The 230686-nt window shown below is 64.1% G+C and carries 201 protein-coding genes and 2 other RNA genes (1 of these 203 cut by a window edge); 69 read left to right on the top strand and 134 right to left on the bottom strand.

What is annotated here, in order from left to right; translation table 11 throughout:
* Positions 1–323, bottom strand: the start of a protein-coding gene (locus FJ423_RS05455) for a TetR/AcrR family transcriptional regulator (RefSeq protein WP_140839886.1). It extends 331 nt beyond the left edge of the window; only the first 323 of its 654 coding nucleotides appear in the window; it begins with the start codon at positions 321–323; its stop codon lies beyond the left edge, outside the window.
* Positions 324–452: 129 nt separating this feature from the next.
* Entirely contained in the window at positions 453–908 is a 456-nt protein-coding gene (locus FJ423_RS05450; protein ID WP_140839884.1) for a MarR family winged helix-turn-helix transcriptional regulator, read from the bottom strand.
* Positions 909–1004: 96 nt separating this feature from the next.
* On the opposite strand from FJ423_RS05450, the gene FJ423_RS05445 reads away from it, so the two are divergent.
* Positions 1005–1310, top strand: a complete 306-nt coding sequence (locus FJ423_RS05445; protein ID WP_140839882.1) for a Rieske (2Fe-2S) protein — start codon at positions 1005–1007, stop codon at positions 1308–1310.
* 1 nt (position 1311) lies between these two features.
* Positions 1312–2031, top strand: coding sequence for a glutathione S-transferase family protein (locus FJ423_RS05440; RefSeq protein WP_181174726.1), 720 nt, complete (start codon positions 1312–1314; stop codon positions 2029–2031).
* On the opposite strand, the gene FJ423_RS05435 is transcribed toward FJ423_RS05440, so the two are convergent.
* Together FJ423_RS05435 and FJ423_RS05430 are read right to left on the bottom strand one after the other, a co-directional pair.
* Positions 1985–3214 carry an NAD(P)/FAD-dependent oxidoreductase gene (locus FJ423_RS05435; protein WP_140839878.1) on the bottom strand — a complete coding sequence of 410 codons (1230 nt, stop codon included), beginning with the start codon at positions 3212–3214 and terminating at the stop codon, positions 1985–1987. The two genes, FJ423_RS05440 and FJ423_RS05435, sit on opposite strands and share 47 nt — an antisense overlap.
* An 83-nt stretch (positions 3215–3297) precedes the next feature.
* Entirely contained in the window at positions 3298–3708 is a 411-nt protein-coding gene (locus FJ423_RS05430) for a helix-turn-helix domain-containing protein (RefSeq protein WP_095764800.1), read from the bottom strand.
* A gap of 268 nt (positions 3709–3976) precedes the next feature.
* Here FJ423_RS05430 and FJ423_RS05425 point away from each other — a divergent pair, with 268 nt between their 5' ends.
* The gene (locus tag FJ423_RS05425; protein WP_140839876.1) at positions 3977–4870 is read left to right on the top strand and encodes an SDR family oxidoreductase; all 894 of its coding nucleotides are present in this window, start codon (positions 3977–3979) and stop codon (positions 4868–4870) included.
* Between the two features lie 145 nt (positions 4871–5015).
* Here the strand turns inward: FJ423_RS05425 and FJ423_RS05420 are convergent, their stop codons facing one another.
* The 3 genes from FJ423_RS05420 to FJ423_RS05410 all read right to left on the bottom strand — a co-directional run bounded on the left by FJ423_RS05420 (position 5016) and on the right by FJ423_RS05410 (position 9820).
* Positions 5016–6932, bottom strand: coding sequence for a potassium transporter Kup (locus FJ423_RS05420; RefSeq protein WP_140839874.1), 1917 nt, complete (start codon positions 6930–6932; stop codon positions 5016–5018).
* A gap of 147 nt (positions 6933–7079) precedes the next feature.
* A complete protein-coding gene (locus FJ423_RS05415) occupies positions 7080–8993 on the bottom strand; it encodes a potassium transporter Kup (RefSeq protein WP_140839872.1) in 1914 nt (637 codons plus the stop codon).
* 86 nt (positions 8994–9079) lie between these two features.
* A complete protein-coding gene (locus FJ423_RS05410; RefSeq protein ID WP_095764797.1) occupies positions 9080–9820 on the bottom strand; it encodes a pyridoxine 5'-phosphate synthase in 741 nt (246 codons plus the stop codon).
* Positions 9821–9928: 108 nt separating this feature from the next.
* On the opposite strand from FJ423_RS05410, the gene FJ423_RS05405 reads away from it, so the two are divergent.
* The gene (locus FJ423_RS05405) at positions 9929–10327 is read left to right on the top strand and encodes an STAS/SEC14 domain-containing protein (RefSeq protein WP_140839870.1); all 399 of its coding nucleotides are present in this window, start codon (positions 9929–9931) and stop codon (positions 10325–10327) included.
* 230 nt (positions 10328–10557) lie between these two features.
* On the opposite strand, the gene FJ423_RS05400 is transcribed toward FJ423_RS05405, so the two are convergent.
* The 9 genes from FJ423_RS05400 to FJ423_RS05360 all read right to left on the bottom strand — a co-directional run bounded on the left by FJ423_RS05400 (position 10558) and on the right by FJ423_RS05360 (position 21499).
* Positions 10558–11685 (bottom strand): ATP-dependent RecD-like DNA helicase, encoded by a 1128-nt coding sequence (locus tag FJ423_RS05400; RefSeq protein WP_140839868.1) that lies wholly within the window; start codon positions 11683–11685, stop codon positions 10558–10560.
* A 131-nt stretch (positions 11686–11816) separates the two neighbouring features.
* Complete coding sequence (locus FJ423_RS05395) at positions 11817–12167, bottom strand: nitrile hydratase accessory protein (protein ID WP_140839866.1); 351 nt, start codon at positions 12165–12167, stop codon at positions 11817–11819.
* Positions 12154–12813, bottom strand: coding sequence for a nitrile hydratase subunit beta (gene nthB / locus FJ423_RS05390; protein WP_140839864.1), 660 nt, complete (start codon positions 12811–12813; stop codon positions 12154–12156). Before nthB ends, FJ423_RS05395 begins: the two co-directional genes overlap by 14 nt.
* Positions 12810–13427: a nitrile hydratase subunit alpha gene (gene nthA / locus FJ423_RS05385; protein ID WP_140839862.1), complete on the bottom strand. Its 618-nt coding sequence runs from the start codon at positions 13425–13427 to the stop codon at positions 12810–12812. Before nthA ends, nthB begins: the two co-directional genes overlap by 4 nt.
* A gap of 64 nt (positions 13428–13491) precedes the next feature.
* Positions 13492–16644, bottom strand: coding sequence for an efflux RND transporter permease subunit (locus tag FJ423_RS05380; protein ID WP_140839860.1), 3153 nt, complete (start codon positions 16642–16644; stop codon positions 13492–13494).
* Positions 16641–17945: an efflux RND transporter periplasmic adaptor subunit gene (locus FJ423_RS05375; RefSeq protein WP_140839858.1), complete on the bottom strand. Its 1305-nt coding sequence runs from the start codon at positions 17943–17945 to the stop codon at positions 16641–16643. Before FJ423_RS05375 ends, FJ423_RS05380 begins: the two co-directional genes overlap by 4 nt.
* Before the next feature lie 354 nt (positions 17946–18299).
* Positions 18300–18896 (bottom strand): LysE family translocator, encoded by a 597-nt coding sequence (locus FJ423_RS05370; RefSeq protein ID WP_095764789.1) that lies wholly within the window; start codon positions 18894–18896, stop codon positions 18300–18302.
* 103 nt (positions 18897–18999) lie between these two features.
* Entirely contained in the window at positions 19000–19575 is a 576-nt protein-coding gene (gene ilvN, locus FJ423_RS05365; RefSeq protein WP_027169049.1) for an acetolactate synthase small subunit, read from the bottom strand.
* Between the two features lie 142 nt (positions 19576–19717).
* Positions 19718–21499, bottom strand: coding sequence for an acetolactate synthase 3 large subunit (locus tag FJ423_RS05360; RefSeq protein WP_140839856.1), 1782 nt, complete (start codon positions 21497–21499; stop codon positions 19718–19720).
* Positions 21500–22082: 583 nt separating this feature from the next.
* Between FJ423_RS05360 and FJ423_RS05355 the strand changes: the two genes are divergently transcribed.
* Positions 22083–23891 (top strand): NAD(P)/FAD-dependent oxidoreductase, encoded by a 1809-nt coding sequence (locus tag FJ423_RS05355; RefSeq protein WP_140839854.1) that lies wholly within the window; start codon positions 22083–22085, stop codon positions 23889–23891.
* Between the two features lie 52 nt (positions 23892–23943).
* Here the strand turns inward: FJ423_RS05355 and FJ423_RS05350 are convergent, their stop codons facing one another.
* The 3 genes from FJ423_RS05350 to FJ423_RS05340 form a co-directional block, all read right to left on the bottom strand.
* On the bottom strand, positions 23944–25104 hold the full coding sequence (locus tag FJ423_RS05350) for a PcfJ domain-containing protein (protein WP_140839852.1): 1161 nt from the start codon (positions 25102–25104) through the stop codon (positions 23944–23946).
* A 718-nt stretch (positions 25105–25822) separates the two neighbouring features.
* Positions 25823–26413 (bottom strand): HD domain-containing protein, encoded by a 591-nt coding sequence (locus FJ423_RS05345; protein WP_140839850.1) that lies wholly within the window; start codon positions 26411–26413, stop codon positions 25823–25825.
* The gene (locus FJ423_RS05340; protein ID WP_140839848.1) at positions 26410–27561 is read right to left on the bottom strand and encodes a gamma-butyrobetaine dioxygenase; all 1152 of its coding nucleotides are present in this window, start codon (positions 27559–27561) and stop codon (positions 26410–26412) included. The genes FJ423_RS05345 and FJ423_RS05340 overlap by 4 nt, the downstream gene beginning before the upstream one ends.
* A 110-nt stretch (positions 27562–27671) precedes the next feature.
* On the opposite strand from FJ423_RS05340, the gene FJ423_RS05335 reads away from it, so the two are divergent.
* The gene (locus FJ423_RS05335) at positions 27672–28556 is read left to right on the top strand and encodes a LysR family transcriptional regulator (protein WP_140839846.1); all 885 of its coding nucleotides are present in this window, start codon (positions 27672–27674) and stop codon (positions 28554–28556) included.
* Here FJ423_RS05335 and FJ423_RS05330 read toward each other — a convergent pair.
* Genes FJ423_RS05330 through FJ423_RS05320 form a run of 3 tightly spaced genes read right to left on the bottom strand, consistent with a single transcriptional unit; the run spans position 28548 to position 30006 of the window.
* Positions 28548–29087: a GNAT family N-acetyltransferase gene (locus FJ423_RS05330; protein ID WP_140839844.1), complete on the bottom strand. Its 540-nt coding sequence runs from the start codon at positions 29085–29087 to the stop codon at positions 28548–28550. The genes FJ423_RS05335 and FJ423_RS05330 overlap by 9 nt on opposite strands.
* 38 nt (positions 29088–29125) lie before the next feature.
* Positions 29126–29434, bottom strand: a complete 309-nt coding sequence (locus tag FJ423_RS05325; protein WP_140839842.1) for a hypothetical protein — start codon at positions 29432–29434, stop codon at positions 29126–29128.
* 5 nt (positions 29435–29439) lie between these two features.
* Complete coding sequence (locus tag FJ423_RS05320; RefSeq protein ID WP_140839840.1) at positions 29440–30006, bottom strand: XRE family transcriptional regulator; 567 nt, start codon at positions 30004–30006, stop codon at positions 29440–29442.
* Positions 30007–30158: 152 nt separating this feature from the next.
* Between FJ423_RS05320 and FJ423_RS05315 the strand changes: the two genes are divergently transcribed.
* Complete coding sequence (locus tag FJ423_RS05315; RefSeq protein WP_140839838.1) at positions 30159–31991, top strand: ATP-binding protein; 1833 nt, start codon at positions 30159–30161, stop codon at positions 31989–31991.
* A 170-nt stretch (positions 31992–32161) separates the two neighbouring features.
* Here the strand turns inward: FJ423_RS05315 and FJ423_RS05310 are convergent, their stop codons facing one another.
* The gene (locus FJ423_RS05310; protein WP_140839836.1) at positions 32162–32953 is read right to left on the bottom strand and encodes a GGDEF domain-containing protein; all 792 of its coding nucleotides are present in this window, start codon (positions 32951–32953) and stop codon (positions 32162–32164) included.
* A gap of 125 nt (positions 32954–33078) precedes the next feature.
* On the bottom strand, positions 33079–34023 hold the full coding sequence (gene miaA / locus FJ423_RS05305; protein ID WP_140840098.1) for a tRNA (adenosine(37)-N6)-dimethylallyltransferase MiaA: 945 nt from the start codon (positions 34021–34023) through the stop codon (positions 33079–33081).
* On the opposite strand from miaA, the gene serB reads away from it, so the two are divergent.
* A complete protein-coding gene (serB, locus tag FJ423_RS05300; RefSeq protein ID WP_140839834.1) occupies positions 34013–34900 on the top strand; it encodes a phosphoserine phosphatase SerB in 888 nt (295 codons plus the stop codon). The genes miaA and serB overlap by 11 nt on opposite strands.
* On the top strand, positions 34897–35469 hold the full coding sequence (locus FJ423_RS05295) for a GNAT family N-acetyltransferase (protein WP_140839832.1): 573 nt from the start codon (positions 34897–34899) through the stop codon (positions 35467–35469). Before serB ends, FJ423_RS05295 begins: the two co-directional genes overlap by 4 nt.
* Positions 35470–35515: 46 nt before the next feature.
* Here FJ423_RS05295 and FJ423_RS05290 read toward each other — a convergent pair whose 3' ends face one another.
* The 6 genes from FJ423_RS05290 to FJ423_RS05265 all read right to left on the bottom strand — a co-directional run bounded on the left by FJ423_RS05290 (position 35516) and on the right by FJ423_RS05265 (position 41216).
* Positions 35516–37033 carry a DegQ family serine endoprotease gene (locus FJ423_RS05290; protein ID WP_140545373.1) on the bottom strand — a complete coding sequence of 506 codons (1518 nt, stop codon included), beginning with the start codon at positions 37031–37033 and terminating at the stop codon, positions 35516–35518.
* Between the two features lie 147 nt (positions 37034–37180).
* Positions 37181–37366: a DUF2065 family protein gene (locus FJ423_RS05285; protein WP_140839830.1), complete on the bottom strand. Its 186-nt coding sequence runs from the start codon at positions 37364–37366 to the stop codon at positions 37181–37183.
* A 5-nt stretch (positions 37367–37371) separates the two neighbouring features.
* Positions 37372–38322: a protease modulator HflC gene (locus FJ423_RS05280; RefSeq protein ID WP_140839828.1), complete on the bottom strand. Its 951-nt coding sequence runs from the start codon at positions 38320–38322 to the stop codon at positions 37372–37374.
* On the bottom strand, positions 38322–39437 hold the full coding sequence (gene hflK / locus FJ423_RS05275; RefSeq protein WP_140839826.1) for an FtsH protease activity modulator HflK: 1116 nt from the start codon (positions 39435–39437) through the stop codon (positions 38322–38324). The genes FJ423_RS05280 and hflK overlap by 1 nt, the downstream gene beginning before the upstream one ends.
* Positions 39438–39684: 247 nt before the next feature.
* Complete coding sequence (locus FJ423_RS05270) at positions 39685–40203, bottom strand: dihydrofolate reductase (protein ID WP_140839824.1); 519 nt, start codon at positions 40201–40203, stop codon at positions 39685–39687.
* Positions 40203–41216, bottom strand: a complete 1014-nt coding sequence (locus FJ423_RS05265; protein WP_140839822.1) for a DUF4424 domain-containing protein — start codon at positions 41214–41216, stop codon at positions 40203–40205. The genes FJ423_RS05270 and FJ423_RS05265 overlap by 1 nt, the downstream gene beginning before the upstream one ends.
* Positions 41217–41359: 143 nt before the next feature.
* Here FJ423_RS05265 and cobF point away from each other — a divergent pair, with 143 nt between their 5' ends.
* Positions 41360–42124, top strand: coding sequence for a precorrin-6A synthase (deacetylating) (gene cobF / locus FJ423_RS05260; RefSeq protein WP_095764772.1), 765 nt, complete (start codon positions 41360–41362; stop codon positions 42122–42124).
* A gap of 138 nt (positions 42125–42262) precedes the next feature.
* On the opposite strand, the gene FJ423_RS05255 is transcribed toward cobF, so the two are convergent.
* The 6 genes from FJ423_RS05255 to FJ423_RS05225 form a co-directional block, all read right to left on the bottom strand.
* Positions 42263–42604: a winged helix-turn-helix domain-containing protein gene (locus tag FJ423_RS05255; RefSeq protein WP_140839820.1), complete on the bottom strand. Its 342-nt coding sequence runs from the start codon at positions 42602–42604 to the stop codon at positions 42263–42265.
* An 88-nt stretch (positions 42605–42692) separates the two neighbouring features.
* Positions 42693–43805 (bottom strand): molybdenum ABC transporter ATP-binding protein, encoded by a 1113-nt coding sequence (gene modC / locus FJ423_RS05250; protein ID WP_140839818.1) that lies wholly within the window; start codon positions 43803–43805, stop codon positions 42693–42695.
* Positions 43802–44506, bottom strand: coding sequence for a molybdate ABC transporter permease subunit (gene modB, locus FJ423_RS05245; protein WP_140839816.1), 705 nt, complete (start codon positions 44504–44506; stop codon positions 43802–43804). The genes modC and modB overlap by 4 nt, the downstream gene beginning before the upstream one ends.
* 22 nt (positions 44507–44528) lie before the next feature.
* Positions 44529–45323, bottom strand: coding sequence for a molybdate ABC transporter substrate-binding protein (gene modA, locus FJ423_RS05240; protein WP_140839814.1), 795 nt, complete (start codon positions 45321–45323; stop codon positions 44529–44531).
* A gap of 387 nt (positions 45324–45710) precedes the next feature.
* A complete protein-coding gene (locus FJ423_RS05230; RefSeq protein WP_140839812.1) occupies positions 45711–46505 on the bottom strand; it encodes a thymidylate synthase in 795 nt (264 codons plus the stop codon).
* 143 nt (positions 46506–46648) lie between these two features.
* Positions 46649–46960, bottom strand: a complete 312-nt coding sequence (locus FJ423_RS05225; RefSeq protein ID WP_042644091.1) for a DUF2853 family protein — start codon at positions 46958–46960, stop codon at positions 46649–46651.
* Positions 46961–47126: 166 nt separating this feature from the next.
* Between FJ423_RS05225 and ssrA the strand changes: the two genes are divergently transcribed.
* Positions 47127–47487: a transfer-messenger RNA gene (gene ssrA / locus FJ423_RS05220) on the top strand.
* 100 nt (positions 47488–47587) lie between these two features.
* On the top strand, positions 47588–48145 hold the full coding sequence (locus FJ423_RS05215; protein ID WP_140839810.1) for an AAA family ATPase: 558 nt from the start codon (positions 47588–47590) through the stop codon (positions 48143–48145).
* A 47-nt stretch (positions 48146–48192) separates the two neighbouring features.
* On the opposite strand, the gene FJ423_RS05210 is transcribed toward FJ423_RS05215, so the two are convergent.
* A complete protein-coding gene (locus FJ423_RS05210) occupies positions 48193–49398 on the bottom strand; it encodes a multidrug effflux MFS transporter (protein ID WP_140839808.1) in 1206 nt (401 codons plus the stop codon).
* A 183-nt stretch (positions 49399–49581) separates the two neighbouring features.
* Here FJ423_RS05210 and FJ423_RS05205 point away from each other — a divergent pair, with 183 nt between their 5' ends.
* The 4 genes from FJ423_RS05205 to FJ423_RS05190 all read left to right on the top strand — a co-directional run bounded on the left by FJ423_RS05205 (position 49582) and on the right by FJ423_RS05190 (position 51355).
* A complete protein-coding gene (locus tag FJ423_RS05205) occupies positions 49582–50265 on the top strand; it encodes a TetR/AcrR family transcriptional regulator (protein WP_140839806.1) in 684 nt (227 codons plus the stop codon).
* Between the two features lie 116 nt (positions 50266–50381).
* The gene (locus tag FJ423_RS05200; protein WP_140839804.1) at positions 50382–50912 is read left to right on the top strand and encodes an SspB family protein; all 531 of its coding nucleotides are present in this window, start codon (positions 50382–50384) and stop codon (positions 50910–50912) included.
* A 9-nt stretch (positions 50913–50921) separates the two neighbouring features.
* On the top strand, positions 50922–51119 hold the full coding sequence (locus tag FJ423_RS05195) for a DUF4169 family protein (protein ID WP_140839802.1): 198 nt from the start codon (positions 50922–50924) through the stop codon (positions 51117–51119).
* A gap of 8 nt (positions 51120–51127) precedes the next feature.
* Positions 51128–51355, top strand: a complete 228-nt coding sequence (locus FJ423_RS05190) for a ribbon-helix-helix domain-containing protein (RefSeq protein WP_140727872.1) — start codon at positions 51128–51130, stop codon at positions 51353–51355.
* Here the strand turns inward: FJ423_RS05190 and FJ423_RS05185 are convergent.
* Positions 51352–53157 (bottom strand): chloride channel protein, encoded by a 1806-nt coding sequence (locus tag FJ423_RS05185; RefSeq protein ID WP_140839800.1) that lies wholly within the window; start codon positions 53155–53157, stop codon positions 51352–51354. The genes FJ423_RS05190 and FJ423_RS05185 overlap by 4 nt on opposite strands.
* A 171-nt stretch (positions 53158–53328) precedes the next feature.
* Between FJ423_RS05185 and FJ423_RS05180 the strand changes: the two genes are divergently transcribed.
* Complete coding sequence (locus FJ423_RS05180) at positions 53329–53757, top strand: helix-turn-helix domain-containing protein (RefSeq protein WP_140839798.1); 429 nt, start codon at positions 53329–53331, stop codon at positions 53755–53757.
* A gap of 36 nt (positions 53758–53793) precedes the next feature.
* Here FJ423_RS05180 and FJ423_RS05175 read toward each other — a convergent pair whose 3' ends face one another.
* Positions 53794–57717: an AsmA-like C-terminal region-containing protein gene (locus tag FJ423_RS05175; RefSeq protein ID WP_140839796.1), complete on the bottom strand. Its 3924-nt coding sequence runs from the start codon at positions 57715–57717 to the stop codon at positions 53794–53796.
* A 196-nt stretch (positions 57718–57913) separates the two neighbouring features.
* Between FJ423_RS05175 and FJ423_RS05170 the strand changes: the two genes are divergently transcribed.
* Entirely contained in the window at positions 57914–58882 is a 969-nt protein-coding gene (locus tag FJ423_RS05170) for a Dyp-type peroxidase (RefSeq protein ID WP_140839794.1), read from the top strand.
* A gap of 28 nt (positions 58883–58910) precedes the next feature.
* On the opposite strand, the gene FJ423_RS05165 is transcribed toward FJ423_RS05170, so the two are convergent.
* A complete protein-coding gene (locus FJ423_RS05165) occupies positions 58911–59408 on the bottom strand; it encodes a hypothetical protein (protein ID WP_140839793.1) in 498 nt (165 codons plus the stop codon).
* 2 nt (positions 59409–59410) lie between these two features.
* Entirely contained in the window at positions 59411–60829 is a 1419-nt protein-coding gene (locus FJ423_RS05160; RefSeq protein ID WP_140839791.1) for an FAD-linked oxidase C-terminal domain-containing protein, read from the bottom strand.
* A gap of 151 nt (positions 60830–60980) precedes the next feature.
* Between FJ423_RS05160 and FJ423_RS05155 the strand changes: the two genes are divergently transcribed.
* A complete protein-coding gene (locus FJ423_RS05155) occupies positions 60981–61466 on the top strand; it encodes a thioesterase family protein (RefSeq protein ID WP_140839789.1) in 486 nt (161 codons plus the stop codon).
* Positions 61467–61611: 145 nt separating this feature from the next.
* Entirely contained in the window at positions 61612–61809 is a 198-nt protein-coding gene (locus FJ423_RS05150) for a hypothetical protein (protein WP_140839787.1), read from the top strand.
* A 60-nt stretch (positions 61810–61869) separates the two neighbouring features.
* Here the strand turns inward: FJ423_RS05150 and FJ423_RS05145 are convergent, their stop codons facing one another.
* Complete coding sequence (locus FJ423_RS05145; RefSeq protein ID WP_140839785.1) at positions 61870–62346, bottom strand: Lrp/AsnC family transcriptional regulator; 477 nt, start codon at positions 62344–62346, stop codon at positions 61870–61872.
* Positions 62347–62521: 175 nt separating this feature from the next.
* On the opposite strand from FJ423_RS05145, the gene FJ423_RS05140 reads away from it, so the two are divergent.
* Positions 62522–63358, top strand: a complete 837-nt coding sequence (locus FJ423_RS05140) for a DMT family transporter (protein WP_246680090.1) — start codon at positions 62522–62524, stop codon at positions 63356–63358.
* A gap of 60 nt (positions 63359–63418) precedes the next feature.
* Here FJ423_RS05140 and FJ423_RS05135 read toward each other — a convergent pair whose 3' ends face one another.
* Positions 63419–64321, bottom strand: coding sequence for a dienelactone hydrolase family protein (locus FJ423_RS05135; protein ID WP_140839781.1), 903 nt, complete (start codon positions 64319–64321; stop codon positions 63419–63421).
* A gap of 240 nt (positions 64322–64561) precedes the next feature.
* Here FJ423_RS05135 and FJ423_RS05130 point away from each other — a divergent pair, with 240 nt between their 5' ends.
* A complete protein-coding gene (locus FJ423_RS05130) occupies positions 64562–64999 on the top strand; it encodes a hypothetical protein (protein WP_140839779.1) in 438 nt (145 codons plus the stop codon).
* A 1116-nt stretch (positions 65000–66115) separates the two neighbouring features.
* Here the strand turns inward: FJ423_RS05130 and FJ423_RS05120 are convergent.
* Positions 66116–68428: a glucose/quinate/shikimate family membrane-bound PQQ-dependent dehydrogenase gene (locus tag FJ423_RS05120; RefSeq protein ID WP_140839775.1), complete on the bottom strand. Its 2313-nt coding sequence runs from the start codon at positions 68426–68428 to the stop codon at positions 66116–66118.
* A gap of 182 nt (positions 68429–68610) precedes the next feature.
* On the opposite strand from FJ423_RS05120, the gene FJ423_RS05115 reads away from it, so the two are divergent.
* A complete protein-coding gene (locus tag FJ423_RS05115; RefSeq protein ID WP_140839773.1) occupies positions 68611–71250 on the top strand; it encodes a UvrD-helicase domain-containing protein in 2640 nt (879 codons plus the stop codon).
* Positions 71251–71259: 9 nt separating this feature from the next.
* On the opposite strand, the gene FJ423_RS05110 is transcribed toward FJ423_RS05115, so the two are convergent.
* From FJ423_RS05110 to FJ423_RS05090, 5 genes are all read right to left on the bottom strand, one after another.
* The gene (locus FJ423_RS05110) at positions 71260–72318 is read right to left on the bottom strand and encodes an ABC transporter permease (RefSeq protein WP_140839771.1); all 1059 of its coding nucleotides are present in this window, start codon (positions 72316–72318) and stop codon (positions 71260–71262) included.
* The gene (locus FJ423_RS05105) at positions 72315–73106 is read right to left on the bottom strand and encodes an ATP-binding cassette domain-containing protein (RefSeq protein WP_140839769.1); all 792 of its coding nucleotides are present in this window, start codon (positions 73104–73106) and stop codon (positions 72315–72317) included. Before FJ423_RS05105 ends, FJ423_RS05110 begins: the two co-directional genes overlap by 4 nt.
* A gap of 76 nt (positions 73107–73182) precedes the next feature.
* Positions 73183–74190, bottom strand: a complete 1008-nt coding sequence (locus FJ423_RS05100; RefSeq protein WP_140626838.1) for a substrate-binding domain-containing protein — start codon at positions 74188–74190, stop codon at positions 73183–73185.
* Between the two features lie 102 nt (positions 74191–74292).
* Complete coding sequence (locus FJ423_RS05095) at positions 74293–75201, bottom strand: sugar phosphate isomerase/epimerase (RefSeq protein WP_140839767.1); 909 nt, start codon at positions 75199–75201, stop codon at positions 74293–74295.
* Positions 75198–76229, bottom strand: a complete 1032-nt coding sequence (locus tag FJ423_RS05090; protein ID WP_140839765.1) for a Gfo/Idh/MocA family oxidoreductase — start codon at positions 76227–76229, stop codon at positions 75198–75200. The genes FJ423_RS05095 and FJ423_RS05090 overlap by 4 nt, the downstream gene beginning before the upstream one ends.
* 195 nt (positions 76230–76424) lie before the next feature.
* Between FJ423_RS05090 and FJ423_RS05085 the strand changes: the two genes are divergently transcribed.
* The 3 genes from FJ423_RS05085 (at position 76425) to FJ423_RS05070 (ending at position 80788) form a co-directional block, all read left to right on the top strand.
* Positions 76425–77450: a LacI family DNA-binding transcriptional regulator gene (locus tag FJ423_RS05085; RefSeq protein WP_140839763.1), complete on the top strand. Its 1026-nt coding sequence runs from the start codon at positions 76425–76427 to the stop codon at positions 77448–77450.
* Between the two features lie 275 nt (positions 77451–77725).
* Positions 77726–79198 carry an esterase-like activity of phytase family protein gene (locus tag FJ423_RS05075; RefSeq protein ID WP_140839760.1) on the top strand — a complete coding sequence of 491 codons (1473 nt, stop codon included), beginning with the start codon at positions 77726–77728 and terminating at the stop codon, positions 79196–79198.
* 117 nt (positions 79199–79315) lie between these two features.
* Positions 79316–80788, top strand: coding sequence for an MATE family efflux transporter (locus FJ423_RS05070; protein ID WP_140839758.1), 1473 nt, complete (start codon positions 79316–79318; stop codon positions 80786–80788).
* 32 nt (positions 80789–80820) lie between these two features.
* On the opposite strand, the gene FJ423_RS05065 is transcribed toward FJ423_RS05070, so the two are convergent.
* Positions 80821–82029, bottom strand: coding sequence for an MFS transporter (locus tag FJ423_RS05065; RefSeq protein ID WP_140839756.1), 1209 nt, complete (start codon positions 82027–82029; stop codon positions 80821–80823).
* A gap of 137 nt (positions 82030–82166) precedes the next feature.
* Here FJ423_RS05065 and FJ423_RS05060 point away from each other — a divergent pair, with 137 nt between their 5' ends.
* Positions 82167–82742 (top strand): TMEM175 family protein, encoded by a 576-nt coding sequence (locus FJ423_RS05060; protein WP_140839754.1) that lies wholly within the window; start codon positions 82167–82169, stop codon positions 82740–82742.
* 3 nt (positions 82743–82745) lie between these two features.
* On the opposite strand, the gene FJ423_RS05055 is transcribed toward FJ423_RS05060, so the two are convergent.
* A complete protein-coding gene (locus FJ423_RS05055; protein WP_140626825.1) occupies positions 82746–83027 on the bottom strand; it encodes a hypothetical protein in 282 nt (93 codons plus the stop codon).
* Positions 83028–83198: 171 nt separating this feature from the next.
* Here FJ423_RS05055 and FJ423_RS05050 point away from each other — a divergent pair, with 171 nt between their 5' ends.
* Complete coding sequence (locus tag FJ423_RS05050) at positions 83199–84065, top strand: SDR family NAD(P)-dependent oxidoreductase (protein WP_140839752.1); 867 nt, start codon at positions 83199–83201, stop codon at positions 84063–84065.
* A gap of 8 nt (positions 84066–84073) precedes the next feature.
* On the opposite strand, the gene FJ423_RS05045 is transcribed toward FJ423_RS05050, so the two are convergent.
* The 3 genes from FJ423_RS05045 to FJ423_RS05035 all read right to left on the bottom strand — a co-directional run bounded on the left by FJ423_RS05045 (position 84074) and on the right by FJ423_RS05035 (position 86027).
* Positions 84074–84568, bottom strand: a complete 495-nt coding sequence (locus FJ423_RS05045; protein ID WP_181174725.1) for a low affinity iron permease family protein — start codon at positions 84566–84568, stop codon at positions 84074–84076.
* 297 nt (positions 84569–84865) lie between these two features.
* Positions 84866–85534, bottom strand: a complete 669-nt coding sequence (locus tag FJ423_RS05040) for a DapH/DapD/GlmU-related protein (protein ID WP_140839750.1) — start codon at positions 85532–85534, stop codon at positions 84866–84868.
* A 64-nt stretch (positions 85535–85598) separates the two neighbouring features.
* Positions 85599–86027, bottom strand: a complete 429-nt coding sequence (locus FJ423_RS05035) for a CreA family protein (protein WP_224549666.1) — start codon at positions 86025–86027, stop codon at positions 85599–85601.
* A 229-nt stretch (positions 86028–86256) separates the two neighbouring features.
* Here FJ423_RS05035 and FJ423_RS05030 point away from each other — a divergent pair, with 229 nt between their 5' ends.
* From FJ423_RS05030 to FJ423_RS05020, 3 genes are all read left to right on the top strand, one after another.
* Entirely contained in the window at positions 86257–86841 is a 585-nt protein-coding gene (locus tag FJ423_RS05030) for an SCO family protein (RefSeq protein ID WP_140839746.1), read from the top strand.
* Positions 86841–87713, top strand: coding sequence for a 50S ribosomal protein L11 methyltransferase (locus tag FJ423_RS05025; RefSeq protein WP_140839744.1), 873 nt, complete (start codon positions 86841–86843; stop codon positions 87711–87713). The genes FJ423_RS05030 and FJ423_RS05025 overlap by 1 nt, the downstream gene beginning before the upstream one ends.
* Before the next feature lie 99 nt (positions 87714–87812).
* Positions 87813–89657, top strand: coding sequence for an aminopeptidase P family protein (locus tag FJ423_RS05020; RefSeq protein ID WP_140839742.1), 1845 nt, complete (start codon positions 87813–87815; stop codon positions 89655–89657).
* A gap of 91 nt (positions 89658–89748) precedes the next feature.
* On the opposite strand, the gene FJ423_RS05015 is transcribed toward FJ423_RS05020, so the two are convergent.
* The 11 genes from FJ423_RS05015 to FJ423_RS04965 form a co-directional block, all read right to left on the bottom strand.
* Positions 89749–90045, bottom strand: coding sequence for an AzlD family protein (locus FJ423_RS05015; protein ID WP_140839740.1), 297 nt, complete (start codon positions 90043–90045; stop codon positions 89749–89751).
* Positions 90042–90770 (bottom strand): AzlC family ABC transporter permease, encoded by a 729-nt coding sequence (locus tag FJ423_RS05010; RefSeq protein ID WP_095769034.1) that lies wholly within the window; start codon positions 90768–90770, stop codon positions 90042–90044. The genes FJ423_RS05015 and FJ423_RS05010 overlap by 4 nt, the downstream gene beginning before the upstream one ends.
* Positions 90771–90990: 220 nt before the next feature.
* Positions 90991–92385, bottom strand: coding sequence for a glutamine synthetase family protein (locus tag FJ423_RS05005; RefSeq protein WP_140839738.1), 1395 nt, complete (start codon positions 92383–92385; stop codon positions 90991–90993).
* A gap of 22 nt (positions 92386–92407) precedes the next feature.
* Positions 92408–93505 (bottom strand): branched-chain amino acid ABC transporter permease, encoded by a 1098-nt coding sequence (locus FJ423_RS05000; protein ID WP_246680089.1) that lies wholly within the window; start codon positions 93503–93505, stop codon positions 92408–92410.
* 15 nt (positions 93506–93520) lie between these two features.
* Positions 93521–94420, bottom strand: coding sequence for a branched-chain amino acid ABC transporter permease (locus FJ423_RS04995; RefSeq protein ID WP_095769012.1), 900 nt, complete (start codon positions 94418–94420; stop codon positions 93521–93523).
* A gap of 6 nt (positions 94421–94426) precedes the next feature.
* A complete protein-coding gene (locus FJ423_RS04990) occupies positions 94427–95131 on the bottom strand; it encodes an ABC transporter ATP-binding protein (protein WP_140839736.1) in 705 nt (234 codons plus the stop codon).
* A 16-nt stretch (positions 95132–95147) separates the two neighbouring features.
* On the bottom strand, positions 95148–96302 hold the full coding sequence (locus FJ423_RS04985) for an ABC transporter substrate-binding protein (protein ID WP_095769010.1): 1155 nt from the start codon (positions 96300–96302) through the stop codon (positions 95148–95150).
* A gap of 42 nt (positions 96303–96344) precedes the next feature.
* Positions 96345–97070 (bottom strand): ABC transporter ATP-binding protein, encoded by a 726-nt coding sequence (locus FJ423_RS04980; protein WP_140839732.1) that lies wholly within the window; start codon positions 97068–97070, stop codon positions 96345–96347.
* Positions 97071–97210: 140 nt separating this feature from the next.
* Complete coding sequence (locus FJ423_RS04975) at positions 97211–97795, bottom strand: XRE family transcriptional regulator (protein WP_140839730.1); 585 nt, start codon at positions 97793–97795, stop codon at positions 97211–97213.
* A 71-nt stretch (positions 97796–97866) separates the two neighbouring features.
* Positions 97867–98706, bottom strand: coding sequence for an N-formylglutamate amidohydrolase (locus FJ423_RS04970; RefSeq protein WP_140839728.1), 840 nt, complete (start codon positions 98704–98706; stop codon positions 97867–97869).
* On the bottom strand, positions 98684–100093 hold the full coding sequence (locus FJ423_RS04965) for an aldehyde dehydrogenase family protein (RefSeq protein WP_140839726.1): 1410 nt from the start codon (positions 100091–100093) through the stop codon (positions 98684–98686). Before FJ423_RS04965 ends, FJ423_RS04970 begins: the two co-directional genes overlap by 23 nt.
* 178 nt (positions 100094–100271) lie before the next feature.
* Between FJ423_RS04965 and FJ423_RS04960 the strand changes: the two genes are divergently transcribed.
* A complete protein-coding gene (locus FJ423_RS04960) occupies positions 100272–101030 on the top strand; it encodes an SDR family oxidoreductase (protein WP_095769006.1) in 759 nt (252 codons plus the stop codon).
* A 24-nt stretch (positions 101031–101054) separates the two neighbouring features.
* Here the strand turns inward: FJ423_RS04960 and FJ423_RS04955 are convergent, their stop codons facing one another.
* The 21 genes from FJ423_RS04955 to mraZ all read right to left on the bottom strand — a co-directional run bounded on the left by FJ423_RS04955 (position 101055) and on the right by mraZ (position 127047).
* On the bottom strand, positions 101055–101747 hold the full coding sequence (locus FJ423_RS04955; protein ID WP_140839724.1) for a TIGR02453 family protein: 693 nt from the start codon (positions 101745–101747) through the stop codon (positions 101055–101057).
* Entirely contained in the window at positions 101747–103954 is a 2208-nt protein-coding gene (gene ligA / locus FJ423_RS04950; RefSeq protein ID WP_140839721.1) for an NAD-dependent DNA ligase LigA, read from the bottom strand. Before ligA ends, FJ423_RS04955 begins: the two co-directional genes overlap by 1 nt.
* Before the next feature lie 137 nt (positions 103955–104091).
* Positions 104092–105765, bottom strand: a complete 1674-nt coding sequence (gene recN, locus FJ423_RS04945; protein WP_140726825.1) for a DNA repair protein RecN — start codon at positions 105763–105765, stop codon at positions 104092–104094.
* Between the two features lie 8 nt (positions 105766–105773).
* On the bottom strand, positions 105774–106643 hold the full coding sequence (locus tag FJ423_RS04940; protein WP_140839719.1) for an outer membrane protein assembly factor BamD: 870 nt from the start codon (positions 106641–106643) through the stop codon (positions 105774–105776).
* Between the two features lie 201 nt (positions 106644–106844).
* Entirely contained in the window at positions 106845–107792 is a 948-nt protein-coding gene (gene lpxC / locus FJ423_RS04935) for a UDP-3-O-acyl-N-acetylglucosamine deacetylase (RefSeq protein WP_140839717.1), read from the bottom strand.
* Positions 107793–108148: 356 nt separating this feature from the next.
* Positions 108149–109810: a cell division protein FtsZ gene (ftsZ, locus tag FJ423_RS04930; protein WP_095769000.1), complete on the bottom strand. Its 1662-nt coding sequence runs from the start codon at positions 109808–109810 to the stop codon at positions 108149–108151.
* A 67-nt stretch (positions 109811–109877) separates the two neighbouring features.
* Entirely contained in the window at positions 109878–111185 is a 1308-nt protein-coding gene (ftsA, locus tag FJ423_RS04925) for a cell division protein FtsA (RefSeq protein ID WP_095768999.1), read from the bottom strand.
* Positions 111182–112126 (bottom strand): cell division protein FtsQ/DivIB, encoded by a 945-nt coding sequence (locus FJ423_RS04920; protein WP_140839715.1) that lies wholly within the window; start codon positions 112124–112126, stop codon positions 111182–111184. Before FJ423_RS04920 ends, ftsA begins: the two co-directional genes overlap by 4 nt.
* Positions 112114–113040 (bottom strand): D-alanine--D-alanine ligase, encoded by a 927-nt coding sequence (locus tag FJ423_RS04915; protein ID WP_140839713.1) that lies wholly within the window; start codon positions 113038–113040, stop codon positions 112114–112116. Before FJ423_RS04915 ends, FJ423_RS04920 begins: the two co-directional genes overlap by 13 nt.
* A gap of 311 nt (positions 113041–113351) precedes the next feature.
* Positions 113352–114317: a UDP-N-acetylmuramate dehydrogenase gene (gene murB, locus FJ423_RS04910; protein ID WP_140839711.1), complete on the bottom strand. Its 966-nt coding sequence runs from the start codon at positions 114315–114317 to the stop codon at positions 113352–113354.
* Entirely contained in the window at positions 114314–115720 is a 1407-nt protein-coding gene (murC, locus tag FJ423_RS04905) for a UDP-N-acetylmuramate--L-alanine ligase (protein ID WP_140839709.1), read from the bottom strand. The genes murB and murC overlap by 4 nt, the downstream gene beginning before the upstream one ends.
* Positions 115717–116841 carry an undecaprenyldiphospho-muramoylpentapeptide beta-N-acetylglucosaminyltransferase gene (murG, locus tag FJ423_RS04900; protein ID WP_140839707.1) on the bottom strand — a complete coding sequence of 375 codons (1125 nt, stop codon included), beginning with the start codon at positions 116839–116841 and terminating at the stop codon, positions 115717–115719. The genes murC and murG overlap by 4 nt, the downstream gene beginning before the upstream one ends.
* Positions 116842–116847: 6 nt before the next feature.
* A complete protein-coding gene (gene ftsW / locus FJ423_RS04895; protein ID WP_140839705.1) occupies positions 116848–117999 on the bottom strand; it encodes a putative lipid II flippase FtsW in 1152 nt (383 codons plus the stop codon).
* Complete coding sequence (gene murD, locus FJ423_RS04890; RefSeq protein WP_140839703.1) at positions 117999–119399, bottom strand: UDP-N-acetylmuramoyl-L-alanine--D-glutamate ligase; 1401 nt, start codon at positions 119397–119399, stop codon at positions 117999–118001. The genes ftsW and murD overlap by 1 nt, the downstream gene beginning before the upstream one ends.
* Positions 119400–119409: 10 nt before the next feature.
* Positions 119410–120492: a phospho-N-acetylmuramoyl-pentapeptide-transferase gene (gene mraY, locus FJ423_RS04885; RefSeq protein ID WP_095768991.1), complete on the bottom strand. Its 1083-nt coding sequence runs from the start codon at positions 120490–120492 to the stop codon at positions 119410–119412.
* Positions 120493–120518: 26 nt separating this feature from the next.
* Complete coding sequence (locus tag FJ423_RS04880; protein ID WP_140839701.1) at positions 120519–121952, bottom strand: UDP-N-acetylmuramoylalanyl-D-glutamyl-2,6-diaminopimelate--D-alanyl-D-alanine ligase; 1434 nt, start codon at positions 121950–121952, stop codon at positions 120519–120521.
* Positions 121949–123403, bottom strand: coding sequence for a UDP-N-acetylmuramoyl-L-alanyl-D-glutamate--2,6-diaminopimelate ligase (locus FJ423_RS04875; protein ID WP_140839699.1), 1455 nt, complete (start codon positions 123401–123403; stop codon positions 121949–121951). The genes FJ423_RS04880 and FJ423_RS04875 overlap by 4 nt, the downstream gene beginning before the upstream one ends.
* A gap of 54 nt (positions 123404–123457) precedes the next feature.
* Positions 123458–125179, bottom strand: coding sequence for a penicillin-binding protein 2 (locus tag FJ423_RS04870; RefSeq protein ID WP_140839697.1), 1722 nt, complete (start codon positions 125177–125179; stop codon positions 123458–123460).
* Positions 125176–125571 carry a hypothetical protein gene (locus tag FJ423_RS04865; protein WP_095768987.1) on the bottom strand — a complete coding sequence of 132 codons (396 nt, stop codon included), beginning with the start codon at positions 125569–125571 and terminating at the stop codon, positions 125176–125178. The genes FJ423_RS04870 and FJ423_RS04865 overlap by 4 nt, the downstream gene beginning before the upstream one ends.
* Before the next feature lie 4 nt (positions 125572–125575).
* Positions 125576–126592 carry a 16S rRNA (cytosine(1402)-N(4))-methyltransferase RsmH gene (rsmH, locus tag FJ423_RS04860; RefSeq protein WP_140839695.1) on the bottom strand — a complete coding sequence of 339 codons (1017 nt, stop codon included), beginning with the start codon at positions 126590–126592 and terminating at the stop codon, positions 125576–125578.
* On the bottom strand, positions 126589–127047 hold the full coding sequence (mraZ, locus tag FJ423_RS04855) for a division/cell wall cluster transcriptional repressor MraZ (protein ID WP_140839693.1): 459 nt from the start codon (positions 127045–127047) through the stop codon (positions 126589–126591). Before mraZ ends, rsmH begins: the two co-directional genes overlap by 4 nt.
* A 388-nt stretch (positions 127048–127435) precedes the next feature.
* Between mraZ and FJ423_RS04850 the strand changes: the two genes are divergently transcribed.
* Positions 127436–128551 carry a cystathionine gamma-lyase gene (locus FJ423_RS04850; protein ID WP_140839691.1) on the top strand — a complete coding sequence of 372 codons (1116 nt, stop codon included), beginning with the start codon at positions 127436–127438 and terminating at the stop codon, positions 128549–128551.
* 5 nt (positions 128552–128556) lie between these two features.
* Here FJ423_RS04850 and FJ423_RS04845 read toward each other — a convergent pair whose 3' ends face one another.
* The 7 genes from FJ423_RS04845 to FJ423_RS04815 all read right to left on the bottom strand — a co-directional run bounded on the left by FJ423_RS04845 (position 128557) and on the right by FJ423_RS04815 (position 132533).
* Positions 128557–128847, bottom strand: coding sequence for a type II toxin-antitoxin system RelE/ParE family toxin (locus FJ423_RS04845; protein WP_140839689.1), 291 nt, complete (start codon positions 128845–128847; stop codon positions 128557–128559).
* Positions 128844–129128: a type II toxin-antitoxin system ParD family antitoxin gene (locus tag FJ423_RS04840; RefSeq protein WP_140839687.1), complete on the bottom strand. Its 285-nt coding sequence runs from the start codon at positions 129126–129128 to the stop codon at positions 128844–128846. Before FJ423_RS04840 ends, FJ423_RS04845 begins: the two co-directional genes overlap by 4 nt.
* Positions 129129–129283: 155 nt before the next feature.
* Positions 129284–129680: RNase P RNA component class A (gene rnpB / locus FJ423_RS04835), an RNA gene on the bottom strand.
* A gap of 136 nt (positions 129681–129816) precedes the next feature.
* On the bottom strand, positions 129817–130518 hold the full coding sequence (locus FJ423_RS04830) for a transglycosylase SLT domain-containing protein (RefSeq protein WP_140839685.1): 702 nt from the start codon (positions 130516–130518) through the stop codon (positions 129817–129819).
* 184 nt (positions 130519–130702) lie between these two features.
* Positions 130703–131470, bottom strand: a complete 768-nt coding sequence (locus FJ423_RS04825; RefSeq protein WP_140839683.1) for an N-acetylmuramoyl-L-alanine amidase — start codon at positions 131468–131470, stop codon at positions 130703–130705.
* Positions 131467–132186 (bottom strand): DnaJ family molecular chaperone, encoded by a 720-nt coding sequence (locus FJ423_RS04820; RefSeq protein WP_140839681.1) that lies wholly within the window; start codon positions 132184–132186, stop codon positions 131467–131469. The genes FJ423_RS04825 and FJ423_RS04820 overlap by 4 nt, the downstream gene beginning before the upstream one ends.
* A 134-nt stretch (positions 132187–132320) precedes the next feature.
* On the bottom strand, positions 132321–132533 hold the full coding sequence (locus tag FJ423_RS04815) for a hypothetical protein (RefSeq protein WP_095768981.1): 213 nt from the start codon (positions 132531–132533) through the stop codon (positions 132321–132323).
* Between the two features lie 175 nt (positions 132534–132708).
* Between FJ423_RS04815 and FJ423_RS04810 the strand changes: the two genes are divergently transcribed.
* Genes FJ423_RS04810 through FJ423_RS04800 form a run of 3 tightly spaced genes read left to right on the top strand, consistent with a single transcriptional unit; the run spans position 132709 to position 138335 of the window.
* Positions 132709–136341, top strand: a complete 3633-nt coding sequence (locus tag FJ423_RS04810) for a hydantoinase B/oxoprolinase family protein (RefSeq protein ID WP_140839679.1) — start codon at positions 132709–132711, stop codon at positions 136339–136341.
* 33 nt (positions 136342–136374) lie between these two features.
* Positions 136375–137673 (top strand): DUF3419 family protein, encoded by a 1299-nt coding sequence (locus FJ423_RS04805; protein WP_140839677.1) that lies wholly within the window; start codon positions 136375–136377, stop codon positions 137671–137673.
* Positions 137670–138335 (top strand): class I SAM-dependent methyltransferase, encoded by a 666-nt coding sequence (locus tag FJ423_RS04800; RefSeq protein ID WP_140839675.1) that lies wholly within the window; start codon positions 137670–137672, stop codon positions 138333–138335. Before FJ423_RS04805 ends, FJ423_RS04800 begins: the two co-directional genes overlap by 4 nt.
* A gap of 10 nt (positions 138336–138345) precedes the next feature.
* Here the strand turns inward: FJ423_RS04800 and FJ423_RS04795 are convergent, their stop codons facing one another.
* Complete coding sequence (locus tag FJ423_RS04795; protein WP_140839673.1) at positions 138346–139728, bottom strand: serine hydrolase; 1383 nt, start codon at positions 139726–139728, stop codon at positions 138346–138348.
* A 233-nt stretch (positions 139729–139961) separates the two neighbouring features.
* Here FJ423_RS04795 and FJ423_RS04790 point away from each other — a divergent pair, with 233 nt between their 5' ends.
* Entirely contained in the window at positions 139962–140753 is a 792-nt protein-coding gene (locus FJ423_RS04790) for a GH25 family lysozyme (RefSeq protein WP_140839671.1), read from the top strand.
* Between the two features lie 183 nt (positions 140754–140936).
* Positions 140937–142115 (top strand): lytic murein transglycosylase, encoded by a 1179-nt coding sequence (locus tag FJ423_RS04785; RefSeq protein ID WP_140839669.1) that lies wholly within the window; start codon positions 140937–140939, stop codon positions 142113–142115.
* A 101-nt stretch (positions 142116–142216) separates the two neighbouring features.
* Here the strand turns inward: FJ423_RS04785 and FJ423_RS04780 are convergent, their stop codons facing one another.
* Positions 142217–143437, bottom strand: a complete 1221-nt coding sequence (locus FJ423_RS04780) for an alanine racemase (RefSeq protein WP_140839667.1) — start codon at positions 143435–143437, stop codon at positions 142217–142219.
* A 216-nt stretch (positions 143438–143653) separates the two neighbouring features.
* Here FJ423_RS04780 and FJ423_RS04775 point away from each other — a divergent pair, with 216 nt between their 5' ends.
* Positions 143654–144574: a DMT family transporter gene (locus FJ423_RS04775; protein WP_140839665.1), complete on the top strand. Its 921-nt coding sequence runs from the start codon at positions 143654–143656 to the stop codon at positions 144572–144574.
* A gap of 371 nt (positions 144575–144945) precedes the next feature.
* On the opposite strand, the gene metF is transcribed toward FJ423_RS04775, so the two are convergent.
* Together metF and FJ423_RS04765 are read right to left on the bottom strand one after the other, a co-directional pair.
* Positions 144946–145863: a methylenetetrahydrofolate reductase [NAD(P)H] gene (gene metF / locus FJ423_RS04770; protein WP_140839663.1), complete on the bottom strand. Its 918-nt coding sequence runs from the start codon at positions 145861–145863 to the stop codon at positions 144946–144948.
* Entirely contained in the window at positions 145863–146885 is a 1023-nt protein-coding gene (locus tag FJ423_RS04765; protein WP_140839661.1) for a metalloregulator ArsR/SmtB family transcription factor, read from the bottom strand. Before FJ423_RS04765 ends, metF begins: the two co-directional genes overlap by 1 nt.
* A 139-nt stretch (positions 146886–147024) precedes the next feature.
* Between FJ423_RS04765 and tsaA the strand changes: the two genes are divergently transcribed.
* The 3 genes from tsaA to FJ423_RS04750 all read left to right on the top strand — a co-directional run bounded on the left by tsaA (position 147025) and on the right by FJ423_RS04750 (position 148994).
* Positions 147025–147531 carry a tRNA (N6-threonylcarbamoyladenosine(37)-N6)-methyltransferase TrmO gene (gene tsaA, locus FJ423_RS04760; protein ID WP_140839659.1) on the top strand — a complete coding sequence of 169 codons (507 nt, stop codon included), beginning with the start codon at positions 147025–147027 and terminating at the stop codon, positions 147529–147531.
* The gene (locus FJ423_RS04755; protein ID WP_140839657.1) at positions 147528–147842 is read left to right on the top strand and encodes a DUF2293 domain-containing protein; all 315 of its coding nucleotides are present in this window, start codon (positions 147528–147530) and stop codon (positions 147840–147842) included. The genes tsaA and FJ423_RS04755 overlap by 4 nt, the downstream gene beginning before the upstream one ends.
* Before the next feature lie 309 nt (positions 147843–148151).
* Positions 148152–148994, top strand: a complete 843-nt coding sequence (locus tag FJ423_RS04750; RefSeq protein WP_140839655.1) for an SDR family oxidoreductase — start codon at positions 148152–148154, stop codon at positions 148992–148994.
* 40 nt (positions 148995–149034) lie between these two features.
* Here the strand turns inward: FJ423_RS04750 and FJ423_RS04745 are convergent, their stop codons facing one another.
* Complete coding sequence (locus FJ423_RS04745; protein WP_140839653.1) at positions 149035–149664, bottom strand: MOSC domain-containing protein; 630 nt, start codon at positions 149662–149664, stop codon at positions 149035–149037.
* Between the two features lie 184 nt (positions 149665–149848).
* Here FJ423_RS04745 and FJ423_RS04740 point away from each other — a divergent pair, with 184 nt between their 5' ends.
* Positions 149849–150415: an isoprenylcysteine carboxylmethyltransferase family protein gene (locus FJ423_RS04740; RefSeq protein WP_140839651.1), complete on the top strand. Its 567-nt coding sequence runs from the start codon at positions 149849–149851 to the stop codon at positions 150413–150415.
* Here the strand turns inward: FJ423_RS04740 and FJ423_RS04735 are convergent.
* Together FJ423_RS04735 and tam are read right to left on the bottom strand one after the other, a co-directional pair.
* Positions 150412–151533 carry a beta-ketoacyl-ACP synthase III gene (locus tag FJ423_RS04735; protein ID WP_140839649.1) on the bottom strand — a complete coding sequence of 374 codons (1122 nt, stop codon included), beginning with the start codon at positions 151531–151533 and terminating at the stop codon, positions 150412–150414. The genes FJ423_RS04740 and FJ423_RS04735 overlap by 4 nt on opposite strands.
* Positions 151534–151652: 119 nt before the next feature.
* Positions 151653–152435: a trans-aconitate 2-methyltransferase gene (gene tam / locus FJ423_RS04730; RefSeq protein ID WP_140839647.1), complete on the bottom strand. Its 783-nt coding sequence runs from the start codon at positions 152433–152435 to the stop codon at positions 151653–151655.
* A 31-nt stretch (positions 152436–152466) separates the two neighbouring features.
* Here tam and FJ423_RS04725 point away from each other — a divergent pair, with 31 nt between their 5' ends.
* Complete coding sequence (locus tag FJ423_RS04725) at positions 152467–153261, top strand: DpnI domain-containing protein (protein WP_348642876.1); 795 nt, start codon at positions 152467–152469, stop codon at positions 153259–153261.
* 355 nt (positions 153262–153616) lie between these two features.
* On the opposite strand, the gene ettA is transcribed toward FJ423_RS04725, so the two are convergent.
* Positions 153617–155266: an energy-dependent translational throttle protein EttA gene (gene ettA, locus FJ423_RS04715; RefSeq protein ID WP_140839641.1), complete on the bottom strand. Its 1650-nt coding sequence runs from the start codon at positions 155264–155266 to the stop codon at positions 153617–153619.
* A 266-nt stretch (positions 155267–155532) separates the two neighbouring features.
* On the opposite strand from ettA, the gene FJ423_RS04710 reads away from it, so the two are divergent.
* Complete coding sequence (locus tag FJ423_RS04710; RefSeq protein WP_140839639.1) at positions 155533–156810, top strand: GGDEF domain-containing protein; 1278 nt, start codon at positions 155533–155535, stop codon at positions 156808–156810.
* Positions 156811–156838: 28 nt separating this feature from the next.
* Here FJ423_RS04710 and FJ423_RS04705 read toward each other — a convergent pair whose 3' ends face one another.
* A complete protein-coding gene (locus FJ423_RS04705; protein ID WP_095768964.1) occupies positions 156839–157849 on the bottom strand; it encodes a ribonuclease in 1011 nt (336 codons plus the stop codon).
* Positions 157850–158070: 221 nt separating this feature from the next.
* On the bottom strand, positions 158071–158538 hold the full coding sequence (locus tag FJ423_RS04700) for a hypothetical protein (RefSeq protein WP_140839637.1): 468 nt from the start codon (positions 158536–158538) through the stop codon (positions 158071–158073).
* 400 nt (positions 158539–158938) lie between these two features.
* Between FJ423_RS04700 and FJ423_RS04695 the strand changes: the two genes are divergently transcribed.
* From FJ423_RS04695 to FJ423_RS04680, 4 genes are all read left to right on the top strand, one after another.
* Entirely contained in the window at positions 158939–159154 is a 216-nt protein-coding gene (locus FJ423_RS04695) for a hypothetical protein (protein ID WP_140839635.1), read from the top strand.
* A 207-nt stretch (positions 159155–159361) separates the two neighbouring features.
* Positions 159362–160294, top strand: a complete 933-nt coding sequence (locus FJ423_RS04690) for an alpha/beta hydrolase (protein WP_140839633.1) — start codon at positions 159362–159364, stop codon at positions 160292–160294.
* Positions 160295–160377: 83 nt separating this feature from the next.
* Entirely contained in the window at positions 160378–161550 is a 1173-nt protein-coding gene (locus FJ423_RS04685; protein ID WP_140839631.1) for a CaiB/BaiF CoA-transferase family protein, read from the top strand.
* Positions 161547–163196: a thiamine pyrophosphate-binding protein gene (locus tag FJ423_RS04680; RefSeq protein WP_140839629.1), complete on the top strand. Its 1650-nt coding sequence runs from the start codon at positions 161547–161549 to the stop codon at positions 163194–163196. The genes FJ423_RS04685 and FJ423_RS04680 overlap by 4 nt, the downstream gene beginning before the upstream one ends.
* Before the next feature lie 65 nt (positions 163197–163261).
* Here the strand turns inward: FJ423_RS04680 and FJ423_RS04675 are convergent, their stop codons facing one another.
* From FJ423_RS04675 to FJ423_RS04650, 5 genes are all read right to left on the bottom strand, one after another.
* Positions 163262–163699 carry a CHRD domain-containing protein gene (locus FJ423_RS04675; protein WP_140839627.1) on the bottom strand — a complete coding sequence of 146 codons (438 nt, stop codon included), beginning with the start codon at positions 163697–163699 and terminating at the stop codon, positions 163262–163264.
* A 169-nt stretch (positions 163700–163868) separates the two neighbouring features.
* Complete coding sequence (locus tag FJ423_RS04670) at positions 163869–164840, bottom strand: ABC transporter substrate-binding protein (RefSeq protein WP_095768959.1); 972 nt, start codon at positions 164838–164840, stop codon at positions 163869–163871.
* Between the two features lie 39 nt (positions 164841–164879).
* A complete protein-coding gene (locus tag FJ423_RS04665) occupies positions 164880–166034 on the bottom strand; it encodes an ABC transporter permease (protein WP_140839625.1) in 1155 nt (384 codons plus the stop codon).
* A complete protein-coding gene (locus tag FJ423_RS04660) occupies positions 166031–166909 on the bottom strand; it encodes an ABC transporter permease (RefSeq protein WP_140839623.1) in 879 nt (292 codons plus the stop codon). Before FJ423_RS04660 ends, FJ423_RS04665 begins: the two co-directional genes overlap by 4 nt.
* A 463-nt stretch (positions 166910–167372) precedes the next feature.
* A complete protein-coding gene (locus FJ423_RS04650; protein WP_095768956.1) occupies positions 167373–168164 on the bottom strand; it encodes an ABC transporter ATP-binding protein in 792 nt (263 codons plus the stop codon).
* Between the two features lie 113 nt (positions 168165–168277).
* Here FJ423_RS04650 and FJ423_RS04645 point away from each other — a divergent pair, with 113 nt between their 5' ends.
* Positions 168278–168688, top strand: coding sequence for a cupin domain-containing protein (locus FJ423_RS04645; protein WP_181174724.1), 411 nt, complete (start codon positions 168278–168280; stop codon positions 168686–168688).
* Between the two features lie 17 nt (positions 168689–168705).
* Here FJ423_RS04645 and FJ423_RS04640 read toward each other — a convergent pair whose 3' ends face one another.
* From FJ423_RS04640 to FJ423_RS04630, 3 genes are all read right to left on the bottom strand, one after another.
* Entirely contained in the window at positions 168706–169080 is a 375-nt protein-coding gene (locus tag FJ423_RS04640; RefSeq protein ID WP_140839619.1) for a hypothetical protein, read from the bottom strand.
* A gap of 2 nt (positions 169081–169082) precedes the next feature.
* Positions 169083–170534 carry a dihydropyrimidinase gene (gene hydA / locus FJ423_RS04635; protein WP_140839617.1) on the bottom strand — a complete coding sequence of 484 codons (1452 nt, stop codon included), beginning with the start codon at positions 170532–170534 and terminating at the stop codon, positions 169083–169085.
* Positions 170535–170598: 64 nt separating this feature from the next.
* Positions 170599–171849: a Zn-dependent hydrolase gene (locus tag FJ423_RS04630; RefSeq protein ID WP_140839615.1), complete on the bottom strand. Its 1251-nt coding sequence runs from the start codon at positions 171847–171849 to the stop codon at positions 170599–170601.
* A gap of 121 nt (positions 171850–171970) precedes the next feature.
* Here FJ423_RS04630 and FJ423_RS04625 point away from each other — a divergent pair, with 121 nt between their 5' ends.
* Positions 171971–172609, top strand: a complete 639-nt coding sequence (locus tag FJ423_RS04625) for a TetR/AcrR family transcriptional regulator (RefSeq protein ID WP_095768951.1) — start codon at positions 171971–171973, stop codon at positions 172607–172609.
* 90 nt (positions 172610–172699) lie between these two features.
* Here the strand turns inward: FJ423_RS04625 and FJ423_RS04620 are convergent, their stop codons facing one another.
* On the bottom strand, positions 172700–174028 hold the full coding sequence (locus tag FJ423_RS04620; protein ID WP_140839614.1) for an aspartate aminotransferase family protein: 1329 nt from the start codon (positions 174026–174028) through the stop codon (positions 172700–172702).
* Between the two features lie 239 nt (positions 174029–174267).
* On the opposite strand from FJ423_RS04620, the gene FJ423_RS04615 reads away from it, so the two are divergent.
* Entirely contained in the window at positions 174268–174897 is a 630-nt protein-coding gene (locus tag FJ423_RS04615; RefSeq protein WP_095769027.1) for a TetR family transcriptional regulator C-terminal domain-containing protein, read from the top strand.
* 294 nt (positions 174898–175191) lie between these two features.
* On the opposite strand, the gene FJ423_RS04610 is transcribed toward FJ423_RS04615, so the two are convergent.
* Complete coding sequence (locus FJ423_RS04610) at positions 175192–176064, bottom strand: helix-turn-helix transcriptional regulator (protein ID WP_140839612.1); 873 nt, start codon at positions 176062–176064, stop codon at positions 175192–175194.
* 103 nt (positions 176065–176167) lie between these two features.
* Between FJ423_RS04610 and FJ423_RS04605 the strand changes: the two genes are divergently transcribed.
* Together FJ423_RS04605 and FJ423_RS04600 are read left to right on the top strand one after the other, a co-directional pair.
* A complete protein-coding gene (locus FJ423_RS04605; RefSeq protein ID WP_140839611.1) occupies positions 176168–177013 on the top strand; it encodes an SDR family oxidoreductase in 846 nt (281 codons plus the stop codon).
* Entirely contained in the window at positions 177010–177732 is a 723-nt protein-coding gene (locus FJ423_RS04600) for an SDR family oxidoreductase (protein WP_140839610.1), read from the top strand. Before FJ423_RS04605 ends, FJ423_RS04600 begins: the two co-directional genes overlap by 4 nt.
* Before the next feature lie 41 nt (positions 177733–177773).
* On the opposite strand, the gene FJ423_RS04595 is transcribed toward FJ423_RS04600, so the two are convergent.
* The 5 genes from FJ423_RS04595 to FJ423_RS04575 all read right to left on the bottom strand — a co-directional run bounded on the left by FJ423_RS04595 (position 177774) and on the right by FJ423_RS04575 (position 182984).
* A complete protein-coding gene (locus FJ423_RS04595) occupies positions 177774–178232 on the bottom strand; it encodes a carboxymuconolactone decarboxylase family protein (protein ID WP_140839609.1) in 459 nt (152 codons plus the stop codon).
* A gap of 37 nt (positions 178233–178269) precedes the next feature.
* Positions 178270–178788: an Rrf2 family transcriptional regulator gene (locus FJ423_RS04590; protein WP_140839607.1), complete on the bottom strand. Its 519-nt coding sequence runs from the start codon at positions 178786–178788 to the stop codon at positions 178270–178272.
* A gap of 666 nt (positions 178789–179454) precedes the next feature.
* The gene (gene preA, locus FJ423_RS04585; protein WP_140839605.1) at positions 179455–180768 is read right to left on the bottom strand and encodes an NAD-dependent dihydropyrimidine dehydrogenase subunit PreA; all 1314 of its coding nucleotides are present in this window, start codon (positions 180766–180768) and stop codon (positions 179455–179457) included.
* Positions 180769–180770: 2 nt separating this feature from the next.
* Positions 180771–182135 (bottom strand): NAD(P)-dependent oxidoreductase, encoded by a 1365-nt coding sequence (locus FJ423_RS04580; protein ID WP_140839603.1) that lies wholly within the window; start codon positions 182133–182135, stop codon positions 180771–180773.
* A gap of 114 nt (positions 182136–182249) precedes the next feature.
* On the bottom strand, positions 182250–182984 hold the full coding sequence (locus FJ423_RS04575; RefSeq protein ID WP_140839601.1) for a gamma-glutamylcyclotransferase: 735 nt from the start codon (positions 182982–182984) through the stop codon (positions 182250–182252).
* A 424-nt stretch (positions 182985–183408) separates the two neighbouring features.
* On the opposite strand from FJ423_RS04575, the gene FJ423_RS04570 reads away from it, so the two are divergent.
* A complete protein-coding gene (locus FJ423_RS04570) occupies positions 183409–184185 on the top strand; it encodes a VOC family protein (RefSeq protein WP_140839599.1) in 777 nt (258 codons plus the stop codon).
* A gap of 25 nt (positions 184186–184210) precedes the next feature.
* Here the strand turns inward: FJ423_RS04570 and FJ423_RS04565 are convergent, their stop codons facing one another.
* Positions 184211–184699, bottom strand: coding sequence for a hypothetical protein (locus tag FJ423_RS04565; RefSeq protein WP_140839597.1), 489 nt, complete (start codon positions 184697–184699; stop codon positions 184211–184213).
* A gap of 196 nt (positions 184700–184895) precedes the next feature.
* On the opposite strand from FJ423_RS04565, the gene FJ423_RS04560 reads away from it, so the two are divergent.
* Positions 184896–185288, top strand: coding sequence for a DoxX family protein (locus tag FJ423_RS04560; RefSeq protein WP_140839595.1), 393 nt, complete (start codon positions 184896–184898; stop codon positions 185286–185288).
* Positions 185289–185474: 186 nt separating this feature from the next.
* Here FJ423_RS04560 and FJ423_RS04555 read toward each other — a convergent pair whose 3' ends face one another.
* Positions 185475–187901 carry an FAD-dependent oxidoreductase gene (locus FJ423_RS04555; RefSeq protein WP_140839593.1) on the bottom strand — a complete coding sequence of 809 codons (2427 nt, stop codon included), beginning with the start codon at positions 187899–187901 and terminating at the stop codon, positions 185475–185477.
* 64 nt (positions 187902–187965) lie between these two features.
* Positions 187966–189504, bottom strand: a complete 1539-nt coding sequence (locus FJ423_RS04550) for a trimethylamine methyltransferase family protein (protein ID WP_140839591.1) — start codon at positions 189502–189504, stop codon at positions 187966–187968.
* Between the two features lie 211 nt (positions 189505–189715).
* Between FJ423_RS04550 and FJ423_RS04545 the strand changes: the two genes are divergently transcribed.
* Positions 189716–190306 carry a hypothetical protein gene (locus FJ423_RS04545; protein ID WP_095768936.1) on the top strand — a complete coding sequence of 197 codons (591 nt, stop codon included), beginning with the start codon at positions 189716–189718 and terminating at the stop codon, positions 190304–190306.
* A 363-nt stretch (positions 190307–190669) separates the two neighbouring features.
* Here the strand turns inward: FJ423_RS04545 and FJ423_RS04540 are convergent, their stop codons facing one another.
* The 6 genes from FJ423_RS04540 to FJ423_RS04515 all read right to left on the bottom strand — a co-directional run bounded on the left by FJ423_RS04540 (position 190670) and on the right by FJ423_RS04515 (position 205326).
* Positions 190670–193003 carry an ABC transporter ATP-binding protein gene (locus tag FJ423_RS04540; RefSeq protein ID WP_140839589.1) on the bottom strand — a complete coding sequence of 778 codons (2334 nt, stop codon included), beginning with the start codon at positions 193001–193003 and terminating at the stop codon, positions 190670–190672.
* Between the two features lie 50 nt (positions 193004–193053).
* On the bottom strand, positions 193054–194211 hold the full coding sequence (locus FJ423_RS04535) for an ABC transporter permease (protein WP_140839587.1): 1158 nt from the start codon (positions 194209–194211) through the stop codon (positions 193054–193056).
* Positions 194212–194223: 12 nt separating this feature from the next.
* Positions 194224–195258 (bottom strand): ABC transporter permease, encoded by a 1035-nt coding sequence (locus FJ423_RS04530; RefSeq protein ID WP_095768933.1) that lies wholly within the window; start codon positions 195256–195258, stop codon positions 194224–194226.
* A gap of 148 nt (positions 195259–195406) precedes the next feature.
* Positions 195407–197065 (bottom strand): ABC transporter substrate-binding protein, encoded by a 1659-nt coding sequence (locus FJ423_RS04525; RefSeq protein WP_140839585.1) that lies wholly within the window; start codon positions 197063–197065, stop codon positions 195407–195409.
* 276 nt (positions 197066–197341) lie between these two features.
* Complete coding sequence (locus FJ423_RS04520; RefSeq protein WP_140839583.1) at positions 197342–203395, bottom strand: translocation/assembly module TamB domain-containing protein; 6054 nt, start codon at positions 203393–203395, stop codon at positions 197342–197344.
* Between the two features lie 2 nt (positions 203396–203397).
* Positions 203398–205326, bottom strand: a complete 1929-nt coding sequence (locus FJ423_RS04515) for an autotransporter assembly complex family protein (RefSeq protein WP_140839581.1) — start codon at positions 205324–205326, stop codon at positions 203398–203400.
* Positions 205327–205603: 277 nt separating this feature from the next.
* Between FJ423_RS04515 and FJ423_RS04510 the strand changes: the two genes are divergently transcribed.
* From FJ423_RS04510 to FJ423_RS04465, 10 genes are all read left to right on the top strand, one after another.
* Positions 205604–211084 (top strand): alpha-2-macroglobulin family protein, encoded by a 5481-nt coding sequence (locus FJ423_RS04510; RefSeq protein WP_140839579.1) that lies wholly within the window; start codon positions 205604–205606, stop codon positions 211082–211084.
* A 124-nt stretch (positions 211085–211208) separates the two neighbouring features.
* The gene (gene pbpC, locus FJ423_RS04505; protein ID WP_140839577.1) at positions 211209–213299 is read left to right on the top strand and encodes a penicillin-binding protein 1C; all 2091 of its coding nucleotides are present in this window, start codon (positions 211209–211211) and stop codon (positions 213297–213299) included.
* 226 nt (positions 213300–213525) lie between these two features.
* Positions 213526–214239, top strand: coding sequence for a M15 family metallopeptidase (locus FJ423_RS04500; RefSeq protein WP_246680087.1), 714 nt, complete (start codon positions 213526–213528; stop codon positions 214237–214239).
* Positions 214240–214439: 200 nt separating this feature from the next.
* Complete coding sequence (locus FJ423_RS04495; protein ID WP_140839575.1) at positions 214440–215468, top strand: sulfate ABC transporter substrate-binding protein; 1029 nt, start codon at positions 214440–214442, stop codon at positions 215466–215468.
* 90 nt (positions 215469–215558) lie between these two features.
* Entirely contained in the window at positions 215559–216410 is an 852-nt protein-coding gene (cysT, locus tag FJ423_RS04490; RefSeq protein ID WP_140839573.1) for a sulfate ABC transporter permease subunit CysT, read from the top strand.
* Positions 216403–217287 (top strand): sulfate ABC transporter permease subunit CysW, encoded by an 885-nt coding sequence (cysW, locus tag FJ423_RS04485; protein ID WP_140839571.1) that lies wholly within the window; start codon positions 216403–216405, stop codon positions 217285–217287. Before cysT ends, cysW begins: the two co-directional genes overlap by 8 nt.
* A 71-nt stretch (positions 217288–217358) precedes the next feature.
* Positions 217359–218399 carry a sulfate/molybdate ABC transporter ATP-binding protein gene (locus tag FJ423_RS04480; protein WP_140839568.1) on the top strand — a complete coding sequence of 347 codons (1041 nt, stop codon included), beginning with the start codon at positions 217359–217361 and terminating at the stop codon, positions 218397–218399.
* A gap of 201 nt (positions 218400–218600) precedes the next feature.
* On the top strand, positions 218601–219587 hold the full coding sequence (locus FJ423_RS04475) for a sulfate ABC transporter substrate-binding protein (protein WP_140839566.1): 987 nt from the start codon (positions 218601–218603) through the stop codon (positions 219585–219587).
* A 248-nt stretch (positions 219588–219835) separates the two neighbouring features.
* Positions 219836–220285, top strand: a complete 450-nt coding sequence (locus FJ423_RS04470; RefSeq protein WP_040984137.1) for an Rrf2 family transcriptional regulator — start codon at positions 219836–219838, stop codon at positions 220283–220285.
* A gap of 89 nt (positions 220286–220374) precedes the next feature.
* Entirely contained in the window at positions 220375–221520 is a 1146-nt protein-coding gene (locus FJ423_RS04465; RefSeq protein ID WP_140839564.1) for a hypothetical protein, read from the top strand.
* Positions 221521–221532: 12 nt separating this feature from the next.
* On the opposite strand, the gene FJ423_RS04460 is transcribed toward FJ423_RS04465, so the two are convergent.
* The 7 genes from FJ423_RS04460 to FJ423_RS04430 all read right to left on the bottom strand — a co-directional run bounded on the left by FJ423_RS04460 (position 221533) and on the right by FJ423_RS04430 (position 229509).
* Positions 221533–222036, bottom strand: coding sequence for a gluconokinase (locus FJ423_RS04460; protein ID WP_246680086.1), 504 nt, complete (start codon positions 222034–222036; stop codon positions 221533–221535).
* 44 nt (positions 222037–222080) lie between these two features.
* A complete protein-coding gene (locus FJ423_RS04455) occupies positions 222081–223079 on the bottom strand; it encodes an ABC transporter permease (protein WP_140839561.1) in 999 nt (332 codons plus the stop codon).
* Positions 223076–224056, bottom strand: coding sequence for an ABC transporter permease (locus tag FJ423_RS04450; RefSeq protein ID WP_140839559.1), 981 nt, complete (start codon positions 224054–224056; stop codon positions 223076–223078). Before FJ423_RS04450 ends, FJ423_RS04455 begins: the two co-directional genes overlap by 4 nt.
* Positions 224053–225597: a sugar ABC transporter ATP-binding protein gene (locus tag FJ423_RS04445; RefSeq protein WP_140839557.1), complete on the bottom strand. Its 1545-nt coding sequence runs from the start codon at positions 225595–225597 to the stop codon at positions 224053–224055. The genes FJ423_RS04450 and FJ423_RS04445 overlap by 4 nt, the downstream gene beginning before the upstream one ends.
* 68 nt (positions 225598–225665) lie before the next feature.
* A complete protein-coding gene (locus tag FJ423_RS04440; protein ID WP_140839555.1) occupies positions 225666–226790 on the bottom strand; it encodes a sugar ABC transporter substrate-binding protein in 1125 nt (374 codons plus the stop codon).
* 295 nt (positions 226791–227085) lie between these two features.
* A complete protein-coding gene (locus tag FJ423_RS04435; RefSeq protein WP_140839553.1) occupies positions 227086–228114 on the bottom strand; it encodes a LacI family DNA-binding transcriptional regulator in 1029 nt (342 codons plus the stop codon).
* Between the two features lie 165 nt (positions 228115–228279).
* A complete protein-coding gene (locus FJ423_RS04430) occupies positions 228280–229509 on the bottom strand; it encodes an MFS transporter (RefSeq protein WP_176477121.1) in 1230 nt (409 codons plus the stop codon).
* A gap of 155 nt (positions 229510–229664) precedes the next feature.
* On the opposite strand from FJ423_RS04430, the gene FJ423_RS04425 reads away from it, so the two are divergent.
* The gene (locus FJ423_RS04425; RefSeq protein ID WP_140544432.1) at positions 229665–229952 is read left to right on the top strand and encodes a DUF3175 domain-containing protein; all 288 of its coding nucleotides are present in this window, start codon (positions 229665–229667) and stop codon (positions 229950–229952) included.
* Positions 229953–230309: 357 nt separating this feature from the next.
* Positions 230310–230686 (top strand): transposase (locus tag FJ423_RS04420; protein WP_246680094.1); only part of this gene is annotated, 377 nt, incomplete at its 3' end.

Here is a 230686-nt window from a genome sequence, read left to right as displayed (position 1 = left end):
GTGTCGCTGGAAATCACCTTGAGCCAGTCTGATGCGAAGCGTTCGAGGCTCGCGGTGAGCGAAGCAAGATCGAGCCCTTCGCGATCGACCGGCGCCACGCGCACTTTGGACGCCTGCCACTGCACTGTAGCCGTCAGCAGCCCGTCACGGTCTCCGAACCACTTGTATAGCGTCTCCTTGGAGCAGCTTGCCCGCCGCGCCACCGCAGTCATGGTCAGGTTGTCGCCCTCCTCGACCAGCAGACGAAGCGCCGCATCCAGAACGGCCTGCTGGCGCTCGGTGAGCGTCTCGCTGTTGTCGATGTCGGCGCCTGCCTGCAGCACGTTCTGTCCTGTTTTCCGGTCGCTCGGATGCGTACCGTACGTTACGGTTCGGCTTATTGCGCATTCCGGTTTCGGATGCAAGGGGCCGCGGCGAAAAACGATCCGGCAGAACAGCGAAGGGCTCGCCCGCTAATCGCTTATCGGCGGATCACGCAGCCGTCCGAGAAGGCTAGCCAATGTCTTCAGATCCTGGGCTGAAAGCCTGTCGCCCATTTGGTCCGCGATCGAAGCGCCATAGACAGCCCAGATGCGGCGGCGCATGTCCCGACCGCTTGGCGTGATGCGCACGGTCTGGCCCCGGCCGTCATCGGAGACCGGCAGCTTTTCGACCAGGCGATTCGCTTCCAGCCGGGCCAGGAGCCTTGAAACGCCGTACTGTGCCAACAGAACGCGATCGATCAGCTCGAACGGCCGCAGCCCTCCCTCGCCCGCTTCCGCCAGCTCGTGCAGCACGTCATACCAGCCTAGCGGCGGCAGCCCGCTGGCCTTCAGCGCGTCCTCGGTCTTTTCGACCAGTTGGCGCGAGACGCGCATGAGGCGCGCCCAGGCGGTGACGGCTTCGGGCGATGGCGATTTCTTCGTCATCGGCGAAGCCTAGCGGATAGATGCATTTGCATCAAGCTTGACGATCAATGCAAATGCATCCATATAGATGCAATTGCATCGACAAGGAGTTCTCCTATGAAACAGGAAATTTGCAAGATCGCCGATATCCCGCAAACCGGCAGCCTGATCGCGCCGTTCTTCGGCCGCGAGATACATGTCTGGCGCAGCGGCGAGCGCATCCGCGCCGCGGCCAATGTCTGCCTGCATTTCGGCGGGCCGCTGGAATGCAAGGGCGGCTCACTTGTCTGCCAATGGCATGGCGCGAAGTTCGACATGGATAACGGCGAGCGTGTCGAAGGCCCGGCGCCGAAGGGCTCCCGCCTGATGTTCCTGTCGACCCGCGTCGAAGACGGCGCGCTGAACTATGTCTGGGGGGAATGAGATGACCGCCAGGCTCACCCTCGTCAGCCATCACCTCTGCCCCTACGTCCAGCGCGCCGCGATCTCGCTTGCCGAGAAAGGCGTGCCGTTCGAACGGGTCGATGTCGACCTTGCCAACAAGCCCGACTGGTTCAAGGCGGTCTCGCCGCTCGGCAAGGTGCCGCTGCTGCGCGTCCGGCATGGCGACGCGCAGGAAGTCATTTTCGAATCCGCCGTCATCCTCGAATTTCTCGAGGAGACGGAGGTCAATCCCTTGCACCCTGCCGATCCGCTGCTGCGGGCCAGGCATCGCGCCTGGATCGAATTCGGCTCGGCGATCCTCAATGCCATCGGCCGCTTCTATTCCGCTGCCGATGAAGCCGCTTTCCTCCGCGAAAGCAGAGGCTTGTCAGGGATGTTCGCGCGTGTGGAAGCAGAACTCGCGGCAAGGCAAAGCGGTCCGTGGTTCGCCGGAGATCGTTTCTCGCTGGTCGACGCCGTCTACGGACCGGTCTTCCGCTATTTCGACACGTTCGACCGCATCGGCGACTTCGGCATTCTCTGCGGCAAGCCGCTCGTCCAGGCATGGCGCGAGGCGTTGAGCGAACGGAAATCGGTGAAGGAAGCCGTCAGCCCGGACTATCCGTGGCGGCTGCACGCCTTCCTGCGGGCAAAGGGGTCTTACCTGTCCGAGATCATCCGGCTGCAGGCCATTGCAACTCCGCAAGCCCGATCCGCCTGAACGGATCAATCACGGTTCCGGCGACCATGGCCGCAAGGAATTGCGGCCCCGGCGGAACTCTCGCCAGCGCCGCCACCATACGGTCGCGGACAAAGGGCAAGGCCGCGGAGTCCGACTGGTAGAATGGCGTCAGCGACAGCGACAGCGCCTGGAACACGCGTACATGCCAGCGCCTCGCTTTCGCGTAGGTGTCGAGCGCGTCGTCGACACCTTTCGCGTGCGCCAGCGCGTGGCTGAGCGCCGCCGCGTCGAGCAGCGCCATGTTCGCGCCTTGCCCGAGCTGCGGGCTGGTCGAATGCGCGGCATCGCCGATGACGGCAAGCCGCCGGCCGGCGGGCAGTGCCATCGTGTGGTGGCCATAGCGGGCGAGCGAGAGCTGCTCGAAACTGTCGATCTGGCTGGTGAAAGCCTCGCACTCCGGCCAGACCGAAACCACGCGCAACTTCCATGCTTCGAGCCCCTCGGCCTTTACCTGTTCGGCATCGGCCGGCTTGAGGCTCCAGAAGAAAGCCGCCATGTCTTGCGCGCCAGGCTCGGGCCGGCCGATGGGCAGCACGCCGACCATTATGCTTGCCTTGTCGTAGCGCTGCAGCAGCGCGCTTCTGTCAAAGCCGTCCCGCCAGCCGAGCGACGCCCAGAATGCGCCATAGGCGAGCGGCCGTGGCATGGCGTTATCGCCGAGATATGACCGCAGTTTCGAGCGCGCGCCGCTGGCATCGACAATGAGGTCGAACGGCCCGAGCCGCCTGCCGTTGCTGCAGACCAGCGTCGCGCGCTCGCCGACTTCCAGCGTTTCGACCTCGACATCGGTTTCGATGGCGATCGCTTTGCGCAAGGCGGCGCGGTAGAGCACCCCGAACAGCGCCGCCCGATGCACGGCGAGGCCGAAGCGGCGGCCGCGCCGCGCGTCATAGCGGACTTCGAGCACCGTGCGCCCGCTGCCGGCGTCAGTGCCGTGCAGCCGCTCGATGCGGCTGCCAAGTGAAAGGATCTCATCGAGCAGGCTGAGATCGGCGAGCACTGTCAGCCCGGTCGGCTGCAGGATGAGGCCTGAGCCGACAGGTCTCGGCGCGTCGAAACGCTCGAAAATGGTGACCTTGTGTCCGGCCCGCTTGAGGTAAAGCGCTGCCGCCAGCCCGGCCGGACCAGCGCCGGCAATCGCGATCTCGTAAGACTTGCCCATCGTCCCCCAACCCGACCCTGCGGGGACAATCCCGCTTGGAACGCGCCGGATCAATCGGGCGCTTTGACGCTTGTGTCGAGAGATCAGCCCTGGGCGGTGTCGAAGGCGGCGCGCGCATCGCGCACCGCGTCATGATTGAGTTCGGCCCATTGAACGAGCTGTTGCAGAGGCAGGAACATCGAACGTCCAAGATCGGTCAGGCTGTATTCGACGCTCGGCGGCTTGGTCGGGAACACCTCGCGGTGCACGTAGCCGTCCCGCTGCAGATCATGGAGCGTCTGCGTCAGCATGCGCTGCGAGATGTCGGGAACCAGCCGGCGCAGCTCGCCAAAGCGATAGGGCTTCTCGGCCAGTGCCATCACCAGCAGCGAGCTCCATTTGCCGCTGATGCCCTGGATCACGTCGCGGACCGGACAATCGGCGAAATTGGCGCCGTTCGTCATGGCCTTGTAGACCTCGAGCTTGGCTTTCAGATTGAAGATCTTGCTGTCCATCGCGACACCCGCTGATCGAAACTAAAGCATCTCCCGAAAGTGGGAACCGGTTTCGGGATAAAGACATGCGTAAACCAAAAACATAAAGCGCATGGAGCGAATCTGAAAGATCGCGACGCGCTTTAGGCCGGCCGGGGTGGTTCCCTGGCAGTGCCTACCTCCCGAAAAACTGCCTTCTTTACAGCCTGCGGTCAATTCCTATTTTAGCGCTGGTCTCTTTTTGAGACCATCAATCAGACCCGCCATTGGCATTTTCAAGGGATACCCGATGACCGAAACCCTTCTCGTAACCGGTGCTTCCGGCCATCTTGGCCGCGCCGTCATCAATCATCTGCTTGGCGAACGGAAAGTCGCGCCAGCCAATATCATCGCCACCACACGCAACCCGGAAAATCTCGCCGATCTGGCTGCGCGGGGCGTCGCTGTGAGAGCCGCCGACTTCGACGATAAGGCTTCGCTGGAAGCAGCGTTCACGGGCGCCGACCGGGTGCTTGTCATCTCGACGGGCGAGCTCGACCTGAAAAGCGACCGGCGCCTGAAACAACATCAGACAGCGGTGGCGGCGGCCAAGGCGGCCAAGGTCTCGCACCTGCTCTACACCTCGATGCCCAATCCGGAGCCCGGCTCGCCGGTGCTGTTTGCTGGCGACCATTACGGCACCGAAGAGGCGATCAAGGCGAGCGGCATCCCCTACACCATCTTCCGCAACGGCTGGTATCAGGAGAACCTGTTCAGGTCGCTGCCGCATGCCATTTCGTCGGGCAAGTGGTACAGTTCGGCCGCCGACGGGCGCATCGCTCACGGCGCGCGCGACGATATGGCGGCCGCCATCGCCGCCGGCCTCGCATCCGACTCCAAGGAAAGCCACATCTACACGCTGACCGGCCCGCAGGCCTATACCACGAATGAAATTGCGGCGCTGGTAAGCGAAGTGACCGGCAAGCCGCTGGAGGTCATCCAACTGCCGGACGAGGCGCTGACCGAAGGGGTGAAAGCGGCGGGCGTTCCCGAGGACTTCGCCCGCATCATCGTCTCCTTCGATGCCAACACCCGCGCCGGCCGCATAGGCGAGGTGACCGATGCGGTCGAGAAGCTCTCAGGCCGCAAGCCGCGCACGCTGAAACAGTTCCTCGAAGCGAACAAGGCCGCATTGCTCGGCTGAAGTCTGGCGCTCCTGGGAGGTCGTCCCCCCGGCGCGCTTCACTTCGATTTCTTGGGGATCCGAGCCGGATCAGGCTCTCAGCGGTCGCGACAAGCGCGCCTTTCCGAGATGCGGTGTCCAGCCGCGACCGGCACGGCGCAGCCTCTCAGATCGCGACCTGCGTGCCAATCTCCACCACGCGTCCGGTGGGAATCTGGAAATACTCGGTCGCGTCCGACGCCGTCTTCGCCAGGCCGATGAACAGCCGGTCCTGCCAGATCGGCATGCCGGAATTCGGCGAGGCTTTCAGCGAACGGCGCGACAGGAAGAACGACGTCGTCATGATGTCGAACTTCCAGCCCTGCTTGCGGCAGATGGCCAAGGCGCGCGGAATGTTCGGCTGCTCCATGTAGCCGAAGGTCAGCGTCACGCGCATGAAAAGCTCGTTGACCGTCTCCAGCTTCACGCGTTCGCTGTCCGGCACGACGGGCTGCGGCGCCGTCACCACCGACAGGATGACGTTCTTTTCGTGCAGCACCTTGTAGTGCTTCAGGCTGTGCATCAGCGCCGTGGGGGCGCTCAGCGGATCGCTGGTCAGGAACACGGCGGTGCCCGAGACCAACTGCGGCTTCTTCTTCAACAGGTTTCCCGCCAGGAAATCGAGCGGGATCTCGTTGCGGCGCGTCTTGTCGAAGAGGTAGCGGCTGCCGCGCACCCAGGTCCACATGCCGAGGATGATGGCGAAGGCGACCGCGAGAGAGGCCCAGCCCCCCTCGAACACCTTGACGATGTTGGAGGCGAAGAAGCCTATGTCGATCAGGGCGAACACCGCCGTCAGGCCGATCGCCGGCCAGATATTCCACTTCCAGATGCGTGTCATGACGATGAACAGCAGCGTCGTCGTCACCAGCATGTTGCCTGTGACGGAAATGCCATAGGCCGAGGCGAGCCTGCTGGATTCGCCGAAGCCAACCACCAACAGCATCACCACCAGCGCCAGGAGCATGTTGACGCGCGGCATATAAACCTGGCCGGACTGCTTCTCCGACGTATGCAGGATTTCGAGTCGCGGCAGCATGTTGAGCTGCACCGCCTGTCTGGTCAGCGAATAGGCGCCGGAGATGACGGCCTGGCTGGCAATCACGGTCGCTGCGGTCGCAAGGACCACCATGGGGATCAGCGCCCAGCCCTCATTCATCTCGAAAAACGGGTGGCCGACCGTGCCCCCCTTGGCAAGCACATAGGCCCCCTGCCCGGCATAGTTCAAAAGCAGGCAGGGAAACACGATCGCAAGCCAGGCCAGCACGATCGGCTTGCGGCCGAAATGGCCGAGGTCGGCATAGAGCGCCTCGGCGCCGGTGACGGCCAGGAAGACGGCGCCGACCGTGACGAAGGACACGTCGGGCGAATTGATGAAGAAGGCCACGATGTAGTGCGGGCTTATGGCCCACAGGATTTCCGGGTCCGAGATGATGTGCTTCAGCCCGGAAACGCCGATGGCAAGGAACCATATGGCGGTGACCGGCCCGAACACCAGGCCCACACCGCCCGTGCCGAAACGCTGCACCGCAAACACGGCTGCGAGAATGAGCAATGTCAGCGGCACCACATAGGGCTGGAAGGCGGGGGTGACGACGTTCATGCCCTCGACCGCTGACAGCACCGAGATGGCGGGCGTGATGACGGCATCGCCGAAGAACAGCGACGCGCCGACGATGCCGATGCCGAGCACGATCGCCGAGCGTGTCGGAAAAGTACCGCGCGCCAGCGCCATCAGCGACAGCACGCCGCCCTCGCCGCGGTTGTCGGCGCGCAGCACGAACATGATGTATTTCACCGTCACCGTGATGGTGAGCGACCAGATAATCAGCGACAGCACGCCGAGAATGTCGGCGCGGTTGGCCACGTCGCCGCCCGACGAGGCGTGCAGCGCCTCGCGGAAGGCGTAGATCGGGCTCGTGCCGATATCGCCATAGACGACGCCGAGCGCCCCCAGCATCAACACCTTGGCGCTGTGCTGTTCGATCTCTGGATGGCTCGATTGGTCGACGGGTTCTGCCTCAGCACCATTGGCAAGGGCCATGGACCACACTCCGATAAAACGCGCGGTGCTCTACGCTTGCTGCAGTGCAATATCAAGTGCCCTAGCGTGAGGGCTCCCATGCCGCCGACGCACGGCTTCACTGTGCACGGGGCGCGCCTGCATCGTCATCCGACAGAAACGGCCTCGTCAGATAGCGACCTGCGTGCCGATCTCGACCACGCGTCCGGTGGGAATCTGGAAATACTCCGTCGCATCCGCAGCCGTCCGCGCGAGGCCAATGAACAGGCGATCCTGCCAGACCGGCATGCCGGAATTGGGTGAGGCCTTAAGCGAACGTCGCGACAGGAAGAAGGACGTCGTCATGATGTCAAACTTCCAGCCCTGCTTGCGGCAGATGGCCAGCGCACGCGGAATGTTCGGCTGCTCCATGTAGCCGAAGGTCAGCGTCACGCGCATGAAAAGCTCGTTGACCGTCTCCAGCTTGACGCGCTCGCTGTCGGGCACGACCGGCTGCGGCGCCGTCACCACCGACAGGATGACATTCTTTTCGTGCAGCACCTTGTAGTGCTTCAGGCTGTGCATCAAAGCCGTGGGGGCGCTCAGCGGATCGCTGGTCAGGAACACGGCGGTGCCGGAGACGAGCTGCGGCTTCTTCTTCAACAGGTTCGCCGCCAGGAAATCGAGCGGGATCTCGTTGCGGCGCGTCTTGTCGAACAGGTAGCGGGTTCCGCGGATCCAGGTCCACATGATCAGGCCCATGATGCAGGCGACGGTGATCGACACCCAGCCCCCTTCGACGATCTTGACGACGTTGGCCGAGAAGAAGCCGAGATCGATGACGCCGAACAGCAATGCCAGCGCCAGTGCGGCCGCAACCTGCCATTTCCAGAGCCAGCGCATGACGACGAACAAAAGGATCGTCGTCATCAGCATCTCGCCGGTCACCGAAATGCCATAGGCCGAGGCGAGCGCGCTCGAGCTGCCGAAACCGACGACCAGAAGCATGACGCCGAGCGCGACCAGGAGGTTGACCCTCGGCATATAGATCTGGCCGCTCTGCATCTCGGAAGTATGCTGCACCTCGATACGGGGCAGAAGGTTGAGCTGCACCGCCTGCCGTGTCAGCGAGAAGGCGCCGGAAATGACGGCCTGGCTGGCGATGACGGTGGCCGCGGTCGCCAGGCCCACCATCGGCATCAGCGCCCATTCGGGCAGCATCTGGAAGAACGGGTTGGTGGGCTTGCCGCCATGCGAAAGCACGAAGGCGCCCTGCCCGAAATAATTCAGGAGCAGGCAAGGGAAGACGATTGCGAACCAGGCCATCACGATCGGCTTGCGGCCGAAATGGCCGAGGTCGACATAGAGCGCCTCGGCGCCCGTCACTGCCAGGAACACGGCGCCCACGGTGACGAAGGCGCCTGTCGGCGTGGTGGCCAGATAGTAGATCGCGTAATATGGATTGATAGCCAGGAAGACGGACGGGTCGTCGACGATATGATAGACGCCAGCCGCTCCGATCGCCACGAACCATGTCGCCGTCACCGGTCCGAACACCGCCGCCACCTTGCCGGTGCCAAAGCGTTGCACGGCGAAAAGCACGGCCAGGATGACCAGCGTGATCGGGACCACATAGGCATCGAGCGCCGGGGTGACGACTTTCAGGCCCTCAACCGCCGAAAGCACCGAAATCGCCGGCGTGATGATCGAATCGCCGAAGAACAATGCCGCGCCGCAAAGGCCGATAACCAGGATGAAACGCGAGCCCGGGGGGTAGGCGCTGCGCGCCAGCGACATCAGCGACAGCGTGCCGCCTTCGCCCTTGTTGTCGGCTCTGAGCACGAAGGCGACATATTTTATCGTGACGATGATGGTGAGCGCCCAGACGATCAGCGACAGCACGCCGAGCACGTCATGGCGGGCGACCGAGCTCGACGAGGCATGCAGCGCCTCGCGGAAGGCGTAGATCGGGCTCGTGCCGATATCGCCGTAGACGACGCCCAGCGCGCCAAGCATGAGAACCTTGGTGCTGTGCTGCCGCTCGGTTTCGGCATGGCCCGAGCGTTCGAGGGATTCCGTCTCGCTGGCGTTGGCTAGCACCATGAACCCCATTTCATCAGATTCGCCACGCTTCGAGGTCGCCGCAACGCGCGGGACGCACCGAAACTGCCGGAGTTACGCAAGGCGCCCTACCATCCGCAGGCCTTCAAGAACCGCCCGACCGTGCCGGCCATGCCATACTCCAGCGCATCCGCTGTCAACCCATGTCCGATCGATACTTCGGCTAATGCCGGAATGCGTTTGGCCAGCGGCGGCAGGTTCTTCACGGTCAGATCGTGGCCGGCATTGACACCGAGCCCGGCCGCGAACGCCGCATCAGCGGTTTTTCCCAACCTTTCCAGTTCTTTCGCCGCCTTTGCGGAATCAGAATGGTAACCTCCATATGGCCCGGTATAGAGCTCGATGCGGTCGGCGCCGGTGTCGCGAGCCGCACTGACCGCGTCCGGATCCGCGTCGGAAAACAAAGACACGCGAAACCCGCCCTTCTTCAACCGCTTGACGATCGGAGTGAGGAACGCCGCCTGGGCGACGAAGTTCCAGCCATGGTCAGAAGTCGCCTGCGCCGGGTCGTCCGGCACCAGCGTCACTTGCTCGGGCTGGTTCTTTTCGACAAGCGCCAGGAAATCCTCGGTCGGATAGCCCTCGATGTTGAACTCCGCGCCCGGAAACTCGTCGTCGATCAGCGCCCTGATCTCCGGCAGGTCGGAATGCCTGGTGTGCCGCTCGTCAGGGCGCGGATGCACCGTCAGCCCGTGCGCGCCGGCGGCAAGCGCTATGCGGCCAAGTCCGGTCACGCTCGGCCATGGCAGGTCGCGACGATTGCGCAGCATGGCGACGGCGTTGAGATTGACCGAAAGCTTGGCGGGCATGAGCTGGGTCCAGTGGATCGGCGCGCATCTATAGCGCCTTTGACGGGAACAGATAGAGGGTTTCGCGTGTTCCAGGGGATAGATGGAGGCTAAGATAAGGATTTGCCAGTGAATTTCCTCGAAGCCGTGCCGGCGATCCGCCGCATCGAGACCAATCGCGATGCGCTTTTCGCCATCGACGTCGTCGGCGATGTCTCGCCGGCCGATGCGGAAAACCTGTTCGGCCTGCTGGAGGCCGCCTACGCGCTGCATCCCAGGATCGACGTGCTGGTCAGGTTGACCGACGAGGAAAGCGTCGACTGGGCCAATATCAAGCAAGACACGCTCAAGCAGGGCGTGGCCGACGCGATGCAACATGTCGTGCGCTGCGCGGCCATCGGCCAGCCGAGTTGGGCCCCCCTCGTCGCCGGCCTTTTCCCCAAGACGCTGCCTTTCGAATTCAGGCGCTTTGGCGTCGACGACGAGGAAGCCGCCTGGCAATGGCTTGGCGCAAGACCAACGGACTAGGGTTGTTGAGATTCAGGTCAGGCCGAGCCGGAGTCGAAGACGGGCGCGAAGCGACCAAACTGGATGGTTTCCGGGAACCGGCCTACGCCGGCCGTAGCCTTCATAGAGCGGAGACGCTTATGAGAGCTTCGGCCGGCGAAGGCCGGAGCGGAGCGTGCTTGACGTATGTGAGCACCGGAAGCGCAGGAAGCCGCCATTTGCAGGCCGGCCTCACCTGAATCCCAACAACCCTAGCGCACGACCGTCAGCCGCTCGGCGGCGCGGGTGATGGCGGTGTAGAGCCAGCGCTGCCTGGTTTCCTTGAACGCCCAGCTCTCGTCGAACAGCACCACGTCGTTCCACTGCGAGCCCTGCGCCTTGTGCACGGTCAGCGCATAGCCGTAATCGAAGTCGTCGAAGCGCTTCTTCTGCTGCCAGGGGATTTCGGCATCCGGATCCTCGAATGCCGCCTTGAGCAGCTTGATCTTGGCGACGCCGCGGTCGGGGTCGTCCTCTTCCGGCGAGACCAAAAGGTTGATGCCGGGCTTCACCGTCTCGCGCGACGACGTCATCACCTTCCACAGCGAACCGTTGAGCAGCCCCTTGGCCGGGTCGTTGCGCAGGCAGACCAGCTTGTCGCCGGCTTGCGGGAAGTCGGCGTTGAACCCCTTCAGCTCGCGCAGCCTTTGATTGTAGCGCCGGCGCGTGCGGTTGGTGCCGACCAGCACCTGATCGGCCTTGAGAACCAGCTCCTGGTTGACTGCTTCCCTGCCGATCACCTGCGCCGTGCCGTAGTCGCCATGCATGAATTCGCGGCCCTCGCGCACGTCGAGCGCCAGCCGGATGATCGGATTGTCGCGCGCCTGGCGATGGATCTCGGTCAACAGAACGTCCGGCTCATGCTCGGTGAAGAAGCCGCCGCCCGAGATCGGCGGCAGCTGCGCCGGGTCGCCGAGCACCAGGATCGGCGTGCCGAAACTTTGCAGGTCGCGACCGAGCTGCTCGTCGACCATCGAGCATTCGTCGATGACGACAAGCTTGGCGCGCGAAATCGGGCTTTGCCGGTTGAGCGAGAAGGTCGGCGACATCGAGGTCTTGCCGGTCACCTCGTCCTCAACCGATTCCTCGCCCTTCGGCCTATAGATCAGCGAATGGATGGTGCGGGCGTTGGTCGCCCCCTTCGAGCGCAGCACCTGCGCCGCCTTGCCGGTGAAGGCGGCGAACTGCACCTGGCCGTCGACATGCTCGGCGAAATAGCGCGCCAGCGTCGTCTTGCCGGTGCCGGCATAGCCGAACAGCCGGAAGATCTGCGGCCGGCCCTCCTTGAGCCAACGCCCGACCGCTTTCAAAGCCTCATCCTGCTGGGGAGAAAATTCCATCAGTGCGACAGACCGGATTCGCTGACGAAAGACAAGATTGGCCGCTGTATCGACCGTGGTCGGCTGCGGGCGCTAGCCTCGACAACTCAGGCTACCAGTCGCCAATCGGAACGTAAAGAGAACAAAACGATCTATCGGCCTGCGCCCGGATCATTCTCCAGCAGGATCGGCTTGCCGTGTGGCGTCGCATGCGCGGCGCGTTCCCAGGCGGCGGCCAGTTCATCCACCTCGCCCTTGCGGGCGACACCCTTCCTGGACAAAAGCTTCTCCAGCGCCGCCAGCCAATGCTCGTAGTAATCGTGCCCGTCGCTTGCGGCGCCCGGCTTCTTCACCTCGGCGGATAAGGCCTCCGCCCATTCGCTCCACGAAAACAGGCCGTTGCCGTGCAGCGCAACGGTCAGGGCGAAGGCTTCCGCCTGCCACGGCTCGGCAAAGACCGGCTCGTCGAAACCAGCCGGCAACGCACCTTCATGCCGGCTCAAGATAACTCTCCCAGGCATCGATCGAGACGCTGAGCGTCGGATCGGCGCCCTCGCCCCAGATCTCGGCCCCGTCGAACACCACGGTGTAGACCCATTGCGGGTTCTCGCCCTTGCCGCGCGCATTGCTGTCGGGGAAGACGAAGCTGTCGCGCACCGCCTCAATCCTGCCGTTCTTGCCGCGCGCATAACGCGGCAGGCGCGTATGGCCGGTCGGGTTGAAATTCTTTGTGCGCACCCGGTCGCCCGCTCGGAAACGCGCCGGGGTAGCGAGCGGCCGGTTGCAAGGCCCGCCCTTGCCGAGCACCGCCGGCACATCCGCCGCCTTCAGCACTCTCTTCGGCGTCGCGGCGGGATCGACTGCCTTGCCGGCGGCAAGGTCGCGCTCGGTGACGAAGCCGTGGCGTTTCAGGAGCGTTTCCAGCGCCTTGATCCAGATCTGGTAGTAGCTCGATGAGTAATAGTCGGCGGGATGCAGCGATTCCCGCGCATGCCGGCTCTCGTCGATATTCCAGGCGCCCATGCTGCCGGCGGTGAGCGTCACGCCCAGCGCCCGCCGCTCCCACGCCGCGTGGAAATAGGGCTCGTCCTTCTCGGGCGCGACCGGCCCGAAACCCATTTGACCGCCGAGATCCTGCGGTCCGTTCATGCGGGTTCCCCTTCCGGCTCTTTGGCAAGCGCGGTGCCGATCATCGCATCGCGGCTGACCAGTCCGGCGAGCTGCTCTTCGCTCCAACCCTCGGTCCCCTTGGGACGCATCGGCACCACCAGGTAGCGAAGCTCTGCCGTCGAATCCCAGACGCGGATTTTCTTCTCCGCCGGCAGTGTCAATCCGAACTCCTCCAGCACGCCGCGCGGATCGATGACCGCCCGAGAGCGGTAAGGCGGCGCCTTGTACCAGACCGGCGGCAGGCCGAGCACCGACCACGGATAGCAGGAGCAGAGCGTGCAAACGACGAGGTTGTGCGTCTCCTCGGTGTTGAACACGGCCTGCATGTGCTCGCCCTGCCGGCCGGTGTAGCCCAGCGACGCGATTGCCGCGGTCGCGTCGCGCTTGAGCCATTCGGCATAGTCAGGATCGTTCCAGGCCTTCGCCACCACCCGCGCGCCGTTGCGCGGGCCGATCTTCGTTTCATAGGTGTCGACCATGACGTCGATGGCCGCAGGGTCGATCAGGCCCTTTTGGGTCAGGATCGTCTCCAGCGCGCGCACGCGCGCCGCGAACGGATCGAGCTCGTTGTCGTGGTCATGATCATGGGACATGGTCACAGACTAGGATCGGCTGCGGCCGGCCGCAAGCGCCACGGCTTGGGCCAGTCGGAGCGATCTACTCGGCTGCCGTCTTCTGCGGCTCGGGTTCGCCGTCGAACAGCGAGGCTTGCTCGCCGCTTTCCACCACATGCAGCGCCGGCCGGCTCTTTTTCGACGACAAGCCGAGCAGCCAGCCCGAGAAATTCTCGAAATAGACGTAGATCACCGGCGTGACGAACAGAGTCAGCGCCTGCGAGGCGAGCAGGCCGCCGACCACGGCAACGCCGAGCGGCTGGCGCAATTCGGCGCTGGCGCCGGTGCCGAGCGCGATCGGGAACGTGCCCATCAACGCCGCAAGCGTCGTCATCATGATCGGCCGGAAGCGCATCAGGCAGGCTTTGTGGATGGAGTCCCTCGCCGACATGCCCTGCCGCCTGAGCTCCAGCGCGACGTCGACCATCATGATGCCGTTCTTCTTGACGATGCCGATCAGCATCAGAATGCCGATCACCGCGATCACCGACAGATCCATGCCGGCGAAGCGCAGCGCCACCACGGCGCCCAGCACCGCCGACGGCAGGCCGGTGAGGATGGTGAGCGGGTGGATGAAGCTCTCATAGAGCATGCCAAGCACGATATAGATCGTCAGGATCGCGCCGCCGATCAGCAGCCCCTGATTGGCAAGCGAATCCTGGAAGGTCTTGGCCGTGCCGGCAAAGCTCGTCGAGATCTCCTTCGGCATGCCGATCTGTTCTTTGAGCTGGTCGATGCGGGTCACCGTGTCGCCGAGCGATACGCCTTGCGGCAGGTTATAGGAGATCGTCACCGCCGGAAGCTGACCGAGCTGATTGATCGTCAGCGCGCCGGCCGTGCGGTCGACATGGGCGAAGGCGCCGAGAGGCACCAGGCTGCCGCTCGCCGTCCGCATCTGGATGGCGAGCATCCGCTCGGGCGACCATTCGATCTTGGGATCAAGCTCGGTGATGACCTCATAGCTGTCGGCCGAACCGAAGATCGTCGAAACCTGGTCGGTGCCGAAGCCGCCATAGAGGGCGGAACGCAGCGTGTCGGTGTCGATGCCGAGTTGGGCGGCCTTGTCGCGGTCGATTACCAGCGAGGCCTGCAATGCGTTGTTCTGCAGGTCGCTGGTGACGTCGGTGAATTTCGTATGGTCCGCGGCCATCGCGTCGTTCAGCTTCTGCGCCCAGATGTCGGTCTGGCCGGTGTCGAGCCCCTGCACCACGAGCTGATAGGCGCTGGCCGACGACCGCGAGCCGAGCCGCAGGTTCTGCACGGGCTGCATATAGGTCTCGATGCCCGCCACGCCGGCCAGCTGACGTCTGAGATCCGAAAGCACCTTCTCGATGTTGGGCCGCTGATCCTTGCCCTTGAGCTGGACGAAGAGCTGGCCCTGGTTGAGCGCGTTGTTGCCGCTGCCCGCCGACCAGGCCACATGGTCGACATAGGGCGACTTCGAAAACACGCTGGCCACCTGCCCTTGCAGCTTCGCCATGGCGTCGAACGAGATGTCCTGGCGCGCGATCGTGGTCACTGATATCTGGCCGATATCCTCCTGCGGAAAGAAGCCCTTCGGCGAGACCTGGATCACCCACACCGACGCAGCGGCGGTCGCGATGAAGACGAGGAACACCAGGAAAGTGTTTCGCAGGCAGAAGCTCAGGATCCGGTCATAGCCGCGCGTGATGAGGTCCGGCTTATGACCGGGGGCGTGCTTTTCGCGATCGGCCTTGGTCACCGACAACAGGCGCGAGCAGAGCATCGGCGTCAGCGTTAGCGACACGAACATCGAGGCCAGGATGGCGACGGTCACCACGACGGCGAATTCGTTGAAGATGCGGCCGATGACGCCGCCCATCAGAAGCACGGGAATGAACACCGCCACAAGCGAGATCGAGATCGAGATGATGGTGAAGCCGATTTCGCGCGCTCCCTTCAACGAGGCGTCGAAGGCGGACAGCCCGTCCTCTTCCATATGGCGGAAGATGTTTTCCAGCATGACGATGGCGTCGTCGACGACAAGGCCGACGGCCAAAGTCAGTCCCATCAGTGAGATATTGTCGATCGAGAAGCCGAACAGGAACATCGCGCCAAGCGTGGCGATCAGCGAGATCGGCACCGCCACCGCCGGGATGATCGTCGCCGTCACCCGGCGCAGGAATACGAAGATCACCAGCACCACAAGCACAATGGTCAAGAGCAGCGTGAACTGGACGTCGTCGACGGCCTGGCGGATCGATGTCGAGCGGTCATTGAGCAGCTTGATCTGGGCGGCGCCCGGCATCTGGTCCTGGAAGGACGGCAGCATCGCCTTGACCTTGTCGACGACGTCGACGGTGTTGGCGTCGGGCTGGCGCTGCACGGCCATGATGATCGCGCGCGTGCCGTCATACCAGCTCGCCGTCGTCGTGGTCTGCACGGAATCGACGACGCGCGTCACGTCGCCCAGCCGCACCGGACGGCCGTTCTTGGTGGCGATGATGAGGTTGGAGAAGCCTGCGGCGTCGGTAAGCTGCGTGTTGGCGGTAATCGTCAGCTGCTGCTTGTTGTTCTGCAGCACGCCGAGCGGGGTGTTGCTGTTGGCCGAGGTGATGGCGGCCTGCAGCTGATCGATGGAGATGCCGCGCGCGGCCAGCGCGGTCGGATCGATCTGGATGCGCACGGCGTATTTCTGCTGGCCGAAGATCGAGACCTGGGCCACGCCGTCGATGGTCGACAGCGACGGTGACATGACGTTTTCCGCGAAGGCGTCGAGGTCGGTCAGCGGGACCGTGTCGCTGACCAGCGACATCAGGAGGATCGGCGCGTCGGCCGGATTGACCTTGCGATAGCTTGGCGGCGAGGTCATTTCCGGCGGCAGCGATCTTTGCGTTCGCGCGATCGCCGCCTGCACGTCCGCGGCGGCGGCATCGATGTCGCGGTTGAGCACGAACTGGATGGCGATCGAGGTCTGGCCGAGCGAATTGGTGGTCGAGATCGAATCGATGCCAGCGATCGTCGCGAACTGCTTGATCAGCGGCGTCGCCACCGATGTCGCCATCGTCTCCGGCGAGGCGCCGGGCAGGCTGGCCGAAACGTTGACCACCGGAAATTCGGCGCTGGGCAGCGCCGCCACCGGCAGGAACTTGTAGGCAAAAATACCGCCCAGAATAAGGGCGAACGACATCAGAAGCGTAGCGACAGGCTTGCGGATGCAGAATTCGGAGATCATTGGCTCGCCCCGCCGGCCTTGTCGGCTTCCGCGACTTTGGGCGATGCCTGATCCCCGGATCCGGCCGCCGCTTTGCCTTCATGCACCGCCGCGCCGTGTTTCAACCGTGTCTGGCCTTCGACGACGACCTTCTCGCCGCTCTTGAGCCCGTCGCTGATGGCGCTGTTTTGGCCTTCCGTCAGCGCCACCTGCACCGGCCGCATCTCGACGGTGTTGTCCGGCTTGACGACATAGACGAACGGCCCCTTCTGGCTGGGCTGCACCGCGACCGTCGGAACCGAGGTCATCTGCGGCATCATGCCGGCCTCGAGCACCACGTTCACATATTGCCCAGGCCACAGCGAAAGATCCGGATTCGGTATGCTCGCCCGCGTGGCGATGGTGCCGGAGGCCGTATCGACGCTGGAATCGACGAAATCGAGTGTGCCCTTGCCGATCGGCGTGGGATCGCCGGTCTTGGTCAGCGTCACGTCGCCTTGCTGTGGGTCGGAGAGCGCCTTGTGCAACAGGGCAAGGTTGCTCTCGGGCAGCGTGAAGTTCACCTGCAGCGGATCCATCTGCGTGATGGTGACCAGCGGCGTCGAGCTGCTCGAGTTGCCGTTGCTGGTGGTGACGAGATCGCCGACCGACACGTTGACCGCGCCGAGCCGGCCCGAGATCGGCGCCGTAATCGTTGCATAGCTCAATTGCACGGTGTCGGCATCAATGGTCGCCTTGTCGGCGTCGATGGTGGCGGCCGCGGCCTTCTGGGCCGCCAGCGCCTGATCGTAGGTCTGCTGCGTGCCGGCCTGCTTGGCGACGAGGTCCTTCGCACGCTGCAGATCGGCCTGGGCGCTCACCAGCATCGCCTGGTCCTTGGCGAGCTGCGCCTGATCCTTGGCGAGCTGCGCCTTCAGTGCGCGGTCATCGAGCGAAATGAGCAGATCACCGGCCTTGACCATCTGCCCGTCCTTGACCGCGATCGACACGATCTGGCTGGAAACACGGGCATTGATATTGACCACCTCCGGTGACGAGACGAAGCCGATGGCATAGCGGCGTATCGGAAAATCGGCGGTCGTCGCGGTGGCGGAGACGATCGAGGCCGAACGCGGGCCACTGCTTTTCGCATTGTCGCTTTTCGCATTGTCCGGGGCCCCAGCCGCTTTATCGCCGCTCGCCGTCTTGTCCGTGGCGGCCACGCTGGCCTGCTTGCCCGAAATCAGCTGCTCCACCTCGGCCAACGTCGTGGGCGAAAGATAGAGCCCGGCGCCCGCCAGACAGGCGACCGCAACAACTGCAAAGGCGATTTTTCCGCGCATCGACAAATAAGCCTTCTACCCGACACGCCGATCCCGGTGGTCCATTCTAGCTCGCTTCACGACCTCGTGCCGCGATTTTCGTGGAGTAGATAGGACAAGGCTTTGGCCGAAAAGGGCCAAAACGGGGCATTACGAAGATTTAATGTGCACTGCACAATAGCTAGGCAGCCGGCAAACGAACCCAACGAACGCCTCTGCGACTAGTCCGAAAACTGTCAGATGTGTTGAGATCCAGGTCAGGCCGGGTCGAAAAGGATGGTTTTCGAGAACCGGAGCGGAGCGTACTTTTCCTACGTGAGCACCGGAAGCGCAAGCCAGCGTTTGAAGGCCGGCCTCACCTGAATATCGGCATATCTAACGGAGCATCGGCCATAGCGTCGCCGCCAATAGCACGCCCATGGCGATGTTGAACCATTTCAGCCGCACCGGATCCGACAGGAAGCCGCGCAGCGCCGTGCCGAAGCCGGCCCATACCGAAACGCTGGGCAGGTTGACGATGGTGAAGGCGATCGAGATGAGCGCCACCGAGACGAACGGGTGATCGGCATTGGTGTAGACGGCCATCGCGGTGATCGCCATCACCCATGCCTTGGGGTTGACCCACTGGAATGCGGCGGCGTCGATGAAGCGCATCGGCCGCCCCTGCGCCCCCTTTCCGTCGCTTATCGAGCGCGACATGGCGATCTTCCAGGCGAGGTAGAGCAGGTAGGCGGCGCCGGCGATCTTCAGCGCCGTATGCAGCGCCGGCACCGCCGTCAGCACCGCGCCGAGCCCGAAGCCGACGGCCAGCAACAGGACCAGGAAGCCGATGCTGATGCCCAGCATATGCGGAACCGTCCTGGCGATGCCGAAATTGACGCCGGAAGCCAGCAGCATGAGGTTGTTCGGCCCCGGCGTGATCGAAGTCACGAAGGCATAGACCAACAGGGCAAGGAATGTGTCGAGCGACATGTTATCCTCCCGGATATGTCAGCCTTACTGTCCTTTTAGCAATGCGCAAAAGCCAGAAATAGGCGACCGCCGGGCCAAGCTTGAAACAGGACGATCGTCCTGTTCACATCCCCTGCGGACCGCGATTCATCGCGGCGACGCCGGTGCGGCAGATCTCGACCAGGCCGAGCGGCTTCATGATGGCGATGAACTGGTCGAGCTTGGACCCCTTGCCGGTGATCTCGAAGATGAAATGCTCGGTGTTGGCGTCGATGACCGAGGCGCGGAAAGCATCCGCGAGCCTCAGCGCCTCGACCCGGGCGTCGCCGGTGCCGGCGACCTTGACCAGCGCCAGCTCCCGCTCCAGCGGCCGCTCCTGCCCAAGCTCATGCGAGCGCACGGTCAGGTCCACCACCCGGTGCACCGGCACGATGCGCTCGAGCTGATGCTTGATCTGCTCCATCACATGCGGCGTGCCGCGCGTCACGATGGTGATGCGCGACAGATGTTTCTCATGCTCGGTCTCGGAAACGGTAAGGCTTTCGATGTTGTAGCCACGACCGGAAAACAGGCCGATGACGCGGGCAAGCACGCCCGGCTCGTTGTCGACCAGCACTGAAAGCGTGTGCGTTTCCGGCTTTTCGGTTTCCTTGGCGATGAAATAGGCGGAGCCGGTCGGTTGAAGGTGCTGTGCGTTCATAAGGTGAATCTCGATTTCAAACTTTTGAGCTAATTCTCTGTGTGCGCACGGCTTTCTCGCGACAGCCCCGCCTTGATGGCTGGTGTTATGGATGGAGCATGATGTTGCCCGAAAACCGCTTCTCACTTTTCGGCATCATGCTCTAAACCAGTTCCCTGCCCTTGGCGTCGATGGCGTTGGCCACCGCCTCGTCGGTCGCCTCGTCGGGCAGCAGCATCTCGTTATGCGCCTTGCCCGACGGGATCATCGGGAAGCAGTTGGCCAAGGTCGCCACGCGGCAGTCGAACAGCACCGGCTTCTTCACCGTGATCATCTCGCGGATCGCGTCGTCGAGCTCGTCCGGCTTGTCGCAGCGAATGCCGTGGCCGCCATAGGCTTCCGCCAGCTTGACGAAGTCGGGCATCGCTTCGGTGTAGGAATGCGACAGCCGGTTGCCGTGCAGCAGCTGCTGCCATTGGCGCACCATGCCCATATACTGGTTGTTGAGGATGAAGATCTTGATCGGCGCTTCATACTGCACCGCCGAGCTCATCTCCTGCATGGTCATCTGCACCGAAGCGTCGCCGGCAATGTCGATGACCAGCGCATCGGGATGCGCGATCTGCACGCCGAGCGCCGCCGGCAGGCCGTAGCCCATCGTGCCCAGGCCGCCCGACGTCATCCAGCGATTCGGCTTGTCGAAATGATAGTGCTGCGCCGCCCACATCTGGTGCTGGCCGACCTCGGTGGTGATGTAGGTGTCCTTATCTTTGGTCAGTTCGTAGAGCCGCTGGATCGCGTATTGCGGCATGATGACGTCGTTGTTCATCTTGTAGGCGAGCGAATCCCGCGCCCGCCATTTCGCGATCTGCTCCCACCACGGATAAAGCGCCTTCTTGTCGACCTTGGCGGTCGCTCGCCATAGCCGCACCAGATCCTCCAGCACGCGGCCGACATCGCCGAGGATCCCGACATCGGCATGGACGTTCTTGTTGATCGAGGATGGATCGATGTCGATGTGGATCTTCTTCGAGTTCGGCGAGAACGCACTCAGCCGGCCGGTGATGCGGTCGTCGAAGCGCGCGCCGATGCAGACCATCACGTCGCAATCATGCATGGCCATATTGGCTTCGTAGGTGCCGTGCATGCCGAGCATCCCGACCCAGTTCTTGCCGGAGGCCGGATAGGCGCCCAGCCCCATCAGCGTCGAGGTGATCGGGAAACCGGTGAGGTCGACCAGCTCGCGCAGCAGATGGCTGGCTTCGGGGCCAGAATTGATGACGCCGCCGCCCGAATAGATGATCGGTCTCTTCGCGCCCGCCATCAGCTCGACCGCGGCCTTCACCTTCTCCAGATCGCCCTGGACCTTCGGCTGGTAGCTGGTGCGCGGCGCCGTCTGCGGCGGCACGTAGATGCCCTTGGCGAACTGCACGTCCTTCGGGATATCGACCACGACCGGGCCGGGACGCCCCGTCGTCGCGACATGGAAGGCCTCATGGATAGTGGCGGCGAGCTGGTTGACGTCCTTCACCAGCCAGTTGTGCTTGGTGCAGGGCCGCGTGATGCCCACCGTGTCGCATTCCTGGAAGGCGTCGGAGCCGATCAGCGAGGTCGGCACCTGGCCGGTGAGGCAGACCAGCGGGATCGAATCCATCAGCGCGTCCTGCAGCGGCGTCACCGCATTGGTGGCGCCCGGACCGGACGTCACCAAAAGCACGCCGGCCTTGCCGGTCGAGCGGGCATAGCCTTCGGCCGCGTGGCCGGCGCCCTGCTCGTGCCGCACCAGAATGTGCTCGACCTCGTCCTGCTGGAAAATCTCGTCATAAATTGGAAGCACGGCGCCGCCCGGATAGCCGAAGACATGCTTGACGCCGTTGTCCTTCAGCGCCTGCACCACCATTTCGGCGCCCGTCATTTCGCGCCGCTCGTTCTGTCCGTTGCTCATCGGTCTGGTCCCGTAATGTTCGCCGCCTGGCGATTTGCTGGTCGTTTAGTCGTGTTCAAGGCAATAAAAAAGGCCCCCGAGGGAGCCTGTGTGATGCGCATGGGAGGTTTTCGCCCGGCGGTTACACCGCCTTGCCCACGCGCCAGCCTACGAGAATGAGAGCCGTTTTCATGGGCGCGGACAATAAGGGCCAAAACGCGGGCTCGTCAATGGGGTCCAGCGCGAATTCACTCGTCTGTGAGAGACGGCGCCTGCGCGCTACCACCGCACAGCTACCATAGTACAGTTGAGCGTCGCTCTCCGACGCACCACTATATGCTGGCAAAAGACGTGCGAGGAGGACGCATGGCTGGCGAGCACATACGCGAGATCGAGCAGGTCTGTCCGGCGTGCGATCGTCTCGCGACGATGTCACAGTTCAATCCTGGCTGCGCTGCATCGATACCCATCGACTCGACCCGGCACGGCCGATCGAAGCCCATATCGTCCTAACAGATTGATTTCATTGCAATCGCTCATGAGCATCGCGGTTGGCAGGCTGCTTACTGCTCATGTCGGACTCTAGCAAAGTGGAGGAGAACAAATGCTCGAGAGAACACCCACCACCAAGGCGCAAGCGCTGCTCGACAAGTTCGGCAAGGCGCTGGAAGCCGGCGACATCGACAGCGCCGTCAACTGCTTCCAGGCCGATTGCTACTGGCGCGACCTCGTCACCTTCACTTGGAACCTGAAGACGATGGAGGGCCAGGACCAGATCCGCGACATGCTGCAGGCGACGCTGGCCAGCACCAAGCCGACCGGATGGGCGGTGGCCAAGGGCGAGGAAGCGAGCGAGGACAGCGGCGTCACCACTGCCTGGATCACCTTCGAGACGAGCGTGGCGCGCGGCTTTGGCCTCGTGCGGTTCAAGGGCGACCTGATCTGGACCCTGCTCACCACCATGGCGGAGCTGAAAGGCCATGAGGAGAAGGCCGGCTTCACGCGTCCTCTCGGCGCCAAGCACGGCCACGGCAAGGGCCGCAAGACGTGGCGTGAGGAGCGCGACGACGAGATCGCCGAGCTCGGCCACACCCAGCAACCCTATGTCGTGATCATCGGCGGCGGCCAGGGCGGTATCGCGCTCGGCGCCCGGCTGAAACAGCTCGGCGTGCCCACCATCATCGTCGAGAAGAACGAGCGTCCGGGCGACTCCTGGCGCAAGCGCTACAAGTCGCTCTGCCTGCACGACCCGGTCTGGTACGATCACCTGCCCTATATCGACTTCCCGAAGAACTGGCCGGTCTTCGCGCCCAAGGACAAGATCGGCGACTGGCTGGAAATGTACACCAAGGTGATGGAGCTGAACTATTGGTCTTCCACCACCGCCAAATCCGCCAAATACGACGAGAAGGCCAAGGAATGGACGATCGTCGTCGAGCGCGGCGGCAAGGAGATCGTGCTCAAGCCGAAGCAACTGGTGCTGGCGACCGGCATGTCGGGCAAGGCGAACTGGCCGAAATACAAAGGCCAGGACATCTTCAACGGCGAGCAACAGCACTCCTCGACCCATCCCGGACCGGACAAATACCGCGGCAAGAAGGTGGTGGTCATCGGCTCCAACAACTCGGCCCACGACATCTGCGCGGCGCTGTGGGAAGGCGGCGCCGACGTGACCATGGTGCAGCGCTCGTCGACCCACATCGTCAAGTCGGACACGCTGATGGATATCGGGCTTGGCGCGCTCTACTCCGAGCAGGCGGTGGAGAGCGGCATGACGACGGGCAAGGCCGACATGATCTTCGCTTCGTTGCCCTACCGCATCCTGCACGAGTTCCAGATCCCACTTTACCGGCAGATGAAGGAACGCGACGCGAAATTCTACGACGACCTGGAAAGGGCCGGCTTCATGCTCGACTGGGGCGACGACGGCTCGGGCCTGTTCATGAAATATCTGCGCCGCGGCTCCGGCTACTATATCGATGTCGGCGCCTGCGACCTCGTCATCGACGGCTCGATCAAACTGAAGAGCGGACCGGGCGCCGCTGTGCAGGAACTCACCGAAACCGGCGTCAAATTCGTCGATGGCACCGAATTGCCGGCCGACCTCGTCATCTATGCCACCGGCTACGGCTCGATGAACGGCTGGGCCGCCGACCTCATCTCGCAAGAGGTGGCGGACAAGGTCGGCAAGGTCTGGGGCCTCGGCTCCGCCACCACCAAGGATCCGGGTCCCTGGGAGGGCGAGCAGCGCAACATGTGGAAGCCGACGCAGCAGGAAGCGCTCTGGTTCCACGGCGGCAACCTGCACCAGTCGCGCCACTATTCGCAGTATCTGTCGCTGCAGCTCAAAGCCAGGCAGGTCGGCCTGCCGACGCCCGTCTATGGGCTGCAGGAGGTGTACCACAAGGCATAGTTGCTGTTGTGCAAAAGACCCGCGCGGCGTCTCCGTCACGCGGGTCTTCAGTTTAGGCCCTGAGCATCACACCTCTTGCCTTGGCCCAGCGCTCGATGATCTTGCGCTCCTCCGGCAAGGCCAGGCGGTTGCCGAAACCGCGCACCTGGACCGCGCGGTTCTGCGGATCGACCTCAATCGTCAGGAGTCGCTCGATCTTGCCTAGGGCCGTACGCCGCAGCACCCAGATCGAGGCGTTTCCAGCGATGCATTTGGCCGCGTATGTCGACACGCAGTGATGCATCGCGCGGCTCTCGGCGACCAGATCCTCAGCCGTCTTCAACTGCCGAACGAAGAAGCGCTCGCCGCGCACCTTCGCCTCCTTGGCCGAGGGTTGCCATTCCCAGTCCTCGAGGCGCGACCCGTCCCAGGCACCGCGCTCGGCCTGCGTTCCAGCGCCTCGTTGGGGACGTCCAGCGGCGCGCCGGCGCATGGCCTCGATGCGCTCGATCGCGGCGATGTCGCGATGCCAGTCCAACATCTGGCGGCGCAGCGATGGGAGCGTGCGCCCCTTCAGGCTGTAGGCCGTATCACGCTGATGCATGGCGCCGATGTAATCGCACAGATCGTCGATCTCCTCCTTCGAAGCGGGATGTCCGCAGAAGAAGCGCACCACCTCGCGCCAGAAGGCCAGTTCGCGGCGCGGCGTGCGCGCGATCTTCGTTCGCGCAAGCCGGGCCGCCAACCCCTTGTCATCCGTGTAGGACCGGGCGATCGCCAGCCAGAATGCCTCGGCGAAGCCGACGTCGCCGGACGCGTTGAGGAAGCAATGCACCTCCTTGCGCGACAGCCATGCGTTGGCGCCGGCCTTGTAGAGCGAATCGCCACGCGCGACCGTCACATACCAGCTCTTGCGGAGCGCAATCTCGTCGGCGTCCAGGCCCGTGCTGTCCAGCCAGACACTCTCTAGCGCGGCGGAAACCGGATAACGCGCATAGAGATAGCGTGCCGCAGCCAGCCGCAGGCGCGCACGGTCGCGCGTCTTCAGCTTCGGACACCACAGCGCGCCGTCGCGGATCGCCACGCCGGCAAAGCCCGAGCGTGCATCGTCCAGTGCCCGCTCGAAATCCGGAACGGGACGCGTGGCGGCGAAAACCTGCCGCAGCCTTGCATCATAAGCTTCGATACGTTCGCGCTCGGCGTCTTGCCTGCGCTGGAGCATGGACCTTGCCATGACCGTTCTTCCCTGTTGGAACCCTGTCAGCCGCGCGCATTTCCAGCGTCGGCACGGATCGTGACGATCTGGATTGCGGGATCATTGACAGGTCTCCTCTCGGGAATGACGGGTTATAGATGGCGGGCTCTCTAGGCTCGACACAAACATGACGCAAGCGCCATTCTCTTAATGTTTACAACAGCCTGCTTAAGTGTTGCAAAGGCGCATCTGAGTTCTTCGGACGGCCGTCAGCGTTCGCGGAAAGCGCTCGCTCGCCGTCGTTGTGCTCCGCGCGTATCAACCGCGCAGAGAATATAACTGCCCGCCGCAGGTCGCGGACGGCGCTCGCATCATCAGGAAGTTTGATATCCGCGGTAGCGGCTCAACTGGTCCGTCCGCCGCGAAGGCGCGAAATGCCTGAACAATATCTCATCGTCGCCTCCATCAAAAAGCGTTGTCGGTACCGGCACGGCCCGTTGAAAACGAACTGGCCACATGCAGGGCGCGGCTAATACCTCCGTTTGCCCACGACAGCAAGGAGCCCGCTAAGCTCGGCATCGTCGGGTTCCAATGAGGCCTGGCCATTCCGCCCCTTGGGCCTGGAAGCAATTGGATCCGGCGCGCGAGCACTTGCGGCCGGCAGGAGGCCGCGGCAGCCGTCCGGCAGGTATGCAACCAGCGCGCTTTCGCCATCGAAGCAAAAACACATGGCTGCCTCCTTCCCGGTTATGTTCGGCTAGGCCGCGTTTTCAGCCGCGAACTTCTTCACCACCCGCTCGAGCAACGGCACGTAGTCGCGAAAGGCCCGCGTCTTCATGTCGGCGATTTTGCCGCCTTCGTCCCAGATGCGCACGCGCACCGCTTCGTCGTGGAAGGGATTGCTGCGGAACTCAGCCACCTCCTCCGCGTTCATCGGCCCGCCCTGCAGCGACAGCGTATGCACCGAAGCTGGCGACAGCTTGCCGAAATAGGTCGGATCGGTGGCGCAGAGATAGCGCTTGGCCGAGACATGCAGCCTGACGCATTCGACGATGACCGGCGGGAAGAAGGGCGCCAGCACCTCACCGCCCGCCTCGTCATGGTGCTTGTCCTCGACGTCGTCGGGCGAATAGGTGCCGAACTCGCTGGTGTAGTGGCCGATGTCGTGCAGCAGCGCCGCCGCTACAAGCTCCTCCGGCGCGCCGTCCTGCTCGGCCAGCCACGCGCCCTGCAGCATATGCTCCGACATGGTGACCGGCTCGCCGAGATAGGATTCGGCGCCGCGGCGCTCGAAAATATCGGCGATGAATTCGACGATGTTGCCTGCGTTCAATTCGTTGGGCTTCATTCTGCCGCCTCCTTGCAACCATGCTCGATCGCCGCAAGCGTCGACAGCAGGCCGTCCTTGTCGGCGTAGCAGCCCTGCAGCCAGCGCTTGCCGCTGCCGGAAAACGCCTTGCGCGCATGCATGACGCGGGTGTTGTCGACGATGAAGGATTGTCCCGCCTCGAGCTTGAACGTCACCTCGAAAGCAGGATCCTCGATCAGCTCGGCAAACCGGCGGTAGGCCGCATAGTATTTCTCCATCGCGGCGAAGGGCACGTCGACCGCCGGCGCCAGCGAGCGGTTGTTGAAGCGGATGCAGATGAGCTCCCCATCGGGCCCGAGCTCGATCATCGGCCGCTTGGACTGGAGCCGCACGCCCGACGAGCCGGCATATTCGAAACGCGCCGGATAGGAAGAGAGCAGCCGGAAGCCGTCCGGGTTTTCCGACTGAAGTGCGGCAGCCACCGCGAACCCGTCGATGACGCTGGACTCGCCGCCTTCGACCGTGTTCTCGATGCAGGCGAGGATCTGCAGCGTCGGCACCGGATCGCGATAGGGATTGTCGGTATGCGCCTGCAGGCCGAGATTGGTGTAGGCCAGATTGTTCGGATTGACCTCGGCCCGCACCTCGAACCAGCGCCCGTAATTGGTCTCCCTGATATAGCCGAACAGGTCCGCCACCTTGCACAGCGCGCCGGATTCGGCAGGCAGGCCATCCATCACGGCAAAGCCGAAGCTGCGGACCGCGGCCAGCCAATGCCGCAGCACATCGCTGTCGCGGCTGGCCTCCGCATAGGTCGCGCGCGGCACGGAATTCTGCATCGTGGCTTTCGTCCAGCGCTCTATGTCGCCTCCCGTCCAGCCGGGTTCGCGCGCCTGCTGGCGATCATAGGCATGACTGCGCAGCCAGCCGGCGGGAAAGCCGACGGTCTTGCCTTCAGGAGCGAATGTGACTTCGAGCAACTCGCCCTTGATCGTAGCCGCGCCGATCCGCGTCTCGGCCGGAATGTCGAGGATGGTGATCAGCCGCTGGCCGTTGCCGGCGCTGCGCGTCTTGTCGTCCAGCGCGTTGTCGCGCAGCCATATGGCATGGAAGCGGCTGCGCGCTCCGTCCTTCCAGCCAAGCTCGATGGTTCGTCCCTCGTCGCCCAGCGTCACTGTCATCAACATGCCCAATAGCTCCCATCCTATATCCGCGGCTGCGGGTGCGGATTGCATGGTGGCTTCATCAAAGGCATAATTCAAATTATCGTTTTTCGGGTGATGGCGCTAAATTTCTGATGGCTGGAAGAACTTTCGATGCGATACCTCCGCTCGACTGGCTGCGCAGTTTCGAGGCGGCCGCCCGCCTGTCGAACTTCACCGCCGCGGCCGCCGAGCTCGGACTCACGCAAGCCGCCGTCAGCCAGCACATCCGTTTTCTGGAGGAGCGGCTCAAAACGCGATTGTTCGCGCGTCTGGCGCGCGGCGTGGCTCTGTCGCCGGAAGGTGCGGCCTATCTCCCGCACATCCAGTCGGCATTCGCGACGATCGGCAACAGCACGAACGAGCTGTTCGAGCCGCGTGCGGTGCAGATCGTCAGCATCCGCGTCCCCATCTCTTTCGCGATGCTGGTGCTGGTCCCGGCTCTTCCGGACCTGGCAAAGGTGCTGCCGCAGATCCGGCTCGATCTGGTGACCATCCATCGGCCGGCCGACTACGACCAGCCGGGCTCGGCGCTCGACATACGTTTCGGCAACGGATCCTTTCCCGGGCGCGAGGCCGACCGGCTGACCGTCGAGCGGCTTGTCCCGGTCGCGGCTCCGCCGCTCGCCCAAGGTGGCGAGTGGACGTCGTTGCCGCTTCTCCTGGTGGCGGGCGCGCGCGAGATGTGGGCGGAATGGTTCGCCGCCGCGGGGCTTGCCGGCCATCCCCGGCGCTCGCACCGCTTCGACAGTTTCGTCGCCGCCATGGAAGCCGCGAAGGCCGGCGCCGGGGCGCTGCTTGGCTCGCGGCCGCTGATCGACGCGGCCCTCAAGGACAAGGTTCTCGTCAGGCTTTCGGATTTCGAGCTTTCGAGCCCGTCGGGCCATTTCCTGACGAGACCCTCATCGTCGCGGCTCTCCGGCGCCGAGCAGGATTTCCGCCGCTGGCTTCTGTCGCGCATCGCCAGGATTTCAGGATAGCGTGTCGGCCGCTGCTCCGATCCGTTTCCAGTAGATGAGGGTGCCGGTGAGCCCGCCGTGTGGCTTGAGCGCGAAATCGGGGATCTCACCGGCCAAGGTGAAACCAAGTTTCTCATAAAGCCCGGCCGCGCCCTCTTCGCTGGCCGTGTCCAGCACCAGCAGCGTACGGCCTTTCTCGACGGCCAGTTTCTCCGCTGCCCGCATCAGGGCGGTCGCGATGCCTTTGCCGCGATAGTCGCGGCCGGTCATCAGCTTGGCGATCTCGGCGCGGTGCGGTTGGTTGGGCGGGAAGTCGAGCAACAGCGTGACGGTGCCGGCAAGCACCTCGCCCTGCCATAGGCCCAGCACCGCCCTTTCGCCGCGCGCCGCCGCGGCAAGCGACTTGCGCCAGAATTCCCGCGCGGCCTCCGCCGACAATGGATGCATGAAGCTCACCGATCCGCCGGCGGCGACCGTCTCGATCAGCAGATCGGTGAGCATAGCGATGGTCGCTGCATCGTCGCGCAACGCCCGGATTTCAAGGGAGTTCATGCTGGCGCTCTCCAGGTGATGATATGTCGTTGACGAGGTCATTCGAAATGGCTGATGCGTTTGCGTCGTCGCGCCCGCCTGATTTCGGCGATGCGGTCGGCGTCGTCCTCGCTGAGATGACGGCCGCGCTCCAAAATCTCGAGCGTATATTCCTCGTAGGTCAGACCGAGCCGTTCGGCTCTCTCCAGCCGCATCAGCATGACGGCGTGGCTTGGCGCCTTCCAAGCCTTATCGTGGGCGGCGCGCCAGGCGAGGAAAATGTAGGCATCGCCCTTGCCCCAGGGCGGGCCGTCATAGTCGTCGAGCGGCGGCCCGCCATTGTGCGAGCGTTTTGGCCGGCGAGACATCGGAGTCAGTCCCTGACCAGCGCCACGAGATACTCCGCCGCATCCGGTCCGGGAGCATGAAATACGCAATCCGAGGGCGCGCCCAGCGCCAGGCAGTCGCCAGGCTCGAGCCGGTGCACCACATCGCCCTCGGTGAAATCCAGCCTTCCGTCGATCAGCCATATCTGCTGTTTGATGAAGGCATAGGACGCCGCCGGCAGACTGACCCTGGCACCTGCCGGAAGGCTGACCCTGACCAGTTCCAGCGGCATCTGCGATGCCGGCGATAGATGCCGCCTGATGTACCCGGTTGCCGGATCTTGCCAGATCGGCTGCTCGTCCCGGCGCGAAATACCGCCGCCTTGCATTTCGGCCCGCGCGATTAGCGTCGACAGCGTCATGCCGAAGGCCGCCGCGATGCGCACCAGAAGCGCCGCGGTCGGACTGGTCGTACCGCGTTCGATGGCGCTCAGCATCGCCTTCGAAACGTCCGAGCGCTCGGCCAATTCGGCAAGCGACCAGCCCCTCAGCGTTCTTTCGGAGCGTATCCGCCTGCCGATCGTGGCGGTAATACCATTCGATATATCATCCATTCGTCCAATATATCGGATTTTCTCGGCCTGGAAAGAGGCTAGTCGATCGAATTGTCGCGCTAGGCTTAACGCCGCCTACACCATCCGACCTCACCTGACTTTAACCCCGATTGGGTAGGGTCGAGGCTCCATGGAATGGGATCAGGTCAGCCATGTTTGTCGAACGCGAAGCCTCCGTTGGCGAACCGACTTCGCAGGAGCGCCGCAACATCCAGCAGAACGACAAGCGGATTCTGGGCAATGTCGTGCAATGCGACGGCGCGCGTGCAACCATCAGTGCCCATGCCGAAGACACCGAAGGCGCGATCAGCGGCCTTTGGACCGTCGGTAAGATGATCTCCATCAATCTCGGTTCGACACGAACGGTCGGCCTTGTCTATGCCATCGGCAAATCGGATCGCGCCTGGAACCACGAAGGGCAGAATCCGATCGAAGTCAGCGTCGAACTGGTCGGCGAGGTTCGCGACGGCGTCGAGCCCGGCGCCAAGCCGGTGTTCGACCGTGGCATCACCACCTACCCGCATATCGGCGCCATTGCTCACCGCATCCGAACCCGCGACCTGCAGGCGGTCTACGATCTGGCCGGGCGCCATTCAGTGACGATCGGTACCCTGTCGCAGGATGAATCGATCGATGCCAACATCGCCATCGACGACACGCTGGCGCGTCATTTCGCCATCGTCGGCACCACCGGTGTCGGCAAGTCGACAGCTGTCTCGCTGCTGTTGCGCAAGACGATCGAAGCGCGTCCGGATCTGCGCGTGCTCATCCTCGACCCGCATAACGAGTTCGCCGCCTCGCTGCCGGAATATTGCGTGAAGGTCGATTCCAAGACGCTCGACCTGCCGTTCTGGATGTTCAGGCTGGAGGAGTTCGCCGAAGTGCTGTTTCGCGGCCGCGAGACGGTGCCCGAGGAAGTGGATGTCCTGCGCGACCTGATCCCCGCCGCCAAGAACCTTTATCGCAACCCGAATTCCGGCACCTATGTCAGGCGCGGCAGCGACGCGCTGACGGCGGACACGCCAGTGCCCTACCGTGTCGCTGATCTCATCAAGCAGATCGACGAGCGCATGGGCATGCTCGAAAGCAAGAACGACCGCCCGACCTTGAAGTCGCTGAAAACGCGCATCGAATCGGCGGCAGCCGATCCGCGCTACCGCTTCATGTTCAATTCGCGGCTGATCGAGGACACCATCCACGAAACGATCGGCAACATTTTCCGCGTCCCCAACCATGGACGCCCGGTCACCTGCTTCGAGATGGCGGGCATGCCTTCGGAAGTCGTCAATTCGGTCTGCTCGGTGCTGGCACGCCTGGCCTTCGACCTGGCGCTGTGGAGCGAGGGCCGGCTGAAGCTGCTGCTGCTTTGCGAGGAAGCCCATCGCTACATGCCGGCCGATCCGCGTCTCGGCTTCGCGCCGACAAGGCACGCGCTGTCGCGCATCGCCAAGGAAGGCCGCAAATATGGCTGCTATCTCGGCGTCGTCACCCAGCGTCCGGGCGAGCTCGACCCGACCATCCTGTCGCAGTGCTCGACCTTCTTCGCCATGCGGCTTGCCAACGAGCAGGATCAGGCCATCATCCGCTCGGCGATCGCCGATTCCTCGGCCTCGACCTTGGCGTTCCTCTCCTCGATGGGGCAGCGCGAAGCCATCGCCTTCGGCGAAGGCGTGGCGACCACCATGCGGCTGAAGTTCGAGAAGCTGCCGCAGGAGTTCATCCCGGGCACCGCCAAGGGCGAGAAGATCGAGTCTTCCGTGGATGGCAACGACGTCGATCTCGCCATGATCGTCGAGCGGCTGCGCAACGTGCCGAAACCGCAGCAGGCCATGGCCTTCGCTGAGGCTGTGGATTCCTCCCGCCAGGCCGGCGACCCGGACTACAAGAAGCCGGCCACCGCCGCGCGCGTGCAGCCGGACGACGACTTCGACACTCGCTACGGCCTGAAGCCCTCGACCTTCGGCATGCGCCAGCTCAACGATTGAGCCTGCGATCAGCTTCGCAAGCACAGCCAAATTCCGAACAGGAATTCATCAGGCCGGATCGAATGACGTGGCTTTCGAGAAGCCGGAGCGGAGCGGACATGTAGTCCGTGAGCACCGGAAGTCGAGAAAGGCGCGTCAGTTGACCGGCCTCATGAATTCATGTCGGAATTTTAGGCGCAGACGCGGTTGCGGCCCTGCTTCTTCGCCTCATAGAGCTGGCGGTCGGCGCGGCGGTAGAAGTCCTCCGCGCTCTCCTTGTGGTCCCAGACGGCAAGGCCGACGCTGGTGGTGACCTTCAGCCGCACATTGCCCGACATGATCGACATGTTGGCGACCGCCTTGCGGATGCGCTCGGCGAACCTGGCCAGCAATTCGACATCCATGTTGGGGGTGACGACGGCAAACTCCTCGCCGCCCAGCCGCGCCACCACGTCGTGATATCGCGTCATGCCCCGCAGGCAGGTGGCGACGGCCCTCAGCACCTCGTCGCCGACGTCATGGCCATGCGTATCGTTGACCTGCTTGAAATGGTCGAGATCGAGGATCATCAGCCCGACCGGCCTGTCGATGCGGCGAAACTCGTGGAGATATTCGCGCAGCGCATCATCGAAATAGCGGCGGTTCTGCATTCCGGTGAGACTGTCGGTGAGCGCCGCCTGCTCGAGCGTCTGCGAGCGGGCACTGAGCGAAACCGTCATGGCCCTGAGCTTGCCTTCTTCCCGCACCTGGCCGCGGATCAGCGGGTAGATGAAGAAGGTGCCGAAGAACAGCGCGGTTGCCAGCAGCGCCCCGGTGACGAACAGAAGTTTGTTGAGATAGACGATTCTGTCGACGCGCGATGCGGCATCGAGGTCGGCGGCGATGTCCTGCAACTGGCCATAGGCATGGAAGGTCACCAGGCCCGCGGCCAGGATCACAAAAATAAAGACGAAAAATGCGGATTCCGCCTTATGGAAACGCATCAACTCCCCGCGGCACTGTAGCCCCAAAGGTTATGGCATGGCCGACCTTACGGACCGTTAATCCGAACAACCTTGGCGAGAATTGGAGCCGGCGATTTTAAGGCGCTGATTGAAAAAGCTTTTAGTCAGTCCTGAACAGCCGGTTCGTCGCCCGGCCGCAGCCTGCGCCACTCCGCGCCCAGCTGATGCCTGAACCATGTCGACTGGCGCTTGGCATATTGCCGGGTCGCGATCTTGGCGCGCTCAATGGCTTCGGGAAAATCCGATTGTCCGGCCATCGCCGCCTGCAGCTCCCGCACGCCGATCGCTTTCATAGCCGGCAGGTCCGGGTCGAGGCCGAGCGCGGTGAGTCGACGCACTTCGTCGAGAGCGCCCTTGTCGAGCATCTGGTCGAAACGCGCCTCGATGCGCCGGACCAGTTGCTCGCGGTCCGGCTCGATGACCAGGAAGCGCGCGCTGTCGCGATCGATTAGCGGCCGGCCGCGCACCGCCTGCCATTCGAGGATCGAGCGCCCGGAGGCGTCGAGCACTTCGAGCGCCCGCACGATACGCTGGCCGTCGGTCGGCCTGAGTTGCATGGCCATAGCCGAATCCTCGTGCATCAGCAGGCGATGCAGCCTTTCGGCCCCTTGCTCCTTGAGCTCGTAGCGCCAGCGCTCGCGGACGGACGCCGGAATGTCCGGCATATCCGAGATGCCTTCGGCCAGCGCACGGAAATAGAGCCCGGTGCCGCCGGCGAAAACGACCGGACGGCCAGACAGCACGCCGTCGTCGATCAGCCTTGTCACGTCGCGCAGCCAGGCGCCGGTGGAATAGGCGGTGGCGGGATGGACATGGCCGTAAAGGAAATGCGGAACGCGTGCCATTTCGGCGGCGCTTGGCCGCGCCGTCAGGACATCGAGCACCGAATAGCCCTGCATGGAATCGGTGTTGACGATGACCCCGCCATTGCGTTCGGCGAGATCGAGCGCCAGCGCCGACTTGCCGCTGGCTGTCGGCCCGGCTATCAGGATCGCGTTCTTGATGCGGCCTTCGCCCGCCTGCCTGCCGGAATCTTCGATGCCGCTGATCGCCACTTTAGTGTCCCGTCCAGAAGCCCGCGCCGTGCCGGCCTCGCTTGCGAATATGGCCTTGCGGGCCGCCGGCGCAAGCGCCGTTCATTGGCTGGCTGAGGACGTCGCCTGCGATCTCGTTTTGCCGCAGACGCCGGATATCGGCGAAATGACCGCCAATCTGCGCGCGGCGCTGGCTTCCGAGCCGGTCGACGTCATCGTCCAACCGGCCGAAGGCAGGCGCAAGAAGATCCTGCTCGCCGATATGGATTCGACCATGATCGACCAGGAATGCATCGACGAGCTTGCCGACGAGATCGGCGTCAAGGACCATGTGGCGGCGATCACCGCGCGCTCGATGAATGGCGAGATCGCCTTCGAGCCCGCCTTGCGCGAGCGCGTCGCCTTGCTGAAAGGTCTCGACACAGCCGTGGTCGACCGCATCATCGCCAACCGGCTGACGCTCGCCGCCGGCGGCCGCGCGCTGGTGCAAACGATGCGCGCCCATGGCGCCTGGACGGCGCTGGTCTCCGGCGGCTTCGACGTCTTCACCAGCCGCATCGCCGATATGCTGGGCTTTCAGGAAAACCGCGCCAACCGCCTGATCGAGAAAGACGGCACGTTCACCGGCATGGTGGCCGAGCCGATCCTCGGCCGCGCCGCCAAGGCCGAAGCGCTGCTCGATATCGCGAAGAGGCTCGGACTGACCACCGAGGACGCAATTGCGGTTGGGGACGGCGCCAACGACCTCGATATGATCCGTTTTGCCGGCACTGGCATCGCGCTTCACGCCAAGCCGGTTGTGGCCGAGCAGGCCCGCATCCGCATCGATCACGGCGATCTGACCGCGCTGCTCTATCTCCAGGGCTATCGCCGGGATGAGTTTTCAGAATGAAGCCGATCCGCACCGAGCGCCTGATCCTGCGCAACTGGGAAGAGCGCGACCGCGCGCTTTTCCACCGCATCAACTCCGACGAGCGCGTGATGGAATTCTTCCCGTTCCGCCGCGACCGTGCGACCGCCGACGCCATGATGGACGAATTCCGCGGCTGGATCGAGGAGGATGGCTACGGCTTCGCCGCCGCCGAGATAGCGGCCACCGGCGAATGCATCGGCTTCGTCGGTCTCCTGGATACGGATGATGTGCCATCGCTACCGGACGGCACGATCGAGATCGGCTGGCGGCTGGCGCCGGAATTCTGGGGCAAGGGCTATGTCACCGAAGCGGCTGAAGCCTGGCTCGCCTATGGCTTCGAAACGCTCGGCGTCGACGAAATCGTATCGTTCGCGGTCGCCGACAATCATCGTTCGGTCGCAGTCATGAAGCGACTCGGCATGCAAGCCGATGCGGGCGCCGATTTCGATCATCCGAGCGTTCCCGACAGCCATCCGCATCTCAAGCGGCATGTCCTCTACAGGCTGTCGCGCCGCGACTGGCAGGCACGAAAAAGGGCGGCTCGCTAGCCGCCCTATTCATTGAAACATCAATCGGTTATCGGACGTTCCGGACTCAATCCATCCGGATCGTCACGAAGCGCAGTTCGCCGGTCTTGGACGCCAGCATCAAGAGCGCGTTCTTGCGGCCCTGCTCCTTCAGCGCGCCGATCCGGTCCATCACGTCCTTCGGCGTGCCGACCGATTCCTGCGCGATCTCGGTGATCACCTCGCCGGGCTGGATGCCGCGCTCGGCCGCCGCCGAATTCTTGGCGACGTCGGTGATGACCACGCCGGACACATCGGCCGCGATGCCGAACTTCTGCCGTGTCTGGTCGTTGAGCTCGCCGACCGTCATGCCGAGCACCGAGGCCGTCGACACCGGAGGCGTCGCCTTGTCGCCCTTGTCCTGGTCGGTGTTGCCGTTCTCGCCGCTGGCCAGCTTCTCGCCGTCCTCCAGCCGTCCGAGCGTCACCTTGACGGTCTGCTCGACGCCCTTGCGCACGATGACGACGTCGACCGCCTTGCCGACCGGGCTTTCGGCGACGACACGCGGCAGGTCGCGCATTTCATGGATATCCTTGCCGTCGAACTTGATGATGACGTCGCCGGCCTGCACCGAACCGTTGTCGACCGGCCCGCCCTTGATGACGCCGGCCACCAGCGCGCCCTTTGCGGTCGCCATGCCAAGGCTTTCGGCGATGTCCGCCGTCACCGGCTGGATGCGCACGCCAAGCCAGCCGCGCCGCGTCTCGCCATACTGGCGAAGTTGGTCGACGACGCCGGCGGCAAGCTGCGAGGGGATGGAAAAACCGATGCCGATCGAGCCACCCGACGGCGAGATGATCGCCGTGTTGATGCCGATGACCTCGCCCTCGGCATTGAACAGCGGGCCGCCGGAATTGCCGCGGTTGATGGCGGCGTCGGTCTGGATGAAGTCGTCATAGGGGCCGGAATTGATGTCGCGGTTGCGCGCCGAGACGATGCCGACCGTCACCGTGCCGCCCAGGCCGAACGGATTGCCGATCGCCATCACCCAGTCGCCGACGCGCATCTTAGTGGAATCGCCGAATTTCACCGCCGTCAGCTTGTGACCCTTGGGGTCGACCTTCAGCACCGCGACATCGGTCTTGGTGTCGGTGCCGACGAGCGTCGCCTTCAGCGTGATGCCGTCGGAGAAATTGACTTCGATATCGTCGGCATCGGCGATGACGTGGTTGTTGGTCACCACGATACCCTGTTCGGCGTCGACGACGAAGCCGGAGCCGAGGGACTGCACTTTCTGCCCGGCGCCGCCCTTGTCGCCGCCACGGTTCTTGAAGAAATCGTCGAAGAAGTCCTGGAACGGGGAGCCCTCGGGCAGCTGCGGCATCGGCACCGCGCCCGGCCCTTCCGTGCCTTTCACCGTCTGCGAGGTCGAGATGTTGACCACCGCGCCAAGCAGGCGCTCGGCGAGATCGGCGACCGAGGGCGGCCCGTCGGAGGCGATCGTCGGTGTGACGAAGGACGGGACGGCAACAATGCCGACCGCGAATGCGGTGGCGCCGGCGAAGACCATGCGCCGCGCCGCGCGCAACAGGGTGTCGGATATCATCGTGGCCTCCCGGTGTGTCTGAAAAGGACAGGCGTTTTCCGCAAATACGCCCTGTCCGGTTCATGTTGGCAAGAAATACGGCACGTTTGCGGCTATGCCCGTCTTCTCAGGATAAATCGTCCGTCGCCGCGGCACCAATGAATTTCATCAGCCGCGAGCCAGCCACACAATGGCGACGCCAACCGCGATTGCCGCCAATCCTCCGAACCGCAGCGCGTTCTCGGGCATCGACTGCATTTCGCTCGCCAGTTTCCGGGCAAGGCCCGGAAACCCGCCATAGACCAGGCCCTCTATCACCAGGACCAGCCCGATCGCCGCGACAAAGTCCTGCACCGCCGCTACTGGGCGGTGCTGGGTTGCGCGGCCGGTGCGGCAGACGTCGCGGGCGCGGCCGGCTGTCCGGGCTGAGGCTTGCTGCCCGGATCGCGGAAGTAGCGGAAGAACTCGGATTCGGGCGAGAGCACCATAGTCGTTCCGGTGCTGTCCAGCGCCGTGCCGTAGGCATTCATCGAGCGATAGAAATCGAAGAAGGCCGGATCGCGCTTATAGGCGTCCGCAAAGGTCGCGCTGCGCTGCGCCTCGCCCTCACCGCGCAGGATTTCCGATTCCTTCTGCGCCTCGGCGACGATCTCGACGACCTCGCGGTCGGCCCGCGCCCTGATGCGCTGTGCGGCCTCGTTGCCGCGCGCCCTCAGACGCTCGGCTTCCGCCAGGCGCTCGGCCTTCATGCGGTCATAGGTCTGCTGCGAGACCTCCGCCGTCAGGTCGGTCCGGCGGATGCGCACATCCTCGATGTCGAGGCCGAGCGAGGTCGCATCGGGGCGAAGCTGATCGCGCACCTCGCGCATCATGACGCCGCGTTCCTCCGAAAGCGCGGCCTCGAAGTCGCGCAGGCCGTAGACACGGCGCAGCGCCGCATCGAGACGTGTCCGCAGCCGTGCCTCGGCCAGTTCAACCTGACCGGACACCGCCGCGCGGAACGTGCGCGGATCCGAGATGCGATAGGCGATGAAGGCGTCGACCTCGTAGAACTTGCCGCCCGAGACCTGGACGCGGATGTTGTCGAGGTCGAAGCGCATCACCCGCTTCTCGACCATCTGCACGCTGTCGGCATCGAAGAAGGCGAACGGCGCCTTGAAGTAGATGCCGGGCTCGTTCTTGACGTCGATGATCTCGCCGAACCTGAGCACGATCGCCTGCTGGCCGGCATTGACGACGAACACCGCGGAGTAGAGCAGGAACAGAAGGACAGCCGCGATGACGGCGATGATGGGAAGACGGTTGGCCATCACTGGTTGCCTCCCGTCGTGACGCCGCTCAGCGGGGCCGGCGCCGGCTGCGCTTTCGGCTGCAAAGCCGGCAGCGGCAGGTAAGGCAGCACGCCCTGACCGTTCCCCTGCTCGACGACGACCTTGTTGGAGTCCTTCAGGATCTTCTCCATGGTTTCGAGGTAGAGGCGCTTGCGCGTGACGTCGGGCGCCTTGGCATATTCGTTGTAGACGGAGATGAAGCGCTGCGCCTCGCCTTCCGCCTCCTGCACCACGCGGTTCTTGTAGGCGGCGGCGTCCTCGCGGACCTGAGCCGCCTGGCCGCGCGCCTGGCCGAGCTTCTGGTTGGAATACTGGTTGGCCTGCTCGACGAACTTGTCCTCGTCCTGCTCGGCGCGCTGCACCTCGTCGAACGCGTCGGCCACCTCGCGCGGGGGCGCTGCGTCCTCGATCGAGACTGCGTTGACCTGGAGACCGGTCTTGTAGCCGTCGAGCGTGCCCTGGATGATCTCGCGCACCCCGGTTGCGATCCCCTGACGGTCGTCGCGGAAGATGTCCTGCGCCGGCCGCCGGCCGACGACTTCGCGCATGGCGCTCTCGGCGACCTGGGTCAGCATGCCGTCAGGATCTGAAACATCGAACAGATAGGCTTTGGGATCGGAGACCTGGTAGGCTACCGAGAACTGCACGTTGACGATGTTCTGGTCGCCGGAGAGCATCAGCCCGGAGCCGCTGCTCGACCCGCCGCCGATGCTGACGAGCTGCTCGGAGATCTTGGCGGTCTCGACCGTTTCGATCGGCCACCAGTGGAAATGCAGGCCCGGCTGCGAAAGCTCGGACTTCGGCTGGCCGAAGCGCAGTTCGACCGCAACCTCGTCGGGCTGCACGGTGTAGATCGCCTTGAAGGCCCACAGCACGATGAGCGCCACCGCGATCAGCCCGAGCACGGCCGGGCTCGCGCCGCCGCCGCCCGGAAGCGCGCGTCGCAGCCTGTCCTGGCCGCGGCGGATGATGTCCTCGAGATCGGGGGGCGAACCCTGCGGGCCGCTTGGCCCTTTCGGTCCCTGCCCCCAGGGCCCCTGATTGCCGCCGCCGCCCCATGGGCCGCCGCCACCGCTCTTGTCGTTCCAGGGCATGAATGTCCTTTCGCTTCGGTTCCCTCAGGCCTTGCGGCGCAATCCTAGCGCATGACCACGAAAACCCATATCGGTTTTCGAAAAGGAATCATGCCCCAAAATCAAAGTATTACGGCGGCCTGTTGCGCGTCCGGTTGGACGCGCGCCGCTGCAACACCGTTCTTCTATAGGGACGCCTTGACCCGCTTTCAACGCGATGTGCCATCGTCCCCGTGCGATTTGGACGGGTAGCGACCCTTTGTCGTCGTCAACGATCGTCGCGCCGGCGCTCGTAAACGGTGTAACGCGTGGCGTGGCTGTCTTTCTGGCCGGCAGGAAAATCCTCGGCGCTGACGACCTGCCAGATGCTTGGATCGATCGGCGGGAAATGCGCATCGCCATCGACGCTGGCCAGCACATGGGTCACATGCAGCCGGTCGGCAAGCGGTAAGGCCTGGGCATAGATCTCGCCGCCACCGACCACGCAGATCTCCTCCGCTCCCGCCATGCAGCGGCCGCGCACCTTGGCGAGCGCGATCGCGTCATCCAGCGAGTGGGCCACCTCGATGCCCTCGGCGCGCCAGGCCTTGTCGCGCGTCACCACGATATTGAGCCGGCCGGGCAGCGGCCGGCCGATGCCTTCATAGGTCTTGCGGCCCATGATGATCGGCTTGCCCATCGTGTCGGCCTTGAAGCGCTTGAGATCGGTGGAAAGCCGCCACGGCAGGCCGCCTTCGCGGCCGATCACGCCGTTTTCGGCGATGGCGACATAGATCGCGATATCCATCAGCCGCCGTTCCCGCCATTGTCCGACGGCTCAAGCAGAAGGATGTCGATATCGTGCTCGGGATAAAAATCCTTCGCGGTGACCTCGAACGTCGTCGGCCCGACCTTTTTGACATTGTCGCCGCAAAAGGAGACGAGGTTTTTTGGGCTGCCCTTGTCGATAGTGAGCTTGAAATTGCCAATCGTCCCGGCCGCCCAGTTGCCGCCGGTGGTCAGGATATAGGCGATGCGGCTCTCGTAATATTTCGGATAACCGTCCGGATTTGCCTTGGCCGCCTTGCGCACCGCGTTCTCGAACGTCTGATCGATGCAATAGCGGGTCTTGTAGGCCGCATACTGGCCCTGGAACTGCCCATCATAGAAAAAGCTGACCGAGGAGGTGCCCCCGACGCTGGGCTTGTAGCGGTGCGAGACATGAACCTCCTTGTTGGCCGGGAAGGTCGAGCGCCACCAGTAGGTCGAGCGCAGCTGCCAGAACGGCGCAAAGGTGGTTTGCATGCCCGAGCCGTCATCGGCGGTATCTTCGATGATGATGCCGCGATCTTCCCAGTCCTTGGCGATATCCTTGGGCAGCTTCGCCAGCGCCGCCTTGGCGGCGCCGCCGAATGGATAGAGCGGCACGTTCTGCGCCTTGAGGTCAGCGGTGATGTCGATGCCGAGCGCCAGCGCCTTTTGCTCCAGCTGCGGCTTCGCATCGACGCCGTCGATCGTCACCTCGAAGCCGAGGAAATTATCGCTCTGAGCCTCCGGGATTGCCGGCATCTCGTTCGGATCGCCCTCGATGTCGGGCATCGGGAACGCGACTATGGAGCTGACATCCTTGTCGGTGTTGTTGCGGAAGACATAGTCGACCGTCACCTTCTCCGGCGAGATGAAAAGGTCCTCGCTCTGCATGGCGACGGCGTCGCTGCGCGACAGGATCAGCCCGCCTGTGCCGAGCTCGGCGACGGAATCATTGGCGAAGGCCGGAGCGGCCGTTATTACAAGCGCTGCGGTCGTTACGGTGCGTAACATGGACCCCCTCCTCTGTGCCGCGATACCCGGATCAGCCGGATGCGCTCTTCCATCTACCCGTTTCAAGATAGCGTTTCAAAGCCCTTCGCCACCGGATACGGGTACTTCTGGACACCGCGTCGCCGATCGGGCAGGAGATCGCCATGCGCAAGCTTCTCGTCATCGGCATCGGCGCCGGCAATCCCGACCACATGACGGTCCAGGCCATCGACGGCCTGAACCGCGCCGACGCGCTGTTCATTCCCGACAAGGGAGCGAAGAAGAACGATCTTGCCGATCTGCGCCGGCAGATCTGCGACCGCTTCGTCACCAATCCGAAATCGCGCCGGGTCGAGTTCGATGTGCCGGTTCGGGCCGAACCGACATCGTCCTATCGTGTGACAGTCGACGACTGGCACGAAGCGATCGCCGAGATCTATGAGGCTCTGATCCGCGACGAGCTTGCCGAAGATGGCTGCGGCGCGTTCCTGATCTGGGGCGATCCGTCGCTCTATGACAGCGCGCTGCGCATCCTCGAGCGCGTGCGCCTGAGAGGCAATGTCGGTTTCGAGCTCGAGGTCATCCCCGGCATCACCGCGATCCAGGCGCTGGCCGCCGCCCACGCGACCGCGCTCAACCGCATCGGCGATTCGATCCTGGTGACGACCGGTCGCCGGTTAACCGAAGAAGGACTGCCAGCCAATGCCGGCTCCACCGTCGTCATGCTCGACGGCAAATGCGCCTTCAACACGCTTGCCGACAAGGACGTCCTTATCCAGTGGGGCGCCTATCTCGGCACGCCCGACGAGATCGTCATCTCCGGACGCCTGGGCGACGTCGGTGCCGAAATCGAAAGGGTTCGTGAAGACGCCAGACGAAAGAAGGGCTGGATCATGGACATTTATCTGCTGAGAAAATCAGGGGAGTAAGGGAGTAGGGGAGTAAGGCAATAGGGAGCGCACATCGCATGCGCAGGCGGCCAGGACATCACATCCTACTCTCCTACTCTCCTACTCTCCTACTCTCCTACTCTCCTACTCTCCTACTCTCCTACTCTCCTACTCCCCTCATCCAGCATCGATCTCCGCCTGCAGAGCCTGCATATGGACGGCGGCGGCCGATGAAGCGGCGCGCTCTATGGCGCGAAACCGGCTGACGACCGCCAAACCCGCCGATGTCAATTGCGCGCCGCCGCCCTTGCGGCCGCCGGTCTGCGCCGCGACCAGCGGCTTGCCGAACACGCGGTTCATGTCCTCGACCAGATCCCAGGCATGCTTGTAGGACATCTCCATGCCGCGCGCCGCAGCCGAGATCGAGCCGAAGGCGGCGATCTGCTCCAGCAATTCGATCTTGCCCGGGCCGATCCGGCCATCGGGGTCGAGATTTATCCGCAGGCTGAGCGACGGCATTTCATCTCCTCGGATTCCACCGCACGACAATAGTCCCTATGGGAAGGACGCGCTATTCCAAATATACATAGCGACATGATCGAGATCCTCAAACGCCGACTTCGGCAGGCAGGCCGGCGCCGGTGTTTGCGCGATCGAAGCTCACCGTCTTGATGACCGCGAAGACCTGGCTTCCCAGCTTGAGGCCAAGCGCCTGCCGCGATTGCTCGGTGATCCGCGCGATCACAACCGCGCCATGGCAATCGATGCCGATTTCGACCTCGGGCCCCTCGCCCGGCTTCATGCTGACGATCGTTCCCGACAGTATATTGAGCGCGCTGAGGCCGGCGGGTTTCTCGGTGGCGACCATCACGTCGCGGGCCCGGATGCGAATGCGCACCGGAGCGCCCGCCGCCCGCGCCAGTTTCGGCACGCGGATTTCGCCGGCCTGCGAGGCAAGCACCGTCATGCCGAAGACCTCGTCGTGACGCAGCACCTTGGTGTCGAGCACCGCACCGCCCTCGCCGCGCTCCTCCGCCGGCAACAGGTCGAGCCGCCGCATGATCGCCTCGGTCGGCCCCGCGGCCGCAACCTTGCCCTGCGAAAGCACCACCACGTCGCTCGCCAGCCGCGCCACCTCGGCGACGGAATGGCTGACATAGACGATCGGGATCTTCGTCTCGTCCCGCAGCCGTTCGATGTAAGGCAGGATCTCGGCCTTGCGCGCTTCGTCGAGCGAGGCGAGCGGTTCGTCCATCAGAAGCAGTTTCGGGCTGGCAAGCAGCGCGCGGCCGATTGCGACGCGCTGCCTTTCGCCGCCCGACAGTTTCGCCGGCCGCCGGTCGAGCAGGTGACCGATGCCGAGCAGGTCGACCACCGCATCCATCTTGGCGTAGCGCTCGGAAGGCGGCGTGAACCAGCGGCCGTAGCGCAGATTGCCGGCGACGCTCATATGCGGGAACAGTTGCGCATCCTGGAACACCATGCCGATGCGCCGCTTGTGCATGGGCACGAAGATGCGCGCGGCGGTGTCGCCCAGCACATTGCCATCGACCGAGATAAGTCCCTTGTCCGGACGGATCAGGCCGGCGATCAGGTTGATCAGCGTCGACTTGCCCGAGCCGGAGGGCCCGAACAGCGCCGTCAGCCGGCCGGCGCTCTCGAAACGGGCTTCCACGGCGAAATCGCCGAGGCGATGGCGGATGTCGACCGAGAGCGTCATTCGATGTCCATCCGCCGGCCGACGCGCCGCGCCAGCACTTCCGAGGCGATGAGCGCGACCATCGAGATGACGATCGAGATCAGCGTCAGCCTGAGCGCGCCTTCATCGCCACCCGGCACCTGCGTGAAGGTGTAGATCGCCGAGGGCAGCGTCTGCGTTTCGTTGGGGATGTTGGAGACGAAGGTGATGGTGGCGCCGAATTCGCCCATCGCCTTGGCGAAGGAAAGGATCGCGCCTGCGATCAGTCCGGGCAGGATCAGCGGCAGCGTGATGGTGGCGAACACCCAGAGCGGATTGGCGCCAAGCGTGCCGGCGGCGGCCTCCATCTTGCGGTCGACCGCCTCGATCGACAGTCGGATGGCGCGCACCATCAACGGGAAGCCCATGACCCCGCAGGCCAGTGCCGCACCCGTCCAGCGGAACGAGAAGACAATGCCGAAATGCTCGGCAAGGAAAGCGCCGGCCGGCCCGCGCCGGCCGAAGGTGAACAAGAGCAGATAGCCGGTCACCACCGGCGGCAGGATCAGAGGCAGATGTACCAGCCCGTTGAGCAGCGTCTTGCCCCAGAAACGCCCCCGCGCGAGCAGGAGCGCGATCAGGACGCCTGGCGGCAAGCTGGCGATCATCGCCACCGTTGCCACCTTGATCGACAGCCGGACCGCATTCCATTCGTCGGGAGTGAGGTCCAGCAGCCAGTTCATGATTGTGTTTGTGCGGTCTTTCTCAGTTGCTCGGTGCGAGGACCGTGAAGCCCTGCTCCTTGAACAGGTCGGTGGCCTTGGCCGACTCGACGCATTTCAGGAAGGCCGCTGCATCCTTGTCCTTCGAATCGGCGGTCTGGGCAATCGGGTAGATGATCGGCGGATGCGAATCTTCCGGGAAGGTGCCGACGACCTTGACGCCCTTTTCGGCATGCGCGTCGGTGGCGTAGACGATGCCCAGAGCCGCCTCGCCCGTCGACACCAGCTTGAGAGCTGCACGCACATTCTCGGCCTGCGCGATCTTGCCCTCGACGGACGACCAGACGCCCAGCGATTCCAACGCCGCCTTGCCGTATTTGCCGGCCGGCACGGCCTTGAGATCGCCCATGGCAAGCCTGCCGTCGCCGATCAGCTTGGCGAGGTCGAAGCCCTTCTCGATCTTGGTCTCGACCGCGGAATCCTTCGGCGCCACCAGCACGATCTGGTTGCCGAGCAGCTTCACTTCGGTATCAGGCTTGGTCAGCTTCTTGTCGGAGAGATATTTCATCCAGTCGAGGTCGGCCGAGACGAAGATATCGGCCGGCGCGCCGCCTTCGATCTGCTTGGCCAGAGCCGAGCTCGCCGCGTAGGAAATGGTCGCTGCTTCGCCGACTTCCGGCTCGCATGCCTTGTTGACCGCGTCGAGCGCTTCCTTGAGGCTGGCCGCGGCAAACACGACGACCTTGTCGTCGGCATGGGCCGCCGGCACCGCCGTCATCAGCATTGCCGCCAGACCGCCAATGGCGATCGTCTTCAACCCGAAACCCTTGCCCGTCATGAAGTCTCTCCCTGGTTTCAAATCCGTACCGCCAAAAGCCTTGGACCGATATATCCGTATGAACATAACAAGGGAAGGCTTTTCACCTGTCGCGGCATTGTGCGCCGGCGCGATCTCAGCCTACGGTGAATGCAAAATGGAAGGGGCGAAGCTCAAGGAAAGACGCATGAAGATCAGCGCCTGCAACACCTCAAGGGGTAAGGTGACCGAGATCGTCAAGGGAAGCCACCGCTTCGCATGTCAGATCGACATCGGCGGCGACGCGTCAGTCACCGCGTCAATCACCAAGCGGTCGCCGACCTCGCGCTCGAGAAGGGCAAGCAGGGGGCTATGCGATGATCAAGGCCTCGGACGTCATGGTTGGCATCGACCAGGCCGAAAACTGGCTCATACCGCGATGGGCGCCTTGATATTTGCATCCGCGAAATAATTCTCGAGGCGGAAATCCTCGAAGCGGAAGGCGAAGAGGTCCTTCACTTCCGGATTGATCCACATCGTCGGCAAGGCCTTGGGCGTGCGCCGCAGCTGCTCGCGCGCCTGCTCGAAATGGTTCGAATAAAGATGCGCATCGCCCAGCGTGTGAACGAAGTCGCCGGGCTTCAGCCCGGTGACCTGCGCCACCATGAGGGTGAGCAAGGCATAGGAGGCGATGTTGAACGGCACGCCGAGGAAAATATCGCCCGAGCGCTGGTAAAGCTGGCACGAGAGCCGGCCTTCCGAAACATAGAACTGGAACAGGCAGTGGCAGGGCGGCAGCGCCATCGCCTCGACTTCGGCCGGGTTCCAGGCCGAGACGATCAGCCGGCGCGAGTTGGGATTCCGGCGTATCTCCTTCAAAAGGCCCGCAATCTGGTCGATCTCGCCGCCACGCCCGTCCGGCCATGAGCGCCATTGCTTGCCATAGACCGGCCCGAGATCGCCGTTCTCGTCGGCCCATTCGTCCCAGATGGTGACCCCATGATCGTTGAGATATTTGATGTTGGTGTCGCCGGCCAGAAACCACAAAAGCTCGTGGATGATCGACTTCAGATGCAGCTTCTTGGTGGTCGTGACCGGAAAGCCGCGCGAAAGGTCGAAGCGCATCTGGTAGCCGAACACCGAGCGCGTGCCTGTCCCGGTACGGTCGCCACGGTCGGCACCGGTCTCCAGCACATGCTTCAACAGGTCGAGATATGGGCGCATCGGCTCTGCCTCGATTCGGATGACAGGCAATCATACCCGACCGACAGCCGGTCGAACACCGCAAAGCGGGCGGCAAATGCGGATCGCGCCAAAAGCCCACGGAGCCGGCACTGTTTCGTGCCGGCCACCGGAATGGCTATGCCCTACAGCGAGCCGAGTTTGCCGAGATCCTTGGCAACCAGATAATAGAAGGTCACGCGGCTCTTGGTGTTGTCGGCCTGCATCGCCTTGCAGGTCTTCTCGATCGAGGCGTTGGCCTTTGCGGCATCGGCAATGCCGAGCTTCTTGCCGATCCAGTTCTCCCGCACGCGGTCGAGTTCCTTCGGGTCGGTGCAGGACACCAGCGAGGAATCGCGGTTCCTGAGAGCAATGCCCAGATGCTTGACGATCTTATCGACCGCGTCGGCGCTGGCGCCGGCATCATATTTCTTCACATCCGCAAGATAGTCGGCCATCAAACTTCCCCTCGTCGGCGCCACGGATCCGATCGATGAGGGTTGTGGCGCGCCGCGCAACCTGTGCGCTAGGTCAGAGACTCCTCACCGCCAGCGAGATTTGATTGAGTAGGCGCGCAAGTCAACCCTGGCTGCCGTTTGGCACAACCGGTTAAGCGCCGGTTTTGGCCTTTATTTTTCCTTCGCCGCTCCCTATATACGGTTCGTCGGCTTGACCGACTATGGCGATAAACAGGCGATGAAATAAGCCGTTCGGACCCGGGGGCGGTACCCGGCGCCTCCACCAAAAACCGCTCTGGCTGACGGAGCGGCTTTTGCTGGGGGCGAAATAGGATCGACGAAGGTGTAAAGATCGTACTTTTGCCCGGCATTGTACCACCGTTATCGGGCTAAACTTATAGTTGCCAACGACAACTATGCGGAAGCTCGTCTCGCTGCTTAATGCGGCGCGAACGCTTCAAATCAAGCCCTAGGGGTTCGCACTTCTAGGCGGGGTTCGGAGGTACCTGGCAACAGAAACCTCCACCTTCCCCCTCCTTGCTTCTCCCCAATCAACCGAACGGCCAAGGCTGGTCCGGCGCCTGATGCGCGGGCACAGCCTTGCCGCCCATCATCCATGGACAGGCGATGCAAGACGATACCGATCGATTTTTCGTGCTGACCGGCGGCCCCGGCTCCGGCAAGACCACGCTGATCGAGGCGCTGCGGGCCCAAGGCTTCGCGACCGCGCCCGAAGCCGGGCGCGGCATCATCCGCGACCAGATGGCCATCGGCGGCCCTGCCCTTCCCTGGCGGGAGCGCTCGCTCTTTGCCGAGCTGATGCTGTCTTGGGAGCTGCGCTCCTGGCAAGCCGCTCGTGCCGAGTCCGGCCAGGTGTTCTTCGACCGCGGCGCGCCCGACACGATCGGCTATCTCAGGCTCTGCGGCCTGCCGGTGCCGGACCACATCACGAGCGCGGCTGAAAAATTCCGCTACGCGCGCCGCATCTTCGTCGCCCCGCCATGGCCGGAGATTTTCATTCAGGACGAGGAGCGCCGGCAAACGCTCGACGAAGCCGAGCGCACATTCCGGTCGGTGACGGGCGTCTATGCGGAGCTCGGCTACGACCTGGTGCCGTTGCCTCTCGCTCCGGTCGATGAACGGGTGCGCTTCGTCCTCGATCAAACAGCTTCGCCAGGAACATGAAAAAGGCCGGGATCGACCCGGCCTTTTCTATCTTCTCAACGGCTGTCCTACTCCGCCGGCGCTTCGACCGCTTCGCGCGCGCGGCCGAGCGTCAGCTTGGCCAGAGTGAAGGAGATCACGGCGCACAGCGCGATGCCGGCCACCATCGGCAACGGTGTGCCGTCGAAAAAGATGCCGGCGACGCCCATCGCCAGCGCGCCGATGGCGAAGTGCAACGTGCCCATCAGCGCCGAGGCCGTGCCGGCGATCTCGCCATGCTCTTCCATCGCCAGCACCGAGGTGGTGGGGATGACGAGGCCAAGGAAACCGTAACCGATAAAAAGCAGCGCGGCCATCACGTCGAGCCGGTCGACGCCGGACGCCATGATCGCGAACAGCGCCACCATTACCGTGGCATAGCCGGTGACCGCCACCCAGACGACTCGCTTCAACCCGAAGCGGTCGGCCAGCAACCCGGTCAGCTGCGACATGCCGATGAACGCGACCGCGTTGATCGAGAAGAACACGCTGTAGAGCGACGGCGACAGGCCGTAATGGTCGATCAGGATGAAGGACGAGCTCGACAGATAGACGAAGAAGCTCGCAATGCCGAAGCCGGCGATCGCCACGAGGCCGAGGAAGTTGCGGTCGCCCATCAGGTAGCGGTAGCCGGCAAGCGCCGTGCCGAAGGATGAGCCGGCGCGCTCTTCGACGGGCCGCGTCTCCTTGAGCGAGGTGGCAAGCAGGATGGTGGCCAAAGCGGCCGCGCCCGTCACCGTCCAGAACACGGCGCGCCAGCCGAAGCTCTCGATGATCTGGCTGCCGGTCAGCGGCGCCAGGATCGGCGACACCGAGAAGACCAGCATCAAGAGCGACATCAGCTTGGCGGCCTCGTTGCCGGTGTGCAGGTCGCGCACGATGGCGCGCGGCACCGCCATGCCGGCGCTGGCGCCAAGCCCTTGCAGAAAGCGGAAGGCGATCAGCCACTCGATGGTCGGCGCCATCGCCGAGCCGATGCCGCCGACCATGAACAGCGCGAGGCCGGCGTAAAGCGGCGCCTTGCGGCCGACCATGTCGGAGATCGGGCCGACGACGATCTGCCCAAAACCCATCGACAGGAAGAAGATCAGAAGGCTCATCTGCACGGCGGCGGTGCCGGCATGCAGGTCCTGGCCGATCGAAGGCAGCGCGGGAAGATACATATCGATCGCAAATGGACCAATCGCGGACAACAAGCCGAGCACGACCGCAATGCGGAGGAATTTGGGACTCATGATAAGGCTCTTTCGGATCTGGTTGCCGCAAAATGCCGGCGTCTGAACCCAGGACGTTCCATCCCCCGGAAATCCTACGTCCAAGGGCGAATTTCTCGCCCCTTCCGTGCGGGCTTCCTTTATTGTGTCCACAAATTTAGACAGGCTTGTCCAATTCGTCAATCACCGCTATATAGATTTTTCATGAAGCACGGCGTTTCTCCTGACACTTTCCCGCCACGCAGCCACGAGGCCAAGCGCGTGTCGGTGGTCGACGCCGCCGCTTCCGTTTTCTGCCGCGAAGGCTATGCCGGCGCCAATATCGACCTGATCGCGGCCGAGGCCGGCGTTTCACGGCAGACCGTCTACAACCACCATGGCGACAAGGAAAAGCTGTTCGTCGCGGTCGTACGCGACCTGACGGAGCGCTGCAATGCCGGCATCTTCGCCACCATCGCCAGCTTTCCCGATCAGCCCACGGACCTGGAAGCCGACCTGATCGCCTTCGCCGTGCGCATGAATCGCAACTGCATCTGCAACCGCGACGGCCGTTTCCTGCGCAAGCTGATCCAGGCCGAAGGCGAGCGTTATCCGGAACTGTTTGCCGAATGGCGCGAGCAAGGCCCGGGCCGTACCTGGTCGGCGCTTGCCGCGCGCTTTGCCCGGCTTGCCTTCGCCGGCCACCTGTCGATCGGCGACCCCGACGTCGCGGCGCGTCAGTTCTTCGCCCTCGTCAACGCCGAGCTTCAGATCGCTTTCATGCTGGGCGGCGTGCCCACCGAGGAAGAGGTGCTGCGCTCGGCCACGAACGGCGTGCGGACCTTTCTCGGCGCCTTCGCCAGAAGGAAATCGCCAGCCGCCAAGCAGGCTGCGCTCGCTCACGCCTGAGCCATCAAATCGCCGGCACCCCTCTTGGCCTCACGGCTTTGCGCCTATATGCGGTTTACGCCGCGCTCAAGCTTGATTACAGCTATGCGGACGATTCAACGGAACCCGACCATCAGATGGCCGACGACCACATCCGCTACGACATTCTGGCCCAGGAGGCTCTGCGCGGTGTCATGCGCAAGGTCCTGGCCGAGGTCGCGCGCACCGGCCTTCCGGGAAATCATCATTTCTTCATCACCTTCCTGACCGGCGCGCCGGGCGTGCGCATTTCGTCCAGGCTGCGCGAGCGCTATCCGGAGCAGATGACCATCGTCATCCAGTTCCAGTACTGGGACCTCAAGGTGACGGATGCCGGCTTCGAGGTCGGGCTTTCCTTCTCCGACGTGCCGGAAAAGCTCGAAATCCCCTTCTCCGCCGTGCGCGGCTTCTACGATCCGTCGGTCAATTTCGAGCTCGAATTCGACGTCAAGACGGAAAGCGCCGAAGACGAGGCCGCGGCTCCGGCCCCCGAACCGGTCGCCGTCGTTCCCGAGAAGAAGGCGGAAACCAAGAAGAAGGCCGCCGAGGCCGAAAAGAAGCAGGCGGTCGCCGAGACCGGCGCCAAGGGCGCCGACGTCGTTTCGCTCGACGCCTTCCGCAAGAAGTAGCCCGGCGCCATGGGCGAGGTCATCAATCTCCGCCAGGCCCGCAAGCAGAAAGCGCGCACCGAGAAGGAACGCCGAGCCGGCGAGAACCGGGCGCTGAACGGCCGCTCGAAGACAGAGCGCGAGCGTGACAGGCTGACATCGCAGAAGGCCGAGAAATTCGTAGCCGGCCATCGCCGGGAAAAACCCGACGACCCTGGCGAGCGCTGAGTCCTGCAATGGCCGCGGTCGAGAAACGTTCGGTAACGATCCGCGGTCACCGCACCAGCTTTTCCCTGGAACAGCCCTTCTATGACGACCTCATCGCCATCGCCGCCGAGCGCTCGCTGTCGCTCGCGGCCTTGGTCGCGGAGATCGACGAGACTCGGACCCGCGACGCGAACCTGTCATCCGCGCTGAGGCTCTACGTGCTGGCCTGGGCAAAACGCGGCGGCGCCGCGTCCTAGACCGCGCTATCGCTGATGCTTTGTTGCGTCTTGCGCTTTGCGCCGAAGCTCAGCAATGCCGTGCGGTCGCGCTCCTCCGCCTGCTTTTTCGACCTTACCCGCATCATGTCTTTCCAGCCGATATAGCCGACGAGCCGTTCATCCTCGCGTGAGACGACCGGCAGATGCGAGACATTGGCGAGCAAAAGCTTGTCGGAAAGCGCTTCGAGATATTCGTCCGGATAGGCCAGCGTAATCTTGTTGCCGGCCAGCAATTCGCCCAGCGTCGCCTTGCGGTGCTTGCCGTTACGGCGCCAGCGCAGGATCGCCGGCGGATCGATGACGCCGAGCACATGCCCCGCTTCATCGATGACCGGGAAGCTCGGATGCCGAGTATCCGGCGCCGTCAGGAAGGTTGCCGCGCCATGTAGCGTCATCGTTCCCGGCACGCTCTCGACCTTGGTGGTCATCACTTCCTTGACCCTGGTCAGGGCGAAAGGATCGACGCGGTATTCTCGCACGAGGTGATGCCCGCGCCGCGCCACTTTCTCGGTCAGGATCGAGCGCTTCATCAACAGCACGGTGACCGCATGCGCGGTGGCGCAAGCGGCAATCAGCGGCACCAGCACATGCGTGTTGCCGGTAAGCTCGGTGGCAAAGAAGGTCGCGGTCAGCGGCGCGCGCATGGTGCCGCCCATCGTCGCCGCCATCGCCAGCAGCGGCCAGAAGCCGGGGCTTGCCTCGGGCAGGATACCCGAAAGCACCGCGCCCATCGCGCCGCCCATGATGAGCAGTGGCGCCAGCACGCCTCCCGAGGTCCCAGACCCCAGCGCAACCGACCAGATGACGGCCTTCACCACCAGCAGCAGCAGCGCGGCGGTGGCGACGGTGCGGCCGTCGAGCATGTTGGCGATGTTGTCGTAGCCGACGCCAAGCGCGTGCGGTTCGATAAGTCCGCCGATGCCGACCACCAAGCCGCCGATCATCGGCCACCACATGCAGTGTATCGGCAGCTTCAGGAAGGCGTCCTCGCAGGCATAGACCAGTTGCGTCAGCAGTCCCGAAAGAAGTCCGGCGGCAATGCCGATCAGCACCCAGCCGCACAGCCCGGCGATCGATGAATCCATGCTGCCAGAGAACGGAAAGATCGGGCTCGGCAGGTGAAGCAGGCTGCGTTCGACTTCCGCAACGATTGCCGCCACCGCAACCGGGATGAAGCTGCGCGGCGTCCATTCGAACAGGAGCAGTTCGACGGCAAGCATGATGGCGGCGATGGGCGTGCCGAACACCGTCGTCATGCCGGCCGCGGCACCCGCCACCAGCAGCGTCTTGCGCTCATTGTCGCTGACCGGCAGCATCTGCGCGATCAGCGAGCCGATGGCGCCGCCGGTCATGATGATCGGGCCTTCGGCGCCGAACGGTCCGCCCGAGCCGATCGAGATCGCCGACGATAGCGGCTTCAGCACCGCGACCTTGGCGTCGAGCCGCGAGCGTCCGAGCAGGATTGCCTCGATGGCTTCGGGAATGCCGTGGCCGCGGATCTTCTCGCTGCCGAAGCGCGCCATCAAGCCGATGATCAGCGCGCCGATCACCGGCACGATCACCGCGGCGAGCCCAAGCGGGGTGTCCTCGAGCCTTAGCTCGGCCAGCGAGAACTGGCCGAAATAGGCGATGTTGGTGGCAAGCCGGATGAGCTGCAGGAGCACGATGCCGGCAAAAAGCCCGGCGGTCGCCACCACCACGGCGATGGCTGCAATAAACAGCACGCGCGGATCAGTCGTGAAGTCGCGAAGATGGCCGTTGCCGGCACGAGCGGATTTCATTTTGGGAGCCTGAACTTTCTGACGGCACGTAGACCGCCCGGTTTCAGGTGGCCTCATATCGTAACGCGATATAAATCTGCAAGGCTGTTTTCAATCGCTGCGCCGCGTCATTTTGGACGGGGATCGCGACGGCCAGTTGAGCTTTTGCACGAAAAGACCATAAGTCGGGAAATGACGCCGCCGAAACAACGCCCCGCCATCAGCCAGGCCGACTACCAGCGGCTGTCGCAGTTCCGTTATCTGATCCGCCGCTTTCTCGAATTCAGCCAGGTCCACGCCAACGAGGCGGGCCTCACGCCGCGCCAGCACCAGGCGCTGCTAGCGATCAAAGGATTTCCAGGCGGCGGACCGGTGGCGGTGGGCGACCTTGCCGAGCGGCTGCGCATTCGCCACCACAGCGCGGTGGAACTGGTGAACCGCCTCGCCGAGGCCGGCCTGGTCATACGCGATCAGGACAAGAGCGATCACCGCCGCGTGCTGCTGCAGCTCACCCCTTTGGCTGACGATCGCCTGGCCGACTTGTCGGCCGCGCATCTCGACGAGCTTTCGCGCATCGAGCCGATGCTGCGGCGCCTGCTCTCGCGCCAGGAAGAATCCTAGGCGCGGTGGCTGATTTCGCTACGTGTGACGTGAAGCTCAGCCGCCGTCGAGCGATTTCAACAGATTGTCGATAGTGAACGGGTTGGACTTCGGCTTTGCCGGCGCCGGCGCCGAACCGTCATTGACACCGGGCAGCGACCGATCGGTCTTCGGCTCGGCCGCCTTGCGCTCCGCCTCCAGCTTCTCCTGCTCCGCCTTCTTGCGATCGGCTTCGGCCTGCGCCTTGGCCGCCTCATCCACGGCCCGCTGCTCGGTCTCGGCCTTCGCCTGTGCGTCGGCCTTCGCCTTGGCGTCGGCTTCGGCCTGAGCCCTGGCGTCGGCTTCCGCCTTGGCCCTGGCCTCTTCATCCGCCTTGGCTTTTGCCTCGGCCTCCGCTTGTGCCTGCGCTTCAGCCTCGGCTTTTGCCTTGGCTTCCGCCTCGGCCTTCTGCCGCGCCTCTTCCTCTTGCCGGCGCAACTCCTCGGCCGCCCTGTCGCGCTCCGTTTGCAGCGCCGCGTAATAGCGTACCTCGCGCCGCAGGCGCTGCTTCTCCAACAGCGCCGCCTGCATCGCCTCGACCCGCTGCTGTTCCTTCTCCAGAGCGCGCTGCGTCAGGAACTGTGCTAGAGGGCCGCTGTCGAATTGGGGCGCGGTCGCCCCAAGCGGGCCGGCCAGGCTGAAATTGACGGCCGGCTCGGAACCGACCAGTGCCTCCTCGCCGGGACGATAGGTCAGCGTCCCCTTTGCCGTGACGGTGCTTGTGTTGAGATCGGCGGTCACGTCGGCGGACAAGGTCGCGCCGGGATTATCGAGGCTGACCGGCGGCACGCGCAGTGTCCCATTGGCGATGGTGAAGGCCACATCGGCGTCACCAGCGGCGAAGCTGCCTTCGCCTGCGATCTGCGGCGCGAACTCCGCGGTCTTGGCCGTGTCGATATCGCGTCCGATCGCATCGGCCTTGGCGATGATGGCGCCGAAGCCGTCCGGATTGATGCCGTCCACCTTCAATCCCTTCAGCGCCGCGGTGCCGGACCCGGACAGGGCCGCAATCATGGCATCGACGGATTTGCCGCTGGTCGACAACGCTGTCGAAAGATCGCCGCTGCCGCCGATGCCGGCGCCTGGCAGGACTGCGGCAAGATCGCTGCCGGCCAGCCTCATCTGGGCGGAGAACAGGCCGGTGCCCTCCGTGTTCTTCAGGTCGAACAGGCCGGTCAGAGCGCCGCCATAAAGCTTCGCCTTGAGGTCGGAGACGTGGATGCCTTCGCGATCGAGCTTCAGCGAGAATGAAGCGTCATGCGCCGTCGCGAAGGGCCCGATGGCGAGCGCCGATGTGTTGAGATCGAGGTCTGCGTTGAACGGCAAGGCCGACTTCTGGCTGAACGGCGTCGTCGGCCATCCGCCCTTGGCGGGCGCGAAGGACTGGTCGCCGAACAGCGAGACCGCCAGCGGATCGAGGTCGAGTTCGTCGAGCGCCAGCGCTCCCGCAAGATGCGGCAGCCCGTCCTTGGCGTCAATGTTGACGTCGCCGGACACCGCCGCCTTGTTAATCGAACCGGTGAGGCCGCTCAGCACCAGCAGCCCATTGCCGAAATCGGCATCGGCCGCCAGCGACGTCGATGTTCCCGTTCCCATGCCGGGCAGGCCTACCCCCGTCGTCATCAGCCACGGCTCGATATCGGCGGCACTAAGATTGACCTTGCCTTTGGCGGTGGCGCCTTGCGCCGTCTCGGCGACGGTTCCGTCGAAGCTTGCCCTGAAGTCGTCGGCCGTCAGGTTGAAGCTGGTCGCGAGACCGCCGGCGACCGAGCCCTTCGCCGAGACCTCGGTGTTGGCATGGCCGAGCATCCCGAGCGGCAGCGCCGGCAGGCCGTAAAGCGCAAGCAACGTGGCGGCATTGTCGTTGCGGGCGTTGAAGGTGATCGATACCGGCGCCTCGGAGAGCTTGTCCGCGGTTCCCTTGCCGGAAAGCGAAGCCGAAAAGGCCGAACCGCCGGCCTTGCCCTGGGCCGAGAGCGCCAGGCCCGTGGTGCCGTCGCCATTGTCGGCGGCGCTGGTCAAGAGATCGATGCGCGCGTCCTGGAACAGTTCGGGATAGGCCGCCGCACGGCTGGCCAGGCCTTTGAGCATGGGATTGTCGGGATAATGCTGGGCCGCGACATCGATCAGCGGCTTGAGGTCCACCGCCACCACGGAAGCGTTGAGCTTGCCCGTCGGGCTCTGCGGAAAATCCTTGATCCGGCCCGTGGCGCTGATCGAGGCGCCGGCCAGGCCGCCGATCGAGAGCCGGTCGATCTCGAGCAGGCCCTCGCGCAGCCGCAGCGCCGTATCGACACTGTCGGCGCTGAACCCGCCGGCGCTGACCGGACCCGCCTTGATCTGGAAATCGAGATCGCGATCCGAAAAGCGGTTGGCGCCCTTGTCGCTGATGAAGATCGAGGCGAACGCCGCGAGCCCGTCCAGATCCATCTCGCCGCCCGTCAGCCGCATCAGCACCGATGGCCTGGCGCCGTCCGGCTGGCTGGAATCGATGCTGCCCGAAAATTTCGCCTTGCCGAGGATGAGTTCGAGATCGCTGAACGACTGCCGGTTCTCGCTGAGATCGACCTTGGCCTTGAAGCCTGCCGCCGGGAGCCGGCGGATCGCCTCGTCGACATCCTTCGACAGCCAGGCGGCAAAGCCGGAAGGCTGTCCGACGGCCAGCAGCAACGAGCCGGTGAAGCCGAAATGATCTTCGACGCTCAACATGCCGTCGGCTTCGAGCGTTGTGCGGCCCGGCAGCGTCGCGGCAAGCGACTTGACCGACCACCCCCCTTCGGCCGGCTCTGCCGACAGCCGCACGTCGCGCACCGTCGTGTCGCCCGCCACCACCGCCGGCAGCCTGACCTCGACCTTGCCCGGTATGGTCGGCTTCGGCATGTGCTGCAGCGTCCGCTCGAACGCCGCAATGCGCTGGTCGAGCGTGAAGCCGGCGCCGGCGGCCCCGCCGACGGCCTCGTCGAACTGCACCTGCGCCCCGCTGGCCTCGACCAAGAAATGCGGCTTCAGGCCGAGATCGACCGATGCCTTGCCGTCGGCGGTATAGGGATTGTCGAGCGGCCCGGTCTCGAAGCGGAACTCGTCGACATCGAGCTTCTGGTGGTCGAGCGCGAACTTGCCGTTCAGCCGGAAGCCCGGGTCGGGTTTGCCGGTGCTGACCTTGACCGGCTCGCCCTCGTTGCCGCGCAGCTCGGCCGAATTCCTGTCGTCGCCCGAAATCTTGAACTGGCCAGAATAGACCGCGGCGCCCTTGACGATGCCGGCATTGCCGTCGGCTTCGATGATCAGCGGATAGGCATCGGGATTCGCTTTCAGCCGGAGCCGCATCTGGCCGTCCGGCTCCACCTTGCCGGTGGAAGCCGAGACGTCGGCCCGCAGGCCGTCGAAGCGCAGCGTTCCGTCCATCCGCCACGGGCCGGTGAGCGCCTTGGCCGAAATCGTCGAGTTGATCTCCGAGATCAGGTGGCTGCGCCCGCCGGCGGCATGGCGCAGTTCGATTTGCCCTTCGCTCACCGACAGCTTCTCGATCGCGATCTGGCCCGGATCGAAAGGAGCCGAGGGCCGGAGCGTCCAGTCGACGGTGCCGTCACCGGCGATATTGATGACGGCTTTCGGGTGCACCAGCCGCATGTCGAAGATCAGCACCTCGCCGCGCAGGAACGGCGCCAGCTCCGCATCCATGGAGAAGGTCTCGACCGTCATCGCCGGCTGGCCTTCCGGCCCGCCCGCGACCTCGACATTCGAGAAGGTCACCGACGGAAACGGCAACAGCCGCGCTGTCGCGTCGCCCTTCACAGTCACCTTGCGGCCGAGGACGGCGCTCGCCTCCCGCTCGAAATCGCCCCGGTAACCCGTCCAGTCGATGAAATACGGCACCACCAGCGCCGCGCACAGCACCAGCACGAACAGGCCACCGAAGATCACGAACAGGCGGGCGAGCATCTGTTTCCCGGGTTGAAAGTCAGCCGCACTCTACCCGCATCCGCGTGTCGATAAAGAGGCAATTCAACGCGCGGCAACGGCCAACGTCTCCAGTTGCGCGAAGGCTCGCGCTCGCGATATCTCTTTTGCAAATCCCCTGCCCTTCCGGTCACGTTCGTGACCACCCAAAATCCGAACCCAATACGGAGCGTTCCCGATGTCAGGCAAGAACTGGGACAGAGTGCCGATCGACGCGCAGAGCGTTGACGCCCCGCTCTCGACGGCTGCGATTTTCCTTGTTGTGACCGTCGGCAGCGACGAGGCCGCGCTTTCGAATGTCGCTTCGGTGCTGGGCGAGCTCGACGATCTCGTCAAGAATGTCGGCTTCCGCGACTTGTCGGGCCGCCTGTCCTGCATCGCCGGCATCGGCGCCGCGCTCTGGAATCGTCTGTCGCCCGGCCGCCGGCCGCGCGAGCTGAAACCCTTCGCGCCGATCGAGGGCTCGGCGCATTTGGCGCCCTCGACGCCGGGCGATCTGCTCTTCCACATCCGCGCCGAGCGGCCCGACATGTGCTTCGAGCTCGAGCGCATCCTGTTGGACCGCCTGGCCGGCAGCGTGACCGTCGCCGACGAGGTGTCCGGCTTCCGCTATTTCGACGCGCGCGACCTCCTGGGCTTTGTCGACGGCACCGCAAATCCGACCGGCCTCGACCTGCCCGCCTCTGCTTTGATCGGCGACGAGGACGGCGACTTTGCCGGCGGCAGCTATGTCGTCGTGCAGAAATACCTGCACAACATGGCAGCCTGGAAAGAGACGCCGACGCATGTCCAGGAAGAGATCATCGGCCGCACCAAGATCGACAACATCGAGATCGATGACGACGACAAGCCGCGTAAATCGCACAAGTCGCTGGCCACCATCGAGGACGACGCCGGCAATGAATACGACATCCTGCGCGACAACATGCCGTTCGGCCGCCCGGGTCAGAATGAGTTCGGCACCTATTTCATCGGCTACACCCGCTATCTCTGGGTGATCGAGAAGATGCTGCAGCGCATGTATATCGGCGAGCCCCCCGGCGCCTATGACCGGCTGCTCGATTTCTCGACCCCGCATACAGGTACGACCTTCTTCGCGCCGACACGGCCGATGCTGCAGAAGCTGGCCGAAGGGGCACAGGAATAAGCGACCGCAAGGCGCCGCGGCGGGTCGATCAGTCGTTCATCGCTTCGATCATAGCCTTCAACACCGCTCCCTTTCGCAGGCCTACCCGGAAATCTCGCGCGATGAATTCCAGGGTCGAATCGTGGAACGTGAGAATGAAATGCCGGCGACCGGAAAACAGCTCCGGCACATGGCGCGGGTGAACCCGGTTCGCTTTTTCCAGAGAAGCAATCCAAGACGAATTGAGGACCTCGAACGCGGAATATGGCTGCAGGCCGAGCGCGTAGAGCCGATGCCCGCTGAGCGCCTCGTCGTTTGGCGGGCCGAATTGGAATGCGACATAAGGGTCCATCGTTAGGATTGCGACGGCCTCCCCCTCCGCAACTGCTGAAACCGAACGCGGACTGGTGACGTCGAAGGACGGGTCGGGACCATTGGCGATGTAGGCGACCAGCAGCCGCTGTTCATCTGCGAAAACATGCGGCAACGGAGCGCCCGCCGATACTGACGGCAGGTCGATCGGCAGCAAAGCTTCTGCCGCGGCCATGACTAGTGTCCTGCGCCCGGCAGGATCTTGCCCGGGTTCATGATGTTCAGCGGATCGAGCGCCTGCTTGATCGTGCGCATGACATCGACGCCATGGCCGAGCTCGTGGCGGAGGAAGCCGACCTTGCCCTGGCCGATGCCGTGCTCGCCGGTGCAGGTGCCTTCCATGGCGATCGCGCGCATGTTGAGCCGGGCGACGAATTTCTCGGCGAGCGCGATCTCGGCCGGGTTGTCGACATCCATCAGCACCAGCACATGGAAATTGCCGTCGCCGGCGTGGCCGACGATCGGCGCGATAAGTCCCATCTCGGCAATGTCGGCCTCGGTCTCGGTGACGCATTCGGCAAGCCGCGAGATCGGCACGCAGACGTCGGTCGACAGCCCCTTGGCGCCGGGGCGCAGCGTCAGTGACGACCAATAGGCGTCGTGCCGCGCCTTCCAGAGCTTTGTCCGCTCTTCCGCGACGCTGGTCCATAGGAACGGCCCGCCACCCTGCTCCTCGGCGATCATGCCGAACATCTCGGCCTGCTCGGCGACGCCCGCGTCGCTGCCGTGGAACTCGACGAACAGGCACGGGCTCTCCGGATAGTCGAGCTTGGAATAGTTCTTCATCGCCCGCATCTGCAGCGCGTTGACCAGTTCGATGCGCGCCACCGGGATGCCCATCTGGATGGTCGCGATCACCGTGTTGCAGGCGGCCTCGAGGCTCGGAAACGGGCAGACGCCGCCGGAGATCGCCTGCGGAATGCCCTGCAGCCTCAGCGTCAGCGACGTGATGACGCCGAGCGTGCCTTCCGAACCGACCAGAAGCCGCGTCAGGTCGTAACCGGCCGAGCTTTTCTTCGCCCGCTTGCCGGTCGTCACCGTCTCGCCGTCGGCCATGACGGCGGTCAGCGACAGCACGTTTTCACGCATCGTGCCGTAGCGCACCGCGTTCGTGCCGGACGCCCTGGTCGCCGCCATGCCGCCCAGCGACGCATTGGCGCCAGGATCGATCGGGAAGAACAGACCGGTGTCGCGCAGGTGCCGGTTGAGGTCCTCGCGCGTCACGCCGGGCTCGACCGTGCAGTCAAGGTCCTGCGGGTTGACGGCGAGGATCCGGTTCATGCGCGACGTGTCGATGGAAATGCCGCCGCCCGGCGCATTGGTGTGGCCCTCGAGCGACGAGCCGACGCCGAAGGCGATCACCGGCACGCGGTGGGCGGCGCAGGTGCGCACGATCTCCTGCACGTCCGCGCTCCTCTCGACGAACGCGACGCCGTCCGGCGCCTGGGTCGGAATATAGGTGGTGGTGTGCGCGTGCTGGCCGCGTATCGCCTCGCCGGTCTGGAAGCGCTCGCCGAAGCGCTGCTTGAGGATGCCGAGTACCGCGGCGATGCCTTCCTCATTGCGTTCGACGGGGTTGAGGTCGCTCAAAGCCATGATTTCCTCCGCGAATGGACCAGCGGCCGCGCTTGTAGTGCAGCTATGAATGATGCCTAAAGCAATCCTAGGAAAAGTGCCAAGCGATTAGCTCGGCGACTTCACCGTAGCCGTCCGTCCGCCCTGTGCAGCGACCATCGAGGAAACCAAAATGACGATCCCCGCACCGATCATTTCCAGCCCAATGGCGATCGAGAAGGAATGGATCGACTATAACGGCCATCTCAACATGGCCTACTACAACGTGCTGTTCGACCGCTGCTCGGACCAGGCGTTCGAGCTGATGGGCATGGGGCCGAACTACGCCAAGGAGCGACGCCTCACCATCTACACGGCCGAAGTTCACGTCTGCTACGTGCAGGAGTTGCACCTCGACCACAAGGTCAACGTCTCGTTCCAGCTGATCGATCATGACGAGAAGCGGCTGCGTGCCTATCAGGAAATCCGCCACGTCGACGGCTGGCTGGCGGCGACGTCCGAATCGCTATCGCTGCATGTCGACATGGAAGGACCGAAGGTCGCTCCCTTCCCCGCCGACGTGATGGCCCAGGTCGAGGCCATGCGCACCGCCCATGCCGGACTGCCGATGCCGGAGCGCGCCGGCCGCTCGATCGGCATCAAGCGCAAGGGCGCTTGAAAACTCGGACGCCCGCGTTAACCTTACCAAGGCTTTAACGTGAACAAGTCGGTTGAGTCCGTTGAACGACTCACTGGCGCGTTCGAAAACCGCCGTACCGGGTTTGCGCGGGGGCGGCTGGCGGAATGCGGTGCGAGGACAGTGCATGAAAACCGACATCAAGGTCGAAGTGGAACGGTTGGCGGCCGATCCACGCATCACCGACTATGATTTCTGGCGATCGCTGAAGAACGTCAACAATGAGATCTTCCACATCGCCAACAACAACGAACCCATCCCGTTCGACATGATCCGCTGGCGCATGATTCTGAAGCAGGCGCGCATGAAGCGCGGCCACGCTTGATCCATCGTCGCTGCCTCATCCTCCCTGACCAGCCATAGCTGCCGAGTCACAACCGCCGAATCATGGCTGCTTGAACCCGCACAGCGGCGAGCGCGGCTCGACCGGTGACGACTGGATGATGGCGGTGTTGGTCATCGCATAGGGAATGATCCGGTCGATCATCCGCTCGAGCTCGCTCACCGAGCCGACATGGGCGAGCGCGATGAAGCAGTCCTCGCCGGTTACCCGGTCGCATTGCGCGATTTCCGGCAGCTCGCGGATGATGTCCGCCACCACGGAAAGCTGTCCCGGCACCGGCCGGATTCTGAGCCATGCCGACAGCCTCATGCCGAGGGCAGCCGGATTGATCCTGACCGTATAGGCTTCGATCACGCCGTTATCCTGCAGCTTGCGGATGCGCTCCGCCACGCTCGGCGCCGACAGCCCGACCGCGCGCGCCAGTTCCGCCGTGCTGATACGCGCATCCTTTTCCAGGAACCGCAGGAGCTTCAGATCGATCGCGTCCAGATCGACATTTTCACTTCGAAGGTTTTTCAAGCCAAACCTCTTCCATCAGAAAGCAAACCGTCAATCAAGCCATTCATCACACATGTAATCCGCGAGTTTCGCCTGCGATAATGCTCGCTTGAAAACGCGAACGCAAATTCCAGCTGCAAACCGGGCCGCCGCCGATGCGCACCCCGCCCTCGCCGGCCCCACCATGCTTGCTGGAATGGCCAACGCGTTGCCGCCGCATGTCTGGTTCTGCGTCAGCGCGGTGTTCCATTATCTCGGGCCGGCCTTCGCCGTGCTGCTTTTCGCTCAGGTCGGCGTGCTCGGCATGGCCTGGCTACGCATCGCCACCGCCGCTCTCATCTTCGCCCCATTGACCAGGCCCTGGCGCGTTTTCGCCGGCGCCGATCGCGCTCAACGACTTCTGCTGCTCGCATTCGGCATCTGCCTGGCGGTGATGAACTGCTCGTTCTATCTGGCGCTCGACCGGTTGCCGATCTCGCTGGTGGCGGCGATCGAATTCGTCGGCACGATCGCGGTCGCGCTGGTCGGCCTGCGCAGCCGGCGCAACTTTGCCGCGCTCGCTGTTGCCGTTGTCGGCACCTTGCTTCTCATCGACGTGAAATGGTCCAGCGATCCGGTCGGCTTGTCCTGGGCCTTTTTGAACGGCGCCCTCTTCGTCGGCTACATCGTGATCGGTCACCGCGTCGCCCAGGCAGGCATCGGCATCGCCGGCCTCGGCGCCGCCATGGCGGTCGCTTTCCTCATCGTGTTGCCCATCGGCTTTCGCGAGGCGCTGCCCGCCTTCGCGTCGCCGCAGCTGCTCGGCGCCGCGATCGGCGTCGGCATCTGCTCTTCGGTCATCCCCTACATCTGCGACCAACTCGCCATGGCGAGGTTGCCGCGCGCGAGCTTCGCATTGATGCTCTCGCTCCTGCCGCTCACCGCAACGCTGATCGGCGTCATCGTGCTGCGCCAGGTACCGAGCGTCACCGACTGCATCGGCGTTGCGCTGGTCATCGCCGGGGTCGCCTTCCACAAGCCGGTGCAGGAATGATCTGCCGACGGCTGTGGTGGGGCCGTTTGCAGGCCGGGCTCACCTGAATATCAATACGCCTTAGGCCAGTTTCTCCTTCAGGAAAGCAATTGTCCGGCCCCAGGCGAGATCGGCGGCTTTCTTGTCATAGCGCGCGGCCGAGGTGTCGTTGTTGAAGGCGTGGTTGGCACCCTCATAGACATAGACCTTGTATTCGACATGGGCGGCGTCGAGCGCCTTCTTGTAGGTGTCGATGCCGGCGTTGGTGCGTTCGTCCAACCCGGCATAGTGGAGCAGCAGCGGCGCCTTGATCTTTTGAGCGTCCTCGGCCTTGGGCTGCATGCCGTAATAGGCGACGCCGGCGCTGAGGTCGGGCGCATGGACGGCGAGTTGGTTCACCGCGCCGCCGCCCCAGCAGAAGCCGACCGCGCCGACCTTGCCGTTGCCGTCCTTGAGGCCCTTGAGATAGGCGATCGTCGCCACGCCGTCGGCGGCGACTCTGGCCACGTCGAGCTTGGTGAACATGTCGCGCGCCTTGTCCTCGTCGGAGGGCGTTCCGCCAAGCGGCGACAGGAAGTCCGGCGCCAACGCGATGAACCCCTCCAGCGCCACGCGCCGGGTGACATCGCGGATATGCGGGTTCAGCCCCCTGTTCTCGTGGATGACGATGACGCAGCCGAGCTTGCCTGACTGGTTCGCGGGCTTGACCAGATAGCCCTTCATCTCGCCGCTTGAGCCGGGATAGGTGATGTCCCCTCCCTTAACGCGGCTGTCGTCTTCGGCGACGATCGCCGCTTGAGCGGAATTGGCCGCCAGCATCGGCGCGATCGCCGCCGCCGCGGCACCCGAGCCCGCCAGCTTGGTCAACTGCTCCATCAAGCGGCGGCGGTCGAGCGTCAGATGCGTGTATTCGTCATAGGCATCGATCATCGCCTGCGTGATGACAGGCTGCGTGACGACGGGCTTGGCAACGGGGCTGGTCATGATTTTCCTCGACGGTTGGCGGTGGACCGCAAGATAGGGTCGAGTATCGCATGGTCCAGTCACGCCCCGGTGACGACCCATATGGGCGGAACCCTGGTGGAGCCAACCCGCCGTCGCGCCGACAAGCCAGCGCGATTCATCACATTTTGGTCATTTCCGAAAGGCTTGATGGTGCTGTCACATTAGGACGTGAAGTTGCCTGAGCGCCCTACCGAAACGAATGACGAAAAGGGGAATGCCATGAACATCCAGGATATCATCAACACCGTTTCCTCGAAGGCCGGCCTCGACGAGCCGACCACCGAGAAGGTTGTCGGCACCATTTTTTCCGTGCTCGAGCATGAGGCTGAAGGCACCAGCATTTCGTCTTTCTTCGACCAGATCCCCGGCGCCGGTGAGTTGGCCCAGAAATATGACGTGATGGCCGCCGGCGCGACGGCCAATTCGGGCGGCGGACTTCTGTCGTCGCTGCAGGGCGCGCTGGGCGGCGTGCTCGGCGAAAAGGCCGGCGCGCTGATCAACGGCATCGCCGCGCTCAAGGCGTCCGGCCTCGACATGGCGCAGATCCGTCAGGCCGGCGAGACCTTGATCAAGCAGGCCGAGGTTGCCGCCGGCCCTGATCTGACCAACCAGGTGCTGGATCAGGTGCCCAGCTTGCGGGGTCATCTCGGGCTTTGAAGCATTCCGAACCGGTTTTGAACGGCTCGGCCTTTCGACGGCAAAGCTGATCCGCTTTCTGGCGACCGAAGGCCTCCCACCGGCGAAATCGATTAGTCCACCTTATGGGGAACAAGATAGTTCGTAGTTTTTGTGCCTCGGGTGACTGTTAGGGCGGAATATCCAGGCGGCGGCGAATCGGTAACCGTGGCGTCAACCTCCCTGCATCGGCCAATAACTTCGCCGACAGGGGACTTAGCCAAACGATCCGCCAAGGCCGCTCTGCATTCATCGGCGGAGTAGATTTGAGGCGCGATTTCGAGCGGCCGACAAGCCCACCCCGGACTGCACGAAAGCAAAATCATTATCGCTGACGCCTCCGGTCCCATTTCGTATTTTCCTTAACGCTCATCCGACGTGACAAAGGACAGTGCGATCAGGTCATCAACGTCGATGCCGCCGCGACCGTTGTCCAAAATGTCGGCGAGAGCTCCCGACCTACGCCGACTGGCAGTGCCTTTGGAAAGGGCCAGCTTAGCCGAGTAGCCAAGGCGCAATTTGGTCTTGCAGTCATCGTACCTGAAGATGCTTACCGCCTTGAACCATGAACCGGTTTTGATGGATCGGCGAGTGGCAGCTAGGGCACTCGTAACGGATGCTCACGTCCCGCAACTCATTGGAAATCGACACCGTCCACCTCCTGCCCGCCCCTACGGATGCCCGCCATCCTGGGGGTGACGGGCATCCATAAACTGGCGATGAAGGGACTCATGTCCGCCAGTCGGGGACACAATGAGATAGTGGGCTATATGTTTCGTCCTTGGGACCAATGCTTGTGATGTGCGACTTCAGTCGGAACCGATAGCCCGACTGGGGACTTGCGCCAGGAACGAACCAACCGACCCTCCGTTGACCCACTGCCGGAAGCTCCCGCTACAGCGGTTGAGCACAAAGCAGAGGCTCCAGCGCTGGCGGGTTACGCGCTGGAGCCGTCTTAAAAGGTTGGAGCGAGAAAATGAAAGACTATCGGAACAGTGTCCTGGAGGCTCGTTGGCTTCTCGCCGTACCCGCGTCGCTTCTCCTGACCGTCCTGCTGGCCGGCTTCTTGCTTTCGTAGCAGGCCGGCCTCGCCTTGTCCTATTTCGGCAGCGTGTAGGCCATCACGTAATCGCCTGGCTTGGTGCCGACCGAGCCGTGGCCGCCGGCGACGATGACGACGAACTGGCGGCCGTCGGCCACCGTATAGGTCATCGGCGTCGACTGGCCGCCCGCCGGCAGCCTCGCCCGCCACAGCTGCCTGCCGGTGGTGAGGTCGTAGGCGCGCAGATAGTCATCCACCGCGGCGCCTAGGAAAGCGACGCCGCCCGCCGTGATCATCGGCCCGCCGATGCCGGGAACGCCGACCTTGAGCGGCAAAGGCAGCGGCGTCATGTCGTAGACAGTGCCGTTGCGGTGCTTGTAGGCGATGTTTCCCGTCTTGAGGTCGACGCCGGCGACATAGCCCCAGGGCGGCGCCTGGCAGGGAATGCCGAGCGGCGACAGGAACGGTCCCATCACCACCGCGTAAGGCGCGCCTTCATTGCGGTTCAGCCCCTGCTCGCTGCCCTTGGTATCGCCCGGCGGCGGCACATCCGCGCGCGGGATGAGCTTCGAGGTGAAGGCGAGGTAGGTCGGCATGCCGAACATCACCTGCCGCACCGGATCGACCGCGACGCCGCCCCAGTTGAAGACGCCGAAATTGCCGGGATAGATCAGCGAGCCCTGCAGCGAGGGCGGCGTGTAGCGTCCCTCATAGCGCAGCTTCTTCAATTCGATCCGGCACGCCAGCTGGTCGAACATGGTGATGCCCCACATATCCGCACCGGTCAGCGGCTTGGGATTGAAGGACAGGTCCGAGGCCGGCTGCGTCGGCGAGGCATGATCGCCCTCGATCGCGCCGCGGGGCGCCGGCACGTCTTTCACCGGAATGATCGGCTCGCCGGTGCGCCGGTCGAGCACGTAGAGATCGCCCTGCTTGGTCGGCCCGACCAGCGCCGGCACGACGCCGTTCGCGGTGGTGATGTCTATCAAAGACGGCTGCGCCGGCACGTCCATGTCCCACAGATCGTGATGCACGGTCTGCCGCACCCAGCGCAATTGCCCGGTGTTGAGATCGAGTGCGGTGATCGAGGAGGAGAATTTCTCGACATTGGCGCTGCGGCCCATGCCGAGCTGGTCCGGCGTCTGGTTGCCGAGCGGAACGTAGAGCAGTCCCAGCTTCTCGTCGGCGCTCGCCGTCGACCACATGTTGGGCGAGTTGTGGGTGTAGGTTTGCCCGGCGGGCAGCGGCGTCGTCACGTCCGGATTGCCGGAATCCCAATTCCATAGGAGCGCGCCGGTGCCGGCGTCGAAGGCGCGGATGACGCCGGACGGTTCCTCGGTCGAATAATTGTCATTGACAGCGCCGCCGACGATGATCTTGCCGGCGACGATCAGTGGCGCCGACGTCGAATAGTAATAGCCCGACTTCGGATAGGGCATGTTGGCCATCAGGTTCAGCGTGCCGGCCTCGGCGAAGGACGGACACACCTGCCCGTTCGCGGCATCGAGCGCGATCAGCCGGGCGTCGGAGGTCGGCAGATAGATGCGCGCGGCGCAAGGCTGGCCGGCGGCGATCTTGGCATCGGCATAATAGGACACGCCGCGGCAGGTCTGGTGCTGGCGGTTGGGGTCGAGCTTGATCTTCGGATCGTAGCGCCACTTCTCCTTGCCGCTCGCGGCATCGATGGCGATGGCGAAATTATGCGGCGTGCAAATGAACAGCACATCGCCGATCTTCAGCGGCGTCACCTGATAGGTCGTCTCGCCGATATCATCGGGGCCTTTCACGTCGCCGGTGCGATAGGTCCAGGCCGGCTGCAGCTTGGCGACGTTGTCCGGCGTGATCTGGTCGAGCGGCGAATAGCGCTGGCCGAAGGGCGTGCGGCCGTAGAACTGCCACTCGCCGGCCGGGATGTCGCCGCCGAGATTGGCGGCCGTCGCCGCCTTTTCGGTGCCCAGCGTGCCGCCGATATCCATGGGATCGGCGGTCATCGAATAACCGGCGACCGCGAGCGAGGCGAGCACGGCCAGGATCAGCGGCGCGCGTCCGTCCGGCCCCCGCAGCCCCCGCCTTGCCCACGGCGTCAAAAGCCACAAGGCGATGAGCACGATGACGCCGCCGCGCGGGCCGAGCTGCCACCAGTCGAAGCCGATTTCCCACACTGCCCAGCATAAAGTGGCAAGCACGAACAGCGCGTAGAGCCAGAGCGAAGTCGACCGGCGCCTGAAAAGCAGCCAGGCGGTGATCAGGAAGATCAGGCCGGCGATCAGGTAGTACCAACTGCCGCCCAGCGCGATGAGCCAGATGCCGCCGCCGCCGAGAATGAGACCGATGAGGAAGAGGACGAGGGAGGTGATGGTGACAGCCAAGACGGTGCTCCTTCGACTGTTGCGCCTTCGCGGCCGCTCTGAGGCGACGGCGAGCCGTCCCTGCCCTGCCGGCAGCTTTCCCTCACCCGCTCCGGCTGTCAAGTTGGGGCCAGACACGCGAAACTAGAACAAAACGTAGACAGTTCTGGTCTTTCGCTGCCGAATCACTACATTCGGGGGCGATGTCGGGCTTTTCCGAAGAGATGCCTTTTTTCGATGAACCGAATGCGCGGCCCGCTGCGGCCCCATCCGGCATAGCCGCGCGCGCCATGGCCGCCCGCAGCGGGCAGAACAGCGCGCCCGATTATCTGAAGGGCCTGAACCCGGAGCAGCGGCTCGCCGTCGAGACGACCGAAGGCCCGGTTCTGGTGCTTGCCGGCGCGGGCACAGGCAAGACGCGGGTGCTCACCACGCGCATTGCCCACATCCTTGCCACCGGCAGGGCCTTCCCCTCGCAGATCCTGGCCGTCACCTTCACCAACAAGGCCGCGCGCGAGATGAAGCAGCGCATCGGCATCCTGATCGGCGAAGGCAATGTCGAGGGCATGCCTTGGCTCGGCACCTTCCACTCGATCGGCGTGAAGCTGCTTCGGCGCCACGCCGAGCTTGCCGGGCTGAAATCGGACTTCACCATTCTCGACACCGACGACGTGGTGCGGCTGATCAAGCAGTTGATCCAGGCCGAAGGGTTGGACGACAAGCGCTGGCCGGCCAAGACCTTCGCCCAGATGCTCGACAACTGGAAGAACAAGGGCCTTGGCCCCGACGAAATCGCGGAAGGCGATGCGCGCAGCTTCGGCAACGGCAAGGGCCGCCAGCTCTACAAGGCCTACCAGGAACGGCTGCAGACGCTGAATTCCTGCGACTTCGGCGACCTGCTCTATCACCCGATCCGCATCTTCCGCGCCTATCCGGACGTGCTGAAGGACTACCACCGCAAGTTCAAATACATCCTCGTCGACGAATACCAGGACACCAACACCGCGCAGTATATGTGGCTAAGGCTGTTGGCGCAGAGGCCGCATTCTGGGCGCAGCCCATCGGCCGAAGGCCGCAAGCCCGACCGGGCGTCGGCCGGCCAGGCCGCCCCCGCGGAGGCCAGCGAGCGAAGCGAGCGCGCGGCCGTGAGCGAGAACAAAGTCAACATCTGCTGCGTCGGCGACGACGACCAGTCGATCTATGGCTGGCGCGGCGCCGAGGTCGACAACATCCTGCGCTTCGACAAGGATTTCCCCGGGGCCACCATCATCCGGCTGGAACGCAACTATCGCTCCACCGCGCATATATTGGGCGCCGCCTCCCACCTCATCGCCCACAATGAGGGCCGCTTCGGCAAGACGCTGTTCACCGACCGCGATGACCCCGAGGACGACAAGGTGCATGTCCACGCCGCCTGGGACTCGGAGGAAGAGGCCCGCGCCATTGGCGACGCCATCGAGGCCTATCAGCGCCAGAAGCATAATCTCAACGACATGGCGATCCTGGTGCGCGCCTCCTTCCAGATGCGCGCCTTCGAAGACCGTTTCATCACGCTCGGCCTGAACTACCGCGTCATCGGCGGCCCGCGCTTCTACGAGCGCTTGGAAATCCGCGATGCATTGGCCTTTTTCCGCGTCGTCGCCAATGGCGGCGACGACCTCGCCTTCGAGCGCATCGTCAACGTGCCGAAGCGCGGGTTGGGCGAAGCCACCATCCGCCAGATCCACGACACGGCGCGCGCGATGCGCATCCCGATGCTGGAAGCCGCCGCGACGCTTGCCGAAAGCGACGAGCTGAAGCCGAAGCCGCGCGCCGCATTGCGTGAGGTCGCGGCCAATTTCGAGCGCTGGCAGAAGGCGCTGGAAAGCACCCCGCACACCGAACTCGCCGAGACCATCCTGGAGGAAAGCGGCTACACCGACATGTGGAAGAACGACCGTTCGGCGGATTCGCCCGGGCGGCTGGAAAACCTCAAGGAGCTGATCCGCTCCATGGAGGAGTATGAATCGCTGCGTTCCTTCCTCGAGCATGTCGCGCTGGTGATGGAGGCCGAGCAGGGCGAATCGCAAGATGCGGTCTCGATCATGACGCTGCATTCGGCCAAGGGCCTCGAATTCGAGACCGTCTTCCTGCCTGGTTGGGAGGAAGGCCTGTTCCCGCATCAGCGCGCGCTGGATGAAGGCGGACGCTCCGGCCTCGAGGAAGAGCGCCGGCTCGCCTATGTCGGCCTGACGCGGGCGAAAAAGAACCTGCACATCTGGTTCGTCTCCAACCGCCAGATTCACGGCCTGTGGCAATCGACGATCCCCTCGCGCTTCGTCGACGAATTGCCGGAAACCCATGTCGATATCGCCGACAGCGGCAACAGCTACGGCGGCTACGGCAACCCCTATGGCGGCGGCTCGTTTGCTTCCGGCCGCGGCGGCGGACGACAGAACCCCTACGGCGCCTCGCGCTTCGACAATATCGGCGCCAAGGACCAAGGCAGCTTCTCCAACACCTATGCCACGCCCGGCTGGCAGCGCGCGCAGGCGAACCGCACCGAGGCGACCGACCGCAACTGGGGCACGCGCTCCGGCCACCAGGTCGAGCGTATCGGCTATGGCGAGACCGATTCAGGCTACGGCGCCGGCCGCACCAGCGTGAAGGGCCGCACCATCGAGGGCGAGCTGGTCGCCAAATCCGTCGCCGACACGCCGTCCGCCTTCAATGTCGGCGACCGCGTCTTCCACCAGAAATTCGGCAACGGCAACATCGCGGCCATCGACGGCAACAAGCTCACCATCGATTTCGACAAGGCCGGCCAGAAGCGCGTGCTGGACGGGTTTGTCGCGCCGGTGTGACCGGCCTCCTCACCTGTACCTTGCCTGGTTCCACTTATGGCCGAGCAGCGACAGGATGATGATCAGCCCGTTGAAGAACTGCACGTAGAAGCCGCTCAGGCCCGCCGCCACCACGCCGGTCTGGATGAACGACACCGTGACCGCGCCGATGGCGCCGCCGACCACCGTGCCGATGCCGCCCCAGGTCGGCGTGCCGCCGACGAACACCGAAGCCAGCACGGGCAGCAGATAGCCGTCGCCTGCCGTCGGCCACCAGGTGAAATTGATCATCACCGAGAAGGTGCCGGCGATCGCCGCGCCGATGCCGACGAAGACAAACACCTTCACCCGGACCCATTTGACGTCGATACCCATCTGTCTTGCGCTGTCGGGATTGTCGCCGACCACTTTCACCTGCGCGCCGAAACGATGCCGGTTGTAGAGCAGCGCCGAGAACACCACGAAGGCGATAGCCCAGAATATCTGCACCGGGATGCCCCAGACCTGGCTGGAGAAGATCTTGTAGGCCGAGCTGTCGGCAAGGCCGGTCAGCGCCGTCGACTTGCCTTCGTTGATGATCTGGATCAGCCCGCGCAGCAGGAAGTTCATGCCGAGCGTGGCGATCAGCGACGACAGCCCGCCATAGACGACCAGCGAGCCGACCAGGAAGCCGAGCAGCGTGCCGGTGACGAGCGCCGCCGCGATGCCGATAAACGGATCGTAGCCGGCCTGCACGACCAGCGCGAAGACCCAGGAGGCAAAGCCCATTGTCGCCGGAAATGACAGGTCGATCTCGCCGCAGGTGACGACGAAGACCAGCGGCACGACCACGAATAGCGCGACGGGAAGCGTCGTCAGCACGGAGCTGTAGAGATACCAGGTTGTGAAGACGGTGGGGTTGGCGATGATGAACACCGCCATCATGACTATGAACACGGCGAGCGTGCCGAGCGAGGCGCGGTTGTCGAGGACAAAGCCGCGCAGCCAGTGATTGGACGGATGGCTCCATTCCTTGGCCTGTCCCTTGGCTGCCTTGCCGCTTGCCGTTCCCAGAGGCGTTTGCAGATCGGGTTCCATGGCCTTGCTCATTGCGCTCCCTGCTCCGCGCCCTCGTGCAGTCCCGGCAATCCGCCGGGGTGTGCTACGTCTTCCATGAAGTTGATGAGGTCTTCTGCCGACTTGACCTCGTTGCGGTCGGCCGCGAGCGCCACCTTGCCGCGGTCGAGCACGACGAAGCGGTCGGCGATGTCGAAGACATGGTGGATGTTGTGCCCGATGAACAGGATCGAGCGGCCGCTCGCCCGCACCTGGCGCACGAAATGGAAGACCTTGGCGGTCTCGGTCAGCGACAGGGCCGTGGTCGGCTCGTCGAGGATGATCAGTTCCGCCTGCTTGTAGATGGCGCGTGCGATCGCCACGCCCTGGCGTTCGCCGCCGGAAAGCTGGCCGACGATCGAGTGCGGCGTGAACACTTTCGAGGTGAAGCCGATCTCGCGCATCAGCCGGCTCGCCTCCTCGATCTCCTTGTCGACCTTCAGCCAGCCCATGAAGCTGGTCAACTCGCGACCCATGAAGATGTTGCGCACGATGGTCTGCTGCACGGCCAGCGCGCGGTCCTGGAACACCGTCTCGATGCCGGCGTCGCGCGAGCGCGCCGCGCTCCACCCGGTGACCGGCTTGTCGCGCACCAGGATCTCGCCGCTGGTCGGCTTGACCACGCCTGACAGGATCTTGATCAGCGTCGATTTGCCGGCGCCGTTGTCGCCGATAAGGCCGACCACCTCGCCGCGGTCGACGCTGAGGTTGACCCCGCCCAGCGCATAGACCTGGCCATAGGATTTCTTGATGTCGCGCAGTTCGATGATGCGTTCGCCCATGCGATCCTCGCTGGAATTGTCTGTCTGCCGGTCATCTCGCCGGCCGGGCAATAATCCCGGCCGGCGGCTTGGGAGGTCAACGCAATGCCTGCTTGGCGAGCTCTGAGACGATCTCGTAGTTCTGCGGCGTGACGAAGCCGGCGCCGGTGTCGACATTCATCGGCGCCAGCCCCAGCACCACCTGCTGGCAGAGGCTGAGAATCGGCAGATAGCCCTGCAGGAACGGCTGCTGGTCGGCCGTCAGTTGCACCCAGCCGCCCTTGAAGCCTTCGACGATCTGCGGACTGGTGTCGAAGCCGAAGTTGAAGATGTCGCCGGGCTTGCGGCCTGCCGCCTGCATATAGGTCGCGACATTGCCGAGCATCTGGCCGCCGGGATAGCCGACCGCCTTGACGTCGGGGTGGTTGAGCAGCGCCGCGGTGATCACCGGAATGGCGAGGTTGGGATCCGACGCCCATTCGCCGCTCGGCGGCGACGAGAGCTGGATCACCTCGACGCCCGCCTCCTTCAGCGCCGCCACCGTGCCGCGCTCGCGTGCGCCGCGGCTTTCATTCTCGAACGGGCCGATCATGATCGCCTTGTCGCCGGCCTTGAGCTTGCCGAGCTTGAACGCCTCGACACCGAGCGCGCGGCCCTGCTGCTCCTGCTGCGCGCCGACATAGCCGCCGCCGAACGCCGCCACCACCTTCGGCACCGGCACGTTCTGGTACATCATCTTGATGCCGTCCTTATGCGCCTGTTCGGCCAAAGGCATGATCGCGGCATCGCCCGGATGGCCCATCATTGCGATGCCCTGCGGCTTGACCGCGACCGCCTCGCGCAATTGCTGCACCATCTTCTCGACGTCCCACTGCGAGAAGATGTAGTCGACCTTCGGCCCGAGATCGGCCGCCGCCTGCTTGGCGCCATTATAGACGATGGTGCCGAAGGCGTCGCCCTCGGCGCCACCGACGAAGAAGCGGATGTGTACGTCCTTGCACCATTGCGCGTCGAGCGCGTGCGCCGGCAAGGCAGAGATCGAGGCGCAGAGCGCCGTGGCAGCCGCCACGACGGTCGAGCGCAGAACAGTCCTTCTGGTCGTCATGCACGTTCCTCCCTTTTAGATCCCTCCCGATGGAGGGTTTCGAATTGATCTGCGTCCTCGGTCGGCTCCTCCCGCCGGCCAATCCTCACATCGAATCTGGCCTCAAGCCGGATTGGGCAGGTAGCTGTTCCCTCCCCGGCATTGCTTCAGATAGTCGAGCGCGCGCGCCTGTCCGGTGATCTCGAGGTCGCCGCGATAGACCGGATCGTGCCAGCCCTCGATGTCGATGGCGCCCTTGTAGCCGGCCAGCCGCAACTCGCTGATCACCCGCGTCCAGTCGCTGTCGCCGAAACCCGGCGTGCGCATCTGTACGAAGGGCAGTCGGCCGAACACGCCATGCTCGCGGATGACATCCCAGCGCACCGTCGCGTCCTTGCCGTGGACATGGAAGATGCGCGGCGCCCATTTGCGGATCTGCGGAATCGGATCGATCAGGTACACAAGCTGATGGCAGGGCTCCCATTCCAGCCCGAGATTGTCGTTTGGCAATTCGTTGAACATCAGCTCCCAGGCGTCCGGATTATGCGCGATATTCCAATCGCCGCTCGCCCAGTTGCCGTCCATGGCGCAATTCTCGAAAGCGATGCGCACGCCCTTGTCGGCGGCACGCTTGGCCAGCGGCCCCCACACCTCGCGGAAGCGCGGCAGGCTGTCGGTCAGCTTCTTGCCACGGATGCGGCCGGTGAAGCCGCTCACCGTCGAAGCGCCGAACAGATGCGCATTATCGATCACCGTCTCCCAGGCCGCCAGCACACCGCGATCGACCTCTCCATTCTCGAGCGGATTGCCGAACACCCCGATCGAGGACACGGTCACATCGGCATCGCCGATCGCCTCGCGGATCTCGCCCGCCAGGCGCTTCAGGTCCTTGCCGCCCAGCGTCTGCCAGAAGAAGGGCTGGATGCTCTCGAAGCCGAGCGGCAGGATCTGTCTGACGTATGCGGCCGGATCTTCGAGATTGGCCCGCACCATGGTGCCGATCCTGATATCGAGAAGCGGGTTTGCCGTCATTGTGCTTCCTTGGCGATTGTCACGCGCCGCCCGCTCTCGGCGCTCTCGATGGCGCCGAAGACCATGGCCAGGCTTTTGATGTTGTCGGCGCCGCGCGTCTCCGGCTCGGCGCCGGTCTCGATCGCGTGCATGAAATCCCGGATGATGCCGAGATGGCCGTCGACGCGGTCGGCGGGATCGAGCGGCGGCACTTCGATGGGCTGGGTCTTGTCGATGATCCCGTCGCGGCCGGACGCAATCACCTCCGCCTTCAGCCCGTCGTGGCCATCCCACAAGAGGCTGCCGCGCTCGGCGACGATACGCCAGCTTCCCTCCCAACTCGTGCGGAAACCGTCGGCGCACCAGGAGCCGGCATAGGTGAAGATCTTGCCGCCGCCGAGGTCGAAGACGGCGCTGGCCGACGACCCCTGCCGATACCAGGAATTCACGGGTTCCCATTCCTGGCAATAGACGCTGGCCGGCTCGCCGGCGACCATGTAACGCGCGGCATCGAACGTGTGGATCGCCATGTCGAGCAAGAGCACATGGGCCATCTCCTCGCGAAAACCGCCGAAATGCGGCGCGACGAAGAAGTCGGCGTGGATGCTGGTCGGTTTACCGATGACGCCGGAGTCCAGGAAGCGCCTGATGCGCCTGACATTGGCGACATAGCGGCGGTTCTGGACGACGGCGTGGATGCGCCTCGCCTTGCGCGCTGCCTCGACGATGGCGCGCGCATTCTCGGGGCTGTCGGCCAGTGGCTTCTCGGTGAGCAGATGGCAGTCGTGCGCGAAGGCCGAAAGCGCGACTGCGCGGCGTGCGGCGGGAACCACGACGTCGAACACGGCATCGGGCTTGGTCTGGTCGAGGACGGCGTCGAGGTTGGTGCCGATGACGGCATCGGACAGCGCGTATTCGCGCGCCCTCGCCTGGGCCCGCTCGGCATCGAGGTCGACGAGGCCGACAATGGCGAGCCCGTCGATCTGCTTCACGGCATCGAGCCAGTGCTTGCTCATCGCTCCGCACCCGGCCAGGACGACCCTCATCATCCAGCGCTCCTCCTCCGCCGGTCCCTCCAGACCGGACGTCACGGCGTCCACGGCGTCACCGTAAACGTTTTTCCGTAAACGTTTACGAGAACACACCCGATGGCGTAGAATGTCAACCGGCTGCCTGCAAAAATCGTCCCGAAGCCTTGGCCTGAGCGGCAGCCGGTGCTAGCCAAGGCGGGGGAGAATCCGTCCTTGGCGTCAAGCATCCACGATCTCGCGCGTCACCTGAACATCTCGATCGGCACCGTGTCGCGCGCGCTGAACGGCCGTGCCGACGTCAATGCCGACACACGCCAGCGTGTGCTCGAAGCAGCCAGGAAGCTGAACTATTCGCCCAATCAGTCAGGCCGCAGTCTCAGGCAAGGCGCCACCCGTTCGATCGCCTTCATGCTGCAGCCGCATCCCGGCGACCAGCAATATGGCGAGCCGTTCTTCATCCCGTTCCTGACGGGCCTGCAGGCGCGGCTCGCCGAGCATGACCTGGATCTGATGGTCGTCATGGGTGAGCCGGGCCAATATCAGCAGGAGCGGTTGCGCCGCGTGGTCGAGACGCGCCGGGCCGACGCGGTCGTGTTGGCCAATACGCGAAGGGAAGACGATCGGATCGATTATCTCAGCAAGGCCGGCTTTCCCTTCGCCACGCTCGGCCGAAGTCAGTCCGGCGGCGACACGTATCCTTCACTCGATATCGATTTCGAGAGGGCGGGTGATGAAGCCGTCGACCGGCTGGTCGCGCGCGGCCACCGCCGCATTGCCGCTATCCGCCCTTCGCTTGATCTCAACTTCGGCTACCTGTTCCTCGACGGCTACCGCAAGGCACTGAAGCGGCACGGTATCGAGGTCGACCCCGACCTGATCGCCGACGGCTTCATCAACGAGACCGGCGGCTACCAGGTGACGCCGCAAGTAATGCGCTCTAAAAACCCGCCGACGGCGATCATCTTCAACAATGACGCGATGGCGCTCGGCGGCTGCAAGGCGCTGGCCGAGATGGGTATCAAGCCGGGCCATGACATGGCCGTGATCGTCATCGTCGACACGCCGCTCTGCCGCTACTTCTCGCCGACGCTTACCGCCTTCCGTCCGTCGCTGGAGCCCATGGGCCGGCGGCTGGCCGAGCTGCTGCTCGCTTCGCTTCCCGCATTCGCCGGCCCTGAGGGCACACGCATCATCCGCGAAGTCTGGCCGCTGGAGCTGATCGCAAGAGAGAGCGATTGAGCAGAGGCTTTCCCTTCTCCCCTTGTGGGAGAAGGTGGCCGAGCGAAGCTCGGTCGGATGAGGGGTGTTCCAGGGAAAGCCGGCGTCTCACTCCGCTGGAGCACCCCTCATCCGTCTCGGCGCTACGCGCCGATCCACCTTCTCCCACAAGGGGAGAAAGAAACTGTCACGCAACCATCACGTTCACGTCCTAGACCGCTCGACGGGAACCGGCTCGCCGCATCGCCGATGCGCGTTCCTTCCAGGCCGCTCTGCTCGTCAAGAAGGGGATATCGATGAAACATTTCAACCGGACCGTCGCGCTCGGCGCGGCACTCGCCTTGTTCACTTCCCTGACCCCGGCGCTCGCCGACGACGTCGCTTACGTCAACAAGGGGCTCGTCGGCATCGGCCGCATCCCGGCCAACCAGAAGGACAAGTTCGGCGAGACCTTCGGTTCAGGTTCCGGCATGGCGATCGATACCAAATCCTGGACGCGTGAAGGGGCCACCTACAGGGGTTCGCTCTGGCTGCTGCCGGACCGCGGCTACAATGTCGTCGGAACCACCGATTATCGCCCGCGCCTCAACACCATCTCGGTCGAGTTGGCCCCGACCGCTCCTGGCGCGGCGCCCGCCGCCGGACAGGAACAGTCGGGCGTTAAGGCGACGCTCGCCGACACGATGCTTCTGACCGACGACAAGGGCGCCGACGCCACCGGCCTCGATCCGTTGAACGGCGTGCGCGCCGCCGCCGGCGACATGCCGATGCTGCCTGAGGCCAATGGCAAGCTGGCGCTGGACGACGAAGCGATCGTGCGCCTGCCCGACGGCACGATGTTCATCTCCGACGAATACGGTCCCAACATCTACCGCTTCTCGGCCGAAGGCCGCCTGATGTCGGCGACCCAGCCGCCCGCGGCGCTGGTGCCGATGCGCCACGGCAAGCCGAACTTCGCTTCCGACAATCCCGGCCCGGGCGCCGCCGAACCTGATCCGAAGGATCCCGAGACCGGCCGCCAGAACAACCAGGGCCTCGAAGGCATGTCGATGACGCCGGACGGCAGGTTCCTGATTGCCGTGCTGCAGTCGGCGGCCCGCCAGGACGGCGGCGATTCCGGCTCGACCCGCCAGAACACCCGCGCGCTGGTTTACGACGCTTCCGATCTCGCCCACCTCAAGCTGGCGCATGAATATGTCGTGCCGTTGCCGGTTTTCAAGGATGCCAAGGGCAAGACCAAGGTGGCCGCTCAGAGCGAGATCGTCGCACTCTCCGACAAGAGCTTTCTGATGCTGGCGCGCGACTCAGGCAACGGCCAGGGCGTCAAGGGCGACGAGTCGCTCTATCGCAAGATCGAGATCGTCGACCTCTCGGCCGCCACCGATATCGCCAACGGCCCATTCGACGCCGCCGACAAGCCGGTCGCGCCGAAGGGCATGCTCGACCCGTCGGTGACGCCGGCCAAGCTGACGCCGTTCATCGACATCAACGACAAGGGCGAGCTCGGCCGTTTCGGCCTGCACAATGGCGCGCCGAACGACAAGGACAACCTCTCGGAGAAGTGGGAGGCTATGTCGCTGGCGCCGGTGCTCGACCCGAAGCTGCCCGACGACTATTTCCTGTTCGTCGCCAACGACAACGACTTCCTCACCCAGGACGGCTTCCAGGTCGGCGCTGCGTACAAGGCCGAGGACGGCGCAGATGTCGACACCACCTTCCTGGTCTATCAGGTCACCCTGCCCGGCCTTTCTGGAAACACCACTCAGTAATGGGATGCGGTCGGCTGCCGCGGCAGCCGACCCTTTCTGAAGGGATGCATGAGCATCAGGCCTGCGATAGCATCGCGGGCCTGATTCAGTTTCGGCCCCACCGCCATGGATAACAACATGGATGACAAACAGCCCGCCCGCCGGCGGACCGGCGACCTGACCAGCGGCCCCATTCCGCGCACGCTGCTTTTGTTCGCCCTGCCGGTGCTGGGCTCCAACGTGTTGCAGTCGCTCAACGGCTCGATCAACGCGGTCTGGGTCGGTCGCTTCCTCGGCGAGGCGGCGCTGACGGCGACCTCCAACGCCAATCTGGTGCTGTTCCTCATCCTCGGCACCGTCTTCGGCATCGGCATGGCGGCGACCATTCTGGTGGCGCAGTCCGTCGGCGCCCGCGACCTGCCCGAGGCAAAGCGCATCGTCGGCACCAGCGCCACCTTCTTCTTCCTCGTCTCGGTCGTGTTCGCCGTCTGCGGCTGGATCTGGGTCGACGCCATCCTGACCGGGCTCGGCACGCCGGCCGATGCCTTGCCTTTGGCGCGCGCTTATTTGCGCATCATCTTCGTCGCCGTGCCGATGATGAACCTTTTGTCCTTCGTCATGACCGTGCTGCGCGGCGCCGGCGATTCGCGCACGTCGTTCGCCTTCATGGCGCTGGCGGTCGTGCTCGACGTCGTGCTCAATCCGCTGCTGATCCGCGGCATCGGCCCCTTCCCCGAGCTCGGCATTGCCGGTTCGGCAACGTCGACGCTCATAGGCCAGACGGTGAGCGTGATTGCCATCCTGATCGTGCTTTATGTGCGCAAACACCCGCTGCGGCTGGCGGGCAGCGATCTCTCGCTGCTGCGGCCCGACCCGAAATTGCTGCGCATCGTCGTCTTCAAGGGCATTCCGATGGGGCTGCAGATGATCGTCATCTCGGCCGCCGCGCTCACCGTGATGGGCATCGTCAATTCCTACGGCTCCCAGGTCGCCGCCGCTTACGGCATCGCCGCGCAGCTCTGGACCTATATCCAGATGCCGGCTCTGGCGATCGGCGCCGCCGTGTCCTCGATGGCGGCGCAGAATGTCGGCGCCGGGCGCTGGGACCGCATCGGCAGGGTCGCGGCGTCGGGCGTCGGCTTTAACCTGGTGCTGACCGGCGCGCTGGTGGCGCTGCTTTTCGTGTTCGACCGCGCGGTGCTCAGTCTCTTCCTCAGCACCGACAGCGCCGCGATCGACATCGCCGCCCACATCAACAAGGTGGCGTCCTGGTCGTTCATCCTGTTCGGCATCACGATCGTGCTGTTCGCCACGGTGCGCGCCACCGGCGCTGTCATGCCGCCGCTGATCATCCTGATCATCTCGGTGTTGATCATTCGCACCGGCTTTGCCTATTCCATGCGCAGCGTCATCGGCCAGGAGGCGCTGTGGTGGAGCTTTCCGGCAGGTTCGATCGCCTCGCTGGCGCTGGCCGCCGCCTATTATCGCTTCGGCCGCTGGCGCACGATGCACATGATCGAAGACCGGCCGGCGGCCGGCGAGCCGCCCGACACGGGCCTCGGCGTGCCGCGCCAGCGCGCGCAGCTCCTGCCGGAGACGCCGAACGGCTAAAATCCGCGACGACAGGAAAACGTGAAAATCCGCTACCGCGCGTATTTGGCGCCGAAGCCAAGTGCCACCAGCGAGAAGACGACGATCATGCCGGCAAAGGCCAGGCTTGCGATGGTTGCGTTCGCCAGGCTCGACAGGATGCCGATGCCGATCACCGGCAGCGCGTTGCCGCAGAAGCAACAGATGAAGAAGGCCGACACCACCTCGGCGCGGCGGTCGGCCGGCGCGATCTGATTCAGCACTTGCAGGCCGCCGCGATAGCCGAGCGCCGCCGCCACGCCGCAGAGCGCCGTCGCAACGATCATCAGGAGCATCGAGGCATAGACCTGCGCCGCCACGATCAGCGCCACGGTCGGGATCATCAGCACCAGCGCGGCAAGCATGGTGGAGCGGCTGGAGAGCCATGTGGTGGCGACGATGGTGATGGCCGCCACAATCGACAGCTCGAAGAAAAGCCCGCCAGCCTCGGCATGATTGGTCACATGCAGCTGCTGCGCCAGGATGCTCGGCGCCAGCGCCGCGTAGAAGCCGACCAGCGCCATGGCGCCGAAGCCAGTCACCGCCGGCGCCACGAATTGCGCGCGGATATTGTCCGGCACCGAAAGCCGCGGCCTCAGCGAGACGTCGGAGAACCGTCGGGGCCTGGAGACGGTTTCCTGCGTGCGCCAGATCAGTAGGGTGACCAAGGCAAGCAGCACGAGATAGACGGCGAATGTCAGCCTGAGCGGCCAGGGCGCATATTGGGCTAGCAGCCCCGACATGAGCGCGCCGGCCCCGAGACCGACAAAGTTGGTGCTGGTGGCGATGACGGCGGCGCGTGACTTGTCCTTGCCTTCGATCAGCTCGGCCAGCCAGGCGGTGCCCGCCCCCGCGCCGACACCGATGCCGAGCCCGCTGAGGATACGGGCGATGTCGAGCCAGGCGAGGTTTTCGGCGAAGAGGAAAAACAACGCACTGACCACGGCAACGCCCATCGCCGCTAGCGCGGCGGGGCGGCGGCCGACGACATCCGACAGGCGGCCGAAAAACAGCAACGCCGCCAGATTGCCGACCACATAGACGGCGTAAACCAGCGTCAGCGTGACCTGCGAGAAGCCGAAGGCCTGCTTGTAGATCACATAAAGCGGCGTCAGCGCGGTGCTGCCGGCAAAAAGCGCTGCGATCATGGCGGCGACGACGGCCATTGCGGCGCCGCCGCCAAGCTCATTGTCACGCGTCATGGTTTGAGCGTAGCTGGTCATGGCAACCTCCGGGGGTTGCAAGCCCAACGCCTATATAATGGCGCTGTTCCAGCCACCGAATGTCCTCCTGACAATCCTGACAGGATGGTCTTGTGCGAAATCCTCGCGTAGCTTTTGTCGGCCGACGAGGAGGAACCATGGGCAAGGGACGGGTCGAGGCATTCACCGATGGTGTCGTCGCCATCATCATCACCATCATGGTGCTGGAGCTGAAAGTGCCGCATGGCGAAGATTTCTCAGCGCTTCTGCCGCTGTGGCCGGTCTTTTTCTGCTATGTGCTGTCCTTCATCAATGTCGGCATCTACTGGAACAACCTGCACAACATGTTCCACACCGTGCAGCGGGTCGATGGACGCGTGCTGTGGGCCAACCTGAACCTTTTGTTCTGGCTGTCGCTGATGCCGGTGACCACCGCGTTCATGGGAGAGAACCACTTCGCGCCCGTACCGGTCGCCGTCTATGGCATCGACCTCGCGCTTTGCGCCGTCGCCTACACCATCCTGGTCCTCAAGCTGCGCCATCTGCACGGCGCCGACACGACCTTCGCCAAGGCCGTCGGTCGTGACAACAAAGGCAAGATCTCGCTGGCGCTCTATATCGCCGCAGTCCTGCTCAGCTTCCTCAACCAGTGGATCAGCGTGGCGATCTATGTGCTTGTAGCGACCATCTGGTTTGTGCCGGACAAGCGCTTCGAACGGTTGGTAGAGAAATAACGCTTACTTCCGCATGGTTTTCAGCTTTTCCGCCGCCGAGGCGGCAAGGTCGGCATAGCGCTCCTCCAGCCTCTCGGCCGCCTTGATGATCGGAAAGTCATGGCCGAATTTCTCCAACGCCAGCCTTAGCTTCTCGGCGAAATCCGCCTGCTTCTCCAGCGCCGCAAACAGCGTCTTCACCTGCGTCTCGCTGATGTCGGGATTGGCGAGCATCTTCGGCACCTCGCGGCTCATCTGGTCGCCGTTGACGGTTTGCTCCTTCAGGATTCCGATCCAGTCGGTCAAATGCCGAACTCCTTTTTGGGACAACATGCGCGGCGTGCGCTGCGATGGTCAACCCGTTGCGGCTTTCGCCGTCAACCCGTTGCGGCTTTCGCCGTAATCACCGGACGAACCGGCCTTGCCTCGGCGGCGGCTGGCGTTAAGTTCGGCCCGACCCGAACAAGGATGGAACTCATGACTAGCGACGCCCAGATCCAGACCGCCCTGCCCGCCTTCGCCTCCGGCAATGTCGCCGTCATCACCGGCGGCGCCAGTGGCATCGGCCTTGCCGCTGCAAAACGGTTCGTGGCAATGGGCATGAAGGTGGTGCTTGCCGACATCGGCGGCATGCGCCTCGACCAGGCGAAGCAGGCGGTCGCCGCGATCGGTGGCGAGGATGTCGTCCTCCCGATCCCGACCGATGTCTCCAGGGCGGAAGAGGTCGACCGGCTCGCGGACCTCGCTTACGGCGCCTTCGGTGCGGTGTCGGTGCTGATGAACAATGCCGGCGTCGGCAACAATCCGGGCAAGCCGTGGGAGAACCGCGACGCCTGGAAGCGGCTGCTGGACATCAATTTCTGGGGCGTCGTGCATGGCGTCGAAGCCTTCGCGCCGCGCATGCTCGCCGCCGGAAAGCCGGGCCTGATCATCAACACCGGGTCCAAGCAGGGCATCACCACGCCGCCCGGCAATCTCGCCTACAACGTCTCCAAGGCCGGCGTGAAGACCTTTACCGAAGGACTGGCGCATGCGCTGCGCAACGAGCCGGGAGCCAAGGTGTCGGCGCATCTGCTGATCCCGGGCTTCACCTATACCGGCCTGACCGAAGGCGCGACGGAAAAGCCCGCCGGCGCCTGGACCGGCGAACAGGTGATCGACTTCATGCTGACATCGCTGATGGAGGACGACTTCTACATACTCTGCCCGGACAACGAAGTGACGCGGCCGATCGACGAAAAGCGAATGGCCTGGGCGATGGGAGACATCATCGAGAACCGCCCTGCCCTGTCGCGCTGGCATCCCGATCACAAGGATGCCTTCGCGGCCTTCATGAACCGCTGACGGCCCTGTCAAGCCGCGGCTTTCTTCTTGGATGCGTTCTTCCCGGCCGCGGTCTTCTTTGTGGCCGCGCCGGCGGTCTTCGGCGCATGCTTGGTGCCGTTCTTTCCGGCGACGGCCTTCTTGGCCGCCTTTTCGGCGATCTCGCTGTCATGCCGTTTTGCCGCCGCCTCGCATTTCGAGCGGATCTCCTCCACCTCTGACTCCGTCAGGTGTTCGATTCCGATGAAATGGTTATGGGCGCGGCTGACCCTGATCAGTTCGTCGAGCTTGGCCTGGATCGCCGCGCCATCGCGATTTTGCGTGTTCTGGATCAGGAACACCATCAGAAAGGTGATGATGGTGGTGCCGGTGTTGATGACCAATTGCCAGGTGTCCGAGAACCCGAAGAGCGGTCCACTCAACGCCCATACAACCACGATCGCCACACAGATGGCGAAGGTGGGCGGCAGCCCCGCCAGATGTGCCACCTGGTTGGCTATCCGCGTAAAAACCTTCTCGATCATGCAAGTCCCTCGAACCGTGGATGTGCTGGCATTTGCGAAGAAACAAGCTGCCGCCCGCTCCGGTTCCGCGGGATCGAATTTTGTGCCGACACGTGTACGCAATCGGCTACACGCAGAAAGCGCAGTTTCGCGAAAAAACACCTTATCCGTTTATTTGCAATAGTGCCGGTGCAGGCCGAAAGCCTGTTCCTTCCGCTTCACGGCGGTTTACCTCCAGCCCCTTCCGCTGCGCCACCCCCGCATGGCGGAAGGGGCATTTAGTTCCGAGAGTGGAAGGCACCGGTCAGTCAGCGCCGGTCATGTGTCCGACTGCGTTCTGCCCGTGTCGATGAGCGTTTCTTCCCAGCGATCGAGAAAGGCTTCGATCGGCATGGCCTGCATGTCGGGGATTGCGCTCGCCAGTTTCTCGGACGGCCAGTCCCACCAGGCGAGGGCTTCGATGCGCGCCGCGACAGTGGCCGAGAACCGCCGGCGCAGCGGCTTTGCCGGAACGCCTGCGACGATCGTGTAGGGCGCGACGTCATGTGTCACCACCGCATTGGCACCGATGACCGCGCCGTTGCCGATCGCGACACCCGGCATGATCACCGCGCCGTGTCCGATCCAGACATCATGGCCGATGCTGACCGATTTCGCTTGCCGTCGCGCGCGAAAAGCCGTGTCGACGCCCAGCCAGCGAAAATACTCGTTCGGCCGGTAGCTGACCTTGTGCTGTGTCAGCCGCTCGATCGGATGCTCGAGCGCGTTGATGCGGCTGTTCGCGGCGATCGAGCAGAACTTGCCGATCGTCGTGTAGATCGCCTCGCAATGGCGTTCGAAATAGGAAAAGTCGCCGACGCTTACCTCGCGCAGGATCACCCGCTCGCCGATCGAGGCATAGCGGCCGAGCTTGCATGCCTTCAGCTCCGCGGTCGGATGGATGCGCGGCTCGGGATCCTTGAGGACGAGGTTTTCAGGACGATCCATGAGAGGCCTTTACGCCGGCGGTGACGGCCCCGCAAGCGCGGCCTGCCCCCGCCAAGCCTATCGCCTATTGCGGCTTGCCCTTGGCCCACACCACGTTCTGGCCGTAAAGCGGCACGGTCGTGACCGACATCTTCGCCGAGCCGTTCTGCACCTGGCGCGAATGCGACAGATAGATCAGCGTCTCGTTCTTCTTGTCGTAGATGCGGTTCACCACCTGCTTTTTCCAGATCAGGCTGAGGCCCTGCTTGAACACCTCCTCGCCACCCTCGCCCATGTCGATGTCGCCGATGGTGATCGGCCCGGTCTGGCGGCAGGAGATCGACGAATCGGAAGGATCCTCGAACCAGTTGCCCTTATGCAGCCGGTCGATGATGCTGCGGTCGAAATAGGCGACATGGCAGGTGACGCCGTCGACCTTCGGGTCCTTGATCGCATCGACCATGATGTCGTTGCCGACCCAGTCGACACCCACTTTACCCACTTCGTCAGCCATGGCCGCGCCGGCGCTCAGGGCAAGACAGGCGGCGAACAAGCCGATCAGTTTTCGCAAGGAAGCCTCCTCGGTTCAGTTTGCCGATGTCAGGTGGGACAGGATCGTGGCGTTTGCAAGCCGATCGGCCCGCCCGGCGGCTTGCGGCAACGCGACATCTTTGCGCGCCCGGCGCCGACCCGCTAAGACTGTCGCCGAACTGGCTTCCAGCCAAAGCAACGGACATTCACTGATGATGCGCTCAATCCTGGTCGGCATTCTCGTCCTGATGGCGGCGGGCATCGGCTGGCTGACATTCGACTGGTACCGGGGCCACTATGGCGGCGAGCCCTTCGGCGCGCCCTTCACGTTGGTCGACCAGAAAGGCGCGCCGATCACCGAAGCCGCCTTCAGGGGACACCCCAGCGTCGTGTTCTTCGGCTTCACCCATTGCCCTGAAGTCTGCCCGACGACACTGTTTGAGCTCGCCGGCTGGCTGAAGACGATGGGCGACAGCGGCAAGGACCTCAGCGCCTATTTCGTCACCGTCGATCCGGAACGCGACACGCCGGAGACGATGAACACCTATGTCAGCAACTTCTCCGACCGGATCACCGGCATCACCGGCGATCCGGACAAGGTGCACGCCATGGCCAAGGCCTTCGGTATCTATTGGAAGAAGGTCGACACCGGAGACGGCGACTACACGATGGACCACACGGCCTCGGTGCTGCTGCTCAACGCCAAGGGCGATTTCGCCGGCACCATCGCCTATGGGGAGAGCGCCGACACCGCGATAGCCAAGCTGAAGCGGCTGGCTGCGGGTGGGCAAACCTGATGGGCCAGACTAGGCTCCACTTCACCGCCAACAAGCTCGAGGCCGACCGCATCTTTGCCGCACTGGACGCCGCCTTCGAGGAGGACGGCCTGCCGATCGCCGTGCTGGAGCTCGACGAGGAAAAAGATATCCACGAAGTGTCGCTTTATGCCGATGGCGACGTCGATCCCGTCGAGGTCCGGGTTAGGGATGTCCTCGCCGGTCTCGGCCTGCCGAAGCCTGTCGAGCGTGAGGTCCTTCCCGACGTCGACTGGGTGTCGCGCTCGCTGGAAGGCTTGAAGCCGGTGCGCGCCGGACGCTTCTTCGTCCACGGCTCGCACGATCGGGCCAAGCGTCGCAGTGGCGACCTCGCCATCGAGATCGAGGCGGGCCTTGCCTTCGGCACCGGGCACCACGGCACCACCGCCGGCTGCCTCGAAGTTCTGGAGCAGGTGGTGCTGCGCGAGCGGCCGCGCAACGCGCTCGACCTCGGCACCGGCAGCGCCGTGCTCGCCATCGCGCTGGCCAAGCTCGCGCATATCCCGGTGCTGGCGACCGACATCGATCCGGTCGCCGTCCGCGTCGCCGCCGCCAATGCCCGCCTCAACCACGTCAAGGCGCTAGTCGAGACCGTGACGGCGCCCGGCTTCCATCATCCGATCTTCGCCAGGCGCGCGCCTTTCGACCTCATCGTCGCCAACATCCTGGCCCGGCCGCTGATGCGGCTCGCGCCCGAAATGGCCAAGCACATCAGCCTCGGCGGCTCGCTGGTGCTCTCCGGCATCCTCGACCGGCAGCGCGACGCGGTGATCTCGGCCTATGTCGGACAGGCTTTCCGCCACGTGCGCACCTTGCATCGCGAGGGCTGGGTGACCATCCACCTCAAGCGCTGAGGCCGGGTTGCATCCAGCCGATCTGGCCCTGCCGAAATCGATTCCGATTTCCGGGGTCATGCGCTACGCTCGCAAACAAGCATCGAAGAGAGGCCAAAAATGTTCCAGACCTTTGATTCCGCTGGTGATCCTGCCGTCGGTAAGCCGCGTGTGGCGCAGCTGCGGCAATGGCTAGCTGAGAATGGTTTGGATGGCTTCCTTGTTCCCCGCGCGGACGAGCACCAGGGCGAATATGTCGCCGACCGCTCGGCGCGGCTGAAGTGGCTGACCGGCTTTTCCGGTTCGGCCGGCGTCGCGATCGTGCTGCGCGACCGCGCCTTCATCTTCGTCGACGGCCGCTACACGCTGCAGGTGCGGGGCGAGGTGGACCTGTCGATCTTCACCGTCGAAAGCCTTGTCGACAATCCGCCGGCCAGCTGGATCAAGGACAATCTCGGCAAGGGCGCAAGGCTCGGCTTCGACCCCTGGCTGCACACGATCGGCGAGATCAAGGCGCTGAAGGCATCGGCCGAGCAATCCGGCGCGACATTGGTGCCGCTCGACAGGAATCCCATCGACATCATCTGGACGGATCAGCCGGAACCGCCCCGCGCGCCTGTCGAGATCCATCCGCAAAACCTTGCCGGCGAGCTCGCCAAGGACAAGCTCAAGCGGCTGGCGGGCGCGATCGAAAAGGACGGCGCCACCCATGCGGTGCTGACCGATCCGTCCTCGATAGCCTGGGCGTTCAACATCCGTGGCGGCGACGTGCCGCATACGCCGCTCGCGCTCGGCTTCGCCATCCTCGCCGCCGATAGCAAGCATCAGTTGTTCATGGACCAGCGTAAATTCCCGCGCCAGGTCGCAGCCTATCTCACCCAGCTTGCCGATCCACATGATCCGGGCGAGTTCGAAGCCGCCATCGTCGCGCTAGCCAAGGACGGCGCGAAAATCGCGCTCGATCCGGTGCTGGCGGCGGAGAAGCTCCGCATGCTGGTCGAGGACAATGGCGGCACGGTCGTCTTGGCGGCCGACCCGGCGCGTATTCCGCGCGCGACCAAGAACCAGGCCGAGATCGCCGGCAGCCGCGCCGCGCATCGCCGCGACGGCGCCGCGGTCGCCAAGTTGCTGTGCTGGCTCGACCGCCAGAAGCCCGGTACGCTCGACGAAATCGCCGTCGTCACCAAGCTCGAGGAGGTGCGTCGCCAGACCGGCGAAGAGACGCAGATGCCGCTGCGCGACGTTTCCTTCGACACGATTTCCGGCGCCGGCCCGAACGGCGCCATCATGCACTACCGCGTCTCGCGCGCCACCAGCCGCAAGCTTGAAAGCGGCGAGCTGTTCCTGCTCGATTCCGGCGGCCAGTATCAGGACGGCACAACCGACATCACCCGCACCGTGCCGATCGGCCAGCCGAGCGAGGAGATGCGCGAGCGCTTCACCCTCGTGCTGAAGGGCATGATCGGCATCTCGACGCTGCGTTTCCCCGCCGGCACGCGCGGTTCGGAGATCGACGCCGTTGCCCGCGTGGCGCTATGGAAGCATGGCTGCGACTTCGCCCACGGCACCGGCCACGGCGTCGGCTCCTACCTCGCCGTGCATGAAGGGCCGCAGCGCATCGCCCGCACCGGCACAGAAAAGCTGCTTGCCGGCATGATGTTGTCCAACGAACCGGGCTACTACAAGGAAGGCGCCTACGGCATCCGCATCGAGAACCTGATCCTGGTCACGCCGGCTGAGAAGATCGAGGGCGGCGACATCGCCATGCATGGCTTCGAGACGCTGACGCTGGCGCCGATCGACAAGCGGCTCATCCGCACCGACCTGCTGCACCGGGACGAATTGCAGTGGCTCGACCGCTATCATGCCCGGGTGCTGGCCGAGATCGGCCCGATGGTCGACGGCGAGACACTGGCCTGGCTTGAGAAGGCGACGGCGCCACTGCCGCATGACGCCAAGATCTGAGACTGGCTTCTTTCTCCCCGTTCACGGGGAGAAATGCCCGGCAGGGCAATGAGGGGCAGCGCCGGCATTCCGAATGATCGCGCCAGAGTTCCTACCCCACAAACTGTCGCGCGATTATCAGCACCGCCGCGCCGGCCAAGAACATCGCCATCAGGCCGCCGCGCAGCGACACCAGCACGGTGACGATCAGCGCCGCCCACTCAGCGGGCCCGGCATGCAATAGCTCGGGCGCCACCAAGGTCGTCAGCACCGCGGCCGGCACGGCGTTGAGCCCAGCTTCGACGCGCGGATGGATGGTCTCAAAGCGCGAGATGACAAGGTGGCCGCCGACGCGGGTCAGATAGGTGGCGACGGCGCCGGCCAGGATGATCCAGAAGGTCGTGCTCATGGCCGCTTGCCCACGCCGCTGTGATGCGGCGGCAGGATCACCGCCAGGACGATGCCGGCGACCGCGCCGATCGAGACATGCCAGGGCGAGCCCACAGTTCGATAGGCGATGATCGAGGCGACGGCGCTGGCGGCGACGACGGGCGCCCAGAGCGGCCGTTTGCGAAAGCCGAGCACCAGGCCGAGGAAATAGATCGGCAAAAGGAAATCGATGCCCAGCGCATGCGTGTCGGGGATCAGCTTGCCGAACACCGCGCCCAATCCGCTTTCGATAACCCAGAACACATAGACCGGCAGGCCTAGCCCCAGATACCAGACGAAGCCGACGGGACGGCCGGACTCCGCCCTCGCCTCGGCGATGGCGAATTGCGGATCCGTCAGGATGAAATAGCCGAGCGCCTGCTGCAGCACCGGCCAATGCGCGATGCGCCGGCCGATGCCGGCCGAATAGAGCACGTGGCGAAAGTTCACCGCGAAGATCGACAGCACAATCAGCCATGGCGCGACATGCTGGCCGAACAGTTCGATGCCGACCATCTGGCTGGCGCCGCCATAGATCATGGCGCTCATCAGGAAGGCTTCGAGGACGGAAAACCCGTTGTCGACCGCGATCGTGCCGAACAGGATCGCGAACGGCGCGGAGGCGACGACCACCGGCATTGAAAGCCGCACGCCGTCCCAGAAATCGCCGCCCGTTCTGCCTTCAGAGATTGCTTCCGCTGCCATGTGCCGCTCCTCGTGCATGCCGCCCAGAAGTGCGCAGCGGTTCTGGGACAACGACATGCATCAACAAAAGACTTAAAGCGCGTCGATTCGTTCAGCGGGACGCGCTTTAAGAGCGGCTTGATTTAGGGAGCGTCGCCTCCAATGTCACACCAATTCGCTTGACCCAGCGATCAGCGGAACTGATCGCCGGGTTGCGAAACGTTGGAACTCTTCAGGCAGCTCAGCTGACGAAATAGCGCTGCCACTCGAAGTCCGTAATGTGCGAGGCCTGCCAGGCATCGAAGGCCGCCTGCTCGGCGCGGCGGCTTTCGGCGTAGTTGTCGCGGAACGCTTCGCCGAACGCCTCGGCGCAGAAATCGGATGCGGCGAAGGCTTCAATAGAAGCATTGAGCGTGCGCGGCAGCTTCGGCTTGTCGAGGTTGGCGAGGTTGCTCGTCACCGGCGCTTCGAGCGGCAAATCCTTCTCGATGCCTTCGCAGCCGGCCGCCAGGATCGCGGCGATCGAGAGATAAGGATTGACGTCGGCGCCAGGCGCCCGGTGCTCGAACCGGCAGGCGGCATCGTTTGGCGTGGTGATGGCGCGGATCGGCGCGGTGCGGTTCTCGAAGCCCCAGGCGACGTCTTCCGGCGACCACGCGCCGCGATCGAAGCGGCGGTAGGAGTTGACCGTCGGCCGGAAGAAAATATGGGTCTCCTGCATGCGGTTGAGCACGCCGGCGAGGAATTTCTCGGCGACCGGCGTCAGCCGGTTCGGTCCAGCCGCGAAGGCCGGCTTGCCGTCCCGCCACAGGCTGACATGATGGTGCGCGCCGCAGGCGCTTTCCTTGCCCGGCGGCTGGAAGCGCGTCATGAAGGTCGCCACCAAGCCACGCTCGGCGCACAGCTCGCGCAGATGCAGCTTGGCGCGCATCGCGGCATCCGCCGCCGCCAACGCGCTCTTCGGCGTTAGCGCGTATTCATACATGCCGTAGCCATATTCGGTCACCAGCGAGGCGATGCCGATGTCGATGCTCTTCATGCGCGTAATGAACTCGGCGGCGAAATCCTGGTATTCGCCACTGCGCACGAGGTCGTAGTTGATCAGCGAATGGCCCCATGGCTTCAGCTCGCGATAACGGCCGGCGCGCATCAGATCATGGTCGGCGTGGAAAATGCCGAACTCGTATTCCAGCGCGAATTTCGGCTCATAGCCAAGCGCCCTTGCGCGCTCCTCGACGCGCGCCAGCACGCCGCGCGGGTCATACGGACAGACGGCGCCGTCCAGCATGTAGGAGCGCGTGATGGCGGAGGCGAATTTCGGCTTCCAGCCATGCTGCATCACTGTGTCCGGATCGATGATACCCTTGATGTTGGGAAAGCCGTTCTCCTCATTGGCGCTCGGCGAGGCGAAGGCGACGTCGCCCATCGGCTGGCCGTCGCCATGGGTGACGCAATAGAGGATGGCATTGATCGATTCGCCATAGGTGGAAAGCTTCAGCGGCGCGATCTTTGAGCGCACGACGCCTGACGTGTCGACCGTATGCACCTCGACGAACTCGACGCCGCGCGATGCGAGCTCGGCCTGCAACGCCTCGAGCTTCGGCGCATACTCCGCCACCCTGTCCTCAAATTCCACGTTCAACCTCCACCAGGAAAAGCTATTTGGCGCTGCGCCGCAAAAGAAGCGAGAGCAGCTCGTCGAGCTCGTGCCGTCCGCTGATGCCGCTCGGCCGGAGCGCCATGCAAAGCACGATGACAACGCCGAGCGCCACGCCCGACAGGCCGAGCAGCTGCGGCATCTGGATACCCGCGACCGTCACGCCGGACTCGATGCTGCGGATGAATTCCAGCCCGATCGAAAGCACGATGACGCCGGTGACCGCCCCAGTCACCGTTGCCATGCCGCCGAGGATCAGCATCGCCAGCGTGTTGAAGATCATCTGGAAATAGAACAGTTTTGGGCTGATCGTGCCGGCGAAATAGGCGTAGAGCACGCCGGCGAGCCCGCAGATCAGCGCCGACAGCACCCATGACATGAGCCGCAGTTTCTTCGCATCGATGCCGAGCGCAGCCGCAGCCTGAGGGCTCTGCGCGCTGGCCCGCAGCTGCAAGCCCCAGCGGCTGTCCTTGAACAGTCGCGCCGCCACGATCGCCATCACCGCGAAGACCAGCATCCACGGCAGGCCGACCACTTTCGGAATGCCGAAGAAAGCCTGGTTGCCCTTGAACAGATTGGTCCAGTTGACGAAAACCGAATGGACGATGATGAGCAGCGCCAGGCTGACGATGGTCGCAGCGACCCCTGACAGCCGGCTGATCACCTTGCCGCTGACCAGCGCCACGATGCCGACCACCAAGAGCGCAATGAGCGCCGACGAAACCGGATCGAGCTCCAGCGTCGCAAAGCCGAACGGCGCGTTGGGGATCGACAGCTTCTTCATGGCAAGCGGCGTCGACAGGATGGCGACGCTATAGGCGCCGAGCCCGACAAAGGCGCTGTGGCCGAGATTGGCGATGTTGGAATTGCCCATGAACACTTGCAGGCCGACCACGACGATCAGGTTTACGAAGGCGCCGAGTGCGAGGAAGGTGTAGTAGGTCGGCGCGAAGTTCAGCACCAGGAGCCCGATCGCCAGCACCGGCAGCGCTGTCACCAGCCCGCCGATCAGCGAGCGGAGGATCGCGTTGCCGGGCTGCGCGGTGGCGGCCGGCGCCGCCATCTGTTCGACCGCTTGCGAGAGTTCGGAGCCTGCCACGTCAGATCTCCCGCCCTAAATCTCTTTGTCGCCGAGTTCAATGCGCTGGCCGAGCAGGCCTTCCGGCCGGTAGACGAGCAGCGCGACGATGATGGCGTAGGTGAGCGCGTCCCGGAAGCCCGCATATTCCTGCGGCAGCGCGACGAGCAGGCCGACTTCGATGAAGCCGAGCAGCATGCCGCCGACCGCAGCACCCGGCAGCGAGCCGAAGCCGCCGATGACGCAGGCGACAAAGGCCTTCAGCACCAGGCCGAAGCCGAGATCGGGTGAGACGCTGCCGCGCCGCGCCAGGATGAAGACGGCGGCGATGCCCGCCAGCGCGCCCGAAATCGCAAACGCCGTGGCAATCACCCGGTTTGCCTTGATCCCCATCAGCCGCACGGTGGCGAAGTCGCGCGCGGCAGCGCGAATGGCGAGCCCGAGCGTCGAGCGGTTGAGGAAGAGCACGAGCGCAAGGATGGTCAGGCCCGACACGATCAGTTCCATCACTTGCAGCGAGGAGACGGCGAAGGGGCCGAAGAACCACATCTGGTTCAAGCCGTTGAGGATCGAGACCGACTGCGGCTTTGGCGAGATCAAAAGCATGAAAAGGTTCTGCACCACGATCGACACGCCGAAGGCGGTGAGCAGCCCGGTGGTGGTAGGCGCATAGCGCACCGGCCGGAAGGCGACGCGTTCGAACACCACCGCTGCCAGCGCCGCCATGCCGACGGCAAGCAGCACCGCGACGAAGGGCGAGGTCAGCCCGAGCGCGGCAGCCAGGAACACGCTGTAGGCCGAGACCCCGATGATCTCGCCATGGGCGAAATTCACCAGCCCCATGATCGAGAAGACGACGGCGAGCCCGAGCGCCACCAGGGAATATTCCGCACCGAAGGCGAGCGCGTTGAGGAGTTGCTGCAAGGCGTAATCCATCGCCGCCTACCCGCCGATATAGAGGTTGAACAGGCCGTGCTCGTCGGCGAGCCTGGCCGGCGGTCCGTCATAGCGCAGCGTGCCCGAGCTCACGACATAAACGCGGTCGGCAAAGCGCAGCGCCTGCTTGGCGTTCTGCTCGACCACCAGCAGCGTCAGCCCTTGCGCCTTGAGTTCGCCGATGAAGTCGAAGATGCGCGCTACGATCTTGGGCGCGAGCCCGAGCGACGGCTCGTCGAGCAGCAACAGCTTCGGCCGCGACATCAGCGAACGGGCGATCGCCAGCATCTGCTGCTCGCCGCCCGAAAGCGTGCCGGCCGCCTGGCCGAAGCGTTCGGACAGCACCGGGAACAGCGACAGGAACCGCTCGATATCCTGGCGCACGCCGGCGGGGTCGCGCCTTGTCGCGGCTCCTAGCCGCAGGTTTTCGCCGACGCTCAGGTTGGAAAAGATGTGCCGGCCTTCGGGCGTCGACGTTAGTCCGGCGCGGATGCGGTCCTCGGTGCGGACATGCGAGATGTCCTTGCCGTCGAGCACGATGCGCCCCGAAGCCGGCGTCACCAGACCGGTCAGCGCGTTGATGGTCGAGCTCTTGCCGGCGCCGTTGGGCCCGAGCAGGGCGACAAGCTCGCCCTGCCCCACCTCGAGCGACAACTCGTGCACCGCCGTGACGGCGCCATAGCGCACGACAAGCTTCTCAACCTTCAGCACGTGTTCCCGGCCCCGCTTAGTTCAGCGCCGGAACGAAGGTCGGCGGCGTGTCGGTGATCAGCACCCGCTTGCCGTCGGCAAAGCCCATCACCGGCACGGCTTTGACCGGATAGCCCTTCTTCTCGGCGAAGGAGATCGTCGGCGCGGTGGTGCCCGGATAGCCGCCAGGCGCGCGGATCGCCTCGCGTAAGGCGGCGGGGTCGACGGTGCCGGCCTTTTTCGCCGCTTCGTAGCTGATCTGCACCATGTCGGCGCCGAGCGCGTCGAAGATGCCGTTGATCTTGTAGCCGTCGGCCTTGCACTGGGCGAGGAACTTGTCGATCGGGCCGTCGACGCCGGTCGCGCCATGGGTCGCGAACATCACCTTTTCCAGCGACTTCGGATCGCCGACCGTGCCTTCCAGCGACTTGTCGTCGAAGGCATCGCAGCCCGCCACCCACCCCTCGTAGCCGTTGGCGCGCAATTGCCGGATCAGGATGCCGACATCGGGCAGCACTGCGCAGATATGGATCGCGTCCGGCTTCTGTGGCAACGCCTTGATCGAGGCGATCTGCGGGGACCAGTCGGTGGTGCCGTAGGAATAGTTGAATTTGCCGACCACCTTGCCACCGAGATGCTCGAACACCTCGCCGAACCACTCCGGCAGCTTCTCCGAGTAGGACCCGGCATCGGGTGACACCATCAGCGCGACGGTCCGCGCGCCCTTGCCGTAAAGCGCGTTGGCGGTGGCCGAGGCATTGATCGGATCGGGCACCGCGCCGGCGATGAAGTTGTCGAGCCCAGCCTGCTGCATCTCGAGCTGCGTGTTCGGCGCCGAGAACACGGTGGCGCCATAAGGCTGCGCGGTCTGCGCCATCGGGATCAGCGCATCGGGAAACGGCACGCCGGTGATCACCTGCGCGCCGGCATCGAGGAATTTCTGGCCGAGCGAGACCGAAAGCTGCGGATCGGAGCGGTTGTCCTCGATCATCAGCTCGACCTTGGGATCGTTCGCGCTTGCGGCCTTGTTCAGCCTGTCGGCCATGCAGCGCGCGCCCTCGGCCTCGCTATAGGGCGCGTAGGCGCCGGTCATGGCAACCGCAAGCCCGATCTTCAGATCGGCGGCGCCTGCATGCCCGGCCTGCAGCAGTCCCGCGGTCAGCACCGCGGCTCCCAGCAAAATCTTTTCCATTCTACCCCTCCTTCCTCTCATTGCGGTTGTTCTTCCGGGCCTTCAGGCCGTCTCTGACTGCCCGACATAGACCTCAATGACGCGCGGATCGCGCCACACGTCTTCCGTCTCGCCCGAAGCGATCACCTGGCCCTGGTCCATCACGCAAAGCCGGTCGCAGAGCCGGTTGATGAAGCGCAGGTCGTGATCGATGACGATGGTCGCGCAGCCGACGTCGCGGCGAATGCCTTCGATGGCGATGGCCAGCGTCTCCGACTCGGCCTCGTTGAGACCGGCGGCCGGTTCGTCGAGCAACAACAGCGACGGCCCAAGCGCCAGCGCGCGTGCGATCTCGAGCCGGCGCTGGCTGCCATAGGGCAGCGTTCCGGCCGGGCTGTCGGCGAAGCCTGCGAGCTCATATTGCTGCAGAAGCTGATCGACGCCGATGCGCATGGCGGCATCGGGGCGCACGGCCCGACAAGTGATATGCGCGACCTCGACATTCTGCCGTACACTCAGGTCCTTGAATAATCTGATGGTCTGGAAGGTGCGGCCGACCCCTGCCCGCGCGCAATGCTCCGGGCTGCGGCCCGTGATCTCTTCGCCCGCGAGGCGCACGCTGCCGCTGTCCGGCTTGAGCACGCCCGAAATGGCGTTGACGAGGGTGGATTTGCCGGCGCCGTTCGGACCGATGAGACCGAGGATCTCGCCGGCCTCGCAGGTCAGCGAGGCGCTGCGCAACGCCTGCACGCCGCCGAATGTCTTGCTGACTGCCTCAACCGACAGCATCGGTCATCTCTCTCCCATTCCCGACCGCTGGCTGTTCTCCTGTCGGCCGGTCAAAGGATGCTATTCCCCGAACTTTTCCATAACAAGTATTTTTTTCCATTCTAGAAAAATTCTTGAGCGGAAGGGTTGAGGCCCGTCGGTCAGACGCCTGCTCCCGGCGGCAGCCCGTCGCGCGGCACCGTGTTCGACATCAGCATGATGACGGGCTCGTCACCGAGCGCCACATAGGCGTGCTGCATTTCGCCGTCGAACAGGATGCTGTCGCCGGACTGCAGGACGCTCGGGTCGTAGTGGAGCGTGTGGAGCTGCAGGCTGCCGCTCAACACATGGATGAACTCCTCACCCGAATGGCTGCGCCAGCCGCCGTTTTCCTCGAAGGTTCTGGCGCGCAGCGTCACGCGCCAGAAAATATTGGTCTTGTCGCGGAAATCGCTGCACAAGACCTCGAATTCCATGGCGTTGCCTTTGTGCAGGATGCCGCTGCCGGCGCGCGTGATCGAGCGGCGCGCCTGCGGCCCGGGCTTCGGGCTGAACAGGAAGGAGGCCACCGGCACGTGCAGCGCGCCGGCAATCATCAGCGCGATATCGACGGTCAGCCTGGCCTTGCCGTTCTCCAGCTTCGAGAGCTGGGACACGGAAAGGCCCGAGCGCTCGCTGAGATCGCGCAAGGTGATGTTCTGCTGCTTGCGCGCGTCGCGGATCTTGCTGCCCACATTGCCTTGCATCGTCCACGCCCTTGGCTGCCGTGTTTCCAATTCGACAAGCTCTAGCGTTCCGATATTTGAGCGTCCAGCCTTCAGACGGCTACGGCTGATTGCGGCCATAGGGATATCGCGATGGTGGCAAAGGCAGCCTCCAGGAGGCGGCTGACGCGTTCGAAAGTTTCCGGATCGGCAAGCAAGTCGTTGCGCAGCTCGAGGTAGAGGCAGGGCCGGCCCTGCTGCAGCCCGTGCCGGTTCAAGGTGTAGCCGACAGCCTGGCGCCAGTCGTAAGGTTCGTTATCGCCGATTCTGAAGCCTGCTTCCGGGCCTTGAGCCCTGAGCGTTTTCAGCACCGACGCGACGAAGGGCGACTGTTCCCGCCACAGCACGCCGATATCCACATTGCGCTTCACCCCGCCCATCACCGGCGTGAAGGAATGCACCGAGATCAGCGCGCGCCTGCCGGCAGCGGCTTCGATGATTGCCCGTTCGACCGGCGCCCAGGCGACGAGCTTGCGCAGCCTCGCATCCGCCACGTCCACAGCGAGATTGCCCGGCACAGGGATGCCGCCGAGGTCGGGCCGCATGAAGTCCCACTCCTCGGCGGGGCGGTTATAGTCGAGGAACAGCCGTGAATAGCGCGCGATCACCGCCGGCGCCCGCAGCGTTCGCGAGAGCCGGCGCGTCAGCGCGTCGACGCCGATGTCCACCGCGAAATGCGTGCCGAGATAAGGCTCCGCCAGGCCAAGGTCGCGCCACAGCGCCGGCACGACGTTGCCGGCATGCTCGGCAATCAGAAGATAGGGGCTGGCCGCATCCGGCAGCAATCGTTCCACCCCGGCCCCGGCGAGCGCCGCGACGGCCGCGTCGCCAAGCTTTTCAAGGTCCCGCACGACCGGATGCCGCTGGCGGTCAGGCGATGACGGAGCGGACATGATAAGCCTTCGCCGCCGTCGCCTCGCTGAGGCCGGCGCGCCCGTTGGCGCGGCCAAGACCGGAATTCTTGATGCCGCCCCAGGGCAGATAAAGGTCGGCGTGATCGCATCGGTTGAGATAGACGGTGCCTGCCTCGACCTCGTCGAGCAAGGCCACGCCGCGTTCGACATCGCGCGTCCAGATCGAGGCGCTGAGGCCGTAATCGCTGTCGTTCATCAGGCGGATCGCCTCGTCGTCGCCGCCGACGGCCTGGACGCAGGCCACCGGCCCGAACAGCTCGTCGCGCATGATCGGCATGCTGTGGTCGACGCCGGTCAGTACCTCCGGCGCGATATAGGCGGTCCCGAGGCTTGCCGCCTTGCGCGCGCCATCCTGCGGCATCAGGCGCTTCGCCCCTGCTCGCACCGCGCCTTCGGTCAGGTCGCGGATGGTGTCGGCCGCAACCGCGCGCACCACCGGGCCGACCATCGGCTTTTCAGCGATCGGATGGCCGATCGACCACTTCGCCGTCTCGGCGACCAGCGCCTCGACGAAACGGTCGTGAATCAGGCGGTCGACATAGATTCGCTCCACCGAGCAGCAGGACTGGCCGGCGTTGGAATAGGTGCCCTCTGCGATCAGCGGAACCGCCGCCTCGAGGTCGGCGTCGGAGCGCACATAGGTCGGATCCTTGCCGCCAAGCTCGAGATGGACCTGGGTGAAGGTGCCGGCCGCCGCCGCATGCACGCGCCGGCCGCCATTGACCGAGCCGATGAAATTGACGGCGTTGAAGACGCCGGAAGCGATCAGCCGCTCCGCATCCGGATGATCGAGATGCAGGCACTGGAAGACCCCTTCCGGCCCGCCGGCCGCGCGAAAAGCCTCCTCGGCGAGCTCCGCGATCAGCGGCGTCTGCGGCGAATGCTTGAAGATCACCACATTGCCCGCGGCAAGCGGCGACGTGACCAGATAGCCGAGCATGGCGGTCGGGTAATTCCAGGCGCAGATCGAAAGATGTAGGCCGCCGGCCACCGGCTTGGCATAGCGGCGGATGTTCTCGTCCGACGGATAGGGCATGTCGGCCAGCGTGTCCGGTGCAGCGCCTGCAAGCAGCTCGCCGATCAGCGCCAGGCGCGGCGTCTCGTCGGCTTGCCACAAGGGCCTGCCGATCTGCCACGCCACCGCCTCGGCCAGCGGAGCGGCGCGCGCCTTCATCTCCTCGCCGAAGTGCAGAAGGATCGCCAGGCGCTCGGCCAGCGGCGTGCGCCGCCAGCCCGGCAGCGCCGCGCGAGCGCGGGCGACGGCCGCCTCGATCGCGGCCCCGTCCGCATAGTTGCGCTGGGCATAGATCGAGCCGTCGACAGGAGAGGTCACCGAGAAGGTCCGCGCGCCGGAATGCAGGGTCATGGTCTTGGAATCCACCCAAAAGGAAGCTGTCAGCCACGGCACGATATCGCGATTTTCTATTTTGGCAAATTTTTTCGAATACGGCTTGATGGATTTTTTGTCGGCCCCTATTGTCCCGCCATCGCGACTTGGCGCAGAGATAGCGCCGCGCCTTGCAGCAAGAACCGAGGGGGGATGAATGGTCGTCTATGATTTCACGGGCCGGCATGCGGTCGTCACCGGAGCTGGCGGCGGGATGGGCGAAGCGATCGCGCTGGCGCTGCTCGATGCCGGCGCCTCCGTCACCGCCATCGACATCAAGCCGCGTCCGGCCTCCCTCGCCTCGTATGACGACCGGCTCACCTTCGCCCAGGGCGATTTGACCGACGCGGCCTTCGTGGAACGGACCATCGGTGCGGCGGGCCGCGAGCGTGGCGGCATCGACTATCTCGCCAATGTCGCCGGCGTATTGTGGTTCGGCCGCGACAAATCGGCCCTCGAAATGGATCTCGATGTCTGGGATCAGGTCTTCAACATCAACTTGAAGTCCTTCGTGCACACCGCACGCGCGGTCGTTCCGCAGATGCGCGCCGGCGGCCGCGGCGGCGCCATGGTGCATTTCTCGACCATTCAGTGGTATCGCGGCGACCCGAAGCCTCAGGATGCCTATCAGGCCTCGAAGGCAGGCGTCTGCGCGCTGTCGAAGTCGCTTGCCATGCAGCTTGCCGGCGACGGCATCCGCTCCAACGCGATCTGCCCCGGCATGGCGCTAACGCCGCTGCAGGCGCGCTGGGACACCGAAGAAAAGCGCGCCGCCGTGGCGAATTATACGCCGCTCGGCCGCATCGGCACGCCGCAGGACATGGCAAACGCCGCGCTCTTCCTGCTCTCGGACGCCGCGAGCTATATCACCGGCATAGAGCTTGCCGTCGACGGCGGCCTGCTGATGCGGATGTAAGCCCGGCGACAGCCGGAGGCGGCGTCAGGCCGCGACAGCCGTCCCCTGGATCGCCCGGCCCCAGTCGAGCAGCGGCTTGGCGCCAAGCGTGAAGCCGACGAGATCGTCGACCAGCGCCGGCGAATGGATCGTCGCCGGATCGATGTCGTGCCGGACCACGAAATGCCGGTTGCGCACCGCCTGGGCGAGATCCTCGTCACCGACATCCTCGAAACCGCGCGGCACCCGCTTCAGGCGGTCTTCCGCATCGAGCTCCAGGCCGGCCTTCTTGAGCGATGCGACCATGCCGCGGAACGCGGCCGGCTTGGTCACGATCGCCTTGCGCATCGCCTGCAGCAATTCAGGCGCCGGCTGCCACCAGGCCACACCCGCGAAGCAGCGCTCGAGCCCGATATGCACGTAGAAGACGCCCTGCTCCATCTTGGTGCCGTCGGGCGACAGAATCGCCGAGAGATGCCGATTGTAGGGCCGCTTGTCCTTGGAAAAGCGCACGTCGCGATTGATGCGGAACAGCGATTTCTTGCGGTCGCCGCGCAAGCCGAGCTTGGCCGCCTCGAAACGCTCTGTGAGCGTCTCGACCAGATCGCAGAACGGCCCATGCAGCTCGCTGTCGTAAAGGTCGCGGTTTTCCTGGAACCACTCACGGCTCTGGTGGAAGTCGAGCGCCTTCAGGAACGGAATGGCCTTCGGCCCAAAACCCTTGAACGCTCCAGTCATTAGCCGCCCCTGCCGATCCGCTGCAGCCATGTGTCCTCGTCGATCACCTCGATGCCGAGATCGCTCGCAACTTTCAGCTTCGAGCCGGCGCCGGGACCCGCCACCACCAGGTCTGTCTTGGCCGAAACCGAGCCCGCGACCTTGGCGCCGAGCCGCTCCGCCATCGCCTTGGCTTCCGAACGCGTCATCTTTTCCAGCGAGCCGGTGAACACCACCGTCTTGCCCGAGACTTCGCTGCCGGCCGAGATTTCCATGACGTAGGGTTTCGGATGAACCTGCGTCAGCAAGGCGTCCAGCACATCGTCATTGCGCTCATTGCCGAAGAAGTCGCGCAACGCGTTGATCACCGTGTCACCGATGCCGTTGATCGACGGGAAGACGCTGTGCGGATCCTCGGCCTTCGCCGTCTCCTTGCCGATACGGATCAGCTCCTCGATGGTCGAGAATTGGCGGGCAAGCACGGCAGCCGTCGTCTCGCCGATATGACGGATGCCGAGCGCGAAAATGAAACGGTCGAGCTCCGGCTCGCGGCGCGCGTCGATGGCCGAAAACAACTTGTCGAGACCTTCATAATTACGCTCCTCGACGCTGCGAACATTCTTGCGCGCCTTGCCCGAGGCTTCCTCGCGCAGCCTCGCCTGCTCCTCCCGTCGCTCGGCCAGCGCCCTGGTGACGGCGGGCCGTCGATCCTTCAGCGTGAAGATATCGGCGGCGGTCTTCACCAGCCCCGAATTGAAGAACAGGTCGATGTTTTCGGCACCGAGGCCTTCGATGTCGAGCGCGCCGCGCGACACGAAGTGACGCAGCCTTTCGACCGCCTGCGCGGCGCAGATCATCTCGCCGGTGCAGCGCCGGCGCGAATCCTCCTTGCCCGTCTTCTCGTTGATCTCGCGCGTCGCCGGCGAGCCGCAGACCGGGCAGGTATGCGGGAATTCATAGGGCACCGCGCCAGCGGGCCGCTTATCGATGACGACGTTGACAATCTGCGGGATGACATCCCCTGCCCGCTGGATGACCACCGTGTCACCGATACGCACGTCGATGCCGTCGCGGATCGGCTGGCCGTTGCTGTCGAAACCTTTGATGTAGTCTTCATTGTGCAGCGTGACATTCTCGACCACCACGCCGCCGACCGTGACCGGCGCAAGCCGCGCCACCGGCGCCAGCGTGCCGGTACGGCCGACCTGGATGTCGATCCTCTCGACGGTCGTCATCGCCTGCTCGGCCGGGAATTTGTGGGCGACCGCCCAGCGCGGCTCGCCGGTGACGAAACCCCAGCGGCGCTGCAGCTCGAGCTGGTCGACCTTGTAGACGACGCCATCTATGTCGTAGCCGAGCGAGGAGCGCTGCTCCTCGATGCGGTGGTAATGCGCGATCAGGTCGTCGATGGACTTCGCCCGCACCATCAGCGGGCTGACCTTGAAGCCCCATTCCTTGAACTTCTGTACGGAATCGAACTGCGTCGGCGCTGGGTCCGCTGTCGTATAGCCCCAGGCATAGGCGAAGAATTTCAGATTGCGGCTGGCGGTGACCGATGGATCCTTCTGGCGCAGCGACCCTGCAGCCGTGTTGCGCGGATTGACGTAATCCTGGCCGCCGACCGCCGCTGAACGCTGCTTCAAAGCCTCGAATTCGGCATAGGTCATGTAGACCTCGCCGCGGATCTCGATGATTTCCGGCCAGCCCGAACCCTGCAACTTCTTCGGGATGTCGGCAATCGTCTTCAGATTGGCGGTGATGTCCTCGCCGACCGTGCCGTCGCCACGCGTCGCGCCCTGCACGAACACGCCGCTCTCGTAGCGCAACGAGGCCGACAGCCCGTCGATCTTCGGTTCGGCGGTGAAGGCGATGTCGAGGTCCTTGTCGCGGTCGAAGAAACGCCTTCCGCGCTCGATGAAATCGGCGACGTCCTGGTCGGTATAGGCCTTGGCGAGGCTCAGCATCGGCACCGCGTGCCGCACCTTGGTGAAGCCCTCCGCAGGCGGGGCGCCCACCCGCCGCGTCGGCGAATCCTCGCGCACGAGATCGGGGAAGCGCTCTTCGATGGCGAGGTTGCGCCGGCGCAGCGCATCATACTCGGCATCGGTGATCGTCGGCGCGTCCTCGGTGTGATAACGCCGGTCATGCTCGGCAATCTCCGCCGCCAGTTGCTTCAGCTCATCCGCGGCTTCGCCTTCGCTCAACGAATCGACGGGTTTTTCCGACATGCATCAGTCCTTGGATTGTGGCGCGCCACTATAAATCAGGATTTGACGGCAGGGAGTGGGCTTGCGCAAAAATCATTGCTGAACAGCACGATGCAGCCATCTGCTGACTCGGATTGGAACCGAAGAGGCCCAACCTTCTATGCGGCAGCCGTATTCTCGCGCAGCAACCGCTCCGCTGCCGCGCGCGCTTCGTCGGTGATGGTGGCGCCGGCCAGCATCCGCGCGATTTCTTCCTGGCGCGCGGCGCGGTCCATTTCGGCAATGCCGGTGGCGACGCGGTCCTTGCCGCCGGATTTGGAGATCAGGAAATGCGTGGCGGCGCGTGCCGCAACCTGCGGCGCATGCGTGACGGAAAGCACCTGTACCCGCTTTGACAACCGCGCCAGCCGCTGGCCGATGGCGTCGGCCACCGCGCCGCCGACGCCGGTGTCGATCTCATCGAACACCAGGGTCGGCGCCGAGCCGCGATCGGCCAGTGCCACCTTCAGCGCCAAAAGGAAGCGTGAGAGCTCGCCGCCGGAAGCGACCTTCATCATCGGTCCCGGCCGGGTGCCCGGATTGGTGCGCACCCAGAATTCGACCTGGTCGATGCCTTCTTCCATGCGGCTTTCGGCATCGCTTCCCATCTCAACGATGAACTCGGCCCGTTCGAGCTTGAGCGCCGGCAGTTCCGCCATCACAGCCTTGGTCAGGCCCGCCGCCGCCGCATGGCGCAGCGACGACAGCTGCGCCGCGGAAATATCGTAGGCCTCGCGCGCCGCGGCGGCCTGCTTGGCCAGCGCGTGCAGCCGCTCCTCGCCGGCGTCGAGGTCGGCAAGATCGGCCACCATCGTGTCGCGCAGCTGCGCCAGATCGTCGACCGCGACACTGTGCTTGCGCGAGGCGGCGCGCAGCGCAAACAGACGCTCTTCCGCCTTCTCCAGACGCTGCGGATCATATTCGGTGGCGCGAAGCGCCGCTTCCACGCCGGACTGTGCGGCGTCGAGCGAGATCATCGCTTCGTCGAGCGATTTCACCACGTCGTCGAGCAGGCCGGGGGCTTCGCTGGACTTGCGCTGCAGCCGCCGCAACAAGCTGGCGAGCTGCGGCAAGGGCGAGGACGGCCCCGATAGCACATCCTGCGCATCATGGATCTCGGCGGCGATCTTTTCGACGCGCATCATCGTCGCGCGCAACTCCGCAAGCTCCGTTTCCTCGCCCGGCTGCGGGTCGAGTCTTGCGAGCTCGGCCACGGAAGCGCGCAGATAATCGGCTTCGCGCGCCGCCGCCTCGACCTTGGCGCGATGCCGGGAAAGCTCCTGCTCGCAGTTTCGCCAGTACCGCCAGGCTTCGCCCGTGCCGCGTACGGCGCCCAGATGGCCGCCGAAACTGTCCAGTAATTCGCGATGCGCGCCGGGATCGACCAGCGCCCGCTCGTCATGCTGGCCATGGATCTCGACCAGCGCGCGGCCGACATCGCGCATCAGGGTGACGCTGGAGGGCTGGTCGTTGACGAAGACGCGGGTGCGGCCATCGGCGGTCTGTACGCGGCGCAGGATGATGTCGCCATCGTCCTCGATGTCGTTTCCGGCGAGCAACGCGCGTGCCGGATGGTTGCGCGGCACATCGAACACCGCGATGACCTGGCCTTGCGCGGCGCCATGGCGGACGAGCGAGGCATCGCCGCGCGCCCCAAGCGCCAGCGACAACGCATCGAGCAGGATGGATTTACCGGCGCCGGTTTCGCCGGTCAGCACCGAAAGCCCAGGCAGGAAGTCGATGTCCAGCTTCTCGATCAGGACGATATCGCGGATCGACAGTCTGGACAGCATCGCAAGCTTCAGGCGCCGGTGATCAGCTTCCCGGCCTTGGAAATCCACGATCCGGCATTTTCGCGGGGTTCAAGCCCGTTGCTCTGCAGGAGCTTGTAGGAATCCTTGTACCACGGGCTGTCCGGATAGTTGTGACCAAGCACCGCCGCGGCCGTCTGCGCTTCCGAGGTCAGGCCCATCGCATAGTAGGACTCGGTCAGGCGCGCGAGCGCCTCCTCGACATGGCGGGTGTTGGAATAGTTCTCGACCACGGTGCGGAAACGCTTCACGGCGGCGATGTATTCGCGGCGCTCCAGATAGTAGCGGCCGACCTGCATCTCCTTGCCGGCGAGCTGGTCGCTGGCGAAGCGGATCTTGTCCTTGGCGTCGCCGACATATTCGGAGTTCGGCCAGCGCGTCACCAGATCCTGCATGGTCTGGATGGTCTGGCGCGCTTCCTTCTGGTCCTGGGTGACGTCCTTGATCTGCCGATAGTAGGAGAGGCCGATGATGTACTGCGCGTAAGCCGCGTCGTCTGTCGAGGGATAGAGGGTCAGGTAGCGCTTGGCCGAACCGATCGCCTCGTCGTAGTTGCCGGCGCGATAATCGGCGAAAGCGCCCATCACCATCGATTTGCGTGCGAATTCCGAATAGGGATGCTGGCGGTCGACCGCGTCGAACTTCTTGCTCGCCTCATCGAGGCGGCCGGCATTCATGTTGGCCAGGCCCTGGTTGTAGAGAACGTCGGCCGGCTCGGTCTGGTCGACATAGGTCGCCAGGTTGACATCCTTCTCGGAGGACATGCAGGCCGACAGCACGAGCGCGGGAGCAACCACCGACAGCGCCAGCAAAACACCCCGACGCGGCGCTACCGATTGACCAACTCGCGAAAAAAACATGTTTGGATTCCGCCCCTTCGGCGTCGTTTCGGTCCGGGCCGAAGCCATAAACCATTATCCCCTTGCCCGGCAACGCTATGTCCGGCCAATCGCACATTTTTGTGGCAGGCCGACGCTATGGCCAAAGCCGCGCATTTTGGCGGCCCTGTGATGCAGCCATGCAACACAAGCCTGACCACAAAGCCAGAAAACGGTTAAGAATCAGATCACCCAGGGCGCGTAGACCGGCCCGCTGACGGCGATCATCTCGGCGACGCGGCCACGCTCGCGACGTCTCGTCTCGACGATCTCGAAGGCCGTCCGGTCGGAAAGCAGCCGGCGCAATGCCGAGGCATTCATCCGGTGGCCGCCGCGATAGGAGCGGAAGCAGCCGATGAAGCGCGCGCCGGCCAGCGCCAGATCGCCCATCGCATCGAGCGTCTTGTGGCGGGCGAATTCGTTGGGATAGCGCAGCCCGCCGACATTGATGACGCGGTTGTCGTCGCCGATGACAAGCGAGTTTTCGAGCGACGAGCCGAGCGCGTAGCCGGCGGCCCAAAGTCTCTCGACGTCCTTCATGAAGCCGAATGTGCGAGCGCGCGCGATGTCGCGGCGGAAGATGTCGGGATTGATGTCGGAGGCGAATTGCTGGCGGCCGATTGCCGGGCTCTCGAAATCGATCTCGACCTCGAACCGCGTGCCGTCATAGGGGCGGAACTCCGCCCAGGACGCGCCGGCTTCCACGCGCACCGGCTTGACGACACGGATGTAGCGACGCCTCACCGCCAGCGTCTCGATGCCGGCCTGGTCGATGGCCTCGACGAAGGCCATGGCGCTGCCGTCGAGAATGGGGACTTCCGAACCGTCGATCTCGATGATCAAATTGTCTATGCCGAGACCGAACACTGTGGCCATCAGATGCTCGACGGTGCCGATATGATCGCCGGCCGGATCGCCAAGCATGGTGCAGAGATCGGTGGCGCCGACTTCCGCGACCAGGGCGCGGAGCTCCCGGGCTTCGCCGCCATTCGAAAGGTGAAAGACGATGCCCGTATCGGCATCGGCCGGCAGGAAATGAACGGTCACGGTTTTGCCGCTATGGACGCCGATCCCAGCCAGCGTCACGCGCGATTTCACTGTCGTCTGATAGTCGTGCAAGAGTAACCCCATACGCCCTGAATGCCTGCGTCCGCTCCATCGGCCTTGGGTATCTTGCAGTCAGACTGATGGTCTGACGCTCGCGCAAAGGCGGCAAAATAAGCAAGAGCACGCGGCTCTGTATAATCGGCAGGCAGGGCTACTCCCCGAATCCCGGCAAACCGACTTTAGTCCGTGGCGAAGATAATGGCCCGCCCTGGAGACTCCAAATCACGGTTTCTTACCCCGTGTAACCACGGAAACGCATCAGAAACAGCTCGTAAAGCCTTGTTTTAAATGTCTTTTGCAAAAGCAACAGGCAGACGATTTCTCGTCTGCCTGTTAACAACTGTTATATACCGTTAACGATTGGCGGTCCGCCGTATCGATCAGTTGGCCTGGCGGCGCAGGAAGGCCGGGATTTCCAGCTGGTCGTCTTCCTGGACCGTGCGGGCCTGCGGCGTCAGCCGGCCCTGGTCGTCGAGCTGGCCGCGGCGCGGCGCATAGAGCGCAGGATCCTGGCTGGCGAGACGGCGCATCTCGGGCGCGGCCTGACGCAGCTTCGGCTCGCGCGGCTGCGCCGGCTGGAGCCGGGCCGGCTCTTCCTCGCGGCGGGTAAGGCCGTTGGTCAGCCGCTTGATCAGCCCCATCGGACCGCTGTTCTCATGGTCCGCCGGCCGGCTCTTGGCTTCGACTTCGGCCCTTACCACCGGCGGAAAGTCTTCCACGCGCGGCATGCGCTGCGGCGCCGCGGCCACCGGCTGCGGCATCTCGCGCTGCGGCGCGGGCTGCTGCATGACCTGCTGCGGCACCACCGGCTGCGGCTGCGGCTGCGCAGGCGGGGCTTGGAAGATCTTGCTCTGCGGCCGGAAGTCGTCCATCGGCACGGCGCGCGGCTGCGCCATGGCGGCGGCATTTGCCTCGGCAAGCTGGATCGCCTCCGCGACCGGATCGGCCGCGCGCGGCTCATAGGCCTGCGGCTGAACCGGAGCGGGGCGGATTTCGGCCACCGGAGCCGCCGCCGGGCGGGCGGCCGGCTTCTGCGGCGCGCGGATCGAGATCGGCGCAGCCGCGATTTCGGCCGCCGACTTGTCGATGCCGGTGGCGACGACCGATACGCGGATCACGCCTTCCAGCTCTTCGTCGAAGGTGGCGCCCAGGATGATGTTGGCGTCCTGGTCGACTTCCTCGCGGATGCGGGTCGCGGCCTCGTCCACCTCGAACAGGGTGAGATCGCGGCCGCCGGTGATCGAGATCAGCAGGCCCTTGGCGCCCTTCATCGAGGTCTCGTCGAGCAGCGGGTTGGCGATGGCGGCTTCAGCGGCGGCCATCGCGCGGCCCTCGCCCGAAGCTTCGCCCGTGCCCATCATCGCCTTGCCCATCTCGCGCATCACCGAGCGGACGTCGGCGAAGTCGAGATTGATCAGGCCTTCCTTGACCATCAGGTCGGTGATGCAGGCGACGCCCGAGTAGAGCACCTGGTCGGCCATTGCGAAGGCATCGGCGAAGGTGGTCTTGTCATTGGCCAGCCGGAACAGGTTCTGGTTGGGGATGACGATGAGCGTATCGACGCATTTCTGCAGTTCCTCGATGCCCATGTCGGCCGTCTTCATGCGGCGCTGGCCCTCGAAATGGAACGGCTTGGTGACGACGCCGACGGTGAGGATGCCCTTCTCGCGCGCCGCGCGGGCAACGACCGGAGCGGCGCCCGTGCCTGTGCCGCCGCCCATGCCGGCGGTGACGAAGCACATATGGGTGTTGGAGAGATGATCGATGATCTCGTCGATGCACTCTTCCGCCGCCGCGCGGCCGACTTCCGGCTGCGAGCCGGCGCCGAGGCCTTCGGTGACATGCGCACCGAGCTGGATCAGCCGCTCGGCCTTGGACATCGTCAGCGCCTGCGCGTCGGTGTTGGCCACCACGAACTCGACGCCGCGCAGGCCGGCTGTGATCATGTTGTTCACGGCATTGCCGCCGCCGCCGCCGACACCGAACACGGTGATGCGTGGCTTGAGCTCGGTGATGTCCGGCTTCTGCAGATTGATGGTCATTGTCTCCGTCCTTTGCCTTTCCCGCCGCCTCGCCGCTGCGGCCGCCTGTGGGGCTGTCCCCGTCAAATTAAAAACTGTCTCTCAACCACTGACTCATGCGATGCAGTTTTCCGCCCGTTCCGGTCATCCTGAAACCGGAAAGTCCTTTCGCCGAATGGCTCTCGAAGCTCGCCATCTGCGGATAGATCATCAGTCCGACCGGGGTCGAGAACGCCGGTCCCTTGGCCGCCTCCGGCAGGCCTGCGACGCCGAGCGGCCGGCCGATGCGCACATTGCGCCCGAGAATGCGGCGCGCCGCTTCCGGCAGGCCGGCGAGCTGGCTTGCGCCGCCGGTGAGCACCACTCGCTTGCCGACGGCATTGCCGTAGCCGGACTTGTTCAGCCGGTCGCGCAGAAGCTCCAGCGTCTCGTCGATACGGGCGCGAATGATGCGCGTCATCACCGAGCGCGGTATCTGCAGCGGCACATCGCCTTCCTCGCCGATCGGCTGGATCGAGACGAGGTCGCGGTCGTCAGCGCTGCCGGGCAGCGCCGAGCCATGCATCACCTTCAGCCGTTCCGCGGCATCGAGGGAGGTCGACAGGCCCTTGGCCATGTCGAGCGTCACATGGTTGCCGCCGATGGCGATCGCATCGCCATGGACGAACTTGCCCTCCGAGAAGACCGAGATGGTCGTCGTCCCGCCGCCCATGTCGATACAGGCTGCGCCCATTTCGAGCTCGTCGTCCACCAGCGAGGCAAGCCCGCTGGCATAGGGCGTCGCTACCATGCGCTCGACCGACAGATGCGAGCGGTTGATGCAAAGCTCCAGATTTCGCATCGGCGCCGCGTCGCCCGTCAGCACATGCATGTCGACGCCAAGCGCATCGCCCATCATGCCGCGCGGGTCGCGCATGCCGCGCTCGCCGTCGAGCGAGAAACCGACGGGCAGCGAATGGATCACCTCGCGCTCCGCCCTGAGCGCCTGTTTGGCGCCGGCGGCGAGCACGCGCTTGATGTCGACTTCCTCGACCTGATGACCGCCGAGATTGATGGTCGCCGAGAAGGCTTCGCTCTTCAGCCGGCCAGCCGTCATGTTGACGATGAGGGAATCGACGGTGAGCCCGGCCATGCGCTCGGCCGCATCGACGGCAAGCCGGATGGCATGCTCGGCGCGATCGAGATCGACCACCACGCCGGACTTCACACCTTGCGATTTCTGGTGGCCGATGCCGATCACCTGGATGCGATGCGAACGTCCGCGCAGCAGCTTGCCGTCCTCGTTCGGCTTCAGCTTCGCCACGACGCAGCAGACCTTGCTGGAGCCGACATCGAGCACCGTGAGCGTGCCCGACCGGCGCGAAGAAGCGTCGCTGCCGCCGCCAAGCCAGCTCATATCTTTCTCTCCACCTTGCGCTTGGCCAGGGACTTCGGCTTGTCGCTGAGCGCTGCTTCGCGCTGTGTCGCCGCTTCCGGCGACAGCTCCACGACGAGCCGGTCGGAAAGCCGCATGTCGACGGCGGCGATGTCGCGGGTCAGCAATCCGTTGTCATGGTCGATCTTGACGAGCTCGGCGATCGCCTGGTCCTCGCCGTCTTCCGGCAGCTTGATCGTGATGCCGTTCTCAAGCCTCAGGTCCCAGCGCCGTTCGCCGACCCGAATGTAGCCTTTGACCCGCGCCGCAAGCTCGGGATAGCGCTCGATCTTGGCGAGGAAGGCCGGCGCCATGGCCGGCGCGCCGGTGCCGATGATCAGCGGCAGCAGCACCTGCTTGCCGCCCGAGAACGGCGCGATCATCTCGCCCGATCGCTCGATGACCGAGACCGAGGTGCCCTGCTGCCAAAGCGCGAAGGGCTGACGCTCCTCGATGCGCACTTCCAGCGTATGCGGGTAGATCTTGCGCACCGCGGCTCCCTCGACCCACGGCAGCGTCGCGATGCGCTCGCGCGCGGCCTCGGCATCGAAGCCGATCAGCGAGGTCCAGCCGTCGAGGCCGAGCCGATCGAGCACATCGATCTCGGAGGTCTGGCGGTTGCCGACCACCTTGATCTGGTCGACGGCAAAGCCGGTGCGCGCCGTGATGCCTTGCACGATGCTGTCGCCGTAGCCGCCAAGATAGGCGCCATAGGCGCTGCTCGATGCGATCAGCGCGGCAGAAAGGATCGCCGCCGAAAAGCGCGGCGCCTCATACTCGCCGCCGCACAAACGCGCCAGCACGCGCATCGGCCGGCGAAGCTGACGCGGCAGCACGAAACGGTCGAATGACAGCGACATGCCGAACAGCGCGAAACCAGCCGCACCGACGCCATTACCCTGTCCCCACCTCAACGCAGACACGAAGCGTCCTCCACCATCCAACTCAACAAATCGCCGAACGAATGTCCCGCTTGCGCGGCGATTTCAGGCACCAGAGACGTCGGCGTCATGCCCGGCTGAGTGTTGACCTCGAGCCAGACAACCTCGCCGTTTTCGGAGTGGCGATCGTCGTAACGGAAGTCCGATCGGGAGACGCCCCGGCAACCAATGGCAAGATGAGCCTTGAGGGCCAGTGTCTGTATTTTTTGGTAAATATTCGGTGAAATTTTAGCAGGGATTTCGTGTTTTGATCCGCCGGGAACGTATTTTGAATCGTAATCGTAGAAGGAATGCCCGGTCGGGATGATCTCGCAGACGCCGAGCGCCACATCGCCCATCACCGCGCAGGTCAATTCGCGGCCATGAATGTAGCGCTCGACCATGACGATCTCGCCATATTGCCATTCCGTGGAGCCGATCACCTGCGGCGGATGCGACTGCCCCTCATGCACGATGACCACGCCGAAGCTCGACCCCTCATTGACCGGCTTGACCACATAAGGCGGCTTCATCGGATGCCTGTTCTGGACGGCGAAGCGGTTGACCACCTTCGACTCCGCGACCGGAATGCCGGACGCCTTGGCGATTTTCTTGGCCTGCTCCTTGTTCATGGCCAAGGCCGAAGCGAGCACACCCGAATGGGTGTAGGGAATTGCGAGATATTCGAGAATTCCCTGGATGGTGCCGTCCTCGCCGAACGGACCGTGCAGCGCGTTGAAAGCGACATCAGGCTTGAGCTCGGCAAGCACAGACCCGACATCGCGCGAAACATCGACCCGGGTGACCTGATAGCCTTCATTCTCGAGCGCATCCGCACACGCCTTCCCCGAGGACAGAGACACGGGCCGCTCCGAGGAGAATCCACCCAGGAGGACAGCCACATGCTTCTTCTTCATCCCGTCATCCCCTCTCACGCCGGGCCTGCAACCGATATTCCCGCACCGCATTTCCAAACATTGAGTCCGAGCCCTCCGGCAGGTTGCCCCCCGGACGGAAAACGCGGCTTAACGCGTCGAACGACTCAAATCAGGAAACGCTTTAGGGCAGAGAATCAGAGAGTTGATTCGCTGGCAAGTACCTATGATTCCGAGAGATTCACTTTCCGCGAAAACAGCCGCAAAAAGTGAATTGTGAGTCTTTGAGGCAACGGTTCTACGGCTGTTTCAGATCACTGGAAGTTCAAGCATCACATGAACTTAAGCCTAAGCTAAAGAAGCTGCCCGAGAAACTCCTGCACCGCATGGCCGGGCCTGAAATTGCCGAGGCGCTTGATCTCCCAGTGCAGCCGGATGCCCGAATTCTCGAGCACCCGCGCCCGCACCGTCTCGCCCAGATATTCGAGGTCGTAGCCGGTGGCCGTGCCGGTGTTGATCATGAAGTTGCAATGCATCGGCGACATCTGCGCGCCGCCGATCATCAGCCCGCGGCAGCCGGCCTTGTCGATCTCCTTCCACGCCGAGGTGCCTTCCGGATTCTGGAAGGTCGAGCCGCCGGTCTTCTCCCTGATCGGCTGCACCGTCTCGCGATGGTTCTGCACGGCATCCATTGCCGCCTTGATCTCCGCCTTGTCTTCCGCAAACCCTTCGAAAATGGCCGAGGTGAAGATCAGTCCTGCAGGCGCGGATGAATGGCGATAGGCATAGCCCATATCGGCATTGCTCAGCGTATGGAGATTGCCCCTGCGATCCAGGGCCCTCACCTCGACGACCCGCTCACGCGTCTCGACGCCGTTGGCGCCGGCATTCATCCTGAGCGCGCCGCCGACAGCGCCAGGAATGCCGTGATAGAAATGGAAGCCGCCAATGCCGGCTTCATACGCCACCGCCGCGAGGCGCTTGTCCGGCGTCGCCGCGCCGGCTTTGATCGTGGTCGGCCCGGTGGTCTCGGCCTCGCCGAAACCCTTGGCCGAGAGCCTAACGACAAAACCCGGAATGCCGCCGTCGCGCACCAGAAGGTTCGAGCCGACGCCGACCACCACGACCGGTATCTCTTCCGGCACCGCGCGCAGGAAGGCCGCGAGGTCCTCCTCGTCGGCCGGCTGGAACAGCGCCTCGGCGAGGCCGCCGGCCCGGAACCAGGTGATCTTGTCCATCTCGGCGTTCGGCGTGATACGGCCGCGCAGGCCGGCAAGCTTGTCGCCGAGTTTATCGATCAGGTCCTGGCCGCGCATCATGAGGGCGTCCCACCAAGTTCCTTGGGCAGCGCATAGGCCCATTGCGTGATGTTGCCGGCGCCGAGGAAGACGACGAAATCGCCGGGCTTGGCAAGCTCGCGAATGGCGGGCGCGATTGCTGCCTGACCATCGATATAGCGTGCGTCGCGGTGGCCGCCGGAGCGGATGCGCGACACCAACGCGTCGGAAGTCACGCCTTCGATGGGTTCCTCGCCGGCCGCGTAGACCGGCGCCACCATGACCGTGTCGGCGTCGTTGAAGCAGACCGAGAATTCCTCGAAGAGATCGTGAAGCCGGGTGAAGCGATGCGGCTGCGCGATGGCGATGACACGCCCCTTGGTCGCGCTGCGCGCGGCCTTCAGCACCGCCGCGATCTCGACCGGGTGGTGGCCGTAATCGTCGAACACCTCGACACCGTTCCACGAGCCGGTACGGGTGAAGCGCCGCTTGACGCCCGCGAAGGACGAAAGGCCCTTCTTGATCGCCTCGGCCGAGAGGCCAAGCTCATGCGCCACCGCGATCGCCGCCGTCGCGTTGGAGACGTTGTGCCGGCCGGGCATCGGCAGGCGCAGGTCATTTATCGACGTCGTGCCCCGCCCCTTGCGATCGCGGATGACGATATCGAATTCGGAAATCGCGCCTTGCATGCGATGATTGGTGAAGCGCACGTCGGCCTGCGCGTTCTCGCCATAGGTGATGACGCGCCGATCCTCGATGCGGCCGACCAGCGCCTGCACTTCCGGATGGTCGGTGCACATCACGCCGAAACCGTAGAACGGCACGTTCTCGACGAACTGGCGGAACGCCTCGCGCACCTTGTCGAAGCTCCCATAGTGGTCGAGATGCTCGGGATCGATGTTGGTGACGACGGCGATGTCGGCCGGCAGTTTCAGGAAGGTGCCGTCGCTCTCGTCGGCTTCGACCACCATCCACTCGCCGTCGCCCATGCGGGCATTGGTGCCGTAGGCGTTGATGATGCCGCCATTGATGACGGTCGGGTCGAGCCCGCCGGCCTCGAGCAGCGTCGCCACCATCGAGGTGGTCGTCGTCTTGCCATGCGTGCCGCCGATGGCGACCGCCTGGCGGAAACGCATCAGTTCGGCCAGCATCTCGGCCCGGCGCACGATCGGCAAAAGCTTCTCGCGCGCGGCCTTGAGCTCAGGGTTGGACTTCTTGATCGCGGTCGAAACAACCACGACTTCGGCATCGCCGACATTCTCGGCCTTGTGGCCGACGAAGCATTCGATGCCCTTGTCGCGCAACCGCTGCACATTGGCGCCGTCGGCCTGGTCGGACCCTTGCACCTTGTAGCCCAGATTGTGCAGCACCTCGGCGATGCCGCTCATGCCGATGCCGCCAATGCCGATGAAATGCACAAGCCCGATCGTCTGCGGCATCTTCATGGGCGCGTCCTCCTGTAGTCCGAAACCGTTTTGCCGGACGCAATAGCCTCTGTCAGATCGGCGAGCAACCGCGCCGCGTTCGGTTTCCCGGCCGAGCGGGCGGCGGCGGCCATGGTCGCCAGCCGGTTCGGGTCCTTGACCAGCCCGCCGACCAGCTCGGCGATGCGCGCCGCCGACAGCGTCGACTGCGGATGGAGCTCGGCTCCCCCGGCGGCGGCAAGGGCTGCCGCATTCGCCGCCTGATCGTGGTCGAGCGCGTGCGGATAAGGCACCAGCAGTGCCGGCCGGCCGATGACGGCGATTTCCGAAACCGTCGAGGCGCCGGAACGCGACATCACCAGATGCGCCGCCCCGATGCGCGCCGCCATGTCAGTAAAGAAGGGCGAAACCTGGGCGTCGACGCCGAGATCGGCATAGGCCGCCTTCACCCGCGCCACATCCTCGGCGCGCGCCTGCTGGGTGATCACCAGCCGCTTGCGCAGGTCTTGCGGCAGCAGCGCGATCGCCGCGGGCACCGCGTCGGAAAAGAATTGCGCGCCCTGGCTGCCGCCAAACACCAGGAAGCGGAACGGCTCGCCCTCGTTGGAGGCCAGATATGGCGCCTTCGCCGCTTCGAGGATCTGCGGCCTGACCGGATTGCCGGTGGTCACGGTCTTTGCGCCGGTGGCGCTCGCCCCTTCCGGCAGGAAGCCGCCGGCTATCGCGTCGACGCGGCGGGCGAGCGCCTTGTTGGCGCGGCCCATGACGGCGTTCTGCTCATGGATCAGCGTCGGCACTTTTCGCCTTGTCGCGGCATAGAGCGGCGGCAGCGTCGGATAGCCGCCGAAGCCGACGACAGCCTCCGGCTTGATCCTGGCGATTACACGGCCGGCCTCCCGCACGCCTTGCCAGATCTGCCAGAAGGCCGAGAGCATGGCGACCGGGTTCTTCGAACCCAGCGTTGCCGAGGGGATGGTGTGAATGTCGGCTGCCGGGAAATGGCGGGAATAGCGCTCGGCGCGATTGTCGGTGGCAAGATGCACCTTCCAGCCGCGCTCGATCAGCTCATGCGCCAGCGCCTCGGCCGGAAACAGATGTCCGCCCGTTCCGCCGGCCGCAAGCAGGATGACACCCTTCGCCATCCTGCCTCATTCCGCCGGCATTGCGCGCTGCGAAAGGACGAAGCCCATCTGCTTGCGCTTTTCCGGACGCTTGCGCGTCAAGGCGAGAACCATGCCCATCGAGACGGCGATGGCGATCTGCGAGGAGCCGCCATAGGAGATGAAGGGCAGCGTCATGCCCTTGGCCGGCATCAGCTGCAGGTTCACGCACATGTTGATGGCCGATTGCAGGCCGAAGACGGTGACGAGGCCGCCCACCCCATAGCGGGTGAAATCGTCCTGCTCCTTGAGCGCGATGCTCAGGCCGCGCAGCACGATGAAGGCGAAGATCGACATGATGAAGAAGCACATTATGAGGCCGAACTCCTCGCCGGCGACCGAGAAGACGAAGTCGGCGTGGCTGTCGGGGATGACCCGCTTCACCGTGCCCTCGCCCGGGCCGACGCCGAACCAGCCGCCATTGATCAGCGCCTCGCGGCCCATATCGACCTGGAAGGTGTCGCCTTCGCCGGTCATGAACTTGTCGATGCGCGCGGCGACGTGCGGAAACACCGTATAGGCCGCGAACACGCCGCCGACCCCGGCAGCCCCCAGCGCGACGATCCAGAACCAGGGCAGGCCGGCCATGAAGAACATCACGCCCCAGGTGCCCAGCACCAGCATGGTCTGGCCGAGATCGGGCTGAGCCACCAGAAGCGAGATGACCAGCGCCAGCAAAAGCATGGCGAACAGATTGCCGGGAATGTCTGGCTGGCGCCTGTGCTCCGCAAACAGCCAGGCGCAGATGATGACGAACGCCGGTTTCAGGAACTCGGACGGCTGGATGGAAAGACCGGCGAGCGATACCCAGCGCCGCGCCCCCTTCACCTCGACGCCGATGTAGAGCACCGCCACCATCAGCACCAGCATGATGCAGATCATCACCAGCGACATCCGCCTTATCTGCCGCGCCTCCAGGAAAGAGACTGCCAGCATCACGATAAGCGCCGGGATGGTGAAGATGATCTGGCGCGTGGCGAAGTGGAAGCTGTCGAGGCCGATACGCTCGGCCACCGCCGGGCTTGCGGCGAAGGACAGCACGATGCCCAGTCCCATCAGCGACAGGAATGCCGCCAGGAACCAGCGATCGATCGTCCACCACCAGGTGGCGACAGGACTTTTGTCGAGACGGCTTTGCATCAACGTGGCCCTCCGATGGATTTCACCCCATCAATAGCAGTCGCAGCTTGCCTGAAGGCTTCGCCGCGAACTTCGAAATTCTTGAACTGGTCGAAACTGGCGCAAGCCGGCGAAAGCAGCACCACGGCCTCGCCGCCGGTGTCCTTTGCCGCGTCATTGGCGGCATGCTCGACCGCCGCCGCCAGCGTTCCGGATATTTCGTAGGGTACTGCCTCGCCGAGCGTCGCCGAGAACGCTGGCGCCGCCTCGCCGATCAGATAGGCCTTGGCGATGCGCGGGAAGAAGCCGCGCAGCGGCTCGATGCCGCCTTCCTTGGGCAGGCCGCCGGCGATCCAATAGACGCGGTTGAAGCTCGACAGCGCGGGTGCGGCCGCATCGGCATTGGTCGCCTTGGAATCGTTGACGAACAGCACATGGTCCTTGCGGCCGACCTGCTCCATGCGATGCGCCAGCCCCGGGAAGCTCTCGAGGCCGGCCTGGATCTCGCCGAGATCGAGCCCGATCCTCAGGCACGCGGCGACGGCGGCCAGCGCGTTCTGCGCGTTGTGCTGGCCGCGCAGCGACCCGACGCCTTCGAGGAAGGCGACGCGGCTGTAGCGGCCGTGCACAGCTTCCATCAGATTGGTGCCGTCGGCGAAATAGCCGTCGGTCAAAGGCAGGCGCTTGGAAATGCGGATGACCTGCCGGCCGGCGCGCTCCAGTCGGTCGGCGATCTGGGCGCACCAGGAATCGTCGACGCCGACGATCGCGGTGTCGCTGCCGGCGACCAGCCTCTCCTTGATCGAGGCGTAATGCGCCATCGTGCCGTGCCGGTCGAGATGGTCTGGCGTAAGGTTGAGCAGGATGCCGGCGGTCGGATTGATGGAGGGCGCGAGATCGATCTGGTAGGACGAGCACTCGACCACATAGTGCCGCGTCGGCTCGGGCGGATCGAGCGTCATGACGGCACGACCGATATTGCCGCCCATCTGCGTGTCGCGGCCCGCCGACTTCACGATATGCGCCGTCAGCGCCGTCGTCGTCGACTTGCCGTTGGTGCCGGTAATCGCGATGAAGGGTGCTGCCGGCGCGTGGCTGTTGCGTTCGCGGCAGAACAGCTCGATATCGCCGATCACCTCGACGCCGGCGCCGCGCGCCAGCTCCACCGTCCAATGCGGCTTCGGATGCGTCAGCGGCACCCCCGGCGACAGCACGAAGGCGGCGAAACGCGGCCAGTCGGTCACGCGCAGATCTCCGGTCGTAATCCCCGCGGCCGCTGCCTTGGCGACGCTGTCCGGATTGTCGTCCCAGGCCAGCACCTCGGCGCCGCCGGCGATCAGCGCATGCGCGGTGGCGATCCCCGAGCCGCCAAGCCCGAAGAGCGAAATGCGTTTGCCTGAAAAGGAAGCAGCGGGGATCAAGCAGCGAGTCCTATCTGAGCTTAAGGGTGGACAGGCCGACCAGCGCCAGGATGACGGCAATGATCCAGAAGCGTATCACCACCTGGCTTTCGGTCCAGCCGAGCTTTTCGAAATGGTGATGGATCGGCGCCATCAGGAAGACGCGCTTGCCGGTCATCTTGAAATAGCCGACCTGGATGATGACCGACAGGATCTCGACCACGAACAGGCCGCCGACGATCACCAGCACGATCTCATGCTTGGTAGCGACCGCGATGGTGCCGATCAGCCCGCCCATCGCCAGCGAGCCGGTGTCGCCCATGAAGATCGCGGCCGGCGGCGCGTTGAACCAAAGGAAGCCGAGGCCCGCGCCGATCACCGCGCCGAGCACGACGGCGAGCTCACCGGTGCCGGGAACGAAATGGATCTGCAGATATTCGGCGAACACCGCGTTGCCCGAAAGATAGGCGATGACGCCGAAGGACGCCGCCGCGATCATGATCGGCACGATCGCCAGGCCGTCGAGGCCGTCGGTCAGGTTCACCGCATTGCCGGCGCCAACAATGACGAAGCAGGAGAACGGCACGAAGAACCAGCCGAGGTTGATCAGGAATTCCTTGGCGAAGGGAAAGGTCAGCGACGACGAGAACGGCGCCTGGCCGTTATGCATAATCACCCAGGCCGCGATGGCGGCGATGACGAACTCGATCGCCAGGCGGGCCTTACCGGAGAAACCCAGATGCGACTGCTTGGTGACCTTGAGATAGTCGTCGTAGAAGCCGATCGAGCCGAAGCCGACGGTGACCAGCAACACGACCCAGACATAGATGCTGGACAGGTTTGCCCATAAGAGCGACGAACCGATGATGCCGGACAGGATCATCAGCCCGCCCATGGTCGGCGTTCCGGCCTTCTTGAAATGCGTCTGCGGGCCGTCGGCGCGGATCGGCTGGCCCTTGCCCTGCCGCAGGCGCAGCGAATTGATGATCGTCGGCCCAAAGATGAAGACGATAAGCGCCGACGTGATCAGCGCGCCGCCTGTACGAAAAGTGATGTAGCGGAAGACGTTGAAGAACGAGATCTTGTCCGCGAAATCGACGAGCAGTGTGAACATGGTCCTTCCGTCCCCCGGAGCCCGACCTAGGCCGGCTTAATGTTTGTGGCTTCCGCCGGAAATTTGCCGAGCAATGCCTCGACCAGCTTTGAAAACCCGATGCCCTTCGACGACTTGACCATCACCACGTCGCCGGGCCTGAGCGCGGCGATCACGATCGGCTTCAGTTCTTCCGCTCCCGATCGATACTCGGTTGCAATGTCTGACGGCAGGGCCTCGGCCAGCGCCTGCATTTCCGGGCCGCCGAGAAAGACGTTGCGCGTGCCCGTGCCGACGATCAGCTTGGCAAGCGCTGCGTGGAGATCTGCCGAATGGCTGCCGAGCTCCAGCATGTCGCCGAGCACGGCGATGCGCCGGCCCTCGCCCGCGACCGGCGTGGCGTTGAGCAGCGCCATTGCCGCCGCCATCGACGCCGGATTGGCGTTGTAGCTCTCGTCGATCAGCGTGATCGGCCCGTTGGGATGATGCAGGATATGGCGCCGGCCCCGCCCGCGCTCGGCCGAAAGATCTGCCAGTGCCGCCGCGACCTTGTCGAGGTCGGCGCCGACCAGCTGCGAGCCGCCCAGCACCGCCAGCACGTTCTGCACGATATGGCGGCCGGGCGCCCCTACACGAGCCGTCAGGTCCCTCTTGCCGATCTTGACGGCGATGTCGGAATGGTCGGCATGAAGCTCGCAGCCGACAAGGCGGAACGCCGAGCGGACATTTTCGCCGAAGCCGAAGACATGCTCGACACCCGCCTCTTTCGCCATTTTGCCGAGCAGCTTCCAGCGTGGATCGTCACGGTTGAGCAGCGCGGCGCCACCCGGCTCGATTCCCTCGAAAATCTCGGCCTTGGCCATGGCGATCTCGTCCAGATTCTTGAAGAAGCCGAGATGAGCGGCGGCGATTATGGTCACGATGGCGACATGCGGCCTGACCATCTTTACCAGCGGCCGGATCTCGCCTGGATGGTTCATGCCGATCTCGAAGACGGCATAGTCGCAGTCCTGCGGCATGCGCGCCAGCGTCAGCGGCACGCCCCAATGGTTGTTGAACGACTGCGCCGAAGCATGCACCTTGCCGACCGCCGACAGCACATGGCGCAGCGCTTCCTTGGTGGTCGTCTTGCCGGCCGAGCCGGTGACCGCGATGATCCTGGCCTTCGAGCGAGCCCGCGCCGCCACGCCGAGCTTCTCGAGGGCCGCGAGCACGTCCTGCACGACGATCATCGGCGCCGTTAGCCGGCCGAGCGACGGCAGCTTGCCCTCGGCGACGACCAGCACCGCCGCTCCGGCCTTGACCGCCGCGGTCGCGAAATCATGGCCGTCCATCGCTTCGCCCTTGATGGCGAAGAAGGCGTTTCCCGGTTCCAGACTGCGGCTGTCGATCGAAATGCCGGTGATGCCCTCCGGCAGCAAGCCGATCGGCCTGCCGCCCATGGCTTCGACCAGCGCTTCCGACGTCCACAGCAGGTTCATGCGGCACGCTCCTTGAGCGCCTCACGCACTTCCTCATGGTCGGAGAAGTGAAAGGTTTCGGTGCCGACGGTCTGGCCTTCCTCATGTCCCTTGCCGGCGACGATGAGCGTGTCGCCGGCGCGAAGCATCGCCACCGCCTCGTGGATCGCCTTGCGGCGGTCGCCGATCTCGATGGCGCCGGGCGCGGCAGCAAGGATCGCGGCGCGGATGGTCTCGGGCACTTCCGTACGCGGGTTGTCGTCGGTGACGATGACGACATCGGCGAGCCGGGTCGCGATCTCGCCCATGATCGGCCTTTTTCCCCGGTCGCGGTCGCCGCCGCAGCCGAACACCACGACGACGCGCCCCGTGGTGAAAGGCCGGACCGAGGTCAGCACATTCTCCAGCGCATCGGGCTTGTGGGCGTAGTCGACATAAACGGGAGCGCCGGCCGCGGTGGCGCCGACGAGGTCGAGCCGGCCCGGCGCACCCTTCAATTTCTCCAATGCCGCCAAGGCCTTGCCCGCGGGTGTTCCAGTCGTGATAGCAAGCCCAGCCGAGACCAGCGCGTTGGCGATCTGGAAATCGCCGGCCAAAGGCAGGTCGACCTCGTGCAGCACGCCGTCGGCCACGATTTCGGCGCGCTGGCGATGCCGCTCATGCTCGACCCGCTTCAGCGTCAGGAAATCGCCATGGCGGCCGACGGTCAGCACTTCCAGCCCCGCCGCTTTCGCGGCTTCGATGGTCGGCTCCGACCACGGATCGTCGGCAAAGACGATGGCGGGCGCGCCCTTCGGCAGCAGCGTGTCGAACAGGCGCAGCTTGGCGCGGTGATAATCCTCCACCGTCGGATGGTAATCCATGTGGTCGCGGCCGAGATTGGTGAAAGCGCCGGCCGCCAGCTTCACCCCGTCGAGGCGGCGCTGGTCGAGGCCGTGGCTCGAAGCTTCCATCGAGGCGTGGGTGACGCCCGCATCCGCCAGCTCCTTGAGCAATCGGTGCAACGCCACCGGGTCGGGCGTCGTCAGCGAGCCATATTCGTTGCGGCCGGGCGCTACGACGCCGGTTGTGCCGATCGAGGCGGCGGCAAAACCCGCCTGCTCCCAGATCTGCCGGGTGAAGGCGGCGACGGATGTCTTGCCGGCGGTGCCGGTGACGGCGACCATGGTCTGCGGCTGGCGTCCGAAGAAGCGCGCTGCGCTGAGCGCCAGCGCCAGGCGCGGATCATCGACGGCAAGGACCGGGATCGACAGGCTGGAGACGCTCGCGCCCTTGCCGGTGACGATCGCAGCCGCGCCGCGGGCCGCGGCATCGGCGGCATAGGTCGAGCCATCGGCCTTGCTGCCGGCAAGCGCGAAGAAGACGACGCCGGTCTTGACCGCGCGGGAATCGGAGGAAAGTCCGGTCACCTCCAGATCGGGGGAAGCTGTTCCCTCGACAGGCAGGATGCCGGCTAGATCTTTTAGCTGCATTGAGTCCCGTTCACCGCAACAAAATAGCGCGCAGTTGCCGGCGCGCCCCAAGAATCACTGATAGGAAACCAGCGTTGCACCATTTTCATGGCTGAAATCTGGCTTCACGCCAAGCATGGCGGCCGCGCGTCTGATGATGTTGCCGGCCATGACCCCCGCATTGTTGGCGGCAACGTCGGTCATCCCGGGCTTTTCAGGATGCGGGGCGTCGGCGATCGTGAACACCAGATATTGCGGATCGTCCATCGGGAAGGCGGCGACGAAAGTATTGAAATTCAAGTCCTTGGAGTAGCGGCCGTTGATGACTTTCTCAGCCGTTCCGGTCTTGCCGCCAACGCGATAGCCGGGAACCCGGGCGTTTCTGGCCGAACCCTTCTCGGCGTTGAGCGTATAGAGATAGCGCATGCCTTCGACCGTCTGGTCGCTGACCACTTTCTTGGCCACCGCCATTGCCTCCTGCTCGCTGCGCACCAGGAATGTCGGCTCGATCAGATAGCCCTGCATCAGCGCCGCGCAGCCGACGGCGGCCTGCAGCGGCGTCGTCGACACGCCGTGGCCGAAGGCGATGGTGAACGAGTTGACCTGTTTCCAGACCTTGGGTTCGGTCGGGCGGGCGACTTCCGGCAGTTCGGTCTGCATCCGGTCCAGAATGCCGAGGCGGTGCAGGAATTCGCGGTGCCCTTCGATGCCGACCAGCTCGGCCTCCCTGGCCGACCCGATGTTGGACGAAAAGAGAAACACTTCCGGCAGCGACAGCACGCGGTTCTTGCCGTGGAAATCGTGGATGGCCTGATGGCCGACCCGGATCGGATGCGAAGCGTCGAAGCGGCTCGTCATCGTCGCCTTGCCGGAATCGAGCGCCATGGCCGAGGTGAAGCTCTTGAAGGTTGAGCCCATCTCGTAAAGACCGGCCGACATGCGGTTCAGTCGGTCTTTCTCCTGCGCATTATACGGATTGTTCGGATCGAAATCCGGCACCGAGGCCATGGCCATCACTTCGCCGGTCTTGATGTTCAGCACGACGGCGCCGGCGCCGATGGCGCGATAGCGCTCAAGGCCTGCGGCGATCTCGTCGCGCACCACATGCTGGACGCGCAGATCGATCGAAAGCCTGACCGGCTTGAGATCCTTGGCCACCGCGAGCCCCGACGCCTGCAGGTCGCTCAGCCCCTGCTCGTCGATATACTTCTCCATGCCGGAGATGCCCTGGTTGTCGATGTTGGTGAGGCCGACGATATAGGACGAGGTCTCGCCGCTCGGATAGAAGCGGCGCTTTTCGGTGCGGAAGCCGAGGCCGGGAACGCCCAGCGCCAGGATGTCGGCCTGCTGCTTCGGCGTCAGCTGGCGCTGCAACCACACGAAGCCGGCGCCGCTCTTGAGCTTGCGATAGGTCTGCTCGTAGTCGATCTCCGGCAGCACGGTCGACAATCTCTCGATCGCTTCGTCGGCGTCGACGATGCGGCGCGGCTCGGCAAACAGCGACGCGGTCTTGATGTCGGTCGCCAGCACCTCGCCATTGCGATCGACGATATCCGGACGCGATGCAGTGACGCGGTTCTCCGGGCCGCCCGAAAGATCGGGATTCTGCAGCCCGAGATAGACGAGCCGGCCGGCAATGGTCGAATAGATGGTGAAGAACACCGCCATGGTCATGACGATGCGCGTCTTGGCCTTGCCGCCAGTCGCCTTGCGGGCGGCGTCGACGACGATCGAGCCGTCCTCAGCCTGCTTCTTCCGGCGCGTCAGCAGGCCGCCGATCCTTGGAAGGCCGATCATTGAACGGTGCTCCCGGTGACCACCGGATCCTTGCCGTCCGAGGGCTCCTTGCCCGAATTGTCGGCCATGCCGCCAAGCTGCTGCGAGGAGAGGTCTTCGATGGTCACGGGTTTCACGGGAATGTCGTCGAGGCCGCCGATCTGGTGCGCGTTGACCGGTTCGAGCCCGAGCTGGCTCTTATAGACGTCGGCAAGCTTCTGCAGTCGCGACGGCTGAGTGAGCAGGCTCCAATCCGCCTTGAGGAGATCGATGGTCTCTTCCTCGTAGTGGATCTGCGCCTGGATCTTCTGCACCGCCGCCTGTTGCTCTTCGGCTTCGCGCTTCGTTTTGTAGGTCAGCGCCGCGGCCGAGACCATGACGGCGATCAGGACTATGTCGCTGGTACGAAACACGTGCTCACCTCTCCCCCGGCCGCTCGACGGCGGGAAGCTTTGGAAGGCCGAAAATCGAAAAATCGCCGGCGCGCGCCGGCGCCTCGGTGCGGATCGCGGCGCGTAGCCTGGCCGAGCGCGCCCGCGGGTTGGCGTCTAGCTCGGCCTCTCCCGCCGTCACGCCGCCGCCGGCCTTGCGGAAGGTGGCAATGCGCACGGGTGCATCGGGCAAATGCCGCGAGCCGCTGGCCGCTTCGGAGCGGTCGGCGATGAAGCGCTTGACGATGCGGTCTTCCAGCGAATGGAACGTCACCACGGCAAGCCGTCCGTCGGGCTTCAGCGCCCGCTCGGCAGCCAGCAGCGCCCTTGCGAGCTCGCCAAGCTCGTCATTGACGAATATGCGCAGCGCCTGGAAGACACGCGTGGCCGGATGGATCTTGTCCTTCGGCCCGCGTCCGATATGGGTTTCGATGGCGTCGGCGAGATCGAGCGTGCGTTCGAAGGGCTTCTTCTCGCGACGGCTCTCGATCATGCGCGCGATGCGGCCGGCATGGCGCTCCTCGCCGAGAAAGCCGAAGATGCGGGCAAGATCGCCCCCCTTGAAGGTGTTGACGACGTCGGCGGCGGACAGACCCGCCTGCGCCATGCGCATGTCGAGTGGCCCGTCGGCGCGAAAGGAAAAGCCCCGCTCCGCCTGGTCGAGTTGCATCGAGGAAACGCCGATGTCGAGCACCACGCCGTCGGCGCCCTCGACATGCTCGTCCAGCGTTGAGAACGGCGCCTGGACAAGCCTCAGCCTGCCGCCGGACTGTCGTTCGAGCGCCCTGCCCGCCGCGATCGCGTCCGGGTCGCGGTCGATGGCGACGACGGAGGCGCCGCGCTCGAGGATGGCGCTGGTGTAGCCGCCGGCGCCGAATGTCCCGTCGACGATCGTCTCGCCGACCTTCGGCGCGAGCGCGTCGAGCACCTCGGCAAGGAGGACCGGAATGTGACGGGCCGGTCCGCCAACGGCGCGAGGGTCATCGCCGTGGCCAGCCATCATTCCGATCGCTCCCCGGGCTTCGTCCCCTGCCGAAGCTGCAAAAGCCTGGCCCGCGCCTGCGCCCCATAGGCGGCAAGCCGTCCGGGCTCCCAGACTTGAAAGAAATTGCCGCGGCCGACAAAGGCCACCTCGTTCGAGATGCCCGTATGCTCGCGGATGAAATCGGTCATGGTGATGCGGCCGTCCTGGTCGAGCTTCAGAAATGTCCCGTCGCCATGGCAAAAGAACGACATGTCGTCCGCCGTCTGCAGAAAGGGATCCTCCAGCGCGATCCGCTGCTCGTAGCGGTCGAGCAGGTCGAGCCCGCCAACATCCATGGCCGGCAGATCCAGGCAGCGTAGCGCGTAGAGTTCCGAATAGCCGCGTTTTTGCACCACGGCGCGAAAATGCGCCGGAACGGACACCCGCCCCTTCGCATCGATCTTGCTCACCGTGTTTGACAGAAACCGGTCCAATAAACGCTACAGCCGCTGTTGCCGCTGCACCCCTCATGTTGTTCTCCGCGCCCTGCCGCATTTGCGGCAAATCGCTTCATTCACCGGGGCGAAAACCGACAAACGCGCAGCCGCCGCGGCTGCCCGATTGGCGTACGCTTCACCCTGACGCGGAACGAAAGCTTGATCTGAATGGGATATCATGGGGCACTATGGGCGTCAACGGGAACAGGCATCACAAACAAACGCGCCACAACCAGAAAGCGCAAGCTGAAGACACGTCTCGTCTTTATCGTCCATTAAGCCTAACGAAGCGTTTAGAACCCTCTGGCCCAAAAAGACCCAGCTTGCCGCGTACAGCCGGCGCGCATAGCGTCGGTTGAAGTTTTCTGCCCAAGGGATCGAGCCGATGTCCGACACTGCGAAGTCACGCGCCGCGACACTTGCCCATTTGCGCAGCGCCGATTTCGCCAAGGGTGATCCCATTCCCTTGCCGCTGACCATGGCCTCGATCTTCCACGCACCGGGCGACGCGACGGGTTTCGATCAATATGGCCGCTTCAGCAACCCGACCTGGCATGCGGTCGAGCAAGCGCTCGGCCACCTGGAAGAGGCGCAATGCATTATTTTTCCGTCGGGAATGGCCGCGATTTCCGCGGCTTTGTTCGCGCTCGTCAAATCGGGCGACCGCATCCTCTTGCCGTCGGACGGCTATCACACGACACGGGCCTTGGCTGAGCGTTTTCTGAAACCGCTCGGCGTCGCTTATGACGTGAGGCCGACGGAAAGCATGCTCGATGGCGGCTTCGCCGGCTACCGGGCGGTTTTCGTTGAAAGTCCGTCGAACCCGCGACTGGACATTTGCGACATCGCCGCCGTCGCCAAGGCCGTCGATGCGCAAGGCGGAACCCTGATCGTCGACAACACGACGATGACGCCCTTCGGCCAGCGCCCGCTCGATCTTGGCGCCGACATCGTGGTCTCGGCCGACACCAAGGCGATCAATGGCCATTCGGACGTTCTCTTTGGCCATGTCGCCAGCCGCGATCCCGACATTGTCGCCAGGGTGAAGGATTGGCGCGAGACGGCCGGCGGCATCCCCGGTCCGTTCGAAGCATGGCTGGTGCATCGCGGCCTCGAAACGCTGGAAGTACGCTTCGATCGCATGTGTTCGTCGGCTGAAACCATCGCGCAGCGGCTGAAGGGTCATCGCGCCGTCAGCGGCCTGCGCTTTCCCGGGCTCGAGGGCGATGCCTCGCACAATCTGGCGCGTGCTCAGATGGAGCGCTTCGGCTTCCTGATTTCGTTCGAGCTGGCCTCCGAAGAACAGGCAGAGGCGTTCATCGACGGCTGCGCGCTGATCGAATCGGCAACCTCCTTCGGCGGCGTGCACACATCGGCCGAGCGGCGTTCGAAACGCGGCGACGCCGTTCCGCCGGGCTTCGTTCGTCTCGCGATCGGTTGCGAACCTGTCGAGGAACTCTGGAAGGCAATCGAGGCGTCGCTGGACAAGCTCGGCGCCTAGTCCCGCTATATCAGGTCGTCAGCCTCGATTTTGCGTCGGCCATGCAGGACGCGAAGGATTTCGATCGCGTCGTTGCCAATCCGATAAAACGTAAGATACTCCCCGACAACGAGGTGGCGGATGCCCGGCAAGATATCATCGCGCGGCGCGCCTGATTGGGGATGAAGGGTCAGCAAATCCCATCGCCTCTGAAGAGCTTCCACAAAACGGACTGCGGCGTTTGGGTTGCGGGCAGCGATGTAGTCGCCGATAGTTTCGAGGTCCACCAATGCCTGTGGAAGCAGGCAGTACTTCACTCGTCAGCGCCTTTGGCTTCCGCCATCTTCGCATATTTGGCGCGCAATCGCTCCATTAAGGGGGGGCCGTCCAGCGCAGGTCCGCTGTCGATGCCTTCCTGCACCAGTTCCCGCAATTCCTCGACGGTATAGCCCAGCAGGTCGCGCCGCTCCTTCCATTGCCTGAGTGCATCGCGGATGACTTCACTGGCCGAGGCGTATTCGCCAGCAGCGACGACATTGTCGACCGCAGCCGCCAGTTCCGGCGAAAGCGTGATACTGCGTTTGTCGACCTGGCCCATGATGCGCTCCTGCTCTTCCCCAAGGTACGATTTAATCGCACCAGCTTCAAGGACAGGTTCGACCACGCCGCGGAAGCTGTCTTGCGGAATGCTTGAATCGGAAGATACGCCTGTCGGCGTAACCTCCTGATCCCGTTCGGCTATCGCTACGAGAAAATGCCAGCTGGCCTGTAAGCCGGGTTCTGTATGGCCCTCGCCTCGCGGCGAGAACGTGGCGGCCATTCATCTTGGGCGCATGTTGCCACGCGCCTCACGCAACCTACCCGGACGGTGGGCCGGAAACAGCCCTCGAAGGTTTCCCCTCGCACCGCCCCTATTCGGTTTTGCTCCCGGTGGGGTTTGCCTTGCCGCTTCTGTTGCCAGTCGCGCGGTGGGCTCTTACCCCACCCTTTCACCCTTGCCGTGGCCGAAGCCGCGGCGGTTTGCTTTCTGTGGCACTTTCCCTGGGGTCGCCCCCGCCGGCCGTTAGCCGGCACCGTGTCTCCATGGAGCCCGGACTTTCCTCACCCGCAACCTTTCGGCACGCGCGGGCGCGGCCGCCCGGCCAGCTGACAAGGGCGTATAAAGGGATTCCCGCCTGAAAACGCAAACGAAAAAGCTGTTGCCGTCGCTCAGATGCGCAGCGGTTTGGGACAACGACGCGCTTGAAACAGACACGCGTCGCCCAAATCCACTTCGGCGGACGAGCTTAGGCCGGCGAACCCAGCGCTGCCATCTGCACCTTCACCTTGCTGCAATAGGCGGCCGAAATCGGATTCATCCGCGTCGCGCCGTGGCCGGCATTGTATTTCAGGATCGTGCCGCAGGTGGTGCCACCGCCGAGACCCTGCGCCATCGCGAGGTACTTCATGCCGTATTTGATATTGGTGTCGGGATCGAACAGCCCCTTGGCCGAACCGGTGTAACCCATCATGCGCGCCGTGGCCGGCTTGATCTGCATCAGGCCGATCTCCCCGGCGCTGCCGACCAGATTCGGCCGGTAGTTGCTTTCGATCTTGATGACGGCGCTGGCCAGGGACACCGGCACGCCGTAGCTCGCGGCATAGCGGGCAATGATCGACGAATACTGGCCGCCGCCGGGTGCGGCGGGTGTCGCCAGAGCGATTTTGCCCGCGGGGATCGAGGCTGTCGTGGTGAGATCGATCGTCTTTCTGCCGCGCTTGGCGCGCTTGGCCGTCGATTTCGCCGCCCTGGTCGCGGCGGCCTTCTGCAGCTTAGCCGGGGCTCTCTTGATCTTTGGCGCTTTGTTCGCCGGTGCAGCCTTGGTCGTAGGGGCGACGGCAAGGCCGTTGTCTGCCCTAAGGCTTAAGGGGGCGCTGTTTGCCGGACTGAAGGCAAAGCTTATTACTCCGGCAGCAACGGCTGCCGCTACAACGGTCAATTTCTGCATGTAATCCTGTTCTGTTAGAACCGCGCGAAGAACTTCGCGCAGTTGTGTCAATTCAACATCGGAGCGTCAGGGGGGCTAGACGTCCAACAACTTGCGGAGAGGCATTTGGCGGCGGAATTGGCGACAATGAAGGCGGCGCAATTCACTTTAAATAACAGGTTGTAATTTAATGATCTTATCGCGACTATTTGGCAGAGGCTGCCGCGACGGAAGTCAGGAGCCTCTGCAGCGTGCGGATCGTCGAATTGTCGGCCACGCCATCCACCAGTCGCCGCCGGAAATGCCGCTGGAACGCCGCCACTGCGACTTCCGTCTGCCGATCGTAAATACCCGTTATCTCAATACCATAGCCATAGAGCGCCAGCATCGACTGCAGCGCCTCGACATCGGAGCCGGTGTCGCCGGCCTTCAACGCGGCGCCCGGTTTTATCGGCGCCGCCGGTATGAGGTGGCCGATACCGGCCGCGAACAGAACCTTCCACGGAAATTTTTCGCCCGGGTCGACCTTGCGGCCCGGCGCCACGTCCGAATGGGCAAGCACCCTCGTCGCTGGGATGGAATAACGGCCCACGATGCCCGCGCACAAATCGATCACGGCATCGATCTGCCGCCTCGGGAAGGCTTTGTAGCCCAGTGAATGCCCGGGATTGACGATCTCGATACCGACCGAACAGGAATTGATGTCGGTGCGCCCGAGCCAGGAGCTCTTGCCGGCATGCCAGGCGCGATCGCTCTCGCGCACCATCTGGATGATGCGGCCATCTTCGTGGACAAGATAATGCGAGGACACTTCACTTGCTGGATCGCACAGCCACGCCTCGGCGCCGGCGCCGGTTGCCATGCCGGTATAGTGCAGCACGATCATGTCGGGCCGCAGCGTCTCGCGGCGCGGACCGAAATTCGGCGACACCCGGACCTCGGCACCTGGCTGGTCGGGCAGGAAACCGCTCATGCGTGCCTGAGGCCCCGCTCGATCATTTCATAGGCGGCATTGATCGCCGCGACCCTGGTCGTGGCGATCTTGATGAATTCTTGCGGCAAGCCGCGTGCGATCAACCTGTCGGGATGATTGTCCGAGATCAGCTTGCGGTAGCGCTTCCTGATTTCCTCGAACGGCTTGCCGCGCTCGATGCCCAGCACGACGTAAGGATCGGCGGCGCCGAGATTGACGTGCCTGGACAGGATCGTCTCGTAATGCGCCTCATCGATCCGGAAGATCTCCGCGATCCGATGCAGGAACTGCCCTTCCCGCTCATGGATCAGGCCGTCAGCCTTGGCGATATGGAATAGGCCGTCGAGTATGTCTTCCAGCATCATGCAGTTGGCATGGCCGGAACCGCAGAGTTGCGCCATGCGCCGGGCGTAGGTCTCGAACCCGGCGACGTCCTGCTTGGCGATGTCGTAAAGCCGCGCCACGTTGCGCGTCTCGCTCGGCGGCACCTCGAAGATGTCCTGGAAGGCGCGCACCTCGTCCTGGGTGACGATGCCGTCGGCCTTGGCCATCTTGGCCGAGAGCGCGATCATCGCCACCGAGAACGCAACGCGCCGGCGCAAGTCCGGATCGCCGGAAAACACGGTGCGCACAGCTTCAACGACATCCGCGACGCCCGAGGACGCCGATGACGAAACACGAGCGATGAAGTCACCAAGGCGGTCCCAAATCGACATGTCGGCTTCATAGTGCGAACCGGGCGGTTCTATCAAGCCGGGACGATGCCGCAGTTGACTGGCGACGCGCGGGATCGACAGCGCAATAAAGAAGGCCGGCAGTGCCGGCCTTCTTCGGTATTGTGGGACGGCCCTTACTGCGCAGGCGCGGTAGGAGCCGGTTTTGTTGCCGGAGCCGGTTCAGCAGGCTTCGAAGCGTCGGGCGACGCCGGTTTCATCGGCTGTTCGTTGGCCGGCGGATTGGTGCTCTGGGTGGTGGTATTGTCAGTGCCGGTACCACTGTCGCTACAAGCCGCGACCCCCAGCAGGGCGAGCGCCGAAACAGACGCCAGAATGAGCTTCTTCATGCTATCTCTCCTTCAACAGACGCTCACGTTTCGGTGAGCGGTCGCAGGGGAAATGCATCAGCCATCTGCTGGTTTCGTAACGTTGCATTTCCACGTGTAACATCAACTTGCGATTGCTGGCGCCGAAATCCCGAACTAACACAACATACGCCCAAAGAGATTATGGATAAGCAGAATGCCGGCAGCCGTGGGAACTGGGAAATGGGACTTCTGGATCGACCGCGGCGGCACCTTTACCGACGTCATCGGCCGTGATCCGCGGGGCCGGCTGCACCCCCGAAAACTCCTGTCCGAAAATCCCGAGGCGTATGCGGATGCCGCCATCCAGGGCATCCGCGACCTGTTGGGTTTGAAAGCCGGCGCCGCCATCTCCGCCGACGCGATCGGTGACGTCAAGATGGGCACGACTGTTGCCACCAATGCGCTGCTCGAGCGCAAGGGCGACCGTGTGCTGCTGCTCATCACCAAGGGGTTCCGCGACGCTTTGCGCATCGCCTATCAGGCAAGGCCGGATATCTTTGCCAAGGAGATCGTCCTGCCGGAGCAGCTCTACGAGCGGGTGATCGAGATCAATGAACGCGTGCGCGCCGACGGCTGCGTCGAGCGCCTGCTCGACATCGCGGCCTGCCGCCCAGCGATCGAGCAGGCGAAGGCCGACGGCATCGACGCGGTTGCCATCGTCTTCATGCACGCCTGGAAATACCCGGACCACGAAAAGGCCGTGGCGAAAGTCTGCCGCAAGATCGGCTTCAGCCAGATCTCGGTCTCTCACGAGGTCTCTCCGCTCATCAAGCTGGTCGGCCGCGGCGACACCACGGTGGTCGACGCCTATCTGTCGCCGATCCTGTCGCGCTATGTGCAGCGGGTGGCCGGCGAACTGGGCGCCGGACCGCGCCTGATGTTCATGATGTCGTCGGGCGGCCTCACCGCCGCCGATATGTTCCAGGGCAAGGACGCGCTGCTTTCGGGACCGGCGGGTGGCGTCGTCGGCATGGTCGAGACGGCGAAGCTCGCCGGCTTCGAAAAGGTCATCGGCTTCGATATGGGCGGCACCTCGACCGACGTCGCCCACTATGACGGCGAATATGAGCGCGCTTTCGACACCGAGGTCGCCGGCGTTCGCATCCGCGCGCCGATGATGCGCATCCACACCGTCGCCGCCGGCGGCGGCTCGATCCTGCACTATGAGGCGGGCCGCTTCCGCGTCGGCCCGGATTCTGCCGGCGCCAATCCCGGGCCTGCCGCCTACCGGCGCGGCGGCCCGCTCGCCGTCACCGATGCCAATGTCATGCTCGGCAAATTGCAGCCCGATTTCTTTCCGGCGATTTTCGGCGCGGGCCAAGACCAAGCGCTCGACATCGGCACGGTTGGCGAAAAATTCGCGGCGCTTGCCGCCGAAATCGGCGACGGCCGGACGCCCGAGGCGGTCGCCGAAGGCTTTGTCACCATCGCCGTCGAGAACATGGCCAACGCCATCAAGAAGATCTCGGTGCAGCGCGGCTATGACGTCACCGAATATCTTTTGAACTGTTTTGGCGGCGCCGGCGGCCAGCACGCCTGCCTGGTCGCCGATGCGCTCGGCATGGAGGCGGTGCTCATCCATCCCTTCTCCGGCCTTCTCTCGGCTTACGGCATCGGCCTCTCGTCGGTCTTCGCCTCGCGCCAACAGGGTCTGCTGCAGCCGCTTGCCGAAGAATCCCGCGCGGCGATCGAGGCGCTCATCGCGGCGCTGCGCGGCGACGTCATTGCCGAGCTCGGCGAGCAAGGCATTGCCGGGGACGCGGTTTCAACGAGGCCTGTCCTGCATATCCGCTATGACGGCACCGATACGGCGCTGCCGGTGAATTTCGAGCATGGCTCGATCTTCCGCGCCAGAAGCGATTTCGAGGCCGCGCACAAGGCGCAGTTCGGTTTCGTCTATGACGATAAGCCGATCGTCGTCGAGACCGTCGCCGTCGAAGGCATGGAAGTCGCCCGACAGGACAAGGCTGAAGCCCCGGCGCTCGCCGGACCGGCAGGAATTGACGCCAAACCTTTGGAAAGCCGGCGCATCTACACCGAAGGCCGCTGGCACGAGGCGGGCGTCCATCGCCGCGAAGGCCTGCGGCCGTCCCACACTGTCGCCGGGCCCGCGCTTATCATCGAGCCGAACCAGACCATCGTTGTCGAGCCGGGCTGGCGCGCCGAAATCACCAGTCTCAATCACGTCGTGATACGCCGGACAGAAAGAAAGGCGCGTGCCGCGGCGCTCGGCACCGAAGCCGATCCAGTGATGCTGGAGGTCTTCAACAACCTCTTCATGTCGATCGCCGAACAGATGGGCGTGACGCTGCAGAACACCGCCTATTCGGTCAACATCAAGGAACGGCTCGACTTCTCCTGCGCCGTGTTCGACCGTCATGGCGCGCTGGTCGCCAACGCGCCGCATATGCCGGTGCATCTGGGTTCAATGGACCGTTCGGTGGAGACAATCATCCGCTTGAACTCCGGCGATATCCATCCCGGCGACGTCTTCGCGCTCAACGCGCCCTATAATGGCGGCACGCATTTGCCCGACATCACCGTGGTGACGCCGGTGTTTGACGACGCCCGCAAGGAAATCCTGTTCTGGGCGGCCTCGCGCGGCCATCACGCCGATGTCGGTGGCACCGCGCCGGGCTCGATGACGCCGCTTGCGACAACGGTCGACGAAGAAGGCGTGCTGTTCGACAATTTCCGCATCGTCGATCGCGGCCGCTTCCGCGAGAAGGAGCTGGAGACGCTGCTGACCGACCATGCTTATCCGGCGCGCAATCCCGTCCAGAACATCGCCGACTTGAAGGCGCAGATCGCCGCTAACGAAAAGGGCGTGGCGGAGCTGCGCAAGATGGTCGCGCATTTCGGGCTCGATGTGGTCGAGGCCTATATGGGCCACGTACAGGACAATGCCGCCGAGAGCGTGCGCCGCGTGATCGAGCGGCTTCCCGACAGCGCGGCGTACGAATATCCCACCGACACCGGCCAGGTGATCAAGGTGAAGATCACCGTCGACCGGCAAAGGCGCGAGGCGACCGTCGATTTCACCGGCACGTCGCCTGTCATGAAGAACAACTTCAACGCGCCGGAGCCCGTCGCCCGCGCCGCGGTGCTCTATGCGTTCCGCGTCATGGTCGAGGACATGATCCCGATGAATGCCGGCTGCCTCAGGCCGATCAACATCGTTATTCCGGATGGTTGCATGCTCAAGCCGTCCTATCCGGCGGCCGTCGTCGCCGGCAATGTCGAAACCTCGCAGCATGTCACCAACGCGCTGTTCGGCGCGATGGGCGCGATGGCCAACGCCCAAGGCACGATGAACAACCTCACCTTCGGCAATAGGAAACATCAGTATTACGAGACGATCTGCTCCGGCTCGCCGGCCGGCCGGATGAATTCGGGCCGGGGCTTTGCCGGCACGTCCGGCGTCCATACCCATATGACCAATTCGCGCCTCACAGATCCGGAGGTGCTGGAACTGCGCTTCCCCGTCGTGCTGGAAGACTTCCATATCCGCAAGGATTCCGGCGGCAAGGGCAAGTGGAACGCCGGCGACGGCACCAGGCGCACCATCCGCTTCCTCGAAAAGATGGAATGCGCGATCCTGTCCTCGCACCGCAACCGCCCGCCCCAGGGCCTCGACGGCGGCGGTGACGGCGAGGCGGGCTCGACCAAGGTCAGGCGCAATGACGGCTCGGTCGACGTCCTGAAGGCCTGCGACCAGACCACGCTCGATGCCGGCGAGGCCGTCATCGTCACCACGCCGACACCCGGAGCGTTCGGAAAAGCGTAAGAAACAGCGTCAACAGGCTGTCACCTGCCTGTCATGCCGCTGCGCTACCCGCTTGCGCCAAAGCAAACGGGGAATCACCTTTCCATGTCGGACGTATCCGGAGAACTCGTTTATCGTCGAGGCAAGGAAGTCGGAAAGGCCGTCTACCAGAACCGGGCATTGTCGAAGGACGGCATTTCCGAGCGGCTCTTCGCCTTCCTGTTCTCCGGCCTCGTCTATCCGCAGATCTGGGAAGATCCCGATGTCGACATGGAGGCCATGCAACTTGGCGCCGGCCACCGGGTCGTCACGATCGCCTCGGGCGGCTGCAACATCCTGGCTTACCTGACCCGCACGCCGGCCCGGATCGACGCCGTCGATCTCAATGCCGCGCATGTCGCGCTGAACCGCATGAAGCTGGAAGCGGTGCGCCACCTGCCGTCGCAGGGCGACCTGTTCCGTTTCTTCGGCGCCGCCGGCACCAGCCATAATTCCGATGCCTATGATCGCTTCATCGCGCCGCATCTCGATCCGGTCAGCCGCCATTACTGGGAACGCCGCAACTGGCGCGGCCGGCGCCGCATCTCGGTTTTCGACCGTAACTTCTACCAGACTGGCCTGCTTGGCCTCTTCATCGCCATGGGCCATCGCGTCGCAAAACTGTTCGGCGTCGATCCCGCCGGCATCATGAAGGCCGGGAACATCGGCGAGCAGCGCCGCTTCTTCAATGAGGAACTGGCACCGGTCTTCGACAAGAAGCTGCTGCGCTGGGCGACCTCGCGCAAGGCTTCGCTGTTCGGCCTCGGCATCCCGCCGGCACAGTATGACTCGCTCATCACATCCGGCGACGGCTCGATGGCGAGCGTGCTCAAGGCGCGCCTTGAAAAGCTCGCCTGCGATTTCCCGCTCAAGAACAACTATTTCGCCTGGCAGGCCTTTGCCCGCCGCTATCCGCAGCCCGGCGAGGCCGCGCTGCCTGCTTATCTGGAAGAGCGCAATTATAAGACGATCCGCGACAACATCGATCGCGTCGCCATCCACCACGCCAATTTGATCAAGTTCCTGGCCGCCAAGGATGCCGGCACCGTCGACCGCTTCGTGCTGCTCGATGCGCAGGACTGGATGACCGACGACCTGCTCAACGCGCTGTGGATCGAGATCACTCGCACGGCCTCGGCCGGCGCCCGCGTCATCTTCCGCACCGCGGCCGAACCGAGCCTCCTGCCCGGCCGTGTCTCCAGTTCGTTGCTCGACCAGTGGACCTACGAGGCCGACGCCTCGCGCGAATTCTCGGCAAGGGACCGCTCGGCGATCTATGGCGGCTTCCATCTCTATGTGAAGCGTCCCGCATGAACACGACGGAGCTGCCGGCCAGCCATGCCGAACTGATGGACAGCGTCTACCGCTGGCAGCGCCATATCTATGATCTGACCCGCAAATACTACCTGCTCGGCCGCGACCGGCTGATCGACGGGCTGGACGTGCCGCAAGGCGGCACCGTGCTGGAGCTTGGCTGCGGCACCGGCCGCAACATTGCGCTTGCCGCCCGCCGCTATCCGGATGCGCGCTTCTTCGGTTTGGACATCTCGGCCGAGATGCTGGAGACGGCTAGCGCGGCTATTGCTCGCGAAGGCCTGTCCGACAAAGTCAGGCTGTCGCGCGGCGACGCAACCGACTTCGATGCCATGGCGCTCTTCGGCATCGCGCAGTTCGACCGCGTCTTCGTGTCCTATTCGCTGTCGATGATCCCCGGCTGGGAAAAGACGGTTTCGGCAGCCCTTGCGGCGCTCGCGCCCGGCGGTTCGCTGCATGTCGTCGATTTCGGCCAACAGGAAGGCCTGCCGCACTGGTTCCGCCCCCTGCTGCGCGGCTGGCTGCGGAAATTCCATGTCGCGCCGCGCGCCTCGCTGCGCGACGTACTTGAATCGGAATCGCAGCGCACTGGCGCAACCTTCCGCTTCAGAACGCTTTATCGCGGCTACGCCTGGCTGGCCGTGATCGGATCCCGCAAATAAAAGAACGCGATCAGTGCAGGGCCTTCACCAGCGCGCTGACCATCGCTTGTGGCCGATAGCCAAACTTGCCTGGCGTCAGACCTAGCCTCACCACCACCAACTGCTCGGACGGAATGATCGCCACCGTCTGGCCGTCATGGCCCTCCATCCAATAGGTGTCCTTGGGCAGGCCTGCAGCGACGCCCGCGCCGGGATTTTCCTCATCGCCCGGCCCCTCGATCCAGACTTGGCCTTTGCCATACACCTTTGAGGCCGGTGCGGCCTCGCGCATCCAGTCGACGAAACCGGCGGGCAGGATCTGGTTTCCGTTCCAGACGCCGCCCTGCAGCAGGAACTGGCCGAAGCGCGCCCAATCATGGGCCGTGGCATAGAGATAGGACGAGCCGACGAAGGTACCTTGCTCGTCGGTCTCGAGCACCGCGCTATGCATGCCGAGCGGCTCGAACAGCGCCGTGCGCGGCCATGCCAGCGCCTTCGCCTTGTCGCCGATCGCGTCCTGCCACAGCCGCGACAGCATCACCGCCGTGCCGCTCGAGTAGGAAAACACTTTTCCCACCTCGCCGGCCAGAGGTTGGGCCTCGGCGAAGCGAGCCATGTCCGGTTCGAGATAAAGCATGCGCGTCACGTCGGCGACGTCGCCGTAATCCTCGTTGAACGCCAGCCCGCTCGACATCGCCATCATGTCGGCAAGGCTGATGGCGGCGCGGCCGTCGGTCTTCCACGGTGCGAAGAGCCCCTTGTTATCGAGCGCCAGCTTGCCGTCCTTGACCAGCGTGCCGACGATCGCGGCATTCACCGTCTTGGTCATCGACCAGCCAAGCAGCGGCGTCTTGGCCGAAAAGCCCTCGCCATAACGCTCCGCGATGATCCGGCCGTTCTTCACCACCACGATGGCGCGCATGCCGGTGCCGGCCATCGCGGCATCGTCGACGATCTTCGCGACCTCGGGGTGCTGCGAAGCATCGACCCGCTCGCCATCGGGCCAGAGCGCGTCGGGTTGCGCCGCGGCCGGCGGCGCGGCGCGCAGCGACGTCTGCCTTGCCTTGCCGGTGTCGCCGTCGGCAACCGACGCACAACCGACGCCGTCGCGCTCGACCGCGACACTCTTGCCAAAAACCCAAAGCAGGCCGGCCGAAACCAGTCCCCTTTCCTTGTCGACGGAGACCTTCATCAGCTTCAGCAACGGATGGCCCGGCGCCTGCACGTCGACGGCTAGGACCTCTTTGGCGTCGCGGCCGGCGATGAAGACGTTCGAGCAGACGATCTTGGCCGAGTAGCCGGAGCCGACGCGGATGAGTTCTGGCGGCGCGAAATAGAGCCAGGCGAAGAGCGCCGCCACCGCCAGGATCACAAGCCCAAGCAGCCATTTGATGAACTTCACGACGGCCCGCATCTTTCCCCGCCTTTTGGATTCGCCGGCTCGATTTATGTCATCGATTTGCCGCCATTGCTTCCGCAAAATCGCCGGCATCGTCGAGCGCCGTCAATGGATTATCAACCATGTTCGGCGATCAATGAGCGACTAGGACGGTCTTGTGGGGCGATCGTCCGGAGGGGGCCCGCGTAAGCGACCACCATCGATGAAGGACCCATCAGCGGCCGGCTGATCCCGGCTCGGGGAATATCATGCGCCGTCTTGCGGCCATCCTGATGCTTACGCTGCTGGGCGCCTGCTCGACTGTGGAGGACCTCTCACCATTGTCGCCGTCGTCGCAGGCAGTTGCCGTGCGCGCGCCCAAATTCGAGGACTCCAAGCCGCATGAGTGGGACAGCGGCGCGCCATGGACCTACGCCATCCACGGCACGGACGTCTCCAAATACCAGAGCTCGATCGACTGGCCGACCGCCAAGGCCAGCGGCATCTCCTTTGCCTTCATCAAGGCGACGGAGGGCGGCGATCGTTTCGACGACTATTTCAACGAGCACTGGGCGCGTACAAGGGCCGCCGGCGTCCCGCGCGCGGCCTATCATTTCTTCTATTTCTGCACGCCGGCCGAAACTCAGGCGCGCTGGTTCATCGCCAATGTCCCGAGAGACCCATCGGCAATGCCGCCGGTGCTCGACATGGAATGGAACCCGAAATCGCCGACCTGCAGGCTGCGCCCCGATCCGGCCACCGTGCGCAGCGAAATGACCGTCTTCCTGCAAATGGTCGAGCGCTATTATGGCAAGAAGCCGATCATCTACACCTCCGTCGACTTCTTCGACGACAACCAGTTGGCGACCTTCCGCGGGTATCCCTATTGGCTGCGCTCGGTCGCCGGCCACCCGCGCGAGAAATACGGCAGCCACCCCTTCACCTTCTGGCAGTACACCGGCACCGGCATCGTGCCCGGCATGACCGGCAAGTCCGACATCAACGTCTTCAACGGCTCGGAAGCTGCCTGGAAGAAGTGGCTGCGGCAGAACACCCGTTGACATCGGCCGCCGCGCCTGCTTTTCGACACGGCGGGCGGCGAAACATGCAACCGCTGGTAATCTGGGGCGGCGTACTCGTGCGAGTGCCTGGCGAGGCTCCGGAACTTTGAAATCCTCGCATGCGCCCGTCCGATCCCGTCCGGGGTCGCGATCGGGTCATGCGCCGGTCTCGAAAGGAAAGCGATGCGATTGCGCGTTGAAATCCTGGCGGCGCTCTTCCTCGGCGCGCTTGCGCTGCCGTCGGCGGCGCAGGAATGCGGCGGCGATTTCGAGGCTTGGAAACAGGGCGTCGCGGCAGAAGCCAAGGCAGCCGGCGTCGGCGCCGTCGGGCTCGACGCGCTGGAAGACGCCACCATCGACCAGCGGGCGCTGGCGCGCGACCGCGCCCAGGGTGTCTTCACCCAAACTTTCACCGAATTCGCCAAACGCATGATTTCGGCCTACCGCCTGAAGCAGGGTGCGACCAATCTGAAGAAATATGCCGAAATCTTCGACCGCGCCGACAAGGAGTTCGGCGTCCAGCCGGCGATCATCGCAGCCTTTTGGGGGTTGGAGACCGACTTCGGCGCCGTCCAGGGCGACTTCCATACCCTCGATGCGCTGGTGACGCTTTCGCATGATTGCCGCCGTCCCCAGTTGTTTCGGCAGCAATTGGTGCCGCTGCTTACCTTGATCGACCGCGGCGTGCTGCCGGCCGACGTCAAGGGCGCCTGGGCCGGCGAGATCGGCCAGACGCAGATCCTGCCGACCGACTATCTGGCGCGCGGCGTCGACGGCGACGGCGACGGCAAGGTCGATCTGAGGAACAGCGTGCCGGACGTCATCATGACCACGGCCGACAAGATCATGTCGCGCGGCTGGAAGCGCGACCAGCCCTGGGTCCAGGAAGTGCGCGTCCCCGACGAGATGCCATGGGACCAGACCGGCCGCACCAACAAGCTGCCGCTGTCGCAATGGGCGCAATGGGGCGTCACCGAACCCAACGGCAACCCGCTCATCGACAATGGTCTCAAGGCTGGCCTGGCGCTGCCGATGGGCCGCAAGGGTCCCGCTTTCCTGACCTACGACAATTTCGACGTCTATCTGGAATGGAACCAGTCCTTCACCTACGCGCTGACGGCGGCAGTGCTTGCGACCCGCCTTGCAGGCGCGCCGCAATTCGATCCGCGCACGCCCGAGCAAGGCCTGAGCGGTGACCAGATGAAGGCGCTGCAGACCAAGCTCGAGGCCAAAGGCTACGACGTCGGCACCGTCGACGGCATTCTGGGCACCAACACGCGCGAAGCGGTCCGCAAGGAGCAGATGCGGCTTGGCCTGCCAGTAGACGGTTGGCCGACGCCCGAGCTTTTGGCGAAATTGTGAGAGCGAATAGCGAATAGAGAGTAGCGAATAGGGTTGGCCGGCGCTTCTTTCGCTTACACACTATTCGCTATTCGCTATTCGCTATTCGCTACTCCCTACTCCTAATCCGCCATCGTCTCCAGGCTGGCAAAGCCCTGTGGCGCGTCGCCCTCGTCGAACGGCGTCGTCACCTCGACGAATGTGTCGGGGAAGAAGCCGTTGAAGCGTGTCCTGAGCGACAGCGAGTAGGCGCCGATATGGCCGATCTCGATCCAGTCGCCGGTGTCGACCGTTTCCGGCAGCCAGAACGGCCTGGACAGGATATCGACGGAATCGCAGGTCGCGCCGCAGACCTTGAACGGCACGATGGTGTTTTCGTTGCCGTTGCGGGTACGGATCGCGGGATCGGGAATGAAGCGCGCCGGCAGCGTGATCTTGCCGGTCCATGAATCCGACAGCGACGCCCAGATGCCGTCATTGATGTAGAGCCGCTTACCCTTGCGCAACAGCACACGCACGATCAGCGAGAGACATCGCGCTACGATCACGCGTCCGGGCTCGGCCACCAAGGGCATCTGGTCGAACTGATATTCTTTCAGGTCGCCGGCAAGCCGCGACATCAATTGGCCGAGCGACGGCATCTCGATGTGCCTGCGATTGGGGTCGTGGCCGTATTCGGCGGGAAAGCCGCCGCCGACGTCCAGCCCGGCAATGTCGAAAGTCAGGCGGTTGCGCACCCAGTCCGCCGAGGCGAGCGCACGTTCATAGGTATCGGGATCCTCGATCTGGCTGCCGACATGGAAGCAGAGGCCGACCTTGTAGCCCGTGCGATTCAGCCGCTCGGCAAGCTCGACCGCATTGGCCGGCCCGGCGCCGAACTTCTTCGACAGCTCGTAAGCCGCGTGGCCCTTGGTCTGGATGCGCACGAAGACGGTGAGAGCGCCCGGGTCGATATCGAGCGCACGCACGACGCGCGTCAGCTTGGTGATCTCGTCCTCATGGTCGAGCGAGATCACCCGGATCCCGTATTTTTCAAGCGCCAGCTTGATGTCCGACTGCGCTTTGACCGGGTGCATGTAGAGCATCTCGGCGTCGGGCGAGACGGCGCGCACGGCGGCGAACTCGCCGGGCGAGGCGACGTCGAAGGCGCTGACGCCGGCTTCCACCAGCGTCTTGAGAACGATCTGCTCGCCATTGGTCTTGACCGCGTAAGCGGTCTTGCCGGGAAACATGCCCATGAACTGCAGGGCATCCTCCTTCAGCACCTGCGGGCGGAAACAGTAGACCGGATCGTCGGGACGAAGCGCCAGTGCCGCCTCACGGGCATTTTCGAATCGCTGCATGGACGAATCCTCGGGTCTGGAGCGCGCACAATTAATCCTAGCTAGCCGCCAAAGAAAACAGTTCTGTGTCTTGGCTACCCGGAGCGGTCTGCTGCACATTTTGGCGACGCTAAACCACCGGTCAGGTTTCGGGTGGCCCTTGCCGCCGAACCCGATATCGGTTCTTGAGATGCTTTACGGGCCGAGGTTGCGATCGGCCCCGGGGAGGAACAGGACATGTCGATTACGGCCGGCGCCGCGCCGACGCGCGGAGCGATGGCGCTCAAGGATTGGGCGCAGCTTCTCCTGCTCGGCGCGATCTGGGGCGGTTCGTTCTTCTTTGCCCGCATCGCCGTTTCCGAGATCCATCCGCTGGCGCTGGTGCTGTTTCGCGTCGCCATCGCCGCGGCGGCACTTCACCTCTATCTGGCAGCCCGCGGCCCTTCGTTCCGGCTCGCCTTCCCGCATGCCGGCCTGTTCTTCCTGCTGGCGCTCACCAACAATGTCGTGCCCTTCTCGCTGATCTTCGCCGGCCAGACGCAGCTCGGCGCCGGCGTCGCTTCGGTGCTCAACGCCACGACGCCGTTCTGGACGCTGATCCTGGCCAATGCGCTCACGACCGACGAGAAGCTGTCCTGGAACAAGTTCGCCGGCATCGCGCTCGGTGTCGCCGGCACCGCGGTGATGATCGGACCCGGCCTGCTTGCCGGGCTTGGCGGACCGGCGTGGGCCAAGTTCGCACTGATCGGGGCTTCGATCTCCTACGCCGTCGCCCTGATGATCGCCCGCCGCTTCAAGGGCGTGCCATCGCCCGTCATCGCCACCGGACAGCTGACCGCATCGACCATCATCATAATCCCGCTCGTGCTGATTGCGTATGGCCCCGCGGGGCTTTTCTCGGTCTCGCCGCCCGTCTGGGCCGCGGTTTTGGGCCTGGCGCTGCTTTCAACCGCCTTTGCTTACATCCTCTATTTCAACCTCGTCGCCTCGGCCGGCGCCACCAATGCCTCGCTGGTCACCCTGGTCGTGCCGGTCAGTGCGGTGCTGCTCGGCTTCCTATTCCTCGGCGAACGGCTGGCCCTGTTCGAGATCGGCGGCATGACGCTGATCGGACTCGGCCTGGTCACCATAGACGGTCGCCTGTTTGGCCGATGGTAGCGGTGTCATGCCACGGCTCCGCCACAATTTATTCACAACGCTTGAGGCGGCTTTTGCCGAAGAGTTTCAACGGCTAACGATAAATCGGAAGTCGCAAATCCCACAATCATGTCGCATTGCAGCACGTTTTCCGCTTGCCTGTAACCCAAATGACTCTAGATTCCGGCCATAGCTCTGAAGAGGAGGCTATGGCATGGGACTGACGAGGCCGATCAACGCGTTGATGATTTGTGCCGCATTCGCATTCATCGGTGCCCTTATCATAGGTGTTCTTCCCTGACCCGCCAAAACCGGGAAGACCAGTACCGAGATATAGTCCAAACAGTTCGAAAAGGCCGGGTTCTACCCGGCCTTTTCCGTTGCAGCCTGCCCTATGCGGCGGCCGAACCCGCCGCCTCCGTCTCATGCGAGCGGATGCCGATCATGTGGCAGACGGCAAAGACGAGGTCGGCGCGGTTCATCGTGTAGAAATGGAAGTCGCCGACGCCGCGCTCGACAAGGTCGAGCACCTGTTCGGCGGCCACGGCGGAGGCCACGAGGGCATGCGTCTGCGGGTCGTTCTCCAGCCCCTCGAAGCGCTCGGCCAGCCAGGCCGGCACCAGCGCCCCGCAGCGCGACGAGAAATTGGCGACCTGGGTGAAATTATGCACCGGCAGGATGCCCGGCACGATCGGGATGTAGATGCCGGCGCGGCGCGCCCGCTCGACATAGCGCTCGTAAAGGTCGTTGTCGAAGAAGAACTGGGTGATCGCCCGCGTCGCGCCATTGTCGGCCTTGCGCTTCAGCATATCGATGTCGGTGGCAAAATCCGGGCTTTCCGGATGCTTTTCCGGATAGGCCGAGACCGAGATGTCGAAATCGCCGGCGTTCTTCAGCGCCCCGACCAGTTCGGCGCCATTGGCATAGCCATCGGGATGCGGGTGGTAACTTGCGCCGACACCGGCCGCCGGATCGCCGCGCAACGCGACGAAACGTTTGACGCCCATGTCCGCAAATTCGCGGATGACCGTGTCGACCTGATCGCGCGCGGCATCGACGCAAGTCATGTGCGCCGCCGGCGTCAGCGTCGTCTCGTTCAAGATGCGCTTGACCGTGCGCGCCGTGCGCTCGCGGGTCGAGCCGCCGGCGCCGTAGGTCACCGAGACGAATTTCGGCTTGAGCGGCTCCAGCCGGGTGACCGTATCCCAGAGCCTTGCTTCCATCTCGTCGGTCTTCGGCGGGAAGAATTCGAAGGAGACCCGGACCTTGTCGCCGATGTCGGGGCGGCGGGAAAAGCGGAACTGGTTCATCAGGCTGTTTCCCCAATTGGATATGCCTTGGCAGGTAGCGAGTCGTTGGATGGATCGGCGATCAGCAGTCGCCGATCGCGGCCGAGCCAGAGCTTCACGGTGAGCCTTGCCTCGTTGCCGCCGCGCGGCTCGAATTCCTGGCTGTCCTCGAGGTCGAGGCCGGCCTCGGCGAACCAATCGGACATCTGCCGATCGGAAAAGCCCAGCCGCATATGGGCGTGCTGGTCGCGTAGGAATTCGAGCGCGTGGGGCGCGAAGTCGACGACGATCAGCCGGCCTGATGGCCTGAGCAGCCTCGCCGCCTCGGCGATGGCGCGCGCGGGATCGTCGAGATAGTGCAGCACCTGGTGGATTGTGACGAGATCGAAAGCGTTGCGCTCGACCGGCGGCGAGAAGATGTCACCTTGGCGTACCTGCGCATTGGCGATGCCGGCCTTGTCGAGGTTGGCGCGCGCCACGCTCAGCATCTCGCGCGACATGTCGATGCCGACGCCGCGCCGGTAGAGCGGCGCAAAGATTTCGAGCAACCTGCCCGTGCCGGTGCCAAGATCGAGCATGGACTGGAACGGCCGCTTGCCGACGAGCTTGATGAGGGCCGCTTCCACCGCCCGGTCCGGCACATGCAGCGAGCGGATGTGATCCCAGCTCGCGGCATTCTCGGAAAAATATTCGGCCGCCCGGTCCTGCCGCTTGCGCTTCACCGCCGCCAGCCGCTCGAGATCGCGCACCACCTGCGGATCGGCCTCGCTTATGGCCGAGACCAGACGCTGGACGAAGTCGCGCGAATTATCGATGTCGGTCAGCCTGAAAAAAGCCCAGGACCCTTCCTGATAGCGGCCGATCAGCCCGGCATCGAGCAGCAGCTTCAGATGCCGCGAGACGCGCGGCTGCGACTGGCCGAGGATCTCGGTGAGGTCGGAGACGGTGAGATCCCCGCGCGAAAGCAGCACCAGGATGCGCAGCCGGCTGGATTCGGCCGCCGCCTTCAATGTATCTACCATTGTGTCGAGCGAGACATGCATGAGCGGGTTCTCGTTGAAAGATATAAAGATATGTTTATGTCGATTTTGATACCCTGGCAAGCGCTATGTCGCTTCCGGACAAGAAAATGGCGCAGCCGCGATCCGCGCCGGCAGGCGGTTTCTGGGCGGGATGAACAGGATGTTTGAGACACGCCAAGGTGAAATGCTTCTTGCGGCCGACCCGGCGCAGTTGCCGCCGGACGGCCATGTGGTCTTCATCGGCCGCATCGTCTCACCATGGACCAGTCGCGAGGATTGCCCCAAGAACATGCGCGCGGCCCGGGAAACCGAGCGACCCGCGACAATCCTGATTGACCAGCCCTATCGCCCGGGGTTGCAAAACCTGGAACGCGCCAGCCACGTCGTCGTCCTGTCCTGGCTCCATCACGCGCCGCGGAATCTGATTGTGCAGAAACCGCGCCACGCGGCTGAAGCGAAAGGCGTTTTCTCGCTGCGCTCCCCTGCCCGGCCCAACCCTGTCGGCCTGCATGTGGCGAAGCTCGCCGCGCTCGACATCGAGGCCGGCCGGATCGAAATCGACGCCATCGATGTGCTCGACGGCACGCCGGTCATCGACATCAAGCCCTATTACGCTTCCACGGATGCCTTCCCCGAAGCAACGATTGCCGGGCGCGACGAGAAATGAGCGCCCCCACCGGCCGCCGCCGCGCCATCGCCAAGGCGCTAACCGCCCTTTTGCCGCTCGCGCCTTACGCCGACATGGAAAAGATCCGCGCCGACGCCGGTTCCGTGCACATGAAGAGCTTGCCGCCGACGATCGCGGTGTGGCTGGCCACCATCGCCCATGTCCGCCACGTCCACACCGATTACGAAAAGCTGCTGGCCGAAGGCTACGACCGGGATTCGGCGCGCTTCTTCGTCATCGGGCGGACCAATGAGGTGCTCACCCGTTGGCGGGCGACACGGTTGCTTGAGGAAGACGAGGAGGACTCGTAAGGTCGACACTATCACCGACGTCTGATGGCGCTTGTTGGAAGAGGCGTGACGATCCCGCCGGCCGAGCGCAGCACGCTATCCTTGACCCGCGCCAAATAAATCCGCCAGCGCCTCTGGAAAAACCTCGAAAGCGCCGTACATGCAGCAAGCGGAGTACCCTCCGCTTATATCCGGAATACATCGTCCTCAAAGCAATTCCAGGAACGCTCGCAATGGTTTTGCGTTCGGAATTACGCAAAAACAATGACTTGGAGCGACTCGGCGATGCCGTAAACCGCAGAACCGTTCCAAGGGCAAGGATCGCAGATCATGACTGATAAAGTTTGGTTCATCACCGGATCGTCGAAGGGCTTTGGCCGCGTTTGGGCCGAGGCCGCGCTCGCCCGCGGCGATCGCGTCGCCGCAACTGCGCGCGATGCCGGCACGCTCGCCGATCTCGTCGAGAAATATGGCGACAAGGTCGCTGCCATGCAGCTCGATGTCAACGACAAGCACGCCGTCGACGCCGCTGTTGCCGAGGCGCACAGGCGTTTCGGCCGGCTCGACGTGGTCGTCAACAATGCCGGTTATGGCCATTTCGGCGCCATCGAGGAGGTCACGGAGCAGGAGGCGCGCGACCAGATCGAGACCAACGTCTTCGGCGCGCTTTGGGTGACCCAGGCCGTGCTTCCCGTCATGCGGGCGCAACGCTCAGGCCACATCATCCAGATCTCCTCGATCGGCGGCGTCAACGCCTTTGCCTCGCTCGGCCTTTATCACGCCTCAAAATGGGCGCTGGAAGCCTTCAGCCAGTCGCTCAGCCTCGAGGTCGCCGGCTTCGGCATCCACGTCACCCTTGTCGAGCCGGGCGGCTTCTCCACGGACTGGGCCGGGCCGTCGGCCAGGGTCTCCAAGCCGTTGGACGCCTATGAGCCGGTCCGCGCAGCGATGGCCGAGCGCCGCAGCCGTTCCGTCGCTGGCGATCCGCAAGCGACCGGCCCGGCGATGCTGGCGATCGTCGATGCCGCCGAGCCGCCGCTCAGGGTGTTCTTCGGCGACGGCGGACTGCCGATGATCCGGCAGGAATATGCCAACCGCATTGCCACTTGGGAGAAATGGGATCACGTCTCGGTAATGGCGCAGGGCGCCAACAAGAACCGCAAGGCGGCCTAACCGCGAACGCCGCGCCGCGAAAGCGGCGCGGCCTCTTTGTTCAGGCCCGATAGATCCACTGCTCGGGCACCCGGATGGAAATCTCTTCGCCAGCTCTTATGACGCCCGGCTTCTCGACCCAGGCGACAAGGCCGCGCAGCCGTTTCGCCTCCTTTGGGAAGAGCAGCGCGGTGGCCTCCTGATCCGCTGCGCCGACATGCTCGGCGATCGACTGCCCGGCGAACCGGCACGGCTTGTTCTGGCCGTCGACCTTGAGCGTCACGCCGCCCTTGAAGAACATCAGCGAGCCGGCTGGCAGCATCGAAAGATGCGGCACGCCCTCGACCACAAGATTGGCGCCGATCCACTCCGGCTTGATCTCCTCGAGCCCCATGCGTTGCGCGATGATGGCGAGCTCGTCCGCGGCCACAAGCGACAATTGCCGCTCGTTGCGCATCTCGGTGCCGCGCGGATACCAAGGCTCGCGCCCGCCCGACCGCCGCGTTGCGCCGGCATGGAAATCGCCCTCGATGCCGTCGAAGCCGAGCCGCAGTTCCTCGACCGCCCTCGTCTCGAAATGGTCGTGCGGAGCCGCATAGAGCGCCGCCGCCTTTGCCGTCAGCTTGCGGCCGGGCACGATGTCGATTGTCGGTTCGGCCGCTGGAAAAAGCTCTAGGTTCGTTTCCTGCATGCCGCTGGTCTAAAGGCCGCTGAGAAGGCGGTCCAGTCGAAAGCGCTGATGATCCGATCACATCGTTTGATGGCGATCACGACGTTATTACCAGAAAACGCCGCCCCGCTGCACACGGGTCGCATTGCCGCCGTGCGGCCGTCATAAACGATGCGCGCTATATCGGGAGGGAGGAGGCTCGATCATGCAGGTCGGACACGCTGTAGCGGCGCTTTGGCTGTTCTGGGTGGTATCCTGGATCCTTGCCGCTGGCTGGGCAGACCCAGCGCAAAAGCGCGCCGATCTCAAGTCGGAGGCGCGTTATCGGGTCCTTTGGCTCGCCGGCACCATCCTGCTGTTCGTGCCGGCGCACGGCTATGCCGGCAGGCTGCGGCTGTGGACGCCGACGCTTGCCGAAGCCTGGATCTGCGTCGCCCTGATCGCCATCGGCATCGCTTTCGCCTGGTGGGCGCGCCTGCATCTCGGCCGGCTGTGGTCGGCAAACGTCACCGCCAAGGCTGATCATCGCGTCATCGATACCGGCCCCTATGGCCTGGTCCGCCACCCGATCTACACCGGACTGCTGCTGTCCGTCCTGGCGACCATGGCCGTTAAGGGCACGGTCTGGGGCATCGCCGGCGCCGCGCTGCTGCTCGTCGGCGTCGTCGTCAAGGCGCGGCTGGAAGAGAGCTTCCTGCGCGGTGAGCTCGGCCCGGCCTATGACGATTACGCCAGGCGCGTGCCGATGCTGGTGCCCTTCGCACCGGCTTAAAGCATCCTGAGCAGCGCGCCGCCGATCGAATAGCCGGCGCCGAAGGCGCAGATCAGGCCGAAATCGCCGGCCTTCATGTCGGCATGGTTCTCCGACAGCGCCACGATCGCGCCGGCCCCGGCGGTGTTGCCGAGCCGCTCCAGCACCATCGGCGCGCGGTCATGGTCGACGTCGTGGCCAAAGGACAGTTTCAGGATCATCGCATTCATGCGCGCATTGGCCTGATGCAGCCAGAAGCGGCGGATGCCTGCCGGCGTCAGCCCGTGCTCGGCCAGGAACTCGACGATGAATTTCTGGCCGGCGACGGTGACTTCCTTGAACACCTTGTTGCCGACCTGCTTGATGAGGTTGCCTTCCAGGTTGATCATGTAGGGATCGTTCTGGGCGGTGCGCGTGTAATAGCCGAGATTGGTGCGGATGTTGTTCGACATCTGCGTCCAGGTGCGCGTGTCGAGCACCTCGAAACGTCCTGGCCGCTTCTCGCCTTGCGCCAGCCCCTCGACGACCATGGCGACCGAGGCGTCGCCGAAGATGAAATGCGTCTGCCGGTCGCGGAAGTTGAGATGCCCGGTGATGATCTCCGGCGTCGACACCAGGATGCGCTTGTGCGCCCCTGCTCTCACCAGATTGACCGCGACATGCAGCGCCGCCGCGGCGGAAGAGCAGCCAAGCCCCATGTCGAAGCCGGCGCCCCTGGTTCCCAGCGCCTCCTGCATCTCGATGGCGATGGCCGGATAGGGCCGCTGATGGTGCGAGGCCGAGCAGATCACCAGGTCGATGTCCGACCCGTCGACCCCGGCATGGGCAAGCGCCTTCCTGGCCGAGGCGAGGCCGAACTCCGCCTCCAGCGACAGCGCGTCGTCGGGCCGCGCCGGAATGCGCGGCGACATGCGGGTCGGGTCGAGAATACCCTCGCGCTCGATCACATGGCGGCTTCTCACGCCGGAGGCATGGACGATGAAGTCGCTGTCCGATTTCTGCAAAAGCGGCTCGCCGGTGTCGGCGCGGCGCGCATTCTCGGTATCGACCCAGTTGTTGAAGCTTGCGACCAGCTCTTCATTGGTGATGACGGGTTCAGGGATTTCGGCACCGATGCCGCTGATGATGACGCGATGCATGTCCAATCCGTCCGAGGGGGCGCCAAGTTGTGCCGAGGCGAGGCGCTACACTTGTCGCATTTGCCCGGTTTATTCCAGCTTAATTCGACAACCACCGCTGGCATTCAGGTGGTGGATGCTCAAGCGCGCTTGGCCACGATGAAGATGCGCGGGAAGCGCAGCAGCACCTTGCCGGTAGCCGTTTTCGGATAGGCTTTGGCGATCTTGGCGGTGTAGCTGTCGAGGAACAGCTTCTTCTCATCCGCATCGAGCGGATCGAGGAAGGGCTTCAGCCCCGTCGCTTTTACCCATTCGACGATCGCCTCGGCATCGGCCAGCGGATGGTTGTAGATGGTATGCCAGATGTCGAGCCGGTCGGCGAGCGGCGATAGAAGATCGTAGTAGAAGGAAACCGGCGGCAGCGGCCCGCGCGCCGCGCCCTCGAGCTTCGCCGAGAACGGCATCTCGGCCGCCGTATCGCGCATCAACTGGTGCGACGGCTCGCCGAGATTGTCGGGCATCTGGATGGCGAGGGCGCCGCCTGGCGCCAGCAATCCCATCAGCCGCTGGAACACCGCCGGATGCTCCGGCAGCCATTGGAAGACGGCATTGGCGAAAATGACGTCGACGGCATGCTCGGGCTGCCATCCCGCGGCGTCCGCCAGCTCGAAATTGACATTCGGCAGCCGCGCCCGCGCCTTCTCGATCATGTCGGGCGAAGTATCGAAACCAAGTACCTCGGCATCCGGCCAGCGCTCGACCAGAAGCTCGGTCGAGTTGCCGGGACCGCAGCCGATATCGACGACGCGACGCGGAAAATCGACCGGCACCTGCGCCACCAGATCCCTCGCGGGCCGTGTGCGCTCATCCTCGAACTTCAGATATTGGGCGGCGGACCAGTCGGTTCTTGGAGTTAAACTCATTAGCAACTCGTATCGTATGCTCCACCACTGAATTCATCAGCCAGCCGACGAGAGAGAACGTGGAGTTCGGATTAGGGAAACGCAAGCGTCTTACAACAGCGGATCGCAGAATGCACGAGTGTGGACCGAGGAATGGGCGGCTCAGTGGCTTTACTGCCCCAACTGCGGAACCGGTCGGCTAACGCGGTTCACCGCGAATCTTCCTGTTGCCGATCTCTTCTGTGACAGCTGCTCAGATCAATATGAGCTGAAGAGCAAGAAAGGGGAGTTCGGCGCGAAGATAGCTAATGGAGCGTATGGAAAGAAAATCGAACGTCTGACATCAAACACAAACCCGAATTTCATCCTGCTCAAGTACAATCTCGATCGCAGGATGGTTCTCTCCGTGTGTATGATTCCCAAGCATTTTTTTACGCCAGATATTGTTGAAGCGCGTCCTCCATTAGGACCTCACGCTCGCAGGGCTGGCTGGATTGGGTCGAACATCGTCATCTCGCATATTCCAGATGCGGGCAGAATCTATTTGGTCCGAGATGGAGTCGTGACCCCGAAGGAATTAGTTGTCTCTGCTTGGCAGCGGACCCGATTTCTGCGTGACGCGGACTCCAACGCGCGGGGCTGGTTGCTCGACATGATGAAGTGCCTTGATCAGCTCGGCCGCAGCGAATTCGATATTGGGGACGCCTACTCCTTCGAAAGATTCCTTTCCCAGAAATACCCAAACAACAGTAATGTGAAGCCGAAGATTCGTCAGCAGCTGCAGTATCTAAGAGATCGCGGATACCTCGAATTCATCGGTCGCGGACGATACCGTTTGACTGTATAATGATCTTTTTTTGGGGGATCAGGGGATCAAATGGCGTGGTATCTCAATAGCTATCACTGCTATCGTTGTGATCAATACTGGGTCGAACAATGGTCCTGCGGTTGCGACAGCGAATGCCCTTACTGCGAGGCTCGCAACGTCACTGCATTGGATAGTCACGACCTAAGCGTGCTGGTTGTGGAAGAAGACCACCGCTTTGTAGTACTCGCCTCCCCACCGACAGCCGAGCATAGACCCGATTACAAGCCTGTGGGCGCGTTTGACACGCCCACAGTCGCTGAAGCATTTGCCGACGAAGTTCGACTTCGAAACTCGGCTTGAAGCCAGGCTACAGGTAATCTGCCAAGCCAAGTTCCTACCGCGTCAGCCGCTTGTGGGTCATGCGGTGCGGAGTCGCCGCTTCGGCGCCCAGGCGCCTCAGCTTGTCCTTCTCATATTCCTCGAAATTGCCCTCGAACCATTCGACATGCGCGTCGCCTTCGAAGGCGAGCATGTGGGTGGCCATGCGGTCGAGGAACATGCGGTCGTGGCTGATGATGACGGCGCAGCCGGCATAGGCTTCGAGCGCGTCTTCCAGAGCGCCCAGCGTTTCGGTGTCGAGGTCGTTGGTCGGTTCGTCGAGCAGAAGAACATTGCCGCCGCCTTTCAGCATCTTGGCCAGGTGGACGCGGTTGCGCTGGCCGCCGGACAGGTTGCCGACCTTCTGCTGTTGGTCGCCGCCGCGGAAGTTGAACGACGAGCAATAGGCGCGGCTGTTGACCTCGTGCTTGCCGAGCTTGATGACTTCGGCGCCGCCGGAGATCTCTTCCCATACCGTCTTGTTCGGGTCGAGCGCGTCGCGGCTCTGGTCGACATAGCCGAGCCGCACCGTCTCGCCCTTGCGGATCGAGCCGGCATCCGGCGTTTCCTGGCCGGTGATCATCTTGAACAGCGTCGTCTTGCCGGCGCCGTTCGGGCCGATGACGCCGACGATGCCGCCCGGCGGCAGCTTGAACGACAGGTTCTCGATCAGGAGCTCGTCGCCGAAGCCCTTGTTGAGGCCTTCGACCTCGATGACGAGATTGCCGAGGCGCTCGCTCGACGGGATGACGATCTGCGTGTCGGTCGGCTTGCGGTTCTGCGACTGCTCGACAAGTTCCTCATAGGCCTTGATACGCGCCTTGGATTTGGTCTGGCGCGCCTTGGGCGAGGACTGGATCCACTCGCGCTCGCGCCAGATCGACTTCTGGCGGGCGTCGTCCTCGCGGCCTTCCTGGATCAGGCGCTTGGCCTTGGCGTCGAGATATTTGGTGTAATTGCCCTCGTAAGGGATGCCGCGGCCGCGATCGAGCTCGAGGATCCAGCCGGTCACGTTGTCCAGGAAGTAGCGGTCGTGGGTGATGATCAGCACCGAGCCCGGATAGTCGCGCAGGTGCTTTTCCAGCCATTGCGTGGTCTCGGCGTCGAGATGGTTGGTCGGCTCGTCGAGTAGCAAGAGGTCGGGCTGCTCGAGCAGCAGCCGGCAAAGCGCCACGCGGCGGCGCTCGCCGCCCGACAGGTTGGTCACTTCGGAGTCAGGTGGCGGACACTGCAGCGCGTCCATCGCCATTTCGACCTGCTGCTCCAGGTCCCAAAGATTGAGCCGGTCCATCTCGTCCTGGAGCTTGGCCGACTCGTCCGCCGTCTCGTCGGAATAGTTCATCATCAGCTCGTTGTAGCGCTCGATAATGGCGGTCTTCCTGGCGACGCCGTCCATGACGTTCTCGCGCACGGTCTTGGTGTTGTCGAGCTGCGGCTCCTGCGCCAGGTAGCCGACGGTTGCGCCCTCGGCCAGCCATGCCTCGCCCTGGAACTCCTTGTCGAGCCCGGCCATGATGCGCAGGATCGTCGACTTGCCCGAGCCGTTGGGGCCGAGAATGCCGATCTTGGCATCCGGATAGAAGGACAGGTGAACGTTATCGAGCACCTTCTTGGTGCCATAGGCCTTCGACAGGCCGGACATGTGATAGATGAACTGGCGAGCCACGCGCGCTTTCCCTGGAAACTGAAGTGTCAAGGTGGATGGGGGTTGGGCGCTATGTAGGCGATGAAGCGTCGAACGGCAATCGCTTTCGGCGCGAAACGCGCCAATCCGCGCGGATTCGCCGGTTTGCGGTGCCCAAATTCACTCAGGGCTTTTTCGGCGCTCTCGCGATCGTGCGAAATCAGAGCTTAACCATTCGCCTTCAAAACGATGTTAGGTTGGGAAATCGCGGCCACGCTGCGGTTTCGGGGAAGGATCGGATCGACGACGTGCTGAACGGTGCCCTGCTCCTTGCCGAAGCGGTTCTCTATTTCGGCGCCATGGTCACGCTTTTCCGTTTCCGGCGCCGCATCGGGCTTGGCGTGTTCATCTGCGCGCTCGGCGTCATGCATTTCCTCGAAACCTACCTTGCCAGCGTCTTCTATGTCGCGCTGCCGTTCGGGCTGGTGTCGCCGGGCTCCGCCGTGCTCTTCTCCGGCAAGCTCGTCATGCTGCTTCTGCTCTACATGAAGGAGGATGCGGCGACGGTTCGCCAGCCGATCTACGGCCTGCTGCTTGGCAACGCCGTGATGATCGGGCTGGTGCTGGTCCTGCGCCTGCACGCGATCGCTCCACTTCCAAGCGGCAAGCTTCCCGACATCGCCTTCATCGACGAGATGGGTTGGCTGATGGTCTGGGGCACCTCGCTGCTCTTCGTCGACTCCATCCTGATCATTCTGCTCTACGAGAAGCTCGGCAGCTATCTGCGCGCTAGGCCATTCATGCGCATCCTCGCATCGGTCGCCTGCGTGCTCACCTTCGATCAGGCCGGCTTCTTCACCGCGCTGCATTTCGTCGCCGGCGCGCCGCTCGAGGTCTTCTTCGGCGGCTGGTTCGCAAAGATGGGCGCCGCGCTTGCCTATAGCGGTATGCTCGTCGCCTATCTGAAATGGGTCGAAGACCACGATGTCGCTGTGCCGCGCGGCCTCTCCGACATTTTCGACGCCCTCACCTATCGCGAACGCTACGAAGCGCTGATCAAATATGTCGGCCGCGACGGCCTCACCGGCCTGCTGCATCGCGGCAGTTTCGATGCCGACGGCGAGTCCGCGGTATCGTCGGCCATCAGGATGGGCAAGCCGCTCAGCCTGCTCATTGTCGACGTCGATCATTTCAAGTCGATCAACGACAGCTTCGGTCATGCCGAGGGCGACAAGGTGCTGAAATCGATGGCTGCCCTGCTGGCCGAGACCGTCGGCGGCAACGATCAGGTGTTCCGCATCGGCGGCGAGGAATTCGCCGTGCTGACGCAACAGTCGCACGCGCCGGCCAGGCTGCTCGGCGAGACTATCAGGAACGCCACGAAGACCTCGGCGCATACCGGCCGCTACAACATCACCGTGAGTGCCGGCGTCTCCACCGTCAGCGAGACGACGCGCTGTCTTGCCGACATTTTCGCGCTGGCCGACCAGCGCCTCTACAAGGCGAAGTTGAGCGGCCGCGACCGGGTGGTCGGCGAACCCGGCAGCGAGGCGATCATCCTGCAGGCGGCCCCCAGATCAGCCTGACAAAGAACGGGCTGACCAAAATTCTCGCCTATTGAAAACCGATCGCGTCGACCGTGCCCTTCGGGCAACCGGCCTTGGCTGTCGGCGCCGACGCCATCAGGAGATCGGCCAGCTTGCTGTCCGGGCCGATCGGACCGGACAGGCCGAGCGTGATCTCGCCGATCATACGCCTGCCGCTCGACGGATCGACCAGACAGGACACGCGTACGCGATCCCCGGCGCCGGGACCGAAAGCCTGGTTGAAGGCGCCGCGGATCGCATCCGACGTCAGCTGCTTGCCGATGTTCTTGTTGAACAGATCGCGCACCGCCGAGGCGTTCACCGCCCGCATCAGGTTCAGCGCATCTGAGAAATAGTCCTGCTGGTTCTTGCCGTAGCAGGTACCGTGCTTGATCCATTCGTGGCGCTCGAGCCTGGACGCCGTGCCCGGCATCACCTGGTCGAGCTCGGCACGCGTCTTTGCGTCGAGCTCGACCGGCGGCAGGTCTCCCCAATGCGCCGGATTGTCATTGGCCTTGTCGTTCGCCGAGACCTGGCAGTAGAAATTGCCGTTCGGCTGCGGCCACAGCCCATGCAGCGTGAAGTGCGAGGCATCGAACTCGCTCGGGCTCTGTGCCTTGCATTCGGGCTTGCTCGCCTTGGTCTCGCAGAAAGCCGGCTGCCAGCTCAGCGCAAAGACATATTCGGGTTTTCCGGAGGCTGACGGCGACGGTTTGGCCTGGCCGGAAGGCGCCGGCATTGTCGCAGCGCTGCCGCCGCTGACATGACCGCAGCTGATCTTCACCCAGCGCCGCTCGGGATCGGCGCCCGGCACCTGGATAAGGTAGTGCGTGGGCTCGTCCTTGTTGCCGGCAAGAAGGTCGTAGCTTTTGCCGGCTTCGGTCGAGATGTTGCCGGGGTTCTTGCCGCTCTTGATGGCCTGCGTCGCCGGGCAGGCGCTGTCGGCAACGAACGTGCCGCTCATCTTCACGTCGGCATGCGCCACCCCGGCGCCGGCCAGCGCCAGCACCATCGAACCCCATAATGCCCAAACCCGCATCCCGCTCTCCCGGCGATCATTGAACCGTATTGGATACGTCACACTAGAACAGTCGACGTGTCAGAATTGCGATCTTTTTCGCCGCTCGAAAAAACAATCCCCAGCTGAGCGCTTCCCATTGGCATGTTCGCAAGAGCCCTGCGCGCCTCTGCGAGATGACCGATTTCCCGGTAGTGCATCATTTTGAAATCCGGCGCTTTACGAGATTGCGCGCGGGGCCTTCAACCAAGCCAATGATGAGCTAGCCACGCGAGGTACAATCCGGCTATGGCCGCATAGATAAAGCCGACCGGACCTTTGGGGACGGGCTTGTGATGCGCCACGCGTGGCCGTGGCTGCATATAATAGGATAGCAGTTGCCGTTGTGAGACGATTAGCATCTGCTCCATCTCGTGGCGCCCTTCTTCTCTTGCCCGCTTTGAATCCAGGCGCTCCTGAGCGTAGAGTTGTCTCGCATGTTCCGAGGCCGAGAGTGAGTTTTCGTCTAGCCACGCTTTGAATTTGCCGGGCCTAACGAGGACTTTGGCGTGGGTGAAGTCGCGTCGATGGAGTCTCTTCGCCTTGGAAGCTTCAAAATCCGTATGCCACTCTTCCCAAGTCTCCGGCATGTCATCGGCGCCGGCAAGCTTGCGGATAAGAGGATAATCCTTAGCAGTGTAAACTGGGATAGCTTTGAATCCGCGGGTCATTGCAAGCCTTCCCCTTCTCCCAAGAAGAGGATGCGACACCCAAGGCTTAGTGTCCAGAAAGCTACCCAGCCATCATGAGCTGCACCGTCCCGCTCTGCTAAGCTAGGGATAACTGCCCTTTCCACACAACTTGGCCGCGGGCTGCGACAAATCGACTCGGATTCCGTGTGGACTTTTGGTAATTGTGAAGACTGCTGAACCGAACTGATTCGGGGCAGCAAAAAGGCGGGCCGCAGTGCGAATGCGAACCCGCCTTTCATGACTAGCCTGAAGTCGATTGCTATCCGAGTCAGGCAAGGTCGAAAGAAGCTATATAAGCCTCCCGTTGACTCGGAGTTTATACAGCGAGTCTGACGGCCTTTCAACTCGGATAGTGCGCGCTGAACAAGGAAAAGCGCACATGACTGAGGACAATATTGTCCCATTCCCGCGCCGCCGTCGTTCTCCGGACGTTACCCCGGAAATGGCGGCAAAAATCAAGCACCTGCTCAACCTCGGAATGACGCAGCACGATATCGCTGCCCGTTTCCGGATCAACCAGGGCCGCGTAAGTGAGATCAACACCGGGATGAAGTTCCCCGGCGTCTCGCCGTCCTCACAGCTTGATCTATTCTAGACCAGTCCAGCCCCGGCTCACAAGGCCGGGGCCTTTTTCTTGCAGGTCGCGGGCCGTCTCGGCGCTTCGGCACGGGCGTCGATCAAGCTGACAATCCATTCGACATCGCGAAGGGTTTCCGAAACGCCGGCGTAGCACGATGGCAAGCGCGCTCATCCTCTTGACGCCGGCAAACGCCGCGCCCAACAGTCGCCGAGGGAGCGACACATGCCATTTGACAGAAAGACCAGCCTGGCCTCACCGACCGGGGCCGACCTCAACCTCTATGTGAAACACGCGGAGGCGAAGCCACGCGCCGTGGTCCAGATCAACCATGGACTGGCCGAGCACGCGGCGCGTTATGCCCGCTTTGCCGATTATCTCGCGCCGCGCGGATTCCATGTCTATGCCCATGACCATCGTGGCCATGGCGCGACGAAGGCGCCCGACGCGCCGCTCGGCAAATTCGCCGATAGCGACGGCATCGCCAAGGTGATCGCCGATGTCGAGGCCGTGCACGACCTGATCGCGGCCGAGCATCCCGGCTTGCCGGTGATCGCCTTTGGACATTCGCTGGGCGCCTCGGTGGCGCTGAACTTTGTCCTGCGCCATTCCGGGCGTGTCCATGCCGCCGCGATCTGGAACGGCAATTTCTCGCAAGGCCGGCTCGGGCAACTGGCGCTTGGCATTCTAGGCTGGGAGCGGATGCGGCTCGGCTCAGACGTGCCGTCGCGGCTTCTGCCCAAGCTCACCTTCCAGGCTTGGGGCAAGGCGGTGCCAAATCACCGGACCCCGTTCGACTGGCTGTCGCGCGACCCGGTCGAGGTCGACAAATATATCGCCGACCCGCTCTGCGGCTGGGATGCGTCGGTCTCGATGTGGCGCGACGTAGTCGACATGGCGCTTCACGCCGGCAAGGATTCCAGCTTCACCGGCGTCCGCCGCGATCTCTTCATCAACCTTGTCGGTGGCGAGAAGGACCCTGCGTCGGACTACGGCAAGGCGGTCCATCACCTGGCAACGCGCATGCAGGCCATGGGCTTTTCGAATCTGGTTTCAAAGGTTTACCCGGAAACCCGCCATGAAAGCCTGAACGATATCAATCGCGATGCCGTCATGAATGATTTCGTCGCTTGGGCGGACAGCGTGCTCAAATCCTGATCCGGCTTGGCCCACTGCAAGGGCCGTGACAGGTGCGGCTGCTGTTGATAGAGCCTGCGTTTCCGACCCCATTACGGTGATCCATGGCCGAACCTCCGCTGAAAGGCATCCGCGTTATCGAGCTCGCCCGCATCCTGGCCGGTCCCTGGGCCGGACAGTTGCTCGCCGATCTCGGCGCCGATGTCATCAAGGTCGAGAGCCCCGATGGCGGCGACGATACCCGCAAATGGGGTCCGCCCTTCGTCATGAGCCATGACGGCGAGAACCTGTCGGCCGCCTATTATCACTCCTGCAATCGCGGCAAGCGTTCCATCGCCGTCGATTTCTCCAAGCCCGACGGTGCCGAGACGCTGCGCAAGCTGGTCGCCACCGCCGACGTGCTGATCGAGAACTTCAAGCTCGGCGGCCTGAAGAAATACGGCCTCGACTACGAGAGCCTGAAGGCGATCAATCCGGGCCTCGTCTATTGCTCGATCACCGGCTTTGGCCAGGACGGTCCCTACGCGCCGCGCGCCGGCTACGATTTCATCATCCAGGCCATGGCCGGCATGATGTCGATCACCGGCGAGCCCGGCCGCGAGCCGCAGAAGGCCGGCGTCGCCATCTCGGATCTCTTCACCGGCCTCTATTCGGTGATCGCCATCCAGGCAGCACTGCGCCACGCCGAAAAGACCGGTGAGGGCCAGCATATCGACATGGCGCTCTTCGACAGCCAGATCTCAGCGCTCGGCAACCAGAACCTCAATTATCTGATTTCCGGCAAGTCGCCGGTGCAGATGGGCAATGCGCATATGAACATCGCCCCTTACGAGGTGCTGCCGGTCAGGGACGGCCACATCATCCTGGCGGTCGGCAATGACGGCCAGTTCGGCAAGTTCTGCGCGGCGGTCGGGCTGACCGATCTGCCCGCCAATCCGGATTTCGCCACCAATCCCGCCCGCGTCGCCAATCGCGCCAAGCTGCGCGAGCTGATCATCGCGACGCTGAGCACCTGGGACCGCGATCCGCTGTTGGCGAAGCTCGAGGCTGCCGGCGTGCCGGCAAGCCCGATCAACACCATTGGCCAGATGTTCGACGACCCACAGACCATCGCGCGCGGCATGCGGCTCGATCTCGACGACGGCCACGGCAATCGCCTGCCTTCGGTGCGCGCGCCGATGGTGATGTCGGGCACGCCGCTCGTCTATGAACGCCCCTCGCCGCGCCTTGGCGAGCACACGGACGAAATCCTTGCCGAATTGGAGAGAGCAAAATGAAGACCGGCGGACAACTGATCGTCGAGGCGCTGGAAGCGAACGGCACCGACCGCATCTTCTGCGTTCCGGGCGAATCCTATCTCGCCGTCCTCGACGCGCTGCACGACTCTTCGATCCGCACCATCGTATGCCGCCAGGAAGGGGGTGCTGCGATGATGGCCGACTGCCAGGGTCGGCTGACCGGCAAGCCCGGCATCTGCTTCGTCACCCGCGGCCCCGGCGCCACCAATGCTTCGGCCGGCGTCCATATCGCCATGCAGGATTCGGTGCCGATGATCCTGTTTATCGGCCAGGTCGCCAGCCACGCCAAGGAGCGCGAGGCCTTCCAGGAGGTCGACTACAAGCGCTTCTTCGGCGACATCGCCAAATGGGTGGTCGAGATCGACGATGCCGCGCGCATCCCCGAATTCGTCACGCGCGCCTTCGCTGTGGCGACGTCCGGCCGTCCCGGCCCGGTGGTTATCTCGCTGCCCGAGGACATGCTGACCAGCGAGGTCGAGGCTCCGGAAGCGCTGCCGTACACGCCGGTCGAGACGCGCCCGGGCGAAGCCGAGCTCGACGCGCTGGAGATGTTGCTGAGCAACGCCAAGCGGCCGTTCGTCATCCTCGGCGGCACGCGCTGGAACGAGGAAGCGGTGGCGCATTTACGCCAGATCGCCGAGGCCTGGTCGCTGCCGGTCGGCTGCTCCTTCCGCCGCCAGATGCTGTTCGACCATCTGCATGCGAATTATGCCGGCGATGTCGGCATCGGCATCAATCCCAAGCTGGCGGAGCGGATCAAGCAGGCCGACGTCGTGCTCTTGATCGGCGGCCGCCTTGGCGAGATGCCGTCTTCCGACTACACGCTGCTGAAGAGTCCCTACCCCGACCAGGCGCTGGTGCATGTTCATGCCGATGCCGGCGAGCTCGGCCGCGTCTACCGGCCGACGATAGCGATTAACGCGTCGCCCGCCGCTTTTGTCGAGGCTTTCGCCAGGCGCAAGCCAACGGCCAAGCCTGCCTGGGCGGCCGAGACGGAAAAGGCGCACGCCGCCTATCTCGAATGGTCGACGCCGCCGCAGACCGGCCCGGGCGCTGTCCAGATGGGCCCGATCATGGACTACCTCGGAAAGGTTCTGCCGGAAGATGCCATCCTCACCAATGGCGCCGGCAACTATGCCACCTGGGTGCATCGCTTCTACCGCTCGCGCCGCTTCGGCACGCAGGCGGCGCCCACGTCCGGCTCGATGGGCTACGGCACGCCCGCGGCGGTCGCCGCCAAGTCGCTGTTCCCGGATCGCACTGTGGTTGCCTTCGCCGGCGACGGCTGCTTCCTGATGAACGGCCAGGAGTTCGCGACGGCTGTCCAGTATGATCTGCCGATCGTCGTGATCGTCGTCAACAACGGCATTTACGGCACGATCCGCATGCATCAGGAGCGGGAATATCCAAGCCGCGTCGTCGCCACCACCCTCAAGAACCCTGACTTCGCGGCGCTCGCCCGCGCCTATGGCGGCCATGGCGAGACGGTGGAAAAAACCGCCGACTTCGCGCCGGCCTTCGAACGCGCGCGCGCCAGCGGCAAGCCGGCGATCGTCGAGATCAAGCTCGATCCCGAAGCGATCACGCCGACCCGCACGCTGACGCAGATCCGCGACAAGGCGTAAGGCAGCCTGCTGCCTTTCTGCCGGCTGCACGACAAAAGCGGCGGTGAACCGCCCCTTTTGCGTCTTTACATCGCCTTCTCGATCTGGCCGCGGATCTCACCGTCCTTGTTCTTGGCGGTGTGGACGTTGACGTAGTATTTGCCGGCTTCCAGATCGGCTGCCTGCGCGTCGGTCAACGTCGCCGATCCCTTGATCGGGCTCTTCAGCTTCTTGAACGGGATGACCGGGTCCGCGTTTGCGCCCATATCCGCCGGGCCGTGGATGTGGGCGGCCACGGCAGGCCCGCTGAGGCCGGAATATTTGACGTTCCAGCTGAGCTTCTTGCTGGTGGTGTCGAAGGTGAGTGTGGCGGTTCCCTTGCCCTTGGTGGTGACGGGCGGACTCTGCTGACTGCCGTCGAGCGTCGCCTTGTACTTCACCATCTCGGCCATGGCCGGCGATGCAAGAAGGAAGGCGGTCGAAACGGCCAAGGCCGAAAGCATCGGCACGGATAGGATGCGCATGAAGAACCTCCGTTGATTGCAGCATCCTTCGCGGCTCCCCGACGCGCGGATGCGCCAATCAACGGCTGAGCGGCCCGATGTATCCCGGCGCACACGGTTATTTTACCGCGGGGCAACGAGAAAGGGGCGGTCGCCCGCCCCTTTCCAACTTCCGCGCTGAGAGCGGACCTTACTTGATCGCCTTGTCGGTGATCGCGGTCGTGTAGGCGCCGCTCGCCTCCTTGCTGATGATCTTCTGGTCCAGCAGCGCCTTGGCGGTGCGCTCGTAAGCGGCCGGGATCAGCTTGCCGTCGGCATTGTCGACCAGCTTGGCCACTTCCTTCATCATGAACTTCTGGTGGTTCTCGTCCTGGCCGCCGGCGTCCACGACGATCTCGGCCGCCTCGTCGGTGTTCTCCGTGGCGTATTTCCAGCCCTTCATCGAGGCGCGCACGAAGCGCACCATCTTGTCCTCGAAGGCCGGATCCTTGAGCTTGTCCTCGAGCGTGTAGAGCCCGTCCTCCAGAAGGTCGTTGCCCATCGCGGAGTAGTTGAACACGACCAGGTCTTCCGGCTTGTAGCCAGCGTCCAGCACCTGACCGTATTCATTATAGGTCATCACCGAGATGCAGTCGGCCTGCTTCTGGATCAGCGGCTGCACGTCAAAACTCTGCTTGAGCACGGTCACGCCGTCGGGGCCGCCATCGGTCTTGAGGCCGATCTTGTTCATCCAGGCGTAGAACGGATATTCGTTGCCGAAGAACCAGACGCCCAGCGTATGACCCTTGAAGTCGGCTTCCGTCTTGATCGGGCCGTTCTTGGGGCAGACCAGTTCCATGCCCGCCTTCTTGAACGGCTGGGCGATGTTGACGAGCATCACGCCTTTGTCGCGGGCCGCGAGCGCGCCGCCCATCCAGTCGACGATGACGTCGGCGCCGCCGCCGGCGATCACCTGCTCGGGCGCAATGTCCGGGCCGCCCGGCTTGATGTCGACGTCGAGGCCTTCGGCGTCATAGAAGCCCTTGGCCTTGGCGACATAATAGCCGGCGAACTGGGCCTGCGTGACCCATTTCAATTGCAGTGTCACCTTGTCGGCGGCCATCGCCTGGAAGGCGGCCAGCGACATGGCGCCGGCCAGAGCAGAAATCAGCAGTCTTTTCATCTTATTACCCTCTGAAGTTAGCACCCAAACCCACCGCCCCTATCCACCTCGGACAGAGGGATGCCAAAACGTGACGGCTCTCTCGATGAGAGCGACCACGCCATAAAAGACCGAACCCGCCAGTGCTGCAACTGCGATTTCGGCCCACACCATGTCGATGTTCATCCGCCCGACTTCCGTCGAGATGCGGAATCCCATGCCGACCACTGGCGTTCCGAAGAACTCCGCGACGATGGCGCCGATCAGCGCCAGCGTCGAGTTGATCTTCAGCGCGTTGAAGATGAACGGCATGGCCGCCGGCAGCCTGAGCTTGAGCAAGGTCGGCCAATAGCCCGATGCATAAGTGCGCATCAGGTCGCGCTCCATATGCCCGGATGCGGCAAGGCCCGCCACCGTATTCACCAGCATCGGGAAGAAGGTCATGATGATGACGACAGCGGCCTTGGACGGCCAGTCGAAGCCGAACCACATGACCATGATCGGCGCCACGCCGATGATCGGCAGCGCCGAAACCATATTGCCGATCGGCAGCAGGCCGCGCCGCAGGAACGGCACACGGTCGGCCAGGATAGCAACGGCGAAGCCGGCGAGATTGCCGACGACATAGCCGATGAGCACCGCCTTGAAGATCGTCTGCCGCACATCCGATCCCAGGATCGGCAGCGAGTTGGCGATCCGCGCGCCAATGGCGCTCGGCGGCGGCAAGAGGATGAAGGGGATGCCGGCACCGCGTGTCACCGCTTCCCAGATGATCAGGATCCAGGCACCGAAGATCGCCGGGACGATCAGGCGCAGCGCGTTCCTTGCGACGCTCCCGCTCGGACGCAACCAGGAGAGCAAGGCAACGCAGCGCCAGGCAAGCAGCCAGGCAGCAGCAAGCAGCAGGAAATATGGCGCCAGCGCCGTGCCCTCGAAACCGGCTATGCCTTTGACTAAGAGCCAGGCTGCGGCATGGGCGCCGACGAAGAGCACGATGGCCTCAACGACCGGCGTCAGCCTTAAGGTCGAGACCAGCGCCGCAATGAGCAGCAGCCCGATGATCAGCCCCTTGGCGCCCATATGGGGATAGGCCAGCGTTGCGGCCGGCTCCGCCAGCGCGGCTGCCTCCGGCTTCGTAATTGCGCCAAGCGCAAAGGCGATGAGACAAAGCAGGATTGCCAGCACCGATTGCCATGATGGCTTCAGCCAATTCATGCCGGCCTCCCGCCCATGGCGCGGTCGACCAGGCGTCCGGCGATGCTCACGACCATCACCAGCAGCGCCGCGACGACGGACCCCGCGACCAGCGCCGACCAGATATCAATGGTCTGGCTGTAATAGGCGCCCGCAAGCAGCTTCGCGCCGATGCCGGCGACCGCACCCGTCGGCAATTCGCCGACGATGGCGCCGACGAGGCTTGCCGCCACCGCCACCTTCATCGACGTAAACAGGAATGGCACCGAGGCCGGTACCCGCAGCTTCCAGAAGGTTTGCGAGGCGCTGGCATTATAGGTGTGCATCAGGTCGAGATGCATGAGCTCGGGCGAACGCAGGCCTTTCACCATGCCGACGGCGACCGGGAAAAACGACAGATAGGTCGAGATCAGCGCCTTGGGAATCAGGCCGGTGATGCCGATCGCCGCCAGCACTACGATGATCATCGGCGCCACCGCCAGGATCGGAATGGTCTGCGAAGCGATGATCCATGGCATCAGGCTGCGGTCGAGCGTCGCCACATGCACGATACCCACCGCAATGACGATGCCAAGCGCCGTGCCGAAGGCAAACCCGAGCAGCGTCGAGGACAGCGTCACCCAGGCGTTGTAGACCAGGCTGCGGTTCGAGGTGACGGACCGCAGAAAAGTGTTTTCGAAGAAATTCACAGCCACCTGATGCGGCGCCGGCAGCGTCGGCTTCGGCTGCGCCAGCGTCTTGCCGATGAATTCGACGGCGCCGGGGGTTTCCTTGGCTCTGGCGTCGAGATCGCGCTGGAACGGCGCGTTGAGGATGACGGCGAAGACGTACCAGAGCACCACCACGCCGGCGAGGATGCTGGTGACGGGCATGATTTTCGAGCGGAAGGTGTCCATCTAGCGCTGCCCTTCTCCTCTCCCCCACGGGGAGAGGGTGGCCGGAGCGAAGCGAAGGCCGGGCACGTTCGACTGGAGTGCTGCGGCGCGGGTATTTTTCGTCATCCGAGGGCGGAGCAAGGAGCGAAGCGACGCGGCGCAGACCCTAGGATCCATTCCGTTACTTCTGAGCTCCGCAACGTTCCAGAATACAGCTCCCTGCGCCACGCTCTGCTCGTCGGGTATTCTGAGCCGCTTACGCCCTTCGACCAGCATTACGGAATGGATCCTAGGGTCTGCGCTCCGCTTCGCGTCGCTACGCCCTAGGATGACGAAATCGCGATGGCCGACTTCCTTAACACGCGGGGTGGCGCGCCTGTTCCGCCCTAGGATGACGAAGGCGCGAGTGGCCGTCCCCTCACCCGGCCGCTGCGCGGCGACCCTCTCCCCGGAGGGGAGAGGAGAGAGCTCATCCTCCCGCCCCTCAATCATCATAGCTATGCCCTGCCCTCAAGCCATCCCGCACCCGTGCGGCGATCGCCAGGAATTCAGGCGTCTCGCGGATGTCGAGCGGCCGCTCTCTCGGCAGCGTCGATTCGATGATGTCGGTGACGCGGCCTGGCCGCGGCGACATCACGACAATGCGCGTCGACAGATAGACCGCCTCGGGTATCGAATGGGTGACGAAGCAGATCGTCTTGTTGGTCCGCGCCCAGAGATCGAGCAGCTGCTCGTTCAGATGGTCGCGCACGATCTCGTCAAGCGCGCCGAACGGCTCGTCCATCAAGAGCAGGTCCGCATCGAAGGCGAGAGCACGCGCGATCGAGGCGCGCTGCTGCATGCCGCCGGAAAGCTGCCAGGGGTATTTCTTCTCGAAGCCGGAAAGGTTGACCAACTCCATCGTGCGCTTGATGCGCTCCGCCTGCTCGACTTGGCTGAGGCCGATGATCTCCAGCGGCAACGCCACGTTGCGCTCGATCGTGCGCCACGGGAACAAGGCCGCCGCCTGGAAGACATAGCCATAGGCGCGTTTCTCGCGCGCCTGCTCCGGCGTCATGCCGTTGACGGAGATCGCCCCGGCGGTCGCCTTCTCGAGATCGGCGATGACGCGCAGCAAGGTGGTCTTGCCGCAGCCGGACGGGCCGATGAAGGAGACGAATTCGCCCTTGCCGATGGTCAGATCGACATTGGACAGCGCCTGCACCGGACCGTCATTGGTCTGGAAGGTGAGGCCGAGCTTGCTTGCCGAGACGACGGCTGGCGGCTGTTCGGTCATTGGCTACAGCCTGCCTTTCGCAGCCGCTGCCGCGCTGTCCGCAATCCGGTTGATTTTATGATAGCGTTGCTTTCCACTCGTCCTGTCCCACCCGATCGACGCCGCCCGGAGCCTTGCCGATGTCGCCTAAACCCACCTGTCGTCTCGTTCGCCCCGAAAGCACCTATCAAGGCAAGCAGGGGCTGAGCTATTTCGCTGGCATCGCCGCCGAAACCGTCGGCTCCTCCGGCATCTGCATGCATCTTCTCACCATGCCGCCCGGCGCGCGCGCCAAGGCGCACATGCATGAAAGCCACGAGACGGCCATCTACGTGCTCTCCGGTGAAGTCCACACCTGGTACGGCGACCGGCTCGAACACCACACCGTCGTCAAGGCCGGCGACCTCTTCTACATTCCGGCGGGCGTGCCGCATCTGCCCGCCAATCTGAGCGGGGCGCCCTCCTCCGCGGTCATCGCCCGCACCGATCCCAACGAGCAGGAAAGCGTCGTGCTGCTGCCGGAACTGGATGGCCTCGTCGCTTGACCCTGACGGGATGACCGTCATTTGCATCGCGCGACTTCGCCCATCACATTGCCGTCTTCGTCAGCCACCACCAGCTTCTTCGCGTTCTTCACGCTGCGCTTGATGGTGAACCTGGTCGGCTGTCCCTCTTCGCCCTCAGCCTCGCATTTTGCCGTCACCACCAGCGATCCATCGGCCCGCGCTTGGCGGTCGCTGAAGGTGCAGGCGCTGGCCGCCGTGATCAGTTCCTTGTCGGTCAAAAGCAGCATCTTGTCGGCAGCGACCTGCTGGCCGTTCCGGTTGATGCAGCCATATTTGTCGCCATAGGGCTTGCTGAGGTCGATGCCGGCGGCAAGAGCCTGGCCGGCGGCAAGTATCACGGCCGCCGTGATCGCAAGATGAAGAGCCCGCATGGTCAGACCCCGGTGGCCGGAATGCCGGTTCGCTCGACCTTGCGCGGCGCGGAAATCTCCTTCCAGGTCGACAGCGCCCGGTTGACCGCGGCGTTCGGCTCGCGGGCGACGAACTCGCCATGGCCGGTCTTGGCCTTCACCTCCGCTTCCTCGATCGACAGCTCGCCGCGCGAGAAGACGAAGCGCGGCAGACCGGTCACCTCGACGCCTTCGAAGACGTTGTAGTCGATCACCGACTGCTGGTTCTTGGCCGAGATCGTCTTCTTGCGCTTCGGATCCCACACGACGATGTCGGCGTCGGCGCCTTCGACGATCGCGCCCTTCTTCGGATACATGTTGAGGATCTTGGCGATGTTGGTCGAGGTTACCGCGACGAACTCGTTCATCGTCAGCCGCCCGGTGTTGACGCCTCGCGTCCACAGAACCGGCAAACGGTCCTCGAGCCCGCCGGTGCCGTTCGGGATCTTGGTGAAGTCGCCGATGCCGTTGCGCTTTTGGCTTGTGGTGAAGGAGCAATGGTCGGTCGCCACCACCTGCAGCGAGCCGGCCTGCAGGCCTGCCCACAGCGAATCCTGGTGCCACTTGCTGCGGAAAGGCGGGCTCATCACCCGGCGCGCCGCATGGTCCCAGTCCTTGTTGAAATACTCGGTCTCGTCGAGCGTCAGGTGCTGGATCAGCGGCTCGCCGAACACCCGCATGCCCTTCTGCCGGGCGCGACGGATCGCCTCGTGGCTCTGCTCGCAGGAGACATGCACGACATAGAGCGGCACGCCCGCCATGTCGGCGATCATGATGGCGCGGTTTGTCGCCTCGCCCTCCACTTCCGGCGGCCGCGAATAGGCATGTCCCTCCGGACCATTGTTGCCGGCGGCCAAAAGCTTCTGCGAGAGCGCTGCGACCACGTCGCCATTCTCGGCATGGACCAGCGGCAGCGCGCCGAGATCGGCGCAACGCTGGAACGACGAGTACATCTCGTCGTCGTCGACCATCAGCGCGCCCTTATAGGCCATGAAATGCTTGAACGAGGTGATGCCCCGGTCGACGACTTGAGCCATCTCGTCGAACACCTGCTTGCCCCACCAGGTGATCGCCATATGGAAGGAATAGTCGCAGGATGCTTTCGAGGTCTTGTTGTCCCACATCTGCAGCGCTTCCAGCAGCGATTGCTGCGGCGCCGGCAGGCAGAAATCGACCACCATCGTCGTGCCGCCGGAGAGCGCGGCGCGCGTGCCGGATTCGAAATCGTCGGCCGAATAAGTGCCCATGAACGGCATTTCGAGATGGGTATGCGGATCGATGCCGCCCGGCATGACATAGCAGCCCGTGGCGTCGAACTCATGGTCGCCGTGCAGGTTGGAGCCGATGGCGACGATCTTGCCATGCTGCATCAGCACGTCGGCCTTCCAGGTACGGTCGGCGGTCACGATGGTGCCGTTCCGGATGACTTTGGTCATATCTGTTCCCCTGTTCTTTCGCGCTTCTTTGCGAGCGGCGTTGCGAGGTGACTGGTCTAGGCGGTCATCCAACGATTCCAGCTGTCTCGACCACCGCATGGAACAGCACATCGGCGCCCGCCGCCGCCCATTCCTTGGAGATGTCCTCGGCCTCGTTGTGGCTGAGGCCGCCGACGCAGGGGCACATGACCATGGTCGCCGGTGCCACCTTGGCCGCCCAGCAGGCGTCGTGGCCGGCGCCGGAGATGATATTCATATGGCTGTAACCGAGCTTTTCGGCGGCTGTGCGCACGCGGCCGACCAGCGTCGGATCGAAGGTCACCGGGTCGAAATGGCCGACCGCCTCGACCGAGCATTTCACGCCAAGCGCCTCGCAGATCTTCGGCGCTTCCTTTTCGATGCGGGCGCGCATGCCGTCGAGCTTGGCCTGGTCCGGCGAGCGGATGTCGACGGTGAAGACCACCGTGCCTGGCAGGACGTTCCGGGAATTGGGCGAGAACTTCACTTGGCCCACCCCGCCGACGGCGCCGGGCTGGTTCTCCATGGCGACCGTCTGCACCATCTCCAGGATGCGCGCCATGGCAAGGCCTGCATTGACGCGCATGTTCATCGGCGTCGAGCCGGTATGCGCTTCCCTGCCGGTCAGCGTGAACTCCAGCCACCACAGGCCCTGGCAGTGGGTCACCACGCCGATTTGCTTGTTCTCGGCTTCGAGGATCGGGCCCTGCTCGATATGGTATTCGAAATAGGCGTGCATCTTGCGCGCGCCGACCGTCTCGTCGCCCACCCAGCCGATCCGCTTCAGCTCGTCGCCGAAGGTCAGGCCGTCGAGATCCTTGCGGGCATAGGCATATTCCTGGGTGTGCACGCCGGCGAACACGCCCGAGGCGAGCATCGCCGGCGCGAAACGAGCGCCCTCCTCGTTCGTCCAGTTGGTGACGACGATCGGATGTCTGGTCTTGATGCCGAGATCGTTGAGCGAGCGCACCACCTCCAGGCCGGAAAGTACGCCGAGCACGCCGTCATATTTGCCGCCGGTCGGCTGGGTGTCGAGATGGGAGCCGACATAGACCGGCAGCGCGTCCGGATCGGTGCCAGCCCGCGTCATGAACATGGTGCCCATCTGATCCACGCCCATGGTGAGCCCGGCCTCATCGCACCAGGACTTGAACAGCTCGCGGCCTTGCTTGTCGGAATCGGTCAGTGTCTGACGATTGTTGCCGCCGGCAATGCCGGGGCCGATCTTCGCCATCTCCATGATGGAATCCCACAAGCGGTCTGAATTCACTCGCAGATTTTCACCAGGTGCGGCCATTTGCGGTTCCCATTTTCACCAGGGGTCTTGTCGCCCCTTGAGTGGTTTGCATCCTGACCGTATGGTCAGCTTTCAGACTACACAAGCTGACCAAGCGGTCAACGAGAATCTTGGGGGAGACATGAGCGAATCCACCCGTCCCATGCGGCGGCAGGACATAAGGCGGGAGAATGAAAAAGCAATTCTGCTCGCCGCCGAAAAGGTGTTTGCGGAAGCCGGGTTCGGCGGCGCCACGATGCAGCTGATCGCCGATCTGGCGGGACTGCCAAAGGCAAATCTCCACTATTATTTCGCCACCAAGGAAGAGCTCTACCGGTCCGTCGTCCAGAACATTTTCGAGATCTGGCTGCAGGCGGCCAATTGCTTCGACGCGGCGCGCGGCCCGGTAGACGGCATCAGCGCCTATATCGACGCCAAGATGGAAATATCGCGTCGCCACCCGGACGGCTCGAAGGTCTGGGCCTCGGAAGTCATGCACGGCGCGCCCGTGCTTCAGGACTATATGGAATCGACGCTGCGCGAATGGACCGACGGTCGCGTCGAGATCATCAGGCGCTGGATCGAGGAGGGCAAGATGGACCCGGTCGACCCGCGTCATCTCCTCTACATGCTCTGGGCCACGACCCAGCATTACGCCGATTTCGGCCACCAGATCGAGACGCTGAACGGCGGCAAGTCGCTCTCCGACCGGCAATGGCGGGAAGCCAAGGAAAACATCAAGCGGGTGATCCTGACCGGCATTGGCGCGCAGCCGGCCTGACTCGCACCGAAGGTCGGCGCTGCGGCGTCGACCTCAGCCGGCGGCTTCGCGGACACCCTCCCTCCACGGCAGAGTGTCCGCTCCGGCTTGTCAGTCGATCGACCTCAGCACCTCACGCACATGGTCGATGAGTTCGTTGATCTGGCCCTTGGTGATGATCAGCGGCGGCGACAGCGCGATGATGTCGCCGGTGGTGCGGATCAGCGCGCCGCGTTCGAACGCCTTGACGAAGGCTGAGAAGGCCCGCTTGGTCGGGCTGCCGGCGATCGGCGCCAGCTCGATCGCGCCGATCAGGCCGATGTTGCGGATATCGACGACATGCGGCTCGCCCTTGAGCGAATGCAGCGCGTCCTCCCAGTAAGGCGCCAGCTCCTCGCCGCGGGTCAAAAGGCCTTCTTCCTTGTAGGTGTCGAGCGTGCCGAGCGCCGCGGCGCAGGCGATCGGATTGCCCGAATAGGTGTAGCCGTGGAAGAACTCGATCATGTGCTCCGGGCCGGTCATGAAGGCGTCGTGGATCTCCTTCTTGACGAACACCGCGCCCATCGGGATGACGCCGTTGGAGACGCCCTTGGCGGTGGTCATGATGTCCGGCGTGACCCCGAAATAGTCCGCAGCGAACGGCGTGCCGAGGCGGCCGAAGCCGGTGATCACTTCATCGAAAATCAACAATATGCCGTGCTTCGTGCAGATTTCCCGAAGCTTCTGCAGGTAGCCCTTCGGCGGCAGGATGACGCCGGTGGAGCCGGCGACCGGCTCGACGATGACGGCAGCGATGGTCGAGGCGTCATGCAAGGTGACGAGACGCTCCAGCTCATTGGCGAGCTCGGCGCCATGCTCCGGCACGCCCTTCGAGAAGGCGTTCTTCTCCGGCAGATGCGTGTGCGGCAGGTGGTCGACGCCGCCGAGCAGTGTGCCGAACATCTTGCGGTTGGAGACGATGCCGCCGACCGAGATGCCGCCGAAATTGACGCCGTGATAGCCGCGCTCGCGGCCGATCAGACGGGTGCGCGAGCCCTCGCCGCGAACGCGGTGATAGGCGATCGCCATCTTGAGCGCGGTGTCCACCGATTCCGATCCTGAATTGGTGAAGAAGACATGGTCCATGCCCTTGGGCGCGATATCGACCAGGCGGTTCGCCAGCTCGAACACGATCGGGTGGCCCATCTGGAAGGCCGGCGCGTAGTCGAGCTCGGCAGCCTGGTTCTGGATCGCCTCGGTGATCTTCGGCCGGCAGTGGCCGGCGTTCACGCACCACAGGCCCGCGGTGCCGTCGAGCACCTTGCGGCCGTCGCTGGTGGTGTAGTGCATGTCCTTGGCGGACACGAACATGCGCGGCGCCTGCTTGAACTGCCGGTTTGCCGTGAACGGCATCCAAAATGCGCTGAGATCGTTCGGCGTGACTTTCAGCCGGTTGGACATGACCAGGACTTCCCCTTGTAAGCGTGTTTCGGTGCGGCCAACGCTTGGTCTTTGCTGCGTTTTCGTGCTACGCAAATTTTTGACCGGTTGGACAAACGTTAGCACCGCCTGTCGGCGGTCAGGGGATTACTAGCGGAAATGCGGCATAAAAAGCGCGCTCCACAGCCCAAGGAAAAACTGGTCCAGACAATTGGTCCAGAGAGCCGGCGCAAAGACGGCCGGCCAGGATGACGGCGGCGATGGAAGGCTCCGCTCCCCGCCGCACCCGCATCCAGCAGGAAAAGCGCGAGCTGATCCTGGAAGCCGCGCTCGAAGTCTTCTCCGCCAACGGGTTTCGCGGCTCGACCATCGACCAGATCGCCGAAGCCGCCGGCATGTCGAAGCCCAACCTTCTCTATTACTTCCGCCGCAAGGAGGACATTCACGAGACGTTGATGCAGCGTCTGCTCGACACCTGGCTGGCGCCATTGCGCGAGCTTGACGACATCGGCGATCCGCTGACGGAGCTCAGGAGCTATATCCGCAGGAAGCTGGAGATGGCGCGCGATTTTCCGCGCGAAAGCCGGCTGTTCGCCAACGAGATCCTGCAGGGCGCGCCGCGCATCAAGCCGATGCTGGAGGGCGAGCTGAAGACGCTGGTCGACGAGAAGGCCGCCGTCATCAAGGGCTGGATGCGCGCCGGCAAGATCGCCCGCACCGATCCCTGGCACCTGATCTTCTCGATCTGGGCGACGACGCAGCACTATGCCGATTTCGACGTCCAGGTCCGCGCCGTGCTCGGCGCCGACCGCGGCGGCGACGGCCGCTTCGAGGACGCAGCGCGGTTTCTGGAGCAGCTGTTCCTGGATGGGCTGAAGCCGAAGGGCTAGCGTCGACAAAATGGCCTAGCAGGTGGACCCGTATGTGGGGCCAACTTGTCCGCCGTGTTGTTTTTGCTGACCTTGGAGATTGGCCGCGGCGCCCATCACTTCGTCATCCACGGGCGGAGCAAGGAGCGAAGCGACGCGGCGCAGACCCGAGGATCCATTCCGTGACCTCGGAGCGCCGCTACCGTCCAGAATTCTGCACCGCTGCACCCACGGCAAAAGTAACGGAATGGATCCTCGGGTCTCCGCGTCCGCTTCGCTCCCGCTCCGCCCGTGGATGACGAAGTCGAGGGGACCTCACGCGCTGCGCCGCTCGGTTGGAAGCCCCTCGAGCAGCTTGCGCAATTTCACCACCGAGTTCTGCTCCGCCAGCGGCGTGTAGACGATCAGCCGCATGTCCGAGCCGTCGTCGATCGACAGGCTCATATGCTCGAACGTCATCGCGCCGGCGATCGAATGCCGCAGATGCTTCAGGCCGGAGAGCCGATGCACCACATCGCGCTGCGGCCACCATTCGCGGAACTCGGGGCTTGAGCGCATCATCAACTCGATCAGCCGCTCGAAATCCGGATCGCCGGTGTATTTCGCGCTCTCGGCGCGGAACGCGGCAAGGGTCGCGCGCGCCAGCTGCTCCCAATCCACCAAAAGGTGGCGCCGGTGCGGATCGGTGAACACGCCGTGGATGATGTTGCGGGCATCGCCCTCCAGCAGGCCGTAATCACCGAAAATGGCGACGGCCGCGTCATTCCATGCCAGCACGTCCCAGCGCGGGCCGACGACATAGGCGGGCTGCAGAACCAGGCTCTGCAGCATGTGCAGCAACGGCCCCTCGACCTTTCCCTGCACGATGCGGCGCCGCTCGGGCTGCTGGCGGCCAGCGAGCGTGAACAGATGCCGCTGCTCGGCGGCGTCGAGCCGCAGCGCCTGGCAGAGAGCCGACAGCACCTCGACCGAAGGCCGCACGTCCCTGCCCTGTTCCAGCCAGGTGTACCAGGTGGTGCCGACGCCGGCGATCATCGCCACTTCCTCGCGCCGCAGACCCGGCGTGCGCCGCCGCGCGCCGCAGGCGATGCCGGCGGTATCCGGCGAAAGCCTTTCGCGGCGGGACCGCAGGAAGGCGCCGAGCTCGCGCCGGCGGTGATCTTCGGGGGAATGAGTGATGACGTCCATATGCCTATTATAGCAGTACCGATACCAGGATAAAGTTTGAACTGTTAGCGCCCCGCGCGATGTCCCATCTTTGCGTTCAGAGCAGCGCAAGGAGGCTCCGGACATGGAACTCAACGACAAAACAATTCTCGTCACCGGCTCGACCGACGGCGTCGGCCGCGTGGTCGCCGAGCGGCTCGGCGCCGGCGGTGCCCGCGTGCTGGTGCATGGCCGCGACGAAAGCCGCGGCAAGGCGACCGTTGCCGCCATAAAGGCAAAAGGTGGCAAGGCCGAATTTCTCATCGCCGATCTTTCGTCGCTTGCCGAGGTGCGTCGCCTCGCCGAAGCGGTGCGCGCCAGGACCGATCGGCTCGACGTCCTGATCAACAATGCCGGCGTCGGCACCGGCGGCCAGGCCGCCAGCCGGCAGGTCAGCGCCGACGGCTATGAGTTGCGCTTCGCCGTCAACTATCTTGCTGGCTTCCTGCTGACGTCGGAGCTCTTGCCGCTCATCAAGGCAAGCGCGCCGGCGCGCATCGTCAACGTCGCCTCGGCCGGCCAGCAGGCGATCGACTTCGACGACGTGATGCTGACGCATGGCTATAGCGGCGTGCGCGCATACTGCCAGAGCAAGCTGGCGCAGATCCTGTTCACCATCGATCTGGCGGAGCAGCTCGACGGCACCGGCATCACGGTCAATGCTCTGCACCCGGCAAGCTACATGGACACAACGATGGTGCGGCAGGCCGGGGTCACGCCATGGAGCTCGGTCGAGACCGGCGCCGACGCCATTCTCAACCTGGCAACATCGCCGGCGCTCGAAGGCCGCAGCGGCCGTTACTTCGACGGCCAGCGGGAGTCGCGCGCCGACGCCCAGGCCTATGACGAGAAAGCCCGCCGCCGGCTGCGCGCGCTTAGCCTCGAGCTGATCGGACAATCTTCCGCAACATCCAGGGAAAAGCATTCATGAGCGAGACTATCGAACATTGCGTCATCATCGGCGGCTCGTCCGGCATCGGCCTTGCCACGGCCAAAAGGCTGGTCAGCCCCACGATGAAAGTGACGATCACCGGTCGCAACGAGGAGAAGCTGAAAAGCGCCTGGAAAAGCCTCGACGGCACCGTCGGCAAGGCAGCGTTCGATGCCACCAAGCCGGACGAGGTCCGGAATTTCTTCGAGCGCCTCGGGCCGTTCGATCACCTTGTTCTCGCCGCCAGCGGCGGCAAGGGACTGGGATCGTTCGCGACGCTCGACCTCGCCGACATCGGCAGCGGCGTCGATGAAAAGATCCGGCCGCAACTCTCCTGCCTGCAGGCGGCCCTGCCGACCTTGAACAAAGCTGGATCGGTGACTTTCATCTCGGCTGTGTCGGCGCAGATCGCCGCGCCCGGCGTCGCCGGCATCGGCGCCATCAACGGCATGCTGTTGACCGTCGCACCGATCCTGGCCGTCGAGCTGAAGCCGCTGCGCGTCAACGTCGTGGCGCCCGGCGTCATTGACACGCCCTGGTGGGACTTCTTGCCGGACGACCAGCGGCAGGCGGTGTTTGCCGAATATGCCGGCAAGACGCCGGTCGGCCGCATCGGTCGCGCCGAGGACGTCGCCGAAGCGATCGCCTTCCTGGTCTCGAACAGCTTCATGACCGGCCAGGTGCTGACCTGCGACGGAGGCCTGCGCTTTGCTGCGTGAACAGGCGCGGGGATCTCTTATCCGCGCGCCAAGCCGTTCGATCAGGCAGCCTTGGCGGCCGGCATCGGATGAATGGCGTGGAAGGGAATGCACAGCCGGTTCCAGGTGTTGATCATGCCGAGCGCGACCGAGAGGTTGACCAGTTCCTCTTCCGAGAAATGCTCGAGCGTGCGGGCGTAGAGCTCGTCCGATACGCCATTGTCGGCGATCAGCGTCACGGCTTCGGTCCATGCAAGGGCGGCTCGTTCGCGCTCTGAAAACAGCGGCGATTCCTTCCAGGCGGCGACGAGATAGAGCCGGGTCTCGGTCTCGCCGTCGCGTCGCGCCTCGCGACTATGCATTTCGACACAATATGAGCAGCCATTGATCTGCGAGGCCCTGAGCTTGATCAGGTGCAGGAGGCTCACTTCCAGCCCGCATTCGTCGACGGCCTTGTTGAGCGCCGATACCGCCTTCATGATTTCCGGCGCCTTGGCAAAGAACTGCAGTCTCGGTTTCATCGTCTTTTTCCTTTCAGGCTTGGGGTGGTTTAGAGGTTCAAATCTGCTTCGGTGAAGCGGATTTCTGGCGCCGCTGGTGACGCTCGACGAAGGCGCAACTCGCGGCATAGGATCGCGGATCGCCTTCGGCCGCGTAGTCCGCCACGATGTCGGACAGCTTCACTTCGGCGAGTGCCGCCCGGTAGGCACGCTCGGCCTTGAGCATCGCGGCATTGATGCCGCAAGGCTTCACATAGGCCGAGGCGTCGAGCTTGACCGGGCCGCGCTGGCGGATCTCGCCGCAGCGGAAGGCGGGCTCCCTGCCCTCCACTGCAAGCACAATGTCGAGCAGCGTGATGCGCTCGGCCGCCCGCGCCAGCCTGTAGCCGCCCGCCGGCCCCGGCACCGATTCCAGGATGCGCGCCGCCGTGAGCTGGTTCAGATGCTTGAGCAGGTAACTCGGCGACAGACCAAACGCCTCAGCCAACGCCGCGCCCGGCATCGTGCTGTTGCCATCGACGCTGGCCAGCGTCGCCGCGCAATGGATGGCCGCTTCGACGCCATCTCCCAGTTTCATTGTGCAGATCTCCCAATCATCGATATCTTTTATCATGGATAATTTTTATCTGCAATAGAAAAATGAAGATTGCCCGCCGATTCGCAATGACAGAGTGAGGGAGAATTGGCGCTTCGCGGGACTTGGGTTCCTCGCACCCCGCAAAGCGGGGGAGAGGTGGCCCGGCGAAGCCGGGACGGAGAGGAGGACGCCTTCTGTGAGCTCAGAGTCGGTGAAGAATGAGGTGTTAGCAAGATAAACAGGCGGTCAGGAGCCTGGACTAGTTCCCATCCGTCCCGAAGACCCCTCTCCGTCCCAGCTTCACCGGGCCACCTCTCCCCACTTCGTCTACGGCATGCACACGTTTCCAAGCGGCCTGGCCTTTGGCGATAGCGTGCATAGCAGTTTGGCGCATGCATTGTCTTATGTAGCGCTGGTCGACCCCCACTCCGTCTCGGCTTCGCCGAGCCACCTCTCCCCCGATCGACGGGGTAGAGGAAAGGCGCCAAGCTTTTTGCCGTCAACGCTCGTCCAGCAACGCTCCCTTCCTTTCCCTCCGGAGGGGGGAAAGGTGGCGCTGCGAAGCAGCGACGGATTGGGGGAACCACGTCGCAATCAAGGCTCGGCCTGATCAGTCGCGCCAGTCACAGAAGATCTGTGCCCACTACGTGGGGCGAGGAACCAATCCTACTCCGCGGCCACCTTGGCCATCGGATTGTTGGGGTGCGTGGTCCAGTTGGCGTAGACCGGCGACACCGGCAAGCCGGTGCGCTGGTCGAGCACGCCGGCGGCCAGCGGCTGCATGGTGATGCAGCCCTCCACCGGACAGACATTGACGCAAAGGTTGCAGCCGACGCATTCGGCTTCGATCACCTCGAAATGCCTGACACCGTCGACCATGCTGGTGATCGCCTGATGCGAGGTGTCCTCGCAGGCGATGTGGCAGCGGCCGCATTTGATGCAGGCATCCTGGTCGATATGCGCCTTGGCGACATAGTTGAGGTTGAGATACTGCCAGTCGGTGACATTGGGCGTGGCACGGCCGATGATGTCGGAGAGCGAGGCGTGACCCTTCTCGTCCATCCAGTTCTCCAGTCCGGCGATCATTTCCTGTACGATCTTGAAGCCATAGGTCATCGCCGCCGTGCAGACCTGCACGTTGCCGGCGCCGAGCGCCATGAATTCGGCGGCGTCGCGCCAGGTGGTGATGCCGCCGATGCCTGAGATCGGCAGGCCATGCGTTTCCGGATCGCGCGCGATCTCGGCCACCATGTTCATGGCGATCGGCTTCACCGCCGGGCCGCAATAGCCGCCATGCGAGCCCTTGCCGTCGATGGTCGGCTGCGGCGCGAAACTGTCGAGATCGACGCCGGTGATGGAGTTGATGGTGTTGATCAGTGACACCGCATCGGTGCCGCCGGCATGCGCCGCCCGGGCCGGCTTGCGGATGTCGGTGATGTTGGGCGTCAGCTTGGTGATGACCGGCATGCGCGTGTACTGTTTGCACCAGCGCACGACCATCTCGATATATTCCGGCACCTGGCCGACCGCCGAGCCCATGCCGCGCTCGCTCATGCCGTGCGGGCAGCCGAAATTGAGCTCGATTCCGTCAGCGCCGGTCTCCTCGACCAGCGGCAGGATCGCCTTCCAGCTCTCCTCCACGCAAGGCACCATGATCGAGGCGATCAGCGCCCGGTCCGGCCAGTTCATCTTCACCTGCTTCATCTCGCGCAGATTGGTCTGCAGGTCGCGGTCGGTGATCAACTCGATATTGTTCAAGCCGAGCAGCCGGCGATCGGCGCCCCAGATCGCGCCATAACGCGGGCCGTTGACGTTGACGACCGGCGGGCCCTCCTCGCCCAGCGTCTTCCACACCACGCCGCCCCAGCCGGCCTTGAAGGCGCGCTCGACATTGTAGGCCTTGTCGGTCGGCGGCGCCGAGGCCAGCCAGAACGGGTTGGGCGATTTGATGCCGACGAAATTGTTGCGGATGTCTGCCATGCTCATGCCCTCCCGTTAGAGGCCAGTGCCCGGTGGATGCTCTCGGCCGCGTCGCGCCCCTGCGCCACTGCCGAGACAGTCAAATCGTCGCCGCCGAAGATGCAGTCGCCGCCGGCCCAGACCTTGGCCAGCGAGGTGCGGCCTTCGGCATCGACCTTGATGCGGCCGCCTTCGAGCTCGATCTGTTCCGCGCTGCCGTTGAGATGCGCCGGCACGAAGCTCTGGCCGATCGCCTTGAACACCTGGTCGGCATTGAGCCGCAGCGTCTCGCCGGTGCCGACAAGCTTGTCGCCGCTCATCGCCGTGTATTCGAGCTCGATGGCCGACACCTTGCCGTTCTCGGCAATGACGCGCTTCGGCTGCAGCCAGTGGCGGATGGTGACGCCGTTGGCGGCGGCCAGATCCTGCTCGAACTCTGAAGCATTCATGTGCTCCTGGCCGCGCCGGTAGCAGATCGTCACTTCTTCGGCGCCGAGCAGCTTCGACTGCACCGCGGCGTCGATCGCCGTCATGCCGCCGCCGATGACGACGACGCGCCGGCCGACCGGCAGGCCGGAAAGATCGCTCGCCTGGCGCAGTTCCGAGATGAACTCGACGGCATTGGCGACGCCGTCGGCGTCCTCGCCATCGGCGCGCAGCGCGTTGACGCCGCCAAGCCCCATGCCGAGGAAAACCGCGTCGTAGTTGCGGATCAGGTCGGCAAGCTGGAAGTCGCGGCCGAGCGCCTTGCCGTTCTGGATGTCGATGCCGCCGATCGCGGTGACATAGTCCACTTCCGCCTGGGCGAAATCGTCGACGCTCTTATAGGCGGCGATGCCGTATTCGTTGAGCCCGCCGGCCTTCGGCCGCGCCTCGAGGATCGTCACATCATGGCCGTGGCGGGCAAGCCGATGCGCCGCCGCCAGCCCCGCCGGGCCGGCGCCGACCACGGCGATGCTCTTCCCGGTCGGTTCGGCGCGCTTGTAGAACTGCTTGCCCTCGCCCATGGCGACATCGGTGGCATAGCGCTGCAGCCGGCCGATCTGCACCGGCTTGCCTTCGGCGACCTCGCGCACGCAGGCCTCTTCGCACAGCGTCTCGGTCGGGCAGACGCGGGCGCACATGCCGCCGAGAATATTCTGGTCGAAGATCGTCTTGGCCGAACCCAGCGGATTGCCCGTCGCGATCTGCCGAATGAATAGCGGGATGTCGATCGACGTCGGGCACGCGTTCATGCACGGCGCGTCGTAGCAGAAATAGCAGCGATCGGACTCGACCAGCGCCTCGTGATGATCGAGCGGCGGATGCAGGTCGGAAAAATTGTCGGCATATTGCTCGGAAGACAGCCGGCCGCCGGCAATGCCTTCGATGAAATGACCAGTCGCCATTCCAGTTCCCCTTGTTGTCGTTTTGGGGAAGGCTAGCACGTTTTATTTTTTTATCAATTGGTCAATTTTCGGCCAAGCCACTGTATTGTTTGCGCAAAAACATGACGAATGTAGTCATGTTATAGCCGGCTCGGCAACCTTTGCTGTGTCATGGCTTGTGACGCTGTGGCCATGGATGGACCGGATCTCGTCCGCCACCAGTTCCTGCAGCCGCCACAGATTGCGGTCATGGATGCCAAAGGTCTCGAGGTGGCTGACGGTGTTGTAGAGATATTCGGCGCCAGAGCCGACATGGCCGCAGGCGCGTGCCAGTATCTTCGCCACGCTTTCCAGCGGCTGCCCGAGCGAAGTGCCCTTGCCGGTCACGCCGACCCAGAAGCCGAGCGCCCGCAAAGACCCTTGCGCCGTTCTTACCGGAACCCAGCGGACCGAGCTGACGCTTTCGTGGTCGTCGATTTCACGCCGCAGCAATCGCTCGATCTGGGCTGGTTTCTCGCCCTCCGGCAAACGATAGATGACCCCGTCGCAGCGCCCGCCCCGTTCCAGCGCCATCATTAATCCAGGCTGCTCGCGGCTGCCGCGCCAGCGCTTTATGTCGAGGCAGAACGAGCGGTGCCAGCCATGCGCGGCCGCGCGCCTTTGCTCGACCGATTCGAAGGCCGGCTTCCAGATCAGCGAGCCATAGGCGAACACCCACAGCGGACCGTCGTCGGCTTCGCCGGACAGGCGCATGGCAAGCGTCCGGAAATCATCATCGCTTAGCTGTGTCCAGCTGCCGTCGGGACCAGGGTCGACCTCGTCGCGATGGCACAAGGCCACGAGCTCAGGCGTGAGTGACATACGACGCATGAAGACAGCCCCCTCTTTGAGGCCAGCAAAGTCGAAAAGCGCCGGATACGCAAGATCGTGGGCCTAATGCATGTCAGCGAGAAGTGTGCAGCGGTTCTGGGTGACAACGACATGCATCAAGACAAGGACTTAAAGCGCGCCGCCTGAATCCGTTTCAGCGCGACGCGATTTAAGCCGCTTGCCGTCCTCGAATTCTGGCCCAGATGTCGGATTCCTGTCGTCAGGATCGTCCTAGGGTGTGTTGAGATTCAGGTCAGGCCGCGCCGAAACGGGGGTTTTCGAGAACCGGAGCGGAGCGTACTCAAGTACGTGAGCACCGGAAGCGCAGGAAACCGCCGTTTGCAGGCCGGCATCACCTGGACATCAACATACCTTAGGATGGATCGAACAACGATCGCTGCCCGAACCGGTGAGGAGACCGACCATGCCGAAATCCCCGCAACCTTTCTTCTGGTACGAGTTGATGACCACCGACCTCGACGCCGCCGAGGCTTTCTACACCGCCGTTGTCGGCTGGCGGGCCGAGCCCTTCGACAAGGCGCCCGGCATGCCCCGCTACATCGTCGTGAACTCCGCCATGCGCGGCGTCGGCGGGCTGATGACGATGCCGGAAGAGCCCGCCAAGATGGGCATGCCGCCAGCCTGGATGGGCTACATCTACACCAAGGATGCCGACGCCTCGACGCAAGCGCTCAAGGACGCCGGCGGTGCCGTCCACCGCGCGCCGGACGATATTCCGGGCGTCGGCCGCTTCGCGGTCGTTGCGGACCCGCAAGGGGCTTCCTTCATGTTCCTGCAGCCTAATCAGGCCGAGCAGCCGCCGGTGCCGGCGACCACGCCCGGCCATGTCGGTTGGCATGAGCTCTACACATCGGACTGGAAAGCCGCCTTCGATTTCTATTCCAGCCAGTTCGGCTGGGAGAGCGCCGGCCAGTTCGACATGGGCGAGATGGGCATCTACCAGACTTTTGGCGCCGGCGCCGAATCCGGCGGCGGCATCATGAACAAGCCACCGCAGATACCGGTTCCCGTCTGGCAGTTCTATTTCAACGTCGACGCCATCGACGCCGCCGCCAAGCGCGTCGCCGACAATGGCGGCAAAGTCATCATGGGTCCGATGGACGTGCCGAGCGGCCAGTGGATCATCCAGTGCCAGGACCCGCAAGGCGCGCATTTCGCGCTGCTGGCACCGGTTCGGTAATAGCACTCGGCGGGCTGCCGCTGGATCACTCCGGCGTCAGCACCGCCAGCTTCAGATCGGCCTTCTTGGCGCCGCTGAGCTGGACGACGGCCGCTCCGCCCTGGAGCTTGAAACGCACGCTTTTGCGAATGCCCGGGCAGGTCTTCACGCCGCTGAAAGCCGCCGATTTCACGATCTTGCCATCCTGCACGACATCGATCCAGGCCTCGTCGGACAGGCTGAACTGCAGCTCGCCTTCAGGCGGCACGGTCACATTTGCCGTCGCGCCGAAGGTGCCGGCTTTCGGTGCACGGTCAGGCGGCACTTCAAAGCTGACCGTGTCGATAGCCGCGAGCGAGAAATCCACCGCTTGGCCGACCGTCAGGGTGGCGCCGGACTGGGCGGCGGGCGCGGCCGGAAACAGGGCCTGCTCACGTTCAACCGGCCATTTGAAGGCGTCGCAGCCGGTATCCGCGGCTGCGGCGAAGCTGGTGCCTGCAAGGATTGCGAATAGGCTGAGGGCGACTTTTCTCATGGTTAAGGGACCTGCCTGGTTTGATGAGTCACCCCTATTCATACAACCATAAGGATACATATGCAACCATAGAGAGAAGAAATATGGGGATTGAAGCCATTTCCACTCACCGATTGTTGATGGCAGGCCACGGGAAGTGAGTGGTCCGTCGCCGGGCGATAATCTAAGGCCCGAGCGGGATAAAACGGAGTTCTAGATGAAGCTTTTCGAAAACCTAGCTCAGTACAGCCCGCAGGCGCTGGGTGTGTTGCGCATCATGACCGCCTTGCAATTCATCGAACATGGCTCGCAGAAGCTGTTCAACTTCCCGGCCGCTGCCGAGCCACATGCCCTCACCGGGTTGACGACGGCTGCCGGCATTCTCGAATTCGCCGGCGGCATCCTGCTGGCGCTCGGCCTCTTCACCCGCCCGGTCGCTTTCCTCCTGGCCGGCGAAATGGCGATCGCCTATTTCATGGCGCACATGCCGCGCGACTTCTTCCCCGTCAACAACGGCGGCGACGCGGCGATCTCCTTCTGTTTCATCTTCCTCTATCTGATCTTCGCCGGGGCCGGCGCCTTCGCGCTGGATAACCGCCGCAGCGCCTGAAGCATCGAAGGGTGCGCGCCTGGAGGCTTTTTGTTTTGACGCAATTCCGGATCGGAAACCGCTTCGCACTTTTCCTGGAATTGCTCTAGAGCATGATCCCGAAAAGTGGGAACCGGTTTTCGGAAAAGATCATGCTCCAACAAAGAGTTAGAGCAGGATGACGATTCAACGAAACGTCATCCTGCTCTAGCCGCGCATCCGCTCGAAATTGGCGTCGTACAGCGGCGCCGCCTGGATGCGCGCCGCATGGCGCTTGCCGAGGATCTCGATCTCGAAACCGTCCGGTCTGTCGGCGATCTCCTTGGGCACATAGCCCATAGCGACCGACTTCTTCGAATGATGCGCATAGCCGCCCGAGGTGACCCAGCCGCGCACAACGCCGTCATGCCAGATCGCCTCGTCACCGATCACATCGGCATCGGTGGCGTCGACGATGAAGCAGCGCAGCCTGAGCTTGCCGCCGTCTTTGCGCTCGGTAAGTGCTGCTTCCTTGCCGATGAAATCAGCCTCCTTGCCATAGGCGACGAAGCGGTCGAGCCCGGCCTCAAGCGGCCCATAGATCGGCCGGTACTCGCGCGCCCATGAGCCATAGTTCTTCTCGAGTCTCAGCGCATTGAGCGCGCGCGAGCCGAACAGGCCGATGCCTGACGCTTCGCCCGCGGCCAGCAGCGCCTGGTATGCGGCGCGCTGATATTCGGGCGCTACCCAGATCTCGTAGCCGAGATCGCCGGTGTAGCTGACGCGGCCGACCAGGCATGGCGCCATGCCGATATCCATCCGCGCAACCGCCATGAAAGGGAACGCCGCGTTGGAGACATCGGCGCGGGTGACCTTGGCGAGCACTTCCCTCGCTTTCGGTCCGGCGATCGCAAGGCCGGTGAGCTTCTGCCCCAGCGCCTCGATCCGCACCGAGCCGTCCTTGGGCAGATGCGTCTCGAACCAGCGCATGTGGTATTGCTCGGCGATGCCGGAGCCGGCGATGAACCACTCTGCGTCGTCGATGTTGGCCAAAGTGAAATCGCCGATCAGTCTGCCGTCGTCCTTCAGCATCGGCGCCAGGGTCATGCGGCCGCGCTTTGGCAGCCTGCAGGCAAGCATGCGGTCGAGCCAGGCGGCCGCGCCCTCGCCGGTCACCTTGTATTTGGCGAAGTTCGAGATCTCCGACAGGCCGACGCCGTCGCGCACCGCCGCGACTTCCTTGGCAACATGGTCGAAGTCGGTCGAGCGCCGCCACGAGAACTCGTCCTTGACGCCGTCCGGCGCATACCAGAGCGGCACTTCGAGCCCATAGGACACGCCCCATTGCGCGCCCTTGGCCGACAGCGTGTCATAGAGAGGCGTCGTCTTCAGCGGCCGCCCGGCCGGCAGTTCCTCATTCGGGAAGCGGATCGAGAAACGACGCGAATAATTCTCGCGCACCTTGGCGTTGGTGTAGGCCATGGTCGCCCAGTCGCCGTAGCGCGCCACGTCCATCGCCCAGATGTCGGCGCCCGGATCACCCTCGATCATCCAGTTGGAGAGCGCGAGCCCCACGCCGCCGCCCTGGCTGAATCCGGCCATGATGCCGCAGGCGACCCAGAAGCCCGGCAGGCCGCGCACCGGGCCGACCAGCGGATTGCCGTCCGGCGCAAAGGTGAAGGGGCCGTTGATGATCTGCTTGATGCCGGTTTTCTGGAAAGCGGGGAAATGGCGGAAGCCGACTTCGAGCGACGGCGCGATGCGGTCGATGTCCGGCTCCAGGAGCTCATGGCCGAAATTCCAGGGTGTCTGGAACTCGGACCAGACCTTGTTGGCCTTCTCGTAAGTGCCCATCAGCATGCCGCCGCGCTCCTGGCGCAGATAGAGCTCACCGTCGAAATCGACCGCGTGTATGATCTCGGTGCCGGTCTTCTTGTTCCAGTCGGCGACTTCCGGCATGTCCTCGGTGATCAGGTACATGTGCTCCATGGCCAGCACCGGCAGCTCGAGCCCGACCATGCGGCCGACCTCGCGCGCCCACAGACCGCCGGCATTGACGACGTGCTCGGCAATGATATCCCCCTTGTTGGTGATGATCCGCCACAGCCCGTCGGGACGGCGCACGATGTCCTCGACCTTGGTGAAGCGCTCGACCTCGGCCCCCAGTTTCCGCGCCGCCTTGGCATAGGCATGCGTCACGCCGGACGGGTCGAGATGGCCGTCCTCCTTGTTGCGGACGGCGCCGACAAACTGGCTGGGATCGATGAGCGGCATCAGTTCCGCCGCTTCCTTGGCCGAGATCACTTCGAGGTCGATGCCGAGATAGCGGCCCTTGGACACCACGCCGCGCAGCCAGTCGAGCCGCGCTTCGGTCGCCGCTAGTAGCACGCCGCCCGTGAGGTGCACGCCGGTGGCCTGCCCCGACAGTTCCTCGATCTCCTTGTAGAGCGAGATCGTGTATTTCTGCAGCTTGGCGACGTTGGGGTCGCCGTTGATGGTGTGCATGCCGCCGGCCGCATGCCAGGTCGACCCCGACGTCAGTTCGTCGCGCTCCAGAAGCACGACGTCGGTCCAGCCATGGCGGGCAAGATGGAACAGCACCGAGCATCCGACGACACCGCCACCGATGACCACGACCTTTGCATGCGACTTCATGGACTTTTCTCGTTGGTTCAGTGAGTTGAGAGATTGAAATGAATCAGGATGGGAAGCTGTTCCCTCACGGCTCACCCTGCCCGATCGCTTCCTTGCGGCGCGCCATATAGGCTTCGAGCGCCTCGCGCACCGCGGGATCCATGGCCGGCTGGACATATTCCTCCAGCGCCTTCTTCCACAGCCGCGTCGCGCGCGCCGTCGTGTCGAGCGCACCCGCCTCCTGCCAGGCCTCGTAATTCTGCCAGTTGGAAAGCATCGGCTGGTAGAAGGCGGTGGCGTAGCGCTCCAGCGTGTGCGGCTCGCCGAAGAAGTGGCCGCCGGTCGGCACCGCGCCGAGCGCCTCGACCGCAAGTTCCGCCTCGTCGACGACGATCGGCCGCAGGAACTCCATCATGTGCTGGATCATCTCGACATCGATGATGAGCTTTTCGAACGACGCCGTCAGCCCGCCTTCCTGCCACCCGGCAGCGTGGTAGACGAGATTGCCGTGGCCGAGCACCGCGCCCCACAGAGCCATCATCGTCTCGTAGGCGCCCTGCACATCGGCGGCGTTGGAGGCCGAGCCAGGCGTCGTGCGGTAAGGCAATTTGTAACGCCGCGCCAACTGCCCGGAAGCGATGTTGGCCTTGGTGTTTTCTGGCGTACCGAAGGCGGGCGCGCCCGACTTCATGTCGACATTGGAGGTGAAGGCGCCATACATCACCGGTGCGCCCGGACGCACCAGCTGCGTCAGTACGATGCCGAACAGCGCCTCGGCGTTCTGCTGCGCCAGCGCGCCGGCCAGCGTCACCGGGCTCATCGCCCCCATCAGCGTGAACGGCGTCACCGCCACCGACTGGCCGTATTCGGCCATCGTCATCAACCCTTCGGCCATCATCTCGTCGAAGCGGCGCGGCGAGTTGACCGAAATGATGGTGGTGACGCCGGGATCCTCTCCCATCTGCTCAAGCGTCAGCCCGCGCGCGATCGCCATCATCTCGATGCCGTCTAGCGCCCTGCCCCGCCCGATCGCCGAGACGTGGAAGCATTTGTCGGTCAGCGTCAGATTGGCGAAATAGGTATCCATATGCCTGGTGTTCGCCGGCAGCTCGACCGGGGCGCAGACCTGGTTGCCAAGCATGTGGATGCAGTTGAAATGCTGCGCCAGCCGGACGAGGTCCGAGTAGTCGGCAAGGTTGCCGGCGCGGCGGCCGCGTTCCATGTCATGCACATTGGGCGGCCCGGCGACGAGCGTGAAGTTGATGGTGCTGCCGCCAAGATGGATGGCGTGGTCCGGGTTTCGGGGCGTCAGCGTATAGGCCGAGCGCGTCGACTTCAGCGCCTCCTCGACCATGCCGCGATCGACGCGCACATTCATCGAGCCGTGGTCGACCTTGGCGCCGGCGCGCTCGAACAGCGACAGGGCGCGTGCGCTCATCACCTCGATGCCGAAATTCTCCAGTATGTGCATCGATGCCTGGTGGATGGCCTCGATCTGGTCGGCCGACAGCAGCGCCATGGGCGGATAGGGATTCTCCACCCGCCGCGCCGGCAGTTGCGGGATGGCGGCTGGTCCCCGGTTGCTGGTGCGCTCGGCGCCGCGCTTGCGTCTTGGTTCGCTCATGCGCGCATCAGAGCGCCGGCATCGCATGCGAGCTGTCAGGAATTCGCCATTTGCCGGCGTGATTTTAGCCAAGGCGGCATTTTTCAAAATTGAGGAAAAGAATAGCGACACGAGTAGTCGTGATATCGATACTTAGCTTTTTCGCGCCTCCCACCCCTCGTTAAGAAAGCGCGCAACACTCCTTTTATGATTTCGGCCTATTCGTCTTCCAATGCGTAGGTCGAGTTTTAGTAAAATTGTCGCTGTCTCGGTGCTGCTGGCGCTTTCGGCCTGCGCGACGGCGCCCAGTCATATCAACAATGTCTGCGCGGTCTTCGACCAGAATGACGGCTGGTTCGACAACTGGCAGTCCGCCGCCGAACGGACCGAGCGGAAATACGGCGTTCCCGTCCCCGTGCTGATGGCGACGGTGCGCAAGGAATCCGGCTTCAAGAGCAATGCCCGCCCGCCGCGCACCAAGCTGCTCGGCTTCATCCCGTGGACGCATGTCTCGAGCGCCACCGGCTACTCGCAGGCGCTCGACGGCACATGGTCGCAATATCAAAGCGAGACCGGCAACTGGGCGGCGCGCCGCACGCGCTTTGCCGACGCCATCGATTTCGTCGGCTGGTACCACTCAAAGACGGCCGACACGTTCGGCGTCGCCCGCAACGACACCTACAATCTCTATCTGGCCTATTATCTCGGCTGGACCGCCTATGGCCGCGGCAACCGCGGCGATGGCGGCGTTCAAAACTACGCGCGCGCCACCGACCAGATGGCGCGCGATTACGCCGCGCAGATGCGGCAGTGCGGCAACTAGTTCCTCAACACGGTGATTTTGAAAGATTGAAGGCTTGTCGGGCAAGGCTATCAACGCAAACGCTGGCGATGAGCTGAGGCTCCTGAACCTCGTCCTTCTAGGGCGGAGCAAGGAGCGTAGCGACGCGCGCAGACCCTAGAATCCATTCCGTTACCTAGACCGAAGTGTGCAACGGTGCAGAATTTCTGCCGCCGCGGCGCTTCCATGTCACGGCATGGATCCTCGGGTCTGCGCGCGTCGCTACGCTCCTTGCTCCGCCCGTGGATGACGATCGCGATAGGCGTCTCGGCCAATCGCCAAGGCATGGGCTTTGCCAACGCACACATAACCAACCGGTCAAACTTCTATGTTAAGGAACCGGGTCTAGTGCCGCCTTGTCGTGTCCTTCGGCCTTGAGACACCGGTTTCCGAATCCTCGTCGCGCACTTCGTGGCGACGGGCTTTGAGCACCTCGTCGTTCTCCTCGACGCCCTTTCCGATCGCATCGGCCTCCGCGCTGGCGTTTTTGCCGTCGGGCCGCTGCGGCGGCGAACCGGCAAAGCCTGGCCCCTCGCCGTGCGGCGGATCATCCGGCACGCCTTCACGCGCGGCATGTTCCTTGTCGAACTTGATGACCGGTTCCATCTTGGCCAGGACATCGTCCGAGAGCCAGCACAGGCTCATATGGCCGTTGCCGAGATTCTTCACCGGCGGCACCTTCGTCTCGCACAGATTGTCGGGCACCAGCCTCTTGTAGCCGCATCGCGTCTGGAACGGGCAGCCGGTCGGCGGGTTCATCGCCGACGGGATGTCGCCTTCCAGCACGATGTGCTTCTTGACCACGCTGGTGTCGGCGATCGGGATCGCCGACAGCAATGCCTCGGTATAGGGGTGGTAAGGCGGCGAGAAGATCTGATCGGTCGTGCCTTGCTCGACGATGTAGCCGAGATACATGACGACGACGCGGTCGGCGATGTAGCGCACCACCGACAGATCGTGGCTGATGAACAGCATCGTGGTCTTGTTCTTGCGCTGGATGTCCATCAACAGCTCGGTCACCGCCGCCTGCACCGAGACGTCGAGCGCCGAGACCGGCTCGTCGGCCACCACCACCTTGGCGTCGCCGGCAAAGGCGCGCGCGACGCCGATACGCTGCTTCTGCCCGCCCGACAACTGGCGCGGCTTGCGCGTTTCGAAGGCGCGCGGCAGCTTCACCAGGTCGAGCAGTTCCAGCATCCGCTGGCGCCGCTCGGCGACCGTCTTGCCGACTTTGAACTTCTCCAGCGTGCGGATGATCTGCGAGCCGACCGTGTGGCTGGGGTTCAGCGTGTCGAACGGATTCTGGAACACCATCTGGATCGAAGACACCGTCTCGACATTGCGGCGCTCGATGCCGGTCGACTGGATCTCCTTGTTGCCCAGCGTCACGGTGCCGGAGCTTGCGGTCTCGAGGCCCAACAACACCTTGGCGAGCGTCGACTTACCGCAGCCGGATTCGCCGACGATCGCGACCGTCTCGGATTCGCGCGCGGTGAACGAGATCGTCTCGTTTGCCTTGACGACGCGGCCTTCGCTGGAGCCGAACACCTCGCTGCCGCCGACCTTGTAGTATTTCTTGAGATCGTCGATCTTGAGCACCGGCGCGCCGGGCTCGACCTTTTCGTTGACCTTCTTGGCACCGGGCGGCAGCGCCTCCCAGTCGATCTCGTTGAACCGCACGCAGCGCGAGAAATGGCCCTCATGGCCCTCGACCGGGATCATCGGGATTTCCGCGGCGTTGCAGACGCCCTCGACGAAATGGTGGCAGCGTGGCCCGAAATTGCAGCCCTTCGGCCGCTCATGCGGCAGCGGCAACTGTCCAGGAATGGAGATCAGCGGCCGCGAGTTCTTGTCGGCGCCAGGCAGCGGGATCGAGCGGAACAGCCCTTGCGTGTAGGGGTGGCGCATCCGGTCGAACACGTCCTCGATCTTGCCGGTCTCGACCGCCTCGCCCGAATACATCACCGTGATCTTGTCGCAGGTCTCGAGGATGAGGCCGAGATTGTGCGACACGAAGATCATCGAGGTGCCGAACTTCTCGCCCAGACCTTTGACCAGCTCGACGATGCCGGCCTCGACGGTGACGTCGAGCGCGGTCGTCGGCTCGTCGAGCAACAAGAGCGCCGGCTTGGAAAGCAGCGCCATGGCGATGACGATGCGCTGCTGTTGGCCGCCGGAAAGCTGGTGCGGATAGGAGCGCATCATGCGCTCCGGGTCGGGCAGCTTCACCGCCCGCACCATCTCCAGGGCGCGGTTGTAGGCCTCTTCCTTCGACACCTTGTCGTGGATCAGCGGCACTTCCATCAGCTGCTGGCCGATCTTCATCGCCGGGTTGAGGCTCGCCATCGGCTCCTGGTAGATCATGGCTATCTTGTTGCCGCGGATCGAGCGCAGCTCATCTTCGGAGAGCTCGCCCATGTCCTTGCCCTGGAACTTGATCTTTCCGCCGACGATCTTCCCGATGTTGGAGAGGTCGCGCATGATCCCGAGCGACACGGTCGACTTGCCGCAGCCGGACTCGCCGACGATGCCCATCGCCTCGCCGGGCATGACCGTGCAGGAAAAATCCATCACGGCCGGGATCTCGCCCTTGCGGGTGAAGAAGGAGATCGAGAGGTTCTCGATCTCGATGATCGGCTGACTGGTCGCCTTGGCTGGATCTCGAACTGCCTCGTTCATGGGTCGCTCCAATCCTTGGTCCTTGGAAGATGGGGCCAAAAACCCCGCCATCAATCTTTCATCGACTGTTCACGCAGCGAATCCGCCAACAGATTCAGCCCCAGCACGAACGACATCAGCGCGATCGTCGGCGGCAGCGCCGGGTGGATGAAGGACCGCAAGAGGCGGCTGGCGTCCTTGATCGCGGTGCCCCAGTCGGGGCTTTCCGGCGCCAGGCCCAAGCCGAAATAGCCGAGCGTTCCGAGCAGGATCGTCGTGTAGCCGATGCGCAGGCAGGCATCGACGATCAGCGGACCGCGCGCATTGGGCAGGATCTCCCACAGCATGATGTACCAGGGCGATTCACCGCGCGTCTGCGCCGCCGCCACATAGTCGCGCGTCTTGATGTCCATGGTCAGCCCGCGCACGATGCGGAACACGCCCGGGCTGGAGGCGAACACCACCGCCACGAAGATGTTGAGCTGGTTGGGATCGATATGGACGATGCGCAGCGGATCCTTGTCGAAGACGAGGCCCGTATAGATCCAGCCGCCTAGGACCAGCGTGATGCCGAGCAGGATATAGAGCCGGTCCGGTCGGTTCTTGTAGCGGGTCCAGAACAGCACGCAGAAGAAGATGATCGGGAACAGGAAGAACAGTCCCGCCATCCCATAGGGGATCGGCGTGTCCATGATGCCCGGCGTCACCAGCAGGTAAAACAGGAGGATGACCGGGAAGGCCAGCACCAGATTGGCAAGGAACGACAAGAGCGTGTCGATCTTGCCGCCATAATAACCAGCCGGCAGGCCGAGCGTGATGCCGACCATCAGCGCGAAGCCGGTGGCGGCCGGCGCGATGATCAGCACGATCTGGCTGCCATAGACCATCCGCGAGAACACGTCGCGGGCGAGCTTGTCGCCGCCGAAATAATAGACGAGCTTCGACGCCGGCTCGATCGCCCCGGGCAGCGTGTCCTTCATCACCGAGACCTGCGCCAGCGGATCGAAGGGCGAGATGGTGGAGGCGAAGATCGCCGTGAACAGCCAGAACAGGCAGATGAAGACGCCGGCAATGCCGACGCCGCTGTCGAAGAGCTGGCCGTAGAGCCCGAGCCGCTTCTTGTAGGTAAAGCTGGCGCCCATCACCAGGATGAGCCCGACCCACACCGGCCAGAACCGCCAGAGCACGCCGATAACCACGTTGAAGGCGCTGATATATTCGGTTTGCATCGGCCCCTGCCTCTACTGAACCCTGATACGCGGATTGAGAAACGCGTAGCCGACGTCGGAAATCAGCTGCGTGATCAGCACGATGAACACCGAGACCAGCGAGCAGCCGAGCAGCAGGTCGATGTCGTTGTTGCCGGCGGCCTCGACCAGCGTGTAGCCGAAACCCTGGTAGCGGAACATCACCTCGACGATGACGACGCCGGTGAGCAGCCACGGGAACTGCAGCATGATGACGGTGAAGGGCGCAATCAGCGCGTTGCGCAACGCATGCTTGATGACCACGCTGCTGAAGGACAGGCCCTTCAGCCGGGCGGTGCGGATATATTGCTGCGTCATCACCTCGACCATCGAGGCGCGTGTCATGCGCGCGATATAGCCGATGCCGTAGATCGCCAGCGTGATCACCGGCAGCGTGAAATTGTAGAAGGTTATGCCCTGGCTGGCGGACGCCGCCGAGCCGTTCAGCCAACCGAGCCAAGATGCGAAGATGACGGTGAAGATGACGCCCGACACGTATTCGGGCGTCGCCGTCGAGGCGATCGAGGCCACCGACAGCACGCGGTCGGTGCGCGAGCCCTCGCGCATGCCGGCGAGAATGCCGATCAGCAGCGAGATCGGCACCATCACCGCCAGCACCCAGAACATCAACAATCCGGTGGCGCCGAGGGCCGGGAACAGCTTGGCCGCGACCGTCGTCTTGAACTTGGTCGAGCAGCCGAAATCGCCCTGCAGGACGCCGGAGAATTGCGGCTCGGCCGGGTCGTTGCAGAACGAGAAGCGCTGCGTCGTCTTGCCGGTCGCCGGATCGGTGATCGGATGCTTCGGCAGGACCCCCAGCCACTGGCCGTAGCGCACGAAGAAGTTCTGCCGGTAGCCATGATTGACCAGCCAGCTTTCGAGCTGGTCGGCTGGCGTGTGCATCTCGGTCTGGCTGATCGCCAGTTTCTTCAGATTGGGCTCGAGATTGACGAGAAAGAAGACGACCAGCGTCAGGCACAGCATCGTGAGCAGTATCGTGCCGATGCGTCTGGCGATGAATGAGAACATGTGCCCCCCTGCCGGCCGGGTTGGGGTCAGATACGTTCAACCCTGTTTCGAAAAGCGGATGACGCCCCGCCGCCGCTGCAGGATATGCAACGGCGACGAAGCTGCAAATACGAGGGGCCGCGGCCCCTCGTATCCATCGCGCTATGGATCATGCCTGCTCGAGCCAGACCTTGCCGAAGTCGTGCTCGTAGGTGGGGTGCATCGAGTGGTTCTTCACCTCGGGCTTGATGTTGATGTAGAGCTTGCGCCAGTAAGGCTGGATGATGATGCCGGAATCTTGCAGGGTCTGCTCGATATCCTTCATCACAACCTTGCGCTTCTCCGCATCGGCAATGCCGAGCGCCTCGTTCACCTTCTTGTCGAAGTCCGGATTGGCGTAGGCCGTCTCGTTCCAAGCTTCACCGGTGCGGTAAGCGATGGCGATCACCTGGATGCCCAGCGGGCGCATGTTCCAGTTGGTTTCCGAGAACGGATACTTCGTCCAGTCGTTCCAGAAGGTCGAGCTCGGCAGCACGGTGCGCTTCACCTTGATGCCGGCTTCGCGCAGCTGGGCGGCGATCGCGTCCGTGGTGTTCTTGTGGTAGTCCTCGTCGTTGCTGATCAGTTCGTGCTCGAAATCGATCGCGCCGGCCTCCGTCAGCATCTGCTTGGCCTTGGCGATGTCGCGCTTGACCTCCGGCAGCTTGACGTATTCCGGATGGATCGGCGCGACGTGGTGGTTTTCGGCCGGCGTACCGGCATTGCCGTAGCCGAGCTGCAGCACGGTGGCGTTGTCGACGGCAAGCAACATCGCCTGACGAACCTTCTGGTCGTCATAGGGCTTGTGGGTGATGTTGAAGCGCGACACCACGGTGGCAGCCGTCACGACTTCCGAGACCGGAGCGCCGACGTCGGCGATGATCTTGATGTAGTCGGCGGTCGTTTCGTGGTTGGTCTGGACTTCGCCCGACTCGAAGGCAGAGACGGTCGCGGCCGGATCGGTGCCGTAATCGATGAACTCGACGCCGTCGAGGAAGGCCTCGCCCTGCCACCACTTGCCGGTCTCGCGGCGCTTGTAGACCACCTTCTGGCCGACGTCGTAGGAGACTAGCTCGAACGGACCGGTGCCGATCGGGCAGCTCTTGAAGTTGGCGCCCTTCTCGTCGAAGGTCTTGTGCACGACCAGCGCCGGATAGTCGCAAAGGTTCGGGATGATGGCGATGTCGGGCTTGGTCAGCTTGAGCTTGACGGTCATGTCGTCGACCTTGACGACGGAGCCTTCGCGCAGCTTCTTGGTCGTGTCGTCAACGAGGCTGCCGAGGCGGCCAGGCATCGAGTTGCCTTCCGCGCCCTTATCCGCCCAGCGCGTGAAGTTGTAGATCACGTCGTCGGCCGTGAACTTGTCGCCGTTGTTCCATTCGACGCCCGGCCGCACATGCAGCGTGTATTCGGTGGCGTCGTCGTTGATGTCCCAGCTCGCCAGCAGATACGGCGCGAAGGTATATTCCTTCGTGTATTTCACCAGCGGCTCGAGCGCCTGGCGCTCGGCATTGGAGATTTCGGACCAGTCGGCGGTGCGCGGATCCTTCGGATCCTTGATCGACATCGCGACCTTGAGCACGCCGCCCTTCTTGCCCTGCACGTCCTCGGCCCGGGCCGGGGTCGGCGCGGCGAGGCCGAGCATGCCATAGGCCATTGCCGTCGATGCGCCGAAGACGCTGGCCATAGCCAGGAATTCGCGGCGGTCCACGCCGCCCGATTTGGCTTCTTCAGCCATTTTCAGGATGTGATCGGGAACACGATCACCATTGCTCTTATAGATTGCCATGACTTACTCCCATTGTTGGCTTTCCGCCTTTTAACATTCCGCATCCAGACCGTGATGTCAAAACACGGTGTGGAGTAGGAACATGCCAGGGAATGTGCATCTTTGGCTACAACCCGGTTCGCGCGTTAGCGACAGTCTTGACGCAAATTTGTTATCGCGAGGCGGATTTCCAAAAAAATCGTTGCGGGCGATTAAATCAATACATTTTATACGGATAACGGCCCCGTCCCCGCGGCGGACAGCCTGCTGGGCAGACACAGAAGCGCCGGCGCGGCCTCAATATTCGCGTTCGTAGAAGACGCCGCCCTTGGCTTCGCCGGCATCATTGGCCTCGCCGCGCAGCTTCACGCCGCGACCGACATTGAGGTCGATCGTGGCCTTGCCGGAGCCCGGCTTATCGCCCTTCTGTATGGTCACATAGGTGCGGTCGTTAAGGTATTTGCCGGCCGAAACCGCGGTGCCGCCCTTCTCGTCCGTCGTCACGTCGAGATCGTCGACGCCGATTGCGTTGCGCAGGCTGTCGAGCAGCGAGGTCGTGCCGCCGGCGCCTGCCAATTGCGCGGCGGCGTCGGCGAGCTGGGCGATCTGCAGCGGTGACAGTCTGGACATGGATTGACCGAAGATGAGCTGCGCCAGGACCTCGTCCTGGGGCAGCGCCGGCACCGAGGAGAAGTTGAATTTCGGATCGGTCGCCTCGCCGGAAACCACGATTGTCACGGTGGCACTGCTTGTCGTGGTGGTCGCGGTGAGATTGAGGTAAGGCACCAGCGATCCCTGGAACCCGACCGTGCCCTCCGTGAATGTCAGCCGTTTTGCAAGGATCGTTAGCCGTCCGCGCTGCAAGGTGAAAGTGCCCACAGCCTGCGGTGACGACGCCGGGCCGGTTAGTTTGAGCGAGCCGCCGAGCTCGGCGTCGACGCCCCTGCCCTGGATGAAGATCTGGTTCGGCGCGTTGACCGTCACGTCAAGCGTCAGGCCGCTGCCGCCCTTGCTGCTGCCGCTGGACGTTGGCGGGCGCAGCGCCTTGTCCTGTGCCCGCACGGCGCGTGGCGCGTTCTTGTGCTTGACGTTGAGTTCCGAGAGTGACCCGGGCAGCTTGTCCGGAACGGTGATGACCGTTCTCGCCAGATTGATGGTGCCGGCGATCACCGGTGCCGAGACCAGCGGCCCCTTGACGGTCAGGTCGCCGCCGAGATTGGCGGTCACTACCCGGCCGTCGGTGTAGCGGCCATCGCTGAGCTTGATCGACAGGTCGGCCGGGAAGCCTTGCGCCGGCGTGATGCCCACCGTGCCGCTGGCCGACAGGCTGCCGCGCGTCGACAGCTTTCCGGTCAAGCGATTGATCCTGGCGACGCCGCCGCCGATCGAAACGTCGGCGTCGATATCGTTGACCGCCAGGCCGGAACGCGCATCGATAAGGCGCGCGCCGGATGTCGTGACTTTGCCGCTGATCACCGGCGCGGATGCGGGACCGCGCACCTGCACATCGACATTGGCAGTGCCGTTGAGCGCCAGACCTTGCGCGGCGAGCTTGGCGGCAAGGAAGGAAAACGGCACCTTGCCCTTGAAGTCGAGCGCCAAGGTGGGCGTGCCTGCCGTCGCCACCGTGCCGCCACCCTTGAGACCGAGGCCGGCGCCATCGCTGATGTCGGCATCGAAAGCGAGCTTGTTGCCGACGAAGGTTCCCGACGACGACACATTCATGCCGCCGAGGCCGGCGCCGCGCGTCTGCGAGGTCTGCACGCCGGAAGCGTCGATCTTGAAGGCCGCCGATGGGGTCGCCGGCGCGCCGGTGACCTTGACCGTGCCCGAGACCGAGCCGGCCGCGTCGAGACCCGGCGAGAAACTGTTGGCGAGCGAGATCGGCACCCGAGCCAGATTGGCGTTGATGTCGAGCGTCTGCGCGACCTTGCCCGTCACCGTCGCCGTGCCGCCGCCGAGATTCAGCACCAGCCGGTCGAGCGTCGTCACCCCGTTGGCGATGGTCACGGTCGAGGCCTGCGCGATCGCGGCCTTGATGCCCTGCATCGTCGCTTGGCCCGACGCGAGCTCGACCGTCGTCGTGCCGTTGGCGATCCTCACCCGGCCGGCTGCCTTCGCCGGGATGTTCTTGACGGTTGCGCCGCCGGAAAAACCGGTCCAGTCGCCGTCGCGCTTGAGATCGACATCGATGCCGGTGACGGCCGTGCCGCCGGAAGTCACGCTCTCGGCGCGCACCGTACCGGCAATGACCGGTGCTGCCATGTAATTCGCGATCTGCGCGTCGATGGCGACATTCCTGGCGGAGAGATCGCCGCGCTTGATCTCGGAGGTGTTCGCCTTGACGGCGACATTGGGTCCGTTGGCTGCCTTGGTAAAAGCGATCGTGCCGCGCACATTGCCCTCGGCTTTTTCCAGCGCCAGCGCGGCCAGCGGCCCGATATCGGGCAAGTCGAGCGAAACGGTGCCGACCGGCACGAAGGCATCGTCGAGAGTGAGATCGCCGGCAATCTTGTTCGGACCGAGCGACAGCAAAAGCCCATTGATCGCGCGGCTGCCATTGGTCGTGGCGAGCACTGCGCTGCCTTGCAGATTCTGCCCGGCGACATTGCCGGTGAGTTCAACATTGGCCGCCGGATTGGCGGCATCGGCCTTGCCGCTGGCCGTAAGCCTCAGTCCCGTGATCTCGCGCGCCGCCACGGAAAGCCGGTCGCTGCTCACCGTCATCGACAGGTCCGGCGTGGTGACCGGGCCTTGCGCGTTCAAGACAAAGGCGATGGCGCCCTTGGCGTCTTTCGACAGCCCCGAAACATCGCTCAATGCGCCTCTGATCCCGGCGGCCAACCTGCCGTCGGCAAGGCTCGCCTGCCCGTCGGCGCTGAGCGCGCCGGAATTCAGCTTCAGCCCGTCGACATTGACATTGCCATTGGCATCGCGCTTCAGCGAGGCGCTCAACGCAGCGCTCTCGCCAAGCATGCCGCGCACCGCCGCCGGTAAGGCTGAAGAGGCGACATTGGCGTTCATATTGAGGTCGACCGAACCGTCGCCCAGCGATATCCGGCCGGCGACCTGGCTGTTGAGCGCATCGCTTCTCAAGGAGCCGCTGTCGACGGCAACGGCATCGGTCGTCAGGCGGCCATTGACCTTGGCCGTGACCTTGCCGGCGATCAGCGGCGCGATCGTCGGATTGTCGAGGCCAATCCTGTCCACCGACACCGTGCCGGAAACCTGACCTGCCCGCCCCTTGAGGTCGAAGGCATCCGAATGCAGCGCCAGGATGAGGCCGTCGACCGTCGCCTGGCTGGCGGCAATGGAAGGAAGGATCGCGGACACATCGAGCCGCGCCTGCGTGCTTTCGCCCGCCATCTTTGCCGACAAGGACTGGACGGCGATCTTGACCGGGCTTTGGGCGCTGCCGACGGTCAACGGCAGGCTGGCTCCGGATGAGGTAAGATCGAGAGAGAAATCGCTGGCGCCGTTCGGGTTGAGAGTGCCGGCGGCCTTGCCTGAAATCCCTTCGCCCGAAAGCGTGGCGTGGTCCAGGGCGACGCCGCCCGCCAGCGTGTAGGTACCGGCAGCGTCCAGATCCAGCGGCCCGAGCCCCGCCTGCCGGGTCTGGCTGGTCTCGGCGCCCGCCACCTTCGCGTCGAACTGAATGTCGGGATTGGACGATGGACCCGTGACGTGTGCCGTGCCTTCCAGCGTTCCGGCCCCGTCGAGGCCGGGCACGAAATCATTGGCGAGCGCCAACGGGAGGTTGGCGAGATTGGCCGTCAGGTCCAGTGCCTGACCGGCGCTCCCGGAAACCGTTGCCGAGCCGCCGCCGAGATTGAGCGCGAGCTTCTCGATGGCGGTCACGCCATTGGCGATGGAGAGGCTGGAAGGCTCGGCGATGGCCGCCTTGATGCCGCGCACCGTCGCCTCGCCGGAAGCGATTTCCACGCTCGTCGTGCCGTTGGCGATCTTCACCCGGCCGGTGGCAGTGGCCGGAATGCCGGACGCCGTGGCGCCGCCGGTAAAGTTCGTCCACTCGCCGTCGCGCTTCAAGTCGATGCCGATGCCGCTGATGACCGTGCCGCCGGAGGTCACGCTATCGGCCTTGATCGTGCCTGAGATCGCCGGCCCTTTCAGATAGTTGGCGATCAGCGCGTTGACGGTGATGGCTTTCGCCGCCAGATCGCCGCGGGCGATCGACGTGCTGGTCGCATTTACGGTGACGGTCGGCGCCTCGCCGTTCTTGGCGAAGGCGATCGTGCCGTTGATATCGCCGGTCGCGCTCTGATTTGCGAGCGCCGCGAGCGGTCCGATGTCGGGCACGGCAAGCGTCAGCGTGCCGAGCGGCAGGAACTTGTCGTCGAGCGCGAGATCGCCCGAGACCTTGTTGTCGCCCAGCGCCAGGCTGAGACCCCTGATCGAGCGCTTGCCGTCGGCCGTCACCAGCGAGGCTTCGATGTCCAGCGCCTGCCCCTCGGCGCTGCCCGTCAGCGAGATTTCGGCGGACGGGTTGGCGATGTCGGCCTTGCCCTTGGCCGAGAGTTTGATGTCCTTCACGGTGCGGCCGGCGGCCGTCAGGCTGGCGCTGTCTGCTGAAACGGAAAAATCCGGCGCCCAGCGCGGGCCGCTCGTGGTCAGCGCGAAATTGACCCCGCCGGCAAGCGGCGTGCCGGCGAGCGACGACAGTGGCGAGACATCGCCCAACGTGCCTTTGACGCTGGCCTGGATATCCGATCCTTGCATGCTGCCGGTACCGCTGGCGCTGAGCGAGCCGGAACTGATCTCCAGCGAATTGGCGGCGAACGCGCCTTGCGGATCGCGCGTGGCGGTGGCCGAGAATTTCACCCGCTCGCCAAGCAGCGAGCTGATCTGCGGCGGCAATGCCTTCGAGACGGTGTCGGCATTCATCTTCAGCGTCATCGACAAATCGGCCAGCGCCACATTTGCCGTCAGCCCGGCATTGAGCGCATCGCTGCGCAAGGTGCCTTTGTCGATGGTTACGGTCTCGCGGCTGATCGTGCCGGAAAGGTCCGCGGCGAGCTTGCCGGTCACCAGCGGCGCCAGCGTCGCGACGTCGGTCTTCAGGCCGGCGGCCGCGAGCCTGATGGCGACCGGGCCGCTAACGGTCTCGATGTCGAAGCCGTCGGAATGGATCTCGCCCGTAATATTGTTGAGCTGCGTGCCGCCGACGGCGACCGAAGTAAGCGACGTGCCGATATCGACCATCGGCGCCTTGCCGTCGCCGAAGGCGCGCACCGTGGCCTTTTCGACCGCGACCAGGATCGGAACCGCGCTGTTGCCGACATCGACGGTGACCGGCTTGTCCTTGGCGGAGAGCTCGACCGCCAGGTCGCTGGCGCCCTTCGGATCGACATTGCCGGTGGCAGTGCCGTGCACCGCATCGCTCTCTATGATGGCCTGCTCGATATCGATCCCACCCGACGCGGTGGCCGTTCCGGCAAGGTCGAAGCTCGTCTTACCCGCAAACAAAGCCTTTATCTTCTCCGGCAGGAACTCTTCGAACTGGCCGTCGCCCTTGGCCTCGATGCGGTGGCCCTTGTCAGTGAGCTGGTGCCGGCCGGTCAGTTGGCTGACGATCCGACCGTCGACCATGAAGGTGCCGACGCCGCTCCAGTTGGCCAAAGGCCCGCCGCCGGAAACGACGATGTTGACGGGCGGCGCATCCGGCAGCTTGAGCAAATTGGCGATGATGCCGCCGGCCGGTTCCGACGCCTTGAGGTCGAGGTCGAGCTTGTTGTCGGCCGGCGCAAAGTGGATCTTGGCGTCGACATTGCCTTGCTTGCCGTCGTGGCGGCTGACGTTGAGCACGCTTTCGATCGCCAGCGGCGACGGATCGGCCTTGAGCGAACCCTTGGCGGCCAGTTCGGCGATGCCGCTGCCGGCAAGCTCCTGTCCAAGCGCGATCTCCGGCAGGTCGATCTGCTTCACGTCGATCGACACCGGCAGGCTGGACGAGCCGCCTTGCGATGGCTGCTGGCTCGGCTGCGGCAGCCGCGCCAGCTCGATGCGCTCGGCGGCTAAGTGATCGGCATTGAAATTCCAGGACAGCAGCGCCGCCGGCGACCAGTCGAGCGCCACCTTGCGCGCCACCATCCAGGGGCCGGCGCGGTCTTCCAGCACGATGTGGTCGACCCTGAGCGCGCCCGACCAGATGCCTTCGATGCCGCTGACCGTCACCTTGCGGTTCTCGCTCGAAGCCACCTTCGAAATCAGGCCGGCAAGATTCTGCCGGCCGCCTTCGGTGCCGGTCAGAACGACAAGCGCGCCGATCGCCACCACGAGCAGCACAAGCAGCGCGTAGAGGCAGATACGGAGGATGCGCCAGACCATCTTCATCGTCAGAACGCCTGGCCGATGCCGGCATAGATGCCGAAATGCGGATCGCCCGGATCGCGGTTGAGCGGCACGGCAGCGTCGATGCGCAACGGCCCGAAGGGAGTAATATAGCGCAGGCCGACGCCGGCGCCGACCTTCACATTCGAGAAATCGGGGAAGGATTTGGTCGAGACCGTGCCGGCATCGACGAAGGGCACGATGCCGATCGTGTCGGTGACGCCGATGCGCATCTCGACCGAGGTTTCGAAGAAGGAGAGGCCGCCGATCGGCTGGCCGTCAATGTCTTTCGGGCCGATGCCCTGATATGCATAGCCGCGCACCGAACCGCCGCCGCCGGAATAGAAGCGCCTGTCGGCCGGCACGTTCTGCAGCCCGGTGCCGACGATCGAGCCGAGCGTCGCGCGCTCGGCGAGCACGAACCGGCTTGCCGTGTCGAGCGACTGGTAGGTGTAGCCCTCGCCCTTCAGCTTCAGGAAGGTTGCGCCATTCAATATGTCGTAGCTTGGCTCGGCATAGGCTAAGAAGCGGAAGCCTCTGGTCGGGTTCAGCTTGTTGTCGCGGCTGTCATAGACATATTGCAGCGGCACGCTGGCGATCAGATAGGTATGCTTGCCGAAGGCGTCGGTGATCCTCGAATAATCGAGGTCGAACTCGGCCGACACCCGCTGCTTCTTGTCGAGGTCATAGGAGACGCCAACATCGCCCTTGACCGAGAAATGGTCATAGGCATCGGGGTGTTCGAACACCGTCTTGATGCCGGTGAAGAACTTCGACGTCGGCCCGAGCACCCCCGGCTTCTCGAACATGACGCCGGCATTGTAGTTGAGCGCGGAAAGGCTGTTGCTGCCGATGCCGCTGATCGACCCGTCGATGCGCAGCTTCTCCGCCTGGCCGAACAGGTTGCGATGGCCCCAATAGCCTTCGAGCCCCAGGCCTTCGGTATTCGAGAAGCTGCCGCCGACGCCGAAATAGCGCGGCTTGCGCTCGCTCACCTGGACGCCGATCGGAATGTTGCCGTTGGCGTCGAGCCTGTCGCCTTCCTTGATCGTCACGCTGTTGAAGACCTCGAGCCCGAGCAGCCGGTCGCGCGCATCGTCGATCTCCTGCGGCGAATATTGCTGGCCCCGTTTCAGCCCGGTCATGTATTCGGTGAAGTCGCGATCGACCTTTTCCGTGCCCTCGACCGTCGTGGCGCCATAGCCGGCGACCGGGCCGGCGGCCACCGTCAACGTCACGTCCAGCGTCGAGCTGGTGTGCTCGGCGACGATCTCGCGGTTCGTGACCCTGGCAAGCGGCCTGCCCTCTTCCTTCAGCGCCCGCACGATCAGCAGTTCGGCCTTGAGCACTGCGCCTGAACCGGCATCGCCGCCGGCGATCAGGCCGAAATCGGCTGCCGCCAACCCCGCCGCATCGCCCTTCAGCCGGATGTTGCCAAGCGTGAATTTCGCCCCGGGGGAAACCGTTATGACCACCGGAATGGGCTGTGGCCCTTTGAACTCGGCATCCGGCGGCAATTCGTCGATCGACTTGCCCTCGATCGTGATGGTGACCACGCCTTCGTAGCGAGCATCGGCGTAGAGGGCGGCGACGAGCTGTTCGCGGTCGCCGCGTGCCTTGGCCATCAGGCCGAGCGACCCCGACACCGGATGATCCTCGTCATTTTTCAGCGCCGAGGCGTTTTCGAGCCTCTTGATCAGATCCTTGTCGGCATCAGGCGCATCGATCGTCACCGAGTAGCGCAGCGGATCGACGATGTCGGCATCTTCGTCCTTGGACGAGCCCCAAAGCTTGATGCCGAAAATCTCGAAAGCCGCCGCCTGCCGCACCTCTGCGGTCAGCACGGTCGAGCAGACGAGCGCGAAAAGCAGGGCGCGCGGGAGCCCGCGCCCTGGCGCGATCCCCTTTGACATCTGCGTTTCATGCGCCGGCATTAAGACAACCTAGTCGACAAAACTAAAATTGGAATGAAGTTCCGCAACGTTCGTAAAGGGGCCACAATCCAATTGTCTGAAATAGACCGGGCTTGGAATTCACACCTTTTGCATTTTCGCAAGAATGTGTGATCCGTCTCACAGAGGTTCTGTCGAAATACCGGCCTTTGGCCGGCATGGAAACCGTTCGCGGGTGATAAACCTGCGGCGCTCCGGCGTTGACAAGCCTGCACGAAGCTTGATCATGCCCGGACGCTGGCGATGTCTGGAGGGTGGTATGGCAATGCGCGCGGCTCGTGGTCTCTCTTTGCTTCTTCTCATCTTTTTCGCCCTCGGCGGAGCGGCCTTTGCGGCAGAAGCCCGGCGAATCGTGACGACCGATAATTCCGACTATTTCGGCTTCGACCTGAGGTCGGAGCAGAATGTCAGCCTCGACCAGTGCAAGACCGCATGTCTCGGCGATCCCGCCTGCCGCGCCTTCACCTACAACACCAAGGCCAAATGGTGTTTTCTCAAATCCGACTATAACCAGTTGAAATCCTTCACCGGCGCAGTCGCCGGCAAGGTCGCCAATGTCGACGGCGATCCCGATATCGGCGCTCCGCCGGCACTGGCTTTTTTCCCCAACTGGATGGCCGACCAGGCCCAGCAGTTCCGCAACAAGCTGACCGATCCGGCCTATGACAAGCCGACCGAAGGGCTTGCCGCCCTGCAGGCCGCCGCTGAGCAGGCATCGCTTATCGGCGACCATCGCCTTGCCATGCAGAAATACCAGGCCGCGGTCTCGGTGCTGCCCGATGACGGCGCGCTGTGGCTGGCGCTGGCGCGCGAGACGCTTGCCGTGCAGCCGGCGTCGAACACCACCGAACCTTCGACTTTGCCGATGAACGCCACCTCGGCGGCCTTCAACGCCTACAAGCTGGTGCGCACGGCAAAGACCCGTGCCGAGGCGCTGGCGCTGCTTGGCGCCGGCCTCGACAAGCGCGACCTCTACAGGCCCTCGCTGCAGGCCTATGAGGCGAGCCTTGCGCTGGTGAGCTCGCCGGCTGTCCAGGCCGACTACGCCGACCTCAAGGCGCGCAAGGGTTTTCGCGTCGTCGAGCACACCGTCGACGCCGATTCCTCCTCGCCGCGCATCTGCGCCCAGTTTTCCGAGCAACTGGTCAAGACCGGGGTCGATTATTCGCAATTCGTGACGTTGGACAACGCCGCGCCCAAGGCCGTCGAGGCCAAGGACAAGCAGATCTGCGTCGAAGGCCTGGAACACGGCCAGCATTATGACGTGACCTTCCGCGCCGGCCTGCCGTCGGCGATCGGCGAGACGATCGCCGCGCCCGTCGTGCTGTCGATCTACGTCCAGGACCGCGCTCCCTCCGCCCGCTTCACCGGAGACAGCTTCGTGCTGCCGGCCGGGGCGCGCCGCGGCATCCCGGTCGTCACTGTCAACATGAACGCCGCCAAGATGACGCTCTATCGCATTGGCGATCGTTCGCTGGCGCAGCTTCTGTCCGGCTATCAGTTCCTGCATCAGCTCGACGGCTATGACATTTCCACCATTTCCGACCAGATGGGCTCGCCCGTCTGGTCGGGCACGCTCGAAATCGCCAATGATCTCAATAAGGAGGTTACCACTTCGTTCCCGGTGGATGAGGCGATCCCACAGCGCAAGCCCGGCGTCTATGTGCTGACCGCGCAGCCGGTCGACGACAAGAGCGACGACTATGGTTCACGCGCCACGCAGTGGTTCGTCGTCTCCGATATCGGCCTTTCCACCTATACCGGCCAGGACGGCCTCAACGTCTTTGCCCGTTCGCTGGGCTCGGCCAAGCCGATCTCCGGCGCCGAATTGACGCTGCTTGCCAGGAACAACGAGATTCTCGGCACGGCGACCACCGACGCCGAGGGCCACGCCGTCTTCAATCCGGGCCTCACCCGCGGCGAGAACGGCATGGTGCCGGCCGTGCTGATGGCCAAGCAGGGCGACAACGACTTCGTCTTCCTCGACATGGGCAAGGCCGGCTTCGACCTGTCGGATCGCGGCGTCGAGGGGCGCGCCTCGCCAGGCGCCCTCGACGTTTATGCCTGGACGGAGCGCGGCATATACCGCGCCGGCGAGGACGTTCACGTCGCGGCCCTCGCCCGCGACGGCGCGGCAAAAGCGGTCGAGAACCTGCCGCTGACCTTCATCTTCACACGTCCAGACGGAGTCGAGAACCGCCGCATCATCAGCAATGGCGAGTCCGCCGGCGGCCACGCCGTCGACCTGCCGCTGGAGGCCAACGCCATGCGCGGCACCTGGACGGTGTCTATCTACACCGACCCCAAGCAGTCGCCGGTCGCCAGCCAGATGTTCCTGGTTGAGGATTTCGTGCCGGATCGCATCGAATTCGACCTGACCGCCGACAAGAAGGAGATCGCCCAGGGCGAGACCGCCAACGCTACCGTCGACGGCCGCTTTCTCTATGGCGCGCCGGCCGCGGGCCTCGCGCTGGAAGGCGAGCTGACGCTGTCGACCACAAGCACCTGGGACAGCTTCAAGGATTTCACCTTCGGCCTGGCCGACGAGCAGTCGGGCGAGCCGACCGTGACGCCTCTCGCCAACCTTCCGGTGGTCGGCGATGACGGCAAGGCGACTTTCCCGGTGACGATCGACCAGTTGCCGTCGACCACCAAGCTGGTCAACGCCAAGGTCACCGTGCGCATGCGCGAGGCCGGCGGCCGCGCCGTCGAGCGCTCGCTCGACATCGGCGTTCGCCCCCAGCGCGACGTCATCGGCATTCGCCCGGATTTCGAAGGCGATGAGGTGCCGCAAGGCGGAACCGCCAAGTTCAGCATCATCGCGGTCGACCCGAACGGCAAGCGCGAGGAGCTGAAAGGCGCGCAGTGGTCGCTGGTCACGGTCGAGCGGAACTATCAGTGGTACCGTTCCAACAATTCCTGGAACTACGAAGCGGTCAGCCTCACCAAGGCCGTCGCCAATGGCGCGGTCGACCTGAAGGCCGATGGCGAGGCGACCGTGTCGCTGCCCGTCGACTGGGGCCGCTACCGGCTCGAGGTCGAGACGGCCGATCCCGACGGTCCGGCGACCAGCTATGAGTTCGACGCTGGCTGGTACGTCGCCTCCACCACCACCGAGACGCCGGACGGCCTGGAGATCGCGCTGGACAAGGACACTTATGCCGCCGGCGAAGTCGCCAAGCTGAAGGTCTCGCCGCATTTTGCCGGCGAGTTGCTGGTCACCATCGGCGCCGAGAAGCTGCTGAAGACCGTCACCGCTTCGGTGCCGGCCGGCGGCAGCACCGTAGACATCCCCGTCGGCGCCGACTGGGGCGCCGGCGCCTATGTCACCGCGACCTTGTTCCGGCCCGGCGACGCGCAGGAATCGCGCATGCCTGCCCGCGCCATCGGCATCCAATGGCTGTCAGTCGATCCTGGCTCGAAGAAGCTGGCGGTCAGCCTGACGCCGCCGGAAAAGACCGTGCCGCGCCAGCAGCTGTCGATCCCGGTCGCCGTCAGCGGCGCTCAGGCCGGCAGCAATGCCTATGTGATGGTGGCTGCCGTCGACGTCGGCATCCTCAACCTCACCAACTACAAGGCGCCCGATCCGGAGGACTGGTTCTTCGGCCAGCGCATGCTGGGGCTGGAGATCCGCGACCTCTACGGGCGCCTGATCGACGGCTCGCTCGGCGCCATGGGCAAGATACGCACCGGCGGTGATGGGGCGAACATGCAGGCGCAAGGCAGCCCGCCGACGGAAAAGCTGGTCGCCTTCTTCTCCGGCCCGGTCGAGCTCGATGCCAATGGCAAGGCGCGCGTCGATTTCGACATCCCGCAGTTCAACGGCACCGTGCGCGTCATGGCCGTCGCCTGGACCAAGGATGCGGTCGGCCATGCCCAGACCGACGTCATCGTTCGCGATCCGGTGGTGATCACCGCCGGCCTGCCGCGCTTCCTGGCGCCGGGCGATGCGGCGACCATGCGCCTCGACATCGCCGACACCGACGGCCCGGCCGGCGACTATGCACTTTCGGTCACCACGACCGGCGACCTGTCGACCGGCGACAAGCCACTGCCCGAGAAGCTGACTCTCGCCCAGGGCAAGCGGCAGTCGCTCTCCTTCCCGCTGGTCGCCAAGACCGCGGGCGACGCCTCGGTCACAGTCAAGCTCGCGCATGCCGATGGCACGGAAGTCGAGCAGACGCTCTATTTGCCGGTGCGCCCGGCGCAGCTTCCGGTCACCAACCGCATGGTTGTTGACCTCAAGCCCAATGACGGCTCGCTGCGCGTCGACAAGGAACTGCTTGCCGCAAGCGTGCTCGACGGCGCTTCGGTCAGCGTCGGCGTCTCGCAGTCGTCCGCGCTCGACGTGCCGTCGCTTCTGATGTCGCTCGACCGCTACCCCTATGGCTGCGCCGAGCAGACCACCAGCCGCGCCATGCCGCTGCTCTATGTCAACGACATGGCCAAGAGCATCGGCATGGAGAGCGATCCGGACCTGCATGGCCGCATCCAGGACGCCATCTACAAGGTGCTGTCCTACCAGGCGGCAAGCGGCAGCTTCGGCCTCTGGGGCCCCGGCTCCGGCGATCTGTGGCTCGACGCCTATGTCACGGAGTTCCTGACCCGGGCGCGTGAGCAGAAGTACGATGTGCCGGCGCTGGCCATGAACCAGGCGCTCAACAACCTGCAGAACGCACTCGGCTACGACCAAGACGTCCAGGACAAGGGCAGCGAGATCGCCTATGCGCTTTACGTGCTCGCCCGCAACAAGAAGGCCTCGATCGGCGACCTGCGCTATTATGCCGACACGCAGCTCGAAGCCTTCTCCAGCCCGATGGCCGTCGCCCAGTTGGCGGCAAGCCTGGCGCTCTATGGCGACGCGCAGCGTTCGGAAGCTACCTTCCAGACGGCGCTCAGGCTGGCGAAGTCGGAAACCGACTACGACTACTACCGCTCGGACTACGGCTCGCGGCTGCGTGACGGCGCGGCGATGCTGGCGCTGGCGGCAGAATCGAAGCCGGTGCCGAGCATCATGCCGCAGCTGATCAAGCTGGTGGGCGTGGCACGCGCGGACGCCCGCTGGACGAGCACGCAGGACGAATCCTGGATGCTGCTGGCCGCGCGGGCGCTGAAGGAAGGCAATGATTCCATCACGCTTTCCGTCAACGGCGCGCCGCATTCGGGCGGCTATTCAGACCAGGTCGCCGGCAGCGAGCTTGTCGACAGCCCCCTCACCATCGCCAATACCGGCGCGACGCCGCTGCAGGCGGTGGTGACCGCGGTCGCCGCGCCGGTCGAGCCGCTGCCGGCCGGCGGCGACGGTTTCACCATCGCGCGCACTTACTACAAGCTCGACGGCACCGAGGCCAATGTCACCGAGGCCAAGCAGAACGAGCGCTACGTGGTCGTGCTCAAGGTCTATGAGCAGAACAAATGGCCGTCGCGGCTCCTGATCACCGACCTGTTGCCGGCCGGCTTCGAGATCGACAATCCGAGCCTGGTTTCCAGCGCGCAATTGTCGAACTTCTCCTGGCTGGCGCAAACCGACGCCGCGCATCTTGAGTTCCGCAACGACCGCTTCGTCGCCGCTTTCAATCCGAACGAAGGCGACGGCGACCGCAACATCACGCTGGCCTACGTCGTGCGCGCCGTGACGCCGGGCACCTACGCCCATCCGGCGGCGACGGTGGAGGACATGTACCGGCCGCAATACTCGGCCCGCACCGCCACCGGCGTGATGGAGGTGAAGGCCGAGTAGCGATGACAAGGTCGCTGATATCTCCCTTCTCCCCGTCTCCATACCGGGAGAAGGGGCCGGTTCACCCTCCGAAGCTGCAGCGTAGCTGCTGCGAAGGATGGGCAGGCGGGTGAGGGTCAGCGCCATGCTTTCCAGGAAATTTCTCAGACGCACCGCGATCGCAGGTCTTTGCCTCGCCGGCTTGGCAGCGCTTTCCGTCGCCGCGCTCTGGGAGCTCGACCGCGCTTTCCCGCCGCCGCTGCCGGCAAAGCTGACGGTCTCGACGGAGGTGCAGGACCGCGACGGTCAGCTGCTGCGCGCCTTCGCCACGCCGGACGGCTATTGGCGGCTCGAGACCCGCCTCGACCAGGTCGACCGGCAATTCGTCGACATGCTGGTGGCTTACGAAGACAAGCGCTTCTGGGATCACCGCGGCGTCGATGTCCTGGCGCTTTGCCGTGCCGCCGGCCAGCTCGTCACCAGCGGCCATATCGTTTCCGGCGGCTCGACCTTGTCGATGCAGCTCGCCCGGCTGATCGAACCGCGCGACGGCCGCAGCCTCGGCTCCAAGATCAAGCAGATGCTGCGCGCCATCCAGATCGAACGGCGGCTCACCAAGCAGGAAATCCTCGAGCGCTATCTGACGCTAGCGCCTTATGGCGGCAATCTCGAAGGCGTGCGCGCCGCATCGCTCGCCTATTTCGGCAAGGAGCCGAAGCGGCTTACGGTTTCGGAAGCCGCCCTGCTCGTCGCGCTGCCGCAATTGCCGGAGAAGCGCCGGCCCGACCGCAATCTCGGCATTGCTCATGCCGCGCGCGACCGCGTGCTCACCCGTATGGTCTCGGCCGGTCTGCTCGGCGAACGCGAAGCCGCGCGCGCCGCGCTGGACGACGTCTCCGGCCTGCGCAGAAAATTGCCGACGCTGGCCGCGCATGCTTCCTATGCCATGCTGCCCAGGGCCGTGCCAGGCAAGCCGCTGCAGCTCACCATCCGCAAAAGCGTGCAGCAGGGGCTGGAACAGGTGGCAAGGGATGCCGCCAGGAAGCTCGGGCCGAAACTTTCCGTCGCCATGGTCATGGCCGATGCGCGCACCGGCGACATTCTGGGCGAGGTCGGCTCGGCCGATTTCTTCGATGCCAGCCGCTCCGGCTGGATCGACATGACCAAGGTGGTACGCTCACCCGGCTCGACGCTGAAGCCCTTCATCTATGGGCTGGCCTTCGAGCAGGGGCTGGTGGCGCAGGAGATGATCATCGAGGACAGCCCCGCCGATTTCGGCGGCTACCGTCCGAAGAATTTCGACATGGGCTACCAGGGCGACGTCTCGATCCGCCAGGCGCTGCAATTGTCGCTCAATGTGCCGGCGATCCGCGTGCTCGACGCTGTCGGCCCCGCGCGGCTCACCGCGCGCTTCCGCCAGGCGGGCGTCAACCCGATCCTGCCGGTCAACGAAGCGCCGGGCCTGGCGATCGGACTTGGCGGCGTCGGCGTGACCTTGCGCGACCTGGTGCAGCTCTATACGGGGCTGGCCAATGGCGGCAAGATGCATACGCTGCGTGACGGCACCGAGCCGGCCGACGCCGAGCGCACCACCGCCACCATCCTCGAAGACCAGGCGGCCTGGCAGATCAACGACATCCTGTCCGGCGTGAAGCCGCCGGAAGGCGCCATGCAGCGCGGCATCGCCTACAAGACCGGCACCTCTTACGGCTATCGCGATGCCTGGTCCGTCGGCTTCGACGGCCGCTACGTGCTGGGTGTGTGGGTCGGCCGCGCCGATGCCAGCCCTGTCCCTGGCCTGTCGGGCTATGTCTCGGCAGCACCCATCCTGTTCGAAGGCTTCGTCCGTTCCGGTCTTGCCGGCGTGCCGCTGCCCGGCCGGCCGCCGGGCGTCTTCAACCCCAAGCGCGAGGAATTGCCGGTGACGCTCGCCCGCTTCGGCGCCGGCGCCGACGGTCTGGTGCAGGCCACCGCCACCGAGCCGGCGCTGACCATCATCTTCCCGCCCAACGGCGCCCGCGTCGACCTCGGCACCAATTCGGCCGATGCCACACCGCTGGTGCTGAAGCTACAGGGCGGCCGGGCGCCGTTCCGCTGGCTCGCCAACGGCAAGCCGCTCGCCGGCATCGACCGCCGCCGCACCGCGACCTGGCAACCCGACGGCGCCGGCTATTCGACGCTGACGGTGATCGACGCTGTTGGGCGGGCGGCAAGCGTGAAGGTTTTCGTTGAATAGGATGCGGCAAGCGATTCAGGGGATGGCGTTTCTCGACCTGATGTCTGGCGCGAGGCCCCCCTCTCTGGCCTGCCGGCCATCTCCCCCGCATGGGGGGAGATTATTCGCTTCACCGCCTTCGCCAATCATCAACCTGAGAAAGCTAGAGCCAGCGCCGAAACTGCCAATCTCCCCCCTTGAGGGGGAGATGCCCGGTAGGGCAGAGAGGGGGGCCTCGCACCGACTTTTGTCGAGAGCATTCTTCGCAGCGCTTGCGCTAGCAATCGCGAGCCCTCTCTCAGCCCGCGCCGATCCCCTCCCCGCCGGCTTCGTCAGGCTGGCCGACATCGACCCGACCATTCGCCAGGATATCCGCTACGCCGGCCTGGAAAATTTCCTGCACCGCAAAGCCGACGGCTATGACGCGCCGGTCTGCATCCTGACCGCGCAGGCGGCGAAGGCGCTGTCCAGCGTCCAGAAAGCCATGACCGCCAAAGGCCTGACGCTGGTCGTCTTCGACTGCTACCGCCCCGCGCGAGCGGTTGCCGATATGGGCAGGTGGACAAGAGAAGGCGGCCGGCCTGACCCGCAATGGTATCCGACCGCCGAGCGTGGCGATCTCATCGCCAAAGGCTATATCGGCGAGTTCTCCAGCCATTCTCGAGGTTCGACGGTGGACCTTGCCATCGCCGAGCCCGGCAATAAAAGCGCGGTTCATCCGGCCTGCGGTGCGCCGGACGGCGACACGCTCGACTTCGGCACCGGTTTCGACTGCTTTGACCCAAAGAGCGAAACCGCCAGCGCCTTGATCGGCGCCGAAGCCACCGCAAACCGCAAGACGCTGCTGACCGCGATGCGCGCCGCCGGCTTTCGCAACTATGCACGCGAATGGTGGCACTTCACCCTGGCAAAAGAGCCTTTCCCAAAACAGCGCTTCGATTTCCCGGTTAACGCCAATTGAGGCGCCCGGGGTTGTCATCACCCTGACCGCTTCTAATTAGGGCCGGCGGATGAAGCCCTGCGGCCGCTGGCTGAGGAAGTTATTTCCTCAACCGGCCCAAGCTCGGCGAAAAATTGCTTCGAGGAGATGAAAAAGGCAACATTCAATGCATCTAAATTCTATAAACTCGGTAGAGTTCGTGCAGTTCAACGGAGGCCGGAATGACCAAACCTCATTTCAGGAAACTGCTCGGCGCGCTGGTCGCCACGTCTGTCCAGTTCGGCACGCTCGGTTTCGCGTTTGCCGACACGACCATTTTGAATGTGTCCTATGACCCGACACGTGAGCTCTATAAAGCCTATGACGAGGCGTTCGCCGCGCACTGGAAGGCTGAGACCGGCGAAACCGTCACCATCCAGCAGTCGCATGGCGGTTCCGGCGCGCAGGCCCGGGCGGTGATCGACGGCCTCGACGCCGACGTCGTCACGCTGGCCCTCGAAGGCGACATCAACGCCATCGTCTCAAAGACGAAGAAGATCAACCCGGATTGGCGCACGAAGTTCGAGAACAACTCGGCACCTTACACCTCGACCATCATCTTCCTGGTGCGCAAGGGCAATCCCAAGGGCATCCACGACTGGAGCGATCTGGTGAAGGACGGCGTCCAGGTGATCACGCCGAACCCGAAGACGTCCGGCGGCGCCCGCTGGAACTATCTTGCCGCCTGGGCCTACGCAAACGCCAATGACGGCAACGATGAAGCCAAGACCAAGGAGTTCGTCGGCAAGCTCTATGCGAACGTCCCGGTCCTCGATACCGGCGCGCGTGGCTCGACGGTGACCTTCGCGCAGAAGGGCCTGGGGGATGTGCTGATCGCCTGGGAGAATGAAGCCTATCTCGCGCTCGACGAATTCGGCGCCGACAATTTCGACATCGTCTACCCGCCGACCTCGATCCTGGCGGAACCGCCGGTCGCGGTCGTCGACGCCAATGTCGACGCCAAGGGCACGCGCAAGGTCGCGGAGGCCTATCTGGGCTGGCTCTATTCCAAGGAAGCGCAGACCATCATCGCCAAGAACCACTATCGCCCGGCCAAGCCCGACCTGGTGCCAGCCGAGGACCTTGCCAAGCTGCCGGCAATCAAGCTGGTCACCATCGACGACCCGCAATTCGGCGGTTGGAAGAAAGCGCAGCCTTACCATTTCGGCGACGGTGGTATATTCGACCAGATCTACAAACCGGCGCAGTGAGGACGGACGGCCGGAGCCTCACGGGCGTCCCGGCCGAATGCTACTGCGCGGAGCCATTCCGGTTTGAATAGAAGGACGATCCAGGACAGCATGACCACAGCACCCGTCAAGGCGGGGTGGCGATTCAAGCAGCCGAGTGTCATTCCGGGTTTCGGACTGACGCTCGGCTTCTCACTTGCCTACCTCACGCTCATCATCCTCATCCCGCTTTCGGGGCTGGTCTGGCGTTCGGCAGCGCTCGGCTGGGCCGATTTCTGGGCGATCGCCGTCGACCGACGCACCCTCAACGCGCTGAAGATAAGCTTCGGCACCGCCTTCCTGGCGGCTGTCGTCAACGTCGTGTTCGGCACCATCGTCGCCTGGGTGCTGGTCCGCTACCGCTTCCCTGGACGCCGCATCGCCGACGCGATGGTCGACCTGCCCTTCGCCCTGCCAACGGCCGTCGCCGGCATCGCGCTCACCACGCTCTATGCACCGAACGGCTGGATCGGCCAGCTTCTGATGCCGCTCGGCATCAAGGTCGCCTACACGCCGCTCGGCATCGTCGTCGCGCTGGTGTTCATCGGCCTGCCCTTCGTCGTGCGCACGGTACAGCCGATCATGGAAGAGATCGACAAGGAGGTCGAGGAAGCAGCCGCCACGCTCGGCGCCAGCCGTTTCCAGATCATCACCCGCGTGCTTTTTCCGGGCCTGGCGCCGGCGATCATTACCGGCTTCTCCCTCGCCTTCGCGCGCGGCGTCGGCGAATACGGCTCGGTCATCTTCATCGCCGGCAACCTGCCCTTCAAGTCCGAGATCGCGCCGCTTCTCATCGTGATCAGGCTTGAGGAATACAATTACGAGGCGGCGACCGCGATCGCCGCGATCATGCTGGCGCTGTCCTTCGTGATGCTTTTGGTGGTCAATCTCGTCCAGACATGGAGCCGCAAGCGCTATGGCTGATCCCGAGATCAAATCCTACGAGCCGCATCACGAGAGCCAGTCGGCTGCGGTGACCGAAAGCCGGCCCGTCAAGGCCGTGCTGATGGCAATCGCCTTCGCCTTCCTTGCAGTCTTCCTGCTTTTGCCGCTGATCGTCGTCTTTCATGAGGCGCTTGCCAAAGGCATCGGCGCCTACACGGAAGCCCTTTCCAGCCCCGATACGCGCTCCGCCATCCGCCTGACGTTGCTTGTGGCGGCGATCTCGGTGCCGCTCAACGTCGTCTTCGGCATCTCTGCCGCCTGGGCCATCGCCAAGTTCGAATTCAAGGGCAAGGCGTTCCTGACCACGCTGATCGACCTGCCCTTCTCGGTCTCGCCGGTCATCTCCGGCCTGGTCTATGTGCTGCTCTTCGGCGCGCAGGGGCTGCTCGGCGCCTGGTTGAAGGCGCATGGCATCGTCATCCTCTTCGCCGTGCCCGGCATCGTGCTGGCCACCATCTTCGTCACCTTCCCCTTCGTCGCCCGCGAGCTCATCCCGCTGATGCAGGAACAGGGCAATGGCGACGAAGAGGCGGCGCTTTCGCTGGGCGCCAGCGGCTGGCAAACCTTCTGGTATGTGACGCTGCCCAACGTCAAATGGGGACTGCTCTATGGCGTGCTTCTGTGCAATGCGCGCGCTATGGGCGAGTTCGGCGCGGTCTCGGTGGTTTCGGGCCATATACGCGGCCTCACCAACACCATGCCGCTGCATGTCGAGATCCTTTATAACGAATACAACGCCGTCGGCGCCTTTGCCGTCGCTTCGCTGCTGGCCGGCCTGGCGCTGGTGACGCTGGTCTTGAAAACGCTTTTGGAGATGCGCTACGGCGCCGAGCTTGCCGCGACACGCGGACACTGAACACTACCTGTCGCCCGAGAGTGCCTGGCAGTTTGGGAACACCGACAGCATCAACGAACCGAGGGATTTGCATGGAAGTTCGCGTAGTCAACGTGCGCAAGGAGTTCGAGCGGTTTCCAGCGCTCCATGATGTATCGCTCGACATCAGGTCCGGCGAGCTCATCGCGCTGCTCGGGCCGTCCGGCTCCGGCAAGACGACGCTGCTTCGGCTGATCGCCGGCCTGGAACGGCCGACCAAGGGCGCGATCTTCTTCGGCGACGAGGACGCCTCGCAGAAGTCGATCCAGGAGCGCAATGTCGGCTTCGTCTTCCAGCATTACGCGCTGTTCCGCCACATGACGGTTGCCGACAACATCGGCTTCGGCCTGAAGGTCCGGCACGGCGCCGCAAGGCCGTCGGGGCAGGAAATCCGCCGCCGGGCCCTGGAATTGCTCGATCTCGTCCAGCTGTCGGGCCTGGAGAAACGCTACCCCGCTCAGCTTTCAGGCGGCCAGCGCCAGCGCGTCGCGCTCGCCCGCGCCATGGCGATCGAGCCCAAGGTGCTTTTGCTCGACGAACCGTTCGGCGCGCTCGACGCACAGGTTCGCCGTGAGCTGCGCCGCTGGCTGCGCGAGATCCACGACCGCACCGGCCACACGACCGTCTTCGTCACGCATGACCAGGAAGAAGCGCTGGAGCTTGCCGACCGCGTCGTCGTCATGAGCCAGGGCCGCATCGAGCAGGTCGGCACCGCCGACGATATCTACGACACGCCGAACTCGCCCTTCGTCTACTCCTTCATCGGCGAGTCGAGCTCACTGCCGGTCAAGGTCGAGAACGGCGAGGTGTGGATCGCCGACCGGCCGATCGGGCTCTCGGCGCCGCACGCGCCGTCCGGCGAGGCAGTGCTCCACTTCCGTCCGCATGACGTCGACCTGGTCGACGGCTGCAGCGGCTGCATCGCCGGCACGGTTGCCGCCAGCCGCCGCGTCGCCGGCACCAGGCGCGTCGAGCTCGAGATCGGCGGTGAGCGCCAGCGCGTCGAGATCGAGCTGCCGGTCGACCATCCCGCGGCGCAGAAGAGCCGGGTGGCTTTCAGGCCGCGACGCTGGAAGCTTTTTCCGGCTTCCTGAGCTGACTTTCACCCCGACGCCAGCGCCCGAGCCTGGCGCCATCTACGAATTTGCTTGGAAGAAGATCCTAGAAAAGGATTGTTTTGGCGATATATTTTCCAGAGCATCGCTCGCCTTCCGGAGCCCGTGCCTCCTCGCACCAGGCTTTCACGACTAGGGTTGCGCCTTAGCTTCGATCTTATTTCCAAGGAGCCCGTTTTCATGAAGCGTCTGTTGCTCGGCATCGCGGCTGTTGCCGGTCTCGTCCTCGCGTCCTCCCAAGCCTGGTCGGCCGACAAGCTTTTGAATGCATCCTATGATGTCGGCCGCGAGTTGTTCGCCGACATCAACAAGGCCTTCATCGCCAAGCACCCCGGCGTCGCGATCGACCAATCGCACGCCGGCACCTCGGCGCAGGCGCGCGCGATCGCCGAAGGCCTTGGCGCCGATGTCGTCACCTTCAACCAGGTCACCGATGTCGACTTCCTGGTCAAGAAGGGTCTCGTCTCGGCCGACTGGCAGAAGAATTTCCCGGACAACGCCTCGCCCTTCTATTCGCTGCCGTCCTTCCTGGTGCGCGCCGGCAATCCCAAGCATATCAAGGACTGGAACGATCTGGTGCGCGACGACGTGCAGGTGATCTTCCCGAACCCGAAGACATCCGGCAATGCGCGCTACACCTATCTCGCCGCCACCGCCTACGCCAAGGAAGCCTTCAAGGGCGACGACGCCAAGGTGAAGGAGTTCATCACCAAGCTCTTCAACAACGTGCCGATCTTCGACACCGGCGGCCGCGCCGCCACCACCACTTTCGTCCAGCGCGAGATCGGCGACGTGCTGATCACCTTCGAGTCTGAGACGCGCGGCATTCGCAAGGAGTATGGCGACGACAAGTTCGAGCAGGTCACGCCTTCGGTCAGCCTGCTGGCGGAGTTCCCCGTAGCGGTCGTCGACAAGGTCGCCGACGAGCATGGCAGCCGCGATCTCGCCAAGACCTATCTCGACTTCCTCTACACGCCGGAGGGCCAGGAGATCGCCGCCGGGAACGGCTTGCGTGTCCGCGACGCGACGGTCGCCGCCAAGCACAAGGCGGATTTCCCGGATGTCCGGCTGCTGACCGTGGAGGACGTCTTTGGCGGCTGGGACAAGGTGCAGAAAGAGCATTTCGCCGCCGGCGGGCTGCTCGATCAGGCCTACGGCAGCCGCTGAAAAGCTCCGCAATCAGGAAGAGCAGGAAAGCCGGCTGAGCCGGCTTTCTTCATGTAAGCGGGGCTGCATGAGTTCGCGGGGAAATCCCAACCCCCAATGTGAAAAACGTTACGAAGAATCAACGCGTTTGTGCCTAAGCTGTGGTGCGAATTATTGGGCCAGGCGGCGTCAGGCGGTCAAACTGTCATGATTTGCACACAAACAACCGCCAGATGCAGGCGCATTGGGGTTGATGAACTGAATCGGGCATGCTGACCAAAAAAGGCAAATACGGCCTCAAGGCCCTCGTGCATCTTTCCGGCCTGCCGGCTGGCCAGCTTGCATTCGTCAACGACATCGCCGTCGCCAACAACATCCCGAAGAAATTCCTGGATGCGATCCTGGGCGAGCTGCGCAATGCCGGTTTCGTCCAGAGCCGCAAGGGCAAGGAAGGCGGTTACCGCCTTGCCCGTCCCGCTTCCGAGATCAAGATTGGCCATGTCGTGCGCGTGCTCGACGGGCCGCTGGCGCCGATCCCTTGCGCCAGCCGCACGCAATACCAGCGCTGCGAGGATTGCGATGAGGCAACCTGCCAGGTCCGCCACATGATGCTGGAAGTGCGCCAGGCGATCGCCGAGGTGCTCGACAACCGCAGCCTCGCCGCCATGCGCGACGCCGACAACGACGATTTCCCGGCGGAGCTCACGTCTCAGATTTGAAGCGACCCGGCCCTGACGGCAGTCCCCTCGGTTGCTTGTCTGCTTTCCACGCAGTAAAGCGGCTGGAGGATGAAACGGGGCTCTGACGCATGAGGCTGCCTTGGCTTGGCAATTCCCGTAAGGCCAGCCGGCAACCATCGTCGAACGACATCTATCATACCGAGATCACGGCCGACGTGCCTGTACCGGAGCGCGGCGAGTCCGTTCGCTTCTTCAGCCGCAAGGTGGTGCGCCCCGGCAAATTGCGTCGCTTCACCAATCGGGATCCGCGCGAGAGCCTGTTGTCCTGTTTCTATCTCGGCGTCGCGGCGATGCTGCCGGTCTCCTGGTGGAGCTCGATCTGCGGCTGGGTGTCCAGGCTCAGGCGCAAGCGCCACTTCCGCAAGGAGTTTGCCCGGTACGACGTCGCGGTGAAGGCCGTGCTCGGCGATGCCGTCGACACGAAAAGCATGTTCGAGGCGCAACTCGCCGCCGTTCACCGCCGGCGGCTGACGCTTGCGGCGCATCTCGTCGCCGGCTGGCGCTGGTCGCCGGCGATCCGGCTCGAAGGCCTCGAAGCTCTGCAACAAGCCCTGCGCAACGGGCGCGGCGCCATCGTGTGGTGCGACCAGTTCACGGCGCAGACGATCATGGGCAAGCGCGCACTGCATGAGGCCGGCGTCGATGCCCATCAGGTGAGCGCACGCTACCACGGCTTCTCGCCGAGTATGTTCGGGCTGCGCGTGATCAACCCGCCGCTGGTCAGGCTCGAGAACCGCTTCCTGAAAAGCCGGATCGTCTTTGAGCGCACCGACGCCTATCAGGTCACCACGCGTATCCAGAAGGTGCTGAAAGAAAACGGCGTGGTGCTGATGACCAACACCGTCTATGCCGGCTCCGCCTTCACCGAGGCCGCCATGGGCGAGCGCGGCTGGACCCACCTCGCCTCGGCGCCGGCAAACTTCGCCGCGCGCGCCGGCGCTGCGCTGTTTCATATGGCGACCATCGAGACGGCGCCCTTTCGCGAGTATAGGGCGATCGTCAAAGAACTGAGAGCGACGCCAGAGGCGCCAGCATCGCCTGCCAAGGACATGACAGGGAAGAACCTCGTCGTTCAGGCGGGATTTATCCTGTCGAAGCGCGACCGGATGCTGGAGACGCTCAAACTCTGTCCTGAGCAGATGATGGCCTGGTCGAGCGCCGTGCGGCTGACAGAGCAGCCAGCCGAAGCCGCGATCGGCAACGACGAAGCCTGATTACCAACTGGTCTAGCGGACGATCTCCTGCAGGATCCCTGCAACACTTCGCGTTCCGTCGACCGCTACCGCCTGTTCGTCCGCGGCAGGCTCCTCCAGCGTGGCGAACTGGCTGTCGACCAGGCTGGCGGGCATGAAATGGCCCTTGCGATCGGCGACCCGTCGCCAAGCGGTCTCCCGATCGATCCTGAGATAGAGGAAGACCATACCGGGGCAGAAGCGGCTCAGCCGGTCACGATAACTTCGCTTCAGCGCCGAGCACGCCGCCACCGCCTTCCGCCCATCGGCAACCGAGGTCGCGATACGCTCGCCTATGGCGTCGAGCCAGCCGGCGCGCAACGCATCGGTCAGCGGCTCGCCGCGCGCCATGCGCGCCACATTCTCCGGCGGATGCAGCAGGTCTCCTTCGATGAAGTCGGCGCCCAGCGTCTCAGCGAGCGCCTCGCCGACGGCCGTCTTGCCGCAACCGGCAACGCCCATCACGACGATGGCGGGCGCCGTCCGAAGATCGTTCATGCCAGGCTCCGGGATCTGCAGTCTTGCGTGCGCCTCATCCACGGTCAGCGGCTTGCCGGCGCGCGCCCGTAAAGCAGGAGCATGGCGACGATGACGACGCCATAGATGATCTGCCGCCCCGCTTCCGGCATCTGCATGACCGAGAGGATGGATTGCAGGAGCGTGATCAGGATCACGCCGGCCACCGTGCCCAGATAGGAGCCGCGCCCGCCCAGGATCGACGTGCCGCCCAGAACAACCGCCGCGATCGACGGCAGGAGATAGGCATCGCCCATGGACTGCGCCGCCTTGGATGCATAACCCGCCAGAAGCACGCCGCCAAAGGCAGACAACCCGCCGGAGACGGCGAAGGCGATCATGACGATGCGACGCGTGTCGATGCCGGACAGGTAGGCGGCGCGCTCACGGTTGCCGATGCCGTAAACGGCGCGGCCGAAGCTTGTGCGGGTCAGCGCGAAGACCATCGCGGCGCCGATCAGCACCCAGATGACGACGGCATTGGGAACGCCCGGGATGGTGAAACCGGTTGCCAGGTAGCGCATCGCGGCGGTCGCCGAATCCTGTGGCGAGAACCCGCCTGTGTAGACCACCATCAGCCCTTGCGCCACGGCATTGGTGGCTAAAGTAATGATCATCGAGGGGATGCGCAGGTAGGCGACACCGATGCCGTTGACGATGCCTATCGCCACGCCGCACAGGACGCCGAAGGGGATGGCGAGAGCAACGCCGACCGACCCGTAGGCCGCGGCCGCGCAGGCCATCATGGCGCCGGCGGCCACGGCCCATGGCACGGAAAGATCGATCTGGCCAAGCAGGATGACCAGCATCATGCCGGTGGCGATGACGCCGAGGAAAGACGCGACCTTCAATTGCTGCAGGAGATATTCCGGCGACAGGAAGTTGCGCGAATAGAGGCTGCCGAGCAGGAGCAGGACCACGATGCAGGCAAAGGCCGTCAGCACCGCCGGGTCGGCGCGCCGGATGAATTTGGGCATGCGGCCGGCGATGCCGCCCATGATGCCGCCATGCGTCGTTTCGCTCACAGGAACCACTCCAGCCGGTTGCGTACCCGAAACAGCGCGAAGGCGCCAAGGCTGACCGCGATCAACAGGATAACGCCCTGGAACAGCGGCTGCCAGAGCGGATCGAAATCGAAGACGAACAGGAGGTCGCCGATGGTGCGAAAGGCAAGCGCGCCGAAGATCGCGCCGATGGCGCTGCCCTTGCCGCCGAACAGCGACACGCCGCCGAGCACGACGGCGGCGATCGAAAACAGCGTATAGGCATTGCCGCTGGCATAGGCCGCCTCGCCCGTATAGGTGAAGAAGGTCAGGAACAGTCCCCCGATCGCCGCAAGCAGGCCGGCAAGCGTATAAGCCAGCAACTTGCCTCTGCGGATCGGCACCCCGGACATGTAGGCCGCCGTCTCCGACGAGCCCGCAGCATAAGCGGCGCGCCCAAGTTCGGAGCGACTGAACGGCACCCAGACGACAAGCACGATGACGAGTAGCGCCACGAGGCTCGCAGGCACGATGCCGAAGAAACGCCCGGTCAGGAAATCGGCAAGGTCCTCGTTGACCGAACCACCGGGAACGGGGCGCAAAAGCAAGGCCAAGCCGAAATAGACGGCGCCCGTGGCGATGGTGGCCACGATCGGCTGCAGCCGCCCGTAGATGGCGATGGCGCCGTTGACCGCCCCGCAGATGAGCCCGGTGCCCAGCACCGCCAGCACGCCGAACGCCGTTTCCAGGCCGGTGCCGACCACCAGCCATGAAGCCATGCAGTTGGTCAGCGTGAAGATCATGCCGACCGACAGATCGATGCCGGCGGTGATCACCACCAATGTCTGCGCCATCGCGACGAAGGCGAGCAGCACGCCCTTGTTGGCGGCCGTCTGCACGACATTGGCGGTGAAGCCTGCCGGATGGTTCGCGCTGTAAATTGCGAACATGACGATGAAGATGCCGAAGGCCAAAAGCGTTCCGCGTTGTTCGGCCAGCCGGTAGCGCCAATCCTTCACGCGCGCTCTCCCTGCCCGATGCGGACGTCATCGCCGTGGATGTTGAGCGCGCTGGCGATAAGCGCATGCTCGGTGAGCCCCGCGCCGACCAGCTCGCGCTTGACCGCGCCGTCATAGAGCACGAGCACGCGGTCGCAGCAGCCGATCAGCTCGTCATAGTCCGTCGAATAGAACAGGATCGCAGCACCCGCATCCGCGAGCTTGCGCATCAGTTGGTAGAGCTCCTGCTTGGTGCCGACATCGATGCCGCGCGTCGGATCGTTGAGCAGGATGATGCGCGGCTGCCGCATCAGCCATTTGGCGATCACCACCTTCTGCTGGTTGCCGCCGGAAAGCGCGCCGACCGGAATGTCCAGGCCCGCCGTCTTGATCGCCAGCAGCCCGACCATGTCGTCGATCAGGCGCTGTTCGGCGGCGCGGTCGATGATGCCGGCCTTGGACAACCGGTCGAGTGCTGCAAACGACAGGTTCTCGCGCACCGTCATCGGCAGCATCAGTCCTTCGGTCTTGCGATCCTCGGGGATCAGCGCCATGCCGATGCGGCCATGGCTGGCCGCGGTCGGGCTGGCGATCGAAACCGGCTTGCCGTCGATCAGCACCTCGCCACGCAGGCCGCGCAGCACGCCGAAGAAGGCAAGCAGCAATTCGCGCTGACCCTGCCCGTCGAGACCGCCCAGGCCCACAACCTCCCCTGCCCTGACACTGAGCGAAATATTGTCCAGCCGGTCGGCCCAGGAGAGATTACGCGCTTCGAGCACCGTCGCAGCGGCCGGAGCGGAAGCGGGTTTCGGCGGGAAGATATGACTATATTCGCGGCCGATCATCAGCTCGACCACCTCATTGTCGCTCTTCGAGCCGGCCGGGTAGCTGGCGACGTTGCGGCCGTTGCGGAACACCGTGCAATGGTCGGCGAGTTCCGCGATCTCGTTCATGCGGTGCGAGATGTAGAGCAGCGCCAGCCCTTCCGAGCGCAGCCGTTTCAACACCTCGAAGACCTTGGCGACGTCCGCCGCCGTCAGCGCCGAGGTCGCCTCGTCGAGGATCAGGATGCGCGGCTTCCGAGCCAGCGCCTTGGCGATCTCCACCATCTGCCGGCGCGACAGCGGCAGGTCCTTGACCAGCGCGCGGGGATGAATGTCGGAAGCGCCGGCGCGTGCCAGCGCTTCCTCAGCGATCTTCCGCTGCGCCTTGCGGTCGATCATGCCGAAACGCTTGGGTGGATTGGAAATGACGATGTTGTCGGCGACGCTGAGCTCCGGAATCAGCGACAGCTCCTGGAAAATGCAGACGATGCCGGCCTGGTTGGCGGCGGCAGGCGAAGCGAAGGTGACCTCGCTTCCGTCCAGTGTCATGCGTCCTTCATCCGGCGCCACGACGCCCGCCATGACCTTGATCAGCGTCGATTTGCCGGCGCCGTTCTCGCCGAGGATGGCGTGGATGCTGCCGGCGGTGACCGTCAGCTCGGCCTTTTCCAGGGCCCGAACGCCGCCATAGCGCTTGGATATGCCTTCCATGCGGAAGAGCGGAGCCGTGCCGTCCATCAGCCCTCCCGGCCGGTTTTGATTGGGGAGACAGTGCCGCGGGCTCGCCGCGGCACTGTCCGGTCAGACTATTTGTTTTCCTTGGTTTGGCCCATGATTTCCTGCGCGGTGAAATTGATGCCGCAGGTCGGGAAGGAATTGCCGACGAAGAAATTGTCGGACTGGTCGGGGAAGAAATCCTGACCCGCCTTGAAGTTCGGATCCTCGACGATGGCCAAGGGCAGCTTGACCGATTGCGGCACGACATTGCCTTCGAGCGCGGCAATCGCAGTCTTGATGGCAACCGCCACCTGGGCCGGGCCGGTACCGGCGGACGAGCATTTCAGCCCGTCGGCCGCATGCGCGGCGCAGAATTTGCGGAAGCCGTTTTCCGTCTCGCCGCCGAACGGCACGAATGGATGCTTGGCGTCGATCATCGCCTGCACGATGCCGGTGTCGCCGCCCTGCCCGGTGATGCCGTCGAACGGGCCGCTGGTGGCGATCGCGTCGGCCGTGGCCTTTTGCGCCACGCCGTCATCCCACTTGCCGACCACCTCGGTGACGGCCCACTTCTTGCCGGAACCGTCGAGCACCTCATGGATGCCGTTGTGGCGGTCGGTGTCGACCGAAGTGCCGGCGACGCCGCGTACCTCGAGCACCTTGCCGCCGTTCGGCACATGCGCGACCAGCCACTTGCCCCAGAGCTCGCCGAGGCCCTTCTGATCGACATTGACGTTGATGGCGTCCTTGGTGTCGAGGATGTTGTCGAAGGCGACCAGCACGACACCGGCTTCCTTGGCGCGCTTGATGACCGGCCCGAATGCGGTCGGGTTCTGCGCGTTGACGACGATCGCGTCAAAGCCGGAATCGATGAAGTTGTTGATCGCCGAGATCTGCGCCGGCACATCCTCGCCGGTCGACACGACCTTGAATTCCTTGAGCTTCTTGGCGACATCCGGCTGCGCCGCATAGGCCTTGGCCGTCTGGATCATCTGGATGCGCCAGGTGTTGGCGATGTAGCCGTTGGCAAGCGCGATGCGGTATGGACCGTCCTTCTTCGGATACTTGAAAAACTGCGTGTCGGCCGACCACGGCGCGAAGCAGTCCGGCTCGGCCGCGGGCCCCTTGACGACCTCGGGTCCGGCGATCGCCGACGAACCCAGCATGACAAATGCGGTGGCGGCAATGACGCCGCCAACGAGTGACTTGATCATCGATATTCCTCCCAGTTGCAGTTCTGCTTGTTATGAATCTTTGGCGATACGGTCGGCAACCCTCCGGCCAACCAGACACCCACACAGGACGGCCGCGCCGCCCAGATCCTCCTCGTCCCCCTCAGCTCTCTGGCAATTTAGAAAACTATCATATTATACATAATAAACAAGTACGAGCTGTTGCTTATGTATAATAAACAGCCTTCCCGCCTCGCCGAGCCTTTACCGGCATGCAAATGGTAGCGCTACCATCTCAGGCTGTAAAGAATCATCTTAAGGAACCAACAGTACCGCGTCAGCGCCCGGTGCTCTCGCGCCGCATCAGCTCGAAACCGAGATCGACGATCCGCTGTTCCGGCCGGTTTCCGGCGATCGCTGACAGCGCCATGGCGACGGCACGGGTGCCGATTTCATAGCGATGCGTGCGCACGCTTGTGATTGAAGGAAACGACACCTGCATCATGTCGAGATCGTTGAAACCGACAATGCCGATCTGCTTCGGCACGTCGATCGATGCGCGATGGCATTCGAACAGAACGCCAAGCGCGATATCATCATTGTTGCAGAACACGCCGTCCAGCGTCGGCATCTTGGCCAGCGCGTCGCGGAACAACTCGCGCCCGAGCGTCACGCTTGACGGCACCGGCGTTGTGGTGACCAGCCGCGCATCGAACAGGCCGGCGGCCTCCATCGCGGCGCGGTAGCCGGCAAGGCGCCGCTGCGAACGCGGATCCATCCGCGCGCCGATGAAGCCGATCTTGCGGTATCCGGCTTGCAGCAGGTGTTCGGCGGCGGTCCTGCCGCCGTCGAAATGCGAGAAGCCGACCATCATGTCGACCGGGTCCGGCCCGGTCTCCATCACTTGCACCACCGGGCAGCCGGCATTCTCCAGCAGTCGTCGCGCGCTGGGCGTCTGGTCTATGCCGGCCACGATCAGCGCCGCCGGGCGTTGCGATCCGAAGACCTGCAGCAGCCGCTCTTCCTCCAGGCCTGAATAATGGGTGTTGCCGATCTGGATGCGGAACGGACTGTCGGAAAGACTGTCATAGATGCCGCGCACCACCTCGGCGAAGACGTTGTTGGTCAGCGAAGGCACCAGCACGCCGAACACCTCGGCGCGCGCCGAGGCAAGCGCGCGGGCGTTCGGGTCGGGCACGTAGCCGAGCTCGTCGACCGCGGCCTGTATCTGCCGTCGAAGGTCTTCCGACACCCGCCCGGGCTCACGCAAGGCCCGCGACACGGTGATCGCGCCGACACCGGCCTTGCGCGCCACGTCCGCAATGGTCGGACGGCCGCCGCCACGGCGGGAGCGCGGCTTGGTCAAGGGCGAGCCTCGTGCGTCAAATCCCGCCTGCTGCGCGCTTGCAATGCCATTGACCCTGGTGTCGCCATCTAGCAGGCCTGTACCACATTCCCTGCCCTTGGCGTCGCGCAGCCGCGATTTGTTGTCAAGCTGAGGGCATTTCAGGAGAAGCGCCGGCGCGAGCCGTCAGGCCATGACGACGCCGCTGCGCCTTGCCCTCCAGAACACCACGACCATCATCAGGATGTTGAGCAGGTTCCACCCAATTCCGTTGAGGAACGCGGCCGCGTAAGATCCGGTGAGATCGTAGATCCAGCCCGACATCCAGCCGCCGATAGCCATGCCGAAAATGGTCGCCATGATGACGATGCCAACGCGCTGGCCGGCCTCCTTGGCGGGCATGTATTCGCGCACAATGATCGCATAGCAGGGCACGATGCCGCCTTGCGACAGGCCGAACACCAGCGAGACGACATAGAGCGAGGCAAGACCGTCGAAGGGAATGTAGAAGAACAGCGACAGGCACTGCAGCACCGAACCGATCAGCAAGGTCTTCACCCCGCCGATACGGTCGGCGACGAAGCCGGAAACAAGGCGGCTGACGACTCCGGCGGCCATCATGATCGACAGCATATCGGCGCCGTGGGCGACACCATAGCCGAGGTCCATGCAATAGGCGACGATATGCACCTGCGGCATCGACATCGCCACGCAACAGCCAAGACCGGCTATGACGAGCAGCGCCTGAAGGGCGGCCGGCGACAATGAGATCGGCTGGACCGGGCGTGCGCCTGGCGAGCCTGCGACGACCACCGGGGCGCGACGCCGCAGCATTATGACCAGCGGCGCCATAGTCACCAGGCAAGCGATGCCGATAGCCACATAGGTGAAGCGCCAACCCTCCGCCTTCATCAGCGGCGGTATGATTGCTGGCCAGACCGTTCCGGCGAGATAGCTGCCGGCCGCGGCCGTAGCCACGGCAACGCCGCGCCGGCGGTTGAACCAGTGCGAGATATCGGCGATCAGCGGTCCGAAAATCGCCGATGTCCCCACCCCGATGAGCAAGCCTTGGGCGAGCGTGAATTGCAGGATCGAAGTGGAGAGCGACGCCAGCGCGAAGCCGGCAACCAGGGCCATCGAGGAAACCAGCGCCGGGATCCAGTAACCGACACGGTCGATGGCGCGGCCGACCAGCACATTGCCGGCGGCGAAGCCGACCATTGTAGCGGTGTAAGGCATCGAGGCGGCGGCACGATCGACGCCGAACTCGGCCTGCACGGCGGGCAGGACCACGACTACGGCCCACATGCCGACGCCGCCGATCGTCGCCAGCAGCAAGGAGATCCCGAGCCGCGTCCACGCGTAGAAGCTGTCGATGCCGGCGCTGTTTGCCGCGTTTCCTGGAATTGTCGTCACGGCGTCTCCTGTTCGCGATTTCTTCGAGATCGCGCGTTTGAGCGCACTATCGGCCCATTTCCTGAGCCGAGCAGCGCCACGACCGGCAAATCCGTGGCTCCAGAACCGGGAACCCGCCTCACCTCATGGGGTTTCTCTGAAGGAAGGAGTTTGTCATGACCGCCAAGAAGAAATGGTCGGCCGACGTGACCGAACACAGCGACGCCCTCGATCTCGAGGAGCACGTCTTCGAATCCGATGACGCGAAGAAGATCGCCGCCTCGCTCAAGCGCTCGGCCGAGCACAGCCACCGCCGCAAGGCAGAGCCGTTCCAATCCGCCATGTCGATGTTGAATTTCTACATCAACCGTGCCGGCAAGAATCTGCCTGACGAGCGCAAGAAGGTGCTGGAAAAGGCGAAGGACGAGCTGCGTGTCGCCTTCGGTCGCGAAAAGCAGGATTAAGGGTTGCTGGGAGCGCTAGCACCAGTTCCTCAACACAGGGATCTGGAAAGATTGCAGGCTTGTCGGGCAAGGCTATCAGCATCCGTTTGGGGTGTTCAGCGCAAACGCTGGCGATGAGCTGAAGCCCCCCAACCTCGTCATTCTAGGGCGGAGCTACGCGAAGCGCAGCGTAGACCTAGAATCCTGTGTGTTGGTTCTGGTGTATGGTTGAAGTGGGAAGGAGACCGAATGAATCCTGGTCGTCCTTTCGGACAGGCCGTGGCATGGCTCGGTCCCTTCCCACCGGTGAACCATCAACCTGAACAGTTGCACGGGGCTGTTCCAAGCAGACCCCGCACCACAGGAAGAGGCGTGGACATGATAATGCAGAACTATGTCGGCTGCGACATCTCAAAACAGTGGCTCGACTTTTTCGATGAGACAAGCGGCCGTCTTCGGCGCATCGACAACCAGGCCGACACGATCGCGGCCTGTGTGGCGGGCCTTGATCCCAGCCGCGACTTCGTTGTCATGGAGGCGACAGGCGTCCATGACCGGCTGTTGCGCCACGCGCTGGCCAAGGCCGGCGTGCCGTTCTCGCGGCACAACCCGGCGCACACCCACCACTATGCCAAGTCGACGCGACGGCGCGCCAAGACCGATCCTCTCGATGCCAGGATGCTGAGCGACTACGGCCGCCGCTATCAGCCTGAGGCCGAGCCGGCGCCGCGCGAAGAAGTCGAGCAGCTTCAATC

The organism is Mesorhizobium sp. B2-8-9 (assembly GCF_006439475.1).
Classification (GTDB): domain Bacteria; phylum Pseudomonadota; class Alphaproteobacteria; order Rhizobiales; family Rhizobiaceae; genus Mesorhizobium.
Note: the sequence above shows the minus strand (reverse complement) of the source record. Positions and strands in the feature narration are given on the sequence as shown.

Excerpts from the sequence above, each read along its gene's own strand:
- FJ423_RS04480 (WP_140839568.1), top strand. The coding sequence starts at position 217,359 with ATGGAAGTTCGCGTAGTCAACGTGCGCAAGGAGTTCGAGCGGTTTCCA.
- FJ423_RS04755 (WP_140839657.1), top strand. The coding sequence starts at position 147,528 with ATGAGCGCCCCCACCGGCCGCCGCCGCGCCATCGCCAAGGCGCTAACC.
- FJ423_RS04575 (WP_140839601.1), bottom strand. The coding sequence starts at position 182,984 with ATGCGTCGTATGTCACTCACGCCTGAGCTCGTGGCCTTGTGCCATCGC.
- FJ423_RS05435 (WP_140839878.1), bottom strand. The coding sequence starts at position 3,214 with ATGGGCAAGTCTTACGAGATCGCGATTGCCGGCGCTGGTCCGGCCGGG.
- FJ423_RS05320 (WP_140839840.1), bottom strand. The coding sequence starts at position 30,006 with ATGGATGATATATCGAATGGTATTACCGCCACGATCGGCAGGCGGATA.
- FJ423_RS04740 (WP_140839651.1), top strand. The coding sequence starts at position 149,849 with ATGCAGGTCGGACACGCTGTAGCGGCGCTTTGGCTGTTCTGGGTGGTA.
- FJ423_RS05325 (WP_140839842.1), bottom strand. The coding sequence starts at position 29,434 with ATGTCTCGCCGGCCAAAACGCTCGCACAATGGCGGGCCGCCGCTCGAC.
- FJ423_RS05230 (WP_140839812.1), bottom strand. The coding sequence starts at position 46,505 with ATGCGCCCATATCTCGACCTGTTGAAGCATGTGCTGGAGACCGGTGCC.
- FJ423_RS05380 (WP_140839860.1), bottom strand. The coding sequence starts at position 16,644 with ATGATCTCCGAATTCTGCATCCGCAAGCCTGTCGCTACGCTTCTGATG.
- FJ423_RS05170 (WP_140839794.1), top strand. The coding sequence starts at position 57,914 with ATGTCAGGCAAGAACTGGGACAGAGTGCCGATCGACGCGCAGAGCGTT.
- FJ423_RS04445 (WP_140839557.1), bottom strand. The coding sequence starts at position 225,597 with ATGGACGGCACGGCTCCGCTCTTCCGCATGGAAGGCATATCCAAGCGC.
- hflK (WP_140839826.1), bottom strand. The coding sequence starts at position 39,437 with ATGCCCTGGAACGACAAGAGCGGTGGCGGCGGCCCATGGGGCGGCGGC.
- FJ423_RS05210 (WP_140839808.1), bottom strand. The coding sequence starts at position 49,398 with ATGAGTCCCAAATTCCTCCGCATTGCGGTCGTGCTCGGCTTGTTGTCC.
- FJ423_RS04560 (WP_140839595.1), top strand. The coding sequence starts at position 184,896 with ATGAAGCTTTTCGAAAACCTAGCTCAGTACAGCCCGCAGGCGCTGGGT.
- FJ423_RS05045 (WP_181174725.1), bottom strand. The coding sequence starts at position 84,568 with ATGATCGAGAAGGTTTTTACGCGGATAGCCAACCAGGTGGCACATCTG.
- FJ423_RS05205 (WP_140839806.1), top strand. The coding sequence starts at position 49,582 with ATGAAGCACGGCGTTTCTCCTGACACTTTCCCGCCACGCAGCCACGAG.
- FJ423_RS04460 (WP_246680086.1), bottom strand. The coding sequence starts at position 222,036 with ATGAACGATCTTCGGACGGCGCCCGCCATCGTCGTGATGGGCGTTGCC.
- FJ423_RS05075 (WP_140839760.1), top strand. The coding sequence starts at position 77,726 with ATGAAACATTTCAACCGGACCGTCGCGCTCGGCGCGGCACTCGCCTTG.
- FJ423_RS04695 (WP_140839635.1), top strand. The coding sequence starts at position 158,939 with ATGACTGAGGACAATATTGTCCCATTCCCGCGCCGCCGTCGTTCTCCG.
- FJ423_RS04795 (WP_140839673.1), bottom strand. The coding sequence starts at position 139,728 with ATGCGGGCCGTCGTGAAGTTCATCAAATGGCTGCTTGGGCTTGTGATC.
- FJ423_RS05025 (WP_140839744.1), top strand. The coding sequence starts at position 86,841 with ATGGGCCAGACTAGGCTCCACTTCACCGCCAACAAGCTCGAGGCCGAC.
- FJ423_RS05150 (WP_140839787.1), top strand. The coding sequence starts at position 61,612 with ATGAAAACCGACATCAAGGTCGAAGTGGAACGGTTGGCGGCCGATCCA.
- FJ423_RS04425 (WP_140544432.1), top strand. The coding sequence starts at position 229,665 with ATGACCGCCAAGAAGAAATGGTCGGCCGACGTGACCGAACACAGCGAC.
- ligA (WP_140839721.1), bottom strand. The coding sequence starts at position 103,954 with ATGTCGGAAAAACCCGTCGATTCGTTGAGCGAAGGCGAAGCCGCGGAT.
- FJ423_RS04810 (WP_140839679.1), top strand. The coding sequence starts at position 132,709 with ATGCCGGCAGCCGTGGGAACTGGGAAATGGGACTTCTGGATCGACCGC.
- FJ423_RS05015 (WP_140839740.1), bottom strand. The coding sequence starts at position 90,045 with ATGAGCACGACCTTCTGGATCATCCTGGCCGGCGCCGTCGCCACCTAT.
- FJ423_RS04965 (WP_140839726.1), bottom strand. The coding sequence starts at position 100,093 with ATGACCCTGCATTCCGGCGCGCGGACCTTCTCGGTGACCTCTCCTGTC.
- FJ423_RS04775 (WP_140839665.1), top strand. The coding sequence starts at position 143,654 with ATGTCGATTACGGCCGGCGCCGCGCCGACGCGCGGAGCGATGGCGCTC.
- tsaA (WP_140839659.1), top strand. The coding sequence starts at position 147,025 with ATGTTTGAGACACGCCAAGGTGAAATGCTTCTTGCGGCCGACCCGGCG.
- FJ423_RS05035 (WP_224549666.1), bottom strand. The coding sequence starts at position 86,027 with ATGGCTGACGAAGTGGGTAAAGTGGGTGTCGACTGGGTCGGCAACGAC.
- FJ423_RS04995 (WP_095769012.1), bottom strand. The coding sequence starts at position 94,420 with ATGGATTACGCCTTGCAGCAACTCCTCAACGCGCTCGCCTTCGGTGCG.
- FJ423_RS04960 (WP_095769006.1), top strand. The coding sequence starts at position 100,272 with ATGGTCGTCTATGATTTCACGGGCCGGCATGCGGTCGTCACCGGAGCT.
- FJ423_RS05340 (WP_140839848.1), bottom strand. The coding sequence starts at position 27,561 with ATGTTGATGACAGTGACGCTGGGCGACGAGGGACGAACCATCGAGCTT.
- FJ423_RS05105 (WP_140839769.1), bottom strand. The coding sequence starts at position 73,106 with ATGGGCGAACGCATCATCGAACTGCGCGACATCAAGAAATCCTATGGC.
- FJ423_RS04660 (WP_140839623.1), bottom strand. The coding sequence starts at position 166,909 with ATGGACACCTTCCGCTCGAAAATCATGCCCGTCACCAGCATCCTCGCC.
- modC (WP_140839818.1), bottom strand. The coding sequence starts at position 43,805 with ATGACGCTCTCGGTCGACATCCGCCATCGCCTCGGCGATTTCGCCGTG.
- FJ423_RS05360 (WP_140839856.1), bottom strand. The coding sequence starts at position 21,499 with ATGAGCAACGGACAGAACGAGCGGCGCGAAATGACGGGCGCCGAAATG.
- murG (WP_140839707.1), bottom strand. The coding sequence starts at position 116,841 with ATGGCGAAGGGTGTCATCCTGCTTGCGGCCGGCGGAACGGGCGGACAT.
- FJ423_RS05190 (WP_140727872.1), top strand. The coding sequence starts at position 51,128 with ATGGCCGCGGTCGAGAAACGTTCGGTAACGATCCGCGGTCACCGCACC.
- FJ423_RS05415 (WP_140839872.1), bottom strand. The coding sequence starts at position 8,993 with ATGGTGCTAGCCAACGCCAGCGAGACGGAATCCCTCGAACGCTCGGGC.
- FJ423_RS05130 (WP_140839779.1), top strand. The coding sequence starts at position 64,562 with ATGAACATCCAGGATATCATCAACACCGTTTCCTCGAAGGCCGGCCTC.
- FJ423_RS04470 (WP_040984137.1), top strand. The coding sequence starts at position 219,836 with ATGCTGACCAAAAAAGGCAAATACGGCCTCAAGGCCCTCGTGCATCTT.
- FJ423_RS04940 (WP_140839719.1), bottom strand. The coding sequence starts at position 106,643 with ATGTTTTTTTCGCGAGTTGGTCAATCGGTAGCGCCGCGTCGGGGTGTT.
- FJ423_RS04680 (WP_140839629.1), top strand. The coding sequence starts at position 161,547 with ATGAAGACCGGCGGACAACTGATCGTCGAGGCGCTGGAAGCGAACGGC.
- FJ423_RS04745 (WP_140839653.1), bottom strand. The coding sequence starts at position 149,664 with ATGCAGGAAACGAACCTAGAGCTTTTTCCAGCGGCCGAACCGACAATC.
- FJ423_RS05355 (WP_140839854.1), top strand. The coding sequence starts at position 22,083 with ATGCTCGAGAGAACACCCACCACCAAGGCGCAAGCGCTGCTCGACAAG.
- FJ423_RS04705 (WP_095768964.1), bottom strand. The coding sequence starts at position 157,849 with ATGCGGGTTTGGGCATTATGGGGTTCGATGGTGCTGGCGCTGGCCGGC.
- FJ423_RS05265 (WP_140839822.1), bottom strand. The coding sequence starts at position 41,216 with ATGTTACGCACCGTAACGACCGCAGCGCTTGTAATAACGGCCGCTCCG.
- FJ423_RS04475 (WP_140839566.1), top strand. The coding sequence starts at position 218,601 with ATGAAGCGTCTGTTGCTCGGCATCGCGGCTGTTGCCGGTCTCGTCCTC.
- FJ423_RS04850 (WP_140839691.1), top strand. The coding sequence starts at position 127,436 with ATGTCCGACACTGCGAAGTCACGCGCCGCGACACTTGCCCATTTGCGC.
- FJ423_RS05420 (WP_140839874.1), bottom strand. The coding sequence starts at position 6,932 with ATGGCCCTTGCCAATGGTGCTGAGGCAGAACCCGTCGACCAATCGAGC.
- FJ423_RS04495 (WP_140839575.1), top strand. The coding sequence starts at position 214,440 with ATGACCAAACCTCATTTCAGGAAACTGCTCGGCGCGCTGGTCGCCACG.
- FJ423_RS04465 (WP_140839564.1), top strand. The coding sequence starts at position 220,375 with ATGAGGCTGCCTTGGCTTGGCAATTCCCGTAAGGCCAGCCGGCAACCA.
- FJ423_RS05095 (WP_140839767.1), bottom strand. The coding sequence starts at position 75,201 with ATGACGGCAAACCCGCTTCTCGATATCAGGATCGGCACCATGGTGCGG.
- FJ423_RS04790 (WP_140839671.1), top strand. The coding sequence starts at position 139,962 with ATGCGCCGTCTTGCGGCCATCCTGATGCTTACGCTGCTGGGCGCCTGC.
- FJ423_RS05330 (WP_140839844.1), bottom strand. The coding sequence starts at position 29,087 with ATGAACTCCCTTGAAATCCGGGCGTTGCGCGACGATGCAGCGACCATC.
- FJ423_RS04615 (WP_095769027.1), top strand. The coding sequence starts at position 174,268 with ATGGAAGGCTCCGCTCCCCGCCGCACCCGCATCCAGCAGGAAAAGCGC.
- FJ423_RS04875 (WP_140839699.1), bottom strand. The coding sequence starts at position 123,403 with ATGCAGCTAAAAGATCTAGCCGGCATCCTGCCTGTCGAGGGAACAGCT.
- FJ423_RS04515 (WP_140839581.1), bottom strand. The coding sequence starts at position 205,326 with ATGCCGGCGCATGAAACGCAGATGTCAAAGGGGATCGCGCCAGGGCGC.
- FJ423_RS04545 (WP_095768936.1), top strand. The coding sequence starts at position 189,716 with ATGCGTAGGTCGAGTTTTAGTAAAATTGTCGCTGTCTCGGTGCTGCTG.
- FJ423_RS05375 (WP_140839858.1), bottom strand. The coding sequence starts at position 17,945 with ATGCGCGGAAAAATCGCCTTTGCAGTTGTTGCGGTCGCCTGTCTGGCG.
- FJ423_RS04815 (WP_095768981.1), bottom strand. The coding sequence starts at position 132,533 with ATGAAGAAGCTCATTCTGGCGTCTGTTTCGGCGCTCGCCCTGCTGGGG.
- FJ423_RS05160 (WP_140839791.1), bottom strand. The coding sequence starts at position 60,829 with ATGGCTTTGAGCGACCTCAACCCCGTCGAACGCAATGAGGAAGGCATC.
- FJ423_RS04765 (WP_140839661.1), bottom strand. The coding sequence starts at position 146,885 with ATGCATGTCTCGCTCGACACAATGGTAGATACATTGAAGGCGGCGGCC.
- FJ423_RS05445 (WP_140839882.1), top strand. The coding sequence starts at position 1,005 with ATGAAACAGGAAATTTGCAAGATCGCCGATATCCCGCAAACCGGCAGC.
- FJ423_RS05400 (WP_140839868.1), bottom strand. The coding sequence starts at position 11,685 with ATGGAATTTTCTCCCCAGCAGGATGAGGCTTTGAAAGCGGTCGGGCGT.
- FJ423_RS05290 (WP_140545373.1), bottom strand. The coding sequence starts at position 37,033 with ATGATATCCGACACCCTGTTGCGCGCGGCGCGGCGCATGGTCTTCGCC.
- FJ423_RS04955 (WP_140839724.1), bottom strand. The coding sequence starts at position 101,747 with ATGACTGGAGCGTTCAAGGGTTTTGGGCCGAAGGCCATTCCGTTCCTG.
- nthA (WP_140839862.1), bottom strand. The coding sequence starts at position 13,427 with ATGTCCCATGATCATGACCACGACAACGAGCTCGATCCGTTCGCGGCG.
- recN (WP_140726825.1), bottom strand. The coding sequence starts at position 105,765 with ATGCTGTCCAGACTGTCGATCCGCGATATCGTCCTGATCGAGAAGCTG.
- FJ423_RS04630 (WP_140839615.1), bottom strand. The coding sequence starts at position 171,849 with ATGGCCGCACCTGGTGAAAATCTGCGAGTGAATTCAGACCGCTTGTGG.
- ftsA (WP_095768999.1), bottom strand. The coding sequence starts at position 111,185 with ATGAGCTGGCTTGGCGGCGGCAGCGACGCTTCTTCGCGCCGGTCGGGC.
- murC (WP_140839709.1), bottom strand. The coding sequence starts at position 115,720 with ATGAAGATGCCGCAGACGATCGGGCTTGTGCATTTCATCGGCATTGGC.
- FJ423_RS05040 (WP_140839750.1), bottom strand. The coding sequence starts at position 85,534 with ATGGATCGTCCTGAAAACCTCGTCCTCAAGGATCCCGAGCCGCGCATC.
- FJ423_RS05060 (WP_140839754.1), top strand. The coding sequence starts at position 82,167 with ATGGGCAAGGGACGGGTCGAGGCATTCACCGATGGTGTCGTCGCCATC.
- FJ423_RS04700 (WP_140839637.1), bottom strand. The coding sequence starts at position 158,538 with ATGACCCGCGGATTCAAAGCTATCCCAGTTTACACTGCTAAGGATTAT.
- FJ423_RS04685 (WP_140839631.1), top strand. The coding sequence starts at position 160,378 with ATGGCCGAACCTCCGCTGAAAGGCATCCGCGTTATCGAGCTCGCCCGC.
- FJ423_RS04805 (WP_140839677.1), top strand. The coding sequence starts at position 136,375 with ATGCCGCTGCGCTACCCGCTTGCGCCAAAGCAAACGGGGAATCACCTT.
- FJ423_RS04975 (WP_140839730.1), bottom strand. The coding sequence starts at position 97,795 with ATGCAAGGCAATGTGGGCAGCAAGATCCGCGACGCGCGCAAGCAGCAG.
- tam (WP_140839647.1), bottom strand. The coding sequence starts at position 152,435 with ATGAGTTTAACTCCAAGAACCGACTGGTCCGCCGCCCAATATCTGAAG.
- FJ423_RS05065 (WP_140839756.1), bottom strand. The coding sequence starts at position 82,029 with ATGACCAGCTACGCTCAAACCATGACGCGTGACAATGAGCTTGGCGGC.
- FJ423_RS04820 (WP_140839681.1), bottom strand. The coding sequence starts at position 132,186 with ATGTCGATTTGGGACCGCCTTGGTGACTTCATCGCTCGTGTTTCGTCA.
- FJ423_RS05155 (WP_140839789.1), top strand. The coding sequence starts at position 60,981 with ATGACGATCCCCGCACCGATCATTTCCAGCCCAATGGCGATCGAGAAG.
- FJ423_RS04970 (WP_140839728.1), bottom strand. The coding sequence starts at position 98,706 with ATGTCCGCTCCGTCATCGCCTGACCGCCAGCGGCATCCGGTCGTGCGG.
- FJ423_RS04980 (WP_140839732.1), bottom strand. The coding sequence starts at position 97,070 with ATGCTGTCGGTTGAGGCAGTCAGCAAGACATTCGGCGGCGTGCAGGCG.
- FJ423_RS04565 (WP_140839597.1), bottom strand. The coding sequence starts at position 184,699 with ATGAGAAAAGTCGCCCTCAGCCTATTCGCAATCCTTGCAGGCACCAGC.
- hydA (WP_140839617.1), bottom strand. The coding sequence starts at position 170,534 with ATGACCAAAGTCATCCGGAACGGCACCATCGTGACCGCCGACCGTACC.
- FJ423_RS05345 (WP_140839850.1), bottom strand. The coding sequence starts at position 26,413 with ATGAAGCCCAACGAATTGAACGCAGGCAACATCGTCGAATTCATCGCC.
- FJ423_RS05280 (WP_140839828.1), bottom strand. The coding sequence starts at position 38,322 with ATGGCCAACCGTCTTCCCATCATCGCCGTCATCGCGGCTGTCCTTCTG.
- FJ423_RS04665 (WP_140839625.1), bottom strand. The coding sequence starts at position 166,034 with ATGAATTGGCTGAAGCCATCATGGCAATCGGTGCTGGCAATCCTGCTT.
- FJ423_RS05115 (WP_140839773.1), top strand. The coding sequence starts at position 68,611 with ATGTCGGGCTTTTCCGAAGAGATGCCTTTTTTCGATGAACCGAATGCG.
- FJ423_RS05430 (WP_095764800.1), bottom strand. The coding sequence starts at position 3,708 with ATGGACAGCAAGATCTTCAATCTGAAAGCCAAGCTCGAGGTCTACAAG.
- FJ423_RS05020 (WP_140839742.1), top strand. The coding sequence starts at position 87,813 with ATGTTCCAGACCTTTGATTCCGCTGGTGATCCTGCCGTCGGTAAGCCG.
- FJ423_RS04510 (WP_140839579.1), top strand. The coding sequence starts at position 205,604 with ATGGCAATGCGCGCGGCTCGTGGTCTCTCTTTGCTTCTTCTCATCTTT.
- FJ423_RS04750 (WP_140839655.1), top strand. The coding sequence starts at position 148,152 with ATGACTGATAAAGTTTGGTTCATCACCGGATCGTCGAAGGGCTTTGGC.
- FJ423_RS05450 (WP_140839884.1), bottom strand. The coding sequence starts at position 908 with ATGACGAAGAAATCGCCATCGCCCGAAGCCGTCACCGCCTGGGCGCGC.
- FJ423_RS04780 (WP_140839667.1), bottom strand. The coding sequence starts at position 143,437 with ATGCAGCGATTCGAAAATGCCCGTGAGGCGGCACTGGCGCTTCGTCCC.
- FJ423_RS05410 (WP_095764797.1), bottom strand. The coding sequence starts at position 9,820 with ATGCCCGCCAAGCTTTCGGTCAATCTCAACGCCGTCGCCATGCTGCGC.
- ftsZ (WP_095769000.1), bottom strand. The coding sequence starts at position 109,810 with ATGACCATCAATCTGCAGAAGCCGGACATCACCGAGCTCAAGCCACGC.
- preA (WP_140839605.1), bottom strand. The coding sequence starts at position 180,768 with ATGGCAGACATCCGCAACAATTTCGTCGGCATCAAATCGCCCAACCCG.
- FJ423_RS05270 (WP_140839824.1), bottom strand. The coding sequence starts at position 40,203 with ATGGATATCGCGATCTATGTCGCCATCGCCGAAAACGGCGTGATCGGC.
- FJ423_RS05425 (WP_140839876.1), top strand. The coding sequence starts at position 3,977 with ATGACCGAAACCCTTCTCGTAACCGGTGCTTCCGGCCATCTTGGCCGC.
- FJ423_RS04610 (WP_140839612.1), bottom strand. The coding sequence starts at position 176,064 with ATGGACGTCATCACTCATTCCCCCGAAGATCACCGCCGGCGCGAGCTC.
- FJ423_RS05255 (WP_140839820.1), bottom strand. The coding sequence starts at position 42,604 with ATGCCGTCGCTCAGCCTGCGGATAAATCTCGACCCCGATGGCCGGATC.
- FJ423_RS04825 (WP_140839683.1), bottom strand. The coding sequence starts at position 131,470 with ATGAGCGGTTTCCTGCCCGACCAGCCAGGTGCCGAGGTCCGGGTGTCG.
- FJ423_RS04735 (WP_140839649.1), bottom strand. The coding sequence starts at position 151,533 with ATGCATCGCGTCATCATCAGCGGCATCGGTGCCGAAATCCCTGAACCC.
- FJ423_RS04525 (WP_140839585.1), bottom strand. The coding sequence starts at position 197,065 with ATGGCAATCTATAAGAGCAATGGTGATCGTGTTCCCGATCACATCCTG.
- modB (WP_140839816.1), bottom strand. The coding sequence starts at position 44,506 with ATGAACTGGCTGCTGGACCTCACTCCCGACGAATGGAATGCGGTCCGG.
- cobF (WP_095764772.1), top strand. The coding sequence starts at position 41,360 with ATGCGCAAGCTTCTCGTCATCGGCATCGGCGCCGGCAATCCCGACCAC.
- FJ423_RS05050 (WP_140839752.1), top strand. The coding sequence starts at position 83,199 with ATGACTAGCGACGCCCAGATCCAGACCGCCCTGCCCGCCTTCGCCTCC.
- FJ423_RS05030 (WP_140839746.1), top strand. The coding sequence starts at position 86,257 with ATGATGCGCTCAATCCTGGTCGGCATTCTCGTCCTGATGGCGGCGGGC.
- modA (WP_140839814.1), bottom strand. The coding sequence starts at position 45,323 with ATGACGGGCAAGGGTTTCGGGTTGAAGACGATCGCCATTGGCGGTCTG.
- FJ423_RS04550 (WP_140839591.1), bottom strand. The coding sequence starts at position 189,504 with ATGAGCGAACCAAGACGCAAGCGCGGCGCCGAGCGCACCAGCAACCGG.
- FJ423_RS05350 (WP_140839852.1), bottom strand. The coding sequence starts at position 25,104 with ATGGCAAGGTCCATGCTCCAGCGCAGGCAAGACGCCGAGCGCGAACGT.
- FJ423_RS04590 (WP_140839607.1), bottom strand. The coding sequence starts at position 178,788 with ATGAAACTGGGAGATGGCGTCGAAGCGGCCATCCATTGCGCGGCGACG.
- FJ423_RS05185 (WP_140839800.1), bottom strand. The coding sequence starts at position 53,157 with ATGAAATCCGCTCGTGCCGGCAACGGCCATCTTCGCGACTTCACGACT.
- FJ423_RS04540 (WP_140839589.1), bottom strand. The coding sequence starts at position 193,003 with ATGAACGAGGCAGTTCGAGATCCAGCCAAGGCGACCAGTCAGCCGATC.
- metF (WP_140839663.1), bottom strand. The coding sequence starts at position 145,863 with ATGAACCAGTTCCGCTTTTCCCGCCGCCCCGACATCGGCGACAAGGTC.
- FJ423_RS05110 (WP_140839771.1), bottom strand. The coding sequence starts at position 72,318 with ATGAGCAAGGCCATGGAACCCGATCTGCAAACGCCTCTGGGAACGGCA.
- FJ423_RS05090 (WP_140839765.1), bottom strand. The coding sequence starts at position 76,229 with ATGATGAGGGTCGTCCTGGCCGGGTGCGGAGCGATGAGCAAGCACTGG.
- mraY (WP_095768991.1), bottom strand. The coding sequence starts at position 120,492 with ATGTTCACACTGCTCGTCGATTTCGCGGACAAGATCTCGTTCTTCAAC.
- FJ423_RS04690 (WP_140839633.1), top strand. The coding sequence starts at position 159,362 with ATGCCATTTGACAGAAAGACCAGCCTGGCCTCACCGACCGGGGCCGAC.
- serB (WP_140839834.1), top strand. The coding sequence starts at position 34,013 with ATGCCGCTGATCGCCACTTTAGTGTCCCGTCCAGAAGCCCGCGCCGTG.
- rsmH (WP_140839695.1), bottom strand. The coding sequence starts at position 126,592 with ATGATGGCTGGCCACGGCGATGACCCTCGCGCCGTTGGCGGACCGGCC.
- FJ423_RS04520 (WP_140839583.1), bottom strand. The coding sequence starts at position 203,395 with ATGAAGATGGTCTGGCGCATCCTCCGTATCTGCCTCTACGCGCTGCTT.
- FJ423_RS05225 (WP_042644091.1), bottom strand. The coding sequence starts at position 46,960 with ATGGCCGACTATCTTGCGGATGTGAAGAAATATGATGCCGGCGCCAGC.
- FJ423_RS04555 (WP_140839593.1), bottom strand. The coding sequence starts at position 187,901 with ATGAAGTCGCATGCAAAGGTCGTGGTCATCGGTGGCGGTGTCGTCGGA.
- FJ423_RS04440 (WP_140839555.1), bottom strand. The coding sequence starts at position 226,790 with ATGATCAAGTCACTCGTTGGCGGCGTCATTGCCGCCACCGCATTTGTC.
- murB (WP_140839711.1), bottom strand. The coding sequence starts at position 114,317 with ATGATGCGCGGCCAGGACCTGATCGATAAACTCGGCGACAAGCTTGCC.
- pbpC (WP_140839577.1), top strand. The coding sequence starts at position 211,209 with ATGCTTTCCAGGAAATTTCTCAGACGCACCGCGATCGCAGGTCTTTGC.
- FJ423_RS04870 (WP_140839697.1), bottom strand. The coding sequence starts at position 125,179 with ATGATCGGCCTTCCAAGGATCGGCGGCCTGCTGACGCGCCGGAAGAAG.
- FJ423_RS05370 (WP_095764789.1), bottom strand. The coding sequence starts at position 18,896 with ATGTCGCTCGACACATTCCTTGCCCTGTTGGTCTATGCCTTCGTGACT.
- FJ423_RS05100 (WP_140626838.1), bottom strand. The coding sequence starts at position 74,190 with ATGACGACCAGAAGGACTGTTCTGCGCTCGACCGTCGTGGCGGCTGCC.
- lpxC (WP_140839717.1), bottom strand. The coding sequence starts at position 107,792 with ATGGGGTTACTCTTGCACGACTATCAGACGACAGTGAAATCGCGCGTG.
- FJ423_RS04830 (WP_140839685.1), bottom strand. The coding sequence starts at position 130,518 with ATGCAGAAATTGACCGTTGTAGCGGCAGCCGTTGCTGCCGGAGTAATA.
- FJ423_RS05215 (WP_140839810.1), top strand. The coding sequence starts at position 47,588 with ATGCAAGACGATACCGATCGATTTTTCGTGCTGACCGGCGGCCCCGGC.
- FJ423_RS04880 (WP_140839701.1), bottom strand. The coding sequence starts at position 121,952 with ATGAACCTGCTGTGGACGTCGGAAGCGCTGGTCGAAGCCATGGGCGGC.
- FJ423_RS05165 (WP_140839793.1), bottom strand. The coding sequence starts at position 59,408 with ATGGCCGCGGCAGAAGCTTTGCTGCCGATCGACCTGCCGTCAGTATCG.
- cysW (WP_140839571.1), top strand. The coding sequence starts at position 216,403 with ATGGCTGATCCCGAGATCAAATCCTACGAGCCGCATCACGAGAGCCAG.
- FJ423_RS05180 (WP_140839798.1), top strand. The coding sequence starts at position 53,329 with ATGACGCCGCCGAAACAACGCCCCGCCATCAGCCAGGCCGACTACCAG.
- FJ423_RS05315 (WP_140839838.1), top strand. The coding sequence starts at position 30,159 with ATGTTTGTCGAACGCGAAGCCTCCGTTGGCGAACCGACTTCGCAGGAG.
- FJ423_RS05310 (WP_140839836.1), bottom strand. The coding sequence starts at position 32,953 with ATGCGTTTCCATAAGGCGGAATCCGCATTTTTCGTCTTTATTTTTGTG.
- FJ423_RS05140 (WP_246680090.1), top strand. The coding sequence starts at position 62,522 with ATGGCCAACGCGTTGCCGCCGCATGTCTGGTTCTGCGTCAGCGCGGTG.
- FJ423_RS05070 (WP_140839758.1), top strand. The coding sequence starts at position 79,316 with ATGGATGACAAACAGCCCGCCCGCCGGCGGACCGGCGACCTGACCAGC.
- FJ423_RS05175 (WP_140839796.1), bottom strand. The coding sequence starts at position 57,717 with ATGCTCGCCCGCCTGTTCGTGATCTTCGGTGGCCTGTTCGTGCTGGTG.
- nthB (WP_140839864.1), bottom strand. The coding sequence starts at position 12,813 with ATGAACGGACCGCAGGATCTCGGCGGTCAAATGGGTTTCGGGCCGGTC.
- FJ423_RS04840 (WP_140839687.1), bottom strand. The coding sequence starts at position 129,128 with ATGGGCCAGGTCGACAAACGCAGTATCACGCTTTCGCCGGAACTGGCG.
- FJ423_RS05010 (WP_095769034.1), bottom strand. The coding sequence starts at position 90,770 with ATGGCAGCGGAAGCAATCTCTGAAGGCAGAACGGGCGGCGATTTCTGG.
- FJ423_RS04670 (WP_095768959.1), bottom strand. The coding sequence starts at position 164,840 with ATGAAAAGACTGCTGATTTCTGCTCTGGCCGGCGCCATGTCGCTGGCC.
- FJ423_RS04915 (WP_140839713.1), bottom strand. The coding sequence starts at position 113,040 with ATGAAGAAGAAGCATGTGGCTGTCCTCCTGGGTGGATTCTCCTCGGAG.
- FJ423_RS04640 (WP_140839619.1), bottom strand. The coding sequence starts at position 169,080 with ATGCGGGCTCTTCATCTTGCGATCACGGCGGCCGTGATACTTGCCGCC.
- FJ423_RS04570 (WP_140839599.1), top strand. The coding sequence starts at position 183,409 with ATGCCGAAATCCCCGCAACCTTTCTTCTGGTACGAGTTGATGACCACC.
- FJ423_RS04600 (WP_140839610.1), top strand. The coding sequence starts at position 177,010 with ATGAGCGAGACTATCGAACATTGCGTCATCATCGGCGGCTCGTCCGGC.
- FJ423_RS05295 (WP_140839832.1), top strand. The coding sequence starts at position 34,897 with ATGAAGCCGATCCGCACCGAGCGCCTGATCCTGCGCAACTGGGAAGAG.
- FJ423_RS05440 (WP_181174726.1), top strand. The coding sequence starts at position 1,312 with ATGACCGCCAGGCTCACCCTCGTCAGCCATCACCTCTGCCCCTACGTC.
- FJ423_RS04620 (WP_140839614.1), bottom strand. The coding sequence starts at position 174,028 with ATGTCCAACCGGCTGAAAGTCACGCCGAACGATCTCAGCGCATTTTGG.
- FJ423_RS04800 (WP_140839675.1), top strand. The coding sequence starts at position 137,670 with ATGAACACGACGGAGCTGCCGGCCAGCCATGCCGAACTGATGGACAGC.
- ilvN (WP_027169049.1), bottom strand. The coding sequence starts at position 19,575 with ATGAACGCACAGCACCTTCAACCGACCGGCTCCGCCTATTTCATCGCC.
- FJ423_RS04530 (WP_095768933.1), bottom strand. The coding sequence starts at position 195,258 with ATGTTCTCATTCATCGCCAGACGCATCGGCACGATACTGCTCACGATG.
- FJ423_RS04985 (WP_095769010.1), bottom strand. The coding sequence starts at position 96,302 with ATGGAAAAGATTTTGCTGGGAGCCGCGGTGCTGACCGCGGGACTGCTG.
- FJ423_RS05195 (WP_140839802.1), top strand. The coding sequence starts at position 50,922 with ATGGGCGAGGTCATCAATCTCCGCCAGGCCCGCAAGCAGAAAGCGCGC.
- FJ423_RS04595 (WP_140839609.1), bottom strand. The coding sequence starts at position 178,232 with ATGAAACCGAGACTGCAGTTCTTTGCCAAGGCGCCGGAAATCATGAAG.
- FJ423_RS05335 (WP_140839846.1), top strand. The coding sequence starts at position 27,672 with ATGGCTGGAAGAACTTTCGATGCGATACCTCCGCTCGACTGGCTGCGC.
- FJ423_RS04580 (WP_140839603.1), bottom strand. The coding sequence starts at position 182,135 with ATGGCGACTGGTCATTTCATCGAAGGCATTGCCGGCGGCCGGCTGTCT.
- FJ423_RS05200 (WP_140839804.1), top strand. The coding sequence starts at position 50,382 with ATGGCCGACGACCACATCCGCTACGACATTCTGGCCCAGGAGGCTCTG.
- FJ423_RS04625 (WP_095768951.1), top strand. The coding sequence starts at position 171,971 with ATGAGCGAATCCACCCGTCCCATGCGGCGGCAGGACATAAGGCGGGAG.
- FJ423_RS04535 (WP_140839587.1), bottom strand. The coding sequence starts at position 194,211 with ATGCAAACCGAATATATCAGCGCCTTCAACGTGGTTATCGGCGTGCTC.
- cysT (WP_140839573.1), top strand. The coding sequence starts at position 215,559 with ATGACCACAGCACCCGTCAAGGCGGGGTGGCGATTCAAGCAGCCGAGT.
- FJ423_RS04605 (WP_140839611.1), top strand. The coding sequence starts at position 176,168 with ATGGAACTCAACGACAAAACAATTCTCGTCACCGGCTCGACCGACGGC.
- FJ423_RS04785 (WP_140839669.1), top strand. The coding sequence starts at position 140,937 with ATGCGATTGCGCGTTGAAATCCTGGCGGCGCTCTTCCTCGGCGCGCTT.
- FJ423_RS05135 (WP_140839781.1), bottom strand. The coding sequence starts at position 64,321 with ATGACCAGCCCCGTTGCCAAGCCCGTCGTCACGCAGCCTGTCATCACG.
- FJ423_RS04650 (WP_095768956.1), bottom strand. The coding sequence starts at position 168,164 with ATGACCGAACAGCCGCCAGCCGTCGTCTCGGCAAGCAAGCTCGGCCTC.
- FJ423_RS04675 (WP_140839627.1), bottom strand. The coding sequence starts at position 163,699 with ATGCGCATCCTATCCGTGCCGATGCTTTCGGCCTTGGCCGTTTCGACC.
- ftsW (WP_140839705.1), bottom strand. The coding sequence starts at position 117,999 with ATGCAAAGCCGTCTCGACAAAAGTCCTGTCGCCACCTGGTGGTGGACG.